Annotated in this window: 208 protein-coding genes, 2 pseudogenes and 1 riboswitch (2 of these 211 running past the window's edge); of the genes and pseudogenes, 92 read left to right on the top strand and 118 right to left on the bottom strand. The window is 70.1% G+C overall.

Annotation, left to right across the window (positions count from 1 at the left end):
- The 5 genes from AC07RV_RS01945 to AC07RV_RS01925 form a co-directional block, all read right to left on the bottom strand.
- Nucleotides 1–305, bottom strand: partial view of a TMEM165/GDT1 family protein gene (locus AC07RV_RS01945; RefSeq protein WP_093345903.1) — the 5' portion only. 268 nt of this gene lie to the left of the window's left edge; 305 of the gene's 573 nt are visible here — the first part of the coding sequence; the start codon lies at nt 303–305; its stop codon lies off the left edge, out of view.
- Nucleotides 306–315: 10 nt separating this feature from the next.
- A riboswitch (yybP-ykoY riboswitch) is annotated at nt 316–486 on the bottom strand.
- Between the two features lie 90 nt (nt 487–576).
- Nucleotides 577–1,932 (bottom strand): DUF8696 domain-containing protein, encoded by a 1,356-nt coding sequence (locus AC07RV_RS01940; protein ID WP_296779786.1) that lies wholly within the window; start codon nt 1,930–1,932, stop codon nt 577–579.
- 110 nt (nt 1,933–2,042) lie between these two features.
- Nucleotides 2,043–3,815, bottom strand: coding sequence for an ATP-binding response regulator (locus AC07RV_RS01935; protein ID WP_296779783.1), 1,773 nt, complete (start codon nt 3,813–3,815; stop codon nt 2,043–2,045).
- Between the two features lie 48 nt (nt 3,816–3,863).
- Entirely contained in the window at nt 3,864–4,547 is a 684-nt protein-coding gene (locus AC07RV_RS01930; RefSeq protein ID WP_296779781.1) for a response regulator transcription factor, read from the bottom strand.
- Between the two features lie 291 nt (nt 4,548–4,838).
- A complete protein-coding gene (locus AC07RV_RS01925; protein WP_296779778.1) occupies nt 4,839–5,150 on the bottom strand; it encodes a hypothetical protein in 312 nt (103 codons plus the stop codon).
- Between the two features lie 180 nt (nt 5,151–5,330).
- Between AC07RV_RS01925 and AC07RV_RS01920 the strand changes: the two genes are divergently transcribed.
- Nucleotides 5,331–5,579 (top strand): hypothetical protein, encoded by a 249-nt coding sequence (locus AC07RV_RS01920; protein ID WP_093345893.1) that lies wholly within the window; start codon nt 5,331–5,333, stop codon nt 5,577–5,579.
- A gap of 15 nt (nt 5,580–5,594) precedes the next feature.
- Here AC07RV_RS01920 and AC07RV_RS01915 read toward each other — a convergent pair whose 3' ends face one another.
- Nucleotides 5,595–6,092, bottom strand: coding sequence for an arsenate reductase ArsC (locus AC07RV_RS01915; RefSeq protein ID WP_296779776.1), 498 nt, complete (start codon nt 6,090–6,092; stop codon nt 5,595–5,597).
- 164 nt (nt 6,093–6,256) lie between these two features.
- On the opposite strand from AC07RV_RS01915, the gene AC07RV_RS01910 reads away from it, so the two are divergent.
- Entirely contained in the window at nt 6,257–6,550 is a 294-nt protein-coding gene (locus AC07RV_RS01910) for a hypothetical protein (RefSeq protein ID WP_296779773.1), read from the top strand.
- A 20-nt stretch (nt 6,551–6,570) separates the two neighbouring features.
- On the opposite strand, the gene AC07RV_RS01905 is transcribed toward AC07RV_RS01910, so the two are convergent.
- Genes AC07RV_RS01905 through AC07RV_RS01880 form a run of 6 tightly spaced genes read right to left on the bottom strand, consistent with a single transcriptional unit; the run spans nt 6,571 to nt 12,840 of the window.
- Nucleotides 6,571–7,458 carry a VOC family protein gene (locus AC07RV_RS01905; protein ID WP_296779772.1) on the bottom strand — a complete coding sequence of 296 codons (888 nt, stop codon included), beginning with the start codon at nt 7,456–7,458 and terminating at the stop codon, nt 6,571–6,573.
- Nucleotides 7,459–7,491: 33 nt separating this feature from the next.
- The gene (locus AC07RV_RS01900) at nt 7,492–8,337 is read right to left on the bottom strand and encodes an ABC transporter ATP-binding protein (RefSeq protein WP_296779769.1); all 846 of its coding nucleotides are present in this window, start codon (nt 8,335–8,337) and stop codon (nt 7,492–7,494) included.
- The gene (locus AC07RV_RS01895) at nt 8,334–9,191 is read right to left on the bottom strand and encodes an ABC transporter ATP-binding protein (protein WP_296779766.1); all 858 of its coding nucleotides are present in this window, start codon (nt 9,189–9,191) and stop codon (nt 8,334–8,336) included. The genes AC07RV_RS01900 and AC07RV_RS01895 overlap by 4 nt, the downstream gene beginning before the upstream one ends.
- Entirely contained in the window at nt 9,175–9,753 is a 579-nt protein-coding gene (locus AC07RV_RS01890; protein ID WP_296779763.1) for an OsmC family protein, read from the bottom strand. Before AC07RV_RS01890 ends, AC07RV_RS01895 begins: the two co-directional genes overlap by 17 nt.
- Nucleotides 9,754–9,770: 17 nt before the next feature.
- Nucleotides 9,771–11,600, bottom strand: a complete 1,830-nt coding sequence (locus tag AC07RV_RS01885; RefSeq protein WP_296779760.1) for an ABC transporter permease — start codon at nt 11,598–11,600, stop codon at nt 9,771–9,773.
- Nucleotides 11,601–11,649: 49 nt separating this feature from the next.
- Complete coding sequence (locus AC07RV_RS01880) at nt 11,650–12,840, bottom strand: ABC transporter substrate-binding protein (protein WP_296779758.1); 1,191 nt, start codon at nt 12,838–12,840, stop codon at nt 11,650–11,652.
- Nucleotides 12,841–13,066: 226 nt separating this feature from the next.
- Between AC07RV_RS01880 and AC07RV_RS01875 the strand changes: the two genes are divergently transcribed.
- Nucleotides 13,067–14,086 (top strand): ABC transporter substrate-binding protein, encoded by a 1,020-nt coding sequence (locus AC07RV_RS01875; RefSeq protein WP_093345876.1) that lies wholly within the window; start codon nt 13,067–13,069, stop codon nt 14,084–14,086.
- A 4-nt stretch (nt 14,087–14,090) separates the two neighbouring features.
- On the opposite strand, the gene AC07RV_RS01870 is transcribed toward AC07RV_RS01875, so the two are convergent.
- Complete coding sequence (locus AC07RV_RS01870) at nt 14,091–15,353, bottom strand: type II toxin-antitoxin system HipA family toxin (RefSeq protein ID WP_296779755.1); 1,263 nt, start codon at nt 15,351–15,353, stop codon at nt 14,091–14,093.
- The gene (locus AC07RV_RS01865) at nt 15,343–15,660 is read right to left on the bottom strand and encodes a helix-turn-helix transcriptional regulator (protein WP_296779753.1); all 318 of its coding nucleotides are present in this window, start codon (nt 15,658–15,660) and stop codon (nt 15,343–15,345) included. The genes AC07RV_RS01870 and AC07RV_RS01865 overlap by 11 nt, the downstream gene beginning before the upstream one ends.
- A gap of 231 nt (nt 15,661–15,891) precedes the next feature.
- On the opposite strand from AC07RV_RS01865, the gene AC07RV_RS01860 reads away from it, so the two are divergent.
- The 9 genes from AC07RV_RS01860 to AC07RV_RS01820 all read left to right on the top strand — a co-directional run bounded on the left by AC07RV_RS01860 (nt 15,892) and on the right by AC07RV_RS01820 (nt 25,699).
- Nucleotides 15,892–16,803 (top strand): TauD/TfdA dioxygenase family protein, encoded by a 912-nt coding sequence (locus AC07RV_RS01860; protein ID WP_296779750.1) that lies wholly within the window; start codon nt 15,892–15,894, stop codon nt 16,801–16,803.
- A 76-nt stretch (nt 16,804–16,879) separates the two neighbouring features.
- Complete coding sequence (locus AC07RV_RS01855; RefSeq protein WP_296779748.1) at nt 16,880–18,262, top strand: LLM class flavin-dependent oxidoreductase; 1,383 nt, start codon at nt 16,880–16,882, stop codon at nt 18,260–18,262.
- On the top strand, nt 18,259–19,467 hold the full coding sequence (locus tag AC07RV_RS01850) for an SfnB family sulfur acquisition oxidoreductase (protein ID WP_296779745.1): 1,209 nt from the start codon (nt 18,259–18,261) through the stop codon (nt 19,465–19,467). The genes AC07RV_RS01855 and AC07RV_RS01850 overlap by 4 nt, the downstream gene beginning before the upstream one ends.
- A 31-nt stretch (nt 19,468–19,498) precedes the next feature.
- On the top strand, nt 19,499–21,109 hold the full coding sequence (locus tag AC07RV_RS01845) for an ABC transporter substrate-binding protein (protein WP_296779742.1): 1,611 nt from the start codon (nt 19,499–19,501) through the stop codon (nt 21,107–21,109).
- A complete protein-coding gene (locus AC07RV_RS01840) occupies nt 21,106–22,125 on the top strand; it encodes an ABC transporter permease (protein WP_296779740.1) in 1,020 nt (339 codons plus the stop codon). The genes AC07RV_RS01845 and AC07RV_RS01840 overlap by 4 nt, the downstream gene beginning before the upstream one ends.
- A complete protein-coding gene (locus AC07RV_RS01835; protein WP_296779737.1) occupies nt 22,122–22,994 on the top strand; it encodes an ABC transporter permease in 873 nt (290 codons plus the stop codon). Before AC07RV_RS01840 ends, AC07RV_RS01835 begins: the two co-directional genes overlap by 4 nt.
- Nucleotides 22,991–24,034, top strand: coding sequence for an ABC transporter ATP-binding protein (locus AC07RV_RS01830; protein WP_296779734.1), 1,044 nt, complete (start codon nt 22,991–22,993; stop codon nt 24,032–24,034). The genes AC07RV_RS01835 and AC07RV_RS01830 overlap by 4 nt, the downstream gene beginning before the upstream one ends.
- Nucleotides 24,031–24,870, top strand: a complete 840-nt coding sequence (locus tag AC07RV_RS01825; protein WP_296779731.1) for an NADPH-dependent oxidoreductase — start codon at nt 24,031–24,033, stop codon at nt 24,868–24,870. Before AC07RV_RS01830 ends, AC07RV_RS01825 begins: the two co-directional genes overlap by 4 nt.
- A gap of 4 nt (nt 24,871–24,874) precedes the next feature.
- Nucleotides 24,875–25,699 carry an ABC transporter ATP-binding protein gene (locus tag AC07RV_RS01820; RefSeq protein ID WP_296779729.1) on the top strand — a complete coding sequence of 275 codons (825 nt, stop codon included), beginning with the start codon at nt 24,875–24,877 and terminating at the stop codon, nt 25,697–25,699.
- A gap of 20 nt (nt 25,700–25,719) precedes the next feature.
- Here the strand turns inward: AC07RV_RS01820 and AC07RV_RS01815 are convergent, their stop codons facing one another.
- The 7 genes from AC07RV_RS01815 to AC07RV_RS01785 form a co-directional block, all read right to left on the bottom strand.
- Entirely contained in the window at nt 25,720–27,339 is a 1,620-nt protein-coding gene (locus AC07RV_RS01815; RefSeq protein ID WP_296779727.1) for an ABC transporter substrate-binding protein, read from the bottom strand.
- Nucleotides 27,340–27,369: 30 nt separating this feature from the next.
- The gene (locus tag AC07RV_RS01810; RefSeq protein WP_444814163.1) at nt 27,370–28,176 is read right to left on the bottom strand and encodes a MetQ/NlpA family ABC transporter substrate-binding protein; all 807 of its coding nucleotides are present in this window, start codon (nt 28,174–28,176) and stop codon (nt 27,370–27,372) included.
- 158 nt (nt 28,177–28,334) lie between these two features.
- Nucleotides 28,335–30,584, bottom strand: a complete 2,250-nt coding sequence (locus AC07RV_RS01805) for an alpha/beta hydrolase (RefSeq protein ID WP_296779724.1) — start codon at nt 30,582–30,584, stop codon at nt 28,335–28,337.
- Between the two features lie 419 nt (nt 30,585–31,003).
- Nucleotides 31,004–31,969, bottom strand: a complete 966-nt coding sequence (locus AC07RV_RS01800) for an aliphatic sulfonate ABC transporter substrate-binding protein (RefSeq protein ID WP_296779720.1) — start codon at nt 31,967–31,969, stop codon at nt 31,004–31,006.
- Between the two features lie 33 nt (nt 31,970–32,002).
- Entirely contained in the window at nt 32,003–33,241 is a 1,239-nt protein-coding gene (locus AC07RV_RS01795) for an SfnB family sulfur acquisition oxidoreductase (protein ID WP_296779718.1), read from the bottom strand.
- A complete protein-coding gene (locus AC07RV_RS01790; protein ID WP_296779931.1) occupies nt 33,238–34,263 on the bottom strand; it encodes an aldo/keto reductase in 1,026 nt (341 codons plus the stop codon). The genes AC07RV_RS01795 and AC07RV_RS01790 overlap by 4 nt, the downstream gene beginning before the upstream one ends.
- A gap of 61 nt (nt 34,264–34,324) precedes the next feature.
- Nucleotides 34,325–35,509, bottom strand: a complete 1,185-nt coding sequence (locus tag AC07RV_RS01785) for an LLM class flavin-dependent oxidoreductase (RefSeq protein WP_296779717.1) — start codon at nt 35,507–35,509, stop codon at nt 34,325–34,327.
- A 200-nt stretch (nt 35,510–35,709) separates the two neighbouring features.
- On the opposite strand from AC07RV_RS01785, the gene arr reads away from it, so the two are divergent.
- Nucleotides 35,710–36,120 (top strand): NAD(+)--rifampin ADP-ribosyltransferase, encoded by a 411-nt coding sequence (gene arr / locus AC07RV_RS01780; protein WP_296779715.1) that lies wholly within the window; start codon nt 35,710–35,712, stop codon nt 36,118–36,120.
- Between the two features lie 14 nt (nt 36,121–36,134).
- On the opposite strand, the gene AC07RV_RS01775 is transcribed toward arr, so the two are convergent.
- A complete protein-coding gene (locus AC07RV_RS01775; protein WP_296779714.1) occupies nt 36,135–37,370 on the bottom strand; it encodes an acyl-CoA dehydrogenase family protein in 1,236 nt (411 codons plus the stop codon).
- A gap of 220 nt (nt 37,371–37,590) precedes the next feature.
- Between AC07RV_RS01775 and AC07RV_RS01770 the strand changes: the two genes are divergently transcribed.
- From AC07RV_RS01770 to AC07RV_RS01675, 20 genes are all read left to right on the top strand, one after another.
- Entirely contained in the window at nt 37,591–39,195 is a 1,605-nt protein-coding gene (locus AC07RV_RS01770; RefSeq protein WP_209539297.1) for an ABC transporter substrate-binding protein, read from the top strand.
- A gap of 19 nt (nt 39,196–39,214) precedes the next feature.
- Nucleotides 39,215–40,777: an amidase gene (locus AC07RV_RS01765; protein WP_296779712.1), complete on the top strand. Its 1,563-nt coding sequence runs from the start codon at nt 39,215–39,217 to the stop codon at nt 40,775–40,777.
- Nucleotides 40,774–42,408 (top strand): ABC transporter substrate-binding protein, encoded by a 1,635-nt coding sequence (locus AC07RV_RS01760; RefSeq protein ID WP_296779710.1) that lies wholly within the window; start codon nt 40,774–40,776, stop codon nt 42,406–42,408. Before AC07RV_RS01765 ends, AC07RV_RS01760 begins: the two co-directional genes overlap by 4 nt.
- 2 nt (nt 42,409–42,410) lie before the next feature.
- A complete protein-coding gene (locus AC07RV_RS01755) occupies nt 42,411–44,042 on the top strand; it encodes an ABC transporter substrate-binding protein (RefSeq protein ID WP_296779708.1) in 1,632 nt (543 codons plus the stop codon).
- Nucleotides 44,043–44,066: 24 nt separating this feature from the next.
- The gene (locus tag AC07RV_RS01750; RefSeq protein ID WP_296779707.1) at nt 44,067–45,149 is read left to right on the top strand and encodes an ABC transporter substrate-binding protein; all 1,083 of its coding nucleotides are present in this window, start codon (nt 44,067–44,069) and stop codon (nt 45,147–45,149) included.
- The gene (locus AC07RV_RS01745) at nt 45,146–46,054 is read left to right on the top strand and encodes an SDR family NAD(P)-dependent oxidoreductase (protein WP_296779705.1); all 909 of its coding nucleotides are present in this window, start codon (nt 45,146–45,148) and stop codon (nt 46,052–46,054) included. The genes AC07RV_RS01750 and AC07RV_RS01745 overlap by 4 nt, the downstream gene beginning before the upstream one ends.
- A gap of 84 nt (nt 46,055–46,138) precedes the next feature.
- Nucleotides 46,139–47,851 (top strand): rhodanese-like domain-containing protein, encoded by a 1,713-nt coding sequence (locus AC07RV_RS01740; protein WP_296779703.1) that lies wholly within the window; start codon nt 46,139–46,141, stop codon nt 47,849–47,851.
- Nucleotides 47,852–47,921: 70 nt separating this feature from the next.
- Nucleotides 47,922–48,776 (top strand): transporter substrate-binding domain-containing protein, encoded by an 855-nt coding sequence (locus AC07RV_RS01735; RefSeq protein ID WP_203207492.1) that lies wholly within the window; start codon nt 47,922–47,924, stop codon nt 48,774–48,776.
- A 151-nt stretch (nt 48,777–48,927) separates the two neighbouring features.
- The gene (locus AC07RV_RS01730) at nt 48,928–49,674 is read left to right on the top strand and encodes an amino acid ABC transporter permease (RefSeq protein WP_296779699.1); all 747 of its coding nucleotides are present in this window, start codon (nt 48,928–48,930) and stop codon (nt 49,672–49,674) included.
- Entirely contained in the window at nt 49,664–50,500 is an 837-nt protein-coding gene (locus tag AC07RV_RS01725) for an amino acid ABC transporter permease (protein WP_296779696.1), read from the top strand. Before AC07RV_RS01730 ends, AC07RV_RS01725 begins: the two co-directional genes overlap by 11 nt.
- Complete coding sequence (locus AC07RV_RS01720; RefSeq protein ID WP_296779694.1) at nt 50,487–51,365, top strand: amino acid ABC transporter ATP-binding protein; 879 nt, start codon at nt 50,487–50,489, stop codon at nt 51,363–51,365. The genes AC07RV_RS01725 and AC07RV_RS01720 overlap by 14 nt, the downstream gene beginning before the upstream one ends.
- 16 nt (nt 51,366–51,381) lie before the next feature.
- Entirely contained in the window at nt 51,382–52,017 is a 636-nt protein-coding gene (locus tag AC07RV_RS01715) for a cysteine dioxygenase family protein (RefSeq protein ID WP_296779692.1), read from the top strand.
- Entirely contained in the window at nt 52,014–53,282 is a 1,269-nt protein-coding gene (gene metC, locus AC07RV_RS01710; protein ID WP_296779690.1) for a cystathionine beta-lyase, read from the top strand. Before AC07RV_RS01715 ends, metC begins: the two co-directional genes overlap by 4 nt.
- Nucleotides 53,283–53,329: 47 nt before the next feature.
- Nucleotides 53,330–55,489, top strand: coding sequence for a hydantoinase/oxoprolinase family protein (locus AC07RV_RS01705; RefSeq protein ID WP_296779688.1), 2,160 nt, complete (start codon nt 53,330–53,332; stop codon nt 55,487–55,489).
- On the top strand, nt 55,486–57,201 hold the full coding sequence (locus tag AC07RV_RS01700) for a hydantoinase B/oxoprolinase family protein (RefSeq protein WP_296779685.1): 1,716 nt from the start codon (nt 55,486–55,488) through the stop codon (nt 57,199–57,201). The genes AC07RV_RS01705 and AC07RV_RS01700 overlap by 4 nt, the downstream gene beginning before the upstream one ends.
- Nucleotides 57,198–58,916, top strand: coding sequence for a hydantoinase B/oxoprolinase family protein (locus AC07RV_RS01695; RefSeq protein ID WP_296779682.1), 1,719 nt, complete (start codon nt 57,198–57,200; stop codon nt 58,914–58,916). The genes AC07RV_RS01700 and AC07RV_RS01695 overlap by 4 nt, the downstream gene beginning before the upstream one ends.
- Before the next feature lie 43 nt (nt 58,917–58,959).
- Nucleotides 58,960–60,567 (top strand): ABC transporter substrate-binding protein, encoded by a 1,608-nt coding sequence (locus AC07RV_RS01690; RefSeq protein ID WP_296779680.1) that lies wholly within the window; start codon nt 58,960–58,962, stop codon nt 60,565–60,567.
- A 26-nt stretch (nt 60,568–60,593) separates the two neighbouring features.
- A complete protein-coding gene (locus tag AC07RV_RS01685) occupies nt 60,594–61,004 on the top strand; it encodes a VOC family protein (RefSeq protein WP_296779678.1) in 411 nt (136 codons plus the stop codon).
- A 55-nt stretch (nt 61,005–61,059) separates the two neighbouring features.
- Complete coding sequence (locus AC07RV_RS01680; RefSeq protein ID WP_296779676.1) at nt 61,060–61,326, top strand: antitoxin; 267 nt, start codon at nt 61,060–61,062, stop codon at nt 61,324–61,326.
- A gap of 8 nt (nt 61,327–61,334) precedes the next feature.
- On the top strand, nt 61,335–61,739 hold the full coding sequence (locus AC07RV_RS01675; protein WP_296779674.1) for a type II toxin-antitoxin system VapC family toxin: 405 nt from the start codon (nt 61,335–61,337) through the stop codon (nt 61,737–61,739).
- Between the two features lie 183 nt (nt 61,740–61,922).
- Here the strand turns inward: AC07RV_RS01675 and AC07RV_RS01670 are convergent, their stop codons facing one another.
- The 4 genes from AC07RV_RS01670 to AC07RV_RS01655 are packed head-to-tail and all read right to left on the bottom strand — an operon-like array spanning nt 61,923 to nt 67,908.
- On the bottom strand, nt 61,923–63,653 hold the full coding sequence (locus tag AC07RV_RS01670; RefSeq protein ID WP_296779672.1) for an ABC transporter ATP-binding protein: 1,731 nt from the start codon (nt 63,651–63,653) through the stop codon (nt 61,923–61,925).
- Between the two features lies 1 nt (nt 63,654).
- Nucleotides 63,655–64,632, bottom strand: coding sequence for an ABC transporter permease (locus AC07RV_RS01665; protein ID WP_296779670.1), 978 nt, complete (start codon nt 64,630–64,632; stop codon nt 63,655–63,657).
- A gap of 43 nt (nt 64,633–64,675) precedes the next feature.
- Nucleotides 64,676–65,659 carry an ABC transporter permease gene (locus AC07RV_RS01660; protein ID WP_296779668.1) on the bottom strand — a complete coding sequence of 328 codons (984 nt, stop codon included), beginning with the start codon at nt 65,657–65,659 and terminating at the stop codon, nt 64,676–64,678.
- A complete protein-coding gene (locus AC07RV_RS01655) occupies nt 65,656–67,908 on the bottom strand; it encodes a rhodanese-like domain-containing protein (RefSeq protein WP_296779666.1) in 2,253 nt (750 codons plus the stop codon). Before AC07RV_RS01655 ends, AC07RV_RS01660 begins: the two co-directional genes overlap by 4 nt.
- A gap of 180 nt (nt 67,909–68,088) precedes the next feature.
- Here AC07RV_RS01655 and AC07RV_RS01650 point away from each other — a divergent pair, with 180 nt between their 5' ends.
- Complete coding sequence (locus AC07RV_RS01650; protein ID WP_296779664.1) at nt 68,089–69,108, top strand: tripartite tricarboxylate transporter substrate binding protein; 1,020 nt, start codon at nt 68,089–68,091, stop codon at nt 69,106–69,108.
- An 18-nt stretch (nt 69,109–69,126) separates the two neighbouring features.
- Here the strand turns inward: AC07RV_RS01650 and AC07RV_RS01645 are convergent, their stop codons facing one another.
- On the bottom strand, nt 69,127–70,605 hold the full coding sequence (locus AC07RV_RS01645) for a SidA/IucD/PvdA family monooxygenase (protein ID WP_296779662.1): 1,479 nt from the start codon (nt 70,603–70,605) through the stop codon (nt 69,127–69,129).
- 286 nt (nt 70,606–70,891) lie between these two features.
- Here AC07RV_RS01645 and AC07RV_RS01640 point away from each other — a divergent pair, with 286 nt between their 5' ends.
- The gene (locus AC07RV_RS01640) at nt 70,892–71,830 is read left to right on the top strand and encodes a CysB family HTH-type transcriptional regulator (RefSeq protein ID WP_296779660.1); all 939 of its coding nucleotides are present in this window, start codon (nt 70,892–70,894) and stop codon (nt 71,828–71,830) included.
- Here the strand turns inward: AC07RV_RS01640 and AC07RV_RS01635 are convergent.
- From AC07RV_RS01635 to AC07RV_RS01625, 3 genes are read right to left on the bottom strand one after another with little or no spacing between them, the layout of a single operon-like run.
- Nucleotides 71,827–72,435, bottom strand: coding sequence for an alkylhydroperoxidase domain protein (locus tag AC07RV_RS01635; protein ID WP_296779658.1), 609 nt, complete (start codon nt 72,433–72,435; stop codon nt 71,827–71,829). The genes AC07RV_RS01640 and AC07RV_RS01635 overlap by 4 nt on opposite strands.
- Before the next feature lie 5 nt (nt 72,436–72,440).
- Nucleotides 72,441–73,073, bottom strand: coding sequence for a CMD domain protein (locus AC07RV_RS01630; protein ID WP_296779656.1), 633 nt, complete (start codon nt 73,071–73,073; stop codon nt 72,441–72,443).
- Nucleotides 73,070–74,167, bottom strand: coding sequence for a putative FMN-dependent luciferase-like monooxygenase (locus AC07RV_RS01625; RefSeq protein WP_296779654.1), 1,098 nt, complete (start codon nt 74,165–74,167; stop codon nt 73,070–73,072). Before AC07RV_RS01625 ends, AC07RV_RS01630 begins: the two co-directional genes overlap by 4 nt.
- A 205-nt stretch (nt 74,168–74,372) precedes the next feature.
- Here AC07RV_RS01625 and AC07RV_RS01620 point away from each other — a divergent pair, with 205 nt between their 5' ends.
- Complete coding sequence (locus tag AC07RV_RS01620) at nt 74,373–75,728, top strand: LLM class flavin-dependent oxidoreductase (RefSeq protein WP_296779651.1); 1,356 nt, start codon at nt 74,373–74,375, stop codon at nt 75,726–75,728.
- An 18-nt stretch (nt 75,729–75,746) separates the two neighbouring features.
- Here AC07RV_RS01620 and AC07RV_RS01615 read toward each other — a convergent pair whose 3' ends face one another.
- Complete coding sequence (locus AC07RV_RS01615) at nt 75,747–76,370, bottom strand: FMN-binding negative transcriptional regulator (RefSeq protein WP_296779650.1); 624 nt, start codon at nt 76,368–76,370, stop codon at nt 75,747–75,749.
- Nucleotides 76,371–76,453: 83 nt separating this feature from the next.
- On the opposite strand from AC07RV_RS01615, the gene pdxR reads away from it, so the two are divergent.
- Nucleotides 76,454–77,908, top strand: a complete 1,455-nt coding sequence (gene pdxR, locus AC07RV_RS01610; RefSeq protein WP_296779649.1) for a MocR-like pyridoxine biosynthesis transcription factor PdxR — start codon at nt 76,454–76,456, stop codon at nt 77,906–77,908.
- On the opposite strand, the gene AC07RV_RS01605 is transcribed toward pdxR, so the two are convergent.
- From AC07RV_RS01605 to AC07RV_RS01580, 6 genes are all read right to left on the bottom strand, one after another.
- Complete coding sequence (locus AC07RV_RS01605; RefSeq protein WP_296779647.1) at nt 77,899–78,759, bottom strand: isocitrate lyase/PEP mutase family protein; 861 nt, start codon at nt 78,757–78,759, stop codon at nt 77,899–77,901. The genes pdxR and AC07RV_RS01605 overlap by 10 nt on opposite strands.
- Before the next feature lie 16 nt (nt 78,760–78,775).
- Nucleotides 78,776–79,969 (bottom strand): 2-methylaconitate cis-trans isomerase PrpF, encoded by a 1,194-nt coding sequence (prpF, locus tag AC07RV_RS01600; RefSeq protein WP_296779645.1) that lies wholly within the window; start codon nt 79,967–79,969, stop codon nt 78,776–78,778.
- A 12-nt stretch (nt 79,970–79,981) separates the two neighbouring features.
- Nucleotides 79,982–82,606 carry a Fe/S-dependent 2-methylisocitrate dehydratase AcnD gene (gene acnD, locus AC07RV_RS01595; protein ID WP_296779644.1) on the bottom strand — a complete coding sequence of 875 codons (2,625 nt, stop codon included), beginning with the start codon at nt 82,604–82,606 and terminating at the stop codon, nt 79,982–79,984.
- A gap of 55 nt (nt 82,607–82,661) precedes the next feature.
- On the bottom strand, nt 82,662–83,645 hold the full coding sequence (locus AC07RV_RS01590) for a tripartite tricarboxylate transporter substrate binding protein (protein WP_093345741.1): 984 nt from the start codon (nt 83,643–83,645) through the stop codon (nt 82,662–82,664).
- A gap of 118 nt (nt 83,646–83,763) precedes the next feature.
- Nucleotides 83,764–84,921, bottom strand: a complete 1,158-nt coding sequence (gene prpC / locus AC07RV_RS01585) for a bifunctional 2-methylcitrate synthase/citrate synthase (protein ID WP_296779641.1) — start codon at nt 84,919–84,921, stop codon at nt 83,764–83,766.
- Between the two features lie 5 nt (nt 84,922–84,926).
- Nucleotides 84,927–85,322 (bottom strand): acyl-CoA thioesterase, encoded by a 396-nt coding sequence (locus AC07RV_RS01580; RefSeq protein WP_208513781.1) that lies wholly within the window; start codon nt 85,320–85,322, stop codon nt 84,927–84,929.
- A 123-nt stretch (nt 85,323–85,445) separates the two neighbouring features.
- Here AC07RV_RS01580 and AC07RV_RS01575 point away from each other — a divergent pair, with 123 nt between their 5' ends.
- Nucleotides 85,446–86,885: a short-chain fatty acyl-CoA regulator family protein gene (locus tag AC07RV_RS01575; RefSeq protein WP_296779639.1), complete on the top strand. Its 1,440-nt coding sequence runs from the start codon at nt 85,446–85,448 to the stop codon at nt 86,883–86,885.
- A 36-nt stretch (nt 86,886–86,921) separates the two neighbouring features.
- Here the strand turns inward: AC07RV_RS01575 and AC07RV_RS01570 are convergent, their stop codons facing one another.
- The 5 genes from AC07RV_RS01570 to AC07RV_RS01550 all read right to left on the bottom strand — a co-directional run bounded on the left by AC07RV_RS01570 (nt 86,922) and on the right by AC07RV_RS01550 (nt 91,173).
- Complete coding sequence (locus AC07RV_RS01570) at nt 86,922–87,881, bottom strand: agmatinase (protein WP_296779637.1); 960 nt, start codon at nt 87,879–87,881, stop codon at nt 86,922–86,924.
- Nucleotides 87,882–87,930: 49 nt separating this feature from the next.
- Nucleotides 87,931–88,593, bottom strand: coding sequence for an amino acid ABC transporter permease (locus AC07RV_RS01565; protein WP_296779634.1), 663 nt, complete (start codon nt 88,591–88,593; stop codon nt 87,931–87,933).
- On the bottom strand, nt 88,583–89,263 hold the full coding sequence (locus AC07RV_RS01560; RefSeq protein WP_296779632.1) for an amino acid ABC transporter permease: 681 nt from the start codon (nt 89,261–89,263) through the stop codon (nt 88,583–88,585). The genes AC07RV_RS01565 and AC07RV_RS01560 overlap by 11 nt, the downstream gene beginning before the upstream one ends.
- A 12-nt stretch (nt 89,264–89,275) precedes the next feature.
- On the bottom strand, nt 89,276–90,127 hold the full coding sequence (locus AC07RV_RS01555; protein WP_444814160.1) for a transporter substrate-binding domain-containing protein: 852 nt from the start codon (nt 90,125–90,127) through the stop codon (nt 89,276–89,278).
- Nucleotides 90,128–90,288: 161 nt separating this feature from the next.
- Complete coding sequence (locus tag AC07RV_RS01550) at nt 90,289–91,173, bottom strand: LysR family transcriptional regulator (protein ID WP_296779630.1); 885 nt, start codon at nt 91,171–91,173, stop codon at nt 90,289–90,291.
- A gap of 157 nt (nt 91,174–91,330) precedes the next feature.
- Here AC07RV_RS01550 and ehuA point away from each other — a divergent pair, with 157 nt between their 5' ends.
- From ehuA to AC07RV_RS01520, 6 genes are all read left to right on the top strand, one after another.
- Nucleotides 91,331–92,152, top strand: a complete 822-nt coding sequence (ehuA, locus tag AC07RV_RS01545; RefSeq protein ID WP_296779628.1) for an ectoine/hydroxyectoine ABC transporter ATP-binding protein EhuA — start codon at nt 91,331–91,333, stop codon at nt 92,150–92,152.
- Nucleotides 92,153–92,171: 19 nt separating this feature from the next.
- Nucleotides 92,172–92,999: an ectoine/hydroxyectoine ABC transporter substrate-binding protein EhuB gene (gene ehuB, locus AC07RV_RS01540; protein WP_296779626.1), complete on the top strand. Its 828-nt coding sequence runs from the start codon at nt 92,172–92,174 to the stop codon at nt 92,997–92,999.
- Nucleotides 93,000–93,010: 11 nt separating this feature from the next.
- Nucleotides 93,011–93,676 carry an ectoine/hydroxyectoine ABC transporter permease subunit EhuC gene (gene ehuC, locus AC07RV_RS01535; protein WP_296779624.1) on the top strand — a complete coding sequence of 222 codons (666 nt, stop codon included), beginning with the start codon at nt 93,011–93,013 and terminating at the stop codon, nt 93,674–93,676.
- Complete coding sequence (gene ehuD, locus AC07RV_RS01530; RefSeq protein WP_296779622.1) at nt 93,673–94,341, top strand: ectoine/hydroxyectoine ABC transporter permease subunit EhuD; 669 nt, start codon at nt 93,673–93,675, stop codon at nt 94,339–94,341. The genes ehuC and ehuD overlap by 4 nt, the downstream gene beginning before the upstream one ends.
- A 13-nt stretch (nt 94,342–94,354) precedes the next feature.
- A complete protein-coding gene (locus AC07RV_RS01525; RefSeq protein ID WP_296779620.1) occupies nt 94,355–95,329 on the top strand; it encodes a DUF6282 family protein in 975 nt (324 codons plus the stop codon).
- A 413-nt stretch (nt 95,330–95,742) separates the two neighbouring features.
- The gene (locus AC07RV_RS01520; RefSeq protein WP_495338092.1) at nt 95,743–100,179 is read left to right on the top strand and encodes a hypothetical protein; all 4,437 of its coding nucleotides are present in this window, start codon (nt 95,743–95,745) and stop codon (nt 100,177–100,179) included.
- A 98-nt stretch (nt 100,180–100,277) separates the two neighbouring features.
- On the opposite strand, the gene AC07RV_RS01515 is transcribed toward AC07RV_RS01520, so the two are convergent.
- From AC07RV_RS01515 to AC07RV_RS01430, 18 genes are all read right to left on the bottom strand, one after another.
- The gene (locus AC07RV_RS01515; protein WP_296783351.1) at nt 100,278–101,324 is read right to left on the bottom strand and encodes a LacI family DNA-binding transcriptional regulator; all 1,047 of its coding nucleotides are present in this window, start codon (nt 101,322–101,324) and stop codon (nt 100,278–100,280) included.
- Between the two features lie 46 nt (nt 101,325–101,370).
- On the bottom strand, nt 101,371–102,549 hold the full coding sequence (locus AC07RV_RS01510) for a fumarylacetoacetate hydrolase family protein (RefSeq protein WP_444813610.1): 1,179 nt from the start codon (nt 102,547–102,549) through the stop codon (nt 101,371–101,373).
- A gap of 10 nt (nt 102,550–102,559) precedes the next feature.
- Nucleotides 102,560–103,327, bottom strand: coding sequence for an enoyl-CoA hydratase/isomerase family protein (locus tag AC07RV_RS01505; protein WP_209544269.1), 768 nt, complete (start codon nt 103,325–103,327; stop codon nt 102,560–102,562).
- Nucleotides 103,328–103,359: 32 nt separating this feature from the next.
- A complete protein-coding gene (locus tag AC07RV_RS01500) occupies nt 103,360–104,502 on the bottom strand; it encodes an extracellular solute-binding protein (RefSeq protein ID WP_296783358.1) in 1,143 nt (380 codons plus the stop codon).
- Nucleotides 104,499–105,704 carry a CaiB/BaiF CoA transferase family protein gene (locus AC07RV_RS01495; protein ID WP_296783361.1) on the bottom strand — a complete coding sequence of 402 codons (1,206 nt, stop codon included), beginning with the start codon at nt 105,702–105,704 and terminating at the stop codon, nt 104,499–104,501. Before AC07RV_RS01495 ends, AC07RV_RS01500 begins: the two co-directional genes overlap by 4 nt.
- Before the next feature lie 32 nt (nt 105,705–105,736).
- On the bottom strand, nt 105,737–106,918 hold the full coding sequence (locus AC07RV_RS01490; RefSeq protein ID WP_296783363.1) for an ABC transporter ATP-binding protein: 1,182 nt from the start codon (nt 106,916–106,918) through the stop codon (nt 105,737–105,739).
- Nucleotides 106,919–106,947: 29 nt separating this feature from the next.
- Nucleotides 106,948–107,778, bottom strand: coding sequence for a carbohydrate ABC transporter permease (locus AC07RV_RS01485; protein WP_256222662.1), 831 nt, complete (start codon nt 107,776–107,778; stop codon nt 106,948–106,950).
- A complete protein-coding gene (locus AC07RV_RS01480; protein ID WP_093345691.1) occupies nt 107,778–108,728 on the bottom strand; it encodes a carbohydrate ABC transporter permease in 951 nt (316 codons plus the stop codon). Before AC07RV_RS01480 ends, AC07RV_RS01485 begins: the two co-directional genes overlap by 1 nt.
- Nucleotides 108,729–108,750: 22 nt before the next feature.
- The gene (locus tag AC07RV_RS01475; RefSeq protein WP_296783366.1) at nt 108,751–110,007 is read right to left on the bottom strand and encodes an ABC transporter substrate-binding protein; all 1,257 of its coding nucleotides are present in this window, start codon (nt 110,005–110,007) and stop codon (nt 108,751–108,753) included.
- A gap of 204 nt (nt 110,008–110,211) precedes the next feature.
- A complete protein-coding gene (locus tag AC07RV_RS01470; protein ID WP_296783369.1) occupies nt 110,212–110,967 on the bottom strand; it encodes an SDR family NAD(P)-dependent oxidoreductase in 756 nt (251 codons plus the stop codon).
- 47 nt (nt 110,968–111,014) lie between these two features.
- On the bottom strand, nt 111,015–112,076 hold the full coding sequence (locus tag AC07RV_RS01465; RefSeq protein WP_296783372.1) for a LacI family DNA-binding transcriptional regulator: 1,062 nt from the start codon (nt 112,074–112,076) through the stop codon (nt 111,015–111,017).
- Between the two features lie 72 nt (nt 112,077–112,148).
- Nucleotides 112,149–113,321 (bottom strand): aldose 1-epimerase family protein, encoded by a 1,173-nt coding sequence (locus AC07RV_RS01460; protein WP_296783375.1) that lies wholly within the window; start codon nt 113,319–113,321, stop codon nt 112,149–112,151.
- The gene (locus AC07RV_RS01455; protein WP_296783378.1) at nt 113,318–114,229 is read right to left on the bottom strand and encodes a sugar phosphate isomerase/epimerase family protein; all 912 of its coding nucleotides are present in this window, start codon (nt 114,227–114,229) and stop codon (nt 113,318–113,320) included. Before AC07RV_RS01455 ends, AC07RV_RS01460 begins: the two co-directional genes overlap by 4 nt.
- A gap of 49 nt (nt 114,230–114,278) precedes the next feature.
- Nucleotides 114,279–115,406, bottom strand: a complete 1,128-nt coding sequence (locus tag AC07RV_RS01450; RefSeq protein WP_296783379.1) for a Gfo/Idh/MocA family protein — start codon at nt 115,404–115,406, stop codon at nt 114,279–114,281.
- A gap of 136 nt (nt 115,407–115,542) precedes the next feature.
- Entirely contained in the window at nt 115,543–116,187 is a 645-nt protein-coding gene (locus tag AC07RV_RS01445) for a glutathione S-transferase family protein (protein WP_296783382.1), read from the bottom strand.
- 9 nt (nt 116,188–116,196) lie between these two features.
- Nucleotides 116,197–118,011, bottom strand: a complete 1,815-nt coding sequence (locus AC07RV_RS01440; RefSeq protein ID WP_296783385.1) for a 2Fe-2S iron-sulfur cluster-binding protein — start codon at nt 118,009–118,011, stop codon at nt 116,197–116,199.
- Entirely contained in the window at nt 118,004–118,687 is a 684-nt protein-coding gene (locus tag AC07RV_RS01435) for a Rieske 2Fe-2S domain-containing protein (protein ID WP_296783387.1), read from the bottom strand. Before AC07RV_RS01435 ends, AC07RV_RS01440 begins: the two co-directional genes overlap by 8 nt.
- Nucleotides 118,688–118,696: 9 nt before the next feature.
- Nucleotides 118,697–119,770, bottom strand: coding sequence for a BMP family ABC transporter substrate-binding protein (locus tag AC07RV_RS01430; RefSeq protein ID WP_296783389.1), 1,074 nt, complete (start codon nt 119,768–119,770; stop codon nt 118,697–118,699).
- 92 nt (nt 119,771–119,862) lie between these two features.
- On the opposite strand from AC07RV_RS01430, the gene AC07RV_RS01425 reads away from it, so the two are divergent.
- Nucleotides 119,863–120,546, top strand: coding sequence for a GntR family transcriptional regulator (locus AC07RV_RS01425; RefSeq protein WP_093345670.1), 684 nt, complete (start codon nt 119,863–119,865; stop codon nt 120,544–120,546).
- A 24-nt stretch (nt 120,547–120,570) separates the two neighbouring features.
- Here the strand turns inward: AC07RV_RS01425 and AC07RV_RS01420 are convergent, their stop codons facing one another.
- Both AC07RV_RS01420 and AC07RV_RS01415 read right to left on the bottom strand, forming a co-directional pair.
- Entirely contained in the window at nt 120,571–120,780 is a 210-nt protein-coding gene (locus AC07RV_RS01420; RefSeq protein ID WP_296783395.1) for a hypothetical protein, read from the bottom strand.
- Nucleotides 120,781–121,297: 517 nt separating this feature from the next.
- Nucleotides 121,298–121,993, bottom strand: coding sequence for a GntR family transcriptional regulator (locus AC07RV_RS01415; protein WP_296783397.1), 696 nt, complete (start codon nt 121,991–121,993; stop codon nt 121,298–121,300).
- A 142-nt stretch (nt 121,994–122,135) separates the two neighbouring features.
- Here AC07RV_RS01415 and AC07RV_RS01410 point away from each other — a divergent pair, with 142 nt between their 5' ends.
- The 10 genes from AC07RV_RS01410 to AC07RV_RS01365 all read left to right on the top strand — a co-directional run bounded on the left by AC07RV_RS01410 (nt 122,136) and on the right by AC07RV_RS01365 (nt 132,078).
- On the top strand, nt 122,136–123,437 hold the full coding sequence (locus tag AC07RV_RS01410) for an ABC transporter substrate-binding protein (protein ID WP_296783399.1): 1,302 nt from the start codon (nt 122,136–122,138) through the stop codon (nt 123,435–123,437).
- Between the two features lie 30 nt (nt 123,438–123,467).
- Complete coding sequence (locus AC07RV_RS01405; RefSeq protein WP_093345663.1) at nt 123,468–124,322, top strand: carbohydrate ABC transporter permease; 855 nt, start codon at nt 123,468–123,470, stop codon at nt 124,320–124,322.
- The gene (locus tag AC07RV_RS01400; RefSeq protein ID WP_296783404.1) at nt 124,322–125,170 is read left to right on the top strand and encodes a carbohydrate ABC transporter permease; all 849 of its coding nucleotides are present in this window, start codon (nt 124,322–124,324) and stop codon (nt 125,168–125,170) included. Before AC07RV_RS01405 ends, AC07RV_RS01400 begins: the two co-directional genes overlap by 1 nt.
- 5 nt (nt 125,171–125,175) lie before the next feature.
- Nucleotides 125,176–126,144 (top strand): aldo/keto reductase, encoded by a 969-nt coding sequence (locus tag AC07RV_RS01395; protein WP_296783407.1) that lies wholly within the window; start codon nt 125,176–125,178, stop codon nt 126,142–126,144.
- A gap of 36 nt (nt 126,145–126,180) precedes the next feature.
- A complete protein-coding gene (locus AC07RV_RS01390) occupies nt 126,181–126,915 on the top strand; it encodes a ribonuclease activity regulator RraA (RefSeq protein WP_093345656.1) in 735 nt (244 codons plus the stop codon).
- A 7-nt stretch (nt 126,916–126,922) separates the two neighbouring features.
- Nucleotides 126,923–128,014 (top strand): ABC transporter ATP-binding protein, encoded by a 1,092-nt coding sequence (locus tag AC07RV_RS01385; protein ID WP_296783412.1) that lies wholly within the window; start codon nt 126,923–126,925, stop codon nt 128,012–128,014.
- A gap of 172 nt (nt 128,015–128,186) precedes the next feature.
- Nucleotides 128,187–128,543, top strand: coding sequence for a hypothetical protein (locus AC07RV_RS01380; RefSeq protein WP_296783416.1), 357 nt, complete (start codon nt 128,187–128,189; stop codon nt 128,541–128,543).
- Nucleotides 128,544–128,857: 314 nt separating this feature from the next.
- On the top strand, nt 128,858–130,288 hold the full coding sequence (locus AC07RV_RS01375) for an aminotransferase (protein WP_296783419.1): 1,431 nt from the start codon (nt 128,858–128,860) through the stop codon (nt 130,286–130,288).
- Nucleotides 130,285–131,373: an ABC transporter ATP-binding protein gene (locus AC07RV_RS01370; RefSeq protein ID WP_296783422.1), complete on the top strand. Its 1,089-nt coding sequence runs from the start codon at nt 130,285–130,287 to the stop codon at nt 131,371–131,373. The genes AC07RV_RS01375 and AC07RV_RS01370 overlap by 4 nt, the downstream gene beginning before the upstream one ends.
- Nucleotides 131,374–131,382: 9 nt before the next feature.
- Nucleotides 131,383–132,078, top strand: a complete 696-nt coding sequence (locus AC07RV_RS01365) for a GntR family transcriptional regulator (RefSeq protein WP_057590058.1) — start codon at nt 131,383–131,385, stop codon at nt 132,076–132,078.
- Between the two features lie 13 nt (nt 132,079–132,091).
- Here AC07RV_RS01365 and AC07RV_RS01360 read toward each other — a convergent pair whose 3' ends face one another.
- From AC07RV_RS01360 to AC07RV_RS01325, 8 genes are read right to left on the bottom strand one after another with little or no spacing between them, the layout of a single operon-like run.
- Nucleotides 132,092–133,144: a histone deacetylase family protein gene (locus AC07RV_RS01360; RefSeq protein ID WP_296783425.1), complete on the bottom strand. Its 1,053-nt coding sequence runs from the start codon at nt 133,142–133,144 to the stop codon at nt 132,092–132,094.
- 11 nt (nt 133,145–133,155) lie between these two features.
- The gene (locus AC07RV_RS01355) at nt 133,156–134,199 is read right to left on the bottom strand and encodes an ABC transporter substrate-binding protein (protein ID WP_296783428.1); all 1,044 of its coding nucleotides are present in this window, start codon (nt 134,197–134,199) and stop codon (nt 133,156–133,158) included.
- 44 nt (nt 134,200–134,243) lie between these two features.
- Nucleotides 134,244–135,281, bottom strand: a complete 1,038-nt coding sequence (locus AC07RV_RS01350; RefSeq protein WP_296783433.1) for a histone deacetylase family protein — start codon at nt 135,279–135,281, stop codon at nt 134,244–134,246.
- A 29-nt stretch (nt 135,282–135,310) separates the two neighbouring features.
- Nucleotides 135,311–136,063 (bottom strand): SDR family NAD(P)-dependent oxidoreductase, encoded by a 753-nt coding sequence (locus tag AC07RV_RS01345; protein ID WP_296783436.1) that lies wholly within the window; start codon nt 136,061–136,063, stop codon nt 135,311–135,313.
- Nucleotides 136,060–136,995 carry an aminotransferase class IV gene (locus AC07RV_RS01340; RefSeq protein ID WP_296783439.1) on the bottom strand — a complete coding sequence of 312 codons (936 nt, stop codon included), beginning with the start codon at nt 136,993–136,995 and terminating at the stop codon, nt 136,060–136,062. The genes AC07RV_RS01345 and AC07RV_RS01340 overlap by 4 nt, the downstream gene beginning before the upstream one ends.
- Nucleotides 136,992–137,822, bottom strand: coding sequence for an ABC transporter permease (locus AC07RV_RS01335; protein WP_296783442.1), 831 nt, complete (start codon nt 137,820–137,822; stop codon nt 136,992–136,994). The genes AC07RV_RS01340 and AC07RV_RS01335 overlap by 4 nt, the downstream gene beginning before the upstream one ends.
- 19 nt (nt 137,823–137,841) lie before the next feature.
- Nucleotides 137,842–139,125, bottom strand: a complete 1,284-nt coding sequence (locus AC07RV_RS01330) for an ABC transporter permease (RefSeq protein WP_296783445.1) — start codon at nt 139,123–139,125, stop codon at nt 137,842–137,844.
- A gap of 11 nt (nt 139,126–139,136) precedes the next feature.
- Nucleotides 139,137–140,207: an ABC transporter substrate-binding protein gene (locus tag AC07RV_RS01325; protein ID WP_296783448.1), complete on the bottom strand. Its 1,071-nt coding sequence runs from the start codon at nt 140,205–140,207 to the stop codon at nt 139,137–139,139.
- A gap of 233 nt (nt 140,208–140,440) precedes the next feature.
- Here AC07RV_RS01325 and AC07RV_RS01320 point away from each other — a divergent pair, with 233 nt between their 5' ends.
- Nucleotides 140,441–141,316 carry a transketolase gene (locus AC07RV_RS01320; RefSeq protein WP_296783451.1) on the top strand — a complete coding sequence of 292 codons (876 nt, stop codon included), beginning with the start codon at nt 140,441–140,443 and terminating at the stop codon, nt 141,314–141,316.
- A 16-nt stretch (nt 141,317–141,332) separates the two neighbouring features.
- Nucleotides 141,333–142,343, top strand: a complete 1,011-nt coding sequence (locus AC07RV_RS01315; protein WP_296783454.1) for a transketolase family protein — start codon at nt 141,333–141,335, stop codon at nt 142,341–142,343.
- A 1-nt stretch (nt 142,344) separates the two neighbouring features.
- Here the strand turns inward: AC07RV_RS01315 and AC07RV_RS01310 are convergent, their stop codons facing one another.
- From AC07RV_RS01310 to AC07RV_RS01290, 5 genes are all read right to left on the bottom strand, one after another.
- Nucleotides 142,345–143,016, bottom strand: a complete 672-nt coding sequence (locus tag AC07RV_RS01310; protein ID WP_296783457.1) for an ATPase — start codon at nt 143,014–143,016, stop codon at nt 142,345–142,347.
- Nucleotides 143,016–143,363, bottom strand: coding sequence for a type II toxin-antitoxin system prevent-host-death family antitoxin (locus AC07RV_RS01305; protein ID WP_296783460.1), 348 nt, complete (start codon nt 143,361–143,363; stop codon nt 143,016–143,018). Before AC07RV_RS01305 ends, AC07RV_RS01310 begins: the two co-directional genes overlap by 1 nt.
- A gap of 90 nt (nt 143,364–143,453) precedes the next feature.
- Nucleotides 143,454–143,699, bottom strand: coding sequence for a hypothetical protein (locus tag AC07RV_RS01300; RefSeq protein WP_208508349.1), 246 nt, complete (start codon nt 143,697–143,699; stop codon nt 143,454–143,456).
- Between the two features lie 6 nt (nt 143,700–143,705).
- Nucleotides 143,706–144,041, bottom strand: coding sequence for a hypothetical protein (locus AC07RV_RS01295; protein WP_093345613.1), 336 nt, complete (start codon nt 144,039–144,041; stop codon nt 143,706–143,708).
- Between the two features lie 192 nt (nt 144,042–144,233).
- Nucleotides 144,234–144,647, bottom strand: coding sequence for a nuclear transport factor 2 family protein (locus tag AC07RV_RS01290; RefSeq protein ID WP_218159386.1), 414 nt, complete (start codon nt 144,645–144,647; stop codon nt 144,234–144,236).
- 157 nt (nt 144,648–144,804) lie between these two features.
- Between AC07RV_RS01290 and AC07RV_RS01285 the strand changes: the two genes are divergently transcribed.
- Nucleotides 144,805–145,266 (top strand): MarR family winged helix-turn-helix transcriptional regulator, encoded by a 462-nt coding sequence (locus AC07RV_RS01285; protein WP_281077207.1) that lies wholly within the window; start codon nt 144,805–144,807, stop codon nt 145,264–145,266.
- 18 nt (nt 145,267–145,284) lie between these two features.
- Here the strand turns inward: AC07RV_RS01285 and AC07RV_RS01280 are convergent, their stop codons facing one another.
- Entirely contained in the window at nt 145,285–145,917 is a 633-nt protein-coding gene (locus AC07RV_RS01280) for an ATP-dependent DNA ligase (RefSeq protein WP_296783469.1), read from the bottom strand.
- A 301-nt stretch (nt 145,918–146,218) separates the two neighbouring features.
- On the opposite strand from AC07RV_RS01280, the gene AC07RV_RS01275 reads away from it, so the two are divergent.
- On the top strand, nt 146,219–147,241 hold the full coding sequence (locus tag AC07RV_RS01275) for a tyrosine-type recombinase/integrase (RefSeq protein ID WP_296783474.1): 1,023 nt from the start codon (nt 146,219–146,221) through the stop codon (nt 147,239–147,241).
- Between the two features lie 9 nt (nt 147,242–147,250).
- Here the strand turns inward: AC07RV_RS01275 and AC07RV_RS01270 are convergent, their stop codons facing one another.
- Nucleotides 147,251–148,234, bottom strand: coding sequence for a helix-turn-helix domain-containing protein (locus AC07RV_RS01270; RefSeq protein WP_296783477.1), 984 nt, complete (start codon nt 148,232–148,234; stop codon nt 147,251–147,253).
- A gap of 190 nt (nt 148,235–148,424) precedes the next feature.
- On the opposite strand from AC07RV_RS01270, the gene AC07RV_RS01265 reads away from it, so the two are divergent.
- From AC07RV_RS01265 to AC07RV_RS01245, 5 genes are all read left to right on the top strand, one after another.
- Entirely contained in the window at nt 148,425–149,402 is a 978-nt protein-coding gene (locus tag AC07RV_RS01265; protein ID WP_296783479.1) for a Bug family tripartite tricarboxylate transporter substrate binding protein, read from the top strand.
- Between the two features lie 43 nt (nt 149,403–149,445).
- The gene (locus tag AC07RV_RS01260; RefSeq protein WP_296783481.1) at nt 149,446–150,012 is read left to right on the top strand and encodes an NADPH-dependent FMN reductase; all 567 of its coding nucleotides are present in this window, start codon (nt 149,446–149,448) and stop codon (nt 150,010–150,012) included.
- Nucleotides 150,013–150,175: 163 nt separating this feature from the next.
- Complete coding sequence (locus tag AC07RV_RS01255) at nt 150,176–151,633, top strand: catalase (RefSeq protein ID WP_093345592.1); 1,458 nt, start codon at nt 150,176–150,178, stop codon at nt 151,631–151,633.
- Between the two features lie 76 nt (nt 151,634–151,709).
- Nucleotides 151,710–152,240 (top strand): hypothetical protein, encoded by a 531-nt coding sequence (locus AC07RV_RS01250; protein WP_296783484.1) that lies wholly within the window; start codon nt 151,710–151,712, stop codon nt 152,238–152,240.
- Between the two features lie 82 nt (nt 152,241–152,322).
- Nucleotides 152,323–152,823, top strand: coding sequence for a hypothetical protein (locus AC07RV_RS01245; protein ID WP_296783486.1), 501 nt, complete (start codon nt 152,323–152,325; stop codon nt 152,821–152,823).
- 139 nt (nt 152,824–152,962) lie between these two features.
- Here AC07RV_RS01245 and AC07RV_RS01240 read toward each other — a convergent pair whose 3' ends face one another.
- From AC07RV_RS01240 to AC07RV_RS01230, 3 genes are read right to left on the bottom strand one after another with little or no spacing between them, the layout of a single operon-like run.
- Nucleotides 152,963–153,703 carry an aspartate/glutamate racemase family protein gene (locus AC07RV_RS01240; RefSeq protein ID WP_366929023.1) on the bottom strand — a complete coding sequence of 247 codons (741 nt, stop codon included), beginning with the start codon at nt 153,701–153,703 and terminating at the stop codon, nt 152,963–152,965.
- 5 nt (nt 153,704–153,708) lie between these two features.
- Entirely contained in the window at nt 153,709–154,614 is a 906-nt protein-coding gene (locus AC07RV_RS01235; RefSeq protein WP_296783490.1) for an amino acid ABC transporter substrate-binding protein, read from the bottom strand.
- Between the two features lie 21 nt (nt 154,615–154,635).
- Nucleotides 154,636–155,424, bottom strand: coding sequence for an aldolase (locus AC07RV_RS01230; RefSeq protein WP_296783492.1), 789 nt, complete (start codon nt 155,422–155,424; stop codon nt 154,636–154,638).
- Nucleotides 155,425–155,579: 155 nt separating this feature from the next.
- On the opposite strand from AC07RV_RS01230, the gene AC07RV_RS01225 reads away from it, so the two are divergent.
- Nucleotides 155,580–156,482: a LysR family transcriptional regulator gene (locus AC07RV_RS01225; RefSeq protein ID WP_296783494.1), complete on the top strand. Its 903-nt coding sequence runs from the start codon at nt 155,580–155,582 to the stop codon at nt 156,480–156,482.
- 12 nt (nt 156,483–156,494) lie between these two features.
- On the opposite strand, the gene AC07RV_RS01220 is transcribed toward AC07RV_RS01225, so the two are convergent.
- The 9 genes and pseudogenes from AC07RV_RS01220 to AC07RV_RS01180 all read right to left on the bottom strand — a co-directional run bounded on the left by AC07RV_RS01220 (nt 156,495) and on the right by AC07RV_RS01180 (nt 165,802).
- Complete coding sequence (locus tag AC07RV_RS01220) at nt 156,495–157,577, bottom strand: M14 family metallopeptidase (protein WP_296783496.1); 1,083 nt, start codon at nt 157,575–157,577, stop codon at nt 156,495–156,497.
- A 14-nt stretch (nt 157,578–157,591) separates the two neighbouring features.
- Nucleotides 157,592–158,575: a tripartite tricarboxylate transporter substrate-binding protein gene (locus AC07RV_RS01215; protein ID WP_296783498.1), complete on the bottom strand. Its 984-nt coding sequence runs from the start codon at nt 158,573–158,575 to the stop codon at nt 157,592–157,594.
- 109 nt (nt 158,576–158,684) lie between these two features.
- Nucleotides 158,685–159,704, bottom strand: coding sequence for a pyridoxal-phosphate dependent enzyme (locus AC07RV_RS01210; protein ID WP_296783500.1), 1,020 nt, complete (start codon nt 159,702–159,704; stop codon nt 158,685–158,687).
- 4 nt (nt 159,705–159,708) lie between these two features.
- A complete protein-coding gene (locus tag AC07RV_RS01205; protein ID WP_296783503.1) occupies nt 159,709–160,110 on the bottom strand; it encodes a RidA family protein in 402 nt (133 codons plus the stop codon).
- A gap of 91 nt (nt 160,111–160,201) precedes the next feature.
- A pseudogene (locus tag AC07RV_RS01200) lies at nt 160,202–160,814 on the bottom strand (SCO family protein).
- Complete coding sequence (locus tag AC07RV_RS01195; RefSeq protein WP_296783506.1) at nt 160,811–162,358, bottom strand: PepSY domain-containing protein; 1,548 nt, start codon at nt 162,356–162,358, stop codon at nt 160,811–160,813. Before AC07RV_RS01195 ends, AC07RV_RS01200 begins: the two are co-directional and overlap by 4 nt.
- A 13-nt stretch (nt 162,359–162,371) precedes the next feature.
- The gene (locus AC07RV_RS01190; RefSeq protein WP_296784055.1) at nt 162,372–164,558 is read right to left on the bottom strand and encodes a TonB-dependent receptor; all 2,187 of its coding nucleotides are present in this window, start codon (nt 164,556–164,558) and stop codon (nt 162,372–162,374) included.
- Between the two features lie 155 nt (nt 164,559–164,713).
- Entirely contained in the window at nt 164,714–165,076 is a 363-nt protein-coding gene (locus AC07RV_RS01185) for a DUF2946 family protein (RefSeq protein WP_281081672.1), read from the bottom strand.
- Nucleotides 165,077–165,136: 60 nt separating this feature from the next.
- Nucleotides 165,137–165,802, bottom strand: coding sequence for a GntR family transcriptional regulator (locus AC07RV_RS01180; RefSeq protein WP_296783514.1), 666 nt, complete (start codon nt 165,800–165,802; stop codon nt 165,137–165,139).
- Between the two features lie 93 nt (nt 165,803–165,895).
- On the opposite strand from AC07RV_RS01180, the gene AC07RV_RS01175 reads away from it, so the two are divergent.
- Nucleotides 165,896–168,259: a molybdopterin-containing oxidoreductase family protein gene (locus tag AC07RV_RS01175; protein ID WP_296783517.1), complete on the top strand. Its 2,364-nt coding sequence runs from the start codon at nt 165,896–165,898 to the stop codon at nt 168,257–168,259.
- Between the two features lie 44 nt (nt 168,260–168,303).
- Nucleotides 168,304–169,254 carry a PDR/VanB family oxidoreductase gene (locus AC07RV_RS01170; protein WP_296783520.1) on the top strand — a complete coding sequence of 317 codons (951 nt, stop codon included), beginning with the start codon at nt 168,304–168,306 and terminating at the stop codon, nt 169,252–169,254.
- 3 nt (nt 169,255–169,257) lie between these two features.
- On the opposite strand, the gene AC07RV_RS01165 is transcribed toward AC07RV_RS01170, so the two are convergent.
- The 9 genes from AC07RV_RS01165 to AC07RV_RS01125 all read right to left on the bottom strand — a co-directional run bounded on the left by AC07RV_RS01165 (nt 169,258) and on the right by AC07RV_RS01125 (nt 178,006).
- Entirely contained in the window at nt 169,258–169,584 is a 327-nt protein-coding gene (locus AC07RV_RS01165; RefSeq protein WP_203207579.1) for a hypothetical protein, read from the bottom strand.
- Complete coding sequence (locus AC07RV_RS01160) at nt 169,581–170,279, bottom strand: orotate phosphoribosyltransferase (protein ID WP_296783524.1); 699 nt, start codon at nt 170,277–170,279, stop codon at nt 169,581–169,583. The genes AC07RV_RS01165 and AC07RV_RS01160 overlap by 4 nt, the downstream gene beginning before the upstream one ends.
- A gap of 17 nt (nt 170,280–170,296) precedes the next feature.
- Nucleotides 170,297–171,202: a helix-turn-helix domain-containing protein gene (locus AC07RV_RS01155; protein WP_296783527.1), complete on the bottom strand. Its 906-nt coding sequence runs from the start codon at nt 171,200–171,202 to the stop codon at nt 170,297–170,299.
- Nucleotides 171,203–171,291: 89 nt separating this feature from the next.
- A complete protein-coding gene (gene pyrC / locus AC07RV_RS01150) occupies nt 171,292–172,374 on the bottom strand; it encodes a dihydroorotase (protein WP_444813606.1) in 1,083 nt (360 codons plus the stop codon).
- Nucleotides 172,371–173,627, bottom strand: a complete 1,257-nt coding sequence (locus AC07RV_RS01145) for a hydantoinase/carbamoylase family amidase (protein ID WP_296783533.1) — start codon at nt 173,625–173,627, stop codon at nt 172,371–172,373. The genes pyrC and AC07RV_RS01145 overlap by 4 nt, the downstream gene beginning before the upstream one ends.
- A gap of 15 nt (nt 173,628–173,642) precedes the next feature.
- Entirely contained in the window at nt 173,643–174,593 is a 951-nt protein-coding gene (locus AC07RV_RS01140) for a dihydroorotate dehydrogenase (RefSeq protein WP_093345548.1), read from the bottom strand.
- Nucleotides 174,586–175,494 (bottom strand): dihydroorotate dehydrogenase electron transfer subunit, encoded by a 909-nt coding sequence (locus AC07RV_RS01135; RefSeq protein WP_296784056.1) that lies wholly within the window; start codon nt 175,492–175,494, stop codon nt 174,586–174,588. Before AC07RV_RS01135 ends, AC07RV_RS01140 begins: the two co-directional genes overlap by 8 nt.
- Entirely contained in the window at nt 175,494–176,735 is a 1,242-nt protein-coding gene (locus tag AC07RV_RS01130; RefSeq protein ID WP_296783537.1) for an MFS transporter, read from the bottom strand. Before AC07RV_RS01130 ends, AC07RV_RS01135 begins: the two co-directional genes overlap by 1 nt.
- A 212-nt stretch (nt 176,736–176,947) precedes the next feature.
- Nucleotides 176,948–178,006, bottom strand: coding sequence for a porin (locus tag AC07RV_RS01125; RefSeq protein WP_296783539.1), 1,059 nt, complete (start codon nt 178,004–178,006; stop codon nt 176,948–176,950).
- Nucleotides 178,007–178,401: 395 nt separating this feature from the next.
- Between AC07RV_RS01125 and AC07RV_RS01120 the strand changes: the two genes are divergently transcribed.
- The 3 genes from AC07RV_RS01120 to AC07RV_RS01110 are packed head-to-tail and all read left to right on the top strand — an operon-like array spanning nt 178,402 to nt 181,500.
- Entirely contained in the window at nt 178,402–178,875 is a 474-nt protein-coding gene (locus AC07RV_RS01120) for a (2Fe-2S)-binding protein (RefSeq protein ID WP_296783541.1), read from the top strand.
- 1 nt (nt 178,876) lies between these two features.
- A complete protein-coding gene (locus AC07RV_RS01115; RefSeq protein WP_296783545.1) occupies nt 178,877–181,063 on the top strand; it encodes a xanthine dehydrogenase family protein molybdopterin-binding subunit in 2,187 nt (728 codons plus the stop codon).
- A 32-nt stretch (nt 181,064–181,095) separates the two neighbouring features.
- On the top strand, nt 181,096–181,500 hold the full coding sequence (locus AC07RV_RS01110; protein WP_296783548.1) for a c-type cytochrome: 405 nt from the start codon (nt 181,096–181,098) through the stop codon (nt 181,498–181,500).
- On the opposite strand, the pseudogene AC07RV_RS01105 reads toward AC07RV_RS01110, so the two are convergent.
- Nucleotides 181,501–182,403 (bottom strand): annotated as a pseudogene (locus tag AC07RV_RS01105) (LysR family transcriptional regulator).
- A gap of 110 nt (nt 182,404–182,513) precedes the next feature.
- On the opposite strand from AC07RV_RS01105, the gene AC07RV_RS01100 reads away from it, so the two are divergent.
- Complete coding sequence (locus AC07RV_RS01100) at nt 182,514–183,254, top strand: SDR family NAD(P)-dependent oxidoreductase (protein WP_296783552.1); 741 nt, start codon at nt 182,514–182,516, stop codon at nt 183,252–183,254.
- Here the strand turns inward: AC07RV_RS01100 and AC07RV_RS01095 are convergent.
- Nucleotides 183,251–184,105, bottom strand: coding sequence for a LysR family transcriptional regulator (locus AC07RV_RS01095; RefSeq protein ID WP_296783554.1), 855 nt, complete (start codon nt 184,103–184,105; stop codon nt 183,251–183,253). The genes AC07RV_RS01100 and AC07RV_RS01095 overlap by 4 nt on opposite strands.
- Before the next feature lie 109 nt (nt 184,106–184,214).
- Here AC07RV_RS01095 and AC07RV_RS01090 point away from each other — a divergent pair, with 109 nt between their 5' ends.
- Nucleotides 184,215–185,219, top strand: a complete 1,005-nt coding sequence (locus AC07RV_RS01090) for a zinc-dependent alcohol dehydrogenase family protein (protein ID WP_296783557.1) — start codon at nt 184,215–184,217, stop codon at nt 185,217–185,219.
- A gap of 16 nt (nt 185,220–185,235) precedes the next feature.
- Here AC07RV_RS01090 and AC07RV_RS01085 read toward each other — a convergent pair whose 3' ends face one another.
- The gene (locus tag AC07RV_RS01085) at nt 185,236–185,529 is read right to left on the bottom strand and encodes a hypothetical protein (protein WP_296783561.1); all 294 of its coding nucleotides are present in this window, start codon (nt 185,527–185,529) and stop codon (nt 185,236–185,238) included.
- Nucleotides 185,530–185,717: 188 nt separating this feature from the next.
- Between AC07RV_RS01085 and AC07RV_RS01080 the strand changes: the two genes are divergently transcribed.
- Nucleotides 185,718–186,683: a GlxA family transcriptional regulator gene (locus AC07RV_RS01080; RefSeq protein ID WP_209544347.1), complete on the top strand. Its 966-nt coding sequence runs from the start codon at nt 185,718–185,720 to the stop codon at nt 186,681–186,683.
- 19 nt (nt 186,684–186,702) lie between these two features.
- On the opposite strand, the gene AC07RV_RS01075 is transcribed toward AC07RV_RS01080, so the two are convergent.
- Entirely contained in the window at nt 186,703–188,169 is a 1,467-nt protein-coding gene (locus AC07RV_RS01075; RefSeq protein ID WP_296783566.1) for an efflux transporter outer membrane subunit, read from the bottom strand.
- A gap of 141 nt (nt 188,170–188,310) precedes the next feature.
- On the opposite strand from AC07RV_RS01075, the gene AC07RV_RS01070 reads away from it, so the two are divergent.
- From AC07RV_RS01070 to AC07RV_RS01055, 4 genes are read left to right on the top strand one after another with little or no spacing between them, the layout of a single operon-like run.
- Nucleotides 188,311–189,435, top strand: coding sequence for an HlyD family secretion protein (locus AC07RV_RS01070; RefSeq protein WP_296783568.1), 1,125 nt, complete (start codon nt 188,311–188,313; stop codon nt 189,433–189,435).
- Nucleotides 189,432–191,012, top strand: coding sequence for a DHA2 family efflux MFS transporter permease subunit (locus AC07RV_RS01065; RefSeq protein WP_296783571.1), 1,581 nt, complete (start codon nt 189,432–189,434; stop codon nt 191,010–191,012). Before AC07RV_RS01070 ends, AC07RV_RS01065 begins: the two co-directional genes overlap by 4 nt.
- A gap of 46 nt (nt 191,013–191,058) precedes the next feature.
- Entirely contained in the window at nt 191,059–191,556 is a 498-nt protein-coding gene (locus AC07RV_RS01060) for a winged helix-turn-helix transcriptional regulator (RefSeq protein WP_444813605.1), read from the top strand.
- A 16-nt stretch (nt 191,557–191,572) separates the two neighbouring features.
- The gene (locus tag AC07RV_RS01055) at nt 191,573–192,553 is read left to right on the top strand and encodes a LysR family transcriptional regulator (protein ID WP_296783573.1); all 981 of its coding nucleotides are present in this window, start codon (nt 191,573–191,575) and stop codon (nt 192,551–192,553) included.
- A gap of 20 nt (nt 192,554–192,573) precedes the next feature.
- On the opposite strand, the gene AC07RV_RS01050 is transcribed toward AC07RV_RS01055, so the two are convergent.
- The 9 genes from AC07RV_RS01050 to AC07RV_RS01010 form a co-directional block, all read right to left on the bottom strand.
- The gene (locus tag AC07RV_RS01050; protein WP_296783576.1) at nt 192,574–193,686 is read right to left on the bottom strand and encodes a class II histone deacetylase; all 1,113 of its coding nucleotides are present in this window, start codon (nt 193,684–193,686) and stop codon (nt 192,574–192,576) included.
- Nucleotides 193,658–194,713: a branched-chain amino acid ABC transporter permease gene (locus AC07RV_RS01045; protein WP_296783578.1), complete on the bottom strand. Its 1,056-nt coding sequence runs from the start codon at nt 194,711–194,713 to the stop codon at nt 193,658–193,660. The genes AC07RV_RS01050 and AC07RV_RS01045 overlap by 29 nt, the downstream gene beginning before the upstream one ends.
- Nucleotides 194,714–194,719: 6 nt before the next feature.
- The gene (locus tag AC07RV_RS01040; protein ID WP_057590101.1) at nt 194,720–195,586 is read right to left on the bottom strand and encodes a branched-chain amino acid ABC transporter permease; all 867 of its coding nucleotides are present in this window, start codon (nt 195,584–195,586) and stop codon (nt 194,720–194,722) included.
- 10 nt (nt 195,587–195,596) lie between these two features.
- Nucleotides 195,597–196,295, bottom strand: coding sequence for an ABC transporter ATP-binding protein (locus AC07RV_RS01035; RefSeq protein WP_296783579.1), 699 nt, complete (start codon nt 196,293–196,295; stop codon nt 195,597–195,599).
- A complete protein-coding gene (locus tag AC07RV_RS01030) occupies nt 196,282–197,031 on the bottom strand; it encodes an ABC transporter ATP-binding protein (RefSeq protein ID WP_296783580.1) in 750 nt (249 codons plus the stop codon). Before AC07RV_RS01030 ends, AC07RV_RS01035 begins: the two co-directional genes overlap by 14 nt.
- Nucleotides 197,032–197,042: 11 nt before the next feature.
- A complete protein-coding gene (locus tag AC07RV_RS01025) occupies nt 197,043–198,350 on the bottom strand; it encodes an ABC transporter substrate-binding protein (protein WP_296783583.1) in 1,308 nt (435 codons plus the stop codon).
- 104 nt (nt 198,351–198,454) lie between these two features.
- Nucleotides 198,455–199,438 (bottom strand): Bug family tripartite tricarboxylate transporter substrate binding protein, encoded by a 984-nt coding sequence (locus AC07RV_RS01020; protein ID WP_296783586.1) that lies wholly within the window; start codon nt 199,436–199,438, stop codon nt 198,455–198,457.
- Between the two features lie 39 nt (nt 199,439–199,477).
- The gene (locus AC07RV_RS01015; protein WP_296783589.1) at nt 199,478–200,914 is read right to left on the bottom strand and encodes an amidase; all 1,437 of its coding nucleotides are present in this window, start codon (nt 200,912–200,914) and stop codon (nt 199,478–199,480) included.
- 127 nt (nt 200,915–201,041) lie between these two features.
- On the bottom strand, nt 201,042–202,025 hold the full coding sequence (locus AC07RV_RS01010; protein ID WP_296783592.1) for a helix-turn-helix domain-containing protein: 984 nt from the start codon (nt 202,023–202,025) through the stop codon (nt 201,042–201,044).
- A gap of 178 nt (nt 202,026–202,203) precedes the next feature.
- On the opposite strand from AC07RV_RS01010, the gene AC07RV_RS01005 reads away from it, so the two are divergent.
- Complete coding sequence (locus AC07RV_RS01005; protein WP_296783595.1) at nt 202,204–202,683, top strand: SRPBCC family protein; 480 nt, start codon at nt 202,204–202,206, stop codon at nt 202,681–202,683.
- Between the two features lie 5 nt (nt 202,684–202,688).
- Here the strand turns inward: AC07RV_RS01005 and AC07RV_RS01000 are convergent, their stop codons facing one another.
- Nucleotides 202,689–203,186, bottom strand: a complete 498-nt coding sequence (locus tag AC07RV_RS01000) for a MarR family winged helix-turn-helix transcriptional regulator (RefSeq protein WP_296783598.1) — start codon at nt 203,184–203,186, stop codon at nt 202,689–202,691.
- Between the two features lie 136 nt (nt 203,187–203,322).
- Here AC07RV_RS01000 and AC07RV_RS00995 point away from each other — a divergent pair, with 136 nt between their 5' ends.
- The 7 genes from AC07RV_RS00995 to AC07RV_RS00965 are packed head-to-tail and all read left to right on the top strand — an operon-like array spanning nt 203,323 to nt 210,993.
- Nucleotides 203,323–204,765 (top strand): NAD-dependent succinate-semialdehyde dehydrogenase, encoded by a 1,443-nt coding sequence (locus AC07RV_RS00995; protein WP_296783601.1) that lies wholly within the window; start codon nt 203,323–203,325, stop codon nt 204,763–204,765.
- Nucleotides 204,762–206,132, top strand: a complete 1,371-nt coding sequence (locus AC07RV_RS00990) for an aminotransferase class III-fold pyridoxal phosphate-dependent enzyme (RefSeq protein WP_208511774.1) — start codon at nt 204,762–204,764, stop codon at nt 206,130–206,132. Before AC07RV_RS00995 ends, AC07RV_RS00990 begins: the two co-directional genes overlap by 4 nt.
- A complete protein-coding gene (locus AC07RV_RS00985; RefSeq protein WP_296783606.1) occupies nt 206,129–207,373 on the top strand; it encodes a Tm-1-like ATP-binding domain-containing protein in 1,245 nt (414 codons plus the stop codon). Before AC07RV_RS00990 ends, AC07RV_RS00985 begins: the two co-directional genes overlap by 4 nt.
- The gene (locus AC07RV_RS00980; RefSeq protein ID WP_296783610.1) at nt 207,370–208,044 is read left to right on the top strand and encodes an HAD-IA family hydrolase; all 675 of its coding nucleotides are present in this window, start codon (nt 207,370–207,372) and stop codon (nt 208,042–208,044) included. The genes AC07RV_RS00985 and AC07RV_RS00980 overlap by 4 nt, the downstream gene beginning before the upstream one ends.
- Nucleotides 208,041–209,432 (top strand): transaminase, encoded by a 1,392-nt coding sequence (locus tag AC07RV_RS00975; protein ID WP_093345471.1) that lies wholly within the window; start codon nt 208,041–208,043, stop codon nt 209,430–209,432. Before AC07RV_RS00980 ends, AC07RV_RS00975 begins: the two co-directional genes overlap by 4 nt.
- Nucleotides 209,429–210,223, top strand: a complete 795-nt coding sequence (locus AC07RV_RS00970) for an SDR family oxidoreductase (RefSeq protein WP_296783613.1) — start codon at nt 209,429–209,431, stop codon at nt 210,221–210,223. The genes AC07RV_RS00975 and AC07RV_RS00970 overlap by 4 nt, the downstream gene beginning before the upstream one ends.
- On the top strand, nt 210,220–210,993 hold the full coding sequence (locus AC07RV_RS00965) for an SDR family NAD(P)-dependent oxidoreductase (protein WP_296783616.1): 774 nt from the start codon (nt 210,220–210,222) through the stop codon (nt 210,991–210,993). Before AC07RV_RS00970 ends, AC07RV_RS00965 begins: the two co-directional genes overlap by 4 nt.
- Before the next feature lie 26 nt (nt 210,994–211,019).
- On the opposite strand, the gene AC07RV_RS00960 is transcribed toward AC07RV_RS00965, so the two are convergent.
- Nucleotides 211,020–211,835 carry a hypothetical protein gene (locus tag AC07RV_RS00960; protein WP_296783620.1) on the bottom strand — a complete coding sequence of 272 codons (816 nt, stop codon included), beginning with the start codon at nt 211,833–211,835 and terminating at the stop codon, nt 211,020–211,022.
- 228 nt (nt 211,836–212,063) lie between these two features.
- On the opposite strand from AC07RV_RS00960, the gene AC07RV_RS00955 reads away from it, so the two are divergent.
- From AC07RV_RS00955 to AC07RV_RS00930, 6 genes are read left to right on the top strand one after another with little or no spacing between them, the layout of a single operon-like run.
- Nucleotides 212,064–212,447: a DUF1330 domain-containing protein gene (locus tag AC07RV_RS00955; RefSeq protein ID WP_296783621.1), complete on the top strand. Its 384-nt coding sequence runs from the start codon at nt 212,064–212,066 to the stop codon at nt 212,445–212,447.
- 19 nt (nt 212,448–212,466) lie between these two features.
- A complete protein-coding gene (locus AC07RV_RS00950) occupies nt 212,467–213,987 on the top strand; it encodes an amidase family protein (protein WP_296783624.1) in 1,521 nt (506 codons plus the stop codon).
- Nucleotides 213,984–214,844, top strand: coding sequence for an ABC transporter ATP-binding protein (locus AC07RV_RS00945; RefSeq protein ID WP_296783627.1), 861 nt, complete (start codon nt 213,984–213,986; stop codon nt 214,842–214,844). The genes AC07RV_RS00950 and AC07RV_RS00945 overlap by 4 nt, the downstream gene beginning before the upstream one ends.
- Nucleotides 214,841–215,611 (top strand): ABC transporter permease, encoded by a 771-nt coding sequence (locus tag AC07RV_RS00940; RefSeq protein WP_208509978.1) that lies wholly within the window; start codon nt 214,841–214,843, stop codon nt 215,609–215,611. Before AC07RV_RS00945 ends, AC07RV_RS00940 begins: the two co-directional genes overlap by 4 nt.
- 7 nt (nt 215,612–215,618) lie before the next feature.
- On the top strand, nt 215,619–216,413 hold the full coding sequence (locus tag AC07RV_RS00935; RefSeq protein ID WP_296783631.1) for an ABC transporter permease: 795 nt from the start codon (nt 215,619–215,621) through the stop codon (nt 216,411–216,413).
- A gap of 36 nt (nt 216,414–216,449) precedes the next feature.
- Nucleotides 216,450–217,403 carry an ABC transporter substrate-binding protein gene (locus tag AC07RV_RS00930; RefSeq protein ID WP_203207621.1) on the top strand — a complete coding sequence of 318 codons (954 nt, stop codon included), beginning with the start codon at nt 216,450–216,452 and terminating at the stop codon, nt 217,401–217,403.
- Between the two features lie 27 nt (nt 217,404–217,430).
- On the opposite strand, the gene AC07RV_RS00925 is transcribed toward AC07RV_RS00930, so the two are convergent.
- The 5 genes from AC07RV_RS00925 to AC07RV_RS00905 are packed head-to-tail and all read right to left on the bottom strand — an operon-like array spanning nt 217,431 to nt 222,976.
- Complete coding sequence (locus AC07RV_RS00925; RefSeq protein ID WP_296783639.1) at nt 217,431–218,720, bottom strand: FAD-dependent oxidoreductase; 1,290 nt, start codon at nt 218,718–218,720, stop codon at nt 217,431–217,433.
- The gene (locus AC07RV_RS00920; RefSeq protein ID WP_208510528.1) at nt 218,717–219,568 is read right to left on the bottom strand and encodes a fumarylacetoacetate hydrolase family protein; all 852 of its coding nucleotides are present in this window, start codon (nt 219,566–219,568) and stop codon (nt 218,717–218,719) included. The genes AC07RV_RS00925 and AC07RV_RS00920 overlap by 4 nt, the downstream gene beginning before the upstream one ends.
- Nucleotides 219,565–221,190 carry a bifunctional 3-(3-hydroxy-phenyl)propionate/3-hydroxycinnamic acid hydroxylase gene (locus AC07RV_RS00915; RefSeq protein WP_296783643.1) on the bottom strand — a complete coding sequence of 542 codons (1,626 nt, stop codon included), beginning with the start codon at nt 221,188–221,190 and terminating at the stop codon, nt 219,565–219,567. The genes AC07RV_RS00920 and AC07RV_RS00915 overlap by 4 nt, the downstream gene beginning before the upstream one ends.
- Before the next feature lie 5 nt (nt 221,191–221,195).
- Nucleotides 221,196–222,020, bottom strand: coding sequence for a VOC family protein (locus AC07RV_RS00910; protein WP_296783646.1), 825 nt, complete (start codon nt 222,018–222,020; stop codon nt 221,196–221,198).
- Nucleotides 222,017–222,976, bottom strand: a complete 960-nt coding sequence (locus AC07RV_RS00905; RefSeq protein WP_296783647.1) for an alpha/beta fold hydrolase — start codon at nt 222,974–222,976, stop codon at nt 222,017–222,019. Before AC07RV_RS00905 ends, AC07RV_RS00910 begins: the two co-directional genes overlap by 4 nt.
- A gap of 175 nt (nt 222,977–223,151) precedes the next feature.
- On the opposite strand from AC07RV_RS00905, the gene AC07RV_RS00900 reads away from it, so the two are divergent.
- Nucleotides 223,152–223,229: the start of a LysR family transcriptional regulator gene (locus tag AC07RV_RS00900; protein ID WP_208508543.1), read on the top strand. 867 nt of this gene lie beyond the right edge of the window; 78 of the gene's 945 nt are visible here — the first part of the coding sequence; its start codon is at nt 223,152–223,154; the stop codon falls past the right edge of the window.

The following is a 223,229-nucleotide window of genomic DNA, read 5'->3' as shown; positions in this document are numbered from 1 at the left end:
GCGCCGAAGCGGCTCTTGGTCTTCGCGGCGTCGTCGTCGATCTTGTCGGGGATCAGCATCCACGCGGCCATGGCCAGGAACGAGGCGCCGATCACCCAGCGCAGGATGTTCGGCCCCATGGCCTGGGCCACCCAGCCGCCGAGCGCGCCCGCGGCCGCGTGGTTGACGACGGTGGCGGTGAAGATGCCCGCGACGATCTGCCAGGGTTTGCGAAAGGTCGCGGCCAGGATGATCGCGAGCAGTTGGGTCTTGTCGCCCATTTCCCCGAGCGCGACCACGCCCGTGGATACGAGTAAGGCTTCCATGATGAAAAGAGAACTCCCTGGGCCAGCGACGCGAAGACCACGCCACTTCCCGGCCCATACCGAGGTGACGTGGTCAAAGGTCTTGCCAGGCTCTAAAGCTGCTCGCGCCATGGCCGAAGGCCAAGTGTGTTGACGCGGGCTCCTGCGTTGCGCAGGTCAGCTACTCCCCAATGACTGAGGCCGCGATCTTAGGGGCGAGCGTCGAATCGCCCTCGTCTTTTCGACGAATGTCCCCGTGTCGAGAGCGAGTTGCATTACCGGGCATGCGCGCTCAGGGCGCGAGCGTGAGCTTGAGGATCTGGTTGCCGTGGTTCGCGCCCACGTAGACGGTGCCGTCGGCGGCCACCGCCACGCCGATCGGGAAGTTGAAGGCGATCGGCGCGCCGGTGCCGTCCTGCAGGGTGCTGATCTCGCCCGCGGGCGTGACCACGCGCGCCACGCCATCCCAGGCGTGGGTCAGGAACACGTTGTCGTGCCCATCCACCGCCACGCCGTACGAATAGCCGAGCTTGGCCGGCGTGGCCACCGTTCCGTCGACCACGCCCGCGCCCGCGTTGCCGTTCGCGCAATCGCCCAGCAGCGTGCTCACGGTGGCGCTGGCCACGTCGATCTTGCGCAGGCAGGGACTGTCGGTGTCGGTGTCGTAGAGCGTCTTGCCGTCGCGGCTGAGCGCCAGGCCCTGCGGGCGCGCGAACTGGGCGGCCGTGCCGACGCCGTCGAGGTAGGCCTGCGTGCCGTCGCCCGCGAGCGTGCTCGTGGTGCCGTCGGCCGCGACCTTGCGCACGCGCTTGTTCTCCGTGTCCGCCACGAACAGGTTGCCCGCGCTGTCGAGCGCGATGCCGGTGGGGTTGTTGAACATCGCGGTGGCCGGGCTGTCGGCGTATCCGCTCGCGCTGCCGCCGACCCAGGTGCTGGCGGTCGTGGCGTTGGGCGCGATCTTGCTGATGCGATGCTGGTCGCTCACGTAGAGGGTGCCGTCGGCCGCCAGTGCCAGGCCGACCGGCGCATTCATCGTCGTCCCCGGCGTCACCTCGGCACCGCTGCCGCTGGCGGTGTCGATCCGATAGACCGAGCCATTGCCGCCCATGGCCACGTAGAGCTTCGCGCCGCTCGCATCGAGTGCGAGCTGATAGGGGCTGCTGTAGCTCACGCCCGTCGTCGCCAGCACGGTGGCGACCCAGGGCTTGACCGTCAACGTGGCGGCGCTGCTCGTCACGCTGCCGCTGGCGCCCGTCACCCGCACGCGCAGTTGCTGGCCGCTGTCGGCCAGCAGGCTGGCGGCCGTGCGGAAGCTGTCGCTTGTGGCACCGGCGACATCGGTCCAGTGGGCACCGCCGTCGGTGCTGCGTTGCCACTGGTAGGCCGTGGCGTGCGCGGCCTGCACCTTCAAGGTGGCGGACACGCCCTGGCCCACGGTGGTGTTCGATGGCTGCGTCGTGATCGAAGCCGCGGCTGGGGCGGGTGCCGGCGGAGGTGTCTGCGCGGCAGGCGCGGGAGCGGGAGCGACCGGGAAGCCGGCAAAGCCCCCGCCACCGCCGCCACCCCCGCAGGCCACCAGCACGAGATTCATGACCAGCAACGCGACGGGTGTGCGCGCTGCACGGCAAACGGCAAGACGGGTGTTCATGAGAGGCCTTCCTTCTTTCAAGTGAGTGGATGAGAAGGCCTCCACGGTAGGGATCGCGACACCTGCGATCTAGTGTCGAAGGTCATCGACTTTCGGCGGAAAAAAGACGCTCAGGCGTGCCTGCGGACGCGCGTCGTTCCGTGTCGCGTCAGCGCTGCGAGGGCCTGCAGCAGCCTGTCGGCCGCCACCGGCTTGAGCAGCACCTGCAGGCCTGCGTCGTGCATCTGCTGCTGCCGTCGTGGCGCGGTTTCCCCGGTGATCAGCAACACCTGCAAGCCGGGGCCGAAGCGCGCGCGCAGCCGCTGCGCCACGGCCAGCCCGTCGGCGCCATCGGCCAGGCGCACGTCGCACAACAACACGTCGACCGGCGAGCCGTCCTGCGCGGCCTGCGCCAGCACGGCCTCGGCCTCGGCCTCGCTGGCCACCGCGTCGATGGCCACGCGATGCGCCTGCAGCAGCCCGGTCACGGCCTGGCGGATCGGCGCCTCGTCGTCGATCAGCAGCACGCGCCGCGGCAAGGGCAGGACGGCGTCGGGGCGTGCGATCGAGGGCGCGACACCCGAGGCCGACACCGCCGGCAGCACCATGCGGAAGCGGCTGCCACGCTGCGGGCGCGAATGCACCTGCAGCGGATGCGCCAGCAGGCGCGAGAGCCGCTGCACGATCGACAGGCCGATGCCCAGCCCCTGCGCGCGATCGCGGCCCGGATTGTCGACCTGGTAGAACTCGTCGAAGATGCGGCCGAGGTGCTCGGGCGAGATGCCGATGCCGGTGTCGCAGACGTCGATCCACACCAGGGGCCCGCGCGCACGGGCGGCCACCACCACGCCGCCACGCGGCGTGTACTTGAGCGCGTTGTCCACCAGATTGGAGAGCAGCCGCTGCAACAGCTGCGGGTCGCTCAGCACCCAGCACGGCGTGGCGCGCAATCGGAGTTGCAGGTCCCTGCCGGCCGCCTGCGCCGCGAACACGTTGTTGAGCGCGAGGAACAGCGGATTGAGTTCCACCGGCCGGATCCGCGGTGCCACCTCGCCGGCATCCAGCCGCGAGATGTCCAGCAAGGTATCGAGCGAATCGCCGAGCGTTCCGACCGCATCCATCAGTCGCACCGCGTGGTCCCATTCCTCGCTGCCCTGCAGCTTCTTCTCGATCACCGCGCCGAACAGCGCGATCGCATGCAAGGGCTGGCGCAGGTCGTGGCTCGCCGCGGCGAGAAAGCGCGTCTTCTCCTCGCTGGCGCGCTGGGTCGCGGCGATCTGGTGGCTCAGCTGCTCGGCCAGCGCCTCCTTCTCGAAACGCATGGTCAGCGAGGCCGTCAGCAGCCGATGGTGCTGCAGCGCGAAGGTGATCATCACGCACATGTAGAGCAGGCAGCCGGTGGCCAGGAACAGGTGCACCGTGTCGCCGCGCCAGGCCAGCGCCAGGGTCAGGCTCGCCATGCTGGGCACGATGAAGCGCGGGATGTTGCGCTTGAGAACCGCCAGCGACAGCGCACCGCCCGCGCAGCCGCCCATCATCATCACGATGACCATCACCCAGAGCCCGAGGTTGCGCCCCGGCGGCACGCACAGCCAGGGCGCGAGGCCCCAGACGCAGGAGCGCAGCAGCACGTTGCGCGCATTGAAGCGCGCCCAGTACTCGGGATGCTCGGCCGCATCGAGGCTGCGCCGGTAGCGCCGGTAGGCGCGTCGCAGCGTCAATGCCAGGTGCAGCGCCATCCACAGCAGCACCTGCCAGCGCCACGTGGCCACGAACAGGCCGATGCCCAGGGCCTGCGCCGTGAGCATGTCCGCGAGATAGGCGGCCGGCGCATTCGCATGGACCGCCGCCACCTGTTCGCGCAGCACCCGCCGGGCCAGTTCGGGCGGGGGTGACTCAGTCATCGCGAGCATGCGGGCATCTCCCATCGAAGGCCGCATGGCGCGGAGAGCTTATCGAAGGCTGCTGATGAGCTGGGCCCGCGAGCGCATGCCGAACAGCAGCAGCAAGGTGGACACATGGTTCTTGACCGTGCCCTCGGTCAGGTGCGACAGCTGCGCGATCTCCTTGTTCGACTTGCCGGCCAGCAGCCAGTCGAGGATCTCGACCTGGCGCGCATTGAGCTGCGGCTGCGGCTCGGCGCGCGCCGGCGTCGTGGGCGCGCTGCTCGAGGTCATCGATGGCCGCGGCGGCAGGCCGATCAGGTCGTTGTCCCTCACGTAGCGCAGCACCTCGCCCAGGTGGCCGGTCTTGGGCAGGAAGGCCTGCGCCCCGAGCGCCATCGCGCCGTGCATCAGCGCATGGCTGTCCTTGCCCGAGAGCACGATCACGGGCGAGGAAGGAAAGGCGCGCCGGAAGCGCACCAGGGTGTCCAGCCCCTGCGAGTCGGGCAGGTCGAGATCGAGCAGCACCAGGTGGTGTGAGGCCTCATGGAGCGCGTAGAGGTGCAAGGCGTCGGCGAGGCAGCGCGCCTCGTACACCGGCACGCTGCCGGTCTCCGCGAGCAGCAGCGCGCGCAGGCCGAGGCGCACCAGCTCATGGTCGTCGACCACCAGGATGCCGCGCGCCGGCAGGGGCACACCGGCTTCGCTGCGCAGCGGCGCGGCATGCGGTGACAGGGGTGTGGCGTGGGCCATGGGCGGGCATCTTAGTGCTGCCTCGAGCGAAAAACGAAATGACCAAAGTCATGAAAACCGCTGCTGCGCGGCGAGCGGCCGGCGCTGTCGGCAAGGGACTCGCCCTTTGGGATATTGCGCGATCCTCGCTGGTGTCGTCGCCAGTCCTGCTGCACGTCGAAAAGGAGCGACCGCATCGAGGATTCCAGTCTTCTGCGGGCTCATTCGCCACGCAAACGCGCTCACCTACGCAAGAAGAGATAGCTCTTCTGGACGCCTCGGCTCATGAGTGCCGCGCAAAGCGGCCCGCGCTCAGATCGCGATCGAAGGCAGTGCCTGCCCCTGCGCGGCGCGTGGTCCCACCACGATGCGCTGAGGCCGCTCCGCGCGCGGCAGCGGCTCGGGCAAGGCCTCGGGTGCGGCCGCGCTCGTGCCGAGCACGCCCCACACGGCGGCGAAGCGCACGTCGGCTTCCTTGCGCAGGCGCGCGATCTGTTCGATCTCCTGGGGTGCGACCTTGATGCGGCCGCCGCGCGTTCGCTGGTGCAGCACGTGAATGGCCGCCTGGGCCGCGTCTTCAGCGCCCACCCATGCCGCAAAGGCGGCGTCCCGGTTGTCTTGCATGCTTGTTCCCCAGCGAAGAAGTTGGGCGCAGTCGCAATCATCTACGCCTTGATACACCGTATCGATCGGACCGTGGGTGTTCTGTAGGTCATTGCCGACTCGGCCTGCCGGTGGAGGACTGCCTGCCACCCGCGCCGGGGGCTGATCATTCTCCCGACCAAGACCTCGAGGAAAAAAACCATGTCCCAGCTCAGCGTCGATCTCTACCAAAGCGTCACCGATCCCGAGAAATTCATGGCCGTTCCGTCCGGCACCGATCCCGCCGAACTGACCGGGCCGATGGTGTTCGACCGGGACTACGGGCAGGTGGTGCGCTACCGCCAGGGTTTCGAGTTCGACCCCACGCAGGACTACGCGGGCGCCAACGCCGCCAAGATCGCCGCTGACGTTCTGACCGTCAGGTGGGCGCTCTACCGCCGCGAAGGCTGAGCCCACGCGAGCGGCTCAAGACGTCCCGATCTGACGCGCCTCCGCCTCGATCACGAGGCGGTCGATGCGTTCGTCGGGCAGGTTGACCAGCAACTCCACGTGCCGGCGGATCGCATGCATGGTCTGCACGAAGGCGTCGTCGCCGAGTTCCGCACCCGGTGCGCGCGGGTCGGGATGCGACCAGTGCGCCGAGGCGGGCTGGCCGGGCCAGACCGGGCAGGTCTCGCCCGCGGATTCGTCACAGAGCGTGACCACGAGGTCCATGTGCGGCGCCGAGGCCGCGCCGAATTCTTCCCAGCTCTTGCTGCGCAGTCCTTCGGTCGGCAGACCCGCGCCGCGCAGTGCCTCGAGCGTGCGCGGATCGGCCTGGCCGTCGGGCGTGGGCGCATGGCCCGCGGAATGCGCGACGAAGCGGCCGTGGCCCAGTTGGTTGAGTAGCGATTCGGCGATCAGGCTGCGCGCGGCATTGCTGTTGCAGAGGAACAGGACGTGGACGGGATGGCCAGGATTCATGGCGTGACGCGAGGCCGCGCGTCGCGGCCCGGTTTGTTGCGGACCCGGGCATTGACGCCGCTTCCGATGACGCACGCATGACACCCCCGCGCCGGCGTGTGTAGTGCCGGCGTCACCTTCGCTGCGCACGATGGCGTCTTTCTCCACTTCACCGAAAGCACCGCATGTCCACCGACGCCAAGCTCATCGCCGCCGCCGAACTCGCCGACCACTACATCGAGATCATCCTGTCGGAAGAACCGGCCCTGCTGGTCGAGAAGATCGCCGACCAGGGCGCGAAGGACATCGCCAAGTCGGCCAAGGCGCTGGCCGAGTTCCGCCTGCAGCTGGCGAAGGCGCTGGCCGAGCAGCCGATCCCCGAGTACTTCGAGGAATCGGAAGAGGAAGAAGAAGAGGAGTCGGAAGAAGAATCGGCCGAGGACGGCGAAGAAGCCAAGGACGAGCACGCCGACAAGTAAGCGGCCCGCTCCCGCGCCGTTCAGCCGCCCACGAGGCTGTCGAGCGCCGAGGCGCGCCGCGCGGCGCCTTCGCGCGCGGCCGGCGCGAATTCGATCGATGCGCCATGCGTCTTCGCGAGGTCCGGCGCCTCGAGCGACGGCGTGGCCGCGGTGTGCAGCACCAGCGCGTACGGCCCCTCGCCGCGCGCGCTGAGCCGCTGCTCCACCGCGCGGCCGATGGGCGTGGCGGCATCCGTCTTCGCGCTGGCGCGCGGCGACGAGAACACCAGCGCGCTGCCGCCGAGCGCGATCACGGCCAGCCGCACGCCGCTGCCCGGCAGCGCCACGGCTTCGCCGACATGCACCGCCACTTCGCCATGCCCGTCGCCGAGCAGCGCGCGGTAGCGCTCGAGCGTGGCGTCGAGGTCGTGCACCGCGAGCGCGAGGCTGCCGACGCCGAGCGCGCCATTGGGATGCGTGCGCGCATCGCCCTCGGGCACGCGCAGCGCGCGCGGCGTAAGGTCGCCGCACAGAAAAGGCAGGTCTGCCGTCGCGGGTCGCGCGGTCTGCCAGCGCAGGCGTTCGCCGTCGGGGCGCACGCGACCGCCGTCGAGCGGGCCGTCGAGCGCGAGCCCGCGCGCCTTGGCCTCCTCGACGGTGATCGCGGTGCTGCGCGGCAGCAGCGCGAAGTCGACGATGCCTTCGCCATGGCGCTGCAGCAATTGCCACCAGCGCTCCTCGGGCGAGGGCGCGCGCCAGGCGATCAGCTCGAAGTAGCTGCCGTCCTGGAACACCACCAGCGCGTTGTGCGTGGTGCGGCCCGGATGGTCGCCGCCGCGCAGCACCTGGAAGCCGAGCGCCGCGTAGTCGGCGATGGCGCTCTCGAGGTCGTGCACCGCGATGACGATGTGGTCGAGTTTCAATGACATGGTCGTGTGTTCTCCCGTGGGGGCGTGTGAAGTTCAGGAGGCGGTGCGCGCGGCGCCGTCGCCGCCCAGGTAGGCATCGCGGATGCGCGGGTCGTCGAGCAGCGCGGCGGCCGGGCCCGAGAGCACGATGCGTCCGGTCTGCAGCACGTAGCCGTGGTGCGCGATCTGCAGCGCGAGGCTGGCGTTCTGCTCGACCATGAAGACCGAGACGCCCTGGGCGTTGATGCGCGCGATCAGCTCGAGCACCTTGTCGACATACAGCGGCGACAGGCCCATGGTCGGCTCGTCCATGCAGATGAGCTGCGGGCGGCCCATGAGCGCGCGCGCCATCGCCACCATCTGCTGCTCGCCGCCCGAGAGCGTGCCGGCCTGGAAGGCTATGCGCTCGGCCACGCGCGGGAACAGCTCGAGCATGCGCTCGAGGTCCTCGGCCACCGCGCGGCGGTCGTTGCGCGCGTAGGCACCCATCAGCAGGTTCTCGCGCACGGTCATGGCCGGGAACAGCCGGCGCGCCTCGGGGACCGAGCCGATGCCCTTGCGGATGATCTGCGGCGTGCTCAGGCCCAGCGTCGAGACGCCGTCGAACAGCACCTCGCCCGAACGCGGCTTGAGCAGGCCCAGCACGATCTTCATGGTGGTCGACTTGCCGCTGGCATTGCCGCCGAGCAGGCTCACGATCTGGCCCTTGCGCACCTCGATGTCGAGGTCGAAATGGGCCTGCACCGGGCCGTAGAAGCTGTTGACCTTGCGCAGCTGGAGCAGCGGATGGACGGCGGTGCGGGCCACGGGGCCAGCGGCCGGCTCGGCATGGTCGTCGTCGCGGCCGTCTCCCCACAAGGGCGACGGCGGCAGGCCCGTGCGGGCGACGGTGGCGATCATGCGGGCACCGCCTCGGGCTGTGCCCGATTCACCTGCCCCACCTGCCGGTGACCGAGGTAGGCCTCGATCACCGCGGGGTCGTTGCGCACGTCGTCGGGCCGGCCCTCGGCGATCTTGCGGCCGTCGTCGAGCACGGCCACGCGGTCCGACAGCTGCATCACGAGGTCGAGCTTGTGCTCGATCAGGAGGATGGTCTGGCCGCGCGCCTTCAGGCCGCGGATGATCTCGAGCATCTCGGCGGTCTCGCTCTCGTTCATGCCGGCCGTGGGTTCGTCGAGCAGCAGCAGCCGGGGCTGGAGCGCGAGCGCGCGCGCGATCTCCACCCGGCGGCGGTTGGCGTACGAGAGGCTGTAGGCCGGGTGGTCGATGCGCGGCGCCAGCCGTTCGCCGAACAGCGCGACGATCTCGAGCGCCTCCTGGCGCAGCGTCTCCTCCTCGCGCCGCACGGCGGCGGGCTGCACCAGCGCAAGCGCCAGCTCGGCCAGCGCGCCCAGGCCCGGCACGCCGCCCACGCGCGGCTTCACGGCGCGCAGCCGGGTGTGCGCGCCGACCAGCACGTTGTCGAGCACCGAGAGGTTGGCGAACACGCGCCCATGCTGGAAGGTGCGCGCCAGGCCGCGCGCGGCGAGTTGCTGCGCGGGCAGGCCCGTGATGTCCTGCCCCTCGAACAGCACCTGCCCCGCGTCGGGCCGGTCCAGGCCGGTCACGAGGTTGAAGAGCGTGGTCTTGCCGGCCCCATTGGGCCCGATCACGCTGAGCAGCTCGCCCTCGGCCACGTGCAGGTCGACCGCGTTCACGGCCGTGAGGCCGCCGAAGCGGCGCACCAGGCCGCGGATCTCAAGCAGCGATGGCATCGCCCGCTTCCTGCGGCGCGTTGGCGGCCTGCGCCTTCGAGTTCACGAGCTTCACCTCGGCACGGATGGTCTGCGGGTTGCGCAGCAGGTTGAGGATCGGGCAGTTGCGCTCGACCGCCTCGAACAGCGCGTCGATCTCGGCTTGGCTCGCGGGCGAATCGATGTGCACCGTGTAGCCGATCTGGTGCGGCCAGATCGGCGTGCTCTCGTGGCCCGGCTTGCCGCCGCGCGGATCGATGAGGCCCGTGACCTCGACCTCGAGGCTTTCCAGCGGCACCTGGCGTTCGGCCGCCTGGATCAGGAAGATGTGCGTGACGCAGGTGCCCAGTACGCCGAGCTGCAGCTCGGGCGAGCTCGGGCCGAGGTCATAGCCCGCGAAGTTCGGCGGGCTGTCGCTGATGACCTGATGGTCGCGGATGCGCAGGCGGCGCACGCCGCTGCGGCCCTCGGCCTTGACGCTGGCCTTCAGTTGCAGCGGCTGCGCGCTGCCCGCGTCGACGGCGGCATTGCGCGCCAGCACGGCGGCGCGCTTCTCGGCGAGGTAGTCGTTGAGGTGGCTCATGGTGCGTGGTTCTTTCTTCAGACGGTGCCCAGCAGGCCTTGCGGGCGGAAACGGATCAGCAGCAGCAGCGCGACGCCGTAGATCAGCATGCGGTACTCGGCGGTGACGCGGAACAGTTCGGGCAGGCTCACGAGCGCGACCGCGCCCAGCAGCGCGCCGCTGATGTTCCCGAGCCCGCCGAGGATCACCATGGTGAGCGCCAGGATCGAGATCTGCGAGCCGAAGGTCTCGTGGTTGATGTACGAATACATGTGGGCCGTGAAGGCGCCGCTCACGCCGGCCGCGAAGCCGCCGAAGCCGAAGGCCAGCGCCTTGTAGCGGTCGGGGCTCACGCCGTAGGCGCGCGCGGCCACCTCGTCCTCGCGCACTGCGCGGAAGGTGCGGCCCAGGTGCGAGCCCAGCAGCCGCCACTGCAGCAGCGCGAGCAGCACCATGGCGCCGAACGAGGCCCAGTAGATCGCGCCGTTCGACGAGGCGTCGCGCCCGAACAGCGACAGCGGCGGTATGCCCGAGACGCCGATCGGCCCGCGCGTGAGGCTCTCCCAGTTGAGGATGGTGAGCGCCACGATCTCGCCGATGCCCAGCGTGGCGATCGACACGTAGTGGCCGCGCAGCCGGAAGGCCGGGAAGATCAGCGCGGTGCCGATCAGCGAGGTGAGGATGCCCGCGAGCACGATGCCGGTGCCCACCGGCAGGTGCAGGTCGAGCACCAGCAGCGAGGAGGCATAGGCGCCGATGGCCAGCAGCCCCGCATGGCCGAGCGAGATCTGGCCGACGGTGCCCGCCACCAGCGTGAGGCTCAGCGCCAGCGCGGCATAGAGCCAGGCATTGGTGAGCGTCTGCAGCAGGTAGGGCGAGGGATCGAACAGCGGCAGCAGCACCGCGGCAGCGAACAGCGCCACGAGCAGGCGGCGCGGCACGTGCCAGGGCTTGCTCGGCGCGATGAAGGTGCCGGTCAGCGGCTCGGGCGGCAGCGCGCGCTTGCGGCCGAACAGGCCGTTGGGTTTCCACACCAGGATCGCCAGCAGCAGCGCGAAGGCGAACAGGTTGCGATAGGGCGTGCCCAGCAGCGCCACGCCGTAGCTCTCGATCAGCCCCAGCAGGAGGCTTCCGACTATCGCCCCGGGCACGTTGCCCACGCCGCCGACCACGGTGGCCACCACGCCCTTGAGCGTGGCCTGGAAGCTCATCGCGGGGCTGATGTTGTTGTAGTACATGCCCACCAGCAGGCCCGACAGCCCGCCGAGCGCGGCCGCGATCGCGAACACGGTCTGGTTCACGCGGTCCACGTCCACGCCCATCTGCTGCGCCGCATCGCGGTCCTGCGCGGTGGCGCGCACCGCCCAGCCCAGCCTGGTGAAGCGCAGGAAGCCGAACAGCACGGCCGCGCTCGCAAGGCCGATGCCCGCGATCAGCAGGTCGAGCGCGCCGATGGTGCCGCTGCCGACCTGCAGCCGCCAGTCGGGCAGCGCCGTGGGCAGCGCGCGCGGGTCGGGGCTGAAGACCAGCTGCACCAGGATGTCGAGCACGAAGCTGATGCCGATGGTGGCCAGGAGCGGCGCGATGCGCGCCGCGCCCTGTAGCGGGCGCAGCCCCACGCGCTCGATCAGCATGCCGAGCGCGCCCGAGCCGAGCACCACCAGCGCGATCGTCACGGGCAGCGGCGTGTGCAGATAAGTGATCGAGGCCCAGCCGATGTAGGCGCCAACGGTGTAGACCGAGCCGTGCGCGAAGTTGATCAGGTGCGAGACGCCGAAGATCAGCGCCAGCCCGACCGCCAGCAACGCATAGATGTTGCCGATGATCAGGCCGTTGACCGTGTAGTCGAAGAAGGAGCCGAAGTTCATCGAAGGACCGCCCTCTCCTCACGGAAAGGCGCGCCGTGCGCGAGCACGCTCATTTGGTCGAGGCCAGCGCCGCCTTCTCGTCGAGCTGCGCCCACTTGCCGTCCTTCACCACCAGGTTCACGCTCTTCACGCCGATCACGCGGCGCGTCTGCGGATCGAAGCTGGCCTTGCCGAAGATCACGCTGGGCACGTCCTTGATCTTGTAGAAGGCATCGCGCACCGCCTTGCGGTCGGCATTGGGGCCGGCCTGGCGCAGCGCGGCGGCCGCGTACACCACGGCGTCGTAGGCATAGGCGTTGAAGGCGTCGGGTTCCTTGTCGTACCTGGCTCGGAAGCTCTTCACGAAGTCGCGCACCTCGGCGCGCGGCTCCTCGGGGAAGAAGGCGGTGTTGGTGTGGATGCCGTTGACCGCGGCACCGCCGAGCTCGATGAACTTGGGCGAATAGACCGAGCCCACCGCCGCGATCGGCTGCTTCAGCCCCACGCTGCGCACCTGGCCCGCGATGAGCGCGCCGTCGGGGTAGTAGGAGATCAGCACCAGGCCGTCGGGGTTGGCATCGCGCACGCGCACGAGCGTGGAGCGGAAGTCCTTCTCGTCGGGCTGGTAGCCCTCGGCGATGGCGAGCTGCGCACCGCGTTCCTGCGCGGCCTTCACCAGAACGTCCTTGCTGGTGCGGCCCCAGTCGGTGTTGAGATACAGCACCGCGATGCGCTTGAAGCCCAGCGTCTTGACCGCGAGATCGGCCAAGAGCGGCTGCGCGTCGGCCTGGCTGATCGACGGGCTCCAGATGTAGTCGCCGCCCTTGGTGAAGTCGGGGTGCGAGTTGGTGAAACCCAGTTGCACCAGGCCCGCGCGCTGGTAGATCGGCGAGGCCGCCATCGAGGCCGGGCTCGAGAAGTCGCCGAGCTCGATCAGCACGCGCTTGTCGTTCACGAGCTTCTGCGCGATCGCGACCGACTGGCGCGGATCGCTCTGGCTGTCCTCGAAGTTGTAGGCCAGCGGCCGGCCATGGATGCCGCCCTGCGCGTTGATGTGCTCGAGCGCGAGGTCGAAGCCCGCCTTCCACTGCGCGCCGTATTGCGCATTCTGGCCGGTCAGCGGCCCGCTGACGCCGAACCAGACGGGCTCGCCGCTGGCCGGCGCGGCCAGGACGGGGGCGGACAGCGCGAAGGCGGCGCCGGCCAGCGACAGCGCGGCGATCCGGTGCAGGAAGCGTTGGCGGGAGATCGGTGTTGGCATGGTGTGGGGGTCCCGGGGCATGAAGATCAGGCCGGCCATTCTTCGCGTTGCCCGGGGCCGCTGGAACGAAAAAAAGCGCTGCGCGATATGCGTTTTCCGAGCAAGGCACGGCGCACTTTTCGCGCTCTTGCAGGCCGGACATATGCATGACTGAAAACATTCGTTGGATAGGCGCGGACCGCGCTCGGACACTCGCCGCTTCGAATATTCCGGTGGAGAAGCCCTGATGACCGACTCTCTTTCCTCGCGCCTGCCGCCTTCGCGCCGCAGCGTTCTTCAAGCCGGCGCCGCTGCCGCCGTCGTGGGCTCCGCGGCCCTGCTCGGCGCCTCGGCCTGGTCGCAGCCGCGCAAGCTGACCTTTGCCTGGAGCCAGGCCGGCTTCTGCCTCGCGCCCGTGCCGGTCGCGCTCGAGCGCGGCTTCTTCGAGAAGAACGGGCTCGACGTCGAGCTGCTGAACTGGGCCGGTTCGTCCGACCAGATGCTCGAGGCACTGGCCACCGGCAAGGCCGATGTCGGCGTGGGCCTGATCCACCGCTGGGTCAAGCCGTTGGAAGCCGGCTTCGACGTGAAGGTGGTCGGCAGCGTGCACGGCGGTTGCCTGCGGCTGGTGGGCGCCAAGGCCGCCGGCGTGACCACCGAACTCGCGAGCCTCAAGGGCAAGACCATCGGCGTGTCGGACCAGAACAGCCCGGCGCGCCAGTTCTATGCGATCCATCTCGCGAAGAAGGGCATCGACATCGACAAGGACGTCGACTGGCGCGTCTATCCGGCCGACCTGCTCGACATCGCCGTGAAGAAGGGCGAGATCCAGGCCATTGCCGACGGCGACCCGAACGTCTACCTGATCGAGAAGCGCAACCCCGGCGTCTTCACCGAAATCGCCAACAGCGCCAAGGGCGAGTACGCCGAGCGCCTGTGCTGCATCGTCGGCGCGCGCGGCGAGTTCGCGCGCAACGACAAGCCGCGCGCCGCCGCCACCGTGCGCGCGCTGGCGCAGGCCTCCGACTACGTGGCCGAGAACCCGAACGAGTCGGCGCGCATCTATGCCAAGTACGCGCCCAAGGTCGCGGTGGAAGACCTGCAGAAGCTGTTCACCGAGCTGACCTACAAGCACCATCCGGCGGGCAAGGCGCTGCGCAACGAGGTGGAGGCGTTTGCGACGGACTTCCGGAATGCGGGGATCCTGAAGAAGAGCACGGACGTGGTTCGGTTCGCGAACCACGTGTCGTTGGACGTGCTGGCTTGAGGGGCTACAGGCCGGGTGGCTTCTCGAAGAAGAAGCAGTCCGGCAGGATGGCCGGCGCGATGTGGTCGATGTCTTTGGCCGACACGCCGCAAGCGAAGAAGCCGTCGCGCCAGTGCCGGATTCCATCGACCAGCCGATCGATGTGCCCGCGCGCCTCTTCGGTCGACAGACCGAAGCGCCCGGCCTGCGACAGCAGGTTGTAGATGCTGGCCGTGCGGCCGTGATCGCCGACGGTCAAGGCCAGGTCGCGCCGCTCCAGGCTGACCATGGGCGCGGGCACGAGGTCGTAGGCCGGGGACAGGCGCCATCCCTTCTGCCTTCGCAGCAGGGCGTGGTTGCGTGGATGATCGTCGTTGTTGGTCACGGCGGCATTGAAGACCATCCGCCTGAACAGCTCGGTGCAGTCGGCTTCCGGCTTGTCGGACCAGCGACGCAGGTTGTCGGCCAGCAGCGGGTAGGACCAGCGTTCCCGGTCCAGGTGGCTGTCGCCGCAGTCGAGCACCGTCAGCCCGCTGACGAGACCGAAGCGCAGATAGCCGTCGTCGGTGTGGTCGCGATCGAAGCGCTGCAGCATCAGCACGTCGCTCTGACCGACCGCTTCCAGCTTGGCCTGGGTGACGTTCAGGCCGCAACGGCGCGCCAGGTCCAGCGTCGCGAACTCGACGCGCTGCAGATTGAAGCGATCGCCTCTGGCGGGAAACTTGCCGAGCCAGAGGCTTTGCGCGTCCTCGATCGTGGCCTTGGGCCGCGCGCCGCCCATGCTGGTGCCTGGATCGAGCTGTTCGAGCAGATGCGCGGCCACCGGTCGGCCCTCTTCGATCGCCTGCGTGGCCGCGATCAGCTCGGCCAGTTGATGCGTGCGGTTGTAGTGCCGCCTGGGCGCGGGCGGTTCGACCTTCAGGCCGAAGCTCAGGTAGCCGGCCCCGTCCTGTGGCCCGTGCAGCAGATAGTCGATCTCCTCGAGATCGCCCGCGCTGCGCTCGAGCTTGTGCTCGATCACCCGCCGTCCCCAGGCGTCGGGGCCGGCGTCCCGCACCGCGCCCGGAATTCCCTTGAGCTGCGTGAACTCGAAGACCTCCTTGGCGAGGGGCAGGCGGAAGGGATCGAGCGCAACCGCTTCCTTGCGCTGAAGGTAACGGTCACCGTAGCGAAAGCGACCGATCCGCGTGCCATCGGCCAGTGTCTGCACCCGGAGCAACGCCGCCGGCACCGTCTCCAGGGTGCCGGGAAGCTGGATGTAGACGTAGGCTTCGCGCTCAGAAGTCATAGTCGTCGCTCGTCTTGCGGACCTTGCCCGCGCGCGTGGGTCGGTGGGATGCTTCGAGCGCCTTGCCGTGCAGATCGCCGTCGGGATCCGCCACGGCGTCCAGGGAGTTGTCGAGGCCCAGCGCCCACAGCACGGTGAAGCACACGCCGATCGCCGTACCCGGCTTCCCGAGTTCCAGCGCGGTGAGGGTGTTGCGGTTGATGCCGGCCTTGCCTGCCAGATCGGCCACCGACCAGCCACGACGTATGCGTGCGACACGGATGCGCTGCCCCAGCCGCGCAACATGCTCGGCGGCTTGGGTGGGCATCGAGAAATTGCTCATTCAGTTAGGCATAAAGTCACTAAATGCCCATTATATTAGGCATTTTGAGCTGATGGCGCAAGCAGGAATACAAGCTCGGCGGGACGGGTTCGGATCGGCCGCTCGCCCCCGCTTTTCCGTATATCCACATGCGCAAAGAGCGCATGCAACCCATGCGAACTTTCCTAGCATCGGGCGCAGCATCCATTCCACCCAGCGCGCCCGCGCTCCCACGCCATGTCCTCCGTGCTTGCCGCCGAACGGCCGACCGTTGCCGAACCTTCTTCCGTTGTCCCGTTCAGGATCGCCGCGATCGACGCATCGCTCGGCGCCGAGGTCACAGGCCTCGATGCCACGCGCCCGGTGCCGACCGCGCAGGTGCGTGCGCTCAAGGAGGCGCTGCTCGACCGGCATGTGCTGGTGCTGAAGGAACAGCAGCTCGACGACGCGCAGTTCGAGCGCCTGGCCAGCTACTTCGGCGCCGTGTTCCGTCCGCCGTCGAACGTGCCGGTGCTGGGCTCCGATCCCTACGGCGGCAACACGCCCGACATCGTGCGGGTGTCGAATGTCGATGGCGGCGTGCTCGGCCATGACGAGCTCGCGGCGCATGCCGACCACCACTGGACGCCGGTGCCGTCGTCGGGCTCGCTGCTCTACGGCATCGAGGTGCCCTCGGAGGGCGGCGACACCACCTGGTACAACCTCGCGGCCGCCTGGGACGAACTCGACGCCGGCACGCAGCGCGAGATCGAGCACCTGCGGCTCATCACCTACAACCCCTTCCTGCGCAAGCTCAAGCCGCTCACCACCGGCTTCCCGCTCTACCGCACGCCCGACATCACGCCGCTCGAGCCCTTCGAGGTGCATCCGCTGGTGCGCACCCATCCGGACAGCGGCCGCCGCATCCTCTACCTGGGCGCGCGCACCGAGGTCGAAGTGGTGGGCGTCGATCCGCAGTACGGCGCCGCGCTGATCGCGCGCCTGCGCCAGCACCTGCTGCAGCCGCGCTTCGCCTACACGCACCGCTGGAGCGTGGGCGACATCGTCTACTGGGACAACCAGGCCACGCTGCATGCGCGCAGCGCCTTCGACAACGGCGAGCGCCGCGTGCTCAAGCGCATCAGCCTCTCGGGCAGCCGCCCGTACTGACACCGCCACCGGCACTTCCCACGCGCACCGCCATGCGCGCCACCGCCCCGCGCGGCGGCGCGCGCGCGAGCCAGCCATGCCCCTTCCCCGCCGTCCCATCCTGCTGAACGCGTTCGACATGAACACGCCCAGCCACCTGACCCACGGCCTGTGGCGGCATCCGCGCGATCGCGCCACCGACTACAAGCGGCTGCCCTACTGGCTCGACCTCGCGCGCACGCTCGAGCGCGGGCTGTTCGACGGCCTGTTCCTCGCCGACGTGACCGGCATCTACGACGTCTGGGGCGGCAGCCCCGAGGCCGCGCTGCGCCACGGCATCCAGGTGCCGATCAACGACCCGGCCGTGCTCGTGAGCGCGATGGCCAGCGTCACGCGCCACCTGGGCTTCGGCATCACGGCCACCATCGCGGCCGAGGCGCCGCATGCCTTCGCGCGCCGCATGTCGACGCTCGACCACCTGAGCGAGGGCCGCATCGGCTGGAACATCGTGACCGGCTTCCTCGACAGCTCGGCGCGCGCGCAGGGCGCGGACGCCGCCACCGGCCACGACCGGCGCTACGACCTGGCCGACGAGTTCATGACGCTGGTCTACCGGCTCTGGGAAGAGAGCTGGGACGACGACGCGGTGATCGCCGACCGCGAGAGCGGCATCTATGCCGACCCCGCGCGCGTGCGCGCCATCCGCCATGCGGGCGAAGGCTGGCGGCTCGATGCGGTGCATCCCTGCGAGCCTTCGCCGCAGCGCACGCCGCTGCTGTTCCAGGCCGGCGCCTCGGCGCGCGGCACGGCCTTCGCGGCACGCCATGCCGAGGTGGTGTTCGTGCCCAACCAGGGCCTGGCCGCGACAGCGGCCGTGGTGCGCAAGCTGCGCGCGGCGCTGGCCGAGGCCGGGCGCGATGCCGATGCGGTGCGCTTCGTGACCACGCTGCTGGTCGTGACCGCTGCGACCGAGGCCGAGGCCCGCGCGCGCTACGAGGAGTACCGCCGCTACGCGCAGCCCGAGGCCGGCCTGGTGCAGTTCAGCAGCGCGATCGGCCACGACCTCTCGCGCCATGGCCTCGACGACGCCATCGGCGGCGGCAGCGCCGACGCGATCCAGAGTTCGGTCGCCTCGCTCAAGGGGCCCGGCGGCGCGCCGCTGACCCCGCGCGCGCTGCTCGCGCAGATGCCGCTGGGCGCGCGCCATGCGCCCGTGGTCGGCACGCCCGCGCAGATCGCCGACACCATCGAGGCCTGGGTCAGCGAGGCCGGCATCGACGGCTTCAACCTCGTGCGCACCGTGAGCCCCGAGGGCCTCGAGCATTTCGTCGACCTCGTGGTGCCCGAGCTGCAGCGCCGCGGCCTGCACAAGCGCGCCTATGCCGAAGGCAGCTGGCGCGAAAAGATCTTCGGCCCGGGCCGCGCCCGGCTGCCGTCCTCCCACACCGGGGTGCGGCGGCGCACCTCCGCATCGCCATGACAGCTCCCTCCTCCCTCTCCACCGGCCCGGTCCACGTCGTGCGCGACGATGCCGAGGCCCTCGTCATCGCGCGCCGCCTCGCGGCCGACTTCGCCACCGGTGCCTCCGAACGCGACCGGCAGCGCCGCCTGCCCTTCGAGGAGGTCGAGCGCTTCTCGGCCAGCGGCCTCTGGGGCATCACGGTGCCGCGCGCCTTCGGCGGCGCCGCGGTCTCGCATGCCACGCTGGCCGAGGTCACGGCGCTGATCTCCGAAGCCGATCCCGCGCTCGGCCAGATCCCGCAGAACCACTACTGCCTGGTCGACGCGGTGCGGCTGATCGGCGATGCGCAGCAGCAGAAGTTCTTCTTCCGCGAAGCGATCGAGGGTCGGCGCTTCGGCAACGCGGTGTCGGAAAGCGGCACCGCCAACGCCAAGGTCGTGACCGCGCGGCTGCGCGCCACGCCCGAGGGCCTGCGGCTCGACGGCCGCAAGTTCTACTGCACCGGCGCGCTGTTCGCGCACTGGGTGCCGGTCGCGGCCAAGGACGAGCAGGACAAGCAGGTGCTGGTCTACGTCGCGCGCGAGGCGCCGGGCCTCGAGGTCGTCGACGACTGGAGCGGCTTCGGCCAGCGCACCACCGCGAGCGGCACCGTCACGGCCGACAACGTCGCGGTCGGCGCGCTGCAGGTGCTGCCGCGCGCGCAACTGTTCGAGCCGCCGACCATCCACGGCCCCTTCGCCCAGGTCCTGCACGCCGCCATCGACCTCGGCATCGGCCGTGCCGCCATGGCCGACCTGCACCATTGGGTGCGCGAGCGCGCGCGGCCCTGGCCCGATAGCGGCGTGGCGCGCGCGGCCGACGATCCGCTCACGCTCGCACGCGTCGGCCGGCTGGTGATCCAGCAGCATGCGGCCGAGGCGCTGCTCGAACGCGCGGGCCACGCGCTCGACCGCGCGCGCGACGAGCCCGGCGCCGAACACGTGACCGAGGCCTCGATCGCGGTCGCCGAGGCCAAGGTGCTGAGCACCGAGTTCGCGCTCGAGGCCGCCACCGCGCTGATCGAGCTCGCGGGCACGCAGTCCACGCTGGCCGAGCACAACCTCGACCGCCACTGGCGCAATGCGCGCACCCACACCGTGCACGACCCGGTGCGCTGGAAGCCGCATGCCGTGGGCAACCACTGGCTCAACGGTGCCAGCCCGCAGCGCCACGCCTCGATCTGACTTTTCTTCGCTATCTCCGAAAGCCATCACCATGGACCGTCGCCGTTTCATCCAACAAGGCAGCGCCGCCTTCTCGCTCGGCACCGTCGCCGGCACCAGCCTGCCTCTGTCGGCCTGGGCCCAGGCGCGCAAGGACACGCTGCGCGTGCTCTCGGAGGGCGCGCCCAATTCGCAGGACCCGCACGGCGAGGGCGTGAGCCGCGAATCGCTGGGCCTGTTCTTCAACGTCTACGACCGGCTCGTCAACTTCGACCGCGCCCAGCTCTCACCGGGCGTCTTCAAGTACGACTACGGACGCTTCCGCGGCGAGCTGGCCAAGCGCTTCGAGACCAGTGCCGACGGCCGCACGCTGACCTTCTTCCTGCGCCGCGACGCCACCTTTCACGACGGCAAGCCGGTGACGGCCGCCGACGTGAAATGGTCGCTCGACCGCGCGGTCTCGCTGCCGGCCAGCAAGCGCCAGCTCGCGACCGGCTCGCTCGAGAATCCCTCGCAGTTCACGGTGGTGGATGCGCACACCTTCCGCATCGCGCTGCCGCGCGCCGACCGCTACACGCTGCCGAACCTCGCGCTGAGCTTCGCCTCGGTGCTCAACAGCGAACTCGCGAAGTCGCACGCCACCGCTGCCGATCCCTGGGCCACCGAATGGGTCAAGGCGCACGAGGCCGGCGGCGGAGCCTTCCGCATCGAGAGCTTCACGCCGGGCCAGCAGGTGGTCTACACCCGCTTCGACGGCTGGAAGGGGGGCAGCGCGCCGCAGTTGCGCCGTGCCGTGTTCCAGGTCGTGCCCTCGGCCTCCAACCGCGTCGCCGCCTTGCTCAAGGGCGATGCCGACGTGGCGCTGCAGTTGCCGCCCAAGGACCTCGATGCGCTGACCGACACCACGCGCGCCAAGGTGGTGTCGGTGCCGGTCACGACCAGCTTCCGCTTCGTCGCCTTCAACACCCAGGCCAAGCCCTTCGACGACGTGCGCGTGCGCCAGGCCATCGCCTACGCCCTGCCCTACACCACCCTGCTGCGCGGCGCCAACCTGGGCCGCGGCGAGGCGCTGTACGGCGCCCGGCCCGGCAAGCCCGCGAGCAGCCGCTTTCCGCAGCCCTATCCCTACGACACCCAGTTGCTCAAGGCGAAGGAGCTGCTGGCGCAGGCCGGCCATCCGCAGGGCTTCAAGACCAGCTTCAGCTACAACGTCGGCGACGCCACGCTGGCCGAGCCCGCGGCGCTGCTGATCCAGGAGGCGCTGGCGAAGATCGGCATCGCGCTGAGCATCGAGAAGGTGCCGAGCGCCCAGTGGGGCACGCTGCAGACCGAGAAGAAGCTGCCCTTCTTCATCGACAGCTCCTCGGCCTGGTTCAACGACCCCGACTACTTCTTCCGCATCTTCTTCCAGGGCGACTGGCGCTGGAACTTCGGCTCGTTCAAGAACGACGAGCTCGCCACGCTGCTCGAGCAGGCGCGCTGGGAGACCGATCGCGCGAAATACGACCGCGCGATCCAGCGCGCGATCGAGATCGCCTTCGAGCAGGTGCCGCTGGTGCCGCTGTGGCTGCCCACCTTCGAGGCGGCGCTGCAGCCCGACCTGCAGGGCTTCACCTACTACATCCATGGCCAGGTGGACTTCCGGCCGCTGACGCGCTCATGAGCTTCGCGCGGCGCGTCGTCTCCAGACTCGCGGCCACCGTTCCGGTGCTCGCGGGCACGGCCGTCTTCACCTTCGTGCTCACGCACGTGCTGCCGGGCGACCCCGCGGCCTTCCTCGCCTCGGGGCCGAATGCCGGGCCCGAGGAGATCGCGCAGATCCGCGCGCGCATGGGCCTGGACCTGCCGCTGCCCACGCAGCTGTGGCACTACCTGCAGGCGCTGGCGCACGGCGACTGGGGCCAGTCGCACACGACGGGGCAGCCGGTGCTGACCGACCTGTGGCAGCGCCTGCCGGCCTCGCTCGAGCTCACCGTCGCGGCCTTCGTGCTCACGCTGCTGGTGGCGCTGCCGCTGGGCACGGCGGCCGCGCTGCGCCCGCGCTCGTTGTGGGACCGCGCCTGCACCGTGCTCACCGTGGGCGGCAGCTGCGTGCCGAGCTTCGTGATCGCGCTGCTGCTGGTCTATGTCTTCTACTTCCTGCTGGGCTGGGCGCCCGAACCCACGGGCCGCATCGACGCGATGATCGAGCCGCCGCCGGTGCGCAGCGGCTTCATGCTGCTCGATGCCGCCCTCTCGCTGCGCTGGGATGCCTTCGCTTCCGCGGCCGGCCGGCTGCTGCTGCCGAGCGTGGCGATGGCGGCCTTCTCGCTGGCGCCGGTGGCGCGGCTCACGCGCGCGTCGCTGCTGGGCGTGCTGCGCAGCGACCCCGTGCGCACCGCGCGCGCGCTCGGCCTGCCGCCGCGCGCGGTGCTGGCCGGCGCGCTGCACCTGGCGTTGCTGCCGGTGGTCACCAGTGCCGGCATGGTGTTCTCGTACATGCTGAGCGCCAACGTGGTGATCGAGAAGGTGTTCGCCTGGCCCGGCATCGGAAGCTATGCGCTCGACGCGCTGATGGCGGCCGACCATGCGCCGCTGCAGGGCTTCGTGCTGCTGGTGGCGCTGATGTTCGTGCTGGTGAATTTCGCGATCGACCTGCTGCACGAGCGCATCGATCCGCGCGTGGGGAATGCGGCATGAGCGCGGTGCCGGGCAAGTTCGAGGCAGATGAGCGGCCGCGCTGGCGCCCGCGCGGCAACGAGGCGCTGGGCCTGCTGCTGCTCGCGCTGCTGCTGCTCGCCGCCATCGCCGGCCCCGCGCTCGCGCCCTTCGATCCGCTGGCCACCGACGTGCCCGCGCGGCTGCAGCCGCCGAGCGCGCTGCACTGGTTCGGCACCGATGCGCTGGGCCGCGACCTGTTCTCGCGCGTGCTGGTGGCCGCGCGGCTCGATCTCTCGATGGCCGCGGGCGCGGTGCTGCTGTCATTGGCGGCGGGCAGCGCCATCGGCGCGCTGTGCGGCTTCGTCGGCGGCCGGCTCGACCGCTGGGTCGGCCGGCTGGTCGACGTGCTGATGGCCTTCCCGTTGTTCGTGGTGGCGATGGCGCTGGTCGCGGCCTGGGGCAATACGGTGATCAACATCGTCTATGCGACGGCGCTGATCAACCTGCCCTTCTACATCCGGCTCGCGCGCAGCGAGGTCGGCGTGCGGCGCGGCGCCGGCTACGTGCTGGCCGCGCGGCTCGGCGGCCAGGGCCCGGCGCGAGTGCTGTTCGGCGTATTGCTGCCGCACGTGCTGCCCATGCTCGCGGTGCAGGGCTCGATCAACCTGGGCTGGGCGCTGCTCAACGGCGCAGGCCTGTCGTTCATCGGCCTCGGCGTGAAACCGCCGACGCCCGAATGGGGCGTGCTGGTGAGCGAGGGCGCGCCCTACATCATCACCGGCCAGTGGTGGCTCGCGGGCTTCCCGGGCCTGGCGTTGTTCATGGCCGTGGGCTGTTTCACGCTGCTGGGCGACGCGCTGCGCGACCGGCTCGATCCACGCGGCGCCGCCGACCGGAGCGGCCCATGAGCGCGCCGCTGCTCGAGGTCGATGCGCTGAGCCTGCGCTTCCACGGCGCGCAGGGCGCGGTCCACGTGCTCGACCGCGTGAGCCTCGAGCTCGCGGCCGGCGAAACCCTGGGCCTGGTCGGCGAGAGCGGATCGGGCAAGTCGGTGACCGCGCTGGCGCTCGCGGGCCTCCTCGATGCGCAGGCCGACGCGGCCGCGCGGCGGCTGCGCTTCCAGGGGCTCGACCTGCTCGACGGCAGCGGCCGTCCGGCGCGCGCGGCCTGGGATGCGCTGCGTGGCCGGCGCATCGGCTTCGTGTTCCAGAGTCCGCGCCGCGCGCTGCATCCGCTGCGCACCATCGGCGACCAGCTGCAGCAGGTGCTGCGGCTGCACCGCGGCCTGTCGGCGCGCGCCGCGCGCCAGGCCGCGCTCGAATGGATCGAGCGCGTGGGCCTGCCCGAGCCCGAGCGCCGGCTGCGCGCTTTTGCCCACCAGCTCTCGGGCGGCCAGTGCCAGCGCGCGATGATCGCGCTGGCACTGGCCGGCGAGCCCGAGCTGCTGATCGCCGACGAGCCGACCACCGGCCTCGACGTGATCACGCAGGCGCGGGTGCTCGACCTGCTGGCCGGCCTCGCGCGCGAGCGTGGCCTGGCGACCCTGCTGATCACCCACGACCTCGCGCTGGCCGCGCAGCGCTGCGACCGCATCGCCGTGATGCATGCGGGCCAGGTGGTCGAGACCCTGCCCCCGCGGCACCTGCGCGAGGGCGCGGCCCATCCCTACACGCGCCAGTTGCTGCGCGCCACGCCGCAATCGGCCAACACGCTCGATGCGTTGCGCGGCGTCGATGGCCGCCTGCCCGATCTCGCACGCACCGACCTGCCGGCCTGCCGCTTCGCCGAGCGCTGCCCGCAGGCCGAGGCGCGCTGCCGGATGCAGCCACCGGTCGCGCAGCGGCAAGGCACCGCGCACCGCGTGCATTGCTGGCTGCCGCTGGCGCCGGCCGCGCGGCCCGGCGCCGAACATCCCGTCCATCCGACACCCGAAGCAGTCCCCGCATGACACAGCCCACATCCGACACCCTGGCCTCGCTCTTTCGCAGCCGCTACGGCGGCGAGTCGCCGCGGTCCGCGCCGCCATCGGCCAACCTCGTGCTCGAAACCCTGCTGGCCCACCGCTCGGTGCGCGCCTTCGATGCCGAGCGCGCGCTGGCGCCGGGCACGCTCGAATGGCTGATCGCCGCGGCGCAGTCGGCGTCCAGCTCGTCGAACCTGCAGACCTGGAGCGTGGTGGCCGTGGAAGACCCCGAACGCAAGGCCCGCATCGCCGAGTACGCGGGCCGGCAGGCACAGGTGCGCGAGGCGCCGCTGCTGCTGGTGTGGCTGGCCGACGTCGCGCGCCTGCGCACGCTGGCCGACGACGCTGCGGTGCCGATCGAGGGCGCCGACTTCCTCGACACCTCGCTGATGGCCGTGATCGATGCCGCATTGGCCGCGCAGAACGCCGTGACCGCGGCCGAATCGCTGGGGCTGGGCACCGTCTACCTCGGCGCGATCCGCAACCGGCCCGAGGAGGTGGCGGCCGAGCTGGGCCTGCCGCCCGGCGTGTTCGCAGTCGTCGGCCTGTGCATCGGCTGGCCCGATCCGGCGCGGCCCGCGGCCATCAAGCCGCGGCTGCCGCAGCGCGCGGTGCTCTCGCACGAACGCCATGCGGCCAGCGACACCGTCGGCCATGTGAAGCACTACGACGCGACCATGCAGTCCTTCTATGCCTCGCAGGGCATGCCGGCGGTGCGCTGGAGCGACCATTCGCTGGCACGCCTGCGCGACCCCGCGCAACTGCGCGGCCGCCACCGTTTGGTGGAGGCGCTCGCCGCGCAGCGCATCGGGCTGCGCTGATCCCATGAGCGAGTCGCAAGCGCTGCTGCGCGTCGAGGACCTGCACGCGCGCCATGCGCTGCCCGCGGTGCCGGCCTGGGGCGGTCTGTTGCATCGCCGCCGCTGGCTGCCGGCCGTGGACGGCGTGAGCTTCGCGCTCGCGCGCGGCGAAGCGTTGGGCCTCATCGGCGAATCGGGCTGCGGCAAGTCGACCCTGGCATCCGTGCTCGCGAGGCTGGCCGATCCGCTGTCGGGCCGGCTGCTGTTCGACGGCATCGATCTGGCCACCGTGCGCGCCGGCCAGGCGGCCGAGGCGCCCTGGCGCCATCGCATCCAGATGGTGTTCCAGGACCCCTACGAAAGCCTGGACCCGCGCCGCAGCGCCTTCGACGCGATCGCCGATCCGCTGCGCCGGCTCGCGGCGTTCGACGGCGCCGCGCTGCGCGAATGCGTGCTGCAGACAGCGCGACGCGTGCAGCTCGGCGACGAGCTGCTGGCGCGCCGGCCGCACCAGCTCTCGGGTGGCCAGGCCGCGCGCGTGGGCATCGCGCGCGCGCTGGCGCCCGCGCCCGAGCTGCTGATCCTCGACGAGCCCACCGCGGCGCTCGACGTCTCGGTGCAGGCCGGCCTGCTCGCGCTGCTGGCGGGGCTGCGCCGCGAGCTCGGCCTGGCGATCCTGTTCATCTCGCACGACCTCGGCGTGGTGCGGCTGCTGTGCGAGCGCGTGCTGGTGATGCGTGCTGGGCGCATCGTCGACGAAGGTGCGCCGCAGGCGCTGTTCGAGCGCCCGCGGCATCCCTACACCGCCGAGCTGGCCGCGGCGGTGCCGCGCTTTCCGGCGGCCGCCTGAGCGGCCGGCCCGGCGGGGCTTCAGGGCTGGAAGTACAGGTCCGCGAAGCTCCCGCGGATGTGCTCGCCGGTCGGCCCGTAGTCGCGCACCTTCTTCGCGAGCACCGTGATCGCCGGATTCGCGCCCAGCTCGATCGAAGGCACGTCGCGGTGCACGATCTGCTGGAAGTCGACGAAGAGCTGGCGCCGCCTGGTCTCGTCCACTTCCACGGCCGCCGCTTCCAGCAGCCGGTCGACCTCGGGATTGACGTAGTGCGCCGCGTTCGAGAACGGCAGCCCGACCTTGAAGTTCTTCGACCAGAACACGCGCTGTACGCCCACCGTGGGATCGAACAGGTTGGTGAGGCTCTCGAGCGTGATGTCGAAGGCGCGCTCGGTGTAGGCCTTGGTCACGTAGGTCGCGAAGTCGTAGCTCTCGACCGCGGCGTCGATGCCGATGCGGCCCAGCGACTGGCGCACGAAGTCGGCCGCGCGGCGCTCCTGGAACGGGTTGTAGAGCACCCGCAGCTTGAGCCGCGTGCCGCCCGCGCCGCGCTTGAAGCCGGCCGCGTCGAGTGCCGCCTCGGCCGCCTTCGGGTCGTAGGGATAGGGCTGGATGCTCGCATCGTGGTAGCGCGAGATCCCCTTGCCGATCGGCGAGGCCGAGGGCGTGCCCAGGCCATACCAGACCGTCTTGGCGAAGGCATTCACGTCGATCGCCTGAGCAATGGCACGACGCACCTCCACCTTCTGCAGCGCCGGCGTGTCGAGGTTGAAGTAGATCTGCTGGTGACTGCCCAGGTAGGGCGAGACGCGCGTATCGATCTCCACGCCCGGCAGCTTGCGGAAGCGCTCCACGTCCGACAGCGGGATGCCGCCGGTGCCGTTGGCCAGGTCGGCCGCGCCCGACTCGAGCGCCGCGGCGCGCGCGGCGGCATCGAGCACGAAGCGCACCACCACGCGGTCGAGATACGGCTTGGGCTTGTCCCAGTAGTTCGGGTTGCGCTCGAGGATGATGTGGCTGCCCTGCACCCACTCCTTGAACACGAAGGGACCGGTGCCGATCGGCTGGCTGTTGTACTTGCTCGCCGCGATGTCCGTGCCTTCGTACAGGTGCTTGGGCACGATCGGCGATTCGGTCGCGGCCAGGGCCGTCAGCAGGAAGGGCGCGGGCTTGCTCAGTACCACCACGGCCGTGTAGGGATCGGGCGTGCGCACTTCCACCACGTTGGCGAAGGTGCCGCGGCCGCGCGGATGCACCTGCTTGAGCGTGAGGATCGAGAAGGCCACGTCGGCCGACGTGAAGTCCTTGCCGTCGTGCCACTTCACGCCCTTGCGCAAGGTGAAGGTGTATTGCAGGCCGTCCGCGCTCAGCGACCAGGCGGTGGCCAGCAGCGGCTTGGGCTTGAGCTCGTAGTCGTAGGTCAGCAGGCCTTCGACGATCTTCGGGCCGATCTCGGCATTGCCGCCGGCCGTGGTCGTCAGCGGAACGATGGAAGCGGGCACGGGATTGACCAGCCAGTTCAGCGTGCCGCCCTGCCGGGGCTGGGCCCAGGCCGCGGGCGCGCCCAGTAGCGCGAGGGCCGAGAGCGCGGCGGCGCCGGCGGCCAGCGCGCGGCGACGCAGCGGGCCGATGTTCTTGTTGCGAGAGGGAGATGTCATGTTCGGATGCGTGTGGCCAACGAAGCTCGCTCAGAACGCCGGGATGACCGCGCCCTTGTACTTGTCCTGGATGAACTTGCGTACCTCGGGCGTGTGCAGCGTCTTCACCAGCTTGGCGATGGCCGGCGACTGCAGGTTGTCCTTGCGCGCCGCGATGAAGTTGGCGTAGGGCGAATTTCGGCCGTCCTCGATGAACAGCGCGTCGCGGCCCGGATCGAGCTTGGCCTCGAGCGCGTAGTTGGTGTTGATCAGCGCGAGGTCCACGTCGGGCAGCGCGCGCGGCAGCTGCGCCGATTCGATCTCGCGGATCACCAGCTTCTTCGGGTTCGAGACGATGTCGCGCGCCGTCGACTTGATGTTGCTTGGGTCCTTGAGCTTGAGCAGGCCCTGCCTGGCCAGCAACGCCAGCGCGCGACCCGAGTTCGACGGATCGTTGGGGATCGCCACCACCGCGCCCTCGCGCAGGTCGGCCGTCTTCTTGATCTTCCGCGAATAGGCGCCGAAGGGCTCGATGTGCACGTCGCTGTTCGGCACCTCGACGATGTCGGTCTTGCGGTCCTTGTTGAAGGAATCGAGGTAGGGACGGTTCTGGAAGAAGTTCGCGTCGAGCTGCTTGTCGCCGACCGCGAGGTTGGGCTGCACGTAGTCGTTGAACACCTTGACCTCGAGGTCCACGCCCTGTGCCTTGAGCTGCGGGCGGATGAATTCGAGGATCTCGGCATGCGGCACCGGCGAGGCCGCCACGCGCAGCGTCTCCTGCGCCTGCGCGGACATCGCGCCCAGACCGGCCACCGACAGCACCATCACCGAGAAGGCGCGCTGAAACGAAAACGTCATGGTTGGAATTCCCTCATCGTCAGAAATGAAAAACGCCGGATCGCCCTGTCCTCGCAGGAAGGTCCGGCGCTGCGCAGGTTAGCGGCGCGATGCCGCCCTCCCAAGCGATGAATCGGCGCTTGCTTATGTGATTTGCGAGCAAGCGACGGGCATGATCCTCAGTTCATGCGCTGCAACAGCACATCGGTCACCGCCACGCTGCCCGATGCCTTCGGGAACCGCAGCGTGACCTGCTTGATGTGTGCGAGGTCCACGCCATGCAGCGCGAAGGCCTTAAGCGGAACCGCCACCATGTTCAGCAGCGGCCGGGTGGTGCCGGTGTCGGCATAGATCGCGTCCGCGGGCGCGTCGACCAGCGGGATCGCGCCGTCGGGCTTGCGCGCGATGCCGTAGAGCGCGTCGCTGAAGTCGCCGCCCTTGATCGCGGCCTTGCGATCCTGCGTGTCGGTCAGCGCGATCTCGACCTCCTGGCCGATGGGAGCCACCACGGCGACGCGCAGGCTCAGCGTGTCGAAGCCCTGGGTGGAGAGGTCGCCGGTGTGGATCGTCATCGCGGCGCCGGCCGCGGTCCATTGCAGCTGGGCCTGGTCCGTGATCGACCAGGTCAGCAGCGTCTTCGCGTCATAGCTGAAGTCGTACAGCGCGCCTTCCTTGAACAGCCGATCGACGGCGAGCTGGCTCACGGGATCGCTGCATGCCGCGTCGCGATCGGATTTGAGTGCGAGGAAACGGCATTGCACGGCCTGGCTGAACTTCTCGTAGGCGGTCGACAGCCCGCTCGGATTCCTCGCGCTGGCGTCGGGGCTGCGGAAGTTCTGCAGCAACTTGCGCTGCGCGGCCGGTTGGTGGATCGTCAGCACGGCGCGCTCGTCGCAGCTGTTTTCGCCCACCGGGCAGCCCGCGGCCGGGATCGGCGCCTGTCCTTTCCAGTACGGCGCGAACTGGAACTCGTCGCCGACGAAGTAGCGCATGAACGACTCCATCAGGAACTGGCCGTTGCGCCGCTGGTCTTCGCGGCTCAGGCGCAATGTTTCCGCCTCCGCGGCCTTGCAGTAGAGCGGTGCCCGAATCTGCGAATCGTCGGTCTTCGACCAGTAGTCGTTGTAGAAGTTGTGGTTGGCGCCCCGCACGAGGACCTGGTACTTGGGCGCGCTGTCGTCCTCGGCGGTGTAGCGGCTCTCGTCGAAGATCTGCCCGCCTTCGAGCGTGTAGACGTCGCCGTCGCAGCTCGGCAGCAAGGTCATGAACGGCACGTGCGTGACGCGCGACAGCTGCTTCTTGTTGATCGCCGCCAGCGAGAAGACAGCGCGGATGCGATGCGGCAGCCCGGTGACCGAGGGCAGCACGACCCCGGAGCGGCGCAGCTCCTCCTCGGATGCGATCTGCTGCAGCCACTGCTCGCTGTTCGCGTTGATGCGCCGCAGCACCGTGTTCATGTTCCTGAGCGCGGCATCCGCCTTCTCGAGGGCCAACTGCTCGGCGTCGAGCCTGGCCTTGGCATCGAGCGCCTCGCGCTGCAGCCGCTCCACCTCCTGGGCCAAGGCATCGATTTCCGACGATGGCGCGGGCGGCGACCGGTCCTGCGCGGCCTTGAGCTGGAGTTTCGCCAGCAGCAGCTGCACGGCCGCGTCGGTGGAGGCGGTCAGGGCCTCGTCGACCCGTTTCTGCGCCGCCTCCTGCGCGGCCTGCAGCGGCAGGGCCGCCAGGCGCAGGGCGCGTGTCGCCTCGATGTTCTGGTAGCTGATGCCCACGCGCTGCCGGTTGAGTTCCACCGCATAGGCCACCGCTTCGGCGCCGCGCGAATGCCCGATCAGGCCCACGCGCTCGAGGTCCATCTTTCCCTTCAGCCCCGGCAGCGCGACGCCGTTGAAGACGCCGCTCTCGTTGCCTTCGCGCAGCAGGTCGAGCGTGGTCATCAGCAACTGCCCGCGCGCCAGCGCACCGGCATCCGAGGCATTACCGTTGAGCCCGTTGATCTTTCCCGCGTCGATGGAGAGGGCCACGTAGCCGTTCTCGGCGAGGCTCTTCTGCAGGTAGTCGTAGCCCTTGGCGTTGTTGAGGTCGGAAGCGTCATGCATGCCATGCAGGAACACCACGACCGGATGGCCGCCGCTGGCCGAAGGCTGGACCTTCGATGTGCCTTGCACGCTGGCCGGCCCTGTCGGATAGCGCACCGTGCCCTGCAGCGGCACCGTGTAGATCACGTCCTTGTAGCGCGCATCGGAAACGGCCGTGGTGCCGAAGCCATAGACGACCTGTTCGGAGGACAGGTAGCCACCCTTCTCTCCGAAGGGCACGGTCGCGGTGAAGCGGGTGACGACGGAAGGATCTTCCGGCTCGGGCGGGGTGGTCACCGGAATCGTCGGCGCCGGGTCTGCCGTTCCGCCGGTGACGGGGGTCGCGGGCACGGGTGGAACCAGGGCCAGGGATCCCGCACCGCCATCGCCTCCTCCTCCGCATCCGCTCGCGAGCGCGAATCCCAGAAGCACCGCGCAGGCTTTCAACAAGCGCATGCAACGCTGTCCATTCATTGATCTTCTCCCAGACATTGTTTCGACGATGGGAGCGATCCGCGATCGAGGCACGACTCGCTCCGAGTGGTGTCCGATTCGCGCATGCGGTTCTGTCGATGCGTCGCCGAGCGACGCCTGTCTCTGGTGGTGTGCGCATCTCGCCATTGCGGACCGCGCGGAGAAGCAATTCACATGCCTTTTAGAAAGGCCATGGAATCAGTCGCAATTGATCTGAATTGCCGTTCTTTTAATTAATATCCAGGCAATTGACCGGCTTCATCGACGCGCGATCCTGTACGCCTGTTCGGCGAAGCTCAGCCGCGATCCGCGTCGTCCCAGACCGCCTCGCGCACCGCGACCGACTTCGGCAGCACGCCGAGCTTGAACAGCCGGTCGGCCGTGCGCTGCTGCGAAGCGAGGATCGCGTTCGACAGCGGCACCACGTCGAAGCCCGCATTGGCGTTGACCTCGGTCACCACGTCCAGCGGCATGCCGGTGGCTGCCGCAACCGACTTCGCGACCTCGGCGGGGTTGGCCCTGGCCCAGCGGCCGGCCTCGGCCGATCCATCGATCAGCGCCTTCACATGCGCGGGCCAGGCCTTGGCGAAGCCGGTGTTGGCGAGCAGGAACGAGGCGCTGTCCTCGAGCACGTCGCCCTGCCACGCGATCACGCGCGTTCTGTTGCGGCGGCGCGCGATGGTGAAGTACGGGTCCCAGATGGCCCAGGCATCGATGTCGCCGCCATCGAAGGCGAAGGCCGCGTCGGCCGCGCCCAGGCCGATGCTGGTCACGGCCTTGATGTCCAGCCCCTGGCGCTCGAGCGCGGCCGCCACCAGGTTGTGCGAGCTCGATCCCTTGGCATAGCCGATGCGCCGGCCCTGCAGGTCGGCGATGCTGCGGATCGGCGAATCCTCCTTCACGAGGATGCCTTCGGAGCGCGGCGTCGAGGGCTGCGCCGCCACATAGGCCACGCGCCCGCCCGAGGCCTGCAGGAAGATGCAGCCCACGTTGCCCGCATTGCCGAAGGCGACGTCGCCGGTGTCCATGGCCTGCAGCAGGTTGAGGCCCGAAGTGAACTCGGCCCATTCGATGCGGATGCCCAGCGGCTCGAAGCGCTTCTCGAACACCTTGAGCTGCCGCGCCACCAGCGGAATGCCGGTCTTCTGATAGCCCAGCGTCAGGGTCGATCCCTTGAGGCCGGTGGCGGCGCTCCAGGCGGAAGGAGCGGCGGCCAGCGAGGCGGCGCCCGCTGCGAAGGTGAATTGGCGGCGGGTCAGCATGGCGGGGGTCGATTCAGCGAAGGAGGGCCAGGGTCACAGCGCACCCGCGCTCTCGGGCAGGATGCCGTTGAGCAGGTGGTCGCCGACCACGGTGAACTTGTGGCGCACCGGGTCGTGCAGCGTGTGCACGCGCGCGTTGCGCCAGTGGCGGTCGAAGGCGTGCGGCGCCTGCGCCGCGCGCGTGCCGCAGAGCTCGAACAGCTTGCTCGAGGCATGCAGCGCGATCTCCGAGGTCAGCACCTTGGCTTCGGCCACCGCGAGCGAGGCCGCGGCGCGGCGCTCGCGGTCGGGCCGGGCGATGGCCTCGTCGAGCGCGAGGCCCGCGCGCTGCGTCATCGCCTCGGCCGCATGCAGGCGGATCTGGATCTCGCCGACCTGCGCGATCACCAGCGCATCGACGATCGCGCGCGGCGCGCCGGCCGGCTGCGCGATCGATGCATGCTCGCGCAGGAAGCGCACCGTGTCGTCGAGCGCGGCCTGCGCAATGCCGAGGTCGATGCCCACGTGGCTGATCTGCGAGACCGCGCCCATCGGCTGCTCGCTGTAGGCGCGGTGGATCGGCAGCACGCAGAGATCGGGCAGCAGCACGTCGTCGAGATGCACGCGGCCGCTCGCGGTGGTGCGCTGGCCGAAGCTCTGCCAGTCGTCCTCGATGCTCAGGCCCGGCGTGCCCGCCGGAATGATCGCCACCGTCTTCTCGCCGGCCGCGTTCAGGCCGATGGCGGACACGTAATGCGCGAACAGCGCGCCGGTGGCGTAGATCTTCTCGCCGCGCAGCAGCCAGCCTCGGGGCGTGCGCTCGATCCGCAGCGGCTGCACGGCACCGTCGCGCGGCGCATCGACGTTGGCATTGCCGAAGCGGCAGCCGCGCAGGATCTCGCCGAGGAAGAAGGCCTTCTGCGCCTCGCTGCCGATGGTCGAGAGCCAGAACACGGCGCTGTTGTGGTTCTGCTGGATCTGGCCGATCGAGGCATCGGCCGCCGACAGGAGCGCGAACACCCGCGCCACGGTGGCGTACGACACGGCCGCGCCGCCATGAGCGCGCGGCAGGTTCATGGCCCACAGGCCGGCGCCCGAGACCTGGTCGAGTTCGCGCTCTGGCAGCAGGCGCTGGCTGTCGCGCGCGGCCGCGCCTTCGGCCAGCGACCTGGCCACGCGCTGCGCGGCTTCGAGCACCTCGGCGTCGGAGTGCAGCCGCTGCGCCGGCTCGACACGGCGCGCGGTCCGCGGCAAATCCGCCCGAACCTCGATCGATGCGGCCAGCGCGCTCATGGCGCCGCGCGATGCCGCGGCTTTCGGCCGAAGAACGGGTGGCTGGGATCGTTGAAGCCCGGGCGCGACGAATGGCCGGTGGTCACGAGGCCATCGACCAGCGCTTCGTCCGCGTCGGTGAAGCGGTACTGCAGCGCGGGCACGTAGTCTTCCCATTGCTCGAGCGTGCGCGGCCCGGCGATGGCCGAGGTCACGAGCCGGTTGTTGAGCACCCAGGCCAGCGCGAACTGGCCCGGCGTGATGCCGCGGCCCTCCACATGCTCCTTCACGCGCTGCGCGATCTCCAGCGATTCGGGGCGCCATTCGGTCTGCAGGATGCGCTTGTCGTCGCGGCCGGCGCGCGTGCCGGGCGGCGGCGCCTCGCCGGGCCGGTACTTGGCCGTGAGCACGCCGCGCGCGAGCGGGCTGTACGACACCACGCCGAGGCCGTAGTACTCGGCCGCGGGCAGGTGCTCGGCCTCGATCTGCCGGTTCGCGAGGTTGTAGAGCGGCTGCGTCGCCACCGGCCGGTCGACATTGAGCGCATCGGCGGTGCGCGCGAACTCGGCGATCTTCCAGGCGCTGTGGTTCGACAGACCGTAGCTGCGCAGCTTGCCCGCGCGAATCAGGTCGCCGAGCGCGCGCACGGTTTCCTCCACCGGCGTCTGGCGGTCCTCGCGGTGCAGGTAGAGCAGGTCGATGTGGTCGGTGCCCAGGCGCTTCAGGCTGGCCTCGACCGAGCGCACGATGCCGTGGCGGCCGGTGCTGCGGTTGTTCGGGCCTTCGATGTCGGGATCGGCATTGGCGAACTTGGTCGCCAGCACCCAGTGATGCCGGTGCGCCGCGATCAGCTCGCCGACCACCGCCTCCGACTGGCCCTGGTTGTAGGCATTGGCGGTGTCGACGAAGTTCACGCCCTGCTCGCGCGCGCGGTCGGCGATGCGTTGCGAGGTCGCGCGGTCGGTCTGGCCGCCGAACATCATGGTGCCGAGGGTCAGCGGCGAGACGAGGATGCCGCTGCGGCCGAGCGGCCGGTAGTCGATGGTGCTCATGGGAGAAGGAAGAAGAGAGGTAGGAAGAGGCGGCGCGCGTGACGCGCCGGAATCAGAAGCGCAGCCCGGCCTGCTTCATCAGCGGCAGGATGCGGTCGCCAAAGAATTCGAGATCGGGCTTGAAGTCGTAGAAGCTCAATTGCAGGCCGTCGACACCCGCGCGCTTGAGCTGCACGAACTGCTCGACCACCTGCTCGGGCGTGCCGATCACTTCGATGTTGCCGCCGATGGCACGCCGCTTGGCGGCGTCGTTGCCGACCCGTCCGCGCCACGCATGGGCGTCGCTGTCGAAGCGGTTGAAGCTGGCCTGCGGGTCGACGTCGGCATGCGCCACGATCGCATCGTGGTAGGCCCAGGTCTCCTTCTCGGTCGCGCGGCTGATGACCATGGGATTGAGCAGCGTGCGCACCTCGCGGCCCACGTCGCGCGCGGCCTGCTTCACGCGCGCCGTGTGCGCCGGCAGCGCCTCGATCGCGCTCGGGAAGCTCGAGCCGGCCGGGCTCGTGATGAAGACGATGTCGGAATAGCGCGCCGCGAACTCGATGCCGGCGTCGGAGCCGGTCGCGTTCACCAGCACGGGCCGCCCGAAGCGCGGCTTGGGCGACACGAAGGCACCGTCGAGCTTCCACGACGACTCGCCCTTGAACGACCAGTTCTCGGTGTCGGCCCACAGCCGCTGCACCGCCTCGAGGAACTCGGCCGCGAGCTCGTAGCGCCGGTCGTGCTCGATACGCTGCGAGCCGAACATCTCGTGCTCGACCGCGCGATGCCCCGTCACCACGTTGATGCCCCAGCGCCCGCTCGAGATGTGGTCGAGCGTGGCCGCGTACTTGGCCAGGTGCAGCGGATGCAGCGGCCCGTAGAGCACGTGGATGGTCGAGATCAGCAGGATGCGCTGCGTCACCGCGGTGAGCGCCGCCGTCGTCATGAAGGAGTCGAGCGCGTTGCCGTTGAACACCCCGCCGTAGCCGCCCTTGGGCAGCCATTGCGAGAGCGCGAACACCAGGTCGAAACCCAGCCGTTCGGCCTGCAGCACCAGGTCGCGGTTGTAGTCGAAGCGCCAGTCGGTGGTGCGCGGCAAGGTCGACGCGCTCCAGCCCCCGGCCTGGATCGGCAGGAACAGGCCCAGCAGCACCGGCTGCTCGAAGGCGCGGGAGATCGGGCTGGCGGCGAATTCGGTCGGCGCGACGAAGCGCTCCCATCCGGCGATGGCGCCGGGTCGGTGTGACAGGGACATTGGAGGATTGCTTTCTGCTGGCGCGGATTCTGGCCAGCGGGGGCGGGAATGGCACGCCCGTAATTCGCATATCGACATGCGGGGAGGCGCAATGGCGAAAGCGGGCGCCTTTTTGTGGGAACACGAGAAAGCGTAGGAGCGTGGGCATGGAACTCCGCTAACCTCCTTCGGCTCGACTTTTCCCGGAGGTACATCCGCACATGTCAGCCACCCCCACCCCACCGCCCTACTACCACGGCACCAAGGCCGACCTGCACCTGGGCGACCTGATCGAGGCCGGCTACAGCTCCAACTACGGCCAGCGCAGGAAGGCTGCCTATGTCTACCTGAGCGCCACGCTCGAGGCCGCGACCTGGGGCGCCGAGCTGGCCGTCGGCGAGGGCCGCGGCCGCATCTACGTGGTGGAGCCGACCGGGCCGATCGAGGACGACCCCAACCTGACCGACAAGAAATTCCCCGGCAACCCGACCAAGTCCTACCGCACGCGGCAGCCGCTGCGGATCACGGGCGAGGTGAAGGATTGGCAGGGCCATGCGCCCGAGCAGCTGCAGGCCATGCGCGAGCGCCTGGAGGAACTCAGGCGCGCGGGCATCGAGGCGATCGAGGACTGAACGCCCACACCTTGTCAGAACACCTTGCCCTCTTCGAGGTGCGTGGTCGTGCCGTTGAGATGGTGGTCGCCGATCACGCGTGCCTTCTGCTGCAGCGGGTTGTGATTGAAGATGGTGCGCAGATTGCGCCAGTGGCGGTCGAAGTTGTGGCGACGCGAGGTGGCCGATGCGCCGCCGGCCTCGAACAGCCGCTCGGCCGCCTGCAGCGCGATGCGACTCACCGCGAGCTGGGTCTTCGCGGTGGCGAGCGCGCCTTCGAGCACGAGCTGGCGCGTGCGCTCGTCCTCCTGATCCGTCGCCGCATCGTGCCGCAGCGCCTGTGCCGAACGATCGAGGCGCCGCGCGTTGTCCGCGACCAGCGCATCGACCGCATGCGTGGCGGTCGCGAGGTCGCCGACCACCCATTGCGTGAAGTGATCCTGCGCCGCGCTGTCGGCCGGGCTGTGCGCGGCCGGCCGCGCATGGTGGCGCACGTAGTCGAGCGCGTCGGCAAAGATGTTGCGCACGATGCCGGCGGCCACGGCCACCAGGTAGAGCTGGCGCAGCGACGAAGCATGGCGGCGCTGCAGGGTCTTGGGGCTGCCGTACACCAACTCGTCGGCCTGCACCTCGAGGCCCTCGAACTCCAGGCTGCCGCTCGCGGTCAGGCGTTGGCCCATGCCGTCCCAGTCGTCCTTCACGTGCAGGCCTTCGCGCTGGGTGGGCACGACGATGGCGACGTCGCGGCCCTCGGGGTCGCGCACCGCGATGCTCGCGTAGTCCGAGAAGGCGGTGCCAGTGGCGTAGTACTTGCGGCCGTTGAGGACCAGGCGATCGCCATCGCGTTCGAGCGCGGTGGTCACGGTGCCCGACTTGGGCGTGCCGAGCTCGGTGAAGGCGCCGCCGAACAGCGCGCCCTCGCGCACGCGCGCCAGCTGCAGTTCGCTGTTCGCATCGGGTGGCGCGGTGGTCCAGAGCTCGATCGCGTTGTAGTGGATGCGCAGCGCATGCGCGACATTGGAGTCGGCCGCGGCGAGCGTCGCGACCACCTCGATCAGGTCCTCGACCGAGCCGCCGGGACCGCCGCGCTCGGGCGGCACGCGCAGCGCGCCGAGGCCCGAGGCGCGGAACAGCGCGAAGGCCTCGAAGGGCAGCACGCGGTCGCGTTCGCGCTGCGAGGCGCCTTGTGCAATGGCGGCTGCCAGCGCGGGCAGGCGATCGAGCAGGGTCTGGAGGTCGGGCGCCAGCGCGGCGCGATCGGGTGCGTTCATCGGTGAAGGTGCGGGCAGCGAGCGGTCGAGGATGAACGCAGTATGGGCGCGCGGCATGGCCGTTTCCCGCATAAGAAAACTCGCATTCCTGCAATGGCGAACGAGCACGGATCGCGTGGAGCACGGCGCATTTCCAAACGCGAAAAGATGCTAAGCGCGCGCTTGGATTTCGCGGGGATATCCCAGACCATCGGCGGCCCAACCGCTAACCAGTCAGAGAATGAAATTCGATCGATGGGCGCTGCGCGTCGCCCTCGCCGCGGCAGTGGCCGCCGCGCTCCCGGGCGCCTTCGCGCAGGGCACCGCACCCTCCCCCCAACCCATCGATGGCGGCACGCTGACGCTCGCGGTGTCGCAGGAGCCGACATCGCTGGTGTCCTTCCTCGACACCAAGACCGACAACCGCAACATCAGTGCGAAGATCACCGAGGGCCTGCTGCGCTACGACGCGCAGTTCCGCGCGCAGCCGCTGCTCGCCACGTCGTGGCAGGTCAGCGCCGATGGCCTGAAGTACACCTTCAAGCTGCGCCCCGGCGTGAAGTGGCACGACGGCCGCGACTTCGGCGCGGAGGACGTGCGCTATTCGATCCTCACGCAGAAGAAGCAGGGACCGCGCGGGCGCATCACGCTCGCGAACGTGGAACGCGTCGACGCGCCCGATCCGCTGACCGCGGTGATCGTGCTGTCGAAGCCCGCGCCCTTCCTGCTGAAGTCGCTGTCTTCCGCCGAACTGCCCATCGTGCCCTCGCACCGCTACGCCGACGGCGAGCCGCTGGGCAATCCCAACGTCACGGCGCCGGTGGGTACCGGTCCCTTCGTGTTCGACCAGTGGGTGCGCGGCAGCCACCTGGTGCTCAAGAAGAATCCGAACTACTGGCGCAAGGGCTATCCGCACCTCGACCGCGTGATCGTGAAGTTCGTGCGCGATCCGGCCGCGATCTCGACCGCGGTCGAGACCGGCGAGGTCGACGCGGCGCTCGGCGTGGGCCTGGCCGACCTCGAACGGCTCGAGAAGAACCCGAAGCTCAAGGTCGACGCCACCTACGACGCCTTCCTCAACAACGCCTCGTTCCTCGAGTTCAACCTCGAGAACCCGGTGCTCGCGAACCCGAAGGTGCGGCATGCGATCGCGCAGGCGATCGACCGCAACTTCATCCGCGACACCATCTACTACAAGCGCGTGGAGGTGGTGAACTCGCCGATCCCGCGCGTGCTGGCCGACTACTACGACGACAGCACCTTCCGCTATCCCTTCGACGTGACCGCGGCCAACCGCCTGCTCGACGAAGCCGGCCAGCCGCGCGGCGCGGGCGGCACGCGCTTCTCGCTGCGGCTGAGCTACATCCCGGGCGCGGAATTCAAGCGCACCAGCGACTACCTGCGCGCGGCCTTCTCGCGCATCGGCGTCAAGGTCGAGATCGTCGACGGCGACCTGCCCACCTTCCTCAAGCGCGTCTACAGCACGCGCGACTTCGATATCAACCTCAACGGCCTGGGCCGGCTGTTCGACCCGACGGTGGGCGTGCAGCGCATCTACTGGGGCGACGGGGTGCGCAATCCGCTGATCTGGATCAATGCCTCGCACTACGACAACCCGCAGGTCGACGAGCTGTTCCGCCAGGCCGCGGTCGAACTCGACGGCGCGAAGCGCGCGACCCAGTTCCGCCAGATCCAGCAGATCGTGGGCCGCGAGCTGCCGGTGGTGCCGCTGGTCACGGTGCATTCGGCGCTGCAGGTCTACAGCACCCGCGTGCACGCACTCAACAACAGCATCGACCTCACGGCCGGCGACTTCGCCGATGCCTGGATCGAACCCCGCAAATAAGACAGACGGACGCAACGCCATGAGCCTCCAGGACATCACGAACGACCAACTCCATGCACTGAGCTTCGCGAGCGCCGGCGAACAGGCCCGCGCGCTGGCCGAGGGCCGCGTCAGCGCGGTGGCGCTGCTCGAGCACCTGCTCGCGCGCATCGACCGCTTCGACGGCGCGATCAACGCGGTGCCCGTGCGCGACGACGAGCGCGCCCGCGCCGCGGCACGCGAGGCCGACGCGGCGCTCGCGCGCGGCGAGCGCCGGCCGCTGCTGGGCGTGCCGGTCACGGTGAAGGAGTCCTTCGACGTGGCGGGCCTGGTCACGAGCAGCGGCAACCCGGCCTTCGCCGACAACGTGGCGCGCGAGGACTCGCTCGCGGTGGCCGCGCTGCGCGAGGCCGGCGCGGTGATCGTCGGCAAGAGCAACGTGCCGCTGGGCCTGGCCGACCTGCAGAGCTACAACGCGGTCTACGGCATCAGCAACAACCCCTGGGACCCGGCGCGCACGCCGGGCGGCTCCTCGGGCGGCTCGGCCGCGGCGCTGGCCGCTGGCTACGTGGCGCTGGAGATCGGCACCGACATCGGCGGCTCGATCCGCATTCCCGCGCACTTCAACGGCGTGTACGGCCACAAGCCGACCGCCGGCCTGGTGGCACTGCGCGGCACCGGCGTGCCCTCGGGCCGCCATGCCGAGCGCGACCTGGTGGTGGCCGGGCCGCTCGCGCGCACGGCGTCCGATCTCGAGCTCGCGCTCGGCCTGCTGATCAATCGCGATCCGCTGCTGGCCAAGGGCTGGAAGGCGAACCTGCCACCGGCGCGCCATGCGCGGCTGTCCGACTTCCGCGTGCTGGTGATCGACCAGTGGCCCGGCAGCGAGCGCAGCGTGCACGAGCGCCAGGTGAGCGAGCGCGTGGTCGACCGGCTTCGCACGCAGGGCGTGCAGGTGAGCCGGCCGGCCGACCTGCCGCCGGGGCTACTGCCCGACCTGGTGCGCTCGCACCGCGTCTACCGCAGCCTGCTGGGCTCGTCGCTGGCCACGCCGCCGGCGCTCAGCGAGGCCGCGCAGCAGCGGTTCGAGGCGCTCTCGCCCGAGGACGACAGCGCCGACGCGGCCTGGCTGCGCGCCTCCACGCTGCGCCACAGCCAGTGGCTGCAGGACCACGAGGCGCGCGTGGCGCTGCGCCACCAGTGGGAACGCTTCTTCGCGCAGTTCGACGTGGTGGTGACGCCGGTGGCGCCACTGCCGGCCTTCCGCCACAACCACGACGAGCCCAAGGATGCGCGCACCTATCCCGTGGCCTTCGAGGACGGCACGCGCGAGGTGCGCTTCCTCGACCTGTTCGCCTGGGCCGGGCTGCCGGTGCTGCCGGGCCTGCCGGCCACCAGCTTCCCGATCGGGCTCGACGACGAGGGCCTGCCGGTGAGCGCGCAGGCGGTCGGCGCCTACCTCGAGGACCGCACCACCATCGCCTTCGCGCGGCTGCTCGAGGAGGCCTATGGCGGCTTCATCGCGCCGCCGGGCTACGAGGACAGCGTGGCAGCGCCCGCGACGCCTGCGACGCCTGCAGCCCCGACCGCGCCCGCCGCATGACGCCGACCCCTCCGATCAGCCGCCGGCATTTCCACCGGCAGCTCGCGGGGCTGCCGCTCGCGCTGGCCGCGGTGCCGGCCGGCGCGGCCAATGCCGCGCCCAATACCACGCCGGATGCCGCGCCGCGCCACAAGCCCGGCAGCGTCGTCACCCTGCTCACCGCGCTCGAGCCGCCCACGCTGGTGGGCCTGGTCAACTCCGCGGCCGGCACCTTCCTGGTGTCGCCGAAGGCGGTCGAGGGCCTGCTGAGCTACGACTTCGACCTGCGCCCGCGCCCGCAGCTCGCCGTGGCCTGGGAGGTACAGCCCGATGGCCTGCAATACACCTTCAGGCTGCGCCGCGGCGTGAAGTGGCACGACGGCCGCCCCTTCACCTCGGCCGACGTGGCCTTCTCGATCCTCGCGCTCAAGCAGTCGCATCCGCGCGGGCGCGCCACCTTCGCGAGCGTGAGCGAGGTGCGCACGCCCGATGCCCACACGGCGGTGCTGGTGCTGAGCAAGCCCGCGCCCTTCCTGCTGACCGCGCTGGCGGCCGCCGAATCGCCGATCGTGCCGCGTCATGTCTACGAGGGCCGCGACCTCGCGAACCATCCGGCCAACAACGCGCCGATCGGCACCGGGCCCTTCGTGTTCAAGGAGTGGCAGCGCGGCAGCCACGTCATCTACGAGCGCAATCCCGACTACTGGGATGCCGGCAAGCCCTACATCGACCGCTTGGTGGTGCGCTTCGTGCCCGACCCCGCGGCGGCCGCGGCCGCGCTCGAGAGCGGCACGGTCGACCTGGCCGGCGCGACGCCGGTGCCGATCCCCGACCTCGACCGGCTCAAGGCGCTGCCGCACCTGAGCCTGGACACGCGCGGCAACGAGTACTTCAACAACTCGACCACGCGCATCGAGTTCAACCTCGACAACCCCTACTTCCGCCACGCCAAGGTGCGCCAGGCGGTGGCCCATGCGATCGACCGCGAGGTGATCCTCAAGACCGTGTGGTACGGCTACGGCCTGGCCGCGCCGGGCCCGATCTCGCCAGTGCTGCGCGCCTTCTACGAGCCCGCGGCAGGCGTGCCGGGCTTCGACCGCAAGCGCGCCGAGGCGCTGCTCGACGAGGCCGGCTTCGCGCGCGGCGCCGACGGCGTGCGCTTTCGCGTGAGCCACGACGTGTTCGACGGCGGCGGCAACCGCGTGGGCCAGTACATCCGCCAGGCGCTCGCGCGCGTGGGCATCGACGTGACGGTGCGCACGCAGGAATTCGGCGCCTACATCAAGCGCGTCTACACCGACCGCGATTTCGACTTCAACAACCAGGGCATGAGCCAGATGTTCGATCCCGCGGTCGGCATCCAGCGCTTCTACTGGTCGAAGAACTTCCGCCCGGGCGTGCCCTTCTCCAACGGCGCGCACTACGACAACCCCGAGGTCGACCGGCTGCTCGAGGCCGCGGCGGTGGAGAACGATGCCGCCAAGCGGCGCGCGCTCTATGCCGAGTTCCAGCGCGTGATCGCGCGCGAGCTGCCGACCATCGGCCTGGTGGCGGTGGCGCAGGTCACGGTGGCCAATCGCCGCATCGGCGGCCACACGGTCGGCGCCGAGGGCCTGTCGGGCAACTTCGCCGATCTTCACCTCAAGGGATGAGCATGCAGGACTGGAACATGGAGCGCCGCGCCTGGCTGCAGGCCGGCGCGGGACTCGGGCTCGCGGGCCTGGCCTCGCCGTTCGCGGCGGTGTCCGCGCTCGCGCAGGGCCGCGACGCGGGCACGCCGGTGCGCGGCGGCACGCTGACCGTGCTGATCGATCCCGAGCCGCCCACGCTCACCACCATCGCGCATTCGGCCGGCGCCTCGGTGCTGATCTCGGCCAAGACCACCGAGGGCCTGCTGAGCTACGGCTTCGACCTCTCGCCGCAGCCGCAGCTCGCGACCGCCTGGAGCGTGAGCGCCGACGGGCTGCAGTACAGCTTCACGCTGCGCCGCGGCGTGAAGTGGCACGACGGCCGGCCCTTCACCTCGGCCGACGTCGCGCATTCGATCGGCCTGCTCAAGCAATACCACCCGCGCGGGCGCGCCACCTTCTCGAGCGTGTCGGAGGTGCGCACGCCCGATGCGCACACCGCGATCCTGGTGCTGTCGAAGCCGGTGCCCTACCTGATCACCGCGCTGTCGGCGGCCGAGTCGCCGATCGTGCCGAAGCACCTCTACGAGAACGGCAAGGCCGATGCCAACCCGGCCAACAACGCGCCCGTGGGCACCGGCCCCTTCGTCTTCAAGGAATGGGTGCGCGGCAGCCACGTGAGCTACGAGCGCAACCCCGACTACTGGGACAACCCCAAGCCCTACGTCGACCGGCTGATCGTGCGCTTCATTCCCGACGCCGCCGCGCGCGCGGCCGCGATCGAGAAAGGTGAGGTGCACCTGAGCCCGGGCACGCCGGTACCGCTGGGCGACGTGGAGCGGCTGCGCGCCAGGCCGAACCTGGTGTTCGAGCCGAACGGCTACCAGTACATCAACAACGTCTCGCGCGTGGAGTTCAATCTAGAGAACCCCGCGCTGCAGGACCTGCGCGTGCGTCAGGCGATCGCGCATGCCATCAACCGCCAGGTGGTGCAGAAGACCGTGTGGTACGGCCAGGGCCGGCTGATTCCGGGGCCGGTGCATCCGGCGCTCGCGAAGTTCTACGTGCCCGACCTGCCGGTGCTGCCGCACGATCCGAAGCAGGCCGAGGCCCTGCTCGACGCGGCGGGCCTCACGCGCGGCAAGGCCGGCCCCAACCTGCGGCTCAAGCTCGCGCTGACGCCCATTCCCAACGAGGGCGGCCAGCGCACCGCCGAGTACCTGAAGCAGAGCCTGGGGCGCATCGGCATCGAGGTCACGATCAACGCGACCGACTTCGCGACCTACGTGCGCCGCATCTATGCCGACCGCGCCTTCGACCTGCACGTGAGCGTGATGAGCAACACCTTCGATCCCACCGTGGGCATCCAGCGCCTGTACTGGTCGAAGAACTTCAAGAAGGGCCTGCCGTTCTCCAACGGCTCGGGCTACAACAACCCCGAGGTTGACCGGCTGCTCGAGGCGGCCGCCATCGAGACCGACGAGGCGCGCCGGCGCCAGGCCTTCGCCGAGTTCCAGCGCCACATCGTGCGCGACCTGCCCGATATCACGTTATTGGCACTCGACAACTACACCATCGCCGACCGCCGCGTGCGCGGCCACACGGTCAGCGCCGACGGCATCGCCGGCAACCTGGCCGGTGCGTGGATCGGCACCTGATCGACAGTGAAAGGAAAACTCTGCATGACCACCGCCACCGCCACCACCGACCGCCCCGACGTGCTCTGGTACACCCGCTGCCCCGTACCCTCGCCACTGGGCATCGCCGCGCGCCAGGGCTGGCTGGCCCAGACCTTCGCCGAGGAAGGCATCGCGATCGAATCGATCATCGACTCGAAGGACCGCAGCATCCGCGAGAGCCACTTCGACCACCACCTGGCCTGGTCCTTCCGTCAGGGCGGCAACATCCCGCCGATCTGGGCCCGCGCCAACGGCCGCGCGACGCGGCTGGTGGCGATCACCTGGACCGACGAGTTCCAGGCCATCGTGACGCTGCCGGGGCGCGGCATCGCGTCGATCGAGCAGCTCGCGGGCCGGCGCTTCGCGGTGCCGCACCGCGTCAACGACCTGATCGACTTCCATCGCGCCACCGCGCTCAAGGGCGTGGTGTCGGCGCTGTCGCTGGCCGGCCTCACGACCGAGGACCTCACGCTGGTGCAGCTGCCGATCGAGGAATCGGTGATCCTCGCGCAGGGCGAGCCCAGCCTGTTCGGGCTGCGCCGGCGCCATCCCTATTTCCGCGAGGTCGAGGCGCTGGTGCGCGGCGAGGTCGACGCGATCTTCGTCAAGGGCGCCGAGGGCCTGGTGGTCGCGAACCTGATCGGCGCCCAGGTGGTGTCCGAGTTCGGCAGCCATCCCGATCCGAAGATCCGCATCAACAACGGAACGCCGCGCGTGCTGACGGTCGATGCGGCGCTGTCCGAGCGGCGGCCCGACCTGGTGCTGCGCCTGCTCGAGGTGGTGGAGCGCGCGGGCCGCTGGGCCGAGGACCATCCCGACGAGACGGTGCGCTTCGTGGCGCGCGAGATCGCCACCAGCGAGGAAGCGGTGCTGGCCTCGAACGGGCCCGAGGTGCACCGGCACCTGGGCATCGGGCTCGACGCGCCGCTGGTCGAGGCGATCGGGCATTTCAAGGACTTCCTGCTGCAGTGGGGCTTCCTGCCGGGCGACTTCGACCTCGGCGAGTGGGTCGATGCCGAGCCCTTGCGTGCGTTGCGTGCCGGCAAGGCGGCAGCGCCAGAAGCCGCCGTGCTCGCCGCCGCATGAGCGCCGCAAACTCCAAACCGGCACCGCGCATCCTCGTGACCGGTGCCACCGGCCGGCTCGGCCGCCTGCTGGTGCCGCGGCTGCGCGAGCGCGGCGCGGTGGTGCGCGCCTTCACGCGGCAGGTGGCGAATGCCGCCGCGCTGGCCGACCAGAGCCGGCACGAACGCGCGCCCTTCGAGGTGGCCGTGGGCGACCTCGAGGACCGGGCCTCGCTGCGGCGCGCCTTCGAGGGCGTCTCGCACCTGTTCCTGCTGTCGCCGATCGTGCCCGAGCTGGCCGCGCAGCAGATCGCGGCCATCGAGGCCGCGGCCGAAGCCGGCGTGCGCCGCATCGTCAAGCTCTCGGGCTCGCACTGGACCATCGAGCCGCCGGGCCGCTCGCTGTCGGGCGACGCGCATGCGCGCATCGAGGCTGCGCTGGCCGCGTCGGGCATCGCGCACCGCGTGCTGCGCCCCAATGCCTGGACGCAGGTGGTGCTGGCGCGGCTCGCGGCCGAGCTGGCCGCGGGCGACGTGCTGCATGCGCCGCCGGGCCTGCCGCGCGTGGCCTACATCGATGCGCGCGACATCGCCGACGTGGCGGTCGAGGCGCTGCTGAACGATGCGGACGACGCGCCGCCCGGCCCCTGGGTGCTGACCGGCGCGCGCGCCGTCGACCATGGCGAGCTCGCGCGCATCGCCGCCGGCCTCAGCGGCCGGCCGGTGGTGGCCGAACCGCTGTCGCCGCAGGCGCTGGCTGCGCGCCAGGCCCAGGCGCCCTCGCCCTACATCGCGCAGGTGCATGCGCAGTTCGCCGCGCTGATCGGTGCCGGCGAGGCAGCCACCGTCACCGACACGGTGGAACGCGTGCTGGGCCGGCCACCACGGCGCATCGAGGACTTCGTGGCCGAATCGCTCGCGGCCTGAACCGCATTTGCTTATGCGGAAGGCTTCGTAGCCGCGCGCGACGGCGGCCGCTAAGGTGCCGCCGGTTCTCACCGTCCCCATCCCATGTCCTCACTCGCCGATCTCGCGGCGCCCGCCACCGGCGCGGCGCCCTCCTCTTCCTCTTCCTCTTCCCCCTCCTCCCCCGAACGCGTGCCCGCCATCGATGCCGCCACCCTGCAGCGCTGGCTGCAGGACGGCGACGAACTCGCGCTGCTCGACATCCGCGAGCACGGCCAGTACGGCGAGGGCCATCCCTTCTTCGCGGTGCATGCGGCCTACAGCCGGCTCGAGCCCGAGGTGGCGCGGCTGGTGCCGCGCCGCGCGACCCGCACCGTGCTGTTCGACGACGGTATCGACGGCGATGCGCTGGCCCGGCGCGCGGCCGTGCGGCTGGCCGCGCTCGGCTGGTCCGGCGTCTCGGTGCTGGCCGGCGGCGCGCCGGCCTGGGAAGGCGCGGGCCGCACGCTGTTCAAGGGCGTGAACTTGCCTTCGAAGACCTTCGGCGAGGTCGCCGAGCATGCCTTCGAGGTGCCGCACATCGACGCGCCCACGCTGGCGCGCTGGCAGCGCGAGGCCGAGCCTTTCGTGCTGCTCGATGGCCGCACGCTCGAGGAGCATCGCAAGATGACGCTGCCCGGCGCCATTCCCGTGCCCAACGGCGAACTGGCGCTGCGCTGGCGCACCCAGGTGAGCGACGAGCGCACGCCGATCGTGGTGCATTGCGCGGGCCGCACCCGCAGCATCGTGGGCGCGCAGATCCTGCGCGACCTCGGCGTGCCCAACCCGGTGTTCGCGCTCGAGAACGGCACCCAGGGCTGGGCGCTGGCCGGCCTCGAGCTCGAACGCGGCAGCCGCCGCGCGCTGCCGGCCGCGCCCGATGCGGCACAGCACGAAGCCGCGCGCGCGAGTGCCGAGGCCGCCGCGCGGCGCTTCGGCGTACCGGTGCTGTCGCGCGCTACGGCACAGGCCTGGCTCGACGACGCCACGCGCACCGCCTTCGTGTTCGACGTGCGCACGGCCGAGGAATTCGCGGCCGGCAGCCTGCCCGGCGCGCGCCATGCGCCGGGCGGCCAGTTGCTGCAGGCCACCGACCTGCAGATCGGCGTGCGCCATGCGCGCGTGCTGGTGCTCGACGACGACGGCGTGCGCGCACCGGTCATCGCGCTGTGGCTGCGCCGGCTGGGTCTCGAGGCCGCGCTGGTCGAGGGCGGCCTCGCGAGCGGGCTGCGCGTGCCTGAGGGCGCGCCGCCGGCGCTGGGCCCGGTGCCCGCTTCGGCTGCGGCCGAACGACTGGCCGCGTTGCCCGAGGGCACGGTGCTGCTCGACCTGCGCCCGTCGCCGGCCTACCGCCAGGCCCACGTGCGCGGCGCGCGCTGGTCGATCCGCCCGCGCCTCCTGGCCGATGCGCGCACCGCCACCGGTGGCGACACGAACCGCCCGCTGCTGCTGATCGCGCCCGACGCGCTGGTGGCACGGCTCGCCGCCGCCGACCTGCGCGATGCCGGCTGGCCCGCGCCCACCTGGACCACGCACGAGGCGCTCGCGGCCGCGGGACACGGCGTCGAGGCCACGCCCGCGTCGCCCGGCGATGCCGAGGCCATCGACTACCTGTTCTTCGTGCACGACCGGCACGACGGCAACCTCGACGCGGCGCGCCGCTACCTCGACTGGGAGCTGGGCCTGATCGCGCAATGCGCGAGCGACGAGCTGGCCGTGTTCCGGCCGCACGGCGAAGCGACCCGAGGCTTGCACGGAAAAGCGCATATCGATAGTTGAAGGCCTTCGTTGCGACGGCAGGCGCGGCCTCGGAAGATCGCCGCCTGCCCTGCTTCGCCCCTTTCATTCGATGACTTCCCGTCCGCGTTCGCGTTTCTCCCCCTCTTCCTCCCGTTTCGCCGCCGCGGCGCTCGCCACCCTGCTCGGCCTGGCCGGCGCGGCCCATGCCGACGCCACGCTCGACCGCATCAAGCAGCGCGGCAAGGTCGCGATCGGCGTGGTGGTCAACGGCGGGCCCTTCGGCTCGATCGACCCGGCCACCCAGCAGCTCGTGGGCTGGAACCCCGACCTCGCGCGCGATCTCGCCAAGCAGCTCGGCGCCGAGGTCGAGCTGGTGCAGGTGCAGCCGGCCAACCGCGTGCAGTTCCTGCAGTCGGGCAAGGTCGACCTGCTGATCGCCTCGATGGAATACAACGCCGACCGCGGCGAGATCCTCGGCTATGCGCCGACGCCCTTCTACCGCGTGGGCGGCACGGCCGCCGTGCTCAAGACCAGCGGCATCGCCAAGTGGGAGGACCTGCGCGGCAAGACCGTGTGCGCCTCGCAGGGCAGCAGCTTCGTGAAGCCGCTGCAGGAACAGTACGGCGCCCAGGTGCGCGGCTTCAAGACCGCGCAGGAATCGCTGCTGGCGCTGCGCGGCGGCAACTGCGTGGCCGCCGTGCACGACGCCACGCTGATCCAGCCGCTGCTGCGCAGCAATCCCGAGTGGGCCGCCTACGCCGCGCCGATCCGCGACGAGATCCTGCCCGCGCCCTCGGTGGTCTGGGCCCGCAAGGGCGAGGCCGACACCATCGCCGCGGTCGACAAGGTGGTCAAGCAATGGCATCGCAGCGGCTGGCTGATCGAGACCGAGAAGCGCAACGGCATCGAGCCGCCGCAGCCGCTGCTGCCCGAACTGCAGGCCAAGCTGCGCGCCGCGCCCTGAACCCACGGCCACGGCCCCGCCCGGCCCGTCCGCATCGCAACCTTCCGTTCGCCGTGAGCGGCGCCCCTGAACCGGCGCCGCGCCCTGCCCTTTCCGTTCGCGCCATGAAGCCACGCTCCTCCACCGACACGCCATCGTCGGCGCGCCAGCCATGAACGACGCCGGACTGCTCGCGCAGGCCGTGGCCGCGCTCAAGACCCTGGGCCTCAACTACGCCTTCGTGCTCGATGCGGGCGAGCGCCAGGCCTTCCTGCGCGGCCTGCTCGTCACCTTCGAGCTCTGCGTGCTGACCGTGCCCTGCAGCCTCGCGGCCGGCGTGGCGATCGCGGCCGCGCTGACCTCGCCGCGGCGCTGGGTCGCGCTGCCGGCGCGCGCCTTCGTGGAGGTCACGCGCAACACGCCGACGCTGGTGCAGCTCTATTGCGCCTTCCTCGTGCTCAACATGCTGATCACGCAGCAGCTCCAGGGCCTCGGCGGCAATCCGCTGACGCCCTTCGTCTGGGTGGTGATCGTGGTCGCGCTGCACAAGGGCGTGTTCCATGCCGAGGCGCTGCGCGCGGGCATCGATGCGGTGCCGCGCGTCACGCTCGAGGCCGCGCGCTCGCTGGGCTTCTCGCAGCGCCAGCTGCTGTGGCGCGTCGAGCTGCCGCTGGCGCTGCGCTTCGCGCTGCCCTCGCTGGTCAACAACCTGGTCGACCTGGTGAAGATGACGGCGGTGGCCTCGGCCATCGCCGTGGGCGACGTGACCTACGAGTCGATCATGATCTGGACGCAGCGCGACAACGTGCTCGAGCTGCTGCTGTTGATCCTGCTGTACTTCGGCCTGCTGACCTGGCTCGTGAGCCTGGCCGGGCGCTGGCTCGAGGCGCGCTGGCGGATGCCCGGCTATGGCCAGTGAGATTGCCGCGACCCCGGCCGCTTCCCCGCTCGGCGCCCATGCCGGCGCAGGCTTCATCGCGCACCTCGATCCGCGCCGCCATCCCTGGCTCGCCGCGCTGGCCGCCGTGCTGCTGCTGGTCGCGGCCTGGACCGCCACCGGCACCACGCCCGTCGCGCTGCGCCATCTGTGGCAATGGTCGCCCACGCTGCTGCTGGGCCTGCTCACCAACGTCCAGATCAGCGTGCTCGCGATGGCGATCGGCACCGCCGCGGGCCTGCTGGTGGGCGCGCTGTCGTTCTCGCCGTTCGCACCGGTGCGCGGGGCCACGCGCTGGTACGTGCAGTTCTTCCGCAACGCGCCGGTGCTGGTGCTGATCTATTTCACCACCTACGTGTTTCCGTTCGAGCTGCGGCTGGTCGCCTGGACCGTGCCCTTCCCCGACTGGCTCAAGGTGGTGCTGGGCCTCGCGCTGCCCACCAGCGCGGTGGTGGCCGAGATATTCCGCGGCGCGATCCAGTCGATCCCGAGCGCGCAATGGGAGGCGGCGCAATCGCTGGCCTTCCGCCGCGGTGAGATCTTCCGGCTGATCGTGCTGCCGCAGTGCCTGCGCCGCATGCTGCCGCCGTGGATGAACCTCTACGCGAGCATCACGATGAGCACGGCGCTGTCCTCGCTGGTCGGCGCGCACGACGTGGTCGACGCGGCCCAGGTCGCGAGCAACACGGTGGCGCGCACCGACTTCACGGTGCTGGTCTATTTCACGCTGCTCGCCGTGTTCTTCGCCTACTGCTACCCGATCGCCCGCGCCACGCGCGCGCTGGAACGCCGCCATGCCCGCCACTGAGACCGCCACCCTCCTCTCCAACACGCCCCTGGTCGCCCTGCGCGACGTGGAGCTCGCCTTCGGCGCCAACGCGGTGCTGCGCGGCATCTCGCTCGAGGTGCAGCGCGGCCAGGCGGTATCGATCATCGGGCCCTCGGGCTCGGGCAAGTCGACCATCCTGCGCTGCATCACCGGGCTGCTGCGCCCGCAGCGCGGCGAGATCCGCGTCGGCGACACGCGCGTGGACGCGCTGCGCGCCGAGGCCGAGTTCATCGCGCTGCGCAAGCGCGTGGGCTTCGTGTTCCAGCAGTACAACCTGTTCCCGCACCTCACGGTGCTCGAGAACCTCGTGATCGCCCCCACGCGCGTGGCCGGCCGCGAGCGCGCCGCCGCCGAGCGCGAGGCGCGCGAGCTGCTCGACAAGGTGCGGCTCTCGCACAAGGCCGCGGCCTATCCGGGCGAGCTCTCGGGCGGGCAGCAGCAGCGCGTGGCGATCGCGCGCGCGCTCGCGATGCGGCCCGAGCTGATGCTGTTCGACGAGGTGACCTCGGCGCTCGACCCCGAGACCGTGGGCGAGGTGCTGACCGTGATCCGCGACCTGGTGCGCGAGGGCCTGACCTGCGTGCTGGTGACGCACGAGATGCGCTTCGCCGAGGAGATCAGCGACACCGTCTACTTCACCGAGGCCGGCGTGATCGTCGAGCACGGCCCGCCCGCGCGCATCTTCCGCGCGCCCGCCAGCGACCGCACGCGCGCCTTCCTGCATCGCGCGCTCGGCGACGGCGCGCGCGACCGCTCCGACGAGGCGGACGCCGCCGTGCCCGCGCGCCGCCCCGCCCCCTTCCCCGAAACGCCGCCCTTCGACCGGCTGCGCTTCGCCCTCTGACCCACCGAGGCTCCCCATGACCACATCCCAGAACGACACGACCGCCATCGCGGCACAGCGCCGCATCGCCGTCGACCAGGCCCTGGCCGACATCCGCGCCATCGCCGCCGCCCAGCCACTCGACCGCGCGGTGCTCGCGCGCATCACGGCGCGGCTCGAGAAGCTCGCGGCCAACGCCGCCCTGTTCACGCGCGAGGACTTCCCGCCGCCGGCCGCGAGCGAAGGCGTGGGCGCCTCCACGCGCTACCGGCTCAACCCCGGGGATGGCGACGACGACGTGGCGCTCTACCTGAACTCGATCAATCCCGGCAAGACCTCGATCCCGCACAACCACACGACCTGGGCCACCATCGTGGCGGTCGAGGGCCAGGAGGAGAACCGCGTCTACCGGCGCACCGACGACGGCAGCGACCCTGCACGCGCGCGGCTCGAACTCGAGCGCGAGGTGACGGTGCAGCCCGGCACCTCGATCGCCTTCCTGCCCGAGGACCTGCACAGCATCCACGTGATCGGCGACCGGCCCACGCTGCATTTCCATCTCTACGGCCAGCCGCTCGAGACGCTGTCGCGCCGCATCGGCGTGAACCTCGAGACCGGCGCGATCGTCAACTACAACGCGACGCAGCTGCAGCCGAGCAAGGCGGTGGCATGAGCGCGGGCAACGGCTTGCACGACGCGACGCGGCTGCTGCATGCGGGCGCGCCGCAACTGCGCGCCGGCTCGGGCCCGGTCAACGTGCCCGTGGTGCGCACGAGCACCGTGCGCTTCGAGAACACCGCGGCGCATGCCGATCATCACCACCGCCGCACCGCGGGCGAGCGCGTGGCCTCCTACGGCCGCCATGGCCTCGACACGCACCGCGCGCTCGAGGATGCGGTGACCGCGCTCGAGGGCGGGCACCGCGCCTTCCTCACGCCCTCGGGCCTGTCGGCGATCACGCTGGTGCTGCTCGCGCTGCTGTCGCCCGGCGACCATGCGCTGGTGGCCGACGGCGTGTATGCGCCGCTGCGGCGCGTCGACAGCACCCTGCTCAAGCGCCTGAACATCACGGTCGAGTACTTCTCGCCCGCGCACGACGACCTCGCGAGCCTGCTGCGGCCCAACACGCGGCTGCTGTACCTCGAGTCGCCGACCTCGCTGCTCTACGAGGTGCTCGACCTGCCCGCGCTCAGCAAGATCGCGCGCGAGCGCGGCGTGACCGTGGCCACCGACAACACCTGGAGCGGCGGCTGGTTCTACAAGCCGCTCGCGCTCGGCGCCAACATCTCGATCCAGGCCGCCACCAAGTACATCTCGGGCCATTCCGACCTGATGCAGGGCATCGTGGTGGTCGACAGCCCCGCGCTGGCCGCGAAGCTGCTGAGCGCGCACGAGGCGCTGGGCCTGACCATCGGCGCCGACGACGCCTACCTGGCGCTGCGCGGCCTGCGCACGCTGCCGGTGCGGCTGGCGCAGCACCAGCGCAATGCCACCGAGGTCGCGCGTTTCCTGCAGCAGCAGGCGCAGGTCGGCCGCGTGTATTACCCGGCGCTGCCGGAGGACCCGGGCCATGCGCTGTGGCGGCGCGACTTCAGCGGCGCGAGCGGCCTGGTGTCCTTCGCGTTCCGCGATGCCACGGCCGCCGAGGCCGATGCCTTCGTCGACGCGCTCACCCTGTTCGGCATCGGCGCCTCGTGGGGCGGCTACGAGAGCCTGGCGCTCGCGGCCCAGCCCGAGCGGCTGCGCGAGCACCGCCAATGGCAGGGCAATGCGCCGGTGGTGCGGCTGCATGTCGGTCTCGAGGATCCGGGCGACCTGGTGGCCGACCTGGCGCGGGCCTTCGCGAAGGCGACGCCGACAGCAACCGCTCCCGCACCCGCGCCGGCCCCCGCCGCGGCGCCGTTTCGTGAATTGAGCGCAGGCGCGCACCTGCTCTGAGTCTTTCCGTCCTCTCCCGTTCTTCCCGCTTCTCCCGTACCGCCGCCATGTCCTCGCACTCCTCCTCCCCCACCGTCCCCGTCATCGACCCCCGCGTGCGCGTGGCGGTCGACGTCGGCGGCACCTTCACCGACATCGTGCTGCTGCGCGGCGAGCGCAAGCACACCGTGAAGGTGCTCACCACGCCGGCCGCACCCGAGCAGGCCGTGTTCGACGGCGTGGCGGAAGTGCTGCAGCACGCCGGCGCGGCCTGGGCCGACGTCGACCTGCTGATCCTCGGCACCACGCTGGCCACCAACGCGCTGATCGAGCGCAAGGGCGCACCCACGGCACTGCTGACCACGCACGGCTTCCGCGACCTGGTCGAGATCGGGCTGGAGGACCGCTTCGCGCAGTACGACGTGTTCCTCGACAAGCCGACGCCGCTGGTGCCGCGCCACTGGCGCCACGGCGTGGTCGAGCGCACCGACGCGGCCGGCCGCGTGGTCACGCCGCTCGACGAGGCCCAGGTGGCCGTGCTCGCGCGCCAGCTCGTGGCCGACGGCATCGAGAGCGTGGCCGTGTGCTTCCTGCACGGCTATGCGAACCCCGTGCACGAGCGCCGCGTGCGCGAGCTGCTGCGCGAGCGTGCGCCGCAGCTGTGGGTGTCGCTGGCCTCCGACGTCTGCCCCGAGATCCGCGAATACGAGCGGCTCTCGACCGTCAGCGCCAATGCCTACGTGCAGCCGCAGGTGGCCGGCTACCTGCGCCGGCTGCGGGAAGGCGCGCGCGAACGCGGCCTGAAGGCCGAGCCCTTCCTCATGACCTCGGGCGGCGCCATCACCACCCTGCAGGCCGGCATCGACGAGCCGGTGCGGCTGGTCGAATCGGGCCCTGCGGGCGGCGCGGTGCTCGCGCGCCAGGTGGCCGAGCAGATCGGCGCCACGCGCGCGCTCTCGTTCGACATGGGCGGCACCACGGCCAAGATCTGCTTCATCGACGACTACCAGCCGCAGCTGAGCCGCAGCTTCGAATTCGGCCGCGTGCATCGGCACCTCAAGGGCTCGGGCCTGCCGATCCGCATCCCGGTGATCGAGATGGTGGAGATCGGCGCCGGCGGCGGCTCGATCGCGCGCGTCAACCACCTGGGCGTGGTGCAGGTCGGCCCCGACAGCGCGGGCTCCTCGCCCGGTCCGGCCGCCTACGGCCTGGGCGGCGAGCAGCCGACCGTGACCGACGCGCATGCCGCGCTCGGCGCGATCGACCCGGCGCGCTTCGCCGTCGGCAAGGTGCGGCTCGATCCGCAGCGCGCGCGCGCCGCGCTGCTGCAGGGCGTGGCGGCGCAGACCGGGCTCGAGGTCGAGGCCGCCGCGCAGGCGGTGGTCGAGATCGTGACCGAGAACATGGCCAACGCGGCGCGCGTGCATGCCTCGGAACTCGGCAAGGTGGCCGAGGAGAGCACGCTGATCGCCTTCGGCGGCGCGGCGCCGCTGCATGCGGCGCTGCTGGCGCGCAAGCTCGGCATCGCGCGGCTGGTGATCCCGAACTCGGCCGGCGTGGGCTCGGCGCTGGGCTTCCTCTGGGCGCCGGTGGCCTACCAGACGGTGCGCAGCCTGCACCAGCGGCTCGACCGCATCGACCACGCGGCCGTGGGCCGGCTGCTCGACGAGCTCACCGCCACCGCCGACGACGTGGTGCTGCGCGCCGCGCCCGGCGCGCCGCTGGTGCGCCAGCGCGTGGTGTTCATGCGCTATGCGGGCCAGGGCCACGAGATCCCGGTCGAGCTGCCCGAGGGCGCGTTCGACGCGGCCGCCAGCGCCGCGCTGCATCAGCGCTTCGAGGCGCGCTATGCCGCGCTCTACGGCCGCAGCCTGCCGCACATCGCGGCCGAGGCCGTGAGCTGGTCGGTCGCGGTGGAGGCCGGCGGCCGCGCCGCGCCCGAGGCCGACGGGCTCGTGGCCGACGAGGGCCGCGCTACGGCCTCGGCCACGCGCGAGCTCTACGACGCCGAGACCGGCCGCTGGCAGGCGGTGCCGGTGTACGAGCGCGCCGCGCTGCGGCCCGGCCTGTGGATCGAGGGCCCGGCGCTGGTCGTCGAGGACGAGACCACCACGCAGCTGATCGCGGGCTTCGAGGCGCGCGTGAGCCGGCTCGGCGCGCTGGTGCTCGACGACACCACGGCCGTGCGGCACGACGAGGAAGAGCAGGCAGCGGCGGTGGCGGCATGAGTGCTGCCAGCGCTGCCAACGGGCGCCAGGCGCTGCGCCAGCAGCTCGTGTGGAGCCGCCTGCTCGCCGTGGTCGAGGAACAGGCGCAGGCGCTGATACGCACCGCCTTCGGCACGCCGACGCGCGAGGCCGGCGACCTGTCGGCCGGCGTGTTCCTGCCCGACGGCCGCATGGTGGCGCAGGCCGTGACCGGCACGCCGGGCCACGTCAACTCGATGGCCGACTCGGTGCTGCATTTCCTGTGCGCCTTTCCGGCCCACACCATGCGCGACGGCGACGTGTTCGTCACCAACGATCCCTGGAAGGGCACGGGCCACCTGTTCGACGTGGTGATGGTCACGCCGGTGTTCCACGGCGGCCGGCTGGTGGCGCTGTTCGCCTCGACCGTGCATGTGGTCGACATCGGCGGCGTGAACGCCGGCCCCGATGCGCTCGAGATCTACCACGAGGGCCTGTTCCTGCCGCCGCTGCGCTTCGCGCGCGACGGCGTGCTCGACGAGTCGGTGCTGGCCATCGTGCGCGCCAACGTGCGCGAGCCCGAGCAGGTCGAGGGCGACCTGCATGCGCTGGTGGCCTGCAACGCGGTGGGCGCGACCCGGCTGCAGCGGCTGCTGCGCGAGTTCGGCATGGACGACCTGCAGGCGCAGGGCGACTACGTGATCGAGCGCTCGGCCCAGGCCATGCGCGCCGCGCTGGCCGACTGGCCGCGCGGCACCTGGCGCAACCACATGACCGTGGACGGCTACGACACGCCGGTCGAGCTGCATGCGGCGGTCACGATCTCCGACGACGGCATCCTGGTCGACTTCGCGGGTACCTCGGGCACGGTGGCGCGCGGCATCAACGTGCCCAAGGCCTACACCGATGCCTACACCTCCTTCGGCATCCGCTGCCTGATCGGCGCGGACGTGCCCAACAACTCGGGCTCGCTGGCGCCGATCCGCGTGATCGCGCCCGAGGGCTCGATCGTCCATGCGCTGCCGCCGGCGGCCGTTGCCACGCGCGCGGCCATCGGCCAGATGCTGCCCGACCTGGTGTTCGGTGCGCTGCGGCAGGCACGGCCCGACCGCGTGCCGGCCGAGGGCGCGTCGTCGCTGTGGAACATCCGCCTGTACGGCGGCCAGCCGATCGAGGGCGGGCCCAACGACGCGCTGCGGCGCGCGCGCCGCTTCAACATCGTGAGCTTCAGCACCGGCGGCACCGGCGCGCGGCCCGGCAAGGACGGGCTCTCGGCCACCGCCTACCCGAGCGGCGTGCGCAACGTCTCGCTCGAGATCCTCGAGACCCAGGCCCCGCTGCTGTTCCGGCGCAAGGAGTACCGGCCCGATTCGGGCGGCGCGGGCACGTCGCGCGGCGGGCTGGGCCAGGTGATCGAGGTCGAGAACGCCGATGGCGACCCGATGGTGCTGTCTGCCACCTGGGACCGCGTGCGCTTTCCGGCGCGCGGCGCGCTCGGCGGCGGCGACGGCGCGCCGGGCACCGCCCGGCTCAAGCATGCGGGCACGACCTTGCGCGGCAAGGGGCGCCAGCTCGTGCCGGCCGGCGAGGTGCTGGTGGTCGAGACGCCCGGCGGTGCCGGCCTCGGCGATCCCGCGGATCGCGATCCGGCGCTGATCGCGCGCGACCTCAAGGCCGGGCTGGTCAGCCACGCGGCCGCCGCCCTTCCCTCTTCTTCTTCCTTCGCCCCCGAACTTTCGGACCACCACGCATGAGCTCCATACCCAAGCCCGCGGCCCCCGCCGGCCGCCAACTGATCCGCCACCAGCTCGCCTGGAACCGCCTGCTCTCGGTGGTCGAGGAGCAGGCCCAGACGCTGATCCGCACCGCCTTCGGCACTTCCACGCGCGAGGCCGGCGACCTGTCGGCCGGCGTGTTCCTGCCAGACGGCCGCATGATCGCGCAGGCCGTGACCGGCACGCCGGGCCATGTCAACTCGATGGCCGAGTCGGTCAAGCACTTCCTGCGCCGCTTTCCGATCGAGACCATGGAAGACGGCGACGTGTTCCTCACCAACGACCCGTGGAAGGGCACCGGCCACCTGTTCGACATGACCATGGTCACGCCGGTGTTCCATGGCGAGGGCGAGGCGCGGCGCGCGGTCGCGCTGTTCGCATCCACGCTGCACGTGGTCGACATCGGCGGCATCGGCTCGAGTCCCGACGGCCTGGAGATCTACCACGAGGGCCTGTTCCTGCCGATTCTGCGCTTCGTGCGCCGCGGCACGGTCGACCCGGCGGTGCACGCCATCATCCGCGCCAACGTGCGCGATCCCGAGCAGGTCGAGGGCGACCTGTTCGCGCTCGTGGCCTGTAATGAAGTCGGCGGCCGGCGGCTGCGCACCCTGCTGCGCGAGTTCGGCCTGGCCGACCTCGAGGCGCTCGGCGACTTCGTCATCGCGCGCTCAGCGCAGGCCATGCGCGAGGCGCTGGCCGAATGGCCGCGCGGCACCTGGCACCACACGCTGGTGGCCGACGGCTACGACGCGCCGATCACGCTGCAGGTGGCCGTGACCATCGGCGACGACGGCATCGACGTGGACTTCGCCGGCACCTCGGGCACGGTGGCGCGCGGCATCAACGTGCCCAAGGCCTACACCGACGCCTACACCTCCTTCGGCATCCGCTGCCTGGTGGGCGCCGACGTGCCCAACAACGCGGGCTCGCTCGCGCCGATCCGCGTCGCCGCGCCCGAGGGCTGCATCCTGCATGCGCTGCATCCCGCGGCCGTGACCGCGCGCCACGTCATCGGCCAGCTGCTGCCCGACGCCGTCTTCGGCGCGCTGCGCCAGGCCCGGCCCGACCGCGTGCCGGCCGAGGGCTCGTCGTCGCTGTGGAACCTGCAGCTCGTGGGCGGCGAGGTGCTGGCCGGCACCGCGCCGGCCGATGCCGAGGCGGTGCGCCGCGGCCCGCGCTTCAACGTGATCAGCTTCAGCACCGGCGGCACCGGCGCGCGCCCCGGCAAGGACGGCCTCTCGGTCACCGCCTACCCGAGCGGCGTGCGCAACGTCTCGCTCGAGATCCTCGAGACCCAGGCGCCGCTGCTGTTCGAGCGCAAGGAGTTCCGCGTCGACTCGGGCGGTGCCGGCACGGTGCGCGGCGGCCTGGGCCAGGTGATCGAGGTGCGCCATGCGCAGCCCGACGCGGCCTTCCTGATCGCCGCCGCCTTCGACCGCGTCGACCATCCGGCGCGCGGCGCGCTCGGCGGCAGCGACGGCGCGCCGGGCCGGCTGCGGCTGGCCTCGGGCCGCGCGCTGCGCGCCAAGGGGCGCCAGCTCATTCCGGCCGGCGACAAGCTGGTGGTCGAGACGCCCGGCGGCGGTGGTCTCGGCGATGCCGCCCAGCGTGCCGAAGCCGCCATCGCGCGCGACCTGCGCGAAGGGCTGGTGACGGCCGCGCCGGTTCCCGCGACCGATGCCGCCGTTGCCTGATTTCTTTCCTCTTTTTCTTCTTTCCGTTCTCGCTCCTCCCACCATGTCTTCCCTGCTCCGCCCCCCGCACCTCCGCCGCGCCGCCGTCGCGCTGCTGCTCGCCGCCGGCCTCGCCGCCGCCACGCAGGCTGCGCCGCCCAACCACAGCGGCACCCTGACCCTGCTGTCGACCAGCGAGCCGACCGCGCTCGTCACCATCGGCAATGTCGCCACGCCGATCCTCAGCGTCAGCGCCAAGGTCACCGAGGGCCTGCTCAAGTACGACTACGACGTCAATCCGCAGCCGCAGCTGGCGACCAAGTGGGTCATCAGCCCCGACGGCCTGACCTACACCTTCACCCTGCGCCAGGGCGTGAAGTGGCACGACGGCAAGGACTTCACCTCGGCCGACGTCGCCTACTCGATCGAGCTGTTGAAGAAGATCCATCCGCGCGGCCGCAACACTTTCGCCAACCTCACGGCCATCGACACGCCCGACAAGTACACCGCGATCCTGCGGCTGTCGAAGCCCGCGCCCTACCTGATCCGCGCGCTGGTCGCGACCGAGACGCCGATCGTGCCCAAGCACGTCTACGAGGGCACCGATCCCGCGAACAATCCGAACAACAACGCGCCGATCGGCACCGGCCCGTTCAGGTTCAAGGAGTGGGTGCGCGGCAGCCACATCGTGTACGAGCGCAATCCCGAGTACTGGGACAAGCCCAAGCCCTTCATCGACCAGCTGATCGTGCGCTTCGTGACCGACCCGGCGGCAGCCGCCGTGGCCTTCGAGACCGGCACCGTCGACCTCGGCTACCGCACGCCGGTGCCGCTGGCCGATCTCGAGCGGCTCAAGAAGGTGCCCGCGCTGCGCTTCGAGACCAAGGGCAACAGCTACTCGTCGAACGTGACCCGGCTCGAGTTCAACCTCGACAACGAGTACTTCAGGAACGAGAAGGTGCGCCAGGCCGTGGCCCATGCCGTCGACCGCGGCGTGATCGTGAAAGTGGTGAACTACGGCTACGGCCAGGTCAGCTATTCACCGATCGCGCCCGGCCTCAAGGCCTTCCACGATCCCGCGCCCTCGCCCTATGCCTTCGACCTCAAGAAGGCCAACGCCCTGCTCGACGAGGCCGGCTATCCGCGCAAGGCCGGCGGCGTGCGCTTCAGCGTGCCGCTGGACTTCAACCCCATCGGCGCCGATGGCCCGCGCCTGGCCGACTACCTGCGTTCGACCCTGGCACGCATCGGCATCGCGGTGACGGTGCGGGCACAGGATCCGAGCGCCTTCATCAAGCGCATCTACACGGACCGCGATTTCGCGTTCACGCACAACGGGGCGAGCAACCTGTTCGACCCGACCGTGGGGGTGCAGCGGTTGTACTGGTCGAAGAACTTCATCAAGGGTGTGCCGTTCTCGAATGGCACGCACTATCAGAGTCCTGTGGTGGACAAGCTGCTCGAGGATGCCGCGGTGGAGAACGATCCTGCGCGGCGGTTGAAGCTGTTCAAGGAGTTTCAGGATACGGTGGCGCGGGATGTGCCGGATTTGAATCTCTATCAGCCTGTGTTCATCACTATTGCCAATCAGCGGGTGCATGACCATTCGTTGACTGCGGATGGGGTGGAGTCGAATTTGGCGGATGTCTACGTTGACGAGGCGAAGAAATAAGCGCTTCGTTCATTCCGGCGAAGCTGGTGCCAGAACTGCTGGTCGCGGATGTGCATGCGAGCCTGCGGTTCTGGTGCGACCTCTGTGGGTTCTTGGTCGTCTATCACCGGCTGGACGAGGGGTTCGCCTACCTCGATCGCGAGGGGGCGCAGGTGATGCTCGAGGAGCGAGGACGGGGGCGCAACTGGGTCACCGGGGCGCTGGAGACGCCGTATGGACGCGGGGTGAATTTTCAGGTGGGCGTGCGGGCGCTGGGGCCGATCCTCGAGGCGCTGGCGCTTGCGCGGTGGCCGTTGTTTCTGGCGGCCGAGCAGAAGTGGTATCGCAAGGGGAACGTCAAGGTGGGGGTGCATCAGGTGGTGGTGCAGGATCCGGACGGGTATCTGGTGAGGTTTTCGGCGGGGATGGGGGAGCGGCCATCGGGCCCGCTTCCTTGACTGCCCTGCGATATGTATATACATTGATATATACATTGCATCTTCAGGAGCGGCCATGCAGCAATCCATCGCCAAACTCTTCGCCACCGGAGGCAGCCAGGCCGTGCGTCTGCCAGCCGAGTTCCGGTTCGACGGCACCACCGAGGTCTACATTCGACGCGACGAGGCCACCGGCGACGTCATCCTGTCCACGCGCGCCCCGGCGGACTGGCGTGCGTTCATCCGGATGCGCGACCAACAGGGTGTCGTTCCTCCCGATGCGCTGCCCGGCCGCGAGCAGAGCGAAGAACAGCGCGATCCTTTCGAAGGCTGGAAGGAATGACGCTGTACATGCTCGACACCAATGCGGCGAGCGAAGCGATCCGTGGCAATGCCGCCTTCGACGCACGCCTGCAAACCTTGACGCCGGGACAGTGGTGCATTTCCGCCGTGACCTGCTCCGAACTGAGATTCGGCATTGCCCGACGTCCCGAGGCCGTGCGGCTGCATCGGATCGTGCAGGAGTTCCTGCGCATCGCGCCGATCCTGCCCTGGGACGCGCAAGCGGCAACGCGGCATGGCGACCTGCGTGCCCACTTGAAGGCGGGCGGTACGCCCATCGGTGATTTCGACGAGATGATCGCAGCCCATGCGCTGGCGGTCGGCGCCGTCGTCGTGACTGACAACACGCGGCACTTCGCGCGCGTGCCGGGCCTGGTGCTCGACAACTGGCTTCGGGCGCCGACCGGGCATTGATCCGGATCCCCGCAAGGTCAGGGAGAAGCGCCCCTTGCTTGCAGAAGTTTCCGATCCGACTTGCTGCAGCGGGGATCGTCGGCCCGGTGGCCCCATCGATCCGCCAATGCTTCTTCCTCGGCCAACCCAATCAACACATCGGCCGGAATCCCCATCCCCTCCGCCGGCGTTTTCGCAGCAACCTCAGGCCGCCTTCCTCTGCTCCGCCCCCGGCACAGCCGCAATCAAGCTCCGCGTATACGCATGCCGCGGCCGATCCCAAATATCCTGATACCCCCCCGTCTCCACGATCTTCCCCTTGTTCATCACCATCACCCGATCCGCGATGTACCGCACCACCGACAGATCGTGCGAGATGAACAAGTAGGAGAGCCCGAAGTCCTCCTTCAGCTCCACCAGCAGGTTCAGGATCTGCGCCTGCACCGACACGTCGAGCGCCGACACCGGCTCGTCGAGCACCACCAGCGACGGCCGCAGCACAAGAGCGCGCGCGATGCCGATGCGTTGGCGCTGCCCGCCCGAGAACTCGTTGGGAAAGCGCCGTGCCGCGTCGGCCGGCAGGCCCACGCGCTCGAGGATGGCGGCGATGCGGTTGCGGCGCTCGGCGCGGTCGTCCACGCCATGCACCTTGAGCACCGACTCGAGGATGTCGAACACGCTGCGCCGCGGGTTCAGCGACGCATAGGGATCCTGGAACACCATCTGCACGCGCCGCCGCCAGGGCTTGAGTGCCTTCTCGGAGAGTGAAGCGATGTCGGTGCCATCGAACACGATGCGCCCGCCCGCCGGATCCACCAGCCGCAGCAGGGTGCGCGAGAGCGTGGACTTGCCGCAGCCCGATTCGCCGACCAGGCCCACGGTCTCGCCCGCGCGGATGTCGAAGGACACACCGTCGACCGCATGCAGCACGCCGCCGCCGCGCGTCGGATAGTCGGTGCGCAGGTCCTGCACCGACAGCAGCGGCTCGCCGGCCGCGGCGCGCACGGGCAAGGCACGCACCTTCGTATTCGGCTGCGGCACGTGCAGCGCGAAGTCGCGCACGCCGGTCGCGGGATCGAGCCGGGTCTGGATCTCGGGCAGGCGCGCATCCGCGTAGTGCAACGCGCTGCCGGCATGCAGCGAGGCGCCGAGCAGGCCGCGGGTGTAGGCATGCGAAGGGGCGGCGAAGAGCTTCGAGGTCGGTGCCTCCTCGACCTTCTCGCCGCCGTACATCACGGCCACGCGGTCGGCCCACTGGGCCACCAGGCCCAGGTCGTGGGTGATCAGCAGCAGCGCCATGTCGAGCTCGCGGCGCAGGCCGTCGAGCAGCTCGAGGATCTGCGCCTGGATGGTCACGTCGAGCGCGGTGGTGGGCTCGTCGGCCACCAGCAGGCGCGGCTTGCAGGCCACGGCCATCGCGATCATCACGCGCTGGCGCTGGCCGCCCGAGAGGTTGTGCGGATGGTCGTCGATGCGCCGCTGCGGCTCGGGGATGCGCACCAGGTCGAGCAGCTCGATGGCCCGCCGGCGCGCCGCGGCGGCCGAGAGCTTCTCGTGGCGGCGCAGCGTCTCCTCGATCTGCGCGCCGATGGTGTGCACCGGGTTCAGCGAGGTCATCGGCTCCTGGAAGATCATCGCGATCTCGCGCCCGCGCACCTCGCGCAGCGCTGCCGGCGACAGCGCGAGGATGTCGCGACCGTCGAAATGGATGCTGCCGCGCAGCGCGGTGCCGGGCGCGAGCAGGCGCAGCAGCGCCAGCGCGGTGGTCGACTTGCCGCAGCCCGACTCGCCGACCAGCGCCAGCGTCTCGCCGCGCTGCAGCGTCAGGTCCAGCCCGCGCACGGCCTGGATCGGGCCGTTCGAGCCGTGGAAGAAGACATCGAGGCCGCGCACATCCAGCAGCGGCGGCGCGATCGTCACTGGTTCGAGCGTCATCTCAACGCCCCCTCAAACGCGGGTTGAAGGCATCGTTGAGGCCGTCGCCCACGAGGTTGAGCGCGAGCACGGTGAAGACGATGGCCGCCCCCGGCAGCGCCGTGAGGTACCAGGCGGTGCGCAACAACTCGCGGCCCTGGCCGATCATGCTGCCCCACGACACCGCATTGGGGTCGCCCATGCCGAGGAAGGACAGCGCCGACTCGATCAGGATCGCGCTGGCCACCAGCACCGAGGTGGTGACGATGACCGGCGGCAGCGCGTTCGGCAGCATCTCCTGGAAGATGATGCGCGCATGGCCGAAGCCCTGGCTGCGCGCGGCGAGCACGAACTCGGTCTCGCGCAGCGCGCGGAACTCGGCGCGCACCAGCCGCGCGATCACGGGCCAGGAGGCCAGGCCGATGGCGAACACGATCACCGGCACCGAGGGCTGGCCGATCGCCACCACCACGATCACGAACAGAAACGAGGGCATGGTCTGGAACAGCTCGGTGATGCGCACCAGCACGTCGTCGACCCGGCCGCCGAAGTAGCCCGCGGTGGCGCCCACGAGGATGCCGATCGCGAGGCTCAGCACGGCCGCGACCACGCCCACCGCGAGCGAGATGCGCGCGCCGTGCGCGATGCCGGCGGCGACGTCGCGCCCGAGCGAATCGCTGCCCAGCGGATAGGCCGCGTCCTGGCCCGGCCACAGCAGCGGCTGCGCGACCATGTCGAGCGGATCGCCCGGATAGAGCAGCGGCGCGAGCAGGGCCAGCACCAGCATGGCCAGCAGCAGCACCACGCCCGCCATGGCGGAGGGGTTGCGCACGAAGGCGCGCAACGCGGCGCGGCGCGCCGAGACCGGGCGTGCGTCGACGGCGGCGACGACGACGGCAGCGGCCGGCGTCGGCGGCGCGGGTGGTTCCGCGCGGCGTGGCGCCGTTGCCGGCGCGGGCGCTTGCGCGAGGTTGGAGTCGAGCAGGAAGGGAGTGGACATCGGTGAGGAACCAGAAGAGCGTGAAGCGGTGCGCGCGCGGAACTCAGCGCACCTGGATGCGCGGATCGAGCAGCGCGTGCAGCAGGTCGACCAGCATGTTGGCCACGATCACCAGCAGCGAGGACATCAGCAGCACGCCGAGCAGCACCGTGTAGTCGCGCCCGGCCACCGAGTCGAAGGCCAGCCGGCCGAGGCCGGGCCAGCTGAAGACGGTCTCGACCACCACCGCGCCGCCGAGCAGGGTGCCCAAGTGCATGCCGGCCACGGTGGTGACCGGGATCAGCGCGTTGCGCAGCACGTGGCGCATCGTGACGGTCCACGGATGCAGGCCCTTGGCCTCGGCGGTGCGCACGAAGTCCTGGCGCGACACCTCGAGCATGGCCGCGCGCGTGAGCCGCGAGAAGATGGCGATGTAGAAGCCCGCGAGCGCGAGCGCCGGCAGCACCAGGTGGCGTGCCACGTCGACCGCGTGCTTCAGCCCGGTGTAGCCCGCACCGATGGTCTCGCTGCCGCCGGTGGGCAGCCAGCCCAGGTGCACCGAGAACAGCACGATCGCCATCAGGCCGAGCCAGAAGCCCGGCGTGGAGTACAGCAGCAGCGCCAGCACAGAGAGCGTGCGGTCCTGCCAGCGGCCCGCGCGGGTGGCCATGATGGTGCCCAGCGCGATGCCGATGGCGAGCGCGAAGCCCAGCGCGGTCAGCATCAAGAGCAGCGTGTTGCCCAGGCGCGCGCCGATCAGCGCCACCACCGGCATGTTGTAGCGCGGCGAAACGCCGAGGCTGCCGTGCGAGAGGTTGTAGAGGTAGCTGCCGAGTTGCTGCAGCACCGGCAGGTCGAGGCCGAAGTGGGCGCGCAGCTGCGCCATGCTCTCGGCCGTGGCCGAGCCCGATTCGGCCGCCACCACGTCGGCGGCGTCGCCCGGGATCAGCTGCATCAGCACGAAGTTCAGCAGGATGACGCCGATCACGGTCGGCACGGCCTGCCAGGCCGTGCGCACCAGGGTTCGGCCGGCGCTTCGCAGGTTCATGGCGCCACCGCCGCGTCGGCCGTGGCGGGCGCGACCAGCCGGATGCCCACGTCGCCTTCGCGCTCGAGCTGGGCCACGAGCCCGATCTCCCAGTCGAGGTACTGCTGGAAGCCGGCATTGCGCGCCGCCAGGTCGGCATGCGCGTAGGGGCTGTACCAGTGGTCGTCGTCGCCGGTCAGCACGCCTTCGCCGCCCTGGCCGGTGGGCAGGCCGGCCGCGACCCAGGCCTGGGTGCCGCCCGCGAGCGCGAGCACCTCGCGCGCGCTGCCGTCGCGGGCCAGCCGTGCGATGAGTTCGGCCGCGACCGCGCCGGCCAGCACGCCGTCGGACGAGACCAGCACCACACGCTGCGTGGCGGGCAGGCCGGCGATGAATTCCTCGAGCCGGTCGGGCACCGCGAAGCGCGCGCCCGCGACATGGCGGCGCTCGTAGGCGGCGCGGCGCTCGATGTCGAACACCGCGACGCTGCCGGCGTCGAGCGCCGATGCGAGTTCCCGCACCGCGATGCGCGGCGCGCGCGCATGCAGCGGCAGCAGCTTCACGGGCTCGGGGCCGAGCACCAGCACCGGCAGCGGCGCCGGCGCATGCACGAAGACCTCATGCCCGCCGAGCTGCGCGAGCCAGGCCGCGGTGGTCAGCGCGCGCACGCCGTCCCAGTCGGCCAGCACGATGCGTGCGCGGCGCACGCCCACGTACTCGTCGGTGGCCTGCACCAGTTGGCCACCGGGCGCCCAGCGCCAGCCCTCGAGATGGCCGGCCTCGTATTCCTGGCGCGTGCGCACGTCGAAGCGGTAGAGCGAGCGTTCGCCCGCCTCGGCCTCGAGCCGTGCCAGGCCCGCGGCGTCGATGCGGCGCACGCCGGCGCGCCGGGCCACGTCCTCGGCCCGCGCGCGCGCCTGCTCGAGGCCGGCGGCCTCGGGCTCGGGCAGCGGCGCGCTGCGGCCGTGCGACAGCGTGCGCCCGGCCAGCAGCCAGGCCATGGTGCCGTCCTTGAGCGAGACCACGGGGTTCGGGATGCCCGCGTCGATCAGCGTCTGCGCGCCGACGATGCTGCGCGTGCGGCCGGCGCAGTTCACCACCACCAGCGTCTCGGGACGCGGCGCGAATTCATGGATGCGGTAGACCAGCTCGGCGCCCGGCAGGCTGTGGGCGAACGGCAGGCTGAAGTCGGCGAATTCCTCGGGCGTGCGGCTGTCGACCACCACGATGTCGTCGCCGCGTTCCACGCGCTGGTGCAGCTCGTCGACCGAGATCCACGGCGTGTGCTTGCGGTGCTCGATGACCTCGCCGAAAGCCTTGCTCGGTACGTTGCTGCCGCTGAACAGCTCGTAGCCCGCCGCGGCCCAGCCCGCGGTACCGCCGGCCAGCACCGACACGTTGCGCCAGCCCAGGCGCACCAGCTTGCCGGCCGCCTGGTGGGCCAGCGACTCGTCGGCGTCGGTCAGCACGATGCGGGTGTCGCGGCGTGGCACCAGGCGGTCGATCAAGAGCTCCAGCCGCCACAGCGGCGCCGAGGCGGCCAGCAGGATGTGGCTGCGCACGAAGACGCCGGTCTCGCGCACGTCGAGCAGCGCGATCTCCTCGCCGTCGGACAGCGCGGCCTTGAGCGCCGCCGGCGCGATCGCCGGATGGCGGACGTTGCGCGGCGGGCCGAACCGGCGGTAGCTGCCGCCGGCCGTGCCTTCGAACACCACGCGATGCTCGAGCCGCTCGAGCGCGCGGCCGTAGAAGTGCAGGTGCCGGCCGTCGAGGCCGTCGACCAGCTCGATGGTGTGGACATCGCTAGGCGTCAGCACCACCGCGCTGCCCGCGGCCACGTCGACCACGCGCGTCTGCACGAGGTCGTCGCGCGCCGGGTCGGCGGTCTTCTCGCGGCGGTAGAGCACGTTGCGCTCGTTGCCTTCGACGCCGGCAATGATCGCCCAGGTCGTGTGGTCGTGCGGCGGCTGGGCCTTGCCGGCCAGGCCCGCCGAGAGATACAGCGCGAAGCCGCCATCGGCGTCCTCGGCCAGCCGGTAGACCTGCGCGGGGCGCTCGGCATCGATCGGGAAATGGGCGGCCGGAAACAGGTCGGCGCGCCGGCCCAGGGCGATCAGCGCATCGGCCACGGGCTGCAGCTGGGCATGGCCCTCGCCGGGGCCGGCGGCCAGCAGGCCGCGCGCCTGCACGAGGAAGGCGTCGACGGCGCGCGCGCGCTCGCTCGCGAGGTCGTTGCCCGCCGTTTCGACGGGGAGTTCGGAGAGGCTCATAGGGGACTTTCGAGGGGAAGGCGGGGAAGCGGGAACACGGCCCGGGGCCGCGGTGTGGGCAGGGTATGCGCCTGACCGGGCCGGCCGAACGAAGTTTTTCTTCTACGCATATCCGGTTTGCTTCGTTGGACGCGCGCGCGCCCGCGCCTACGGTCGGCGCATCCTCGAACAAGACACCCAATGACCTCCCTGCCCTTCCCGACCCGCGGCGCGCGCCGCGCCCTGCTGCGTGCCACGCTGGCCGCGCCCGTCCTGCTCGCCGCCTTCACGGCTTCCGCCCGCGCCGCCACCGACGAGGCGGCCGGTTTCCCCTCGAAGCCGGTCCACATCGTGGTGCCGGTGGCCGCCGGCGGCAGCGCCGACAAGCTCACCCGCCTGATCGCCGAGCGCCTGACCGAGCGCTGGGGCCAGTCGGTGGTGGTCGAGAACCTCGGGGGCGCCAGCGGCACCATCGGCGCCGCGCGCGTGGCCAAGTCGCCGGCCGACGGCTACACGCTGCTGCAGCAGGGCGAGGGACTGACGCTCAACGGCATCCTGTTCGACCGCCTGCCCTACGACGGCCAGAAGGCCTTCACGCCGGTGATCAAGGCGGTGGTCAACCCGCAGATCCTGGTGGTCAACCCGAAGACCGGCATCGCCGACTTCCGCGCCTACCTCGCGCGCGCCAAGGCGCGGCCGCACTCGATCAGCCTGGGGCTGCCGGGCAACGGCGGCATCGCCCACGTGGCGCACGAGATGATCGGCCAGGAGACCGGCGCGCAGGTCAACTACATCCCCTACTCGGGCGGCGGGCCGGCCACGCTCGACGTGCTCGCGGGCCATGTAGACGCCACGCTGATCACGCTGGCCGCCGTGACCGACCACGTGCGCGCCGGCAAGCTGCGCGCGCTCGCGGTCACCACCGACTACCGCTCGGGCGCGCTGCCCGAGGTGCCGACCATGGCCGAGGCCGGGCTGCCTGGGTTCGCGGTCGAGAGTTGGCAGGGCTATTTCGCGCCGGCCGGCACGCCGCCGGCCGTGGTCGCGAAGATCAACCGCGACATCCAGGCCGTGATCGCCGCGCCCGAGACGCGCGCCAAGCTCGAGGACATGGGCTTCAAGGTGACCGGCGGCTCGCCGGCGGACCTGGGGCGCACGCTGGCGGCGGAGCGGATCCGCTATGCGAAGACCATTCAGACGGCGGGGATCTCGCTGCGCTGAGATCCCGCCGTCATCCGTTCAGGCCGCCTGCAGCCGCGCCTCCCCCTGCCACAGCGCGCCCGCATAGAGCTCGGGCCCGAAGTCCGGCGCCACCTCGGCGCGCGTGCGTGCCTCGTGCAGCGGCAGGTCGGCCAGAACCAGGTCCTCGCTGATGCGGCGCACGATGGCCGGCACGTAGCCGCGCATGCCGGGCACGTCGCCCAGCGGCAGTCCGGTGCTCGCGAAGCCGCCCGGGTTGTAGACGTGGATGTCGCGCAGCCACGGCGCCGTGCCCCCCGTCTTCTCGACCAGCTCGAGGCCCGTGCCCAGGTAGGGCGCGGCCGCGAGTTCGTCGTCGCGCTCGTGCGCGGGCGCCTCGAAGCGATCGCGCCAGCGCAGCACCAGGTCGGCGATGCCGGTCAGCTCGGGGCGCTCGCTCAGCTCGTGGCTGTAGCCGGTGCCGGCGATCGCGAAGTCGAAATGGAAATGCTCGTCGTGCACGTGGGCCACGAGCTGGTTGCCGTTCTGCGTGACGCCGCGCCACGGCGCGCCCAGGTGCAGGTGGAAGTTGGGGAAGGCCAGCACGCGCTGCACCGAGTCGGGCGGCGGCGTGGTGCCCAGGCGCCGGTAGCGCGCCGCATGGTGCCAGCGCGTGGCATCGGGCAGCGCGAAGTAGTTGTCGTACAGGCCCGGATAGCCGCGCACGCGCGCCACCGGCGTGGCCGCGAGATGGTCGCGGCGCGCGAACAGGTGCACGGCGGCCGCGCCATGCTCGAGCGCCACCGCGGCCGCGTCGAAGGCCGAGGCCGCCGCGCCGATCACGGCCACGCGCTTGCCTTCGAGCGCCGCGAAATCGATCGCATGGCCGGTGTGGGCCGCGAGCCCGCTGGCCACCGCGTTCGCGAGCAGCTCGGGCACGAAGGGCGCGCCGCTGCCGGCCACGCCGTTGGCGAAGATCAGCTTGCGCGCGGTCTCGATGCGCTCCTGGCCATCGACCTCGAGCCGCACGCGGAAGTGCGGCACCGCGCCCTGCCCCGCCGCCTCGAAGCCGACCAGCCGCGTGCCGTAACGCACCCCGGTGGCGGTGATGTGGCGGAACCAGTCGAGGTAAGCGGCCCAGTCGGTGCGCGGAATGCGGTCGAGCGCCGCATAGGCCTCGAGGCCGTGGCGCGATTCGTACCAGGCCTGGAAGCCCAGCGCGCTCACCGAGCCTTCGGGGCCGACCAGGTTCTTGAGCGTGCGCAGCTTGTGCATGCGCGCGCGCGTGAGCCACACGCCCGCGCGCTGCGCATCGGGCGCGGCATCGATCACGCTGACTTCGGCGATGCCCGCGCGGCGCAGCGCGAAGGAGAGCGCGGCACCGCTCTGGCCGCCGCCGACCACGAGCACATCGTGGTCGATGCCATCGTGGCGCGGCACCCAGTTGGCAGGCGCGGGGCCGAGCAGGCGCAGGGCCTCATGGGCGAAGCGGTCGCGCGGGTCGTTCGGTTCGAGGGACGTGGAGTGGTCGTTGCTCATGAGGTGATCGACAGGAGTGGCGCGGCGGATGCCGCGAAAAAAACGGGCCCCGAGGGGCCCGTTGAAACTGCATCGCCGTAGCGACCAGGAGACACTCACCCTCGAAGGCAAGAGCCCTCATTCTTCAAGAGAGCGCGGCCTTCGCGAAGCACGTAATCCGCATACGTTGATCCGTTTTTGTTCTTTGCCGCGCGGCATCGTCGCGCGATAGCCTGCGGGCACTCCCACCGAGTGCGCGCCCGGAAGGCGCATGCCCCCGCCAGAGACAAAGCCTCTTCCCGTCGCCATGAACTTCCAGCAACTGCGATCCGTGCGCGAGACCGTGCGCTGCGGCTTCAACCTCAGCGAAGCCGCCGTGGTGCTCGAGGCCTCGCAGTCCGGCGTGAGCCGGCAGATCCGCGACCTCGAGAACGAGCTCGGCATCCTGCTGTTCAAGCGCTCGGGCAAGCGGCTCACCGGCCTCACCTCGCCCGGCGACCACCTGCTGCCGATCATCGAGCGCGTGCTCGACGACAGCCTGAACCTGCGCCAGGCTGGCCAGGATTTCCTGGCGCGCGAGGAGGGCCTGCTGTCGATCGCGGCCACGCATTCGCAGGCGCGCTATGCGCTGCCGGCCGCGGTGCAGGAGTTCCGGCTGCGCTTTCCCGGCGTGCGGCTGCACCTGCACCAGGGCACGCCGCGCCAGATCGCGCAGATGCTGCTCGACGGCGAGGTCGACGTGGGCATCGCCACCGAGTTGCCGCAGAACCATCCGCAGCTCGCGGCCATCTCCTGTCGCTGCTGGACGCACCTGGTGGTGGCGCCCGCGGGCCATCCGCTGCTGACCGAAGCGCCGCTCACCATCGAGAAGCTCGCGCGCCATCCGCTCATCACCTACGACAGCGGTCTCACGGGTCGCTCGCGCATCGACGAAGCCTTCGCGCGCCATGGCCTCTCGCCCGACATCGTGCTGGCCGCGATGGATGCGGACGTGATCAAGACCTATGTGGAACTGGGCGTGGGCGTGGGCATCGTCGCCGACCTGGCCTACGACGCGGTGCGCGACCGGCGCCTGCGCGCGCTGGAAGCCGGCCACCTGTTCGGCGAGAACCGCACCCAGCTCGCGGTGCGCCGCGGCGGGCATCTGCGCGGCTACATCCATGCCTTCATCGATGCCTTCGCGCCCGGCATGGCGCGCGAGGCGATCGCGCGCGCCAGCGCGGAAGTGCCGCCCGACGACGCCTAGGCGCCTGGCTGCTGCGGCTCGCCCAGCGAGAGCATCAACCGGTTCGCCCAGTTGAAGAAGGCCGCGCCGTGGATCACGTCAGCGATCGCGAGATCGTCCAGGCCCTGCGCGCGCAATGCCTCGATGTGCTCGGTGCCGAAGCTGGACGGCGTGGACGACAGCGCCACCGAAGCCGCGACGATCGCGTCCCAGCGCTCGCCGAGCGCGGCCGTCGTGCCCTCGTCGAGCAGCCGCTGCACGTCGTCCGAACGCTGCGAGAAATGCGTGGCGAAGCGCGCATGCACCGAGGCGCAGTAGATGCAGCCGTTGTGGCGCGAGGCCGCGGCCGCGGCCAGTTCGCGCTCGGCGCGCGGCAGGCCGGCCTCGGGGTTGTAGAAGATGTCCTTGTCGGTGCGCGTGCGCGCGCCGAGGATGTCGGGATCGCGCGCGAGCAGCCGGAAGTACGGCGACTTGGCGCGCGCCGCATCCACCAGGCCCGCGAAGTGGCGCTCGGTGAGCTCGGCTTCGGGCAGCGGCTCGAGCCAGGGCAGCCATTCGAGCTGCGCCTGCGTGAAGCGCGTGGGGTGCGCGTTGTCCGGATAGCTCAGGGTCGATTCGGTGGCCATGGCGTTCAGTCGACGGAAGTGATGGGATGGCGCGCCAGCGTGCGCAGGCCCGCGACGACGCGGATCTGGAACGCGAGGAAGGCCACGAGCTGCGACAGGGTCACGATGCCGGTGGACGACCAGCCGGCATCGAGCAAGGCCTGCAGCGCGGTGGGGCTGGCATCGCGCGGATGGAACACCAGCAGTTGCGCATGCACGAGCGCGGCCGAGAGGCGCGGGCCCAGCGTTTCGCGGTTCGCATCGGCGACTGCGTACGAGGGGCCGGGCGTGTCCTCGACGCTCAGCGGGCCCGCGGGATAGCGACCGTACGGGCCCTTGGCGGCGGCGCGTTTCGCTTCGTCGGCGATCGCCTCGGCCACGCCCGCGCGTGCGCGCTGCGCGGCCAGGCGCTGCGCATAGAAGCGCGCGACCTCGGGCTGCTCGTGCAGCGCGGTCACGAAGGCCGCGATGGCGAAGCGGTCCGCGATGTCGAAGTCCTCGGGCACGGGCGGCGTCGGCGCGAACAGCGCGAGATAACTCTGCTGCGCGTTGAGGCGTGCCTGTTCGCGCTGCGCGCGCAGGCGGTCGAGCGGATCGCCGGGCGCGATGCCGACCAGCTGGTCGATCACGTCGGCGACGGGAGGGGTGATGGCGGTCATGAGGTCTGGAGGGAAGGAATGTCGGTGGAGGCCACAGCCGTGTCGCGCTGCCAGCCTAGCGCCGGCGCGACCTCGGTGGCGACGAGCTCGATCGAGCGCAGAATCGCCGCATGCGGCGGATCGACCGAGTGCACCTGGCACACGAGGTCGGTGACGCGCGCGAGCGTGCTGTCGGCGGAGAGCGAGGCGATCACGTCCTCGGGCGTTCCCACGTGCACGTCGTAGGCCGCGATCAATTGTTCGAGCGGGGCCTCGGGGCCCGCGCGGTCCGCGAGGCCACCGCCGCCCGAGGCCGCGAAGCGCGCGGCCGAGCGGCGCAGGCCGATCTCGGCCAGACGCAGCGCCTCGACGCGCGTGTCGGCCACGAAGACGCTGCGCGATCCCACGATGCGCGGCGTGGCGCCGGCGGGCAGCGCGGCCAGGTAGGCATCGACGATCGGGTCCTGCAGTTCGGCCAGCGTCGCATCGGGTGCTTCGAGCGTGCGCGGCTGGGTGCGCGAGAGCATCAGGCCGTCGCCGGCCTGGCCCGCGCGCGTGCCGCCACTGACGGAGAAAGTCGCCTGCCAGATCCGGCCCAGCAGTTGCGCGCCCGCGGGGTACAGCGTGTCGCCGCCCGCGAGCGGCCGGCCGGCCCAGGCCGCGCGCACGGCCGCGAGCTGCCGCGCGAACAGCGCCGGACGCTCGGCCGCATCGAGGCCGAAGGCGGCGAAGGCCTCGGGCGTGCCGCCCGTGCCCACGCCGATTTCGAGCCGGCCGCCCGTGAGCAGGTCCAGCACGATGGCGTCCTCGGCCACGCGCAGCGCGTTCTCGAGCGGCAGGGTCACGATGCCGGTGCCCAGGCGGATGCGGCGCGTGCGCGCGGCCACGTGGGCCAGGAAGACGAAGGGCGAAGGCAGCCCGCCCTCGTGTTCGTGGAAGTGGTGCTGCGCGACCCAGGCCGAGTCGAAGCCGAAGGCCTCGGCGTGCGCGATCTGCGCGGCCACCAGGCGATAGCGCTCGGCCGCGGGGGCGTCGTCGAGCAGCCGGCTGAAGAAGCCGAGGCGCTTGCGCACCGTCGGTCGTTGGGCGGAGGGTGCGTGCGAAGGCTCGGGCATGAAGCGGAAATTGTGGCGGCCGAGGCCTGCGCCGCCTGCGAAGAAAAAGTCGCATGCATATGCGCAAACCGAGGCTGCGCCACCCGGCCGCCTTGCCAAATGCAGTGCGCGCCTAAGGAAGTGCGAATCCCTTCTTTCCGCGCGAGCGGGCACCGACTTAACCTGCCGCCGCACTTTTGCGCGCACCCTCCGACCACGAGTTCCCATGGCCACTTCCTCCCGCCAGATCAAGCTGGGCGCCTTTCTCATGCAGACCGGCCACCACATCGCCGCCTGGCGCCATCCGCAGGCCCAGGCCGACGCGGGCAGCAATTTCCGCCACTACGTCGAGCTCGCGAAGCTGGCCGAGGCCGCGAAGTTCGATGCCGTCTTCCTGGCCGACTCGGTGGGCGTGCGCAGCAGCGAACTCGCCTCGCTGTCGCGCACCGCGCGCAGCGACCACTTCGAGCCGCTGACCCTGCTGTCGGCGCTGGCCGCGGTCACCGAGCGCGTCGGCCTGATCGCCACCGTGTCGACCAGCTTCAACGAGCCCTTCAACGTGGCGCGCAAGTTCGCCTCGCTCGACCAGATCAGCGGCGGGCGCTCGGGCTGGAACCTCGTGACCTCGAGCGGCACCGGCGAGGCGCAGAACTTCAACCGCGACGAGCACTTCGAGCATGCGCTGCGCTACGAGCGCGCGGCCGAGTTCCACGACGTGGTGACCGGCCTGTGGGACAGCTGGGAGGACGACAGCTTCGTGCGCGACAAGGACAGCGGCCAGTATTTCCACGAGGACAAGCTGCACGTGCTGCATCACAAGGGCAAGCATTTCTCGGTGCGCGGGCCGCTCAACGTCTCGCGTTCGCCGCAGGGCCGGCCGGTGGTGGTGCAGGCCGGTGCCTCGGAGGCCGGCCGCGACCTCGCGGCACGCACGGCCGAGGTGATCTTCGTCGCCCACCAGACCTTCGACGAGGCGAAGAGCTTCTACCGCGACATCAAGGACCGCGCCCAGGCCTACGACCGCGAGCCCGAGTCGATCAAGATCATGCCGGGCATCTTCCCGGTGGTCGGCCGCACGCAGGACGAGGCCGAGGAGAAGTTCGCGCTGCTGCAGGACCTGGTGCACCCGGTGGTCGGCGTCTCGCTGCTGTCGAACGTGATCGGCGGCTTCGACTTCTCGGGCCTGCCGGTCGACGGCCCCGTGCCCGAGCTGCCCGAGACCAACGGCCCCAAGAGCCGGCAGCGCCTGCTGCTCGACCTCGCGCGGCGCGAGAACCTCAGCATCCGCGACCTCTACCTGCGCATCGCGGGCGCGCGCGGCCACCAGCAGGTGGTGGGCACGCCGCAGAGCATCGCCGACCAGCTGCAGCAGTGGTTCGAGGAAGGCGGCGCCGACGGCTTCAACATCATGTCGCCCTGGTTCCCGGGCGGCCTGCAGGACTTCATCGAGCTGGTGCTGCCCGAGCTGCGCCGGCGCGGCCTGGTGCGCACCGAGTACGAGGGGCGTACCTTGCGCGAGCACCTGGGGCTGCAGCGGCCGCGGCATGGGCAGCGCCGGGCCGCGGTGAGCGCCGCCGCATAGCTGCGCGCGACCGGCCGATCAGTCGATCGGACGCATGCGCTCGGCGATCTCGGCATGGCCGCGCGCGGCCAGCGCCTCGGACGCACCCGCGCGGTCGCGCGTTTCCTTGTTCTGGCTCAGCTTCGACTTGCCGACCAGCGAGGTGAGCGCGATCTCGATGCCGACGATGTGGCCCAGCAGCCCGTCGATGAATTCGGGCGCCGAGTCGCCCATCTTCCAGGGCCTGGGCTCGGCCGCCTCGTGGCGGCGCGTGAGGCGCGCGACGATGCCGCGCACGAAGCGCTCGTCGTCGCGCACGGTGATCGTGCCGTGCGCATGCACCACCTCGTAGTTCCAGGTCGGCACCTGCCGGTGCAGCTCGTGCTTGCTCGGATACCAGCTCGGCGAGATGTAGGCCTGCGCGGCGCGGAAGACCACCATGACCTCGGTGCCGGTCGGGCAGCGCTGCCAGACGTCGTTGGCGCGCGCGACGTGGGCCGAGAGCAGGCCGTGGGTCCCGACCTCGGGATCGAACTCGAAGGGCAGGTGATCGGCATCCAGCCCCGCGGGGCCGTGCGTGACCAGCATGCCGAGCGGATGCTCGCGGATGACGCGCTGGAGCGCGGCGGGATCGGTGACGGCGAAATGCGCGGGGATGTACATCGGGCGTGGGGTGAGAAGCGTGGGGGTGCTTGAATGTCGCCTCGAACCGGCACAATGCGAAGAACCAGTTCGAGCCTTTTTACATGGACCAGTTGTCGCTTCCTTCGGGCCAGGGCGCGGGCCGCCGCATCTACGCGCTGCTGCGCGACCAGATCGCCGACGGCACCCTGCCCGCGGGCGCGCCCGCCCCGTCGACCCGGGCCCTGGCGGCCGAGCTCGGCGTCTCGCGCACCACGGTGACCGCGGTCTACGAGCAGCTCGCTGCCGAGGGCTACCTGCTCACGTCCGCAGGCCGTGCCGCGCGCATCGCGAGCCCGCCGGCGGCGACGGTGGCGCGCCCCGCGTCGCCCCGTGGCCGCGCCCGGCCCGCGCCCACGCTGTCGGCCTACGGCCGCCGCATCGCCGCGATGGCGCCACCGCCCGCCCTGCCGACCGAGCCGGCGCGCATCGACTTCCTCTATGGCGCGGTCGCCTCGCGCGACTTCCCCGCGCTGGTCTGGCGGCGCGCCTACCAGGCCGAGCTGCTGCGCCAGCAGCGCAGCCTGAGCTACGCGCCGCCCGAAGGCGACGAAGGCTTGAGGCGCGCGCTGCAGGGCTATCTGCGGCGCGCGCGCGGACTGGTCTGCGACGCGGAACAGATCGTCGTGGTGCAGGGCTCGCAGCAGGGCATCGACCTGTGCGCGCGGCTGCTGCTCGATCCGGCCGATGCCTTCGTGTTCGAGAACCCCGGCTACCTGATGGCGCGGCGCTGCTTCGAGGCCACGGGGGCCGCGCTGCTGCCGGTGCCCGTCGATGCGCAGGGCCTGGACACGGCCGCGCTGCCGCGCGACGGCCGCGCGCGCCTGGCCTATGTCACGCCCTCGCACCAGTTCCCGCTCGGCGGCGTGCTCGCCATCGGCCGGCGCCTCGAACTGCTGCAATGGGCGCGGCAGCAGCGCGCCTGGATCGTGGAAGACGACTACGACGGCGAGTTCCGCTACGGCCAGCGCCCGATCGATGCGCTGCGCGCGGTCGATGCCGACGGACGCGTGCTCTATGTGGGCACCTTCTCGAAGGCGCTGTCGCCGCAGATGCGGCTCGGCTACCTGGTGCTGCCGCCCGAGCTGGTGCCGGTGTTCCGCCAGGCCAAGCGCATGGCCGACCGGCATGCGCCGCTGCTCGAGCAGCGGGTGCTGGCGGCTCTGATCGACAGCGGCGCCTACGAGCGCCACGTGCGGCGCGCGCGGCGCGAGAACGAGCGCCGCCGCACGGCGCTGCTCGAGGCGATCGCGCGCCATCTGCCGGCCGAGGCGCAGGTCGCGGGCACGGCGGCCGGGCTGCACGTGGTGCTGTGGTTGCCGTGGCTGCGGCCGCGCGACGAAGCCGCGCTGGTCGCCGCGGCGCGGCTGCGTGGCGTGGGTGTCTATCCGCTGTCGCCGCTCTACGCGGGCAAGGCCACCGGCAGTCGTTGTGGCGGCCTGATCCTCGGCTATGCGAGCCTCACGGTCGAGCAGATCGCGCAGGGCGTGCGGCTGCTGGCCGCGGTGCTTCAGGTGTAGCGCTGTTCCAGCGCGTCCCACTCGGGCTTGCCCACGAGCCGCTGGCGCTCGGCGAAGGGCGTGACCAGGCCGCTGGACTCGCGCACTTCCTTCTCGTCGCGCAGCACCGTCAGCGCCTTCTGCATGCCGGCCACCGCGCCCTGCAGCGCGGCATTGGCATAGAGCACGATGCCGTAGCCGAGCTCGCCGAGCTCGGTCGCGTTGAAGATCGGCGTCTTGCCGCCGATCACCATGTTCATGAGCTGTGGCCGGTCCAACCGCCGCGGCAGCGCGCGGACTTCCTCGGCGCTGGTCACGGCCTCGACGAACAGGATGTCGGCGCCGGCCTCGGCGAAGCGCTGCGCGCGCTCGACCGCGGCCTCGAAGCCATGGACCGCGGCCGCGTCGGTGCGCGCCATGATCAGCAGGTCGGGATCGCGGCGCGCATCGACGGCCGCCTTGATCTTGCTCACGGCCTCCTCGGTCGAGATCACCTCCTTGCCCGAGAAATGACCGCAGCGCTTGGGCGCGACCTGGTCCTCGAACTGGATGCAGTCGGCGCCCGCGCGCTCGAGCGTGCGCACGGTGTGGCGCACGTTGAGCGCGTTGCCGAAGCCGGTGTCGGCATCGACGATCAGCGGCACCGACACGGCATCGCGGATGCGCGCCGTGTGGTCGGCGATCTCCGACAGGCCCATGAAGCCCTGGTCGGGCATGCCGAACCACATGTTGGTGACGCCGGCGCCGGTGACGTAGATGGCCTGGAAGCCGAGGTCCTCGACGACGCGGGCGGAGAGCGCGTTGAAAGCGCCCGGAACGATCAGGCCGCGGCGGGCCTCGGCGAGGGACTTGAGTTGCTTGCGGGTGGACATGGGGAGGATCCGTCTTTCAGAAACTGTCGCCGGGCACGCGCACCCAGCCTTCCATCAATACGCGCGCGCTGCGGCTCATCAGGGCCTTGGTCACGACCCATTGGCCATCGACCGCACGCGCCTCGGCGCCGACGCGCAGCGTGCCCGATGGATGGCCGAAGCGCACTGCCTGGCGCTCGCCGCCGCCGGCCGCGAGGTTCACCAGCGTGCCGGGGATCGCGGCCGCGGTGCCGATCGCGACCGCGGCCGTGCCCATCATGGCGTGGTGCAGCTTGCCCATCGACAGGGCGCGCACCAGCAGGTCGACATCGGCGGCGCGCACCGGCTTGCCGCTGGACGCGACGTAATCCTTCGGCGGCGCGACGAACGCGACCTTGGGCGTGTGCTGGCGCTTCGCCGCCTCGGCGATGTCCTGGATCAGGCCCATCTTCACGGCGCCGTGCGCGCGGATGGTCTCGAACATCGCGAGCGCCTGGGGATCGCCGTTGATCGCGTCCTGCAGCTCGGTGCCGCTGTAGCCGATGTCGGCGGCGTTGACGAAGATGGTGGGGATGCCGGCGTTGATCAGCGTGGCCTTGAAGGTGCCGACACCGGGCACCTCGAGGTCGTCGACGAGCTTGCCCGTGGGGAACATCGCGCCGCCGCCATCGCCCTCCCCTTCGTCGGCCGGATCGATGAACTCCAGCGGCACCTCGGCCGCCGCGAAGGTCACGCCGTCGAGCTCGAAGTCGCCGGTCTCCTGCACCTGGCCGCTAGAGATCGGCACATGGGCCACGATGGTCTTGCCGATGTTGGCCTGCCAGATGCGCACGGTGCACACGCCATCGGGCGGCACGCGGGCCGGATCGATCAGGCCCTGCGCGATCGCGAACGGACCCACGGCGGCCGACAGGTTGCCGCAGTTGCCCGACCAGTCGACGAAAGCGCTGTCGATGGAGACCTGGCCGAACAGGTAGTCGACGTCGTGGCCGGGCCGCGTCGAGCGCGAGAGGATCACGGTCTTCGAGGTCGACGAGGTCGCGCCGCCCATGCCATCGATCTGCTTGGCATAGGGGTCGGGGCTGCCGATCACGCGCAGCAGCAGCGCGTCGCGCGCCGGGCCCGGCTGTTGCGCGGCCTGCGGCAGGTCCTGCAGGCGGAAGAACACGCCCTTGCTGGTGCCGCCGCGCATGTAGACGGCGGGAATCTTGATCTGGGGAATGGATGCCATGGTGATGGGTTCTCAAGCGGCCGCGGTGTTCGCGGCCAGGAAGTCTTGCGCAAAACGCTGCAGCACGCCGCCGGCCTCGTAGATGGACACTTCCTCGGCAGTGTCGAGGCGGCAGGTGACCGGCACGCGAAGCACTTCGCCATCGCGCCGATGCACGATCAGCGCGAGGTCGGCGCGCGGGGCCGGCTCGCCGGCCACGTCGTAGGTCTCGGTGCCGTCCAGCCCCAGCGTGAGCCGCGTGGTGCCGGGCTTGAACTCGAGCGGCAGCACGCCCATGCCGAGCAGGTTGGTGCGGTGGATGTGCTCGAAGCCCTCGGCCACCACGGTCTCGACGCCGGCCAGGCGCACGCCCTTGGCGGCCCAGTCGCGCGAAGAGCCCTGGCCGTAGTCGGCACCGGCCACGATGATCAGCGGCTGGCGGCGGTTCAGGTAGGTCTCGATCGCCTCCCACATGCGCACCACGCGGCCCTCGGGTTCGATGCGCGCGAGCGAGCCCTTCTTCTGCACGCCGTCGACCACCGCCATCTCGTTCACGAGCTGCGGATTGGCGAAGGTGGCGCGCATCGCCGTCAGGTGGTCGCCGCGGTGCGTGGCGTAGGAATTGAAGTCCTCTTCCGGCAGGCCCATCTTCGCGAGGTACTCGCCGGCGGCGCTGTCGCGCAGGATCGCGTTCGACGGCGAGAGGTGGTCGGTCGTGATGTTGTCGGGCAGCAGTGCCAGCGGCCGCATGCCGCGCAGGGTGCGCGGATTGGCCGCGAGCGCGCCGACGCCCTCGCTGTCCCAGTAGGGCGGGCGGCGGATGTAGGTGGACTGCGGGCGCCAGTCGTACTGCGGGCTGGCCCTCTCACCGTGGTCGGCATGGATCGCGAACATCGGCTCGTAGACCTGGCGGAACATCTCGGGCCGCACCGAGGCGGCGACGATCGCGTCGATCTCCTCGTCGGCGGGCCAGAGGTCGGCCAGGCGGATCTCCTTGCCGTCGACCACGTCGAGGATGTCGCGCTCGATGTCGAAGCGCATGGTGCCCGCGATCGCATAGGCCACGACCAGCGGCGGCGAAGCCAGGAAGGCCTGCTTGGCATAGGGATGGATGCGGCCGTCGAAGTTGCGGTTGCCCGAGAGCACGGCGGTGGCGTAGAGGTCGCGCTCGACGATCTCCTGCTGGATCTTCGGATCGAGCGCGCCCGACATGCCGTTGCAGGTGGTGCAGGCGAAGGCGACGATGCCGAAGCCCAGTTGCTCGAGCTCGGCGAGCAGGCCGGCATCGCGCAGGTAGAGCTCGACGGCCTTCGAGCCCGGCGCCAGCGAGGACTTGACCCAGGGCTTGCGCACCAGGCCCAGCCGGTTGGCGTTGCGCGCGAGCAGCCCGGCCGCGATCACGTTGCGCGGGTTCGAGGTGTTGGTGCACGAGGTGATGGCCGCGATGATCACGGCGCCGTCGGGCATCAGGCCCGCGGCCTCCTGCTGGCGCGCCTCGTGCAGGCCGATGGCGATCTCGCGCTCGGCCAGCTGCGAGGTCGGCAGGCGGCGGTGCGGGTTCGACGGGCCCGCCATGTTGCGCACCACGCTGGAGAGGTCGAACTTCAGCACGCGCTCGTAGGTGGCGGATGCCAGCGCGTCGGCCCAGAAGCCCGCGGTCTTCGCATAGGTCTCGACCAGCGCGACCTGCGCGTCCTCGCGGCCGGTGAGCCGCAGGTAGGCCAGCGTCTGTTCGTCGATGTGGAACAGCGCGGCGGTGGCGCCGTACTCGGGGCACATGTTGGAGATGGTCGCGCGGTCGCCGATGGTGAGGCTGCGCGCGCCCTCGCCGTAGAACTCGAGGTAGGCGCCGACCACCTTTTCCTTGCGCAGGAACTCGGTCAGCGCCAGCACGATGTCGGTGGCGGTGATGCCCGGCTGGCGGCGGCCCGTGAGCTCCACGCCGACGATCTCGGGCAGCCGCATCCACGAGGCGCGGCCGAGCATCACGTTCTCGGCCTCGAGCCCGCCCACGCCGACCGCGATCACGCCCAGCGCGTCGACGTGCGGCGTGTGGCTGTCGGTGCCCACGCAGGTGTCGGGAAAGGCCAGGCCGTCCTGCACGTAGACCACGGGCGACATCTTCTCGAGGTTGATCTGATGCATGATCCCGTTCCCCGCGGGGATCACCTCCATGTTGGCGAAGGCGCGCTTGGTCCACTCGATGAAATGGAAGCGGTCCTCGTTGCGCCGGTCCTCGATCTCGCGGTTCTTCTCGAAGGCCCGCGGGTCGAAGCCGCCGCACTCCACGGCCAGCGAGTGATCGACGATCAACTGCACCGGCACCACCGGATTCACCTGCGCCGGATCGCCGCCCTCGGCCGCGATCGCATCGCGCAGGCCCGCGAGGTCGACCAGCGCGGTCTGGCCCAGGATGTCGTGGCAGACCACGCGCACCGGGAACCACGGAAAGTCGCGATCGCGCCGGCGCTCGGCGATCTGCAGCAGGCATTCGTCGAGGATCGCGGGATCGCAGCGGCGCACGAGGTTCTCGGCATGCACGCGCGCGGTGTAGGACAGCGTGTCCCAGGCACCGGGGCGCAGCGCTTCGATGGCGGCGCGCGCGTCGATGTAGTCGAGCGCGGTGCCGGGGAGTTTTTTTCTGTGGCTTGAAGTCATCGTGGGAAGCGGGCAGGAAAGCGATGCGGCCCCGCTGCGAGGGGCCGCGCGGGGTTCATTCGGAGCGGATGTCGTTGTCCTTCACGACCTTGGCATAGCGCGGGATCTCGGTGCCGATCAGCGCGCCGAACTGCTCGGCGCTGCCGCCGGCCGGCGACACGCCGGTGGGATCGAGCTTCGCGACCAGTTCGGGCGCCTTGAGGCCGGTGTCGAGCGCGCCGTTGAGCTTGGCGAGCACGGACGGCGGCACGCCCCGGGGCGCGATCAGGCCGTGCCAGGCCACCACGTCGTACGCGGGCAGGCCGCCGCTCTCGGCGATCGAGGGGATGTCGGGATAGGCCTGCAGCCGCTTCGCCGTGGTGACGGCGAAGGCGCGCAGCCGGCCCGACTGCACGTGCGGCATCAGCGCCTCGGTGCCCGCGATCAGCATGTCGACGTTGCCCGCCACCAGGTCGGTGACGGCCGGCCCGGTGCCGCGGTACGGCACGTGCGTGGCCTTGACCTTCGCCATGCCGAACAGGTACTCGCTCACGATGTGCAGGTGGCTGCCGTTGCCGGCCGAGGCGAAGGTGAGCTTGCCGGGGTTCTGGCGCGCGAAGGCCAGCAGTTCCTGCAGGTTCTTCGCGGGCACCTTCGACGGGTTGACGCACAGCACGTAGGCGCCCTTGGAGAGCTGGATCACCGGCGTCATCTCGGCCACCGGATCGAAGCGCAGCTTGTAGAGCGAGGGATTGACCGTGTAGCTGCCCGCGATCAGCAGCAGCGTGTAGCCGTCGGGCGGCGTGTGCAGCGCGTACTCGGTGCCGATGGTGCCGCCGGCGCCGGGCCGGTTGTCCACCACCACCGACTGGCCCAGCTGCTGGGTCAGCACGTTGGCCGCCACGCGGGCGATGAAGTCGGAGCCGCCGCCCGGTGCGAAGGGGCAGACGATGCGCAGCGGCTTGTTCGGGAAGGCCTCCTGGGCGCGGCTCAGGGTGGCGGCGGGCAGCGTCAGTCCCGCCAGGGCGGCGGCCGAGAAGGCGCGGCGATTCAGCGTCATGGTCTTGTCTCCAGTGTTGTGCTTCGATGTGGGAGCGCCGCCCCGCGGGGCGGCACCGCAGAGTGTGCTCCGAGCGACATCAGCCTGGAAGGACTTCACCGCGCCTCAGCCTCTCGCCTCAGGCGCGCGCCTCGATCGGCACGAACGCCAGGTCCTCGGGACCGGTGTAGTTCGCGCTCGGGCGGATGATCTTGTTGTCCACGCGCTGCTCGATGACGTGCGCGGCCCAGCCGCTGGTGCGCGCGATCACGAACAACGGCGTGAACATGGCGGTGGGCACGCCCATCATGTGGTAGCTCACGGCGCTGAACCAGTCGAGGTTGGGGAACATCTTCTTGACCTCCCACATCACCGACTCGAGCCGCTCGGCGATGTCGTACATCTTGGTCGAGCCGGCCTCCTGCGACAGGCGCCGGGCCACGCCCTTGATCACCACGTTGCGCGGATCGCTCACGGTGTAGACCGGGTGGCCGAAGCCGATCACCACTTCCTTGGCCTCCACGCGGCGACGGATGTCGGCCTCGGCCTCGGCCGGGCTGTCGTAGCGCTTCTGGATCTCGAAGGCGACCTCGTTGGCGCCGCCGTGCTTGGGGCCGCGCAGCGCGCCGATCGCGCCGGCGATGGCCGAGTGCATGTCGCTGCCGGTGCCGGCGATCACGCGCGCGGTGAAGGTGCTGGCGTTGAACTCGTGCTCGGCGTAGAGGTTGAGCGAGGTGTGCATCGCGCGCACCCAGGCCTCGGAGGGCTTCTGGCCATGCAGCAGGTGCAGGAAGTGGCCGCCGATCGAGTCGTCGTCGGTCTCCACGTCGATGCGCTTGCCCTGGCTGCTCCAGTGGTACCAGTACAGCAGCATCGAGCCGAGCGAGGCCATCAGGCGGTCGGCGATGTCGCGCGCGCCCGGCAGGTTGTGGTCGTCCTTCTCGGGCAGCACGCAGCCCAGCGCCGAGACGCCGGTGCGCATCACGTCCATCGGGTGAGCGCCGGCCGGCAGGCTCTCGAGCGCTTCCTTCACGCTCGCGGGCAGGCCGCGCAGCGCCTTGAGCCGCGCCTTGTAGGCCTTGAGCTCGGCGCGCGTGGGCAGCTTGCCGTGCACCAGCAGGTGCGCGATCTCCTCGAACTCGCAGACCTCGGCGATGTCGAGGATGTCGTAGCCGCGGTAGTGCAGGTCGTTGCCGGTGCGGCCCACGGTGCACAGCGCGGTGTTGCCCGCGGTCACGCCCGAGAGGGCAACGGATTTCTTGGGGCGGAAGCCCGCGGGGGCGGTGGTTTCGGTCATGGGGTTCATGCGGTTTCTTCGTTGAGGTAGGCGCGATCGATGGCGGCGGGACGACCGGCGGCGTCGACCGCCACCATCTCGAACACGCCCTTGAGGACTTCTTCGGCCGGCGCGCCTGGCACGTCGGCCAGGCCGGTCACGCACACGGTCATCGAACTGCGGCCGATGCGGCTGACCCAGCCGCGCAGCAGCAGCTGGTGGCCCACCGGCACCGGCGCGAGGAAGTCGACGCCGGTCACGCCGGCCATCACCACCTCGCGCTGCGCCAGGCCGCGCGCGGCCAGGAAGGCGGCCTTGGTCATCAGTTGCAGGCCCTGCCCGGCGAACAGCGTGCCGCGGTGGTTGGCATGCACCGGCAGCACCAGTTCGCGCAGTTCGGTCGTTCCAGCGGGAGTTGTCATGCTTCGCAATCTACGCAGAGAATGCGGTTTGCAGAAGGACTGAAAAGGCAAATTCTTGCGAACCCCAATCCTCCAATTTGCAAATTTTGCGAATTTCCCCGCATTCGCGGCGAAGGCGAAACGATGAAGAAGACATTCATGGGCGTGCGCCTGCGCAGCCTGCGCGCGGAGCGCGGCCTGTCGCAGGTGGCGCTGGCCAATGCGCTGGAGCTGTCGCCCAGCTACCTCAACCAGCTCGAGCAGAACCAGCGGCCGCTGACGGTGGCGGTGCTGCTCAAGATCAGCCGCGCGCTCGGGGTCGACATCCAGCAGTTCTCGGAGGACGAGGAGGCGCGGCTGGTCGCCGGCATGCGCGAGGCGCTGGCCGACGCCGCCGAGCCGGTGGCGCTGCCCGAGCTGCAGGAGGTGGCGGCGCAGATGCCCGCGCTGGGCCGCGCGCTGCTGGCGCTGCACCGGCGCAACATCGAGGCGATGGAGCAGCTCGAGACCATGGCGCTGCGCCTGGGCGACGAGCGCTCGGGCCTGGCCGCGCCGCGCGCCATGCCCTTCGAGGTGGTGCGCGACTTCTTCTTCGCGCACCAGAACCACTTCGACACGCTCGACCGCGCGGCCGAGGCGCTGGCGCAGGAAGCGCAGCAGGCGCAGGCCGCACCGGGCGCGCGCGAGCACGGCGGCCATCTCGCCGAATGGCTGATCGAGCGGCTGCGCCAGCGCCATGGCGTGCGCGTGCTGCTGACCGACGACACCGAGGTCAGCAAGCGCCGCTACGACGCCGCGCAGCGCAGCCTGCGGCTGTCGCCCGCGCTCGAGCCGGGCCAGCAGGCGTTCCAGCTCGGCACCCAGCTCGCGCTGCTCGAGCTCGGCGCGGCGATCGACGCGCTGGTCGACGCGCCCCCCTTCACCGAGGACCCGGCCTCGCGCAAGCTCGCGCGCATCGGCCTGGCCAACTACTTTGCGGGCGCCCTGCTGTTGCCCTACGGCGCCTTCCTCGAGGCCGCGGAATCGCTGCGCTACGACATCGACCTGCTCGGCCAGCGCTTCGGCGTCGGCTTCGAGACCGTGTGCCACCGGCTCAGCACGTTGCAACGGGTGGGCGCGCCCGGCGTGCCCTTCTTCTTCGTGCGCGTGGACAAGGCCGGCAACATCTCCAAGCGCCAGTCGGCCACGCACTTCCACTTCAGCCGCACCGGCGGCACCTGCCCACTGTGGAACGTGTACGAGGCCTTCGCGCAGCCCGAGCGCATCCTGCCGCAGCTCGCGCGCATGCCCGACGGGCGGCGCTACCTGTGGATCGCGCGCTCGGTCTCGCGCGGGCAGCGCGGCTGGGGCTCGCCGCGCAAGACCTTCTCGATCGGACTGGGCTGCGACATCCGCCATGCGCCGCGGCTGGTGTATGCCAAGGGGCTCGACCTGCAGGACCCCGAGGCCGCGACGCCGATCGGCATGGGCTGCAAGGTCTGCGAGCGCGAGCGCTGCCCGCAGCGCGCCTTTCCGTTCATCGGCGAGGCGCTGGACGTGGACGAGAACCAGAGCCGGTTCGCGCCCTATGGGTTCGAGCGCTAGCGACGATCGCGAGCGCCGCGATCGTCGTGACCCGGGTCACTTGTCGAAATAGCCGGCCTTGATGGTCGAGCCGATGAGATTCACGATGAGACGACCGGCCGTGACCAGCGTCAGCTTGCTTGCGTTGTCCTTCGAGGGCTGGATCTCCACGATGTCCATGCCCACGACACGACCCTTCCTGACCAGGCCATGTATCAACTTTCGCGCCTGCAGGAAGTCCATGCCCCCAGGGGCCGGTCCGTCGACGGCGGGCATGATCGTCGGGTCCATGCCATCGGCGTCGATCGACAGGTAGTAGTTGCCGCCGTCGGGAATCCGCGCCAGCACGGCGTCGATGCCGATGTCGTGCAATTCGTAGGCGCTGATGAGCTCGGCCCCGTAGCGGCGCGCGGTCTCGTAGTCCTCGGGGCGACCGCTGCCTTGCGCGCGCAATCCGATCTGCACGATGCGCACCACGTGCTTCATTTCCGATGCCCGGCGGATGGGGCTGGACAACCCGTCCTTGACGCCGTTGACGTCGTCGCGCCAGTCCAGGTGCGCATCCACGTGCACCAGCGTGATCGGCCCGCTCTCGCTGTAGGCGCGAAGCACCGGCGTGGTGATGCCGTGGTCGCCGCCGAGCACGATCGGAAGGCCTCCGCCCTTGAGGATCTGGCGCACCGCCAGTTCCACGCGCCGATAGTGGTCACCGGGCTTGCCAAGGTCGGGGATCACGTCGCCGCAGTCCACGAAGCGGATGTCGGAGCGTCCTTGCAGCAGGGGCCCGTCGATGTCGAAGTCGAAGTGGCCAGGCGCGCGAACGATGCGGTCGGTGACGTCGCGAATGGCCTGAGGTGCATTCGTCTGGTCGTTGGTGAAGGACCGCGCGCCATAGGCCGAGCCGAAGGGCATGCCGATCACGGCGATGTCGGCCTTCAGGTTGTCCAGGTCCGTCACCAGCTCGGAATAGAGCAGGGTCGCATGTCCGGTGCGCGGGGGAACGGTCAGTTTTTCCATCAGTATCTCCAGGGTGAGTCGGTGTGTTGTTGCAGTTCGGGACTGCGTGTCAGCGATGGCTCCAGCGGCGCACTCGCGTTTCCATCGCATGGCCGAGCGTCTCCATGAGGACGCTGCAACCCCAATAGATCAGCGCCGTGGTACCGAGCACTTCCAGGTACGCGAAAGTGTCGGCGGTCTTCAGGTTGCTTTGGTAGGTCAGCTCCGGAAGACTCATCACCGAGAAGACGGCGGAGTCCTTGAACATCATGATCGTGAGGCTCACCGTCGGCGGAAGCAGGAAGCCGAAGATCTGCGGCACCACGATGAGCCGCTGTACATGCCAGGTGCTCATGCCCAGCGCTTTCGCCGCTCGAAGCTGCCCTGCTGGAACACTGCGCAAAGCGGCCCGAAGGATTTCGCAGAAATAGCCGCCGGTGTAGAAGGCCGTCGTTCCGATCGCGATGTAGAAGGCGGAGGCCAGCAAGCCGAGCTTCGGAAGTCCGAAGAACGACAGGTACACCAGGATCAGAAACGGGATATTGCGCACCAGCTCGACGTAGCCGAGTGCCACGGCGCGCAGGGCTCGGTGGCCCGAATCCGCCATGTAGGCGGCAACGACACCCAGTGCGATGCCCAGCGGGATGCCGGCGCCGCTGACCTGGGCCGTCACCTTCAACCCCTGCCAGAGGGCGGGAGCCGATTCTCGAACGATGCCGAAGTCAATGGACATTGGGAAGCATCCTGGCGAAGCGCCGCTCGATGCCGCGAGACAACGATGAGGCACACAGCAGCATGAGGAAATAGACCACCGCGGTCGCGGCGAACACCTGCAGCGGCAGGTCGCTCTGCAAGGTGGCGTTGCGCGCGACGGTCGCCAGGTCGTTGACCGCGATGATCGAGAGCAGCGAGGACGCCTTGAGCAGCACCGTGAACTCGTTCGTCAGTGGCGGGATCGAGCGATGCAGCATCTGCGGCAGCAAGACCTGCATCCAGACATGCCAGGGCTGCATGCCCAGGGCCTTGGCCGCGGCGGTCTGGCCGCGCGGAATGGTCGACAGCGCGGCCCGCATGATCTCGCTGCCATACGCGGCCGTGTTCAACGCCAAGGCCAGGATGCCGGCCGCGATCGGCGAGATGGTCACGTCGAGCACGCCCGGAATGACGTAGTAGGCGATGAGCAGCTGAATCAGCAGAGGCGTGCCGCGTATGGCGCTCACGTAGGTTGCCACCGCCCATCGGGCGACGGCGCCTCCCCCGACACGGAGCACGAGCAGCGCAAGGCCGATGGCGACGCCTGCCGCAAAAGCGAGGGTGCTGCAGAAAAGCGTGACGCCCGCACCCTGAAGCACACCGTCATAGAGCGGGCGCAGCGCGCCGCCCGCAGTCAGCCAGTCGATCATCGGGCGGCTCGCTTACAGCGCGCCCTTGGGCAGGTAGTCGGACGTCGGCAGCGTCAAGGTTTCTCCGAACCACTTCTTCTGCAGTTCGCCGAGCTTTCCGTTCGCGCGCATCTCTTCCAGCGTGGTGTTGATGAAGCTGCGGATCTCTTCGTCCTTGGGGTTGGCGACCCAGGCCAGCAACCGGGGCGAGCCGATTTCACCGACCGACCTGAAGGCGTTCGGCTGGCGGCGCATCTGCACGCCGAGGACGTTCGAGGGCAAAACGCCTACGTCGAGCGTGCCGTTGCTGAGCGCGACGCTGACGTCGGGATACGCCTGGAGCAGCTTCAGCTCGGCATAGCCCTTGCCATGCTTCTCCTTGAGCTGTCGATCGAATTCCTGGGCCACCGGTTGTGCCTGCGATCCCATCTGCGTGCCGACGATCTTTCCTGCCAGGTCTTCCGGGCGATTCACGCCCTTGCTGGTGTTGCTCACCACAAGCATCGAACGGACGATGCCGATCGGACGGCTGAAGGCGAAGCGCTTCGCACGCTCTTCCGTGATGCCTACGCTCGTCGCCACGAAGTCGAAGCGGCGCGACATCAAGCCCGGCAGCAGTCCCTGAAACGGCAGATTGAGCTGAACCAGCTTGACGCCCAACTTGGCCGCCATGTAGTCCAGCACATCGCGGCCATAGCCCACCACGACGCCGTTCTCGACGAATTCATACGGTTCGTACGCCGCTTCCGTTCCGACCGTCAGTTGGCCGCGTGCCTTGATTTCGGCGAGGCTTCCGCCCTCGGCCAGCGCGGCTGTGTACATGCAGGCCAGCACCGTGGCCACGGCCAGGGTCTTCAAAGAATTTCTTCGAATCGAATCGATCATGGTGCCAGCTCCAGGTGGGGTGATTTGGTCTGGAGCGGAATCTATCGATCGTTCAGTGCGATGAAAAATGATTCTTTTGATGCCAAGGTTTCGAGAATCGATACCTTCAGCTGGTGAACGGGCTCGATCCGCTGGATCGAATCGGACCTTCGATGGCCGGTTCAGGCGTCCATGGCTCCGGTATGGAGTCCCCTCAACACCTCGAGAAACAGCTTCGCGCGTTGCGTGAGTGGACGAGAGGCTTCGGTGATCGCGCAGATCGTGTTCTCGAATACGGGCCCCGACGTCAATGCGACGAGCGAATGTCGCTTCGCCACCAGCTTCGCGTAGTGTTCGGGAAGCAACCCGGCATAGTTGCCCGTCGCCACCAACACGCCGATAGCCTCCAGTCCACCGACGTCGGGCCCGCGCTCGAAGCCATGCTCCGCGATGGCCTGCTCCACGAAGGGATGAGGGCGGTACACGAGCGGGAGCAGGCGCCTGCGTCCCCGCGCGCCTTCCTTGCTGACATAGACGCGGTGCACTTCGACAAAAAGCTTCTGGTAGTCGAACACCCGGTCCTTCTTGTACATGCCCCGGATCGCCACTTCGACCCGCCGCTCTCGCAAGGCATCGTTCAACTGGGCGAAGTTCATTACCGTCAGCTCCGGCTGGACGCCCGACGCGCGTCGTCGCAGCGTGGCCAGTGCTTCGGGGATGCGGCAGTGATCGTGAGTGATGACGTGCTCGGTCATGCCGATCGACAAGGTACCTGACAGCACGCCCCTCACCGCGTCGATCTCGGGGCGGATGCGCTCCAGCGACTTGAGCGCATTGGAGGCGAGATCCACCGCCACGATCCCGGCTGCGCTGAGTTTGAAGCCGCCTGGTCCGCGCTCGCAAAGCCGCACGCCCAATCGCTCCTCGACCTCGCGAACGTGGCGACTGATCGAGGCCTTCGACAGATTCAGCCGGTGTTCAGCGGCAGCAAAGCCGCCTGCCTCCGCCACGGCGCAAAAGATGCGCAGCGAGCGCAGATCTCGTTCATTGAAGTCAAGGTAGGGCATTCAGCAAGTATCACTTTCTGGAACCATCACGTCAAAAGAATCGTTTTTCTAACGACAGGCCGATGACTAGAGTCCCGCCCATTCCCACCTCGCCCGAGGCAAAACCATGATGAACCCCTGTAGACGCACCGAGAGGGAAACCTCGTTCGCGGCATCCATGGCCGCTGATTCCTCGTCGCGGATCGACTCGACCGCCAAGCCGCTCATTCGCTTCGAAGGCGTGGAGAAGCGATACGGGACGTCGGTGGTACTGGACGACCTGAATCTGGACGTTCACGAGGGCGAGAAGCTGTCGCTGATCGGCCCCAGCGGTTCGGGCAAGACCACGATCCTGCGCATCTTGATGACGCTCGAGAAGATCGAAGGCGGCCATGTCTGGATCTACGGCGCGCCGCTGTGGCACATGCCGAGGAACGGCCAGCTCGTCCCTGCCGATGAGCGGCACCTCGGGCGCATGCGCGCGTCGATCGGGATGGTCTTTCAGCACTTCAACCTGTTCCCGCACATGACCGCGGGACAGAACGTCTCCCGGCCTCAACAGATTGTGAAAGGCCTGGACAAGACGACCGCGGATCGAGTGGCTCGGGAGCTTCTCGATCGGGTGGGCCTCGCAGCCAAGGCCGACAGCTATCCGTCCATGCTCTCGGGCGGTCAAAAGCAGCGGGTCGCGATCGCGCGCGCACTCGCCATGGAGCCGCGAATCATGCTGTTCGACGAGGTGACGTCGGCACTCGACCCGGAGGTGGTGGACGAAGTCCTGCAGGTGCTCCGGAACATTTCATTGGAAAGCCGCATGACGATGCTCATGGTGACCCATGAAATGAACTTCGCGCGGGAGTTCTCGGACCGCGTCCTCTTTCTCGATGGCGGAAGGATCGTCGAGCAGGGTCCTCCGGACCAACTTTTCCACGCGCCTCGCGAACCCCGTACCAAGTCCTTTCTCAAGAAGATCGCAGCCGCCGGACAGCGTGTCGACTAATTTTCATGGAGTTGCTCAAATGCTGAAGTTCATTGCTCTTGCGCTCACGGCGCTCGTCTCTTTCTCGCCGTCGTGGGTGACGGCACAGGCACAGCCCAAGGTGAAGGAAAAGATCGTCGTGGGCCTTGCCCACGAGCCGCCATACACCAACTTTCAAGCCGGCGGAGCACTCAGTGGCGCAGCACCTGATCTCCTCTTTCGAATCATGAAAGATTTCGGCGTGAAGGAGCTCGACCCGAAGGTCCTGGAATTCGGCGCGATGATTCCGAGTCTGCAGGCCGGCCGCGTGGACGTCATCTCCACTGGCTTGTACATCAATCCAATGCGATGCAAGGCGGTGTTGTTCTCCGAGCCTGATCTTTGCACGGCCGAGGGATTCATCGTGCCGAAGGGAAATCCGAAGTCTCTCAACTCGTTTTCGGATGTGGCGGTCAACGACAACATTCGCTATGGAGTCTGCGGAGGCTGCTCCGCCGAGAAGCGCGCCACCGAACTTGGCGTTACTAGAAGCCGGATCACGATCGCGCCCGATCATCAAAGCGGAATCAAGATGCTCCTGGACGGTCGGATCGATGTCTACGCTGCGCCTGACCTGGCACTGCGTTCCGCTGCCGAGGCCATGGGCGTGACAGACCGATTCGAGGTCCGCCCGGTTGCAGGCGAACCGGCCAAGTGCTCGGGCATCGCGTTCAGAAATGATCAGCGGGAACTGCGTGATCTGGTGGATAGGAAGCTGGAGGCGCTCAAGCAGTCTGGCGAGTACGACAAGATCGTTTCGAAGTACGGGTTCGATCCGAAGCTGGCCAGGACGGCCAAGCGCGCGGACCTGTGTGGCGGGGCCAACTAGGGTTTAGCGGCATGGAGCCACAAAGCGCTATCGATATCGTTGGGAAGTTCGCGCAAGCGACCTTCGTGACTGTGCAGATCACCTTGGGCGCCGGCCTTGTTGCATGGCTGGCAGCGTTCGCCGCAGGGTTGTGCAAGCTCTCGGAATTTCGCCTCGTCAATTGGCCGGTCACGGCTATCGTGGAGGCGGTTCGTGGCACCTCGTGCTACGTACAACTGTTCTGGCTGTATTTCGTCTTGCCCTTTATCGGAGTCGAGATCAGCGCGATGACCGTCGCCATACTGGCCATCGGCTTGAACGTTGGCTGCTACGGTTCCGAGGTGGTGAGGAGTTCCATCCTGGCCGTGCCCCGCGGGCTGCGGGAGGCGGCGCGGGCGCTGAACATGAGCCACACGCAGACGATGGTGAACGTCGTTCTGCCCGATGCGTTTCCGCGAATGCTTCCTCCCATGTGCAACCTCATGGTCGATCTCTTGAAGATCACGCCGCTGGTTTCGCTCGTGACCATCGCCGACCTCACCTTCCTGGGACAGATCTACCGGCAGGAAGCCGGAAGCCCGCTCCAGGCCTTCGGCATTCTCCTGGTCATCTACTTCTTGCTGTCGTCCTTGATCATCCACGGCTTCAGGCGCGCCGAGATCTGGGCCAGCAAGGGCTTCGAAGGGACGCGCGGATGATGCTCTGGGATCCACAAACCGCCGCCGAGGTGGTGCCGAGGCTTCTGCGGGGTCTTGCCGTGACGGGACAGGTGACCTTGCTGGCCACGATCCTGGCGCTGTGCGTAGGCCTTGCCTTGGCGGTTGCCTCGCGCATGCCTTCTTTTCTCGTGCGCAAACTCGCTCATGGGTTCATGGAAGCCACGCGACGTACGCCCCTGTTGATCCAACTCTTCTTTGCGTTCTATGTACTGCCTGAAGTCGGACTCCGCCTCGATGCGGTCGTTTGCGGCGTGCTCGTTCTCGGCCTGCACGTCGGCTGCTACATGGCAGAGGTCTACCGGGCTGGAATCGACGGGGTGAGCCGTGGGCAATGGGAGGCGGCCAGGGCTCTCAACTACTCGATGTACCGGCAGTGGACGGAAGTGGTCTTGCCGCAGGCCATACCGCCGATGATTCCCGCCTTGGGAAATTATCTGATCCTGATGTTCAAGGAAAGCGCCTTGCTCTCGGCAATCGCCGTGCTCGATCTGATGGGGGAGGCACGCGTCTTCTCGAACGAGAGTTATCGCTACGTCGAACCGATGACATTGGTCGGCGTCTTCTATCTCGCGATCAGCAGCTCGAGCGCGATTGCGATTCGGTACCTCGAGTACAGGATATCCGGGTCAAGAAAACTCTCCTGACAAGGAGCGACTCATGTTTGATTCCTACAGCCACGCCCATGAACTCCTGGCGCACGCGGGCGTCATCGAGACCCACTACCATGTCGGCCCCGAGCTTGTTGCTCGTCGTTACGACGTCCAATCGCTTGCGGAGGCTGCTCGTCCGTTCGGCGCCGTACTGGTACTGAAGAACCACACCTTCTCCACCACGCCACTGGCGTCACTCGCACGCGCTCGCCATGGAGTGAGGTTCTACGGTGGCGTTGTTCTCAACAGCTACGTTGGAGGGCTCAACCCGGCAGCCATATCAGGGGCGGTTTCAGGCAACAAGGCGGAGGTCCGGAACGCGCAGCCGGACAACGCACCGATCGTCGTGTGGATGCCGACCGTGGACTCCGTCTCCCACGTCAAGACCCATGGTTTCGGATTCGATCCGAATTGGTCGGGCTGCTGCGGGTCACAGCCCTCCGCGCTCTCGGCGGATGATCTTGGCGGGCGTGAACTCGTCGTTGCGTTCACCGAAGACCTGCGTCCCACACCCGGGCTCCTGGAGGTGCTGGGCACCATTGCCCGGCACGGCTGCGTGCTGGCGACGGGTCATCTTTGCGCGGCGGAGATCATGGAGCTGGTGCCGCTGGCAATTTCATTGGGTGTCGGAAAGATCATCGTCACGCACCCGCACTATCCGGCCGTCGGTCTGACAGACGAGCAACTTTGCTCGCTCGTTCAGTACGACGGGGTCTACGTGGAGCATTGTTTTGCCATCCACACACAGGACGGGGTGGACCTGAACAGGTTTGCCGATTCAATCCGGGCCACCGGTCCAGGCAGGGTGCTGCTTTCCACGGATTTCGGGCAGGTCAACAGCGACGCATTTCCGGCCGGAACCGTGATCTACGCCTTGGAGCTTGGAAAGCTCTTGCGCGATTTCATGAGCCTTTCGGATTTCATGTCGATGTTCTCCTCGAACGGTCACGCTGCATTGGGCATTTCCCCTTTCGCCCGTTGACGATCGAAGAGCCCCGGACCGAGCTTTCCGGCCGTCATCAGGTGGATGCCAGATGTCCAGACGTTCACGCGCGGACGCCGTCCGACGGCTTTTCGGGGCGTGCGCCTGCGCCGTTGCATGTCCCCGGAACCCGCTTGGCGTTCCGGAAAAAAAGCGCCCCGCGTTACGTAACGCGCGACGAAAAGCGGTGTTACGCATGTTCCCGCCGCGTGTTACCCCAATTGCGAAAAGCCTTTTGAATCAACGAGATAAGTCGATCACGGTGCCGTAACAAAGGCCTGCCATGGCGGCAGCGCGAAGGCGGCACGCATGTTGCCCCTGTAGGCCATATCTTTGTCACAGAGGCCGCCATGACTACAACAGAATCATCGACTCCGACGACCCCTGGCACCACCGTAAACGGTGGGGCGCCCGTGGTCCTCGCTCAAGCCACCGCCTCGCCGATCGCCCCGATGGGCGCGACCGCGGCAGTGCCCTCCTCGGCACCCGCGGCCGCCGCACCCGCCAGCATCGGATCGCTATCGAATGCGACGCCCGGCACGACCATCGTGCGCGACGGCGTGAGCATCCCGGTGGACGGCAACCAGTCGCTGATCGCCGGCGACCGCGTGATCGTTCCCGATGGCGGCCAGGCCAACGTGCTGTTCCCCGGCTCGGCCACCAACAAGGCGCCGCTGGCCGGCGTCTTCGCGGGCGGCACCGATGCCACCGTCACGTCGACCAAGCTGCCGGGCGGCCTCGAGCAGGTGAACGTCGACGTGGCCTCGGGCGACCTCGCGGTCACCCCGCCCGATGCCGACGCCGATGCGGCGGCGCTGGCGGTCACCAAGAAGCTCGCCACCGGCGGCGGCCTCGGTGTCGGCGAGTTCGCGCTCGGCGCGCTGGGCGGCATCGCGCTGGCCGCGGCCCTGGGCGGCGGCGGCAGCGATTCGAGCGTTCCCTTCTTCATTCCCGGCGTCGGCGATTCCGATGCGGATGCCGATGCGGACGCGGATGCCGACGCCGATGCGGACGGTGATGCCGACGCGGATGCGGATGCCGATGCGGACGCCGATGCCGACGCTGACGCGGATGCAGACGCCGATGCGGATGCCGACGCAGATGCGGATGCCGACGCTGACGCCGATGCGGACGCGGACGCCGACGCGGATGCCGACCACCTGCTGGATCCGGGCGACGGCACCGTCGGCCACGTGATCGATGCGGTGGACAACACCCTCGGCCTGGGCGGCGCGCTCCAGACCGTGAAGCCCATTGTCGACAGCGTCACCGACGTGATCGACGACGTGCTCGCGCCGATCGCCGGCAGCGACTTCACGCCCAACGATCCCAACGAGTTCGATCCCGTGGACAACGTGGTCGACCATGTCACCACCAACCTCGGCGGCGTGCTGTCCCCCGTGGTCGACGGCCTGCTGGGCGGCGGCACCACCGGCGCGATCATCGACACGCTCAATGGCCAGGTCGACTACCTGACCGATGCGCTGAACAACATCCTCGAGAACGTGCTGGGCAGCGATGGCCTGCTGGGCGGCGTGACCACCGGCCTGGGCATCGACGGCCTCGTCGATGGCCTGCTGGGCGACGACGGCGTGGTCGGCCAGGTGCTCGACGGCCTGCTCGGCGAGCACAGCCTGCTCGGTGGCCTGCTGGGCGAAGACGGCCTCGTGGGCGGCCTGCTCGGCGACGACGGCCTGCTCGGTGGCCTGATCGGCGAAGGCACGGCGGTCGGCAGCCTGCTCGACACCCTGCTGGGTGACGGTGGCCTGCTCGGCGGCCTGGGTGGCGAAGACGGATTGCTCGGCGGCCTGCTGGGCCCGGCACTCGGCGAAGGCGGCCTGCTCGGTGGCCTGCTGGGCGACGACGGTGCCCTCGGCGGCCTGCTCGGCGAAGACGGCATCGTGGGCAGCCTGCTCGGCGACGACGGCCTGCTGGGCAACCTGCTCGGCAGCGAAGGCCTGAGCGGCGGCCTGCTCGGACCGGACGGTCTGGTCGGCAGCCTGCTGGGACCGGATGGCGTGGTCGGCAGCCTGCTGGCCGACGGCCCGCTCGGTGGCCTGCTCGGCGGTGAAGACGGATTGCTCGGCGGCCTGCTGGGTGACGACGGCCTGCTGGGCGGTCTGCTCGGCGACGACGGCCTGCTCGGTGGCGTGCTCGGCGAAGACGGCATCCTCGGCGCCGGTGGCCCGCTCGGCGGCCTGCTGGGCGACGACGGCCTGCTCGGCGGTCTGCTCGCCGATGACGGTTTGCTCGGTGGCCTGCTCGGTGACGACGGCCTGCTCGGCGGCGTGCTGGCCGACGACGGTCTGCTCGGTGGCCTGATCGGCGGCGATGGCCTGCTGGGCGGCCTGCTCGGCGACGACGGCCTGGTCGGTGGCCTGCTGGGCGACGACGGCCTGCTGGGTGGCCTGCTCGGCGAAGGCGGCATCCTCGGCGGCGTGCTGGGTGAAGACGGCCTGGTGCCGAGCCTGCTCGGCGACGACGGCCTGGTCGGCGGCCTGCTGGGCAGCGACGGCCTCGTGGGCGGCCTGCTCGGTGAAGACGGTCTGCTCGGTGGCTTGCTGGGCGGCGTGCTCGGCGGCATCGGCGGTGGCGGCGGCGGCACCGGTGCCCAACTGCTCGACCCGACCGACAGCATCGTCGGCGGCCTGGTCGACGGCCTCAACGACGGCCTGCTCGGCGAGCTCGGCCTGGGCGACGTGCTCGCCCCGGTGGTCGGCCTGACCGACAGCCTGACCGATACGGTGAGCGGCCTGCTGGGCCCGGTGCTCGGCGACACCTTCACGCCGAACGACCCGAACGTGCTGGATCCGGTGGACGACCTCGTGGGTCAAGTCACCGACGGTGTCGGCGGCCTGCTGAGCCCGCTGACCGACCAGCTGCTGGGCGCCGGCACCACCGATGCACTGCTGGGCGCGGTGGGCACGCAGGTCGACTTCCTGACCGATGGCGTGGCGAATCTGATCGGCGGCGATGGGCTGCTGGGTGGCGTGCTGGGTGACGACGGTCTGCTGGGCGGCCTGCTCGGTGGCGACGGTGGCCTGCTGGGTGGCGTGCTGGGTGACGACGGTCTGCTGGGCGGCCTGCTCGGTGGCGACGGTGGCCTGCTGGGTGGTGTCCTGGGTGACGACGGTCTGCTGGGCGGTCTGCTCGGTGGCGACGGTGGTCTCCTGGGTGGCGTGCTGGGTGACGACGGTCTGCTGGGCGGTCTGCTCGGCGGCGACGGCGGCCTCCTGGGTGGTGTGCTGGGCGACGATGGTCTGCTGGGCGGCCTGCTCGGCGGCGACGGTGGCCTCCTGGGTGGTGTCCTGGGTGACGACGGCTTGCTGGGCGGTTTGCTCGGCGGCGACGGTGGCCTGCTCGGCGGCATCCTGGGTGACGACGGTCTGCTGGGCGGTCTGCTTGGTGGCGACGGCGGCCTGCTCGGTGGTGTCCTGGGCGACGACGGTCTGCTGGGCGGCCTGCTCGGTGGCGACGGTGGCCTGCTCGGTGGCATCCTGGGTGACGACGGCTTGCTGGGTGGTCTGCTCGGCGGCGACGGTGGCCTGCTTGGCGGCATCCTGGGTGACGACGGCCTTCTGGGCGGCGTGCTTGGTGGTGACGGCGGCCTGCTCGGCGGCATCCTGGGTGACGACGGTCTGCTGGGCGGCTTGCTCGGCGGCGACGGTGGTCTCCTGGGTGGCGTCCTCGGTGACGATGGCCTGCTCGGTGGCCTCCTGGGCGACGATGGTCTGCTCGGCGGCGTGCTGGGTGGTGACGGCGGCCTGCTTGGCGGCATCCTCGGCGATGACGGCCTTCTCGGCGGTCTGCTGGGTGGTCTGCTCGGCGGTGGTGCCGATGCCAGCGCCTCGGCCAGCCTGTTGGTCGCGGCCGATGCGCCTGCCGACGGTGGCCTGCTCGGCGGTCTGCTGGGTGGCGAAGGCGGCCTGCTCGGCGGCATCCTCGGTGACGACGGCCTGCTGGGCGGTCTGCTCGGCGGTGACGGTGGCCTGCTCGGCAGCATCCTGGGTGATGACGGCCTGCTGGGCGGCGTGCTCGGTGGCGACGGCGGCCTGCTCGGTGGCGTCCTGGGCGACGGTGGCCTTCTGGGCGGCGTGCTCGGTGGCGACGGCGGCCTGCTCGGTGGCGTCCTGGGCGACGACGGCCTGCTGGGCGGCGTGCTCGGTGGCGACGGCGGTCTGCTCGGCGGCATCCTGGGTGACGACGGCCTGCTGGGCGGCGTGCTCGGTGGTGAAGGTGGTCTGCTCGGCGGCATCCTGGGTGACGACGGCCTGCTGGGCGGCGTGCTCGGCGGTGACGGCGGCCTGCTCGGCGGCGTGCTGGGCGACGGCGGCCTGCTGGGTGGCGTGCTCGGCGGTGGCGAAGGCGGTCTGCTCGGCGGCGTCCTCGGCGACGACGGCCTGGTCGGCGGTCTGCTCGGCAACGACGGCCTGGTGGGCAACCTGCTGGGCAGCGACGGTCTGGTCGGTGGCCTGGTGGGCGGCCTGCTCGGCAACGACGGCCTCGTCGGCAGCCTGCTCGGCGCACTGGGCGGCGACGGCCCGGTGGCCAACATCCTGCAGCCGGTGACCGAGATCGCCAGCGGCCTGAGCGACACCCTCGCTCCGGTGGTCGATACGCTGACCAGCGCCGGCTCCGGTGCCCTGGCCCCGGTGACCGACATCCTGGCCGGCGCGACCGCGGCGGCGGCGCCGGTGGTCGCGACCGTGTCCAACGTGGTCGAGAACGTCGATCACGCGGTGGGCTCGGTGGTCAGCGACGTGGTGACCCCGATCACCAGCCAGGTCGAGCACACGGTGGGCAACGTGGTGACCCCGGTCGCCAACATCCTGCACGGCCTGCTGGGCTGATCGCGCACCGCGGCTCGCGCCGCGGCGCACGACGAGAAGGGGCGGACCGGCGACGGTCGGCCCCTTTTCTCATGGCGCCCCGCGGGGCACGGTCCCGTTCAGGCGCTCCCGCGCTCGATCAGCTCGAAACCCAGGTCGCGCTTGCGCGCCGCCGGCGTCTCGCTGCGCAGCCGCTGCACCAGCATGCGCGCGGCCTCCTCGCCCATGCGCACGGTCGGCACCGCGATGGTCGTGAGGCCGGGGTTGAGCTCGCGCGCGATCTCGTAGTCGCCGAAGCCCATGATCGCGAGCTGCTTCGGCACCGCGATGCCCAGCCGCTGGCAGGCCAGCAGCGCGCCCGAAGCCAGCAGGTCGCTCGAGAACAGCAGCAGGTCGCTGTCGGGGAAACGCGCACGCGCGGCCTCGAGCAAGGTGCTGCCGCTGCCCATGGTGTAGGGCAGGTCCTCCACCACCAGGCTGCGCGGCGCCTGGCCCGGGTAGTGGCGCGCCATGCCGGTGGTGTAGCCGTCCAGGCGCTCGCGCGCGCGGTCGTCGCCGGGGCGCGCGGCGCCCACGAAGGTGGGATGGCGGTAGCCGCGGCGCTGCGCATAGGCCACGGCCGCGGCCAGCGCCTCCTGGTTCGAGAAGCCGACGAGCTGGTCGATCGGCTTGCGCGTCCAGGCCCAGCTCTCGACCACGGGAATGGCGGCGCGCGCGAGCATCTCGCGCACCGCGTCGGTATGGCGCGTGCCGACGAGGAAGAAGGCGTCGGGGCGGCGGCCCAGCAGGCTGCGCACCACGGCCTCCTCGCGCTCGTGGCTGTAGTCGGTGTGGCCGATGATCACCTGGTAGCCGGCCTGCAGCAGCACGTTCGACAGGCCCTGCAGCGTCTCGGCGAACACCGAGGCCGCGATCTGCGGGATCACGGCGGCCACCGTCATGCTGCGGTTCGAGGCCAGGTGGCTGGCCGCGAGGTTCTGCACGTAGCGGGTGCTGCGGATCGCCGCCTCCACGCGCTCGCGCGTCTGCGGCGTGCAGCCCTCGGGGTCGCGCAGCACGCGCGACACGGTCTGTGCCGACACGCCCGCCACCTGGGCCACGTCGGCCATGGTGACGGAGTTGGTGCCGAAGCGGCGGCGGCCCTGTCTTTTTTCGGGTTCTGTCATGGGTGGCCCGGATTCTGCCGCCAAGCGCGCCCGGCCACCGCCGCGCTCAAAGCCGCCCGCGCGCGGCGAGGTTGCGCATCAGCGCGCCAATGCCGAAGGTCCACGGCGGAATGCGGTCGCTGCGCCCGACCCGGTTGAACAGCGTGCCCAGCCGCTCGGCGCGGATCGCGACGCGGTCGCCCTCGTGGTGGGTGAAGCCGGCGCCGGGCGCGTCGCGGTCCTGGATCGGCGCGAACATGGTGCCGCAGAACAGCAGGATGCCGTCGGGGTACTGGTGGTGCGCGCCCATGGCGTGGCGCACCAGCTCGAGCGGATCGCGGCTGATCCGCGCCATCGAGCTCGAGCCCTCGAGCACGAAGCCGTCCTCGCCCTCCACGCGCAACTCGACCACGGTGGCGCGCAGGTCGTCGATGCCGTAGTGGGCGTCGAACAGGCGGATGAACGGGCCGATGGCGCACGAGGCGTTGTTGTCCTTGGCCTTGCCCAGCAGCAGCGCGCTGCGGCCCTCGAAGTCGCGCAGGTTGACGTCGTTGCCGAGCGCGGCACCGACGGTCCGGCCGCGGCTGTCGACGGCCAGCACGACCTCGGGCTCGGGGTTGTTCCAGGTCGAGCCCGGATGCAGGCCCACCTGCACGCCGGTGCCCACCGAGGCCAGCGGCGCGGCCTTGGTGAAGACCTCGGCGTCGGGCCCGATGCCGACCTCGAGGTACTGCGACCACAGGCCCTGCGCGAGCAACACCTGCTTGAGCTGCATGGCCTCCGGCGAGCCCGGCACGATGCCCGAGAGGTCGTCGCCGACTACGGCCACCACCTGGCGGCGCACCGCCTCGGCGCGGCTCGCGTCGCCGCGCGCCTGTTCCTCGATCACGCGCTCGACCATGCTGGCCGCGAAGGTCACGCCGGCGGCCTTCACCACCTGCAGGTCGTTGGGCGCGAGCAGGTGGCGCTGCGCGGGATCGGGGCCGTGCGCGGCGGTGCTCGCGAGCCATTCGGCCAGCGTGCCGAGCAGCACGCCCTCGGCATCGCGCACCGCGGCAGCCGCGTCCTCGCGCTCGAGCAGCGCCGAGACCGTGGGCGCGAGCGCGCCGATGTCGACCAGCTGGCCTTCGCGCACCGTCACCAGCGTCGGGCCGCCCTGCTCGCCCGGCAACCAGGCGCGGCCCACGAGCAGCGCTTTCTCCGCATCGATGGGCAGCGTGGCCGCGGCATCGACCATGTCGGGAATCGCCTGCATCTCAGCGCCCCTCGAACACGGCCGGACGGCGTGCCTTGAAGGCCGCGCGGCCTTCCTTCGCATCCTCGGTCGCGAAGCACACGGTCTGCAGGTCGCGTTCGTACTGGATCGCGGTCTCCAGCGGCATCGCATAGGCGGCGCGCAGGTTGGCCTTGGCGGTCTCGACCGCGATCGGCGGGCGGCTCGCGATGGTGGCGGCAATGGCCTGCGCGCGCGCCAGCAGCTCGGCGGCCGGCACCAGCTCGCTCACCAGGCCCCACTGCAGCGCCTGCTGCGCACTGACGGGATCGCCGCCCATCAGCATCAGCGCGGTGTTCGAGGCGCCGATGCTGTGCGCGAGCATGTACGACATGCCGCCGCCGCCGATCCAGCCGAGCTTGACCTCGGGCGCGCCGAAGCGCGCGTGCTCGGCCGCGATGCGGATGTCGCAGGACATGGCGGTCTCGAGGCCGCCGCCGAGCGCATAGCCGTTGATGGCGCAGACCACGGGCTTGCGCAGCGCGCGGATCGCGTCGCAGTAGTCGGGCCGGTTGCGGAAGGTCCAGGGCGTGTCGTAGCCGTCGAGCTCGGCGATGTCGCTGCCGGCGCAGAAGGCCTTCTCGCCGGCGCCCGTGATGACGACGGCGCGCACGTCGGCGCGCGCGTTGCAGTCCTTCACGTGGGCGACCAGCGCATCGGCCATCTCGGGCGTGACGGCGTTGAGCTTCTCGGGACGGTTGAGGATCAGGGTCGCGACCTGGTCGCGGACCTCGAAGAGGATGTGGTTCATGGCGGATGTGGACTGAAGAAGGGAAGACGGGCTCAGACTTCGCTGCCCGCGGGCCGGTGGGCCTGGTAGAGGGACTGCAGCCGCTCGAGCGCGGCCCTGGCCGCGAGCCGGTCGGCGAGCATCTCGCGCACCAGCGCCGAGGCCGCGGTCTGGAACGGGATGTAGCCCGGATGGCGCGGCCGCACGATCGCGGCCTCGAGCGTGGACTGGGTCTGCGCGAAGAAGCCGTTCCAGGCGCCGTTGACGCGCGCATGGCTCCAGGCGCTGCGCGCGCTCGGCTGGCCGTCGGCGAAGGGAATGAAGTCTTCCTGCATCGCCGGGCTCATCAGCGCGACGAGGTGGGCGCGCAGCGCATCGCCGACCGTCGCGCGCCGGCTCACAGCGAGGCCGGTGCCGCCGAGCGTCGAGCCGAGGCCGTGCGAACCCGCGGGCACGTCGGCGAAATGCAGTGGCTGCGTGCCGGCGCCCGCCACCGCGTAGTTGACGTAGCCGTAGACCAGCGGGCAGTACACGGCCCGCGCATCGCGCGACATCGCATCGAGGATGCCGATCGGGTTGAGCCCGGCCCAGCCGCGGAAGGCCAGCGCATGCAGTTCCGACAGCAGCTCCCAGGCCGTGGTGGCACCCTGCCCCGTGAACAGGCGGTCGGGCTCGCTGCCCGTGGGCGCGTCGCCGTGCGCGGCCGCCATGCTGAACAGCGAGAGCGCCGCATGCGGGCCGGCCAGCGACAGGCACACCGGCTGGCGCGCGGCCAGCGCGAGCACCTCGGTCCAGCTGCTCGGCAGCGCGCCCTCGAGCCGATCGGTGCGCGCCACCGCCACCTGCGTGGCGGCATCGAGCGGCAGCGCCCAGTGCACGCCGGCATAGCGGTAGCTGTCGAACGAGCGGCCGATGCTCTGTGCGCGCCAGCGCGCGAGGTCGTCGGCCGCGAACAGCGACTCGAGCGGCTGCAGACAGTCGCCGGCCACCGCGTCGCCGATGTGCGGATGGTCGAGCACGATCAGGTCGTAGCGCTCGGCCAGGTCCTCGATCGGATGCGACTCGAAGCCCTCGAGCGGCTGGCGCTCCCAGTGCAGGTCGAGGCCTTCGGCGCGCGCGCGTTCGGCCGCGCGCTCGAGCGCGACGTAGCCGCGCGGATGGTCCCAGGTCAGGCCCTGGATCGGCGCGCCGCTCACAGCGTCTCTTCCCCGATCACCTTGGCCGCGAGCAGACCGTCGATGCGCTCGGTGCTCCAGCCCAGCTCGCCGAGGATCTCGCGCGTGTGCTGGCCCGCCAGCGGCGCGCCGCGGCGCACGCTCGAGGGCGTGCGCGTGAACTTGATCGGGAAGCCCGGGGTCTTTACCTTGCCTTCGGTCGGATGCTCGTACTCGACGAAGGTGCCGTTGTGGACGATCTGCGGATCGTTCATGACGTCGGCGTAGCCGTAGACCGGGCCGGCCCAGATGTCGGCCGCGCGGAACACAGCGAGCCACTCGGCGGTGCTGCGATGGCGCAGCTTCTCGCGCGTGATCGAGAAGATCTCGTCGCGCCGCGCGAAGGTGTCGCGCTCGTCGTCGAAGTCGGCCAGCACCGGCGCGCCGATGGCCTGCGCCAGCGCCGCCATCTTCGGGAAGGCCAGCGCGAGGAAGCCGTCCTGCGTGGCAAACACGCCGTAGGGCGCGCGGATGTAGACGTGGGCATGGGGCTCGGCCGTGCGCTCCTGCGGCTTGCCGGCCACGCTGAACACCGACAGCTCCTGCATCTGCAGCGCGACGATGGCATCGAGCATGTTGACCTGCACCAGCTGGCCCTCGCCGGTGCGCTCGCGGTGCAGCAGCGCGGCGATCACGGCCTCGAAGGCGGTCGAGGCCGTGATCGCGTCGACCAGGTACTGGCCCGCGGGCGACGGCGGCTCGCCGGCGCGGCCGGTGGAGAGCATGGCGCCGCTCATCGCCTGCAGCAGCAGGTCCTGCCCGGGCCAGAGCTTGTAGGGACCGTCCTCGCCATAGCCCGACATCGAGACGTAGACCAGCCGCGGGTTGATCTTCGAGAGCGTGGCGTAGTCCACGCCCAGGCGCTCGGCCACGCCGGGACGGTAGTTCTGCAGGAACACGTCGGAGCCGCGCACCAGTTCGTAGAGCGCGTCGCGGCCCTCGTCGCTCTTGAGGTCGACCGCGAGGCTGCGCTTGTTGCGGTTGAGCGAGAGGAAGGAGACGTTGATGCGGTTGCCGCGCGCGCCGCCGGCCGAGACATGGCGCTGCCATTCGCCGGCGACCGGCTCGACCTTGATGACGTCGGCGCCCAGGTCGCCCAGGCGCTGGGCCGCGAAGGGGCCGGCCATGGCGATGGAGCAGTCGAGGACGCGGAAGCCCTCGAGGATGGCGGAGGATTTGTTCATGGAGTGTGTTGGCGATGAGGGGTGGGAAGAATTCAGTGCGTGCGCGGCGCGGCGGCGAGGTTGCGGCCCGTGGCGGCGTCGAACAGCACGGCCTGCGTGGCATCGAAGCCGACCGCGACCGAGTCGCCGTTCGCGAGGTCGGTGTAGCCCGGCACCGTGACCATCAGGTCGGCGTTCGCGGCGCCTTCCTCGTCGTGCAGCGTGCGGGCGTCGGTGAGCGCGACCGCCACCAGCGACTCGGCGCCGACATGCTCGACCAGCGCGATGCGCCCGGCCAGGCCCTGGCCGCCACGTGCCACCGTCAGCGCGTTCGGCCGCAGGCCGAGCACCACCGCGGCGCCGGGCGCGGCCAGGCCGCGCAGGTGGGCGGGCAGCGGCATCGAAGCTTCGCCGCCGAGCGCGAGCGCGCTGCCATCGGCGTTCACCGTGGCCTGCAGCAGGTTCATCGGCGGCGTGCCGATGAAGCGCGCCACGTAGAGGTTGGCCGGCGCCTCGTAGATCTCGCGCGGGCTGCCGAACTGCTGCACCACGCCGTCCTTGAGCAGCGCGATGCGCGTGCCCATGGTCATCGCCTCGACCTGGTCGTGCGTGACGTAGACGAAGGTGCCGCCCACGCGCTGGTGCAGCTTCGAGATCTCGGCGCGCATGGTGGTGCGCAGCTTGGCGTCGAGGTTCGACAGCGGCTCGTCCATCAGGAACACCTGCGGCTCGCGCACCATCGCGCGGCCGAGCGCCACGCGCTGGCGCTGGCCGCCCGAGAGCGTGCGCGGGTATTTGTCGAGCCAGTCGGTCAGCGCCAGCGTGCGCGCGGTGCGTTCCACCAGCTGCGAGACGGCCGGCGAGCGCTCGATGCGCCGCTTGGCCATGCCGCCGAGCAGCGGGATGTGGAACCACCACCGGTGCTGCCGCATGATCAGCGGAAAGGCGATGTTGCGCCGCACCGTCATGTGCGGGTAGAGCGCATAGGACTGGAACACGAAGGCGATGTCGCGTTCGGTCGGCGGCAGTTCGTCGACGCGGCGCTCGTTGATGTGGATCTCGCCGCCGCTGATGCTCTCGAGCCCGGCGAGCATGCGCAGCAGGGTCGACTTGCCGCAACCGGAGGGGCCGAGCAGCACGAGGAATTCGCCGTCGGGCACGTCGATCGACACGCCCTTGACGACATGCTTGTCGGCGAAGTTCTTGGTGATGTCCTGGAGCTTGATGGAAGCCATGGCTGTGTGTTCGGTTCGATGGTTCGGGATCAGCCCTTGACGCTGCCGGCGGTCATGCCGGAGACGACGTGGCGCTGCACGATCAGGTAGAAGATGACGGCCGGCAGCGTGTACATCACGCCCACCGCCATCACGGCATCGAGCGGCGTGCTCAGCTCGCCGATGAAGCCGGCCAGGCCGACGGAGGCCGTGTGCAGCCGCTCCTCGGTGATCAGCGTCTGCGCGAACACGTACTCGTTCCAGCCATGGAAGAAGGAGATCACGGCGGCCGCGGCCAGCGTGGGCGCGATCAGCGGCACCACCACGCCCAGCACGATGCCGATGCGCGAGCAGCCGTCCACCCGCGCGGCCTCCTCGACCTCGATCGGCACGCCGTCGATGGCGCCCTTGAGGATCCAGGTGATCACCGGCACGGTGAAGGCGGTGTTCGCGAGGATCAGGCCGCTCAGGGTGTTGAGCAGCTGCATCTGCGCGAAGATCGCGTACAGCGGCACCACCAGCATCGCCTCGGGCAGCATCTGGGTGGCGAACAGCCCGAAGCCGATCGCGCCCTTGCCGCCGAAGCGGAAGCGCGACAGCGCATAGGCCGGGAACACCGCCAGCGCGATGCTCAGCACCGTGGTGCCGATCGCGACGCAGGCGCTGTTGAAGAGCCAGCTCGCCACCGGCTTGATGGCGAACACGCTCGCGTACACCGGCAGTTGCCCCAGCGACGGCAGCAGCTGCGGCCGGTCGGCGAACAGCGCCTCGGTCGGCGTGAGCGAGGTCACCAGCATCCAGTAGATGGGGAAGGCCGCGGCGCCCAGCAGCACCAGCACCGCGAGCATGCGCAGCGCCTGTCGGCTCATGGCGGCGTGCATCAGCGCTCTCCTTCGCGTTCGGCGCGCGCGGTGTAGCGGAAGTACACCAGCGTCACGGCCAGCGCGATCGCCACGCCCACCATGCCGACGGCCGCGGCCTGGCCCAGGTGGTGGTTGACGAAGGCGCGCCGGTAGAGGTCGATCACCAGCGTGTTGGTGGCGCCCACCGGCCCGCCCTGCGTGAGCAGCCAGATCAGGTCGAAGCGGCGCAGCGACCAGATGGTGGAGAACAGCGCCAGCAGCGCGACCGAGGGCCGGATGGTGGGCCACACCACGGCCTTGAACACGCTGAGCCGGTCGGCGCCGTCCATCACGGCCGCCTCGCGCAACTCGGACGGCACGCCCTGCAGCGCCGCCAGCAGCACCACCGAGGCGAACGGGAAGATCTGCCAGATGGTGGTGATCAGCACCGCGGGCATGGCGTGCTGCATGCTGTCGAGCCAGTTCTCGCTGCCCGCGGCGATGCCGAAGAAGCGCAGCGTGTGGCCGAACACGCCGTACTGGGCGTTGTAGATCCAGATGAAGATCAGCGCCACCGCGACCGGCGGCGCGGCCCACGGGATGGTGACGGCGGCGCGCGCGATGCCGCGGCCGCGGAACGGCGCGTCGAGCAGCAGCGCCGAGGCCAGGCCCAGCCCGATCGCCGAGGCCACGCAGGCCACGGTGTAGAGCAGCGTGGTGAAGATCACGCGGTGGAAGTCGGGATCGTTCCAGAGGTCGGCGTAGTTCTGCAGCCCGACCCATTCGCCCTGCGAGGCCGCGAGCAGCGAGGTCGAGGTGAAACTCAGCACCAGTTCGCGCAACAGCGGATAGCCCTGGAACACGAGCAGGTAGAGCGTGGCCGGCAGCACCAGCGCATAGGGCGCGAGCGGATGGCCGTCGAGGCGCGCGCGGCGGCGCGCACCCTCGCGGCGGGCCACCGCGGCGGCGGAGGACAGCGTGGCGTTCATCGTCACGGGATGTGGCGCGGGTTCAGCGCTTGAGCACGCGGCTCAGCACGGTCTGCTGCGCGTCGTTCATCGCCTTGGCGGGATCGACGCCACCCTGCAGCACCTTGATGACCTGCTCGATCACGATCTGCTGGATCTCGGGCGCCTTGACCTCGAGGCCCTGCGGCAGCGCAGGCACGCTGTTAGCGGTCTGCTGGTCGTAGACCGAGATCCAGGGCCACTTGGCGACCTCCTCGGCCGAGCGCGGCACGGCGATCGCGACGCTCGAGGCGCCGTGGATCAGCTGCAGCTCGCGCTGCGCCTCGGGCGTCAGCATCCACTGCAGGAAGGCACCGGCGGCGGCCTTGTTCTTGCTGTTGGCGTTGATGCTGATCGGCGCCAGGATCATGCCCTGCGCCTTGGTGGGGAACGGCGAAGGCGTGGCGCCGAACTCGAAGCCCTTGGCCTGGGTCGCGAGGTTGGCGGCCACGCCGCCGTTGTCGACCTGCATCGCGATCTTGCCCTCGGCGAACATGCGCCGGTAGGTGGCGGCGTCGGCGCCCTTGGGGATCGCGCCGGCGTCGTAGACCTTCTTGTAGGCCGCCACGCCCTCGATCACCTTGGCGCTGTTGATGGTCGGGTTGCCCTGCTCGTCGGACCAGCGGCCGCCGAAGCCGTAGACGTAGTTGCACAGGTCATACCAGAAGCCGCCGCGCTCGGCCATGGTGGCGCGGTAGGCGTAGCCGTAGTTGCCGGCGGCGGTCGCGGCCTTGGCGGCGGCCAGGAACTCGTCGAAGTTCGAAGGCGGCGTGCCCTTGAGCAGCGCCTTGTTGTAGACCATCGCGTAGTTGCTGACCTCGAACACCACGCCGTAGCGCTTGCCGCCGATCTTCATGTACTTGTCGGGGCCGGTGAGCGGGAAGGCGCCGTCGGCGATCACGTCGTCGATGGGCACGAGGCGCTTGGCATCGACCGCGGCATAGAACTCGGGCAGGTCGAAGCGCACGAGGTCGGGGCCGGCATTGCCGCCCATCTGCGTGAAGACGGTGCTCGCGAAGGACGAGAACGGAATCGTGACCGGCTGGATCTCGACCTTGTCCTGGCTCTGGTTGAACTTGCCGATCCAGGCGCGCATCTTCTCGCCGCGGCCGGGCTCGGCGAAGCTCGATGCGGCGAAGGTCACGACCTGCTTGCCGGCGGCCTGCGCCTGGGCGCTGCCCGCGGCGAGCAGCTGCAGGGCCGGAACGATGGCGATCGCGGCGAGGGCCGCGCGGCGGCCGGTGAAAAGGCGTTGCTTCATGTGTGTCTGTCTCCGATGACGGCAGGCCCTGCCGTGGGATTCGAGGCGTCCGGCCGAAGCCGTCGCGCTGCTGTTGGCGAGATTATTAGCGCTAACTGTTAGCGCTAACAAGTACGACTTTAGCGTTGCAGCCCGTGGCTGCGATCACGGGATTTCCCTAGTTGGTGGTCGAGATGTCGAGTGGAAAGGCGGGGGCTTCGGCGGCTACTGCATCACCCAGCCGCCATCGACGTTGAGCGTCTGGCCGGTGACGAAGCCGCTGCCCTCGGCCGCGAAGAACAGCATCGCGTTCGCGATGTCGTCGGGCGCCCCGCGGCGCTTGACCGACTGGTGCTCGAGCACGAAGCGCTCGTAGCCCTCGGGGTCGGGATGGATCTTCTCGGCATCGGTCGGGAAGGCGCCCGGCGAGACCGCGTTGACCGTGATGCCGTGCGGCCCGAGCTCGCGCGCCATCGCGCGCGTCATGCCCAGCAGCGCGCCCTTGGAGGTGACGTAGGGCAGCAGCAGCGGCCAACCGCCGTACATCGTGATGCTGACAACGTTGACGATGCGGCCGAAGCGCTGGCGCTTCATGTGCGGCAGCGCGGCCTGCACGCAGACCAGCGCCGCGTCGACGTTCACGCCCTGCACGCGGCGATGCTCCTCGATGCTGAACTCCTCGATGCTGCGCGAGGGATAGATGGCGGCGTTGTTGATCAGCACGTCGATGCCGCCCTGGGCCTCGAACAGCGCGGCCAGCTGCGCCGCGAGCGCGCCGAGGTCGGCGAGGTCGCCCTGCACGAAGCGCAGCCGCGCGCGCACCTCGGCGCCCTCGCCCTCCCCGGCCGCGACCAGGCGCTCGCCCTTGGCCGGATCGATGTCCAGCGCCAGCACCTGCGCGCCCGCGCGCGCGAAAGCCCAGCAGATGCTGGTGCCGAGTCCGCCGGCGGCGCCGGTCACCAGCACCTTCTTGCCTGTCATGTCCATGGTCGTGTCGTGTCTTTTGAAGTCGTGGGAGGAAAGGAGGGTCAGGGCAGGTTCTCGCGCACCGCGATGCCGGCACGCACCGGCTCCACGCCCGCGAGCGCATCGCGCCCCGCCCGCAGGTTGGCGAAGATGCGCACGCAGTTCATCACCTCGGTCTGCGGGTTCTGGTTGATCGCCGCGTCGAGCGTGCCGTCGATCAGCATGGCGCGGGTGTCGGGCGTGATCTCGTGGCCGATGAAGACCACCTTGTGGTCCAGGCCCGCCTCCTTGAGCGCGCGGCCGATGCCTTCGGAGGCGCCGCCGATGTTGTAGAGCGCCACCAGGTCGGCATGCTGGCGCAGCAGGGTGCGCGCCTGGCGGTAGTTCTGCGCCACGTCGTCGTGGCCCTCGCGCAGGCCCACCACGCGCAGCCCCGGGAACTGCTCGGCCAGCACCTGAAGGAAGCCGACCTCGCGCTCCTCGTGGCCGCGGTAGCTGAGGCTGCCGGCGATCAGGCCGACCTTGCCCGACTTCCGGTCGAGCATGCGGCCCATGAGGTAGCCCGCGGTACGGCCGGCCGCATGGTTGTCGATGCCCACATAGGCGGCGCGCCGCGAGCCCGGCAGGTCCGACAGCAGCGTGAGCAGGTGCACGCCCTGGTCGGCCAGCGTCGCGACGGCCTCGCGGACCGCCGGATGCTCAAGCGGCACGAAGGCGATGCCGTCGCATTGCCGTCCATGGCGCAGCAGCCGCGCGGCCAGCACCTCGGCATCGAAGCCCTCGATCTCGACGCGGCGGCAGCGCACGTTGAAGGGCTCGAGCTGCTTCTCGACGATGCCGACGTAGTCGCCGAGCATGCGGATGAACTGGTTGGTGCCGGCCGGCAGCAGGAAGATCAGCTCCATCGGCCTGGGACGCAGCACCTGGTGCAGGCTTTCGTCGGGCAGGTAGCCCAGCTGCGCGGCCGCGCGCACCACGCGCTGCACCGTGGCCGAGCGCACGCCCTTGCGCGCATGCAGCGCGCGGTCGGCCGTGGCCTTCGAAACGCCGGCCACGCGCGCGACGTCGGCCAGGCGCGAGCGGCCGGGAGCCTCGGCGGAGGGCGTCGATGTCTTCGTCTTCATGTCGCCGAGTATTCCGCGCAACGAGACGCCCTGCCGCGATGTCCGCACCGGCTCGCCCATCTTCTTCGCGCCTCAGTCCCAGCGGCCGGTGATGGCCGGGTACTCGTCGGCGGGCTGCGCGCAGATGGCGCGCACGCGCTCCTCGAAGGCCGCGATCTCGCCGCGCCCGTCGAGCACCGAGAAGCGCGTGGTGTAGCGGCGCTCGTCGCCGTGCTCGAGCCAGATCAGCTCGCCGCGCTCGCGCGCGAAGGGCTTGCCCAGCACGTGGTTGGTGCTCGGCTCGATGCCCATCGCGTACTGGCCGCGCTGGTAGTTCTGCCACTGGAACTGGCACGGGAACTCGTCGCGGTGGACCTCGACCGCGAGGCCGATGCCACGGCCACCGTCGAAGCCCTCGTTGACCAGCGCGACCGGGATGCGCCCTTGCGCATCGGCCGCCATCGCATGCTCGTAGACCTGCTCGTGGAAGTCGGCTTGCGGTCCGGGCTGGGTGCGGTAGCCCACCGACTGCTTGCGCAGTGCGTCGGCATGCGCGGCCCAGGGCGTGTGGCGGATCGGCGCGATGTAGCGGCTGCCCTCGTCGAGCACCGGATGGCCGGCGTTGATGTGGTAGCAGAACATGTGCGGCGTGCGGTAGAAGCCGTGGTTGACCACGCGGTCGTGCAGCGTGAAGCCGTGCTCGCCCACGCGCGCCTCGATGCGCCGCACCAGGTGCAGGTCCTCGCCGAACACGGCCGACTGCTGCACCACGCCTTCGCACCAGAGGATGCAGTCGTCGCCTTCCCAGCGCTCGCCGTAGCCGGTGAGCCGCGCGGGAATGTTCGCGATGCGGCCGTGCAGGCCGCTGTCGACGCTCTTGCGCGGCGTGTAGTGGTAATGGCCGGCCGGGTCGCTGTCCATGAACAGCGTGTGGTCGAGACCGCAGGTCACGAGCAGGCCGGAGAAGGAGCGCAGCCAGCCGAGGCCGCCCTCGTCAGCGTTCTCGTGCAGCCCCGGATGCCGGAAGCCCGTGGGCGATTGCCAGCCGATGGCCGCGCCTCGGTATTCGCAGGCGCCCACGTCCATCGCGCGGTCGACCAGCACCTGGAACGCGAAGCCGGTGCCGGTGCGGAACTCGAGGCAGCGGATGCCGCGCTCCACGCCGTCGCCCAGCGTCACCAGTCGCACGCCCGCGAACTGCGCGAGCGTGCCCGCGTGTTCGCGCAGCGCGCGCCGGGTCCAGTGGCGGCCGTGGAGCTGGATCACGCGCCGGCCTCCAGCAGCTTGTCGTCGAGGAAGCGCTTGGCGCGCGGCACGTCCGATTCGTCGAGGTGCTCGATGATGATCGGGATGTTGGGATGGTGCTGCGCGAGCCGCTTGAGGTAGAGGTCGTAGTTCAGCGCGCCCAGGCCCGGCGCCGGGAGCTCGATCTCGCCCACCCCGCGGAACTGGTGCGCTTCGGAGGCGTCGATGTCGGCGAACTTCTCACTCTTGTCATCGCCCGCGGCGCGCTTCACGTCCTTGGCATGCGCGATGCGGACCTTGTCGCCGAGCGCGTCGAACATCTGGTTCAGCACCTGGTCCATGCGGTCGATGTTGTGGGTCTCGAAGTAGTTCGTCGGGTCCATCAGCAGGCCCAGGCCCGGATGGTTGACGTCGGCGAACAGGCGCAGCGTCTCCTCGACCGAACCGATGATGTTGTTGACGTAGGTCTCGACCAGGAACACCGCGCCGTGGTCGTGCGCCTCCTGCGCGAGCTCGCGCACCACCTTCACGCAGTCGGCGTAGGCGCGCTCGCTCTTGTTGTCGGGATGCGATGACCAGTCGCTGTCGGGGTTGACAGTGCCGGTCTCGCTGATCACGTAGGGCGTGCCGCAGTCGCGCGCATGGCGCAACGTGGCCTTGAGGTAGTCGTTGCGGCGCTGGCGCTCGCCGGCGTCGGGATGGACGATGTTCGTGTACGCCGACATGCAGCTGATCGGCAGGTCGTGGCGGCGGAAGGTGTCGCGCACACGGTGGCACTTCTCGCGCGTGATGGCTTCGGGCGTGGAGAAGTCGATGTCCTTGAACGCGAGGTCGAGCTGCACGGTGTTGAAGCCCTGCGCCTTGATGCGGCGCGCGGACTCCTCGAGGGCATAGGGGAAGTAGCCGCTGAAGATGCCGACTTGGATCATGGGTTGTCTCCGATGGGTTGTGGGTGGGGATGCGGGGAAAGCGCGCGGCTCAGACGCCGAACTCGGCCAGCGGCACGGCGCGCCGCTCGGCGAGCGATCGGTAGCCGGCCTCGACCAGCGCCATGGTCTTCACGTTGTCGGCGACATCGAGCATCGGCGCCTCGCCCTGGGCGAGTGCCCATTGCAGCTGCTCCATCACGCCCGCGAAGGCCTGCGGGAACCAGCGCGTGGACCAGCTCGGTGCGACCCATTGGCCGCCCGTGCCGTGGCGCGAGCTGTAGCGCAGCGTGCTCGGACTGCCTTCGGGATAGTCGGGCCAGCCGATGGTGCCTTCGGCCACGCCCTCGGTGCCCTCGACGCGCCACTTGATGAAGATGCCGGCATCGAAGCCCTCGCCGTGCGGGCCGGTCCAGACGTCCTCCATGCTGAGCGCCATCACGCCGCTGCGAAAGCGCAGGGTCGAGCAGACGATGCCGTCGCTGTGTTCGAAGCCGGTGCGCGGATCGGGCCGCGCGGCGGTGTAGATGTCCTCGGGCTCGCCGAACAGGAAGCGCAGCACGTCGAGGTGATGCACGCTCATGTTGGCCAGCGTGAGGCGGCCGTAGCCGCGCAGGAACTCCTGCCAGTGCGGGATGGCGCGCATCTCGATGGTGGCGAGCACCGGCGTGCCGAGCTCGCCGCGATCGAGCAGTTGCTTGAGCACGCGCATCGACTGGTCGAAGCGCATGTTCTGGTTCACCGACAGCGGCTTGCCGGCCGCGCGCGCCTCCTCGGCCAGCGCGCGCGCCGTGTCGAGATCGAGCGCCAGCGGCTTCTGCGCGAGCACCGCCTTCACATGCGGCTGCGCGAGCGCGAGGCGGATCAGCTCGGGCTGGCGGTCGGGCGGGAAGGCGATGTCGACGATCTGCACCTGCGGGTCGCGGATCAGCGCTTCGGGCGTGTCGTGCACCGTGGGGATGTTCCAGCGCTCGGCCACGTCGGCCGCCTTGGAACGGGTGCGCGAGGCGATCGCCACCACGGGGAAGCCGGCCTCGCGGTAGGCCGCGAGCTGCACGTCCGCCATGATGAAACCGGCGCCGATGGCACCGATGCGGAAGTCGCGGCAGCGGATCGGCGCGTCGGGTTCGAAGCCGCGGGCATCGGCGGCCGGCGCGGCGGTCGCGCTCGTTGGGGTCATGGCTTGTCTCCTGTCCTGGGTCGAATCGAGGCAGTGCTTTGCTGCCTCGCGACCGAGGTTAAGGGACGCGACGACCCGGACCAATCAATCGGGATGAGGTTTTTTGAGGCGAATCAGCGGGGCATCCCGCGACGCATCAGGAGGCTTCGGCGTCGATGCCGAGCGCGAAGATGCCGGGCATGCCGATGAAGCCGGGGATCGACTTGACGCGCGCGATCCAGCGTCGCAGCGCGGGATAGCGCGTCAACGCGATGCCGCCCTCGGGCGCGAGCGCGATGTAGGGGAAGCAGGCGATGTCGGCGAGCGTGGGCGTGGCGCCGACCAGCCAGCCTTCGCCCGCGGCCTCGCGGTCGCCCAGGTGGTCCTCGATGTGCGCGAACAGCTTGTGCGCGGCCGCGCGGCAGGCCGGTGCGTCGAAGTCATAGCCGAAGGCATCGTGCAGGCGCGCGGCCGAGGCACTGCGCGTGATGTCCTCGGCCACGGTGAGCCACAGCATGACCTGGGCGCGACGCTGCGGATCGGCGGGGAACCAGGTGCCGGCGCCGTCGTGGCGGCTCGCGAGGTAGACGAGGATGGCCTGCGCGTCGCGCAGCACGAAGCCGTCGTCGTCGATCACGGGCAACTGGCCGAAGGGATTGAGCGCGAGGAATTCGGCTTCCTTGTGTTCGCGTCCGGGATGGAAGTTGACCGGCACGCGCTCGTAGGCGATGCCGAGCAGCGCCATGAAGAGCCGCAGCTTGTAGCAGTTGCCGGACATCTGTTCGTTGTAGAGCTTGATCATCGCCAGCCCTCAGAGATCGAGCACCAGCGTCGCGGAGCGCGATCGCGAGACGCAGGGCAGCATCTGCATGCCGGACGCCTTCTCGCCCGCGCTCAGGTACTGGTCGCGATGGTCGGGCTCGCCTTCGATGACGGTGCACAGGCAGGTGCCGCACACGCCCTGCTCGCAACTGGTGTCGAGGTGGATGTCGATCGCGCGCAGGGCCTCGACGATGGTGGTGTCGCTCGCGACCTGCACGCGGCGGCCGCTGCGCGCGAGTTCGACGGTGAATGCGGGGCCGGTGGCCTCGACGGGCGTGGTGCGTCGGAAGTATTCGAAGTGCACGCGCTCGGCGGGCCAATGGAGTTCCGTCGCGACGCGCTCGATGCACTGCATCAGCGGCGCGGGACCGCAGGCGAAGGCATGCGCATCGCCACCGGCTTGCAGTGCCTGCCGCATCCGGTCTTCGGTCTGTTGTGGCGACAGGCCCAGGTGCAGATGCAGGTTCGCGCCCAACAATGCCTCGAGTTCGGCACGGTAGGCCGCATGCTCGGCCGAGCGGCAGAAGTAATGGAGGGCTGGCCGCTTTCCCCTCGCCGCGAGATCGCGCGCCATCGCGAGGATCGGCGTGATGCCGATGCCGCCCGCGATCAGCACAGCGTGTTCGATGCGCGGGTCGAGCCGGAAGTTGTTCTTGGGCAGTCCGATCTCGAGCTGCATGCCGGCCTGCACCGACTCGTGCAGGGCGATGGAGCCGCCGCGCGAATCGGCCTCGCGCTTGACGGCGATGGTGTAGCCCTCGTCGTCCTGGCCGCAGACCGAGTACTGGCGGATCTGGCCGTTCGGCAGGTGCACGTCGAGATGCGAGCCCGCGGTGGCGCTAGGCAACGGGCCGCGCCGTGGCGAGCGCAGCCTGAACTCGACGATGTCCTGCGCCACGGTTCTTTTTCCGGCCACCTCCACGCTGAGCCGCGGCCGCGGCTCGGTGCTCTGCGCCTCGATGCCCCAGCGCAGATGGATGTCGCGCAGCCAGCGGCGGAAGGTGCTCGAGGCGGCGTCGGCGCGCGAAGGCACCTCGATGCGCGGATCGAGCGGCAGCTTCTTGTGGACGTGGTTCTCGAGGATCGGCTTGTCCTGCCCGAGGATGTTCTGCTGGAAGGCCATGATCTCGCCGCTCGAGCTTTCGGCATCGAACAGGCTGATCGCGAAGTGCGCGATGCAGCGCTCTTCGTCGGTCGGCTGGATGAACAGGAAGATGATGTCGGCGAGCTCGGCCGAACGGCCCGCCGGATGCTTGTAGAGCATCGGCGAAAACGGATTGACGACGCGGTAGACGTAATCGACGTCCGCCCCGCCCTTCGCGTCCGCCGAGGCCAGCGGCTGGATGAACTTGCAGTCGCGCGCCCAGAGCTCCTGGCGGGCGTCTAGCTCGACCTCGTAGCCGCGCACTTCGGTCGCTTCCTCCGAGCCGAGGATGTGGGCGTGGACGAAGGGGAAGTGCGCCATGTCGAGGAAGTTCTCCACCACCCGCAGCGGGCCGCTGTGGATGCCGAAGCCGCCCATGTAGAGGAAGCGGCGCGCGGGGTTCGCGAAGGCCGCCAGTTCGAACAGTGGCTTGGGCGCATCGCCGAGGCACAGGAGGATGAAGCCGCAGTGGTCGGTGGCGTGGCAAGGCCTCGTGGGTTCGGCCTCGAACCAGGCCTCGAGCGCGCCGTCGGGCTGGCGGCGCACGTGGAGGTCGTGGCCCAGCAGTCGGGCTCGACGGCCCGTGCCGGGCGCGAGGCCCAGGCTGTCGCCGATGGCGAGCCAGTCGGCCGCGATCGCGGGATCGATGGTGTCAGGCATGTTCGGTCTCCGTCGGGGCACGGGCCTCGGCCGTCCATTGCGCGATGTGCGTCTTGATGCTTTCGATGGCCCGTTGCTTGTCGAGACTCGATGCACCCCGCGCGACGAGCAGGTGGACGATCGAGGTGCCGGGCAGCAGCGGCTGGATCAGCAGGGCCGATGCACCTTCCTGCCAGACGCAAGTGCTCTGCCCTTGCAACCAGCCCGCGCGTTCGGCCTGCAGCGCGAAGGTGCCGGCATCGAGGTCGACCGTGAAGCTGCGCGACGGCACGAGGTCGTCGCCAAGGCGCGGCGGATAGCCGGCCGGCATACGCGCGAGGCTGGCCCAGACGATGCCGTCGCTCTCGCGACTGAGGTAGGTGCGCGCGCAGGCGGCCGGCGGGCTCGCGTCCTTCGGCGACGAGGGCACCGACACGCAGTGGCCGTCGCGGCCGTAGCGCCAGCCGTGGTAGCGGCAGACCAGTTCTTCTCCGACGACGAAGCCGAGGCTGAGCCGCACGCTGCGGTGCGGGCAGCGGTTCTCCCACACCTCCATCGCGCCCGAGGCCGAGCGCCAGAGGGCCAGTTCATGGCCGAGCAGCGTGGACTGCAGCACCTGTCCCGGCAGCAGGTTGCGCGAGAACTCCACGGGAAACCAGTCGGCGGAGGTCGCCGCTGTGTCTGCGGTCTGGTTCATGGCCGGACCTCAGCGCGGGATCGCGCCCTGGATGCCTTCGGCGAACCAGTTCATGCCAGCGACCTCGGCATCGGACAGCGCGGCGCCTGGGGCCGCGCGCTGCTTGCCCGTGTTGTCCTTGAGCGGGCCGGCGAAGACCTTGAGCTTGCCGGCCACGATGTCGGCGCGCGCCTGCTTCGCCATCTGGACCACGTCGGCCGGCACGCCGCGATTCCAGTCCGCGAGGCTCACGCCGCCGTTGGCCAGGGTCGCGGCATAGGCCGTGCCCTTGAACTTGCCGTCGAGCGTGTCCTGCACGGCCTGGCGCAGGTAGGGCGTCCAGTCGTGCGTGAGCGAGGTCAGCAGCTTCTGTGGCGCGGACTCGCGATGGTCGGAGAACATGCCGATCGACCAGACGCCCTTGGCCTCGGCCGCCTGCAGCACGGCCGGGTTGTCCTGGAAGCCGGAGCCGATCACGTCGGCGCCCTGCTGCATCAGGGTGTTGGCGGCATCGCGCTCGCTGCCGGGGTTGAACCACTCGTTGACCCACACCACCGAGACCTTGGCGGCGGGATTGCTCTTCTGCGCGCCGAGCGCGAAGGCATTAATGGTCGAGACCACGTCGGGGATCGGCAATGCGCCGACGTAGCCGAGCTTGTTCGACTTCGTGACCTTGCCCGCCACCAGGCCGGCCACATAGGCGGCCTCGTACCAGCGCGCGTTGTAGGTGCCGAAGTTGGCGGCCTGCCTGAAGCCACTGGCGTGGACGAAGTTGACCTTGGGGTTCTCGGCAGCCGCCTTCAGGCCGTCGTTCATGTAGCCGAAGCTGCCGAGCACCATCAGCCCCGCCCCGTTGCCGACCAGTTCGCGGATCACGCGCGCGCCGTCGGGGCCGGCCTTCACGTCCTGCACCACCTGGGTCTTGATGCGGTTGCCGAATTCCTTCTCGAGCTGCTTGCGCGCGCTTTCGTGCACGGCCACCCAGCCGACGTCGGACACGGGGCTTTGATAGACGAAGCCGATCTGCAGCGGCTCGGCCGCGAACGTGGGTGCGGCGCAGAAGAAGGCGGCAAGGGCCGCGGCAGCCAGTTGAAAGGGGGTCATGGGGTGTTGTCCTCGAGGGTGGGAGTTTTGTCGGATTCCGTTTCAGTACTCTATATCGGTATACCGATTCAGTCTAATTACAATCCCGGACCATGTCTACCAAGAACGAAGAAATCAGCGACAGCATCCGGGAAGCGGTCGCTGCCCACCGCCTGCTGCCGGGCACGCAGCTGCGCGAAGTGAGCCTGGGCAAGCTCTACGGCGTGAGCCGCACGGTGGTGCGGCAGGCGCTCCAGAGCCTGGCGCGCGAGGGGCTGGTGGACCTCACGCCGGGCAAGATCGCCTCGGTGGCCAAGCCCACGCCGAAGGAAGCGCGCGACACCTTCGACCTGCGCTGGGCGATCGAGCGCCACTCACTGGAGAAGCTGTCGCAGGCCCATAGCAAGAAGGACCTGGCGGCGCTGCGCGCGCACGTCAAGCAGGAGCGCGCGGCGCGCGTGGGCAACGACATGGAAGAGGTGCGCCGGCTCGGCGCGGGATTCCACGTGCTGCTCGCGCGGCTCGCGGGCAACGACCTGCTCGCGCAGACGCTCGATCAGCTGGTCGGGCGGATCGCGCTGATCCTGCTGCTCTACCAGCACGAATACGACAAGCACACCGAGTGCCTGCAGGACGAGCATGCGCAACTGATCGCCCTGATCGAAAGCGGATCGACCGAGGAAGCGCTGGCGCTGCTGCGCAGCCATCTCCACACGGTGGAAGTCAGCCTGGGGGCGGATGCGCCCGATGACGAGGAAGCGGATCCGCATCTGAGCCGGGCCCTGCGCCGGCGCTGAGTTCAGCGCCGGGCCGGGATCGGCTCAGGCGCCGGCCTTGGGCGCGCCGGGCCGCAGCACGCGTGCGACCGACGATCGGATCGCCCGATGCCAGGGCGCGCGGCTTGTGGCGGCCTCTTGCTTGGGAGGGACGTTCCCGCGCTGGCTCGGCGGTGCCGGCGCGGTGTCCGCCCCCGGATCCGGAAAAAACTGTGCGAGCCATTCGCACTCGGCACGTGCCATGAACTTGTCCATGCCTGATCCTCGGCTGTAACACTATTGAAATCATTTTAATAAGAATGATTCTTATTGGCGCGGTTTCACACAAGCTTTACGTGGACTCGAGGGCCGGATCGGGCGGCACAAAGAAAAGCGCCCGGCACGAGGCCGGGCGCGAAGCCTAAGTTGCTGTCACACACTAGGCGCCCAGCCGAGGGAGGAACGGCCGGACACAAGGATGTTCGAGCCTGAAACAGTCATCTCACGTCAGACGACACCGACATTTCTATGGGAGGGCGGGCTTTTCGGCATCCCATATGAATAATTCTGAGCAATTCTTCACGATTTTTGCAATGGCCTACACGCGCTGCCTCCCAAAGGCTGACGCGTCTCTTACGGCTTCGCATCGAACATGGCGTCGCTGTCACGCACCAGGGTGCCAAGAAGAGCAAGAAGAACCTCCCTCTGGGCCCGCAAGGGATGCACCCGCTTCGGCGGGTGTTTTTTTGGGCGCTTCATTTGCGCGCTTTATTCGTGCGCTTTCTTCGGGGATTCAGTCCTCGAAGTAGTCCGGATACCGCGCCGAAATGCCCTCGATGAAACCCTCGATCAGGCGGATGTGCGCCTGCAGCTCCTTCACCAGCACCTCGGTATCGGCCGCCACCAGCGCCGCGGCGATGCGCTCGTGCTGCTCGGCGGCCTTGATGTTGCTCTGCAGTTCGGGGATCGCCATGCGGCGCACGCGCTCCATGTGAGCGCGCGCCTGGCGCACCGGCTCCCAGGCGCGCGGATGGCCCGACAGGTCGATCAGCCCGCGGTGCAGGTCCTCGTCCTTGTTCAGGCCCTCCTCGATGTCGCCGCGGTCGACCGCCGCGCGCTGGCGCAGCATCAGCCGGTGCAGCGCCTCGCGCTCCTCGAGCGGCGCCTTCACGGCCAGGCGCGCGGCCGCGCATTCGATCGACTCGCGGATGAACAGCGCGTCCATCAGCTCGCGCCGGCTCATCTTCGAGACCACGGTGCCCACCTGCGGCACCACCTTGAGGAAACCCTCGGCGGCCAGCCGGCGGAACGATTCGCGCACCGGCGTGCGGCTCACCTCGAGCTGGTTCGCCATCTCGATCTCCGAGATCGCGCGGCCCGGCGCCAGCGTGGCATTGACGATGGCGGTGCGCAGCAGTTCGTAGACCTGCTGGCTGGTGCTTTCGCGCGGCGGCATCTTCAGCGCGGGCTTCAGCAAAGGCGCATTCATCTTGTTCGGAAAGTGGGATCGCGGCCGATTATGGGCCGGCCGATCGCGAAAGAACTTGATCCGGCTCAACTGGTATACTAGTATCCCAGAACGCCGCACAGAAGGCGTCATGAGCGACAACCTCGGAAACCGGAGACAAGAAATGAAGCTATCCCTGCGGGCCGCGCATCTGCTGCGGGCCATGGTGGCGGGTGCGGGCATGGCCGCGGCCATGTCGGCGCATGCCGATGTCACGATCACCTATTCGGACTGGCAGCTCGCGCAGGACGTCTGGGGCAAGTCGCTCAACGGCGTGATCGACGCCTTCGAGAAGGCCAACCCCGGCATCAAGGTCAAGCGCGAGCCGGTGCCGCTGGCGCAGCGCGACGTGAAGTACAGCACCGCGATCCGCGCGGGCGAAGGTCCCGACGTGTTCGCGCTCGACGCCAACCCGGTGCGCCAGTACATCGCCGAGGGCTGGGTGCGCGACCTCACGCCCTACATCCAGAAGGAAGGCGGCAACTTCCTGGCCGACTTCTATCCGAACTCGCTGCTGCCGGTCACCGTCACCGGCAAGACCTACGGCATCCCGATGAACACCGTCGCGATGACCCTGGTCTACAACAAGAAGCTGTTCGCCGAGGCCGGCGTGGCCGGGCCGCCCAAGACCTGGGACGAGTTCCGCGCCGCCGCGAAGAAGCTCACGCGCTCGTCCACCGGCGGCTCGGCGATCGACCGCTGGGGCTTCTCGGTGGTGCTCGCGCCGGCCGGCTTCGACCTGCGCGTGTCGTCGATCCTGCGCGGCTTCGGCGCCGACTTCATCACGCCCGACGGCCAGCGCTCGGCGCTCGACACGCCCGAGGCCAAGGCGGCCTTCAACTTCATCGTCGACCTGATCCTGGTCGACAAGTCGGTGCCGCCGGGCGCCGCGCAGGTCGACGCCAACGGCTCGCGCCGGCTGCTGGCCAACCGCACCGTGGCGATGAAGATCGGCACCACCTGGAGCTACCCCGAGGTCAGTGCGATGAACCCGCAGCTCGACGGCTGGAACGTGCTGGCGATGGCGCCGATGCCGCAGCCGGCCGGCAACAGCAAGCAGGTGCGCACCACGCTGTTCCAGAAGTCGATCTTCGTCGGCAAGAACAGCAAGCATCCCGACGAAGCCTGGAAGCTCGCGAAGTACCTGACCGACAGCGCGAGCATGAAGAAATGGTTCGACGACAACAACATGCTGTCGTCGCGCAAGAGCGTGAACGAGGGCTACGACAAGATCGCCAACAGCGAATCGGCGCGCATCGTCGCGGCCGAGATCGCGCACGGCGCCTTCCTGCCGCAGACGCCGAAGTGGCCGCAGGCGCTGGAGATCTTCCGCCAGAACCTGCAGGCCGCGGTGGCGGGCTCGAAGCCGCGCGAGCAGGCGCTGGCCGACGCCCACCAGCAGATCGAAGCGCTGCTCAAGCAGTAAGCCCCCGGCGTTCGAGCGAAGGAACCGACGATGTCCGACGAGTCCCGCGGCGCGGGCTATGCCTTTGTCATGCCCGCCGTGGTGCTGATGGTGGTGATCCTGGGGTTCCCGGCCATCGCCTCGGTGTTCCAGAGCTTCGGCGCCGGCGGCAGCGCGCCGATGGGCCTGGGCGCCTACCGGCGGCTGCTGGGCGATGCCGAGTTCGCGCGCACCCTGTTCAACACCGCGCTGTTCGTCGGCACCGTCGTGAGCCTGCACCTCGTGCTCGGGCTGGGCGTGGCGATGCTGCTCAACCTCGACATGAAGGCGCGCTGGCTGTTCCGCGTGATCGCGATCCTGCCGTGGACCATGCCCGACGTGATCGGCGGGCTGATCTTCCGCTTCATCTTCGACACGCTCACCGGCGGCATCAACGCCGTGATGCAGCGGCTCGACCTGCCCGGCCCGATCGACTGGCTCGGCGATCCCTCGCTGTCGCTGCTGTCGGTGATCATGGCCGAGACCTGGCGCGGCTATCCCTACGTGATGCTGATCCTGCTGGCCGGCCTGCAGGCGATACCGCGCGACCAGTACGAGGCGGCCGAGATCGACGGCGCCGGCGCCTGGAAGAAGTTCCGCCACATCACGCTGCCCAACCTGCGCACCATGATCCTGCTGGCCGTCGTGCTCGACGCGATCTGGGAATGCCGGCTGTTCGGCATGGTCTACGGCATGACCGGCGGCGGCCCCGGCTACGCCACGCAGAACCTCTCGCTGCAGGTCTACAAGAACTACTTCCAGTTCTTCGACACCGCCTATGCCTCGTCGATCGCGGTCGTGCTCGCGGCGATCCTGATGGTGCTCGCGGTGCCCTACGTGCGGCTCACGCTCAAGGAGGATAAGTGATGCGCACCCACGACGAGAGCGGCGGCGGCTTCGCGCGCTGGCTCGGCCTCTACGCGGCGCTGGCCGCGATGGCGCTCTACAACCTGCTGCCCTTCTTCTGGATGGTGTCGTCCTCGTTCAAGACCGACATCGAGGTCACGAGCTTTCCCGCCACCATCCTGCCGCAGTCCTTCACGGTCGACGCCTATGCGCGCATCTGGGGGCAGGAAGGGCTGGTGCGCTACTTCCTCAACAGCCTGCAGGTGTCGGGCGCCACCGCCCTGCTCTCGGCCACCATCGGCGTGTTCTGCGCCTACGGCTTCTCGCGCTTCCGCTTCCGCGGGCGCGACACCATGATGGTGATGTTCCTCGCGAGCCAGGTGATCCCGGGCGTGCTGCTGGTGGGGCCCTACTTCAAGATGATGTCCTTCGCGGGGCTCTACAACACCCACCTCGGGCTGATCCTCGCGCAGACCACGCTGACGCTGCCGTTCTCGGTCTGGATGCTCAAGGGCTACATCGACAGCGTGCCGCTGGAGATCGACCAGGCCGCCGAGATCGACGGCGCCTCGCGCCTGCAATGCCTGTGGCACTGCATCCTGCCGAACATCCTGCCCGGGCTGGTGGCGACCATGGTGTTCGCCTTCCTGCTCGCCTGGGGCGACCTGCTGTGGGCGCTGTGCCTGATCAGCGAGCCGAGCAAGCAGACGATGACGCTGGGCATCACCAACCTGGTGGGCCAGTTCCGCGTGCTGTGGTCCGACATCATGGCCGCCACCGTCATCGGCTGCGCCATTCCCGCCGGGGCCTACGTGTTCCTGCAGCGCTACCTGGTCAAGAGTTCGGCCGGCTCGGCCGTGAAGGGATGAAGCCGATGGACCACTTCACGCTGGGCGCCAGCGGCATGCGGCTCTCGCGCATCGTGCTCGGCGGGCATGAGTACCTGCCCGACGGCCGCTCGCGCGCCTTCAACGAGGACCTGCGCCTCGCGGTCACGCCCGGCCACCTGTTCCCGGACTTCGGCGGGCCGCTGCGCCGCTCGGTGCTCGAGCGCGCCTACGCGCTGGGCATCGACAGCTTCGACGTGACCATGGATTCGGAGAAGGAAGCGCTGGGCCGCAACCTGCGCGAGCTGCCGCCGCCCGGAGCGGCCGTGGTGCAGACCCGGCCCGAAGGCATGGTCTACGGCTACGACCCCGGCAACCGCCGGATGGTCGCACCGGGCCAGTTGCGCGAAGAGGTGCTGCGCATCCTCGCGCTGATGGGCCGCGAGCGCATCGACATCCTCAATCTCGGCATCCTGAAGGACGCCATCGAACAGGACCACGCCTTTCCCGGCAAGCTCGCGCAAGCGGTGCGCGCGCTCCAGCGCGAAGGGCTGATCCGTTGCGCCGCGGCCGACAGCTTCTCGGGCGCGGCCACCTACCTCGCGCTGCTCGAGACCGGCGCCTTCGCCTCGCTGAACCTCAACTTCAACCTGGCCGACGACGGTGCCCTCGAGCGCCTGATTCCCGCCGCGCGGGCCATGGGCGTGCGCGTGGTGGTGCGCGAGGTCTTCATGAAGGGCGAGCTGTTCCGCATCGCCGCGGCCGCCGGCATCGACGACCGCGCCGCGGTGGCACGCGCCGCCATGCGCTGGACGCTCGCGCAGCCCGGCGTCGACGGCCTGATCGTCGGCGCGGGCACGCCCGAGCAGCTGTCGGCCGGCGTCGAGGCCGCCGCGCGGCCCGAGCTGTCCGACGCCGACCAGGCGCTGCTGCGCACCCTGCTCGCGCACCCGCAACTGCAGCAGGCGCGCGAGCGCAACCGCCTCGCCTTCGCGCAGCCGATCGGCAACGCCTGATCCACCGCACAGATCCACTTTTCCAGGCCTTCATCCATGACCACCTCCACGACCCCGACCCTCAGCCCCGAGCGCGCGGCGCAACTGCGCGGCATCAGCATCGCCACCCTGTCGACCGCGCTGTTCAAGCGCGGCCTGCGCAATGCCGTGGTGCAGGGCGCGCTGCCGCTCAACCGGCGCGCCGCGCGCATGGTGGGCCTGGCGACCACGCTGCGCTACATCCCGGCGCGCGAGGACCTCGACCACCTGGGCGTGTTCGCCGACCGCGAGAACGCCCAGCGCAAGGTGGTCGAGACCATCCCGCCGGGCCACGTGCTGATGATCGACAGCCGCGGCGATGCCAGCGCGGCATCGGCCGGCGCCATCCTGATCACGCGCATGCTGCGGCGCGGCGCCGCGGGCGCGGTCACCGACGGCGGCTTTCGCGACACGCCCGAGCTGCGCGAGCTCGACTTCCCGGTGTACTGCCGCCAGCCGGCCGCGCCGACCAACCTCACCAAGCACCATGCGATGGACATCGACGTGCCCATCGGCTGCGGCGGCGTGCCGGTCTACCCGGGCGACGTCATCGTGGGCGACGCCGAGGGCGTGATCGTGATCCCGCCGCACTTGGTCGACGAGGTGGCCGAGGAGGCCGCGCAGATGACCGAGTTCGAGGACTACGTCACGCGCCAGGTCGACCAGGGCGCGTCCACCTTCGGCCTCTACCCGCCCTCGGACGAGAGCCGCCGCGCCTACGAGGCATGGCGCGCCGCGCAAGCGAAGGCCTGAGCGCGCCATGGCAGCGATCCAGATCGACAAGGTCAGCAAGTCCTTCGGGGACACGGCCGTCATCAAGGAGGTCAGCATCCCGATGGCCGACGGCGAGTTCGTGGTGCTGGTCGGGCCTTCGGGCTGCGGCAAGTCGACCCTGCTGCGCATGATCTCGGGGCTCGAGCGCGTGAGCGCGGGCGAGATCCGGATCGGCGAGCGGCTGGTGAACCACCTGCCGGCCAAGGAGCGCGACATCGCGATGGTGTTCCAGAACTACGCGCTCTACCCCCACATGACGGTGGCCGACAACATGGCCTTCGCGATGAAGATGCGCAACGAGCCCAAGGCCGAGATCGAGCGCCGGCTGGCCAACGCGGCCGCGATCCTCGGGCTCGAGCCGCTGATGCAGCGCTTTCCGAAGCAGCTCTCGGGCGGCCAGCGCCAGCGCGTGGCCATGGGCCGCGCCATCGTGCGCGATCCGCAGGTGTTCCTGTTCGACGAGCCGCTGTCGAACCTCGACGCCAAGCTGCGCGTGCAGATGCGCGCCGAGATCAAGGCGCTGCACCGCCGGCTCGGCACCACCATGGTCTACGTCACGCACGACCAGATCGAGGCCATGACCATGGCCGACCGCATCGTGGTGATGCGCGACGGCGTGGTCGAGCAGATGGGCGAGGCGCTCGAGCTCTACGACCGGCCGCGCAACGTCTTCGTGGCGGGCTTCATCGGCTCGCCGGCCATGAACTTCGTGCCGGGCCGGGTCGAGTCGCCCGACGGCGGCGCGCCGGTGCTGCGCACCCCGGAAGGTCTGGTGCTGGCGCTGCCCGAGGCGGCACGGCGCTGGGCCGGCCAGGACTGCACCTACGGCGTGCGGCCCGAGGACATCGCGCTGGGCGGCGGCGGCGCGGGCGAAGCTTCGGCCGTGGTGCGGTCGATCGAGCCGACCGGGCCCGAGACCCACGTGGTGCTCGGCATCGGCGAGACGCTGCGGCTGAACTGCGTGCTGCGCGAGCGCACCCAGGCCCGGGTCGACGACCGGGTCGGCTTCCTGCCCGACGTGCGCAAGGTCCATTTGTTCGACACGCGAACGGGACTGAGACTGCCTGTAGACGCCTGAACCCGGGCATCAGACTGCCCTTCGGGGCTGCCGGCGTTACGGGCGTTACGCTCCCTCGGGAACAAACGAAACGTGACACGGAACAAAAATGTGTCAAAAAGTGAGGAAAACTGCACAGCCTTGAAGGCAGGTTTCGCCGGCGGCCCTTGTGCCTCCGCCGGGCCTGCCTAGCATGCAGTTAATGATTTTTAACAATTTCATCGCCGAGATCTTTCCGGGTGTGGAGACCGCCCAGATCCGCGTCCATTGGCGCTGGGATGTGCGCCACCACGAGGACGACGAGCACCACGATGGCGGCATGTGGGTGCCGGCCACGGCCGCCGCCCGCCGCGAGGCCCGCATCGTGTGCGAGGTGCAGAACGCGGTCTATGGCGCAGGCTCCCACTGGATCGAGGAGCGCGACCGCCCGACCTTCGCGCTGCCGCGGCCCCACCTGCGCCGCGCCTTCTCCGCGCGCGAGCTGATGATGTCCAAGTGCTCCCCATTTTCCGTGGGCAACTTTGTGGATAACTCAGGTACTGCGTTGTAAAAGCGATCTAAGCTGTTGTTTTCAAAGGGGAAACAACAGTCTGCTTAAAGTTTGTGCGGTGCACAGCTTTGTCCGGCAGCTTCCTGGCGCCATCTTTTCCCTGACCAACGCCCCCCACCGCTGAGGGCGCGAGCGCCAAGCCCCTTCATCCTTTGGTATTCCCTCCGCCCGGTCGCCTTCGGCCCCGGGCGCGCCGCGCATGGGCCTTCGCATGCCCGCAACACCCCGTCGACCAGCGTTTTCGCGCCGCCAGCCACCGGCTTGCACCGTTTCGATTCGTCATATAGGATATATCCTGCATCCAAACCCAGACCATGACCGACATCGAAACCCTCTCCCCCGACACGGCGCGCCACAGCGTCGTCGGCAAGGCCGACACGGCACACCACCTGCATTCCCAGACCAACCTCCAGACCCACCGCAGCCGCGGCCCGCTCGTGATGGTGCGCGGCGAAGGCGCCTACGTGTTCGACGAGCACGGCCAGCGCTACCTCGAGGGCATGGCCGGCCTGTGGTGCGCCTCGCTGGGTTTCTCCGAGTCGCGACTGGTGGACGCCGCGCTGCGCCAGATGCGCCGGCTGCCCTACTACCACACCTTCAACCACCGCTCGACCGACGTCGCCTCGCTGCTCGCGGCCAAGGTCGCGGCGCTGGCGCCGATGCGCGATGCGCGCGTGTTCTTCGCCACCTCGGGGTCGGAGGCCAACGACAGCATGGTCAAGCTGGCCTGGAACTTCCACATCGCGCGCGGCGAGCCGGCGCGGCGCAAGATCCTCGCGCGCCAGCGCGGCTTCCACGGCTCGACGGTGATGGGCGCGAGCCTCTCGGGCCTGCCGAACATGCATGCCGCCTTCGGCCTGCCGATCCCCGGCATCGTGCGGCTCGAATGCCCCTCGGCCTACCGCCACGCCCTGCCCGGCGAGAGCGACGCGGCCTTCGTCGACCGGCTGGTGGCCGACCTGGAGCACACCATCGAGCGCGAGGGCGCCGGCACCATCGCGGCCTTCATCGCCGAGCCGATCATCGGCGCCGGCGGCGTGCTGGTGCCGCCCGAGGGCTACTTCCCGCGCGTGCAGGCGGTGCTGCGGCGCCACGGCATCCTGATGCTGTCCGACGAGATCATCTGCGGCTTCGGCCGCACCGGCGAATGGTTCGGCGCGCAGTCCTTCGGCTTCGAGCCCGACATGATGGCCTGCGCCAAGGGGCTGTCGGCCGGCTACGCGCCGATCTCCTGCGTGGTGGTGGCGCCGCGGGTCTACGAGGTCATCGAGGCCGAGAGCGGCCGCACCGGCGGCTTCGGCCACGGCTTCACCTACTCCGGCCATCCGCTGGGCGCGGCCGTGGCGCTCGAGGCGCTGTCGATCTACGAGCAGATGGACCTGCCGGCCCATGCCCGTCGCCTCGGCGAGCGGCTGCACGCGAGCCTGGCGCCGCTGGCCGCGCATCCGCTGGTCGGCGAGATCCGCGGCAGGGGCTTCATCGCGGGCATCGAGCTGGTGCGCAACCGCGACACGCGCGAAGCCTTCGATCCGACGCAGGGCGTGGGCGCCCAGGTCGAGCAGGCCACGCGCGAGCGCGGGCTGATCGTGCGCAACATGGGCGACGTGATCGCGCTGAGCCCGCCCTACGTGCTCGACGAGGCCCAGGTCGAATGGATGGCGCGCACCCTCGGCGCCGCGCTCGACGAGGTGGCCGCGCGCGATCCCTGGAAGGCACCCGCCGCAGCGCGAAAGGAAGCAGCGTGAACACCACGGCCGAACGACCGCTGATCGAGCTGATCGGTGTCCAGAAGAGCTACGACGGCGAGCACCTCGTCATCCCCGACCTGAACCTGGAGATCCGCCGCGGCGAATTCCTCACCCTGCTGGGCGCCTCGGGCTCGGGCAAGACCACCACGTTGATGATGCTGGCCGGTTTCGAGAACCCGACGCGCGGGCGCATCCTCATGGACGGCCGGCCGATCCAGGACGTGCCGCCGCACAAGCGCGGCATCGGCATGGTGTTCCAGAACTACGCCCTGTTCCCCCACATGAGCGTGGCGCAGAACCTGGCCTATCCGCTGAGGATGCGCGGCATCTCGGGGCAGGCGCTGCGCGACAAGGTCGACCGCGCGATGCAGCTGGTGCGGCTCGCGGGCATGGCCGAGCGCAAGCCGGGCCAGCTCTCGGGCGGCCAGCAGCAGCGCGTGGCGCTGGCGCGCGCGCTGGTGTTCGATCCCGAACTGGTGCTGATGGACGAGCCGCTCGGCGCGCTCGACAAGAACCTGCGCGAGCACATGCAGTACGAGATCAAGCAGATCCACCGCGAGCTGGGCGTGACGGTGGTCTACGTCACGCACGACCAGGGCGAGGCCCTGACCATGTCCGACCGGGTCGCGGTCTTCCACGACGGCCGCATCGAGCAGCTGGCGCCGCCGCGCACCATCTACGACGCGCCCGCCACCGACTACATCGCCACCTTCATCGGCGAGAACAACCGGCTCGACGGCACCATCGAGGCCGCGGGCGTGCTGCAGCTGCGCGACGACCTGCGGATCCCGCTGCCCGAGGCCGGCCAGGGGCAGGCATCGCATCCGGCGGGCGCGGGCTGTGCGCTGGTGCGGCCCGAGTGCGTGCGGCTGGCCGACGGCCAGGGCGTGCAGGTCAGCGCCGAGGTGGTCGACCTGGTCTACCTGGGCGACCACACGCGGCTGATCGCACGGCTGCGCAACGGCGACCAGATCGTGGCCAAGCTCGGCCACGGCACACTGCCCAGCGATACCGTGGTGGGCGCGGACGTCGCTCTGGGATGGCAATCCCGCGATATGCTCGTTTTCGCGCGACCCGCCTGAAAAGAACCCGTGAAACCCAAGATCAAACCCATCGACAAGACCAACCTCGCCGCGCGCGTGTACTCGGAGATGCGCGAATCGCTGATCGCCGGGCGCTTCATGCCCAGCGACCGGATCCGCATCAGCGAGGCGGCGCAGATGTTCGGCACCAGCGACACGCCGGTGCGCGAGGCGCTGCTGCGGCTGGTCAGCGAGCATGCGCTCGAGATGGAGACGGCCAAGCAGATCATCGTGCCGCCGCTGAGCCTGGAGCGCTACATCGAGATCCGCACGGTGCGCGTGGCGCTCGAGAGCGCGGCGGTCGAGCAGGCCGCGCTCAAGGTCAGCGACAAGGACGTGGCGGAGCTGGTGCGGATCAACAAGAAATTTGCGCAGGCCGAGGCAGCGCACCATCCCGAGAACCAGCTGCGCTACAACCGCGAGTTCCATTTCGGCGTCTACGAGCACTGCGGCCTGCCGCGGCTGCTGTCGATGATCGAGAACATGTGGGCCTCGATGGGCCCGATCCTGCGCGCCTTCTACGAGAAGTCCGACGGTTCGTACGACCAGGGCTACGGCCAGCACGATGCGCTGCTCGACGCGCTCGCGCGCCGCGACCCGGCCGCCGCCGTGACGGCCATCCGGGCCGACCTGATGTCGGCCGGGCCGAGCATCGAGCGCTTCCTCAAGGAATACGAGCAGAGCCTCGAGGCCGCCGAGGCCTGATCGGCCCGCGCGCTCAGCGCCAGGCGCCGAGGAACGCCACCAGCGACGCGCCGACCACCGCGGGGTTGTACCCGCCTTCCTGCACCAGCACCGTCGGCAGCCCCAGCGATGCCACCTGCCGGCCCATGCCGGCGAAGCCCGTTTCGGTGAGCCGCAGTCCCGCGGCCGGGTCCGCCACGTGGGCATCGAGGCCCAGCGACACCACCAGCGCCTGGGGCGCGAAGCGGTCGATGCGTTCGAGCGCAGCCGATAGCTGCAGCAGGTAGTCGGCGTCGCCCGTGCCCGCGGGCAGCGGCAGGTTCAGCGTGAAGCCCTCGCCCTCCCCTTCGCCGCGCTCGTCGGCATGGCCCGCGAAGAACGGGTGGTAGTCGACAGGATCGCGATGCAGCGAGACGAAGAGCACGTCGGCGCGGCGCCAGAAGATGTCCTGCGTGCCGTTGCCGTGGTGCACGTCGAGGTCGAGCACCGCGACACGCGCGAAGCGCTGGCGCAGATGCTCGGCGGCGATCGCGGCATTGTTGAGGTAGGTGCCGCCACCGGCCATGTCGGCATAGGCATGGTGGCCGGGCGGCCGGCACAGCGCATAGGCGCAGCGCGCGCCACGCAGCACGCGCTCGGCGGCCTCGACGGCCAGGTCCGCGGCGGCGCGCGCGGCCTCCCAGGTCGTGGGCCCGATCGGGGCCAGCTGGTCGTGGAAGTGGAAGGACGCACGGCCCTCGACCGAGCGCGGATAGCCGCCGCCGTGGCGCCGCATCGCGAACACGTTGGCATGCACCTCGGCCGAAGCACCCCGAACATTTGGCAGCGCCGACCACTCGGCATGCGCGGTGGCGAGAAAGTCGAGATAGCGCGCATCGTGCACGCGCGCCAGCGGCGCCAGGCCGTGCGAGACCGAGCCGTCCTGCACCGTGAAGCCCGCCTCGCCGAGCGCGGCGCGCATCGCGTCGACACGCTCGGGCACGTCGCGAGACGTGCGCCATCCGCCGCGCGCGCCCAGCAGTCCAGGGCGGTGCAGCGCATGAAGCGGCGTGTGCAGGATCTGCAACCCGCTGGCGTCAGCCGCCATCGCCGTGCCGCTCAGTTCGACACCCACTTCGCGAAGCGCTGCTGCAACTCGTCGAGATGGTCGGCCCAGAAGGCGGTGTTCTGCAGCAGCGGCTGGTCGATGTTCTGCGGCGCGTTGGGCAGCTTGTCGAGCACGGCCTTCGAGAGCAGGGCCTGCGCCTTCGGATTGGCCGGCCCGTAGGGAATGGTCTCGGCGAACAGCTTCTGCTGCGCCGGCGCGCTCATGTAGTCGATCAGCGCGAGCGCCTTGGCCTTGTTCGGGCTGCCCTTCACCACCACCCAATCGGTCGGCCCGTAGACCTGGTTCTTCCACACCATGGCCAGCGAACGGCCTTCCTTGTTCGCGGCATCGATGCGGCCGTTGTAGGCCGAGGCCATCACCACCGCGCCCGAGGCCAGCCATTCGATCGGCTGGGCGCCGGCCTCCCACCACTGCACGTCCTTCTTGATCTGGTCGAGCTTGGCGAAGGCGCGGTCCTGGCCGGCCTTGGTCGCCAGCAGCTTGTAGACCTCGGCGGCCGGCACGCCGTCGGCCATCAGCGCGATCTCGAGCGTCTGCTTGGCCTGCTTGCGCAGCGCGCGCTTGCCGGGCCAGCGCCTGGTGTCCCAGAAATCGGCCCACGATTTCGGACCGTCGGGCAGGCGCTTGCTGTCGTAGCTGAGCACCTTGGCCCACAGCATGGCCGGCACGCCGCAGGGGTTCATCAGCTCCCTGGGCAGGTCGCGCGTGGCGGGCGCCGCGCTGGCCCAGTCGATCTTCTCGAGCAGGCCCGAGTCGCAGCCGACCACCACGTCCTCCTCGTCCATCTGCACCAGGTCCCAGATCACGTTACCCGACTCGACCATGGCCTTGACCTTGGTGAGGCCGACCACGTTGCTGTCCTCCACCAGCTTCTCGGACTTCGCGGCGGCATAGGGTTGCCAGTAGGCCTTGCGGAAGGACTCCTGCAGCGCGCCGCCGACGCTCACGACGGTGAGGTCGCGCGCCTGGGTCCACGGGGCGGCGAAGGCGAGGCCGGCCAGGACGAGGCCGCGCAGGGAAAGCGAAAGGTTCATGGGAACTCCGGGAGAAAGGAACGGGGAGGAAGAAAGGAACAGGCTCAGGCGCGCAGGCCGCCCGTGAAGCCGTCGAGGAAGTGCACGAGGTTGGCGCCGATGTGGTCGCAGTCGTAGCCGCCCTCCTGCACCATCACGCTCGGCATGCCGAGCCGGCCCAGGCGCTGGCCGATGCGGCGGAAACCCTCGGTCGTGACCTTGAGGCCCTTGAACGGGTCGTGCTCGTGCGCGTCGAGGCCCAGCGAGATCACCAGCGCGTCGGGGCTGTAGGCCGCGAGGCGGCGGCAGGCGTGCTCGAGCGCGGCCAGGTAGGCGTCGTCGCCGGTCTCGGCCGGCAGCGGCAGGTTCAGGTTGTAGCCCAGGCCCGCGCCGGCGCCGCGCTCCTGCGCGTAGCCGCAGAAGTAAGGGTGGTAGTTCGTCGGGTCGCGGTGCAGCGAGACGAAGTAGACGTCGGAGCGCTCGTAGAAGATGCCCTGCGTGCCGTTGCCGTGGTGCACGTCGATGTCGATCACGGCCACGCGGCGGCCCTGGCGGCGCAGCAGCTGCGCGGCGATCGCGGCGTTGTTGAGGTAGCAGACGCCACCGCCGCGCTCGCGGTAGGCGTGGTGGCCCGGCGGCCGACAGATCGCGTAGGCCGCCTTGGCGCCCTGCAGCACGCGCTGCGCGGCATCGGCCGCGAGATTGGCCGAGGCGAAGGCCGCGGCCGCCGTGCCCGGGCCGATCGGCGAGGCCAGGTCCTGCATGTGGTAGCCGGCCTGGCCGACCACGCGCTCGGGGTAGCCGTGCTGCAGGCCCGGCACCGCGAACACGTTGGGCACGATCTCGGGCGCTGCGCCCGGAATCTCGGACCAGCGGCGATGGCCGTCCTGCAGGAAGCACAGGTAGTCGGGCGTGTGCACGTCGGCGACCGGGCCCAGGCCATGCTCGGCGGCGGCCACGAGTTCGCAGCCGGCCTGCACGGCCGCGTCGCGCAACTGCTCCGCGCGGTCGATGCGCTCCTGCGCGGGCGTGAAACGGCCGGTGACGAAGAAGAACGAGGGCTCGTGCTCGCGGTGAATGGGGGTGTAGAGGACGGGAAGCATGGGTGTCTCGCTATCGAAGGAAGGAGCGTTCAGGCGCGCGGCGCGCCGGGCAGCGGCGGCGTGCGGTAGCCGGCGGTTTCGCCGCCGTCGACCGTGAGCACCGCGCCGTTGATGAAGCTGGCCTGCGCCGAGAGCAGCCAGCAGACCGTGGCGGCCACTTCGCCGGCCTCGCCGAGCCGGCCGGCGGGAATGCGCCGCGTGAGCGCGGCCAGGCGGTCGGCGTCGGCGATCACGCGCGCCATCATCCGCGTGGCGATCTGGCCCGGGCACACCGCGTTGAAGCGCACGCGCTCGCCGAACTCCAGCGCCAGCGCCTGCGTGAGCGCGATCACGCCGCCCTTCGAGGCGCAGTAGGCCGCGAGCCCCTCCTCGCCGACCTTGCCGGCGATCGAGGCCACGTTGACGACGGCGCCGCGCTGCGACTTCTGCAGGGCCGGCAGCGCCTTCTGGCTGAACAGGAACACCGAGCGCAGGTTGACCGCCATCAGCCGGTCCCAGTCGTCGACGCCCAGTTCGAGAAAGGCGCTGCGCGAACCGGCGCCCGCGTTGTTGACCAGCCCGTCGATCACGCCGCCGCCCAGCGCCTCGGCGCGCGCGACGACCTCGGCCACGGCCGCGGGGTCGGACGCGTCGGCGGCCGCGAAGTGGGCGCCGGTGTGCTGCGCCAGCGCCTCGCCGGCGGCGGTGTCGCGGCCGGTGAACAGCACCTGTTCGCCGTTGCCCGCCAGTTGCGCGACGATGGCCGCGCCGATGCCGTGGGTCCCTCCGGTGACGACGATCATGCGAGCTCCTTGCCGCCGCGCGCGGCGGCCATGTTCTCGTAGGGCACGGGGGTGTTGCGCGGGTCGTCCGCCGCGCGCTGCCAGTACATGCGCTGCAGCTGCTGCGTCAGCGGACCGACCTCGCCGTGGCCCACGCTGGCCTCGTCGAGCCGGGTCACGGGCATCACGCCGCCGGCGGTGCTGGTGATGAAGATCTCGTCGGCCTCGCGCAGCCGCTGCACCGGGATGTCGGCCAGTTCGCAGCCGATGCCGAGCTGGCGCGCGAGCTCGATCACGGTGCGCCGGGTCATGCCTTCGAACACGTTGCGCCGTGGCGTGAACAGCGCGCCATCCTTCGCGCCGAAGATGTTGAAGCCCGCGCCCTCGGTCACGTTGCCTTGCGCATCGGGCAGCGCCGCGACCAGAGCGCCGCGGTCGTAGGCCTCGAAGATGCCCATGGTCAGGTCGAGCCAGTGGAAGTTCTTCACGCGCGTGTCGATCGCCGCGCTCGCGATGCGCTGCACCTGGCTGATCACCATCGCGAGCCCCGTGCGTTGTTGCGCCGGCGTGCCGATCCAGACGAAGGGCTGCGAGAAGGCATAGAAGCGGTTCTGGCATTCGCGCGGATCGCGCGAGCCCGGCGGCGGCACGCCGCGCGTGCAGGTCATCTGCACGTAGGCGTCGCGCAGGCCGCTGAGCGCCACGCATTGCTCGAGGATGTGGCGCATCTCCTTCTTCGAGAGCGGCAGGCTCATGCGCAGCTCGCCCATCGACCACAGGAAGCGGTCGATGTGGTCGTCGAGCCGGAAGAAGCGGCCCTGCCAGACGTGGGCCACGTCGTAGGTGGCGTCGGAGCGCACGAAGCCGCGGTCGACGAGGGGGATGCGGGCGTCGCGCAGCGCGACGTACTGGCCGTCGACGTGGGCGACGCCGGCGGAGAAGTCTGGGTTCATGTGGAGCTTCCGGAGTCCTGGGGGCGTTGAACGGGAGCCGCGCGCTGGCTCAGCCAGGCCGACAGCGTGAGCGCCACCGCCGCGACGACCATCAGGAAGGTCGACATGGCGATGATCGAGGGGTCGATGGTGTCGCGGATGCCGTCGAACATCTGGCGCGGCAGCGTGCGCTGGCCGGGACCGCCGATGAAGATGGCGACCACGACCTCGTCGAACGAGGTGATGAACGCGAACAGCGCGCCCGAGACGATGCCCGACATGACGATAGGCACCACCACGGTGAAGAAGGCGCGCACGGGCGAGGCGCCCAGGCTGTAGGCCGCGCGCAGCAGGCCCATGTCGAACTGCTGCAGCGTGGCCGTGACCGTGATGACGACGAAGGGCGTCGACAGCACCGCGTGCGCGATCACCAGTCCCGGCAGCGAGGCCGTGAGCCCGATGCGCGAGAACAGGAAGTACATGCCCAGGCCGGTGATCACGGGCGGCACGATCATCGGCGCCATCAGGAAGCCCAGCAGCGTGCGCCGCGCCGGCAGGTTGCGCCGCGCGAAAGCGAAGGCCGCGAGCGTGCCGAGCACGGTGGCGATCAGGGTCGAGCACACGCCGACCACGAGGCTGTTGCGCAGCGAATCGAGCCAGGGGCCGGGCGAGAACACGCGCTGGTACCACTGGGTCGAGAAGCCGGGCAGCGGGTAGGACAGGAAGGAGCCGGCGCTCAGCGAGATCGGTGTCATCGCGAGCAGCGGCAGCAGCAGGAAGCACACCATCAGCGCGCCGTACAGGTAGTGCACGGCGCCGGCGGCGCGGGCGAATTGGCGGTGGGTCATGCGAAGGGGTTCCCGTCTTTCACTTGATGCCCGCGAGCTGCTTCACGCCGAGCGTGGAAGCCGCCACCAGGTACACCGCCATCACGCAGGCCAGCAGCATCAGGCCGAGCGCCGAGGCCATGCCCCAGTTGACGGTGTTGTTGGCGTAGAAGGCGACGAAGTAGCCGAGCATCTGCTCGCGCGCGCTGCCGACCAGCGAGGGCGTGATGTAGTAGCCCGCGGCCACGATGAAGGTCAGCAGGCCGCCGGCCGCCACGCCCGGCAGGCTCAGCGGCAGGTAGACGTGCAGGAAGCCGCGCACCGGGTGCGCGCCGAGCGAGGACGAGGCGCGCATCAGGTGCGGCGGAATACTCTTGAGGCTGTTGTAGATCGGCAGCACGGCGAAGGGCAGCAGGATGTGCACCATCACGATGTAGAGGCCGGTGGCATTGAAGATCAGCGCCAGCGGCTGGTTCACGACGCCGATGGCCTGCAGCAGCGCATTGACCAGCCCGTTCTCCTGCAGCACCACGATCCAGGCCGTGGTGCGCGCGAGCAGCGAGGTCCAGAAGGGCAGCAGCACCGCCAGCATGATCGCGAAGGCGATCGGCTTCGGCGCCTTCACCAGCAGTGCCGCGAGCGGATAGCCGAGCAGCAGGCAGGCCAGCGTGACCGCGCCCGCGATCGACAGGGTGCGCCAGAGGATGTCGAGGTAGATGCGCTGGTCGGGCTCGGCGCGCACGATGCGGCCCTCGTCGTTTTCCGCCATGTCGAGTGCGGCCAGCAGGTAGCGTCCGGTGTAGGGCGTGGCGGCGCGGCGCAGCGCGCTCCAGTAGGCGGCCTCGCCCCAGCGCGGATCGACCTCGAGCAGCCAGGCCCTGGCATCGGTTGCGGCGGGCGCGTCGGTGCCGGCGCGGCGCGCGGTCTTCATCACCAGCGTGCGGTAGCCGCTGATCTCGTAGTTCATGCGGCGACCCAGCTCGCCGATGGCGCGCGTGCCCTGGGCCTGCGCCATGTCGGCGGCCAGCGCGGCGAAGGCGGGGTCGCCGGGCAGCGAGCCGGCCACGGACTGCCAGTCGGCCAGGACCTGCGCGGTGCGCGGCAGCGCCTCGCGCACCTCGGGGTTGTCGACGGCGCGGTGGATCATCATCGCCAGCGGCAGCAGGAAGAAGACGGCGCCGTAGAGCAGCAGCGGCGCGACCAGCAGCAGCGACACCAGCCGCTGGCGCCGGCCCGCGCGATGGGTCGAGCGCCTGAGGGCCGCGCCGGCACCTGCCGACACAGCGGGAACGGCGAGCGAGACGGCGGAGGAACCGGGGGACATCGTCGCGGGCCTCAACGTTGCGACACCCAGCGCGTGAAGCGCTGCAGCAGCTCTTCCTCGTGGTCGACCCAGAAGGCGGTGTCGAGCAGCAGCGCGTTGCGCAGGTTCTGCGGCGAGGTCGGCAGCAGCGGGCGCAGCGCCTCGGGCATCGCGGCGGCGGCGCGGGTGTTGGTCACGCCATAGGGAATGGCCTGCGCGAAGGCGACCTGGCGCTGCGCGTCGAACATCGAGTCGAGCAGCGCGTGGGCCTGCTGGCGGTGCGGGCTGCCCTTGACGATGGTCCAGTAGTCCATGCTGTAGAGCTGGCCGTCCCAGCTGAAGCGGAACTGCTTGCCCTGCTGGTTGGCCGAGGCGATGCGTCCGCTGTAGGCGGCGGTGGCGGCCAGCGTGCCGCTCTCGAGCCATTCGAGCGGCTGCGCGCCCGACTCCCACCAGACGATGGAAGGCCGCAGCTGGTCGAGCTTGGCGAAGGCACGGTCCTGCCCGGCCTTGGTGGCGAGCACCTTGTAGACATCGGCGGCGGGCACGCCGTCCGCGAGCAGCGCGATCTCGAGCGTCATGCGCGGCTGCTTGCGCAGGCCGCGCTTGCCGGGCCAGCGCCGGGTGTCCCAGAACTCGGCCCAGGTGCGCGGCCCGTTGTCGCCGAACTTGCGGCCGTCGTAGGCCAGCACCTTCGACCAGACGAAGGCGCCCACGCCGCATTTGGCGAAGGCCGCGGGGTTGATGTCCTGCGCCTTCGCGAACTGCTTGCGGTCGATCGGCTCGAGCAGGCCCTGCTCGCAGGCCGAGGCCATCTCGTTCTCGTCCATCTGCACCAGGTCCCAGGTCACGTTGCCGGTCTCGACCATGGCCTTCTGCCGCGCGTAGCCGCCGGGGTAGCTGTCCTCGACCAGCGCGATGCCGCCCTGCTTCCTGAACGGCTCGAAGTAGGCGCTGCGAAACGCTTCCTGCAAGGCACCGCCGAAGCCGACGACCGTGAGATCGGCCGCCATCGACGAGGTGGCGGCGGCGGCCAGCGCGAGCAGCGCGGCGAGTTTGGAAATGCCTGCGCGACAGCGGGAACGCGCGGATACGACTGTCATGGACGACCTTCTGGACAGTGGGGAGGAAATCGGACTTTGCAGGTCCCGATCGGTGATGTAGGATATATCCTATATGTTGATTTCGAGCGAGACAAGTCTTTTTTCGCTCGATCCGTTGATGGAAAACCCGATGGAGGACGCAGGCCCGGCACCACGCTCCCGAACCCTTTAGCCCGCCCGCGGCGCATGCCCATGCGCGCGGGCTTCTTTCACCCTCTAGCCACGCAACCGATATGCCATTTCCGTCCGAATCACCGCCCGCCCCGTCCGCCCTGTCCGCGGAAGAGCTCCACCGCCTGCGCGAGAAGGCCCGCTTCATCCGCCTCGAAACGATCCGGCTGATCGAGATCGCCAAGGTCGGCCACTACAGCTCGGTGTTCTCCGCCGCCGAGCTGTTCGCCTCGCTCTACTACGACGTGATGGCCATCCGCGCCAACGAGCCCCGCTGGCCCGATCGCGACCGCTTCCTCATGGGCAAGGGCCATGCGGCCGTGGGCCTGTTCCCGATCCTCGCGGAGTACGGCTACATCGACCGCGCCACGCTCGACGGCTACACCCGCCTGGGCAATCCGCTGGGCGACCACCCCGACATGCGCAAGGTGCCGGGCATCGACTTCAGTTCGGGCTCGATCGGCCATGCGCTGTCGGCCGGTGCCGGCATGGCCTTCGGCGGGCGCATCGCGAAGCGCGGCTTCGACACCTTCGTGATGCTCGGCGATGGCGAGATGCAGGAGGGCCAGGTCTGGGAGGCGGCGATGTTCGCGGCCCACTACCGGCTCTCGAAGCTCATCGCCATCGTCGATCGCAATGGCTTCCAGCTCGACGGCCGCGTCGACGACGTGATCGGCATCGAGGGCCTGGCCGACAAATGGCACGCCTTCGGCTGGGAGACGCACGAGGTCGACGGCCACGACCTCTCGGCCCTCACGCAACTGCTGCGCCGCCTCAAGCAGGACGCGCGGCGCGAGCGGCCGGCCTGCGTGATCGCCCACACGGTGAAGGGCAAGGGCGTGTCGTACATGGAGACCGAGCCCGGCTGGCACCTGGGCTACCTGTCGCCCGACGACGCCGCGCGCGCGATCGAAGAAATCATGCAAACCGAAATCTGACCACGAGGCCCACCCGATGTCCCAACCCCTCTCCCCCGAAAGCTGGCAGTACCGCTCGCTCAACGCCACCACGCCCGGATTGAGCATGCTGTCGGACGCCCTGATCGAACTCGCCGAGGCCGGCCATCCGGTCGTGGCCGGCTCGGCCGACCTGCAGTATTCGAACGGCCTCAACAAGTTCGCGGCCGCCTTTCCCGAGCGCTACATCCAGTTCGGCATCTCGGAACAGAACATGGTGTCGGCCGCGGCCGGCCTCGCGACCACGGGCCAGATGCCCTTCGTGGCGACCTTCGCCTCCTTCCTCGGCCTGCTGTGCTGCGAGCAGATCCGCATGGACGTGGCCTACAGCGCGCTGCCGGTGCGGCTGATCGGCCACCACACGGGCATCTCGCTCGGCTTCTACGGTACCTCGCACCATGCGACCGAGGACATCGGCACCATGCGCTCGATCGCCGGGCTCACGATCATCTCGCCCGCGGATGGCCACCAGCTGAAGGCCGCGATCAAGGCCTCGGTCGACTGGCCCGAGCCGATCTATTTCCGGATCGGGCGCGGCCGCGATCCGGAGATCTACGCGGGCGGCATCGACTTCCGCATCGGCAAGGCGATCGCGCACGGCCAGGGGACCGACCTCACGATCATTGCTTGCGGCATGCCGGTCTACTCCGCGCTCGAGGCGGCCAAGGCGCTGCGCGCCGAGGGGCTGTCGGTCGGCGTGCTCGACATGGCCACGGTGAAGCCGCTGGACCGCGAGGCGGTGCTCGAGGCCGCCGGCCGATCGAAGCTGCTGATGACGGTGGAGGAGCACAACGTGCTCGGCGGCCTCGGCGCCGCGGTGGCGGAGGTGCTGTCGGATGTCGGCGGGTCGGTGCGGCTCGTGCGCCACGGCATCCACGACGAGTACAGCCTGATCGCGCCGCCCACGCACCTGTACCGCCACTACATGCTGGATGCCGAGGGCGTGGCCCATGTCGCGCGGCGCGCGATCGCGGGCGAGACGGTTCGGCCCGGCGCGGTGCCTGCCTGAATCAGGCCGTGCTGTCCGGCGATCGAGCCTGCTCGATCGCCGCCTGCACGATGGCTCGTGCCCACGCGGGCGTGGCGGCCAGCGCCGCGGCGTCCTCGGGCGCCGGGTGCGTGACCCGGCCACCGACGACTTCGAGCACCAGCAGGGGATCGTCGATCTCCTCGCCCGGCGCGGCCTCGGCGCTGTTGTCGAACACCTGCAGCCGCGCGAGATGCGGCAGCAGCCGGATCAGGTTGGCGCGCGAGGCCGTCCAGCGCTCGCGGATCCTCGCTTCGGGGATGTCGTGGCCGCCGCGCAGCACGCGGGCGCGCACGCGGTGCAGATGCTGCTCGGGCGAGGCCAGGCCGCAGAAGATCATCGAGACGTCATGGCTGCCCGCGGCGTGGGCCAGCAGGTCGGGGATGGTGCGGGCACCGAGCGTGGTCTCGAAGGCGAAGTTGCGGCCGCTCTCGACGGCGGCCGCTAGCCGCGCACGGCCATGCTCCCAGGCGCGGCCGTTCGCATCGGCGATGTCGATGCCGAGCGCGGCCACCAGCTCGCGCGCGAAACGGTCGGGGTTGTACCAGTCGAGGCCGTGCTCGGCCAGCATCGCGCCGCCGACCGAGCTCTTGCCGGCGCCATTGACGCCGGCCAGCACGAAGATGAACGGCCGCCGTGCCGCGGCGGCGCCCATCAGAAGCTTTCGCCGGCCCGCGGACGCCGGCGCTGCTTGCCGCGCGCCTCGAACAGGCCGTCGAGCTTGCCAGCGCTGTCCTCCTGCTGCAGCACCGCGAGCCGCGCATCGAAGCGCGCGCCGAGCTCCTCGAGCACGTTGGCCTCGCGCGAGCGCAGGGCCTGCAGGTCGGTGGTCAGTTGTTCGTAGGTGGCCGCGTCGAGCAGCACCATCTCGACATTGGCGTGGTTGGTGATCGCCACGCTGCCCGACTGGCGCACCTGGCGCACGACCTCGCCCCAGCGGTTCTTGACCTGCGAGGCGTTCTGACGCGGCAGTTGATCGAGCGGGGGCCAGATGGCAGCCATGGACTTCTCCGAAGGAGGAATCTGGCCATTCTAGCCCTATTGGCTATTTTTGACCGACGGGGCTGTTTTCCGCTCCGTATCGGCTGCCGATCAGTTCTGCGACGACGCCTCCTTGGTCTTGCCGAGACCGCGCAGGTTCATGGCGGCCAGGCATACCTGGAGCGCGATCAGCGCCCAGGCGCTCGAATACACGCCCCAGATGCCCCACAGCACATTGCTCGCGAGAAATACCCAGAACCCCGTGTTGCGCCTGCCCTTCGCGTTCGATGCCACCAGCCAGGCGGCGCCGACCGAGGCGACGAAGGCGGGCCATTGCAGCCAGGAGATCCAGTCCATGGGGGCTCAGTTCGCGGAAGGCGGCGGCTGGCCCGTGGCCGCCGAGCGGCTCTCGATCCACGCCAGGCACTGCTCGCGCAACAGGTCGATCGATGCCAGCGCATTGCGTTGCGGCTCGAAGATCGGCAGCTCGCAATGCCGTTCGCCCTGGCGATGGATCTGCGCGGTGCCCGAGAAGGTGGCGCGCGCGGGCACCGGCGCAAGGCTGTAGTGGAATTCCCATCCCTGGTGCTGCTCGGAATGCGAGAGCGTGTCGCGGCCGATGCCGCTCGATGCGGGCGTCTTCGGCTGCTTCCGGAGAAAGAAGGGATGGAGGGACGGTGGCAGAGGCATCGAGGACATGTCGCGTGACGCAGAAGCAGGCGTGGCTGGAATCGGGTCCCGGTGTCACCCGGGTCTGCCGACGAGCGTAGTCAGCGGCCTTCGCCGCGCCTGTCGGAAGAGATGCCGACACGCGCAAGACGGCTGCTCGCCGACCGACCGATGCGACTCGCTAAAGCCGGGACTGGTTCCGCTGCGAATGCCTCTTCCCGTTCAGCGACCGGCCTCGGGCTCGCGCAGGTTCCACATCTCGAACACCTGCTCGCGCGCGATCAGTCCGTCGCGCATCTCGAAGTGGTGAACGAGGCGCAGCGCCACGCGCGAGCCGATGGCCACCGGCGCGTTGACCATGCCCGGTCCCACGAGGCGCAGGTGGACGAGCATGTCGTCGACCACCCGGTGCTCGGTGGCGAAGCGGTCGAGCGGCGTGATCTCCACCTCCGCCATCGACGGCCACATCGCGAGGTAGTTGGCACGCACGGCATCGCGGCCGACGAAGCGCAGGCCGCGGCCCGGGACCTCGAGCACGATGTCGTCGGTGTAGAGGTCGAGGATGGAGTCGACATCGCGGGCCTCCCCCTGGATATGGCGGTCCACCACCGCCAGGTTGTGTTCGATCGTTTGCAAGCCAAAGCTCCTGATGCAGGTGACGCCTCTGCCGGGACGTCGCTGAAAGACAGAATGTCTGCCAATTATTGACAAAGGCCCTGTCTTTTCCATCGGCCATTGGTCATAGGCGGGATCGCAGATGGACAGGTGGACTGTCGTTCGAGATACTCGCGCGATGCCACAGGAAAAGCCCTTCACCGACACCCACCAGACCCTGGGTGCCTTGCTGCGAATGCCCTACGAGCGCATGTCCGGGTGGCTCTATGCGGAGCTCCGGGAAAGCGGCTTCGACGACATCCGGCCGGCCTTCAGCGCGGTGTTGCGCAACCTGGGGCCCGGCAGTTCGCGCGTGAGCGAACTCGCGGCGCGCGCGGGCATGACCAAGCAGAGCATGAGCTACCTCGTCGAGCAGATGCAGGGCTGCGGCCTCGTCACGGTCACGCCCGATGCGCAGGACCGCCGGGCCAACACGGTGCAGCTCACCGCGCGCGGCGAGAAGGCGGTGCTGACGGGGATCGTGCTGTCGAAGAGCTACGAGGAACGGCTGGCCGGGCTGCTCGGCGAACGCAAGATCGCGCAGCTGCGCTCGATCCTCGAGGAACTGGCCGCCAAGCTGGAGACGACCGACACGCGCTGAAGGCGCCGAGGCATCGGCTCAGGTCGGAATGCGCTCGTGTGGACCCTGTGCGTTCAGTGCCACCCAATCAGCCGAGCGGATGCCAGGCTTGTAGATGCTGGCTCCCCGCTTGGCCATCAGGCCCGCGAAGTCCGCCTGGGCCCTGCCCTGCTGCAGCAATGCGACGGCCTCCGAACGTTCGTAGTGATGGACCGGAATCACATTGAGCAAGGGCGTTCCGAGCAGACGCGCGAGCCTTTGCTTGCGTTGCGACAAGGGCTCGCTGGTGAGATCGATGCCCTGCACCATCAGCAGGTCGAAGACGAAATAGAACACCGGCCTGGCGCCGCGATACCACCCGCGCCGCTTGGCACGCTCGCTGAGCCCTTCGCGGTCGCAGCGGCCTCTGTCATCGAGCACACAGGCCACGCCATCGAGGATGCAGGGCCCTTCCTTCAACTGGGCCAGGCTCTCCACCACCTCGGGAAACCAACCCGTGGCGTCCGAGCCGTCGCGCGTCTGCAATTGCACCTTGCCCGATCGAGTGGGCGTGCGGGTCTGCGCCAGCAGGCGGCAGCCGCTCAGTCGCTGCTCGTAGATCCAGCCCGACTCGCTCAGATCGATGGTGCGCGAGTCGGCCAGCATGGGTGAGAGGGCATTCAGGCTCAGCATGCGCTGGAACTTGCAGCGTCCCCACGAGATGGCCTGTCAGAGGGCATCTCGGCGGCATCGGGCGATTCTTGAAAACGGCTGCCCGACAAGTTGCCAACGGAAAACGGTAGTGCGATGGGTCGGGTTGCAACAGGTCGGCTCGTTGGAGTCGAAAAGATGTCTCTTTCAGGCCTCGATCAGCAGCGGGAACATGGTCCTGTAAATACACTAACGGCCTACTCTTAATACGAACCCCTTTCTAAGTCTCCGCCGAAACAAACACCGTTCCTCAACAACAAACCTAAGCCGTTAGCGTATTTTCATGGTCACGCCTTCCCTCTTCGATACCGACCCCGTCGGCAGCCCGCATGAAACGGCTTTCCAGGAATGGCTCGCGGCCCGCAGCGCCGCCGGCACCCTGCGAGAGGCCTCGTCGATGGCCGTCTACCGCGACATGTGGAACGGCTTCACCTCGTGGTGCCTGGGCCAGTCGCCGCGGGTGACACTGGAGTCCCTGTCACCCGCCGACCTCGACGCCTTCAAGGCCGCGCGCTACGGCATCAAGAGCAGCGACCTGTCGCTCTCGCCGCGCCATGCGCTGCGGCTGGTGCGCTTGATCGACCACGTGCTGCGGCATCGCTGCGCCATGCACGACCTGCCCCCGAGCACGGCGGCCGCCGACTGGCTGCTGGCCCACCCCGAGATCCGCTATGCCGAAGCGGCCAGTGCAGACCCGCCGCCCGAGTTCCTTTCGGCGTCCGAGGCCAAGCACCTGATCCTCTTTCTCTCCAGTGCCCGCCCGCGCCCCGGCGCCTCCTCGGAAGGCCGCGGCCAGCCGCTGACCTGGCAGCAGTTGCGCAACCACGCGGCGGTCGGCTTGCAGCTCGGTGCCGGCCTTGCGCCGGGCGACGTGCGCGCGCTGGCCATCGACGCCCCCACCACCGCCGGTGGCCGCGTGGCCGACCGCCCCTGGAAGATCGCCGTGCCCGGGAACGGCAACCTGCCGCCGCGCGAAACGCCGATCGCGCCCTGGGCCGCCGAGCTGCTCAAGCACTGGCTGCAGGTCCGCGCCGAACTGGGCATTCCGGGGGAGCAGCTCTTTCCCTCGACGCGCACGGGCAAGCCCTGGGGCAAGGAGTCGCACTACCGATGCGCCCGCGAACTGCTCTCACAGGCCGGGCTCGACAGCGCCGAGGGCGGTTCGTTCCGGCTGCGCCACACCTTCGCGTTGCGCCAGCTTCGCCGCGGCACGTCGGTGGAACAGGTGGCGCGTTGGCTCGGCCTCGAGGTCGAGGCGATGAACAAGTACACGCGGGTGCTGATCGCCCCGGCCGACGTGGTCTGAGCCGTCGCGTCAGTGCCCGCCGTGACCCGAGCGCGCGGCCTGCCGAGCCGCCTGCGGGCTCAGCCCGAAGTGGCGCTTGAAGGCGGTGCTGAAGTTCGCGGCATGGCCATAGCCCACATCGAGCGCGATCTCTGTCACGCTCTGGTGCCCCTGTTCCAGCAGCACCCTGGCGCGCGCCAGCCGCGCCTTGCCCACGTACTCGAACAGCGAACTGCCGTAGGCTTGCCGAAAGCCGCGCGCGAGGCGGCTCTCGCTGAGCCCGAAACGGCGTGCCAGGCTGCGCATGTCGAAGACCTCGCCCAGATGCGCGTCGATATGGTCCTTGAGCGGCGCCAGCCGCTCGCGCGCCGCGGCCGTGGCGCCATCGACCGGCGCATCGCCGAAGCCGCGCGTCAGAAAGCCATGCAACAGCTCGAAAGCCTTGGCCTCGGCATAGAGCCCTCTGAAGCGGTCGCCCGATCCGTCGTCGAGCAGCGCATCGGCGATCTCATGCTGCGCGGTGCTCAGCGGAAAGCGCAGCAGCTCGAAGCGATCGGGCCGCGCCTGCATGAAGGCGCCGAAAGGCCCATCCAGTGGCAGCTCGAGCAGGCCCAACTCCTCCGACAGGAAATCGCGCGAACAGCACAGCGTGACCGAACGCTCGCGCACCTCGCTCGCGAAGAACTCCTCCTTGGCCGCCCCGGGCGGCTGCAACAGCGTGCTCACGCTCATCGCGCTCACCGTCTGCGCGCCCGCGCTGCCGGGCTGGCCGACCCGGCTTTCGCCCTCGAGCCGGAAATGCAGCTTGATGAAGTCGCCGCTGCGATAGACCTCGCGGCTTTCTTCCAGGTGCGTGACATGGCCCAGCGACAGATAGAAGCCGGGCCGGAAGCACAGGAACTCGCGCCGGCCGCGTGCCGCGCCGGTCGGCGTCACCGTCAGTCCCTGGGTGCGGCCCCAGCGGCGGGTCGACGCGAGGCGATAGGCGGAAGGCAGGCTGAACGGCGTGTCCATCGCTTGGGTCCGTGGGCGGGTTCGAAGAGGCGCCGAGGATACTCCCGCGCCCGAGTTTTCCTGCAGGCGGAACAAAGCTTTCCGCCGAGGGCGCTTCATTGCGCTCGATGGAACACCTAGATTCGCTGGCACTGCGCGCACCCCGCGCTTCAACCAGCCGGCACCCAAGTCCGGCCCACCGGAGACAACCATGCCGACCGCGATCCGCCCCTTCTTCCAACGCGCCGCCTGGACGCTGGCCCTTGGCCTCACCGCCGCCGCCTGGGCCCAAGCCCAGGACAAGTACCCGAGCAAGCCGATCCGCGTGGTGGTGCCGTTCCCCGCCGGCACCGCGCCCGACGTGATGGCGCGCTACTGGGGCGACCGCATCTCCAAGCAGCTGCAGCAACCCGTGGTGATCGACAACCGCGCCGGCGCCTCCACCATCGTCGGCACGCAGGCCGTCACCACCGCGCCCGCCGACGGCTACACCTTGCTCTACACCGCGAGCGGCACGCTCACCATCAATCCCTTCGTCTACAAGAAGCTGCCCTACCAGCCGCAGGACCTGGTACCGGTGACGCGCATGCTGTCGATCCCGCTGGTGGTCTCGGTGCCGGTGCAGTCGCCCTACAAGACGCTCGCCGACCTCATCAAGGACGCGAAGGCCCGCCCCGGCGAGGTCAGCTATGCCTCGTACGGCGTGGGCACGGTGCCGCACATGTCGATGGCCTACTTCGCCAACAGCGCCGGCCTCGCGCTCAACCACGTGCCCTATCGCGACGGCGGCCTGACCGACGTGCTCGGCGGCCGCGTCAGCACCGCGTTCTCGCCGATCGCCGACGTGCTGCCCTACATCAAGGCCGGCAAGGTGCGGCCGCTGGCCGTGTCGAGCACGCACCGGCTCGAGTCGCTGCCGCAGGTGCCGACCGTGGCCGAGGCCTTCCCGGGCTTCGAGGGAGACTCGTGGCACGGGGTCTTCGCGGTCAAGGGCACGCCGCAGCCCATCGTCGACCTGCTCGCCAGCCTGTCGCGCCGCATCGCCGAGTCCGACGAGTACCGGCGCTACCTCGGCGAGTTCGGGCTGATTCCGGTCGGCGGTTCTCCGGCAGACTTCTCCCAGCTGGTCGGCACCGAGTCGAAGCGCTGGGTCAAGGTCGTCAAGGACAACAACATCTCGCTCGAGTGAGCGAGCTCATCCTTTCCCTGTTCCAACTCTCCAAGGATTCCGAATGACAACCCGCGACATCGTCGCCCTCTGCGGCAGCCTGCGCGCCGCCTCCGTGAACCGCCACGTGGTCCAACTCGCGCGCGAGGTCCTGCCCCAAGGGGCCTCCCTCGCCCTGCTCGAATGGCGCGAGGTGCCCGTGTTCGATGCCGACGACTACGCGCGCGGCCTGCCGGCATCGGTCGCCACGCTGCGCGAGCGCATCCGCGCCGCCGATGGCGTGTTGATCGCCACGCCCGAGTACAACTTCAGCATTCCTGGCGGGCTCAAGAACCTCATCGACTGGCTCAGCCGCGGCGAGGACCAGCCCTTCAACGCCAAGCCGGTGGCGATCGTCAGCGCCGCGCCGGGCCCGCTGGGCGGCGCGCGCGTGCAGTACGACCTGCGCAAGGTCATGCTGTTCCTCAACGCCATGCCGCTGGTCAAGCCCGAGGTCTTCATCGGCCACGCGCCCACCAAGTTCGACGCCGAAACCGGCCGCTGCACCGACGACACCACGCGCAAGTTCGTGACCGACCAGATGGCGGCCTTCGTGCGCTGGATCGACGCGGTCGAACGGATGCGCGGCTAGGGCCGGCGATGGCGCGCGGAGGGCCGGGCCGATTGCCTACTCCATTCCGCGCCTCGCCGCATCATTCCATCGTATCCCCCGTCCCCCCACGGAGGTCGTTTGGAAAGGTCATCGGATGCTCGTAGAGTGGACCCGCTTTCAACCCACGACGAGAGGACGCCCCATGAGCAACCCATCCGATCCCCAGAACAAGACACCCCTGACCACCGCCTTCGGCGCGCCCGTGGTCGACAACCAGAACAGCCTCACGGCCGGCCCGCGCGGCCCGCTGCTGATGCAGGACGTCTGGCTGATCGAGAAGCTCGCCAACCTCAACCGCGAGATCATTCCCGAGCGCCGCATGCACGCCAAGGGTTCCGGCGCCTTCGGCACCTTCACCGTCACGCACGACATCACGAAGTACACGCGCGCCAAGCTGTTCAGCGCCGTCGGCAAGAAGACCGAGATGTTCGCGCGCTTCACCACCGTGGCCGGCGAACGCGGCGCGGCCGATGCCGAGCGCGACATCCGCGGCTTCGCGTTGAAGTTCTACACCGAGGAAGGCAACTGGGACCTCGTGGGAAACAACACCCCCGTGTTCTTCCTGCGCGACCCGCGCAAGTTCCCCGACCTCAACAAGGCGGTGAAGCGCGATCCCAAGACCAACATGCGCAGCGCCACCAACAACTGGGACTTCTGGACCTCGCTGCCCGAGGCGTTGCACCAGGTCACCATCGTGATGAGCGACCGTGGCATTCCTTCCAGCTACCGCCACATGCACGGCTTCGGCTCGCATACCTACAGCTTCGTCAACGCGGCCAACGAGCGCTTCTGGGTCAAGTTCCACTTCAAGACGCAGCAGGGCATCCAGAACCTCACCGACGCCGAGGCCTCCGCACTCGTCGGCGGCGACCGCGAGAGCCACCAGCGCGACCTGTTCGATTCGATCGGCCGCGGCGACTTCCCCAAGTGGACCCTCTACGTGCAGGTCATGCCCGAGGCCGATGCGGAGAAGGTGCCCTACCACCCCTTCGACCTCACCAAGGTCTGGCCCAAGAAGGACTACCCGCTGATCGAGGTCGGCGTGATGGAGCTCAACCGCAATCCCGAGAACTTCTTCGCCGACGTCGAGCAGAGCGCCTTCGCGCCCAACAACCTGGTGCCCGGCATCAGCGTGTCGCCCGACAAGATGCTGCAGGCGCGCCTGTTCGCGTATTCCGACGCGCAGCGCTACCGCCTCGGCGTCAACCACCACCAGATCCCGGTCAATGCCGCGCGCTGCCCGGTGCACAGCAACCACCGCGACGGCACCATGCGCGTGGACGGCAACTACGGCGGCACCCTGCACTACGAACCCAACAGCTTCGGCCAATGGCAGGAACAGCCCGACTACCGCGAGCCGCCGCTCAAGCTGCGCGGCGACGCCGACTTCTGGAATTTCCGCGAGGACGACGCCGACTACTACAAGCAGCCCGGTGACCTGTTCCGCCTGATGAAGCCCGAGCAGCAGCAGGTGCTGTTCGACAACACGGCACGCGCGATGGGCGATGCGCCGGAGTTCATCAAGCGGCGGCACATCGACAACTGCAGCAAGGCCGATCCGGCGTATGGGGCGGGGGTGGCGAAGGCGCTGGGGCTCTGATATTGGCTGGTGCGGGTCGGGCAAGGGGCCCGAACCCGCACTTCATTTCAGAAAAATTTCGAAGGGAGGAGTTCGGATGAGTGAAGTCTCGAAGTATTTCGTTCCAAAAGATGACACGCGATTGTTCGGAAAAGAGCATGAGATCGCAGAGCGTTTCTGGGCAATCGGTGTGTTCGTGACGACCCCGGACCGCTTCATCGATGAACGTATCAAGGAGTGGGCAAGTGCCGGGCGATCGCTCCCCACGTCGGCTCATGATTTCTCGTTTGCGGAAATGGGCTTAGCTACTTCACCGCTTCATGACCCGGTTCCCAACTTGATCTATGACTTGGCATGCCCGCAATGCGGAGCATCGCTCAGCCAAGTTGCGAACGAGATATGGGAAGACGAGGAATCTTCCCTGGCTCTACCGTTGAGGGAGGTCGCGTGTCCTGACTGTCATGCGATCTCGAAGCCCGACGCTCTTGTGTCGCCAGAGGCCTACACTTTCTCTCGCGCCTACCTCTGGGTTTCAGATGTCGATCTGGAGGATTGGGATAGCAACTTCATTCACACCGTAGAAAGTGTCCTCGGTCCCTGCGTGGAGTACACCTCTTTGGAAACCTAGACCTAGACGCGAGACCCGCCTTTCCTGATTTGGACACGTGGGCAGAATGCGGCCAGAAAGCGACTTCCACGACCGGAACCTCATGCACATGGCACGACCACTATCGGCGGAACGAGAGCGAGAGTTCCAGGAGCTGTTTGCTTTCGTCGATTTCTATTCGACCCATGTCTCGAAGACCGCTTCTATCTCTGGTACGAGCATGGCTGAAGTCTGCGCCGGCATCACTGAAAAGTATGGTCGGTCGAAGGCACTGGAAGGACTGCGCGAAGCGACCAATGACATCATTGAAGATCTGGCTCATGTTCGTTCGGAAGACCTTGCTTCGATCGATGAAGCCATGCGTGCGGTGGGCATCTTGCCGCTGTCCGAACTCCGCCGTCGGTACGCTTCCGCGTACAAGCGCATCGTAAAGCGTGGCCAGATCCGCGGCGATACCGAGTACTACCTGATCAAGAACGTCGTGGTCGACCTTGCGAGTTCGGTGTCCGATGCCGAGCGTGATGAACTTCAGCGTCTTTTAGACGCGTACGAGTCGGCCGTAGCGCGCAGGCAGGGGGAGTTTCCGCTTTCAAAGGGCACTTGAAACGTTGGTTCCGAGCGTCTGCTTCTTGTCGCGTCCAATTTCCGTTACGAAGCACATGCCTGCTTTTCGCATGGTTCAAGGCGTGTACTCGCGCGAAGCCATACAAACAATGATGAAAAGCGCGATGTTGGAACGCACATCAACCCATCTCATAAGCCCGCCCCGCCAACGCCCTCGCCAACACCTCCGCCGGATCCACCAACCGCGCCCCCGCATGCCCCGGCACACCATGCAGCGCCAGCGGTATCTCCGTACAAGCCAGCAGCAGGCTGTCGCACCCATGCCGCTCGACCATCCGCCGCGCCACCTCGGCAAACAGCCGCGTCGCGAGCCCGAGATTCCCGGCCTTCACGCCATCGCGGATACCGCGCATGACCTGCTCTCTCTCCGGCTCCGTCGGCAGATGGCAGGCGATGCCGCGCTGCGCCAACGCCGCCTGGTAGAAGCCCAGGCTGTAGGTGCCCTGGGTCGCGAGCAGGCACAGAGCTTCGATGCGCTGCACCTCGAGGTACTTCGCGGTCTCTTCGACGATGTGCAGCAGCTCCACGCCGGGATGCGAGCGCTGCAGCTTCGCGTGCCACGCATGCGCGGTGTTGCAAGCGATCGCGATACTCGCCACGCCGTGGCTTTGCAGTCCCTCGATGCCGCTCACCATCCCTTCGAAGGGCGAGGGGCCGTCCTCGAGCAGCGCCAGGGTGCGGTCGGGCACCGGCAGCTGCGCGAGCCAGTGTTCGGGAAAGGCCTGGTCGGGCACGGGACTGCCGCTGGCTCGCAGCCGCGCCTCGCAGGCGCCGACGAAGAGCCGCAGGAAATCCGCGCCGGCCGCGGGACCCATGCCGCCCAGGATGCCGACCTTGCGAGTGCTAGGCACGCCGGGCACCTTGCTCAATAGTCCGCCGGATTCGGCGAATCCGTCGGCTTCGCGATCACCTTGGCCAGCGCATCGCTCATCGGGAAATGCAGGTTCACGCCGCGCGGCGGAATCGGCGACTGGAACCACTTGTCGTAGAGCGCCTTGATCTCGCCGCTGGCGAACAGCCGCGCGATGGCCTTGTCGGCCACGGCCTTGAACTCGGGCTCGCCGCGCGGCAGCATGACCGCGTAGGGATCGCGACTCAGGGTGTCGGTGCTCAGGCTGAAATCGGCCGGATTGAGCGAGAACGAGATCTGCCCGACCAGGTTGATGTCGTCCTCGAAGAAGGCATCGGCACGGCCCGAGGTGAAGGTCAACATGCTGTCCGAGAAATCCTTCGCCTGGATCAGGTTGAGGTTCAGGCTTTCCTTGCGGTCCATGCCGCGCAGGCGCATCACGGTGTTCGACCCCGTGGTCGCCACGACGGTCTTGCCCTTGAGGTCCTGCAGCGTGGCGAGCTTGTCGGCCTTGCGCGAAACGAACTTGGTGCCGACCACGAAGTAGGTGGTGCTGAAGCTCACCAGCGCCTGCCGCTCGGGGTTGTTGACGGTCGTGCCGCACTCGAGGTCGATGGTGCCGTTCTGGATCAGCGGAATGCGGTTCTGCGAGGTCACGGCCTGGCGCTTCACCACGAGGTCCGGGCTGCCGATGGTGGTCTTGATGTCCTCGACGATTCTTTGGCAGATGTCCTGCGCATAGCCGATGGGCTGGCCGTTGCCGCCGAGGTAGGAGAACGGGATCGAGGACTCGCGGTAGGCCACGGTGATGGTGTTGCGCTCCTTGATGGTCTTGAGGCGGCCGGTCAGTTCGGCGGCGTTCGCGCCCAGGCAGGCGAATGCGAGGGCGGCGATGGCGAGATGCGGAAGACGGGATTTCATGAGAGGTTCGAGGAGTGGCATTCAGAGCAGGTAATCGGGATCGGTCTTGAGCAGGCGCCGCTTGATGCTCGCCAGGTGCTGGACCGCGCTTTCGCTGCCGCCGCTGCGCATCTGCGCATAGGTGGCCGCGGCCAGTTCCGGCGGCACGGGACTGAGCTTGCGGCCCGTGGACTCGGCCAGCACCTGCACCTCGCAGGCGCGCTCCAGGTAGTACAGGTCGTTCCAGGCCTCGGCGATGGTCTTGCCGACCACCATCACGCCGTGATTGCGCATGAACACCACGTCGGCATCGCCGATCGCCGCCGCGATGCGGTCGCCTTCCCTCGCATCGAGTGCGAGACCGTTGAAGTCGTCGACCGCCGTGCGCCCGTAGAACTTGAGCGCGGTCTGGCCGGCCCATTGCAGCGGCTGACCTTCGACCAGCGCGAGGCTGGTCGCATACGGCATGTGCGTGTGGAACGCGACGCGGGCGCGCGGCAGGCTCCTGTGCACCCGCGCATGAATGAAATACGCGGTGATCTCGGGCGGCCGGTCGCCCTTGAGCACGCGGCCGTCGAAGTCGCAGATGATCAGGTCGGAAGCGCGGATCTCGTCGAAGGCCAATCCGAAGGGATTCACGATGAAGCAATCGTCGAAGCCCGGCACCACCGCCGAGAAGTGATTGCAGATGCCCTCTTCCATGCCGAGCCTCGCAGCCATGCGAAAGCAGGCAGCGAGGTCGACGCAGGCCTGCCGCACCTTGGGCGTGTCGAACAGGCCTGGATCGATCTCGTGTCGTGCGGTGTCGTCCACCGCCAATGAATGCGCCATAGGTTCCCGATGCCGGTTGTTGCCATCGACTTCCGGCGTGCGCCATGATCAGCGCGCCCCGGCTGTCTTCCATGCATCGAAGTCTCCGATCCGGGGCCGGGGAGCGTCAAATCAGAATTTGACGCAACGCGATAAGGTCTTCTAATGGCCCCCCTATGAAACTCAAGCACATCGAGGTCTTCAACGCGATCATGCTGTCGGGCAGCGTGAGTGCCGCGGCGCGCATCCTCAACGTCACGCAGCCCGCGGTGACGCAGACGCTCAAGCACGCCGAACAGCAGCTCGGCTATGCGCTGTTCGTGCGCGACAAGGGCGGCATGAAGCCGACGCCCGAGGCGCGGCAACTCCATCTGCGGGCGCAGAAGATCTTCGAGCAGGTCGACGAACTGCGGCGCCTCGCGCAGTCGCTGCGGCCCGACCACCTGGCGCAGTTCCGCATCGCGATCGTGCCCTCGTTGTCCACCACCTGTCTGTCGCGCGCGCTCGCGTCGTTCAAGGCGCGCCATCCGCGCAGCGCGGTCTCGATCAAGATCCTCCATTCCGACGAGATCGCGCGCTCGGTGGCGCTGCGCGAATGCGACCTGGGCATCGCCTATGGCGAGATCGATGCGCCCCCGATCGATGCCGAGGTGGTGGGCACGGGCCACCTGGTGTGGGTCGAGCGCCGCGAGGCCGGCGCCAGGAAGCGCGCCGATACCGCGGACATGCCGATCGCCGAGATCGCGGCGCGCGACTTCATCGGCATCGACAAGGACGACCTCGTCGGCAAGGCCCTGCTGGGCCTGCTGTCGGAGAGTGCGGTGTTCGCGGGCACGCGGCTCTCGGCGCAGACCTACCAGTCCGCGCTGCTGCTCACGCTCGACGGCTTCGGCCCCTGCGTGATCGACTCCTTCACCGCGGGCTTCTCGCGCGGCGAATCGCTGTCGATCCGCAGCGTCTCGCCGCGCATCCCGGTGACGGTGTCGGCGCTGTCGGTCGCGGAAGGCCGCAGGCGCGCCGATTTCGACGACCTGCTGCAGGCCTTCCGGACTTCGCTGGCGCAGGTCGACAACGCCTAGGACGTCGAGGCTTCAGGCCTCGCCCAACCAGCGCAGCGCGTTCGCGATCACCTGCCGCGACTGGTCGACCAGGCTGCGCTGCCACGCGGGCTCGCCCGGATAGAAGAAGCGCAGCAGCTCGCGCCGCGTGTCCGACAGCTGCGTGCGACCGATGCCCGCCGTCCATTCGCGCTGGTCGCGCACCAGCAGCTCGAGCATGCGCTGCGGCCGCGCGGTGCCGAACTCGAGCACGGCCGCCGTCACGCGCGCCTGCGGCAGAGCGCGTTCGTAGCCCGGCGTGCTGTGGCCCGTGACCGGCGCGAAGTCCTCGGGCGCGCCGCTCTCATGCACCGCCACCACCCACTCGCCGAACACCTCGCGCATACGCGCCAGCGCCTCGCCCTGTTGCAGCGCGACCAGCGAGCCATAGCCGTAGGGGCCGAGGCCCGTGTGGTAGTCGACCAGGCAGACCTCGCGCGCCGACGCGCCATGGCGGCGCAGCACGGCCTCGATGGTCAGGCGCGACCAGGTGGGCGCCTGCCCGCCGAAGCCCATGCCCTGCGCGAAGGTGTACTGCCCGGCCATCAGCGCGTTGTAGAGCGCCTCGCTGCCATGGACTCGCGCGAAGTCCGCGAGCAGCGCATCGCCCGCGGCCACGGCCGAGGCATCGCCGGGATCGAGCGCGATCGCCGCATGCAGCGGCGCGTACTTGTGCGAGGGCGGCGCCTGCGCGTGGTCGATGAAGTTGCGGCAGAGGTCGACGTTGTCCTCGGTGTAGCGCCGCAGCCAGGAGGCGCCCCAGGGATTGATCGCATGCACCAGCACCACGGCGGTGTCGGGCGGCAGGTCCTCGGCCGACTGCGTCAGCAGCCAGTCGATCTGGCAGCCCGAGCCCGCGAACAGCTCCACGCCATGCACGCCCGAGGTCAGCACCAGCACGCGCTGCGCGTCGGCCGGGCCGATGCGCACCACGTCGGTGGCGAGCGCCTCGCCCTGCGCGCCCGCGAGCGGATGGCCATGCACCTCGGGCGCGAGGCCGCGCAGCGCGCAGGCGGCCAGGAACTTGCGGCGCGCCGTCGCGTAGTCGGCGCTGAACAGCGTGTCGGTGGGGATCATCGGCGCTCCATTCGTCAATCGATCTGGAAGCCGGATTCCCGGATGATCGGCTGCCACAGCGCGAGTTCGCCGCGCACCGCCTCGCGCAGCTGCTGCGGATTGCCGGCCGCTGGATCGAAGCCTACGTTGGCCAGGCCCGCGGTGGTGGACGGCAGCGCCGCGATCTCGGCCACGGCCGCGCTCACGCGGTCGACCAGTGCCTGCGAGGTGCCGGGCGGCGCGAACAGCCCGACCCAGCTCGAGCTGCCGAGCGCGCTGAAGCCGAGCTCGCCGAAGGTCGGCACCTCGGGCACGCTGGCCGCGCGGCGCGGGCCGGTCACGGCCAGCATGCGGATCTTGCCGGCGCGGTGCGCGCCCAGGAACCCGCCGAGCGCATCGACGGCGGCCGGAATCTGGTTGCCCATCAGGTCGGCCAGCAGCGGCGCGCCGCCCTTGTAGGGCACGGGCAGCAGCTCGATGCCTTCCTTCTTGCCGACCACGTAGCCCACGAAGTGCGGCGAGCTGCCGGCGGCGGGCACGCCGAAGCTGCGCGCCTCCTGCTTCGCGCGCGCCAGCGCGAGGTACTCCTGCAGCGTCTTCGCGGGCTGCGCCGCGCTGACCGCGAGCGCCACCTCGAAGGTCGCGAGCCGCGCCACCGGCGCGAAGTCCTTCACCGGGTCGTACTTCACCGAGCGCGAGGTCAGCGGCAGGGTCGAGAACATGTGGCTGTTGCCCAGCAGCAGCGCGCTGCCATCGGGCGGCAGTGCACGGAACTGCTCGGCCGCGATCTGGCCGCCCGCGCCGGGGCGGTTGTCCACCACCACGGTGGCGCCCAGGCGCTTCTGCAGCTCCTCCGCATAGAGGCGCGCCACCGCGTCGGCCGTGCCGCCCGCGGGATAGCCGACCACCAGGCGGATGGTGCGGCCGGCCGTGGCGGACGGCTGCGCCGCGGCCAGCGGCGGCAAGGCAGCGGCGATGACGCCGGCGGGCAGCAGGGGCAGGAAGGCGCGACGCTTCATCGGGGGTTCTCCGAAAGACAAGGGACGGACGGCAACGAGCGGCTGGCGGGCGCGACGCGCACCCACCGGCCACGGAACAACGAACGCAACGAAGAGGGAAAGCCGGCGCTCAGGCCTCGAGCAACTGCTCGCCGCGCGCGAGCTGGCGCGCGTAGGTCTCGGCATCGAGGTTCGCGCCGCAGACGATCAGCCCGGTGCGCTGCCCGCGCAATTCCTCGCGCAGGGGCCCGAGCAGCGCGGCCAGCGCCGTCGCGCCGGCCGGTTCCACCGCCAGCTTGGCATCGCGGAACATCACGGCCATCGCGCGGCAGATCTCGTCGTCGCTCACGGTCACGATGCGCTCCATGTGGCGGCGGCAGAGCCCGTAGGCCATCGGCGTGGTCATCGGCGGCGCCAGGCTGTCGGCAATGGTCGAGAGCTTCTCCATGCGCTGCGGCGAACCGGCCTCGAAGCTGCGCCGCATCACGTCGGCGCCCTCGGGCTCGATGCCGATCACGCGGCAGCCGGGCATCAGCTTGCGGATCGCCGTGGCCACGCCGCTGCCGAGGCCGCCGCCGCCCACGGCCACCAGCACCGTGTCGAGGCCCGGCACCTGCTCGGCGAACTCGAGCCCCACGGTGGCGGTGCCCAGCGAGGTGCCCTCGCCCTCGAAGGGATGGATGAAGGTGCGGCCCTCGTCGCGCACCAGCGCCTCGGCCATCGCGAAGCCGGTGGCGCCGTCGGGCGCGATCAGCAGCTCGGCGCCGTAGGCGCGCGCCATCGCCACGCGCGCCGGATTGGCCGAGGCCTGCACCACGATCTTCGCGGAGACGCCGGCCTCGCGCGCCGCGAAGGCCGCGGCCACCGCATGGTTGCCGGCGCTCATCGCGGTGATGCCGCGCGCTTTCTGCTCGCTCGACAGTCGGCGTGCCACGTTGAGCGCGCCGCGTGCCTTGAAGGTGCCGGTGCGCTGGAACAGCTCGAGCTTCATGTGCACGTCGGCGCGGCCGAGCAGGCGCTCGACCGTGGGTCCGTGCAGCGGCGCGACCGGCGTGCGCAGCAGCGCCTGGGCATTGGCGCGCGCGGTCTCGCGGATGGCCTCGAGGTCGAGGTCGGGCAGTTCGGAGGCGGCTGGGGATGCGGTGCTCATGGCGTCAGGCTCCAGGTGCGCGGCGGGCGCGGCGTGCATGCGCGATAGCTTCGATCTCGACCAGCGCGCCCGGCACCATCAGGTCGGCGCGCACCGTCGATCGCGCGGGCGCGGGGCCCGCGGCGGGATCGAAGCATTCGGCATAGCTGCGGTTGAATTCGGCGAAGTCCTCCACGCGCGACAGCCACACGGTGGTCTTCGCGACATCGACGAGCCCCAGGCCTTCGGCCGCGAGGATCTCGCCGATGCGACCGAGGCAGCGCCGCGTCTGCTCGCCGACCGTGCCGCCCTCGATGCGCCACTGGGCGTCGAAGGCCATCTGGCCGCTGACGAAGACAAACTCGCCCTCGCGGCGCGACGGGGAGAAGAACGGAGGGGCCACGGCGGGCGTCGGGTCGGTCTGCATGCGGGGCAGTCTATAGACGGCCGCGCGGCGCGTCCTTTGCGCGACGGGCAAAAACTTATGCGCGAGCGACGCCCCGCATGGGGACTTTCCCTCAGCCCGCCGCCAGCAGCGCGCGCACGTCCGCGGTGAATTCGCTCGCGCTCTGCGCATAGCGCATCACCACGCGCATGCGGCCCTTGCGGTCGATCAGGTAGGTGAAGGCCGAATGGTCCATGGTGTATGAAGTGCGCGTGGGGACCTTCTCGTAGAACACCTTGAACTCCTTCGCGGTCGCCTCGGTCTGCGAGGTCGCCGCGCAGCCCGAGGAAACTCGGGTCGAAGGCCGCCGTGTAGGCGCGCATCACCTCGGGCGTGTCGCGCTCCGGGTCGACGGTGACGAAGATCACCTGCAGGTCGTCGCCGGCCGCGCCCAGCTGCTGCTTGACTTCCGCCGCGCGCGTCAGCGCGGTCGGGCAGATGTCGGGGCACTGGGTGAAGCCGAAGAAGATCATCACCACCTTGCCCTTGAAGTCGGCCAGCGTGCGGCGCTTGCCGTCGGGATCGCTCAGCGCGAAGTCGCGGCCGTAGTTGGCGCCCGTGATGTCGGTGCCGGTGAAGCTCGGCTTCGGCTCGGATTCGCCGCAGGCGGCCAGCGCGGCCCACAGGGGCAGCGAGGCGGTGCCCAGCAGCAGGCGGCGACGGGTCGTGGTGAGTACGCGGGTCATGGATGTTCCTTCGAGGGAGTGAATGGGGGAATGCGCCGGGCCGCCGGCTTCGGTGTCAGCTTTCGGCCCAGCCGGCGCCAGCCGATCACCACGCCCGTGAGGCTCAGCGCTGCGCCGCCGAGGCTCAGCAGCACCATCGCCAGGTCCCACAGCGGGCGACGTTCGAGCAGCGGGCGCCAGTCCCAGCTGTGCAGCATCGCGAACAGCCAGCGGCTGGCGCGGCGGTGGCTGTCGCTGCGGTTCAGCAAGGCGCCGGTGCGCGGATCGACGTGGGCCCAGGTGCCGGCCTCGTCCGCGAACACCACGCGCCAGATGGGCAGCGGCTTGTCGCCGCCGCCGGTCATGGTGTGCGGCTCGCGCGTGTAGTAGTGGCTGTCGTAGGCGGTCAGCACCTCGATGCGCGCGACCGGTGCGCTCGATAGCTTCGCGACCGCGGCCTTCAACATGTCGGCGTCCAGCGCCGTGGGCGCGGCGCTTGCGGCATCGAGCACCGTGGGGCGCAATGCGGTGCCGCGCGCGAGCACGAGATCGCGTCCCGCGGCGCGGGTCCAGCGCAGCTCGCGCACCGTGCCGCCCGCCGCCGCGATCAGCGCCTGGGGCGAAGCGGCATCAGCCAGCGGCACGAGCGGCCCGCCGTTCATCGCCTCGGTGCGCAATGCGGGCGCGCCGCTGTCGAACACGCGCCAGGGGTTCATCGACATCAGCCCGCTGAAGATCCAGGTCAGCGTGACGGCCGCGAACAGCAGGCCCGTGATGTGATGCCAGCGCATCATGAAGCCGCGGTACGGCGAGCGCGAGCCGCTGCGGTAGCGGCTCGCGAAACGCCAGCGCAGGATGCCGACGGCCGTGCCCATCAGCGTGACCGCGATGCCGAGGATCGAGAGCCAGTTGACGATGTCGGCCCAGTACGGATCGAGCGCGCCGCCGCGCAAGGGGTACAGCCAGTGGATCCACGCGCCCGCGTAGTTCCACAGCCGCTCGGCGCGCGGCGCGTCGCGCACCACCTCGCTGGTGCGGCCCGAGACATAGAGCCGCGTGTGCGCGGCATCGACCAGCGCCACCTGGTGCAGCGGGCGGTGCGCGTCGAGCGCGCGCGAATGAGTGAACGCGTCCTCGTCGAGCGTGCCCTCGTACACCAGGCCGATACCCGGCCCCGCGAAGGCCGCGGCGCTGGCCATCGCGAGTTCGCGGTCGACATGGCGCAACGGCGTGCCGGTGGCCGCGTCGATCACCACACCGGCCTTGGCGCCCTTGCCACCCGCCGGCTGCGCGAGATACACGGCGCGGCCGCCGCTGGCCACAGCCAGGCGCAGATCCTTGAGCGGCCCCGCGATGCCCGCCGCATCGAGCGCCTCGCGCGGCCCCAGCAGCGCGGCATCGGCCGCGAGCGGCGGCAGATGCAGCAGCCGCTCCGACTCGGTGAGCTTGGGATAGCCCACGTACATCATCACCACGCCCGAGACGAACCACATCGCGAAGAAGGCGCACACCACGATGCCGAGCCAGCGGTGCAGCAGGAACAGCCAGCGCTTGAAATGGGCCATGGACCAGCCCTCCTCAGAACGCGACATGCAGGCTGAGATCGCCGGTGCGCGGCGCGCCCAGGTAGGCGAAGGTGCTGCCGAGGTTGGCCGCGTAGATGCGGTCGGTGGCATTGCGCACGCGGCCCACCAGCGTGAGCGAGCGGTTGATCTTCCACGACAGGCCCAGGTCGACCAGCGTGTACGACGGACAGCGCGCGCTGTTGGCCGCGTCGGCGTAGGTCTTGCCCACGTGGCGCAGCCCCACGCTGGCCTGCAGCGCGGGCGTGATCGCGTACGACACCCAGAGATTGGCCACCACGGCCGGCGTGTTGGTCGGCGTGCGGCCCGCGAGCGACACGCCGTTCTGCACGAAGTTGTCGTACTTCGCGTCGACGTAGCTCAGGTTGCCCTGCAGCGACCACTGCGGCGTGGGCTGCAGGCCCACCGCGATCTCCACGCCCCTGGACGACTGCTCGCCCACGAGCACGGTCAGCGCGCTGTTGTTCGGGTCCTGCGTGGCGATGTTCTTGCGCGAGAGGCGGTAGGCCGCCACGGTCGCCGTGCCCTTGCCCTGCCAGAAGTCGAGCTTGGCGCCGACCTCGGCCTGCCGGCCGGTCGTGAGCTCGCTGTTGTTCATCACGTCGGCGAACGAGGCGGTCGACAGCACGCCCGAGGGCGGATCGGCCGCGGTCGCGTACTGCGCATAGAGGTTGGCGCCGGGCGCGAAGTCCCACACCAGGCCGACGCGTCCCGTGGTCGGGTTGTAGTTGCGCCGGTAGCTGGCCGGCGCGCTGGCGCTGATGGCGCGTCGATTGGTCAGCGCGAGTTCGATGCGATCGTGGCGCAGCGCACTCACGAGGTGCAGCGAGGGCGCGAGCGCCGTGCGGTTCTCGATCGACAGCGCGGTGGTCGTCACCTTGTTGTCGCGGTCGGGGTTGAAGCCCGGCCGCATGCCCGGCACCGCGAAGAAGGGCTCGGTGGCGAAGAGGTACGGATTCACCGTGCTCACCGTGGCCGGCAGGCTGTTCGGAAAGCGCATCTGCTTGTTGACGCTGAAGTCCAGCCCGAAGGACCAGTCGCTGCGCAGGCCCGCGATCTGCCCCTTGTAGAGGCCCTCGATGCGGTCGCCGACCACCTGCTGCTCATGGCGCTGCAGCAGGGCCGCCGAGCGGATCACGGCCGTGTTGCTTGCATTGAAGCGGTAGCTCTCGACGTTGCGGTAGTCGCGCAGCGCGTCGTAGGCATAGAAGGTGTTCTTCAGCTGCAGCGCGTCGGACACGCGCCAGTCCGCGATGGAGCGCAGCCATTGCACGCGCTGCGCATAGATGCCGTCGGCGCTGTTGTAGTTCTTGAAGCGCGTGGCTGGGTCCACGCGGAGGCTGCCAACCACGGGATTGAGCAGCGGCGTGCCCCAGTACGGGCGGTCCACCCATTCGTCCTGGTACTCGTAGGCCAGCGTGTGCGTGACGCCGCCGCCGAAGTCCGACAGCAGCGAGGCCGCGAGCTGCGTGGCGCGCGTGTGCGTGCCGTCGGTCCAGCCGTCGGCATCCTTGCGGTTGAGGTCGATGCGCGCGTAGTGGCTGCCCGCGCCGCCATCGCCCGCGATGCGGCGGTTGAGCCCGATCGAGGCCTCCTTGAGTTGCTGCGTGCCCAGGCGCAGCCGGGCCTCGGTGAGGTCGCTGCGCTCGGCGATCTTGCTGATGTAGTTGATCGAGCCGCCGACCGCGCCCGCGCCGAACAGGAAGCTCGAGGGTCCGCCGATGACCTCGACGCGGTCGTAGATCCAGCTGTCGACCGGCCGCGCGGCGATCGAATACTGCACGTTGATGCCGTTGAACATCTGGCTCAGCGAGCCGGCGCCGAAGCCGCGGTAGCTCACGCCGATGTTGCCGGGCGCGTTGTGCGCCGTGATGCCGGGCACGGCGCGCAGGATCTCCTGCGTGTCCTGCGCGCCGCGCGCCTCGATGGTGGCGCGGTCGACCACGCTGACCGAGGCCGGCGTCTCGCGCGGCGTCAGGCCCAGGCGGCTGCCGGTGTCGGAAGGCGTGTCGAGGTTGAGGCGCCCGTTGGGCGCGGGCGCGGGTGGCGGGTCGACCTCGATCGCTTGCAGCGTGGTCTGGACCTGGGCGTGCGCGAAGGGCGCGGCGAAAGCGCCGAGCGCGAAGCAGGACAGCGCACGCGCGCGCAGGCGCTCGGCACCACGGCCGTGGGGAATGGCAATGAAAGGCACGGGATCTCTCTTCTCGCAGCGCGTGGCTGCGCTGACGGCGCAGCGGCGCGTGGCCGCGCATGCCGTCGACGAACGATGGGCGCCGCGCGCGGACCGGCTCGCCCGCGAGGCGACGCCAGGGTCCGTCGTGCGACGGATTCAGCGGTTCAGGCGAAGAGGAAGGAAGGAGGCCCCCGCGCCGGCAGCGGCGCGGCGGTGGCCGCGGCGATGCGCGCGGCGGGGATCGAACGCAGGGCGTAGGACAGCGGTGCCGGCATCGGCACCTCGACCTGCGCGATCGCTGGCGGCAGGCCGCCGATCACGCACAACGGGCAGTCCATGCCCATGCTGCCCATCGGCACCGCGCCATCCTCGGTCTGCACGACCATCGTGACGTGGCCCGAGGCCGAGCACACGATGTCGATCTGCTGAGGCTTGACGATCGGCGACGCGACCGCGACGGACAGGGACAGCACGAACCACGCCAGCACGAGGCGATGCAGGGTCGAGAGTTTTCGAAGGACGTGCACGGGCGCCATTATCGCGACGAATCATGGATCGCGAAGCAACAGCCCGTGCTTCCTCTGTGGCTAGTCGATGGCGACGCTCGTCTTCTGCTGCTCGATGATCTCGACGATCAGCTTGCCGGTATGGATGACGTGCTCCGTCACCATCGCCTTCGCGCCCTGCGCATCGCCGGCCAGGCACAGGCGCAGCAGCTTCTTGTGCTCGGCCTCGGAGCGATCGACGTTGGTCTTCGACTTCCACGGCAGGTAGAGATAGCGCCCGAGGTTGAGCCGCGCGGACTCGACCGACTGCAACAGCAGCGGCCGGTCGGCCTTGGCATACAGGCTCGCGTGGAATTCATGGTTGAGGCGGAACACCTCCTCGACCTGCCTGGCCTTGCCGAGCTCGTCCAGCAGCCCGGTGGCACGCGCGATGTCGGCACGCGAGAGATGGGGCACGGCCAGCTCGATGAGCCGCCCTTCGAGCAGCCAGCGCAGCTCGATCAGCTCGACCGCCTCGCGCGCGCTCAGGAAGGCCACCGAGGTGCCCTTGTTGAGCCGGGCCGTGGCCAGACCCGCGGCGACGAGCCGCGAGAGCGCCTCGCGCACCGGCACATGGCTGACGCCGAAGCGCGCCGCGATGTGGTCCTGCTTGAGCGGCGCGCCGGGTTCGAGCACGGCCGTCGCTATCTCGGAGCGGAGCGTCTCGTAGACCGATCCCGCGGCCACTTGCGAGCTGCTTTCCTTCATGTTGCGCCTTTTCTCAAAGTATATATACTTTCTTCACTTTATATATAATCATGCACCAGGCCGGACTTCCACCTCCGCCTGGGCACTGGAACTATGGCCGAAAAAATCCCTGGCTTCTGCGCCCTCTGCCGCTCGCGCTGCGGTTCGATCAGCGTGGTGGAGAACGGCGTGCTGATCGCCCAGGAAGCCAACCCCTCCCACCCGACCGGCAAGGCCCTCTGCGTGAAGGGCCGCGCGGCGCCGGAGCTGGTCGCCAATCCGCAGCGGCTGCTGCATCCGCTGATACGCACGGCGCCGAAGGAGGCCGCCGATCCGCTCTGGCGCCAGGCCTCGTGGGACGAGGCACTGGACCTCGTCGCGCAACGCATCGGGCGCATCCGCGACGAGAGCGGTCCCGAGTCGGTGTCCTTCGCCATCACTTCGCCGAGTGGGTCGCCGCTGTCCGACGGCATCGTCTGGATCGAACGGCTGGTCAATGCCTTCGGCAGCCCGAACCTGTGCCGCGGCACCGAGATCTGCAACTGGCACAAGGACGTCGCCCACGGCTTCACCTTCGGGCGCGGCATCGGCGCTCCGGACTTCTCGAACACGCGGTGCATCGTGCTGTGGGGCCACAACCCGTCGGCCACCTGGCTCGACCATGCGACGGGCGTGACGGAGGCCTTCGCGCGCGGCGCGAAGATCGTCGTGGTCGATCCGCGCAAGGCGGGCTTCGCGATGCGTGCCCACCAGTGGCTGCGCGTGCGGCCGGGTTCCGACGGCGCGTTGGCGCTGGCCATCGCCGGCGAGATGATCCGCAACGGCGAATACGACATCGACTTCATCCGCCGGCACACGAACGGGCCGCTGCTGGTGCGCGAGGACACGGGCGCGTTCCTGCGCGAAGCCGACCTCACCGGCCTCGCCTCGCAGCGGCTCGTGGCCTTCGACGAGGCGAGCGAGTCCATCGTGCCCTACGACCCCGGCACGGCCAGCTACGCGTCGCAGGACTGCACCCTCGCGCTCTTCGGCGCCAGGACGCTGCAAACGACCGCGGGCCCCGTTCGGTGCCGGCCCGCCTTCGCGCTCTATGCCGAGCTGTGCGAGGCCATGTCGCCCGAGCGCGCCGAGGAACTGTGCTGGGTTCCCGCGCAGCAGGTGCGCGACACCGCGCGGCTGCTGTTCGCGCACCGCCCCGTCAGCTACTACGCGTGGTCGGGCGTCGGCCAGCACACCAACGCGACGCAGACCGACCGCGCGATCGCCCTGCTCTACGCGCTCACGGGAAGCTTCGACGCGGCCGGCGGCAACGTGGACTTCGCGCACCCGCCGGCGCGCAAGGCATCGGGCAAGGAACTGCTGTCGGCGGCGCAGCTCGCGAAATGCGTGGGCATCGACGAGCTTCCGCTCGGCCCGGCCGCGCAGGGCTGCATCGGCAGCGACACGCTGTACCGCGCCATCCTCGAAGCCAAGCCCTATGCGATCCGCGGCGTGATCGGCTTCGGCGCCAACCTGCTGCTCGCGCATGCCAACCCGCTGCGCGGCGCCGAGGCGCTGCGCCGGCTCGACTTCTTCGTGCATGCCGATGTGACGCTGACCCCGACCGCGCACTACGCCGACGTGGTGCTGCCGATCGGCACGCCCTGGGAACGCGAGGCGCTGCGCATGGGCTTCGAGGTGAACCAGGGCGCCGAGGAGCTGGTGCAGCTGCGCCCGCGGATGGTGGCGCCGGTGGGCGACAGCCGCTCCGACGCATGGGTCGTCTTCGAACTCGCGAAGCGGCTCGGGCTGGCCGACCGGTTCTGGGGCGGCGACATCGACGAAGGCATGCGCTACATGCTCGAGCCGCTGGGGATCGGCCTGGAGGCACTGCGGCAACACCCCGAGGGCATCCGCTACCCGCTGGAGACGCGCTACCAGAAGCACCACGGCGCGGGCTTCCGCTTCGCGACCGACACCGGCAAGGTCGAGATCTATTCGGCGCTGCTGCACCGGCATGGCCAGTCGCCGCTGCCGGTGTACGTGCCGCCGCTGCCGAAGCTGCGGCTTCGCGAAGGAAGCTCGGACTTTCCGCTCGTGCTGACCTCGGCCAAGCTGCCCCAGTACTGCCACAGCCAGCACCGGCAGGTGGCGTCGCTGCGCAGCAAGGCCCCCGACCCGCTCGTGGCCATGAACCCCGCCACGGCAGCGGCGCGCGGCATCAAGCCCGGCATGTGGGTGCGCGTGCGCTCGCCGAGCGGCTCGGTGCGCTTCAAGGCCACGCTCGATCCCAGCCTCGATCCGCGCGTGGTCTGCGCGCAGTACGGCTGGTGGCAGGGCAACGAGCAGCTGGGCCTGCCCGCGCACGCACCGCTCTCCGAACAGGGCTCGAACTTCAACCTGCTGGTCGACGACGGCGATCTCGACCCGATCAGCGGCTCGGCGCCGCATCGTTCCTACATCTGCGAGGTCGTGGCCGAAGCCGGGCCAGCCGCCTGAACACCGAACCGAACGCCATCCATCCACCCACTCCGTCGATACCCATGCAAGTCAAAGTCCAACGCAAGGTGCCCGAGGCCACCGACATCTGTTCCTTCGAGCTGGTCGCCATCGGCGCCGAAGCGCTTCCGCCCTACGAGCCCGGCGCCCACATCGATGTCGATGTCGGTGGGGGCGAAACCAGGCAGTACTCGCTGTGCGCACCCCATGGCGAGGGGCGCTATGTCATCGGCGTGAAGCGTGATCCGCGCTCGCGCGGCGGCTCCCGTTTCATGCACGAGGCCGTGAACGAAGGCGACGTCCTCACCATCGGCGCGCCGAAAAACCACTTCCCGCTCGCGCAGGACGGCGAGCGCTTCATCCTCGTCGCGGGCGGCATCGGGATCACGCCGCTGCTGTGCATGGCCTCGCACCTGAGCGGCGCCGGAAGAGCGCTCGAGCTGCACTACTTCGCGCAGTCGGCGGAACACGTCGCCTTCCGCCGGCATCTCGAGGACGCGGCCCTGGCCCCTGCCGTGAGGCACCACCAGGGTCATGGCCCCGACGCGCTGCCCGAGCTGCTGGCATCGATCGTCGGCGATCCGGCGCCGGGCAAGTACCTCTACCTGTGCGGACCGCGCCCCTTCATGGAACTCGTGCGCCAAGCCGCGGCGCAATGGCCGGCCGACCAGGTCCGCTTCGAATACTTCGGCGCGGGCTCGACGCCCGCCGCTGCATCGGCGCCGCAGGCCGCGTTCGAGGTCTGCGCCGCCGCCTCGGGCATCTCGGCGCAGGTGGAAGCGGGCCGGAGCATCGTCGAGGTGCTGCGCGCCCACGGCGTGCACATCGAGACCTCGTGCGAGGAAGGCCATTGCGGCACCTGCATGACAACGGTGCTCGAGGGCCGGCCCGAGCATCGCGACTCCTTCCTCACCGAGCCCGAGAAGGCGTCGGGGACGTTGATGCTGCCGTGCGTGTCGCGCAGCTGTTCCGCGCGGCTCGTCCTCGATCTCTGAGCTTCAGAACGCCGTGACGTTCCACTCGTACTCGGTCGCGACCTCGCCGAGGATGCGCAAGCGCTGCGCGGGCTCGGCGGCCAACGCGGCCAGGATGCGGGTGTTCAGGGCCACCATCGTGGCCTTGGCGTTGTCGGCGAACTCCACCGTGATGCCCTGGTCCTCGTACTTCTGGACGAAGGCCTGGGCCGCCACCCCGATGACGAAATAGAGGCCCGCGTTGTCGAGGTCCGACTTCATGAGGTCGAAGGCGCCGCGGTACAGCAGCTTGAAGGCGTCGGAGCCCGACAGGTCGTTCGCGAAGCGGGTGCTGATGTCCTGGAAGTTCATGGTGCGTTGCTTTCGATGTGCTCAGTGATGAAACCCTTGCCGCCGTGCGCCGCGGACCACGCGACCGGATCGCGCAGGAAATCGTCGAACTCGGCGATCACCTCGCGGCCGAAACTGCCTCGTTGCGCCGCGACCGCGCGGATGTCGTGCCAGTTCGCCAGCGCATGGACCTTCAGCCCCAGCGCGGCCAGCATGCGGCCGGCGCCGAACATGCCGTAGTCGAACAGCACGAGCACATCGCCGACCTCGGCACCCGCGGCGCGCAACGCGCGCGCGAAATTGGCCTTCGATGCGCCGGCCGCCATCATGTCGTCGACCAGCAGCGCGCGCTCGCCGGCGCGCACCACGCCCTCGACCTGGCGGGCGCCGATCGCGCGCTTGCGGACGTACTGCATCGGCAGGTCCAGCGCATCCGCGATCCAGGCCGCCAGCGCGATGCCGCTGGACTCGCCGCCCGCGATCGAGCCGACGCCGGCCAGGCAGCCATCGGCTTTGAGCAGCTCGATGGCATGGCCCACCAGCGCGCGGCGCGCCTCGGGAAAGGAAACGAGCCGCCGGCAATCCATGTAGACCGGCGTCGCCCATCCCGAGGGAAGCCGGAAGGGCTCGTCGGTGCGCAAGGTCACGCAGCCGGCATCGAGCAGCCGGGCGGCGACATCGAGGCGGGTCGGAGTCGAGTCTGGGGCAGTGGTCATGGCGGTCGTGCCTTCGGCTAGTGAATTCGGTCGAGCAATTTGCGCAGGTGCATCGCACCCGCCTTGCCCTTGTAGGCAGCTTTCCAGAGCCGGCCGATCATGGCTTCGTACATGCGCACCGCCTCGGGCGAGGCGGTCACGGTCGCGATGCCGTTGCGCACGTTCGGCAGCTCGCCGAGCCGGAACGGGCTCACGGCCAGCACGCTGCCGGCGCGGCCGGAGAAGACCTGGAAGGTCGCGGTCGGCATGGCGTCGTCGATCAGTCCGATCTGCACGTCGATCGGCTCGCTCTCCATCAGGTCGGCGATGCGCTCGACCTCGCGGCGCGCCGCCAGCCGGCGCTCGGTGCGCACGCTCTCCGGCAGGTCGATACGGCCGACCAAGCCGGTGTCGACGAAGCGCTCGAGCTCGCGCAGCCCGATCAGGCTCACGATGTGCGGCCGCCGGCGCTGGAAGAAGGCGCGGCGCTCCTGCATGATCTGCAGCATCTTGTCGATGTCGGCCGAGGTCGGCCCCTTGCCCGCGCCCTTGGGCGAGGCCTCGATCAGCATCTGGCGCAGGATCGGCAGGTAGTCCTCCGAGGTCAGCAGCAGCGAGATGGGCTCGAAGTGCGCGAGGATGCGGTCGGACGATTCCTCGAGCTGGCGCATGCGCTCGAACAGGCCCAGCGCGGTCGAGTAGTACTCCACCTCCACGCCGAGCAGCGACGCCAGCGTGGTGTCGAGCAGGTGGGCCAGGCGCTCGAGCGTCTCGATCTTGACGATCTCGCCCTTCTCGAGCCGGTACACGACAGCGCGCGAGATGCCCAGCCGCTCGGCCACGTCCTCGGCCAGCAACGAGGCACCCACCCGGTAGGCACGCAGGCGGTTGCCCAGCGCCACGTAGTCGATCGATGACTTGAAGGTCGAATTCGCAGCTTCCATCTCGTTTTCCACTTTATGGATCGAAAAAGAAACTATAGGCGAATTCAGGCACCCGCGGTCTCCGGCGAGGCGCGAGGCGGTGCGGGAACTCACGCCGCGACCGGCTCGGGCACGGGCGCATCCCGTAGGGCCCATGGCAGGCGGCTGCCGCCGAGGAAGGGATGGAGCGCCCCGCCGGCCGCGAGCGCCACGTCCTGCGGCACCTCCCAGGGCGAGCGCTCCAGCGTCACGCTCGCCTCGTTGGGCGCGAGACCGTAGAAGCGCGGACCGTTGAGGCTCGCGAAGGCCTCGAGCCTGTCGAGCGCGCCCTCCTCCTCGAACACGGTGCAATAGCTCTGCAGCGCGACCGGCGCGTTGAAGATGCCGGCACAGCCGCAGCTCGCCTCCTTCAGCGTGCGAAGGTGCGGCGCGGAGTCGGTTCCGAGGAAGAAGCGCGCATCGCCCGAGGTCGCCGCCTTGCGCAGCGCCAGCCGATGGCGCTCGCGCTTGAGCACCGGCAGGCAATAGAAGTGCGGCCGGATGCCGCCCGTGAAGATCGCGTTGCGGTTGAACATCAGGTGCTGGGGCGTGATCGTCGCCGCGAGGCGCCCGCTCGCATCGGCCCTGACGAAGTCCGCGGCCTCCTCGGTCGTGATGTGCTCCAGCACCACCTTGAGCGCGGGAAAGTCGCGCAACAGCGGACGCAGCGTCGAGTCGATGAACACCGCCTCGCGGTCGAAGACGTCGACGGCCGGATCGGTGCTCTCGCCGTGCAGCAGGAGCGGCATGCCGATGGCCTGCATCGTCTCGAGCACCGGCGCCACCTTCGCGATCGACGTGACGCCATGCTCGGAATGCGTGGTCGCGCCGGCCGGATACAGCTTTGCCGCGGTCAGCACGCCGTCCTCGAAGCCGCGGCACAGGTCGTCGGCGGAGGTGCCGTCGCAGAGGTAGACCGTCATCAGCGGCACGAAGCTGGCACCGGGCGGCAGGGCCGCCACGATCCGCTCGCGGTAGGCCCGCGCGAGCGCGGTGGTCGTCACGGGGGTCTTGAGGTTCGGCATGACGATGGCGCGGCCGAACTGCGCGGCGCTGTAGGGCAGCACCGTCTGCAGCATGGCGCCGTCGCGCAGATGCAGGTGCCAGTCGTCGGGGCGGCGCAGGGTGATGCGGGGGGTCATGAACAAGCTCATTTCAATCGGGCGAAGGCCGCATCCATCGCGCCGACGCCGAGCATGAAATCCTCGATGTCCATCGCTTCGTGCGGGTTGTGCGAACCGTTCTGGTTCCGCACGAACAACATGCCGCTCGGGATGCCGGCATTGGCGAACAGCGAGGCGTCGTGCCCCGCGCCGCTGGGAATGAGCTCGAAGGCCGCCTCTTGCGCGGCGCAGGCTTCGGACAGCACGCCGCAGAGCTTCTCGTCCATGGTCGCGGGATCGCTGAGCAGGCGCCGGTCGAATTCGAAGCGCACGCCGCGCTCGCGCTCGATCGAGCCGCATTCGGCGCGCACCAGCTGGTAGAAGGCCTCGAGCGCGTCCGTGCTCTTGCTGCGCGCCTCGAGGCTGAAGCTCACCTGCCCGGGAATGCGCGAGATCGAATGCTCGGCCGGATCGGTGCTGACGATGCCCGTGGTCACGACCAGGTCGGTGCCGCGCTCCAGCAGCACGCGCCAGTGCTCGTCGATGCGCATGATCAGGTCGGCGACCGCGAACATGGCGTCATGGCGCAGCCAGCGTGGCACCACGCCCGAATGCTGCGCATCGCCGTGGCAGACCACGCGGTTGTGCCGCACGTTGCCGCGGATGCCCGAGACCACGGCCAGCGGGAGCTGGCGCGCGACCATCACCGGCCCCTGCTCGATGTGCAGCTCGAGGTAGGCCTTGATGCGCGCCTTGTCGAGCAGCGGCTGCTGCGCGCGGATCGCCTCCACGTCGGCGCCGCAGCGCCGCATGCAGGCCTCCATCGATTCGCCGGTGCTGCGCTGCTTGAGCGCGAGGTCGCTCTCGCTGACCTTGCCGAACAGCGCGCCAGAGCCCATGTAGGCCTTGCCGAACCAGGCGCTCTCCTCGCCGCGAAACGCGACCACCTCGAGCGGGCGTGCGTAGGGCGTGCCGCCGGCCTTCTGCGCGACCAGGCACAGGAGGCCCGCGACCACGCCCGCGTAGCCGTCGAAGTTACCGCCCTGCGGCACCGAGTCGATGTGCGATCCGCACCAGGTCACCGCGCTCGCCGCCGCGGTCTGCGGCAGCCCGAACACGAGGTTCGCGGCCCGGTCGGCCCGGACCTCGAGCCCTTCGCTCGCGGCGAAGGCGCGCAGGTAGTCGGCGGTGTCCGATTCGCCGCGGCCGTAGCTCTGCCGCGTGACGCCGACCCCGTCGAAGGTCAGCTCGCGCACGTCGGAGAACAGCTTCTCGGCCATGGGGCGAAGTCCCGGCAGGCTCATCATCCTTGCCCTCCCCTAGCCCGACTGCTGCGCGAAGCGCAGCCAACGGTCCGAGAGCTGGCGGTCGAGTTTGACCTGGCCGGTCAGGTCGCGGATGTTCTTCACGCCCATCTCGTCGCAGTACGCGACCAGGCCGTCGATGATCTTCTGCATCGCGCCCGGATCGATGAAGGAGGCCGTGCCGACCTGGACCGCGCTCGCGCCGGCCAGCATGAACTCGACCGCGTCGTGCGCGCTCGCGATGCCGCCGCAGCCGATGACCGGGATGCGCACGCTGCGATAGCACTGGTGCACCATGCGCAGCGCGATCGGCTTGATGGCCGGTCCCGACAGGCCGCCCATCACGTTGCCGAGCATGGGCTTGCGGGTGCGTACGTCGATCGACATGGCCAGCACCGTGTTGCCCATCACGAGCGCGTCGGCGCCGGCTTCTTCCGCGGCCCTCGCCACCGTTGCCACGTGCGAGGCATTGGGCGTGAGCTTGGCCCACACGGGATGATGCGTGCGGCGACGGATCGCGCTCACGACCTTGTAGGTGGTCTCGGGCGTCATCGCGAAGGCCATGCCGTCGGCCTCGAGGTTGGGGCAGGAGATGTTGGCCTCGATCACCGCCACTTCGGGCAGCGACATCTCGGCCACCGCATCGGCGAACTCGTCGACCGTGTCCGCCGAGATCGAGACCACGACAGGCGTGTCGAAGCGCGTGTAGGGCGGCAGCACCGTCTCGCGGTAGTAGTCCAGGCCCTTGCTCGGAATGCCGATCGCATTGAGCATGCCGCCACGGGTTTCCGCCACGCGCGGCGTCGGGTTGCCGGCACGGCTCTTGGGCGAGACGCTCTTGATCACCAGCGCGCCCAGCCGGTTGAAGTCGAGCGCTTCCGCGTACTCGATGGCGAAGCAGCCCGAGGCCGGCATGACCGGGTTGCGCAGGCCCACGTCGCCGACCCTGACGTTGAGATCAGCCAAACTCCACCTCCCCGACCACGTCGCCGATGGGAAACACGGGACCTTCGCGGCAGACGCGCAGGAATTGCTTGTCGCCCTCGCGGTCGAACAGCCTGACGCAGGACAGGCACACGCCCATGCCGCAGGCCATGCGCTGCTCCATCGCCACCTCGCCCCGGGTGCCGGGATGGTCGGCGAGGATGCGCTGCAGCAGCATCAGCACGCGGTGCGAGCCGCAGGTGTAGACGGCGTCGTGGTGCCGTTCGCCGAGCAGACGGCGCACCAGCGTGTCCATGGCCTCCACCGAGGAGCTGCCGTCGGAGTCGTAGACGCAATGCACGTCGGCCTCGGCGCCACGCAGGAACTCGTCGCGCATCAGGTCCTTGGGGGCGCGCGCCGACATCACAGCCGTGATCGCGATGCCCATCCTGGCCGCCTGCTGCAGCAGCGGCGCCATCGTCGCCAGGCCGACGCCGCGCGCGACGACCATGATGCGTTCGTCGTCGGGCGGCAGCGTGAAGGTGTTGCCCAGCGGGCCGACGATGTCCATCGCGCCGCCGACGGGCAGCGAGGCCAGCGCGTGGGTACCGGTGCCGGTGACGTTGTAGAGGAACTCGATCGTGCCCGCCCCCGGCCCCACGCCGTAGACGCTCATCGGGCGCAGCAGGAAAGGCTGGAGGTCGTTCGTCGTCGGGCACTTGAGCTGGTAGAACTGCCCGGGCCTGGTCGCGCCCGCCAGGTCGGCCGGCGCGCTGAGCTTCAGGTACTTGTAGCGGTCGTTGACCCAGCGGTGCTCGGCGACCTCGCAGTGGTACGAGGCCACGGATTGCGCGTTGCGCTGGAAGCAGGCGCCCTCGCCCTGCAGCGCGGGCGGATGCACGGGCCGGAACGCGGGCGATTGGTGGTCGATGGCGGCGAGCATCATTCGAGCTCCTTGCCCTTGAGTTCGGGAATGAGGAAGTAGGTGGCGACCATGTCGACCAGGTAGATCGCGGCGAGCAGCGCGATGGCGATCTGGAACGAGTAGGCGGCGACCAGCGCGCCGACCACCACCGGGCCGAAGCCGCCGATGCCGCGGCCGAGGTTGAACAGCACGTTCTGCGCCGTGGCGCGGGCTTCCGTGGGATAGGCCTCGGAGATCAGCGCGCCGTAGCCGCCCAGCATGCCGTTGACGAACATGCCGAGCACCGCGCCGACCCACAGCAGCGAGACCGGATCGGACAGCTGGGAGTACGCCAGCACCATCGCCACGGCACCGGCCTGGAACAGCAGGAAGCTCGGCTTGCGCCCGATGCGGTCGGCCAGCTGGCCGAAGACGAAGATGCCCAGCATCATCCCGAGGATGGTCACCGAGGTCCACATGGCCGACTTCGTGAGGTTGAAGCCGAGCTTGTTGGCCAGGAAGCTCGGCATCCAGATCATGATCCCGTAGTAGCCGAAGTTCTGCACCGCGCACAGCACGACGATGCCCAGGCTGGTGCGGGTCGTCTGCGCATCCTTGACCAGCAGCTTGAAGGACCTCAGGCGCGAGCCCCGGGCCTTGGGCTTGCGCACGAACACCTCGGGCTCGTGCAGCTTGTTGCGGATCACCCAGGCCACGAGCGCGGGCACGACGCCGACCAGGAACATGCCGCGCCAGCCGATGTGGGGCATCAGCAGCGGCGTGAGCAAGGCGGCGCCCAGCACGCCCAGCTGCCAGCCCAGCGCCACGTAGGAAGAAACGCGGGCCCGATGCCTGGCGGGCCAGGCCTCGGCCGCCAGCGCCATGCCGATGCCGAATTCGCCGCCCAGGCCGATGCCCGCGATGGTCCGGTAGACCAGCAGGTCCCAGTAGCCCTGCGCGAAGGCACAGAGCCCGGTGAACACCGCGAACAGGACGATGGTCCAGGTCATCACGCGGATGCGCCCGAAGTGATCGCTGAGCGAGCCGAAAACGATGCCGCCGATGACGGCGCCGACCAGCGTCCAGCTCACCAGCGAGCCGGCCTGGCCCGGCGTGAGGTGCAGGTCGGCCGAGATGGCGGTGAGCATGAAGCCCAGGATCAGCAGGTCGAAGCCGTCCATCGCATAGCCGATGGCGGAGCCGGCCAGCGCCTTCCAGGCGTAGCCCGAGACGGCGTCGTCGCGTGGCGCGGAGGCGGTCGAATCTGGGGTGGATGACACGTCAGGACTCCTGGTTCGACGCGGAAAGCCCGGCGCCGGCGGATGGATGGGCCATCGAAACGGTCTCGGCATGGAGTCCGTTTCGCTCATTTGCGATACTAGTATCAAAAACGATATCGATCAAGAAAAAGTTCACCGGGCTTGTCTCTGTGGATGGATGAAAGGAACGAGGGAAACCGGGGGATCGAGCCTGGCGTCGGCTCGCGCGGCCGCTAGAAGCGGTGGCGGATGCCGACGCCGAAGCTGTTGCCGCCCGCCATGGCGGTCGCGCGATCGCGCATGAGGACGGCATAGACGTCGGTTCGCTTCGACAGGTAGTGATCGTAGGCCAGGCTCACCGTCGTGCGGGTGCCGTCGTAGGAGCCGGCGATCTTCGTCCTCGCGACGGCCGCGAGGATCTGCCCCGCGGTCGACCCGACCGGCACGCTGGCGCCGAGGGAACTCGTGGTCCCGCGATAGCCGGTCGCGTCGGCCTTCGATCGGCCGTAGCTCGCATAGGCCTTGAGCAGGCCGAAGTCGTAGGCGCCGCCCAGCATCCAGTCCTTGCGCGTGGTGGGCACCACCGCGCCGTCGACCGTGGCCGTGATGACGCCCGGGTTGACCGGGTTGGAGATCTGGTCGCGCTCGTAGAAGCCCGCCACCGTGAGCGGCCCGCTGACGTAGGTCGCGCTGATGCCGGTGTTGTTCTTGCCCTTGTAGCCGGTGTCACTGGACTGCTCGCCGAACTGGTAGTGCAGGTTCACGCGCAGGCCGCCGAAGCTCGGCGTGCTGTAGATGAACTGGTTGCTCCAGCCCGTGTCGGACGGCGAGGTGCGGTACAGCCAGCGCGCGGTGTTGACGTTGGCATGCAGCACCAGCGGCGAGAACGCGAAGGAGTTGCCGAAGGGGTTCACCAGCACGGTGGGGATGAAGTTCGGCGCCGCGGCGCGCCCGAGCTGCAGGCTGCCGTAGGCACCGGCGATGCCGACGTTGGCATCGCGCGCGAAATAGGGATCGCCATCGAAGCGACCCGATTTGCCGGTATCGGCACGGAAGAAGGCATTGAGCGCGAAGTAGGCCTTGAGCCCGCCGCCCAGGTCCTCGGTACCGGCGAAGCCGAAGAACGAGGTGGTCATGCCGCCGCTTCCGAGGACCTTGGTGCGGCCGAGGTCGCCCGCGTAGCGCATCGATCCCGCGTATTCGTCGATCAATCCCTGCACCGACACACTGCTCTGCGCACAGGCGCAACAAGCCGTCGACAGCGCGACGGCGGCAACTACAAGACTCTTCATGGGTGGCTCACTTCTCAAGGCTCGATGGAACGCCGAGCGCCCCCTCGCGGCACGCCCGAACGACGGACAGGTGGCTCTGGCACGGGTGCACCGCCATGAGGCGTATCGCCTCGAAAACTCGGCACATCCGATTAAAAAGCACCATTAAAGAAACCAGGATCAAAAACGAGACCGGATTCTGGCGCGGTTCCGCAAGATCGATGCCAAGGGTTTTCGAGCGGTCGGGGCCGAGCGCTTTCGCGCTATTCGCGTGCGCTCGACGCGGGGTCGAACGGACCGGAGTCCGGCGGCCGATTGTTCAGTTTGGCTTCAAAGGCCTTAGCGACTTCGGGCCTGTGTGCCGGCGATGCGCGTCCCTAGACTTTGCGCACCCCAACATGCCCACGGACCGCACCATGCCCTTCACACTCCACATCAACGGCACCTCGCGCGAGGTCGATGTCGACGGCGACACGCCCTTGCTCTGGGTGCTGCGCGACGTGCTGGGCCTGTACGGCACCAAGTTCGGCTGCGGTGCCGGCCTGTGCGGCGCCTGCACCGTGCACCAGGACGGCGTCGCGATCCGCTCTTGCATCACGCCCGTCGAGTCGGTGGGCGCGCAGCGCATCACCACCATCGAAGGCATCGGCGCGACGGCGGTCGGCCAGGCGGTGCAGAAGACCTGGCTGGAACTGGACGTCGTGCAATGCGGCTACTGCCAGTCGGGCCAAATCATGTCGGCCACGGCACTGCTCGCGGCCACGCCGCGCCCCACGCCCGCGGACATCGTGGGCGGCATGTCGGGAAACATCTGCCGCTGCGGCACCTATGTGCGCATCCAGGCCGCGGTGCAGCGCGCCGCCACGCTGATCCCGATCAAGGCGGCCTGACATGAAGAACGACCGCATGCCCATGGCCGATGCCGCCTCCTCCCACGGCCTGACGCGCCGCGCCTTCGTCGCCACGGCGCTGGCCGCCGGCGGCGGGCTGGCGCTGACGGTGAGCCTGCCGCCGCTCGACGCCAAGGCCGCGGGCGCGCAGCCCGAGGCCTTCGCGCCCAATGCCGTGGTCCGCATCGGCACCGACGGCCTCGTCACGCTGGTGATGCCGCGCGTGGAGATGGGCCAGGGGATATACACCGCGGTCGCGCTGCTGATCGCGGAGGAGCTCGAGATCGATCCGCGCCGCGTTCGTCTTGAGCATGCGCCCGCCGACGAGACGCGCTATTCGAATCCGCTGACCGGCGGGCAGATCACGGGCGGCTCGACCTCGGTGCGCAGCACCTGGGAGCCGATGCGCCACGCCGGCGCCACGGCCAGGCTGCTGCTGGTCGAGGCGGCGGCGCGCCAGTGGAAGGTCGATGCGTCGACCTGCCGCGCCAGCGACGGCGCGGTGGAGCACGTGCCCACGCGCAGGAAGCTCGGCTATGGGCAGCTCGCCCATGCGGCCGCGGGCCTGCCCGTGCCCGCCGAGGTGCCGCTCAAGGACCTGGCGACGCTCAAGCGGATCGGCCAGCCGCTGCTGCGCCTGGACGGACCCGACAAGGTCAACGGCCGCGCGCGCTACGGCCTCGATGCCAGCGTCGCGGGCATGCGCATCGCCGCGATCGCCCACTGCCCGGTGATCGGCGGGCGCTTGGCGTCGGTCGACGACACCCGGGCCATGGCGGTCAAGGGCGTGCGGCAGGTCGTGCGCATCGACAACGCGGTCGCGGTGGTGGCCGACCACATGGGCGCGGCGCGCAAGGGCCTGGCCGCGCTCGAGATCCGCTGGGACGAAGGCACCAACGCGGACTACTCGACCGAGAAGCTGATCGCCGCGCTGGCCAACGCCTCGTCGCGCTCCGGCGCCGTGGCGCGCAAGGAAGGCGACACGGTGGCGGCCGCGCGCGGCACCGCGCGCACGGTCGATGCGGTCTACCAGCAGCCCCTGCTCGCGCATGCGCCGATGGAGCCGGTGAACTGCACCGTGCACGTGCGGCCCGATGCCTGCGAGCTCTGGGTCGGCACGCAGATGCCTGCGCGCGCGCAGGCCGCCGCGGCCGAACTCACGGGCCTGCCGATCGAACGCGTCGAGGTCTACAACCACCTGCTCGGCGGCGGCTTCGGCCGACGGCTGGACATCGACTTCGTGATCCAGGCCGTGAAGATCGCGAAACAGGTGAATGGCCCCGTCAAGGTGGTGTGGGCGCGCGAGGAGGACACGCAGCACAGCACCTTCCGCCCGTACCACTACAACCGGCTCAGCGCCTCGCTCGATGCGCGTGGCAGGCCGGTGGCATGGCATCACCGCGTGACCGCCTCCTCGATCCTCGCGCGCTGGGCACCGGCACGGTTCCAGAACGAGCTCGACGGCGATGCCATCCGCGACGCAGCCGGACCCTACGGCTTCGCGAACGTGCTGGTCGAGTACGTGCGCGAGGAACCGCCTGCGGGCATCACCACCGCCTTCTGGCGCGGCGTCGGCCACATGCAGAACGCCTTCCCGGTCGAATGCTTCGTCGACGAACTCGCGCACCTGGCGGGCAGCGATGCCATCGCCTACCGGCATGATCTGCTCGAGAAGCATCCGCGCGCGCGCCACGTGCTGGAACTGGTGGCGCGGAAGTCCGGCTGGGGTGGCGCCCTGCCCGCCGGCAAGGGCCGCGGCGTCGCGCCGACCTTCTGTTTCGGCAGCTACGCGGCCCAGGTGACGGAGGTGAGCGTCGATGCCGACGGCGCGGTGCGTGTCGATCGCGTAGTGATCGCGGTGGACTGCGGACGCCTGATCAGCCCCGACACCGTGGTCGCGCAGATGCAGGGCGGCACGGCCTTCGGACTGTCGGCGGTGCTCTACGGAAACATCTCGATCAAGGACGGGCGCGTCGAGCAAGGCAACTTCGACACCTATCGCGTGCTGCGCATGGACGAGATGCCCGTCATCGAGACGCACCTGGTGCCGAGCACCGAAACGCCGGGCGGCATCGGCGAGGTCGGCACCGTGCTGACCGCGCCCTCGGTCCTCAACGCCGTGTTCGCGGCGACCGGCAAGCGCATCCGCCGGCTGCCGTTCGCCGCGGAAGAACTCAAGCGGGCATGAAGCGCCGCGCCACCCACGATTGGAAATCCACGATGACAACGAACGAGCTCGGACCGAAGCTGATCGCCGCCTGCCTCGCGGCCCTGGGAGGGATCGGCGCGGCGCAGGCGCAGACCGTCGACCCCGGCGCCGGCGACCTGGCGCGCGGCAAGACCACCTTCGCCCGCTGCGCCGCCTGCCACTCGGTCACCGGCAGGGACGGCATCGGCCCGCACCTCGACGGCGCCTTCGGCCGCGTCGCGGGCAAGGCCGAGGGCTTTCGCTATTCGCCGGGCATGGCGGCCTCGACCCGGCCCTGGGACGTGCAGGGCCTCGAGGCCTTCCTCGCGGCGCCGACCCAGGCGGTGCCCGGCACCACCATGCCGCTGAACGTGCCCGGCGCGCAGGACCGCGCCGACCTGATCGCCTACCTGCGCTCGCTCGCCACGCCGCGCTGATCAGCGCCGCCGCGGGCCCGTGCGCTGCTGCATGAAGTCGATGAAGGCGCGCAGCTTGCGCGGCACGTGCATGCGGCTGGCGTGATAGAGGTGGAAGCCCGGGAAGCTGGGCCACCAAGGCTTGAGCAGGGGCACGAGCCGGCCGCTCGCGAGGTCGTCGTGCACCTGGGCCTCGAACACGCAGGCGATGCCGGCGCCGGCGCGCGCGGCGCTCAGCAAGACGTCCCCGTCGTTGGTGAGGATGGCGGCATCGACCTCCACCTCGAAGTCGCGGCCCTTGTTCGAATACTCCCAGCGGTAGACGCTGTTGCTCAGCCGGATGTTGATGCAGCGGTGCTGGCTCAGCTCCTCGGGCGTGCGCGGCGCCGCGCGTCCCTTCAGCTAGCTCGGCGCCGCGATGGTCGCGATGCGATGCGGGCCGCCGAGCGGCACGGCGACGACCTCCTGCGCGAGGTTCTCGCCGAGCCGGATGCCCGCGTCGAAGCCGCTGCCGATGAGGTCGACCAGCGCGTTGTCGCAATGCAGCTCGAGCTTGATGTCCGGATAGGCCTGCGCGAACGCGGCCAGGTGCGGCAGCAGCAGCAGCTCGAACGCGACGCGCGAGAGGTTGATGCGCAGCAGGCCGGCCGGCTTCTCGCGCACCTCGTTGACGCGCTCCACGGCGGCCGACAGCGCCGCCAGCGCGGGCGCCGCATCCTGCAGGAAGCTCTGGCCGATCTCCGTGACGCTGACGCGCCGCGTGGAGCGGTCGAGCAGCCGCACGCCGAGCCGTTTCTCGAGTGAGCGCAGCGTCTGCGACAGCGCCGAGGGTGACACGCCGAGCTCGGCCGCGGCGCGCGTGAAGCTGCCGTGATGCGCGACGCGGGCGAAGACCGCAATGAACGGGATGAGGTCGGGAGCCATCGCTTCATTATGAAGCTCGACTTCAAACCGCATCGACCCGATCCATATTTCAATTCAGCAATCGGCGGCCTATCGTCGGGTCCAACGCTTCACCATTCAAAGGATTCACCATGACCCATCTCGCAGGCAAGGTCGCCATCGTCACCGGCTCCTCGAAGGGCATCGGCGCGGGCATCGCCGAGCGCCTCGCACGCGACGGCGCCAGCGTCGTCGTCAACTACGCACGCAGCGAGAAGGAAGCGGCCGCCGTGGTCGACCGGATCACCGCCGCCGGCGGCCAGGCCGTGGCGGTGCAGGCCGACATCTCCCGGCCGGCACAGATCCAGTCGCTGGTCGATGCCACGCTGGCGCGCTTCGGCAGGCTCGACATCCTCGTGAACAACGCCGGTACCTACAGGCTGGATTCGCTCGACACGATCACGCCCGAGAGCATCGCCGAGCACTTCGACCTGAACGTGCGCGGCCTGCTGCTGATGACGCAGGCCGCCGCGCGCGTGCTGCCCAGCGGCGGCACGGTGGTCAACATCAGCTCGGGCGTGGCCACCAGCCCCTCGCCGCAGGCACACGTCTATTGCGCGACCAAGGGCGCCGTCGACGTGCTGACCCGCAGCCTCGGTATGGAGCTCGGTCCGCGCCACATCCGCGTGGTGGGCATCGCGCCCGGCTTCGTCCTCACCGAGGGCAACGCGGCCGGTGCCGAGGCCTATTCGGCCCACTTCGTGCCGAAGACGCCGCTGGGCCGCGCCGGCCAGCCGCGGGACATCGCCGGGGCGGTGTCCTTCGCCGTCTCCGAGGATGCGGGCTGGGTCACGGGCTGCACCATCGACGTCGCGGGCGGGATGGTTTTCTAGCTCGCGGACAGGCGTTCCACCGTCGCGTCGACCAGGGCCCGCAACCGCCCGAGGCGGCGCAGGTCGCGGTGGAACCCGACCCAGACGTCGCGCCCCGGCGGCAGTCCGCCCAGATCGACGACCTCGAGCGCCGCGCAGGCATCGCCCAACGGCGCGGGCAGCACGGCCAGGCCCACGCCCGCGGCGCACATCCGGGCCTGCGCCTCGCGGCTGTTGCTGCCGAAGGCCACGCGCGCCTTCGGCAGCTTCTTGCGCAGCCAGGCCGCATCGGGAAAGTCCTGGTACGCGCTGTCGAGCGTGATCAGCGGCACGCCCTGGCCATCGCTTCGCACCGGATGCGCCGTGCCCTTCGCGCGGTAGACGCGGTAGGCGACGTGCACGGCCTTGCGCTGCACCACGTCCGCTTCGTCGAAGGGCTGGATGCGGAACACCAGGTCCGCCTCGCGCCGCGCGAGGCTGAACAGGCGCGCATCGGTGATCAGCTCGATGTTGACCAGCGGGTGCTGTTGCACGAACTCCGCGAACACGGGCGTGAGGATGTGCACGCCGAACCAGTCCGACGACGACACGCGCAACTGGCCCTCGAGCTGCTGCGCCTGGCCGGCCAGCCGGCGCTCGAAGGCCAGCGCCTCCTCTTCCATCCGCTCCGAATGCGCGAGCACCGCGGCCCCTTCGTCGGTCAGCACGAAGCCGTCCTTGCCGCGCTGGAACAGCGCCTGCCCGACCTCGCGCTCGAGCACGCGCAGCCGGCGCCCCATGGTCGGCTGCGACTGGCCGGTGAGGCGCGCGGCGCCGCCCAGCGAACCGGCCCTGGCCACCGCCAGGAAGATCTTCACGTCGCTCCAGTCCATGGTCTTCAACCCATCAAAAATGAATGGATGTGATGCAGTTCTGTGAGTTTACGTTCAGTTTTGAAGATCGAACAATGGACGCCTCTTCAAGCCACACAAGGAGTTCTCCATGTCGAAAGACGATTCGATGCGCGCACTGATGGTGCGCGAAGCCGGCGGCCGCTTCGAGGCCGTCCGGGTGCCCCGCCCCGTACCGCGCGAAGGCGAGGTGCTGGTGCGCATCCATGCGAGCGGCGTCAATCCGCTCGACTCCAAGATCCGTGCCGGCGCCGCGGCCCATGCGCGCCATCCGCTGCCCGCGATCCTCGGCATGGACCTCGCCGGCGTGGTCGAGCAGGTCGGCCCCGGCGTCACGGCCCTCCGCGTCGGCGACGAGGTGTACGGCCTCACCGGCGGCGTCGGCGGGCTGCAGGGCTCGCTGGCCGAGTTCGCCGCGGTCGATGCCGACCTGCTCGCGCCCAAGCCCGCCAACCTCTCGATGCGCGAGGCCGCGGCCCTGCCGCTGGTCGTGATCACGGCGTGGGAAGGCCTGGTCGACCGCGCGCGCACCCAGGCCGGGCAAAAGGTGCTGGTGCATGGCGGCGCCGGCGGCGTCGGCCATGTGGCAGTGCAGATCGCCGTCGCGCTCGGCGCGCAGGTGTATGCCACCGGCCTGCCCGTCCAGGCCGAGACCATCCGCGGCTTCGATGCCACGCCGATCGACTACACGAGCACGACGGTCGAGCAGTACGTGGCGGCCCACACCGGCGGCGCAGGCTTCGACGTGGTCTACGACACCGTGGGCGGCGCCACGCTCGACGCCTCGTTCGGCGCGGCGCGCCAGTACGGCGGCCATGTCGTCAGTTGCCTCGGCTGGGGCACCCACAAGCTGGCGCCGCTGTCCTTTCGCGCGGCCACCTACTCGGGCGTCTTCACCCTGCTGCCGATGCTCAGCGGCAAGGGACGCGCCAACCACGGCCACATCCTGCGCGAAGCCGCGAAGCTGGTCGAGGCCGGCCGGCTGCTGCCGCTGATGGATGCGCGCCGCTTCGACTTCGACGCGGCCATGCAGGCCCATGAAGAAGTCGAGGCGGGACGCGCGAAGGGAAAGATCGTGGTCGAGATCGGCGGATAGAAGGAGCCGGGGTGGCTCAGCGGCCCTGGAGCAGCAGGCCCAGCGGCGCGAGCGGGCCGACCGGCATGAACTCGTACTGCGCGAAGCCGCCCGTCACGAGCGGCAGCGCATCGATCGCGGCCTTGGCCTGCACGACGGATTCGGCGCTCATGAGGAACACGACGCCGGGCTTGTCGCTGCGGTACCAGTGCTGCTCGATCCTGCCGTCGAGGTAGAGCTGCAGGGTATCGGGCACCTCCTTCGACATGACCTGCTGGCGTTGCTCGGGCGAGAGCGGCTTGACGATGGTTCCGATGGCGAGAACTTTCATGATGGAGTCCTGATGCAATTGCGTTGCGTTGTTGAGGAAGACCGAGGTTAGGTGCCGGCGCGAGAAAACCGAACAGGCGCGAACGACAACTTCACGGTCATTTCCGCCAACCTGGCCGAAGGGTTTCCGCCCCGCTTGCGCGCCGAATGCCTATAGTCGCAAGCGACGTCTTTCCCGCCATTTCCGCCATGCACATCTTCCTGCTCGCCCTCGACGGCGTGTTCGACACCGGCCTCACCGTGATGCTCGACGCCCTCGGTCTCGCCAACAAGTTCGCGGCCCGCGAGATGGGCGGGTCACTGTCCTTCGAGGTGACGATCGTGGGCATGCGCCGGCGCGTGCGCTCGGGCCAGGGCTTCGCGATTCCCGTGAAGCCGCCACCGCCGGGCCTGCGGCCCGACTGGGTGGTGGTGCCCGCGCTGAACACCTCGACACCCGAATCGCTGGTGCCCGCGCTCGCGCGGCCCGACGTGCGCCAGGCCAAGGCCCAGCTGCGCACCTGGCATGCACAGGGCGCACGGATCGCGGCCTCGTGCATCGGGACCTTCCTGCTCGCCGATGCCGGCCTGCTCGACGGCGGCCAGGCGACCACGACCTGGTGGCTGGGCCCGCTGTTCCGCCAGCGCTATCCCAAGGTTTCCCTCGACGAATCGCGCATGCTGGTGCCCTCGGGCCGGGTGGTGACGGCCGGCGCGGCCATGGGCCACCTCGATCTCGCGCTGTGGCTGATCCAGCAGGCCAGCCCCGACCTCGCGGCCATGGTCTCGCGCTACCTGCTCGCGGACCTGCGCTCCTCGCAGGCACCGTACATCGTGCCCCACCATCTCGCGCAGGCCGACCCCGCGATCCTGCGCTTCGAACGCTGGGCGCGCGACAACCTCAAGCAGGGCTTCTCGCTCGACACCGCGGCGCGGGCGCTCGCGACCAGTCCGCGCACGCTGCAGCGGCGCTGCCAGGCCGTGCTCGGCAAGTCGCCGCTGGCCTACATCCAGGACCTGCGGATAGAGCGCGCCCGCTCGCTGGTGCACGGCAGCGACCTCGACCTCGAGGCCATCGCGGCCGAGGTCGGCTATGCCGATGGCTCCACGCTCGGCGCGCTGCTGCGCGAGCGCCTGGGCCGCGGCGTGCGCGAGTTGCGCGCCGACCTGCTCTGAAGTCCGCGGAACAGAGGCGCTACCAGCCGCCGCCCAGGGCGCGGAAGGTGGCGACCGCGGCACGGCCGCTGTCGGACTGCACGCGCACCAGCCGGTCGCGCGCGGCGAGCAGTTGCCGATCCTGCTCGAGCAATTCGAGCAGGCTCACCGCGCCGCCCGCGTAGGCCTGCTGCGTGGCGCCGCGCGCGCGCACATCGGCATCGACCTCCTGCAGCAGCGCAAGGCGCTCGGCATCGAGCTGCCCTTGCCGGATCAGCGCGTTCTCGACGTCCTCGGTGGCGCGCAGCAGCGATTGCCGGTAGCGCGCCAGCGCTTCGGCCTTCGCGCCCTCGGCCTTCGCCACCTCCGCGTCGACACGGCCGAAATCGAACAGCCGCCAATGCAGGCCGACCGCGGCCAGCGGCTGGAAATTGGCCGACGACGGCGTCGCCGTGCGCAGGCTCTCGAAGCCCAGCAGCGCCGACAGCGAGACGCTCGGGTAGTACTCGGCCGTTGCCACGCCGATGCGGGCGCTGGAGGCGGCGAGGCGCCGTTCGGCGGCGATCACGTCGGGGCGCCGGCGCAGCAGCTCGGCCGGCGTGAGCGCCGTCGCCAGCGCGGGCAGCACCACGCGGGCGGCGGGCGTCGCGAGTTCGGCCGCATGGGTGCCGGGCGTGGCGGCCATCAGCACGTCGAGGCGGTTGAGTTGCGTGTCGCGCTCGGCCTGCAGCGCGGGCAAGGTGCCCTCGACCTGCGCCACCCGCGCCTCGGCCTGGGCGCGCTCGCGAGCGGTCGACATGCCCTGGCTCAGGCGCATGCGCACCAGGCTCAGCAGTTCGCGGTCGGTATCGAGCTGCGACTGCGCGACCGCGAGGCGGGCCTGCGCGGCGCGCACGCGGAAGTAGGCATCGGCGGCCTCCGCGGCGATCGAGATGCGCACGCCCGCGTGCTCGGCCTCGGCCGCCTGCGCTTCGGCCGCAAAGGCCTCGGCGCCGCGGCGCAGGCCGCCCGCGAGGTCGAGCTCCCAGCTGGCGCCGATGCCGCTGTCGTAGAGCGAGGCATCGCGCTGGTAGCCGGGGTGCGCGCTGGCCAGCGCGCCGAGCGGGCTTTCGAGCGACTGGCGCTGCCTCGCGGCCTGCGCATCGGCGGCGATGGCCGGGCGCTCCGAGGCCACCGCGCGCTGCGCCGCGGCACGCGCCTGCGCGACGCGCGCGAACGATGCGGCGAGGTCGAGGTTCTGCGCGAGCGCGCGTTCGACGATGCGCTCGAGCACCGGATCGCCGAAGCCCTTCCACCAGGCCTCCAGCTGCACCTCGGGTGCGGGCGACGGCAGCGCGGCGTGCTGGAAGCGCTCGGGCATCGCGGATTCGGGCTTCGCGTAGTCCGGGCCGACGGCACACGCGGCGACACCGAGCGAGGCGATGGCGATGCCGACGTGCAACCGGCGGAAGCCGGGCCAGCGCAGGCGGCGGGGCGGTATCGGCAACAGGGTCTGGCGGAGGTTCATGGAGGTTCCTTGGCGGCGGGATTCGAAGGTCGATCGGTCAGTTACTTGCACGATGCAAGTCGCAACTGTATAGTAACTTGCATATTGCAATCCACATGGATGCAAGCCACCCGATTCCCATCCGACCAAGGAAAACAACACATGACGGACTCCTCCGTTGAAAAGGCCCCGGCAGGAATTCCGCGGCACCGGCGCCCGCATGGGCGCAGCCTCGTCGCGAGCTGCGCGGCCATCGCCGTGGTGCTGGCCGCGGCCGTCTATGGCTGGCACTGGTGGCACGGCGGACGCTTCGTCGAACGCACCGACGACGCCTACGTGGGCGGCGACATCACCGTCGTCAGCCCCAAGGTGCCCGGCTACATCGTCAGCGCCGCGGCCACCGACAACCAGGCGGTGCATGCGGGCGACCTGCTCGTGAAGCTCGACGACCGCGACTACCGCGCCGCCCTCGACAAGGCCGAGGCCACGGTCGCGAGCCAGGAGGCCGTGCTGGCCAACCTGCTCGCCACGCGCAGCCTGCAGCAGGCCGTGATCGCGCAGGCCGAGGCGAGCGTGAACGCCGCCGCGGCCGAGACGCTGCGCGCGCGCGACGATGCCCAGCGGCTGCAGAACCTCTCGGCCACCGCGGCCGTGTCGGTGCAGAGCGCGCAGAAGGCCGAGGCCGACTACAAGCAGGCCGTGGCCAACGGCCAGAAGGCGCAGGCGAGCAAGCTGGCCGCCGAGCGCGAGCTCGACGTGATCGCCACCCGCCGCCAGCAGGCGCAGGCCGCGCTCGCGCAGGCCACGGCCGAGCGCGACATCGCGCGGCTCAACCTCGGCTACACCGAGCTGCGCGCGCCCATCGACGGCACGGTCGGCAACCGCAATGCGCGCAACGGCGCCTTCGCGGCGGCCGGCGCGCACATGATGTCGATCGTGCCGGCGCGCGGCCTGTGGATCGACGCCAACTTCAAGGAAAGCCAGCTCGCGCGCTTCCGGCCCGGCATGCCCGCCATCGTCGAGGCCGATGCCGTGCCGGGGCGCCGCTTCCACGGCCACGTGGCGAGCCTCTCGCCGGCCACCGGCGCGCAGTTCAGCGTGCTGCCGCCCGAAAACGCGACCGGCAACTTCACCAAGATCGTGCAGCGCGTGCCGGTGCGCATCGTGCTCGACGACGCCGACGGCGTGCTCGGCTTGCTGCGCCCCGGCCTGTCGGTCACGGCCGAGGTCGATGCGCGCGACGTGCAGCTCGCGAACGCACGCACGGGCACGGCAGGCGAACCATGAGCCAGCCCGCCTCGGGGATCGTCGACCCCGCCGGCATGACCACCTCCGCCAAGGCCCTGGCCTTCGCGGCGATGTGCGTGGGCATGTTCATCGCGCTGATCGACATCCAGATCGTCTCGGCATCGCTGCGCGAGATCGGCGGCGGCCTGTCGGCCGGCACCGACGAGACGGTCTGGGTCCAGACCAGCTACCTGATCGCCGAGATCATCGTGATCCCGATGTCGGGCTGGCTGTCGCGCGTACTGTCCACGCGCTGGCTGTTCGCCGTCTCGGCCGCGGGCTTCACGCTCACCAGCCTCCTGTGCGGCATCGCCTGGAACATCCAGAGCATGATCGCCTTCCGCGCGCTGCAGGGCTTCCTCGGCGGCTCGATGATCCCGCTGGTCTTCACCACCGCCTTCGCCTTCTTCCAGGGCAAGCAGCGCGTCTTCGCGGCCGCCATCATCGGCGCCATCGCCTCGCTGGCGCCCACGCTCGGGCCCTCGGTCGGCGGCTGGATCACCGACAGCTACTCGTGGCACTGGCTGTTCTTCGTCAACCTCGTACCCGGCATCTTCGTCACCATCGCCGTGCCGCTGCTGGTGAAAATCGACCGCCACGACTGGTCGCTGCTGCGCAACGCCGACTACCTGGGCATGGTGCTGATGGCGCTGTTCCTCGGCTGCCTCGAGTACACGCTCGAGGAGGGACCGCGCCTCGACTGGTTCGGCGACCCCGCGATCGCGGGCGCCGCCTGGGTCTCGGGCGCGGCCGGCGTGCTGTTCGTCTGGCGCTCGATGACCTACGCGCACCCGGTGGTCGACCTGCGCGCGCTGAAGGACCGCAACTTCGCGCTCGGCTGCCTGTTCTCGTTCATCACGGGCATCGGCATCTTCGCCACCATCTACCTGACGCCGCTGTTCCTCGGCCGCGTGCGCGGCTTCAGCGCGCTGCAGATCGGCCTGGCCGTGTTCTCGACCGGCGTGTTCCAGATCCTGGCCATTCCCGTCTATGCCTTCTTCGCCAACCGCGTCGACCTGCGCTGGCTGATGATGTTCGGGCTGGCCTGCTTCGCGCTGTCGATGTGGCAGTTCACGCCGATCACGCACGACTGGGGCCCGGCCGAGCTGCTGCTGCCGCAGGCGCTGCGCGGCATCGGCCAGCAGTTCGCGGTGCCGCCCGCGGTCACGCTCACGCTCGGCGGCCTCGCGATGAACCGGCTCAAGCTCGCCTCGGGGCTGTTCAACCTGATGCGCAACCTCGGCGGCGCGCTCGGCATCGCGGCCTGCGCCACGCTGCTCAACGACCGCACCAACCTGCACTTCTACCGGCTGGCCGAGCACCTCACGCGCAGCAACGAGGCCACCACCGCGCTGCTCGACGGCGTGGGCAGCCGGCTGCAGGGCGCCACCGACCAGCTGGTGGGCGCCTCGGCCGCGCTGCGCCAGCTGTGGAACCTGACCTTCCGCGAGGCCCTGACGCTGACCTTTTCCGACGTTTTCTTTGGCATCATGGTCTGCTTCATCATCGCCACCGCGATGGTGCCGCTCATGCGCAAGGTCGGGCCGCCGAAGGCACCGTCCGCCGACGCGCACTGAGTCCCGCCGACTTCCGCGCCACCGACGTTTCCAAGAAGAGCCGCCCATGACCCCGAAGACCCCCACGCCCATAAGCCCCGAGCAGCGGATGAAGTACTGCCCCATCGTGCGCAGCCTCGAGCGCGTGGGCGAGCGGTGGAGCATCCTGATCCTGCGCGACGCCTTCTACGGCATCACGCGCTTCGACGACTTCGTCAACAGCCTGCAGATCGCGCCCAACATGCTGACGCGCCGGCTCAACTCGCTGGTCGAGGACGGCCTGCTCGAGAAGCGCCAGTACAGCGAGCGCCCGCCGCGCTACGAGTACTGCCTCACGCCGCTGGGCCGCGACTTCCGGCCGGTGCTGCTCTCGCTCGTGACCTGGGGCAACCGGCACTTCGCCACCGAGGGCAAGAGCGTGGTGCTGCAGGAGAAGGAAACGGGCCGGCAGATCGATCCCGTGCTGGTCGACCGCGCGAGCGGCGAGCCCATCACCGAGACCACGCACGTGCTGGTGCAGCGGCGCCCGGCCGCGCGCACGGCCGGCGCCGCCAAGGCGTCCTGAACGGAGCAGGGATTCGATGGACGGTCTCGAGCACCTGCGCACCTTCCTCGAGGTCGCCAAGCGCGGCAGCTTCTCGCGCGCCGCCGACATGCTGGGCATCTCGAAGGCCAGCGCCAGCAAGCATGTCGCACAGCTGGAGGCCAGCTTCAGCGTGCGGCTGTTCAACCGCTCGACGCGTTCGGTCACGCTGACCGACGCGGGCCGGCTGCTGCGCGAGCGCAGCATGCCGCTGATGGAGATGGTCGAGGACACACAGAACGAGCTGCAGGCCCATGGTGCGCGCCCGAGCGGGCGGCTGCGCGTGGCGGCACCGCACGGCCTCGTGCAGACCGACTTCCCCGGCCTGCTCGGCGAGTTCATCACCCTGCATCCCGACGTCCACATCGACCTGCACCTGAGCAACCGCGTGATCGACCTGGTCGAGGAAGGCGTGGACGTCGCCCTGCGCGTGGGCCGCATCGGCGACGAGAACCTGATCGTGCGCAAGCTGCGCCCGATGGCGCTGGTGCTGTGCGCCACACCCGGCTACTGGGCCCGGCGCGGCATGCCGCGGGTGCCCGACGACATGCGCCGCCACGAAGTGCTCGCCTACTCGGCCGGCGGCGGCCCCGCGCACCTGCCGTTCGAGGTCGACGGCAAGCCCCACAGCGTGCCGGTGAACGCACGCATGGACGCCAACGATGCGGCGGCCCTGATCGCCGCGGCGCTCGCGGGCGTCGGCGCCGTCTGCGTGCCCGCGCTGCTCGCGCAGCCGCACATCGACGGCGGCCGGCTCGTGCCCGTGCTCGAGGACTTCATGCCCAGCGACCTCTGGCTGTTCGCGGCCTACACACAGCGCCGCCACAACAGCGCGGCGCTGCGCGCGCTGCTCGACCTGCTGGAGGCGCGCATGCAGACGGCGAGCGCGGCGCCGCCGAAGGCCGCGCCGGCGAGCCGCCAGCGCGCCGGTTCGCACTGGCATCCGTTCCAGGCGCTCGGGCACGCGCAACCCGCCTGAGCCCGGGCCCGGCGCGGCGCTCAGAGCCCGTGCAGCGCCGCCATCTCGTCGATCAGCCCGCGCTGGAACGTATCGAAGCGCGCCGAGGGCTGCTGCAGGCCGAAGAAGTCGCTGAACGGATCCTGCACCTCGGTGCGGTGGCCCGAGAGTTCCTCGACCACCGCGAGACCGCAGAAGGGCACGCAGGCCTCGGAGTAACCGCCCTCGTGCACCACCACCACGCGGCCTTCGCTGTGCCGCGCCGCGAGCGCGTTGACCTGCTTCATCATCTGGCGGAACGACTCGGGATGCAGCTGCATGCGCGCCAGCGGGTCGACCGCATTGGCATCGAGGCCGCTGGCCACCACGATCAGCTCGGGGCGGAAGCGCTCGACCACCGGCGCCACGATGCGCTCGAAGGCATACATGTAGCTCGCGTGGCCGCCGCCGGGCTGCAGCGGCACGTTGACGTTGAAGCCCAGGCCCTCGCCCTCGCCGCGGTCCTCGGCGCCGCTGTAGCCGGGCGGGAAGCAGTTCTCCTGGTGCAGCGAGACGGTCAGCACGTCGGGGCGGTCGTAGAAGATGGCCTGCGTGCCGTTGCCGTGGTGCACGTCCCAGTCGATCACGGCCACGCGCTTGACGCCATGGCGCGCCTTCATGGTCTCGATCGCCACCGCGATGTTGTTGAACAGGCAGAAGCCCATGCTGTGCTCGCGCAGGCAGTGGTGACCCGGCGGCCGGGTGAGCGCGAAGGCGTTGCGGTGGCGGCCCTGCAGCACGCTGTCCATGGCGGCGATGGCCAGGCCGGTCGAGAGCTTCGCGATCTCGTAGCTGCCGGGACCGAAGGGCGCGACCTCGCCGAGATCGCCGCCGCCCGCATCGCTGGCGGCCTTGAACTTCTCGAGGTAGCTCGCGGGATGCACGCGCCGCAGGTCCTCCTCGCTGGCCATCGGCGCGCCCAGCAGGTCGAGCTGCGCGCTCAGGCCCGACACGTCCATCAGCGACTTGATGCGGCGCTTGGAATCGGGCGACTCGGCCATGCCGCTGCCGGCCATGGGCTGGACCCAGCCGCCGACCGGCAGGAACAGGGCGTGCAGCCCGCCCGGCACGTGCCAGAAGGTGCGTTCATCGTGAAAGAAGGCGGTGTTCTTCATGCGTTGCGTCCTCGGTGGTGGGGGAAAAGGAAGAAGGGGAAATCGATGCCGCCCTGTGGGGCGGATGGCGCTGCACGCTGAGGCCGCGCCAGCCCCAGCGCTCGCGCGCCAGGCCCCAGAGGCCGCGCGGCGCCAGCAGCATCACGGCCACGGCGATGCTGCCCATGGCGATCAGGTACCAGCCGCCCGACATCGCGAACCAGGTGTTGAACAGCTCGCGCAGCCCGAAGTAGATCAAGGTGCCGATCAACGGGCCCTCGATGGTGCCGATGCCGCCGATGATGACGATGAACATCGCGGTCACGACCCAGTTGATGTCGAAGGCCGAGTCGGGCGAGACGAACATCGTGCCCATGAAATGCGCGCCGCCGGCCAGCCCGAAGCCCAGTCCCGAGAGCACGAAGGCGATGAAGCGGTTGCGCCAGACGTTCACGCCGATGCTGGTGGCGGCCAGTTCGTTGTCGCGCACCGCCATCAGCCCGAGGCCGAAGGGCGAGCGCATCAGCAGGTAGACGCCGGCCACGGCCGCGAGGCCGATCGCGCCCGAGATCCAGAACGCGTTGCGCTGGAAGGTCTCGGCATCGACCAGCCGCACCGCCTGCAGCGGCACGCCCGATTCGCCCCCGAACAGCGGGAACTTGGCGACCAGCAGCCGCACGATCTCGGCCAGCACCCACATGCCGATCGAGAAGTAGGCATCGCGCAGCCTGAACATCAGCGGCGCCACCGCGGCCGCCAGCAGCGCCGCGCCCACGCCGGCCAGCGGCACCATCCAGTAGGGCGAGAGGCCGAGCCGGTCGGAGATCACGAACACCAGGTAGGCGCCGATGCCGACGAAGGCCTGGTGCCCCATCGACACCAGGCCGGTGTAGCCGGCCAGCAGGTTCCACATCTGGGCCATGGCCAGCACCACGAGCACCTCGCTCAGCAGGCGCAGCAGGCCGGCATCGGCCACCGTGGGCGCGAAGGCGATGGCGAGGGCCGCGGCGAGGAAGCCGATCGAGGGGAGAAGAGAGGGGTTGCGCATCGGATGTCAGGCCCGTTGGCCCGCGATGCCGTTCGGGCGCACCATCAGGACGATGAAGAACAGCAGGTGCGCATAGAGCGCGCCCGCATTGGAATCGAGCCGCTGCCCCGCGAGCTGCGCCACGCCCAGCGCGATGCCGCCGGCCAGCGCGCCCCAGAACGAGCCCATGCCGCCGATGATCACGACCTCGAAGGCACCGAGCAGCCGCTCTACGCCCGAGAACGGCGTGAACGAGCTGCGCAGCGCCAGCAGCAGCCCCGCCACCGAGGCGAAGGCCAGCGACAGCCCCATGACCACGCCGTAGACATGGCGCGGCCGCACGCCCATGGTGCGCACGATCTCGCGGTGGTCGGAGGTGGCGCGCACGATCAGGCCGAAGCGCGAGTGCCGCAGCAGCCACTGCAGCGCGCCGAAGGCCAGCACCGCGAGCCCCAGCACCAGCACCGGGTACCAGCCGATGCGCAGGCCGCCGATCTCGAAGCCGGCCGTGGCCAGCGCGCCGCCGTCGAGCGCGCGCGGGTCGGCGCCGAACAGCTCGACCATCAGGTTGCGCAGCACCACCGCGATGCCGAAGGTGACCAGCACCGGCGTGAGCGGATCGTCGGTCGCCACCGCACGGTTGAGCAGCAGCCGCTGCAGCAGGTAGCCGGTGCCGAAGGCGGCCAGCGCCACCGGCACCAGCAGCAGCAGCGGCGACACCTGCGGGAACTGCGCGGCCAGGAACACCGCGAAATAGGCCGCGAGCACGACGAACTCGCCGTGCGCGAGATTGACCATGCGCATCACGCCGAAGACCAGCGCCAGCCCGAGGCCGAAGAGCGCATAGAGGCCGCCGAGCAGCACGCCGTTGATGAGGGTTTCGATCCAGGCCATGGTGCTTTTCTCAGTGCCCGAAGTAGGCGTTGGCGATCTGCTGCGCGCTGAAGTCCGACGCGCGGCCGGCCAGCGTGACGCGGCCCTTGAGCAGGCAGTACACGCGCTGCGCGATGCGGCAGGCGCGCGTCACGTCCTGCTCCACGATCAGCAGGGCCGTGCCCTGCGCCTGGATGTCGCCGAAGGCGCGGTAGATCTGCGCGATCACCACCGGCGCCAGGCCCAGCGAGATCTCGTCGCACAGCATCAGTCGCGGGTTGGCCATCAGCGCGCGGCCGATGCTCACCATCTGCTGCTGGCCGCCCGACAGCCGCGTGGCCGGCCGGTGCCGGAACTCGCGCAGGATCGGGAACAGCGCATACACGGTGGCCAGGTTCCAGTGGCCAGCCCGGCCGCACAGCGCGCCCATGCGCAGGTTCTCCTCCACCGTGAGCGAGGCGAACAGCATGCGGCCCTCGGGCACCAGCGCGATGCCGCGGCGCGCGATGCGCTCGGCCGGCTCGGCCTCGATGGGCTGGCCGTCGAAGCGCACCGTGCCGCGGCTGCGCCGGCCCAGGCCCGCGATGGCGCGGATCAGCGTGGACTTGCCGGCCCCGTTGGCGCCGATCAGCGCCGTGGCCTCGCCCTCGCCCACGTCGAGCGAGAGGTCGAACAGCGCCTGCAGGTCGCCGTAGTGGCTGCAGAGCGCGCGCACTTCAAGCAACGGCATGGGCGACCTCCTCTGCGTTTTCTCCAACGCCCATGTAGATCTCGCGCACCTCGCGGCTGGCCATCGCGGCGGCCGGCGCGTCCTCGAGCAGCTTGCGGCCGAAGTTCAGCACCATGATGCGGTCGGCCACCGCCATCAGCGCCTGCGCGATGTGCTCGATCCAGATCATCGCCACGTCGCGCTTGAGCTCGAGCACCAGCGCGACCAGCACCTGCACCTCGGCCTCGGTCAGGCCGCCCGCGATCTCGTCGAGCAGCAGCAGGTGCGGCCGGGCCGCGAGGCCCTTGGCCAGTTCGAGCCGCTTGCGGTCGAGCAACGGCAGCCGGCCCGCGGGCACCTCGGCGCGGTCGGCCAGGCCGGTGCGCTCAAGCACTTCCCAGGCCAGCTGCGCGGCCTGTGCGCGCGGCAGCCGCGCCGCGAAGCTGGCGGCGGCCAGCGCGTTCTCGTAGGCGCTCAGGTGCGCGAAGGGCTGCGGGATCTGGAAGGCGCGCGCCACGCCCAGCCGCGCGCGCGCATCGGCGCGCAGGCCGACCAGCTCGCGGCCCTCGAGCCGGATGCTGCCGGCATCGGGCACGGCCACGCCGGTGATCAGGTTGAACAGCGAGCTCTTGCCGGCCCCGTTGGGCCCGACCACGCCGAGGCACTGGCCGCGCGCGAGCGCGAGCGACACGCCGTCGGCCACCACGATCTCGCCGTAGCGCTTGCACAGGCCGTCGATGACGAGGCAATCGGTCATGCGTCGCGCGCTCAGGCCTTGAGCTGCGACAGCAGCTTGAGTTCGTCTTCCACCGGGATCTGCTTCGCGGTGCTGTTGTGCGTGATCACCAGCTCGTACGGGAACTTCGCGCCCGCGGCGGTCTTGCGCCACTGGCCCGCCACCATCGGCGTGACGGCCACGCTCTTGATCGGGCTGCCCTTGAAGTCGATGCGCCCGACCACCGAGTCGAGCTGCAGGTTGGCCAGCGCATCGCGCACCGCCTTCTTGTCCTTGGGGTTGGTCGCGTTCCTGAGCGCCGCGATGCCGACCTCGAACAGCGCATGGCCGTAGCCGATGGGCTGGGTCCACTGCTTGCCGGTGGAGCTCTCCCAGTCGGCCGCCAGTGCCTTGGCGCTCTGGCCGGTCAGCGAGGACTTGAACGGGAAGTTGGGCGTCCACCAGACCTCGGTCGACATGCCGTTGCCGGCCGCGCCCAGCGACTCGACCGCACTCGGGAACAGGAAGGCCGCCGCCATGGTCACCACCTCGGGCCGGTAGCCCGACTGCTGCGCCTGCTTCCAGAAGGTGGCGAAGTGGTTGGCATAGGCGAAGCCCGAGACGATGTTCGCGCGCGCCGCCTTGAAGCTCGAGACCTGGTTGCTGAAGTCGTCGGTCGCGATCTTGAAGAAGCCGCCGGTGGTCTCCTTGTAGCCGCGCTGCTTCGCGCCGCCCGGGATGCCGGTGGCCGGATCGGCGAAGGCATGGCCCGGGCCGTTGTCGATGTAGAGCGTGCCCAGCGAGCGCTCCACCTTGAGCGGCTCCCACATGCCGAAGAAGTTCTTCAGCACGTCGTCGGCGCCCCAGAAGAAATGGAACGAGAACGGAAAGCCCTTCTGCGGCGTGGAGCCCCGGCCGAAGGTGATGGCCTGCCACGGGCCCATGGTCGAGACCATCGGCACGCCGTTGACGTCGCAGAGCTGGCCGGCCGCGAGCGCGGCATCGCTGTCCTGCACCAGCAGCAGGTCGACCTTCTCGCGCAGCAACAGCTCGCTGGCCATCGTGGCGCCGCGGTTGGCGTCGGACTGGGTGTCGCGCACCACGATCTCGACCTTGTAGTTGGTGCCGGCGATGGTGAGGCCGTCCTTCAGCGCGGCGCGCACGCGCTCCAGGCTCCAGGGGTCGGCCTCGCCGAAATTGGCGCGCACGCCCGACAAGGTCGTGAGGTAGCCGATCTTGATCGTCTTCGACTGCGCGTGCGACAGCGCGGGCACGCCGGCCAGCGCGGCCGCGCCGCCGCCGATGACGAGTTGGCGGCGCGTCAGCGCGCCGGAGGCTGCAAAAGGGAAAGCGGCGGGCATGGAATGCTCCTTGGCGATGGAGGATGGACAGGGCCGCATCCTCCCTCCGCGCACCGGCTCGCCGTTATCGAAAACTGGCAAATCGCGGGCCGCGGCCGCCGCCCTCATTCGGGGCGCAGGTTGACCGACTTCGCGATCGCGCGGTAGCGCTCCACGTCGGCCTGGTAGCCGCGGCGCAGCTCGGCCAGCGTCTGCTCGGGCGCCACCTTGCTGCCGCCGAGCTCGATGGCGCGGCGCAGCTCGGGCTTGCGCATCATCTCGTTGAAGGCCACGTGCAGCCGCTGCTGCGTCTCCTCGGGCACGCGCTGCGACACCTGCGCGCCGGCCCAGAGGCTGTAGACGAAGTCGTCGAGCCCCTTGCTGGCGCGGATCAGGGGAATGGCGCCGAAGCGCTCGTGCGGCGTGGCGGCCGCGATGCCCAGCGCCTTGACCTTGCCGGCGTCCAGCAGGTCGGGCACGTTGCCGGCCAGCGGCGCGAACACCAGGTCGATCTGGCCACCGAGCAGGTCGTTGATGATCGGCGCGAAGCCCTTGTAGGGCACGTGCAGCATCTTCGTGCCGGTCTGCTGCGTGAAGCGCTCGCCCAGCAGGTGGTAGAGCGAGCCCGGGCCGATGCTGCCGTAGCTCAGCTCCTTGGCGTCGGGCTTGCGCAGCTGCGCGATCAGCTCGTCGACGCTGCCCGGGCCCAGGTCCTTGCGCGCCAGCAGCACCATCGAGGTCACGGCCATCATGCCGATGGGGCGGAAGTCCTCGGCCTTGTAGCGCGCGCTCGCGAGCGTGAGCGGCGTGAGCATCAGCTCCATCGGCGAGCCCATCAGCAGCACCGAGCCGTCGGCCGCGCCGTTGGCGGCCTTCATCACGCCCAGCGACCCGCTGGCGCCGGGCACGTTGTCGACCACGGCCGGCTGGCCCAGCAGCCGCGACAGCTCGGGCGCGGCCAGCCGCGCGTTGATGTCGGAGCCGCCGCCGGCCGGGTAGGGAACGATCAGGTTCAGGGTCTTGCCGGCCAGCCCCTGGGCCAGGACGGAGCCGGCCATGGTGGACAGGCCGGCCGCCAGGCCGGCACCGATCATCGAACGTCTGCGCATGCGCTTTCTCCTCGGGTGGTTGTTGTGTGTTCTCGGAAATCAGTCCGCGGCCAGCAGCGGCGAGCGCGCGTCGGCGAAGGGCACGGCCTGGTGCCAGCCGTGCGCGAGCCGCAGCACCTCGAGGTCGGCGCCGGGCCGGCCGATCAGCTGCAGGCCCATCGGCAGGCCGCGCGTCGCGCCGTCGGGCGAGAAGCCGGCCGGCACCGCCATCGCGGGCAGGCCCGCGAGCGAGGGGCCGATGGTCACTTCCATCCAGCGGTGGTAGGTGTCCATCGCGCGGCCGCCGACCTCGCGCGGCCAGTGCAGCTCGGCCGGCAACGGAAAGGCCTGCGCGGCCGGCAGCACCAGCACGTCGAAGCGCTCGAACAGCTCGAGCAGCGTGGCATGCCACCGGGTGCGCGTGACGGCGGCCTCGTGCAGCGCGGGCACGGCCAGCCGCTGGCCCTGCTCGATCTCCCAGCAGGCCTCGGGCTTGAGCTTCGCGCGCAGCGCCGGATCGGCATGCAGGCCCTGCAGCGCGCCGGCCACGATGAAGCCGCGCAGGCGCAGCCAGGCGGTCCACAGCGCGTCGAAGTCGAAATCGGGCACGGCCGGCTCGACCGTGCAGCCCAGGGTGTCGAAGTGGCGCAGCGCCGCCTCGCACAGCGCCATCACGCCGGGGTCCATGGCCAGGTGGCCGCCGAGGTCGCCGAGCCAGGCCACGCGCGTGCCGCGCAGCTCGGCATCGAGCGGCTGCGCGAAGGCCTCGCCGTCGCCGGCCAGGCTCAGCGGCGAGCGCGGATCGTGGCCGGCCTGCACCGACAGCAGCCAGGCCACGTCCTCGGGCGTGCGGCCCATCGGCCCTTCGCAACCCAGTTGCTGGAAGAACAGCTCGGGGCCGGGCCCGGTCGGCACGCGGCCCAGCGAGGGCCGCAGGCCGTAGACATGGTTCCAGGCCGCCGGGTTGCGCAGCGAACCCATCATGTCGCTGCCGTCGGCCACGGGCAGCATCTGCAGCGCGAGCGCCACCGCGGCGCCGCCGCTGCTGCCGCCGGCCGCGCGGTCGAGGTTCCAGGCGTTGCGCGTGGCGCCGAACACCGTGTTGTAGGTGTGCGAGCCCAGGCCGAACTCGGGCGTGTTGCTGCGCCCGACGAAGATCGCGCCGGCGCGGCGCAGCCGCTCGACCATGATCGCGTCGTGCGGCGTGAGCTGGTGGGCGAACAGCGGGCTGCCCATGGTGGTGGGGATGCCCGCGGTGGCGACGAAATCCTTGGGCGCCATCGGAAAACCGTGCAGCCGGCCCACCGGCTCGCCGCGCGCCAGCCGCGCGTCGCAGGCATCGGCCTCGCGCAGCATCCGTTCGGGCGGCTGCAGCGAGACCAGCGCGTTGACCTTCGGGTTGAGGCTGTCGATGCGCGCCAGGCAGGCCTGCATCAGTTCGCGGCACGAGAACTCGCGGCGCTTCAGCGCCGCGGCGAGCGCGCGGGCGCTCGGCAAGGTGGACGGAAAGGACGACATATGGCGATCGACGATAGCGATCGCGCCGCGAAGCGGGTATCAAGAATTGGCAAACCTCGCGTGCCGCGGACCCCGGGGTTTCCCCTGGGGTCGCCCGGTCGGCCCTTCAGTGGTGCATCAGCGCGGCGCCACGCAGCGTCTGCGAGGGCAACTCGCCGAACTGGCGCCGGTAGTCGGTCGCGAACTGGCTCAGGTGCCAGAAGCCCCAGTGGGCCGCGACGTCCTGCACCGAGCCGGCCCCGAGGCGCTTGAGTTCGCGTCGCACGCCGTTGAGGCGCAGCGCCCTGAGGTAGCGCGCCGGGCTCAGGCCCAGCGTTTCCTGGAAGCAGTAGTTGAGCTTGCGCTGGCTCGCGCCGATGCGGCTGCAGACCTCGAGCATCGACAGCGGCTCGTCGGGCCGCGCCATCATCAGCTCGCAGGCGCGGCGCACCACGCGGCGCTGCGCCTCGGTGGAGCGCAGCTCGCGCAGGTCCACGTCCTCGGGCAGCGCCTCGAGCCAGGCCAGCAGCACGTCGTCGCGCAGCTGCGCGGTGGCGGTCGGGTCGGCGAGCAGCGCGGGCATCGCATCGAGCGCGGCGAAGGCGCCGAGCAGCGTGCCGCGCAGCGCGCGCATGGTCGCGTCGTCGAAGTGCAGCACCACGCGCCGCGCCAGCCAGGCCGGCGGGCCGCGCTCGTCGAGGCGCTCGGCCAGCGACTGCAGCAGCGCGTTGTCGACCACGATGCCCATCAGCTCGAAGCCCGGCGGGCTGCACAGGTCGAGCTCGTCGCAGCGCCCGACCATCACCGATCCGGTATCGAGCCGCTGGCCCGAGAAGCGCGCCTCGCCCTCCTGCCGGCAGGTCAGCGCGAAGCCGCAGCACTCGGGATTCATCTCGCCGTGCTGGCGCAGCGCGCGGTTGGTGGTCTCGCGCACCAGTCGCAGGCCCGGCAGCTGCACATGGTCGAGAAAGCCCGCGAAGCTGCCGCCCGACAGCATGTCGCACTCCAGGTGCCAGCCGCTCTGGCTGCTGGCATAGGCGTCGATGTCGTGCGTGGTGAGGGTCCAGCGCTCGATGGGAAGGCGGGGGGTGGAGGCGGTCTGGCAGTTCATGGCGGATATCCACGGGGACGGGGGATCCCCTGGACCGAAGCAATCTCCAGACCAGATTGTTTCGTTGACAACGATCTCAAAGCACCGGGAGAAACCCTCGGCGCCCGGGCCTGAATTCCTTCGGATCCACGCGCCCCGAAGAGAATGCGTGGCGATCCACGAACGCCAGGAGACCTGCATGAGCCCCCAAGCCACCGGCCGGCTTCAAGGAAACGACCTGATCATCGAGCGCAGGTTTCGCGCGCCCATCGACGACGTCTGGGCCAGCATCACGAGGCCCGGGAAGACCGCGCTCTGGTTCGGGCCCTGGGAAGGCGAGGCTGGCCAGGGCATGACGGTGCGGCTCCAGCTGGTGCACGAAAAGGACCAGCCCTGGACCGACCTGAGGATCGATGCCTGCGAGGCGCCGCATCGCCTCGCGGTCGCGACCGTGGACGAGTTCGGCGAGTGGCGCCTCGAGCTGACGCTGGCGCAGCAGGACGACATCACCACGCTGCGCTTCGTGCAACGCCTGGACGATCCGGCGCTCGCGGCAGAGGTGGGACCGGGCTGGGAGTACTACCTCGACATGCTGGTCGCCGCGCGCGAGGGCCGCGCGCTGCCCTCCTTCGGCGACTACTACCCCGCGCAGAAGGCCCACTACCTCCAGGGCCCGTAACCCGCCTACTCGAGCTCGCCGCTGGGCTCGAAGCCCGTGGTGCTGTCGAACAGCTTCTGCACGATGGTCTGCAGCACGCGCCGCTCGTCGGCCGAGAGATGCGCGAACAGCCGCTGCGCGGTGTCGTGCGCGAGCGGCACCATGTCGCGGTAGAGCGCGAGGCCTTCTTCCTCGAGCGAGACGATGACCTTGCGCCGGTCCTCGGCGGAAGGGTGCATGTTGGCCAGGCCGAGGTCGACCAGCCGATGCTGCGCGCGGCTCACGCGTGCCTTGTCCATGCTGGTCTTGCGCGCGATCTCGAGCGCCGACAGCGCGCCGTACTTACCGAGCACCACCACGATGCGCCACTCGGGGATCTGCAGCGCGAAGCGGCCGGCGATCGCCTGGCCCACCGACTGGCTCACGCGATTGGCGACCACCGAGAGCTGGAACGGCAGGAAAGTCTCGAGGTCGAAGGCATCGGCGATCGAGCGCGGCGGCGAGGAGTTGCGTGAACGGGGCACGGTGCGAGCGAGGAGGTGAAGTGCGCGGACAGTATAGGAACGCCCTCGCTCATCGCGACCGCGCGGCGACGATGGACGCACGAGGTTTGCCAGTTTTCGATAACGCGGCAGGGGGTGCGATCCCTATCGTCGCGGCATGGACTATCCCGAACTCGCCCTGCACATCGCCGGCCGATGGCGCACGCAGACCGCAGGCGGCCAACGCGCCGTCGTCGATCCCGCCACCGAAGCCACCCTCGCGCAACTGCCGCTCGCCAGCCGCGACGAACTCGCGCAGGCCGCCGAGTCCGCGCGCCGCGGCTTCGCGCTCTGGCGCGCGAAGAGCGCGCTCGAGCGCTGCAACATCCTGCGCACCGCCGCGCAGACGATCCGCGACCGGGCGAAGACCATCGCGCAGGTGCTCACGCTCGAACAGGGCAAGCCGCTGGCCGAGGCGCTGCGCGAGGTCACGCTGTCGGCCGACATCGTCGACTTCCAGGCCGAGGAGGCCAAGCGCCTGTACGGCCGGCTGGTGCCGCCGCGCGTCGAAGGCATCCTCTCGCAGGCGGTCACGCGCCAGCCGGTCGGCCCCGTGGCGGCCTTCACGCCGTGGAACTTCCCGGCCAACCTGCCGACGCGCAAGCTCGCGAGCGCACTGGCCGCGGGCTGCAGCGTGGTCATCAAGCCGGCCGAGGAGACGCCGGGCACCTGCATGCTGCTGGTGCGCGCCTTCCTCGACGCGGGCGTGCCGCCCGATGCGCTCAACATGGTGTGCGGCGATCCGGCCGAGGTGTCCTCGTTCCTCATCGACCATCCCGCGATCGCCAAGGTCTCGTTCACCGGCTCGGTCGCGGTGGGCCAGTTGCTCGGCGAACAGGCGGCGCGCCACGTCAAGCGCTTCACGGGCGAGCTCGGCGGCCACGCGCCGGTGATCGTCTGCGAGGACGCCGACTTCGCGTTCGCGCTCAGGAATTCCATCGCCGCCAAGTTCCGCAACGCGGGCCAGGTCTGCGCCTCGCCGATCCGCTTCTACCTGCCGCGCGCGCGCTTCGATGAATGGGCCGAGGCCTTCGTGCAGGCCGCGCGCGCGCTGCGCATCGGTGCCGGCACCGATCCCGCGACGCAGATGGGCCCGCTCGCGCATGCACGGCGCATCGAGGACATGCAGCGCTTCGTCGACGACGCCGTCGACCGCGGCGCGCGGCTGCTGTGCGGCGGCCGGCGCATCGCGCGGCCCGGCTACTTCTTCGAGCCCACGGTGATCGCCGATGCGCCCGACGACAGCCGCGTGATGCGCCAGGAGCCCTTCGGCCCGATCGCGGTGCTGCAGCCCTACGACACGCTCGACGAAGCGATCGCCGCCGCCAACGCCCTGCCCTACGGCCTCGGCGCCTATGCCTTCACGCGCGACCTGCAGACCGCGCACCGCCTGGGCGAAGCGCTCGAGGCCGGCATGGTCGGCATCAACCACTTCGGCGTCTCGCAGCCCGAGATGCCCTTCGGCGGCTGGAAGCAGAGCGGCATCGGCCAGGAGATGGGCGCCGAGGGCCTGCTGCACTACACCGAACTCAAGACCATCACCGTGGGAGTCCCCGCATGACAACGACAGACATCGACGCACTCAAGGAAGACAACGCCCGCTACCTGTGGCACCCCATGGCCCATCCGCAGGCCATGCAGAAGAGCAAGCCCGACATCGTCGCGCGCGGCCAGGGCTGCTGGATCTGGGACGTGGACGGCCACAAGATGCTCGACGGCGTCGGCGGCCTGTGGGCCGCGAACCTGGGCCACAGCAACCGGGCGGTGCGCGACGCGATCGTGGCGCAACTCGACGAGCTGCCGTTCTACAACGTGTTCCGCGGCACCACGCATCCGCGCGCGATCGAGCTGTCGAAGCGCATCGTGCAGACGATGGAACCCGATGGCGTGGCCGCGGTGTTCTTCAGCAACGGCGGCTCCGACGCGGTGGAGGGCGCGCTCAAGCTCGCGCGCCAGTACTGGAAGCTGCAGGGCCAGGCCGACCGCTACAAGTTCATCGCGCTGCGCCAGGGCTACCACGGCGTGCACTTCGGCGGCATGAGCGTGAACGGCAACCTCAACTTCCGCCGCGCCTACGAGCCCCTGCTGCCCGGCTGCTTCCACGTCGACACGCCGTGGCTCTACCGCAATCCCTACACGCAGGACCCCGAGGAACTCGGCGAGATCTGCGCCACGCTGCTCGAGCGCGAGATCCAGTTCCAGGGGCCCGACACCGTGGCCGCCTTCATCGCCGAGCCGATCCAGGGCGCCGGCGGCGTGATCGTGCCGCCACCCAACTACTGGCCGCGCGTGCGCGAGATCTGCGACAAGTACGGCGTGCTGCTGATCGCCGACGAGGTCGTCACCGGCTTCGGCCGCGGCGGCGCGCTGTTCGGCACGCGGCTGTGGAACGTCAAGGCCGACCTCTGGTGCCTGGCCAAGGGCATCTCCTCGGGCTACGTGCCGCTGGGCGCCACCGCCATCGGCGCCAAGGTGGCCGAGGTCTTCCTCAACGACCCCACGGGCCAGGCCGCGGTGGGCCATGGCTACACCTACAGCGCGCATCCGGTGGCCGCGGCCGCGGCGCTCGCCACGCTCGACCAGATCGAGGCGCTCGACGTGCCCGGCAACGCGGCGCGCGTGGGCGCGCATTTCCAGGCCCGCGTGCGGCCCTTCGTCGACCGCTTCAGCTTCGTCGGCGACGTGCGCGGCATGGGCCTGATGCTCGGCATCGAGATGGTGGCCGACAAGGCCACGCGCACGACGCTGCCGCGCGGCAACCCGATCGCCGCGAAGGTGGCGCAGGCGGCCTACCGGCGCGGGCTGATGGTGCGCATCTCGGGCCCGAACCTGATCCTGTCGCCGCCGCTCGTCATCACGCGCGAGGAGGTCGACTACATGGTCGATGCGCTCGAGGGCGCCTTCGCCGACGTGGAAGCCACGCTGTGAGCAAGGTGCCGACCGTTCTGCTGATCGGCACCGCCGACACCAAGAGCGCCGAGCTGCTGTTCATGCGCGAGTGCATCGAGGCCGGCGGCGGCCGCGTGGCGGTGATGGACGTGGGCGTGCTCGACGGCGCGCCCTTCGTGCCCGAGATCACGAATGCCGAAGTGGCCGCGGCCGCCGGCCGCAGCGTGGCCGAGGTGGCGGCCAGCGGCGACGAGAACAGCGCCATGACCCTGATGGCGCGCGGCGCCGCGAAGCTGGCCGCGCGCTGGCATGCCGAGGGCCGCATCGACGGGCTGCTCGCGCTCGGCGGCACCATGGGCACCGACCTCGCGCTCGAGGTGGCGCAGGCGCTGCCGCTGGGCGTGCCGAAGGTGGTGGTCTCGACCATCGCCTACTCGCACCTGCTGCCGCCCGAACGCATCCCGCCCGACCTGATCATGGTGCTGTGGGCCGGCGGCCTCTACGGCCTCAACAGCCTGTGCCGCTCGGCGCTGAGCCAGGCCGCGGGCGCGGTGCTCGGCGCCTGCCGCCAGGCGCGCGCGCCGGCCTTCGAGCGGCCGCTGGTCGGCATGACCTCGCTGGGCTCGAGCGCGCTGACCTACATGAAGACGCTCAAGCCCGCGCTCGAGGCGCGCGGCTACGAGGTCGCGGTGTTCCACACCACCGGCATGGGCGGTCGTGCCTTCGAGGCGCTGGCCGCCGAGGGCCGCTTCTGCGCCGTGATGGACTTCAGCCTGCAGGAACTGGCGAACCAGCTCGGCGGCTCCTGCGTCACTGCGGGGCCCGACCGGCTGCTCGGCGCCGGCCGCGCGGGCACGCCGCAGATCGTGGCGCCGGGCGCCATCGACATGCTCGACTTCCCGGCCTGGCAGCCCACGCCCCGAGGCCTCGAAGGCCGGCCGGCCCACACGCACAACCGGCTGCTGGCCTCGGCGCTGAGCGCGCCCGCGTTCCGGCGCGGCGTGGCGACCGAGATCGCGAGCCGCCTGGCGCGCGCGGAAGGCGCCACCTGCGTGCTGCTGCCGCTGCAGGGCATCGAGGGTTGGGACCGGCCCGGCGAACCGCTGCACGATCCCGAAGGCCTGGCCGCCTTCACCGCCGCGCTGCGCGACAGCGTCGGCGCCACTCGCATGATCGAGCTCGACGCCCACATCAACGACGCCGCCTTCTGCGAGGCCGCGCTGCAGGTGTTCGATGCCTGGGTCGCCGACGGCACCGTGCCCGCGGGGAGGCCTGCATGAGCACAACGCAAGCCCTGGTGCTCGACTTCGGCGGCGTCATCAGCCGCACGCTGTTCGAGACCCATGCGCTGACCGAGGAAGCGCTCGCGCTGCCGCGCGGCACGCTGACCTGGCGCGGCCCCTTCGACCTCGCGAGCGATCCGCTCTGGCGCGACATGCAGGCCGACAAGCTCTCGGAGCGCGACTACTGGATGGCACGCACCCGCGAGGTCGGCGCGCTGGTGGGCGAGCGCTGGGACGCGATGGAGACCTTCGTGCGGCGCGCGCGCGGCGCCGATCCCGAAGCCGCGATCCGGCCCGAGGCGCTGGCCGCGATCGAGGCCGCGCGCCGCGCCGGCTGCCGGCTCGCGATCCTCTCGAACGAGCTCGACCTGTTCTACGGCGCCGACTTCCGCCGCCGACTGCCCTTCATGGCGGCCTTCGACGTGGTGGTCGACGCCACCCACACCGGCATCCTCAAGCCCGACGCGCGCGCCTATCGACAGTGCCTCGACGAACTCGGCCTGCCGGCCGAGGCCTGCGTGTTCGTCGACGACCAGCTGCGCAACATCGCCGGCGCCGAGCGCGTGGGCCTGCGCTGCGTGCACTTCGACGTGATGCAGCCCGCCGCGAGCTACGCGCAGGCCCTCGCGCTGCTGGGCATTCCCTCTTCCTTTTCGCAACGACCATGACCCCGACCTTCGAACCCACCGTGCCGCGCGAACGCGTGCAGGCCCTGATGCGCGCCGAGCAGGAGCGCTACGCGCGCACCCATGCGCGATCCGGCGAACTCTTCGCGCAAGGCCAGCAGGCCTGGCTCTACGGCGCGCCCTCGCACTGGATGCGCCGCTGGATCGGCGGCTGGCCGCTCTACGTGCAGGACGCGAAGCTGCCCTACGGCGCGCGCTTCGTCGACGTCGACGGCCACGGCTATGCCGACTTCTGCCTCGGCGACACCGGCGGCATGTGCGGCCATGGCCATCCGGCCGTGGTGGAAGCGCTGGCGCGGCAGGCGCGCATCGGCAGCTCGCTGATGCTGCCCACCGACGACGCGGCCTGGGTCGGCGAGGAACTCGCGCGCCGCTTCGGCCTGCCCTACTGGAACCTCACGACCTCGGCCTCGGACGCCAACCGCGCCTGCATCCGGCTCGCGCGCATGGTCACGGGCCGGCCGCGCGTGCTGGTGTTCTCGGGCTGCTACCACGGCTCGGTGGAAGAGGCGCATGTCGAGCTGCGCGACGGCGCGGTCGCGATGCGCAACGACATCCACCCCAACGGCTTCCCGCACGACCGCCTGTCGGCCGTGGTCGAGTTCAACGACCTGCCCGCGCTCGAACGCGCGCTGCGCGCGGGCGACGTGGCCTGCGTGCTGGCCGAGCCGGCCATGACCAACTACGGCATGATCGCGCCCGCGCCCGGCTTCCACGACGCGCTGCGCCGCCTCACGCGCGAGACCGGCACCCTGCTGGTCATCGACGAAACCCACACCATCTCGAGCGGCCCCGGCGGCTACACGCGCGCGCACGGCCTCGCGCCCGACATGTTCGTGATCGGCAAGGCCATTGCCGGCGGCATTCCCGCCGCGGCCTTCGGCCTCAGTGCCGAGACCGCCGAGCGCGTGTGGCAGGTGCTGCCCAAGCTGCATCCCACCAAGCGCCAGTCGGCGCATGCCGGCTTCGGCGGCACGCTGGCCGGCAATGCGCTCACCGTGGCCGTGATGCGCGCGGTGCTGTCGCAGGTGCTGACGCCCGAGGCCTTCGAGCGCATGCTCGCACTCGCCGAGCGGCTGGCCGATGGCGTGAACGCGAGCATCGCCAGGGCCGGCCTGCCCTGGCACGCGACCCAGGTCGGCGCGCGCGTCGAGACCCTGTTCTGCCCCGATGCGCCGCGCAACGCCGCCGACGTGCGGCGCACGCGCGACGGCGAGCTCGAGGCGCTGCTGCACCTCTACATGATGAACCGCGGCGTGCTGATCACGCCCTTCCACAACATGATGCTGTGCTGCCCCGGCACCACCGCGCGCGAGGTGGACGAGCACGATGCGGCCTTCGCCGATTTCGCGCGGGAGTGCAGCGCATGAGCGGCAACGATCCCTTCGGCCTGCATGGCAAGGTCGCGCTGGTCACCGGCGGCGGACGCGGCATCGGCGCCGCGATCGCGCAGGCCTTCGCCGAGGCCGGCGCCTCGGTGCTGATCGCCAACCGCACCGGCAGCGCCGGCGAGGCCGTGGCGGGCGAGTTGCGCGCACGCGGCTTCGACGTGCAGGCACTGGCCTGCGACATCGGCCGGCGCGACGAGGCCGAGCGCGCGGTGGCCGAGGCGGTGCGCGTCTTCGGCGCGCTCGACATCGTGGTCCACAACGCCGCGGTCAATCCCTGGGCCGCCATCGACGCCATGAGCGACGAACAGCTCGAGCGCACGCTGGCCGTGAACCTCAAGGCCTGCTTCTGGCTCGCGCAGGCGGCGGTGCCGCACCTGCGCGCGCGCGGCGGCGGCCGGCTGCTCGTCACCTCCTCCGTGACCGGCCCGCGCGTCGCCATGCCCGGCAGCGCCCACTACGCGGCCAGCAAGGCCGGCGTCAACGGCTTCATCCGCAGCGCCGCGCTCGAGTACGCGCGCGAGGGCATCACCGTCAACGGCGTCGAGCCCGGCTACATCGCCAAGCAGGGCGGCTCGCTGCTGTCCGATCCCGCGAAGGCCGCGCGCATCGCACGCCACATCCCGATCGGCGAGCTGGGCCGGCCCGAGGACATCGCCCTGGCGATGCGCTTCCTGGCGAGCCCCGCCGCGCGCTACATCACCGGGCAGACCATCGTGGTCGATGGCGGCTCGACCCTGCCCGAAAGTCCCTTCTTCGCGGAGCAGGCATGAGCAGCGGAAGGTTGCAGGGCAAGGCCTGCCTCGTCGTCGGCGCCGCGAGCGGCATCGGCGCCGCGGTGGCCGCGCGCTTCGCGAGCGAGGGCGCGCGCGTCGCGGTCGCCGGCTGGCCACGGCCGCAACCGGTGGGCGACGGCCCCGCGCTCGATTGCGACGTGACCGACGACGCCGCCGTGCGCGCGGCCGTGGCCGCGGCGATCTCGGCCTTCGGCCGCATCGACGTGCTCGTGAACTGCGCCGGCATCGTGCGCAACGACGACGCGGCCGACATCGACGACGAGGACTGGCGGCGGCTGCACGAGGTCAACCTCGGCGGCACCATGCGCTGCCAGCGCGCGGTGCTGCCGGGCATGGTGGCGCAAGGCGGCGGCGCGATCGTCAACATCGCCTCGGTGGCGGCCTTCAATGCCGGTGCCGGCATGGCGAGCTACGCCGCCAGCAAGGCCGGCGTGGTCGCGCTCACGCGCTCGGCCGCGCAGGCCTACGGGCCGCGCGGCGTGCGCGTCAATGCGCTGTGCCCTGGCTGGGTCGACACGCCGATGAGCCGGCAGGAGATGCGCGACCTGGCTGCCGAGCGCGACATCTCCGAGGAAGCCGCGCATGCACAGACCGTGGCGCGCATCGCGCTCGGGCGCATGGCCTCGGCCGAGGAGATGGCGGCGGCGTGCCTGTTCCTTGCGAGCGACGAGGCGTCATTCGTGACGGGTGCGGCGCTGGTGGCGGATGGGGGGGCGCGGGTGCCGGCTTCGGCGCGCTCGGCGTAAAGCCGGAACGCGCTCGCCGGCCCGCGCTACCGGATTTCCTGGCAGCCGCCGGCAACGCACCTGACGAGCAACGCATAGCCGCTGTCGCAGGCGATGGTGAAGGTCTCGTCGTTGGCGCCGCGCCCCACGAAGCTGGCCTGCGGCGCCGCATGGCAGCTGCGCTGCCGCGCGAAGTCTTCCGCGCTCGCGATGTTGAGCGGCGAGGCGGGCTCGACCGCCGCGGGCGGTGGCGCGGGCCGGCTCGGCGCCGGCCGCACGGGTGCCGCCGCGACGCGCGGCGGATTCGTCGCCGGCGCCGCTGTCGCGAGCGGTGCCGCCTGCAATGGCGGCGCTGCGGCAGCGGGTTGCCCGGTCGGCGGATCCTGCGCCGCCCGCACGAAGGTGCCGGGGGTCGGACCGTCGCCGCGGTTCTCGATGCGGTCGAACAGCCGTTCCTGGCCGAACACCAGCTGCATCCAGCTCGGATAGCTGAAGCCGCCGCCGGTGCCCGCGTCCACCGCCACGCCGATCAGGCCGCCGATCATGATGTTGCCCACCATGCCCACGTTGGCACGCGAGATGGCTTGCCCCACGGCGGCCGGATGGTTCGGGTGCGTGCAGCGCACCATCAGGTTCCCGCCCGAGCGGCGGACCTTGGTCTCGACGCCCGATGGCGCACTGGCCGTGCCCTTGTCGTTGGACATCTGGCAGTCCGCCTGGGTCACGACCTCGCCCGCCTCCGTGCGGGTTTCCAGCTTCACGTTCTGCTCCGTGCCATGGGTGATCGATGCACAGCCGGCCATCCAGCCGCTCAGCACCACCACGCTCGCGAGTCCCCACCTCCGAATACCGGTCATCGTCATTCCATCTCCTCCAGTGTTGTTCTTTCGCGCGGCGGAGGATAGCCGCAGCGCGCGGGCTTGGGTTGCCTGTTGCATGGTGTGTCGCGCGGATGCCGCACCGCACGCGTTTCGCCTATTGCGTTTCCCTATTCGCCGTATCGCCGCGGCGGTTTGACGCTGCTTTTCACGACGCTGACACTTGAGTCACACCCCCGCGGCAGCGCCGCATACAGATTCAAGGACCCCCGCATGACCGCCTATTTCGTGATCGAACTCGACGTCGAGGACGGCCCCAGCCTGGCCGAGTACGAACGCGAGGTCACCGAACACGTGGTGGCCGCCGGCGGCCGTTTTCTCGTGCGCGGCAACGACTACCGCCCGATCGAGGGCGACTGGCATCCCAAGCGGCTGATCGTGATCGAGTTCCCCGACCTCGACGCGGTGGAGCGCTACTACCACTCGGAACCGAACCAGACCCTCAAGCGCAAGCGCCTGGCCGGCACCGCCGGCAAGCCCGCCCGCGCGATCGCGATCCAGGGCGTGGCGCAGAGCGCCACCACCGGCGGCGCCACCGCGGGCGGTCCGCGCGAGATCGGCGTCGACGCCAACGGCGCGGTGATCTGGGGTGCCTGAGGCACCGAAGGACGGCGCGATGAAAGCATCCGACGCCTCGTCCGAGGCGCCGCACCGGCTCACGCTGGTGCAGGCGGCTTCGCTGCTGCGCGACGGCGCGCTGCGCGCCGAGGACTACGCGGCGGCGCTGCTGGCACGCTGCCATGCGGGCGCCGGGCTCAACGCCTTCAGCGCCATCGACGACCAGGCCGTGCTCGCGGCGGCGCGCGAGGCGGACCTGGCGCGCGCCGCCGGCCAGCCGCTGGGCCAGCTGCACGGCATTCCGCTGGCGCTCAAGGACAACATCGCGAGCGAGCGGCTGCCCACCACGGCCGGCACCGCGGCGCTGGCAGGCGCGCCCGACGCGGCCGGTGCGCGCGACGCGGGCGTGGCGGAACGGCTCTATGCCGAAGGCGCGCTGCTGCTCGGCAAGAACACCATGCACGAGCTCGCGATGGGCTGGACCAGCGACAACCCGCACTTCGGCCGGGTCGGCAACCCGCACGCGCCGCAGCGCATCGCCGGCGGCAGCAGCGGCGGCAGCGCCGCGGCGGTCGCCGCATTCATGGTGCCCGCGGCCATCGGCAGCGACACCAACGGCTCGATCCGCATTCCCGCGGCGCTGTGCGGGGTGGCGGGCTTCCGTCCTTCGGTCGGGCGCTATCCCACCGAGGGCGTGGTGCCGCTGTCGCACACGCTCGACACGGTGGGTCCGATCGCGCGTAGCGCGGCCGACCTGGCGCTGCTCGACGCCGTGATGTCGGGCCAGCCGCCGCAGGCGCCGCCGCGCGGCCTCGCGGGCGTGCGCCTCGCGCTCTCGCCGCGCTACTACCTGTCGCGGCTCGAGCCCGAGGTCGAGCGCGCGTTCGATCAGGCACGGCGCCGGCTCGCCGCGCACGGCGTGTGCTGGGTCGAGGCCGACGTGCCGGACCTGCATTCGCTCGCCGACGGCATCGCGCCCACGCTGATCGGCCATGAATCGGCGCGTGCCCTGCCCGACTGGCTGGCGGCGCGCACCGGCGGCGTCTCGATGGACCGGCTGATGGCCGAGGCCGGTGCCGACCTGCACGAGGCGCTGCATGCCGCGCAGCAAACCGTGAACAGCCCGGCCGCGCGCGACGGCTACCGGGCCGCGCTGCGGCGGCGCATGGCGCTCGGCGGCGCGCTGCAGCGCTACTTCGCGCAGCACGCGGTGCTCGCGCTCGTGCATCCGGTGGCTCGCGTGGCGGCACCGCTGGCCAGCGCGCCCGAAGCGCGACGTTCGCCGGCACCGGCCGTGCCGCTGGCCGCGGGCGGTCTGATGACGGCACGCGAAGCCTTCGGCCAGAACGTCTCGCCCGCCAGCATCGCGGCACTGCCCAGCGTGGTGCTGCCCGCGGGCTTCACGCGCGAGGGCTTGCCGGTGGGCATCGCCTTCGATGCGCCGCACGGCAGCGACGCGCGCCTGCTCGCGCTGGCCCAGACGCTGCAGCAGGCGCTGCAACACCCCCCAGAACAGGACGCGCCCGGTGCCATGCCGGGCAGCGCCGTGCACACCCTCGAACCACAGGCCCTGCCATGAAGAATTTCCAGCTGAGCGCGGTGCGGACCACCGGCACCGCGCCGCCACCCACGCATTCCACACCCGATTCACCAAGAGCCGATGGCATCCGGCTCGCCCACGTGGCGCGGCGCTTCGGCAGCGGCGACGCCGCGCTGACCGCGCTGCGCGACATCGAGCTCGAGGTGCGCGCGGGCGAGTTCCTCGCGATCCTCGGCCCCTCGGGCTGCGGCAAGTCGACGCTGCTGCAGATCGTCGCGGGCCTGCTGGCGCCGAGCGCGGGCGAGGTGCTGTTTCGCGGCCGGCCGGTGACCGAGCCACCCGAGGGCATGGTCTACCTGTTCCAGCAGTACACCAAGTCGCTGCTGCCCTGGCGCAGCGTCGCGGGCAACGTGGCGCTGGCCTTCGAGGCCGACCGCCGCCTCACCCGCCAGCAGGTCCAAGCGCGCGCGTCCGAGTACCTGGGCCTGGTCGGCCTCGCGGGCTTCGAGAAGCACTATCCCTGGCAGCTCTCGGGCGGCATGCAGCAGCGCGTGGCGATCGCGCGCGCGCTCGCCGCCGAGCCCCGCGTGCTGCTGCTCGACGAGCCCTTCAGCGCGGTCGATGCGCTGACCCGGGTCGAACTGCAGGCGCTGGTGCTCGAGCTGCGGCGCCAGCGCGGGCTGACGGTGGTGCTGGTCACGCACGACGTCGACGAGGCCGTGTTCCTGGCCGACCGCATCGCGATCCTCTCGAAGCGGCCGACGGTGGTCGAGGAGATCGTCGAGACCCGCATCCCCCATCCGCGCGACGCCATCGAGACGCGCGAGCTGCCGCGCTTCCTCGAACTGCGGCACACGCTGATGGAACGGCTGCTCGGACGGGAGCCGCGGCCATGAGCCGCGCACGCCTCGTCGAACGCTGGCTGCCCGGCACGCTCGCCGTCGTGGGCGTGCTCGCGGCCTGGGAACTGCTGGGCCGCGGCGGCACGCTGAACCCGGCGCTGCTGCCGGCACCGTCGGTGGTGCTGGCGACGCTCGTGGACGTGGTGCGCGACGACGCGCTGGCCCAACCGATCGCGCGCACGCTGGCGCTGATGGCCACCGGCTACCTCATCGCCTGCGCCTGCGGCATCGCGCTCGGCGTCGCGATGGGCCGCAGCGAGGCCGTGCACGCGCTGATGGAACCGCTGGTGGAACTGGTGCGGCCGATTCCGAAGCCCGCGCTGATCCCGCCGCTGTTCCTGTTCCTCGGCATCGGCCTGCAGACCATGCTGTTCATCGTGGTGCTGGCCGCGTTCTTTCCGGTGCTCATCAACACCGTGCAGGGCGTGCGCGGGGTCGACCCGGTGCTGCTGGACACCGCGCGCACGCTGCGGCTGACGCGCCGGGCAACGGTGCTGCGGGTGGTGCTGCCGGCCGCGCTGCCGATGGTGGCCACCGGCATGCGCGTGAGCCTCGGCCTCGCGCTGACACTGGTGGTGGTGGCCGAGATGCTGGCCGGCGAGAACGGCGTCGGCTTCCTGATCCTCGACATGCAGCGCGCGTTCCAGATCCAGAAGATGTATGCCTGGCTGGTGGTGCTGGCGCTGCTGGGCCTGCTGCTCAACGGCGCCTTCGAATGGGCCGAACGCCGCGCGCTGCCGTGGCGCGCCCACCTGTCCTGAGGCCGCCATGACTGCGTCGCACATCTCTTCTTCCTTGCGCGCGCTGCCACGCCTCGCGCGCGCCGCCTCCGGCATCGCGCTGGTGATCGCGCTGCTGGCGCTGTGGGAGGCCTCGGCCCGCCTCGGCTGGGTCGACAGCCTCAACTGGCCGCCATTCACCGCGGTGCTGGCCGCGCTGCGCGACGGCCTGTGGTCCGGCGAGTTGCCCGCGCTGCTGGGCAATACCCTGGGCTACATGCTGGTCGGCTATGCAGCCGGCAGCGCGGCGGGCATCGCGCTGGGCCTGCTGCTGGGCCTGTCGCCGCTGCTGATGCGCATCGTCAGCCCGCTGGTCGAAGCCCTGCGGCCGATCCCGATCTCCGCGATCGTGCCGCCGCTGATCCTGTTCCTCGGCGTGGGCGATGCGCTCAAGATCTTCATCGTCGCCTTCAGCAGCTTCTTTCCGGTGCTGATCAACACCGTGGCCGGGGTGCGCGACGGCAGCCCGGTGCTGCGGCAGACGGCGCGCACCCTGCGCCTGTCGCGCGCCGCCACGCTGCGCAAGCTGGTGCTGCCCGGCGCGCTGCCCGCGATCTTCGCGGGGCTGCGCACCAGCCTGGGCATCGCGCTGGTGGTGGCGATCATCGCGGAGATGGTCGCCGGCGCCAGCGGCATCGGCTACTTCATCGTGCAGGCCCAGTACGCGATGCAGCCCGCGCCCATGTACGCGGCCGTGCTGTGCCTGTCGCTCGCGGGCTATGCGCTCAACCGCGCGATCCTGCGCTTCGAGAAGACCGCGCTGCCCTGGCACGGCCGCGCCTGAAACGCGCTTCCTCTTTCCCTCACTCCGGAGATCCCCATGAAGAATGCTTTCACCGCATTGGCTTTCGCCTGCGCGTCGCTCTGCGGCGGCGCCTCGCAGGCGGCCGAACTCGCCAAGGTCCGCGTCAACGTGCAGACCATCATCGACTGCGTTCCCGTGATCGTCGCGATCCGGCAGGGCTACTTCGCGCAGGAAGGACTGGAGGTCGACACCAGCACCTCGGCCGGCGGCGCCGTCGGCATTCCCGGCCTGGTGGGCGGGGCCTACGACATCGCGCAGAGCAACACGGTGTCGGGCCTGCTGGCCTTCCACCAGGGGCTGGACGTGCAGGCGATCGCGCCGGGCGCCAAGATGCAGCCGCAGGCTCCCACCACCGAGATGGTGGGCCGCAAGGGCGAAACGTTCAGGAGCGGCGCCGACCTCGAGGGCAAGTCGATCGGCGTCAACAACCGCAACAGCATCGTGTGGCTCTATGCCCGTGCCTGGGTCAAGGCGCGCGGCGGCGATCCCGCGAAGGTGAATTTCCGCGAGGTGCCGTTCCCGCAGATGGAGGACGCGGTGCGTCGGCGCAACGTCGACGCGGCCTTCATGGTCGAGCCCTTCAAGAGCGCCGCGGCGCGCCATGCCGAACTGGCCGTGGTGGGCTCGCCCTTCAACGAGGTGCAGCCCGGCGCCGACGCGGGCCAGTACCTGACCACCGGCAAGTACGCCGCGCAGCATCCCGAGAACCTGCGCAAGTTCACGCGCGCGCTGCGCCGCGGCATCGACTGGTACAACGCCAACCTGCGTTCGCCCGAGGCGCTGCAGGTGGTGTCGGACTTCACGAAGCTGCCGGTGCCGGTGCTGCAGCAGATCAACCTGCCGCCGATGCCCACGCAGATCGAGGTGGCGCAGATCCGCAAGACGGCCGAGCTGATGCGCGACAACGGCATGCTCGCGAAGCTGCCCGACGTGGAGCGCTTCGTGAACGTGCCGGCGGCGGGCAATTGAATGGAAGCCGGGCGGCCCGGTGCCGCTTCAGGCCGCGGGGCCGGGGTCGCGGCGCTCGAGGTTGTCCGCCACCAGGGCCTGCACCTTCGCCACGTCGAGCGCGTGCAGGTCGTCGCCGAGGAAGGCGGCCGCCGCGGCCGCGGCGCCCATCGCCATGCAGGGCCCGATCACGCGGATCGCGCCGAGCGCGAAGGGCTCGGCATCGACGCAGCGGCCGGCCGCGACCAGGTTGCGCAGATCGCGCGCGACCATGGCGCCCAGCGGAATCCAGGTGATGTGCTCGTCGCCGAAGGTCTCCCAGTGCACGCCCTCCTCGCGGCCATGGAACTCGATCGGCCAGGCGCAGCGGCCGATGGCGTCGGGCAACCGTTCGCCGCTGCGCACCTGCGCGGTCGACAGCGTGCGCAGCGCCGCGATGCCGCGCGTCTGCCGCACGCCAGGCTGGCCCACCGACTGGATGCGCGCGCCGCCGAAGGCCTGCGGGAACTCGCCGCGCAGGAAGGCCATGACGCGGTCGATCTCGCTGCGCGCCTCGAGCGCCACGCGCGACATCGCCACGGCATCAAGCGGGGTCTGGAAATGCGTGAGGTTGACCAGGCACAGGTCGCGGCCCGGAAACTCGAAGACGAAGCCGTCGCGCCGCGCGAGCCCGTAGCGCGGCGCGGCCTGCTCGAGGCGCTCGATCACGGCGGCGCGCGTGGGCACGGGCCGGCCCAGCCCGGCGATCGAGAACATGCGGGTGCCATACACGGGCAGCTCGGCCTGCTGCAAGGTGGCGCCGGCCAGCGCGCCGAGCGCGGCATCGCCGCTGGCATCGACGAAGCAGCGCGCCGTCACCGACAGCGGCCCATGGCGGGTCCAGGCATCGATGCGCCGCAGCCGATCGCCTTCGCGCTGCGCCTCGGCCAGCACCGCGCCGAGCACCACCTCCACGCCCGCGGCGCGCAGGTGCCTGGCATAGCTGCCGGCGAGCTCGTGCTCGTCGTACAGCCCCACGAAGCTGCGCCGGCCGGGGCGCCATGCGAGCGCGCCGGCCGCCTGCAGGTCCGCCAGCACGTCGGCCGCGAAGCCGTAGCTCAGCTGGTAGGGTGCATCGCCCATCGAGAAGAAACCGCAGAGCGTGCCGATCAAGCCGTTGACCGACTGTCCGCCGATCTGCGCGAGGCTGTCCACCAGCACCACGCGCAAGCCGAGCCGGCCCGCCTCCACCGCCGCGGAGACACCGGCGGCGCCGGCGCCGACCACGCAGAGGTCGGCCTCGAGCACGCGCCGCGCCGGCCGGCCCGGCACCGATTCGATGCGCCGCGGCTCCTTCATGCCGCCTCCTTCACGCAGCGGTTGCGCAGCACGCCGACATGGCCGATCTCAACTTCCACCTCGTCGCCTTCGGCCAGCCACAGCGGCGGTTGGCGCTTCGCACCCACGCCGCCCGGCGTGCCCGTGACGACCACGTCGCCGGGCTGCAGCGTCATGAAGGTCGACACGTAAGCCAGCAGCCGCGGCACCGGGAAGATCATCCGGTCGGTGGACGACTGCTGCAGCGCGCGGCCGTTCACGCGCGTCTCGACGGAAACGACGCGGTCGACCGGCAGCTCGTCGAGCGTCACCAGCGCCGGGCCGAAGGCGCCGGTATGCGGGAAGTTCTTGCCGGGCCCGAATTGATGCGTGTGGTTCTGCCAGTCGCGCACGCTGGCGTCGTTGAAGCAGCTCACGCCGGCGACGTGTGCCCAGGCCTCGTGCTCGGCGATGCGGCGGCCGGCCTTGCCGATGACCAGCGCGAGCTCGCCCTCGTAGTCGAACTGCGACGATTCGCGCGGAATGACGAGCGGCGCGCAGTGCGCCTGCAGCGATTCGGCGATGCGCAGGAACACCGTCGGATGCGGCGCGACCGGACGCGCGGTCTCGGCGCGGTGTTCCTCGTAGTTGAGGCCGATGCAGACGATGGTGCCCGGATCGGGCAGCACCGGCAGCAGCGCGACCTGGTCGAAGCGCAGGTCGGGCGCCTCCGCACGCAGGGCGGCGGCGCGCGCGAGCGCATCGGCCGCGATCAAGGCCTTGAGCGTGGGCCATTCGGGCGCGAAGCGGCGGCCGAGGTCGAGCAGGCCGCCGGGAACCTCGAGGCCGTAGGAGGCACGGCCTTCGATGCTGTAGCTGAAGAATTTCATGGAGTGCTTTCGATGGAGTTCAGGAAAAGGGGTGCCCGTGCCGATGCCGCGCCGAGTTCGCCGATGGGCACCACGCGCGACCAGTAGCGGTCGGGCCGCAGCACCAGGGCCTCGGCCTGCAGCGCGTCGAGGAAGGCATCGAGCGCGCCGCTGCCGTCGCGCGCCTGCGCCAGCTCGGCGTTCGCCGCGAACGACAGGAAATCCTCGCGCGCGCGGCGCAGCGCGACCACGCGCAACGGCACGCCGGGCGGTGCCAGCGAGCGGGCGCGGGCGCGGAAGGCCGGCGAATCCCAGCCGATCACCGCGAAGCCGGTGCCGAGCAGGTCGTCGAGCCGGCACAGCGAGCGGTCGGGCAGATCGACCATCGGCTGCGGCAGCAGCTCGGGACGGCAGGCCGGCCGGTCGACCGGCTGGTGCAGTTCGAACCAGCCATCGCGCAACCGCGGCCTGGGCTTGAAGCGCAGCTGCAGCACGTAGTCGCGCAGCGGCGGCACCAGGCAGGCGGCGCGCAGCAACGTCTGCATCGCGGCCGCGCCCGCGCGGCTCTTGGGCTGCATGAAGGCACCGATGCGCAGTGCCATGCGGATCAGCGCCTGCGCATGCGGGCGGCGCTCGGTCTCGTAGCTGTCGACCAGTTCCTCGGGCAGGCCCCAGCGCGTGACGGCCGCGAGCTTCCATGCGAGGTTGGCGGCATCGCGCAGCCCGCTGTTGAGGCCCTGGCCCGCGAACGGCGGCGTCAGGTGCGCGGCATCGCCGGCCAGCAGCACACGGCCGTGGCGCCAGCGTTCGGCCACGCGCGCGTGGAAGGTATAGACGGCCTTGCGCACCAGCGGCAGCGCGCGGTCTTCGGGATGGCGCGTGGCCATCCAGCCGCGAAAACGCGCTTCGTCGAGCGCGAAGGCATCGTCCTCGCCCGGATGCAGCATGAATTCGTAGCGCAGCGTGCCGTGCGGTCCGGGAAGCCGGATCGCGGGGCGCAGCGGATCGCAGAAGGTCTGGGTGTGGCGCAGGCTGCTGGTGCGCTCGGCCAGGTCGACGATGAGCCATCGCTCGGCATGGGTGTCGCCCTGCAGCCGGATGCCGCAGAGTTCGCGCACGCGGCTGCGCGCGCCGTCGCAGCCGACCAGCCAGCGCGCCTCGACGCGCAGCTCGCCCGCGGGGCCGCGCACCCGGCAGCGCACGCCATCGCCCTCGTCATCGAAGGACTCGAGCGCGTGGCCGAACAGCACGCGCGCGTCGTCCGCGAAGCGCGCGAGGCCCTCGCACAGCGTGCGCTCCAGCCGCGGCTGGTTGAAGGCATTGCGCTTCGGGTAACCGTACTCCTGGCGCGTCGGCTGGATGCTCGCGAAGGGCTTGCCGCGCCAGGAGAAGTACTGCACGCCATAGCCGAGCACCAGGTCGCGCACCACCGCCTCGGCAAGGCCGGCCGACTGCAGCGTGCGCAGGCTCTCGTCGTCGAGCGTCACGGCGCGCGGCTCGCGCACGGTGGCCTGGTTGCGCTCGATCACGAGCGTGCGCACGCCATGGCCGGCCAACAAGTTCGCGAGCATCAGGCCCACGGGGCCGGCGCCGACGATCAGCACGTCGGCGCGCAGGGTTGGGGAGTCGTTGGAAGTCCGCACGCCGCTCAGCTCCGCATGATCGCCATGCCCCAGCGGTTCAGCGTGCTCGGGTGGTGCGGCCAGAGGCCGGGCTCGCGGTCCTCGGGGCAGGACTCGAGGTCGCAGGAGATCTCGGCCAGGTTGCCGTCGGGATCGGCCACCATGAAGAAGGTGTCGTTGCCCGGCCCGTGCCGACCCACGCCCCAGACCAGCGCGATGCGCTCGCCCGCCATGTGGTCGGCCCAGTCGCGCAGCCGCTCCCAATCGCGCGTCTCGCAGGAGAAATGGTCGAAGCGCACCTGCGGCGCATGGAAGATCGCGAGCGCATGGTGCTCGTGGTCGGTGCGCAGGAAGGCGGCGCGCAGCACGCCGGCGGCATCGCGCACGAAGTCGGAGACGACGAAACCCAGTTCGTCGGCATAGAAGCGCGCGAGGCGCTCGGGGTCGGGGGTGCGCACCGCGTAGTGCTGCAGCCGCGCCTCGGCGCGATCGCCGGGCGACGAGGCCGGTGCCGGTCCGGCAATGAAGCACAGCCGCCGGCCCTCGGGATCGTCGAGCAGGAGCCGTGGTCCCGGCGCGCCCGTCTCCTCGAAGCGCGCGAAGGCGCGGCCCGTGAAGCGTCCGGCATAGGCGCGCAGCGCGGCCTCGTCGGCGAAGCGGAAGCGGCTTTGCGCGAGCTGGTTCGGCGCGCCCTCGCGCAGCGCCAGCACGCGCTGCGGCGCCACGCAGCGCAGCCCGTTCCCGCCCGCGGGCTGCGTCTGGCAGCGCAGGGCGCGCGTGTAGAAATCGGCCGCCAGCGCGGGCTGGGGCGTGGTCAGTTCGATCGCGTCGAGCACGGCACCGAGCGTCATTCGCGGTGCTCCCTCGCGGCCGACGCGGCGATGCCGAGCAGCAGGTCCGCCAGCGCCCGCGGTGCCGTGAGGAAGGGCGAATGCCCGCTGTCGAGTTCGTGCACGCGCGTGCGGTGGGCGGGCACGAACGCGTCGGCATCGGCGATGAAGCGGCGCGCGAGCGACGGCGGCACCGCGTTGTCGCGCAGGCAGAGCAGGTAGTGGCGCTCGATCGCGCCCCAGCGGCGCGCGCTCAGAGCGATCGGCGTGGTCATGGGTGCGAACGGCATGTCGGGCGACAGCAGGTGCAGCGCCGCCTCGGCGTCGGCATCGGTGGCGTCGTTGTAGAAGGCCTCGCGCAAGGCGGCCCGGTAGGCGCCGCGGGTGGCGAGCGGGTCGATGCGGAACGCGCCCGTGGTGGCCGGGTCGCCGAGCAGCACGGGGTTCACGCGCGCGGAGGCCGCTTCGGGCAGCCCGAAGTACGCGCCGATCGGCACGCCGGTCCCGGGCATGTTGCCGGCGATGTAGACCAGCGCGGCGATCTTCTCGCTCGCGCGCTCGCCCACCGCATGGAGCACGATGCCGCCCATGCTGTGGCCCGCGAGCACCACGCGCCGATGGCCGGCGGCGCGCAGGGCGTCGATGGTGGCGATCACGCTGTCGGCGTAGTCGTCCAGGCCGACGCCCGCGAGCGGCGAGCGCTCGGCGAGGAAAGCGGCCTCCTGGCCGGGCCGGCCGTAGCTGGCGGGAAAGCGCGCGCCGAGCCCGTGGCCCGGCAGGTCGCGCGCCACGGCCACGGCGCCGCCGGCCGCGAGCAGCGGCAGCAGGCGCTCGTAGCACCAGGCGCCGTGCCAGCCGCCGTGCACGAGGACGATGGCGGTTCTTTCGTGGGGAGTCGTGCCGGCGGCCGGGCCGCCGGCCATGGCCACCGAAGCGGCGGCGGCCTTGAACAGATGTCGTTTGAAGATGTCGGGCATGGTGTGTCGAAGGGTTCGGGCAAGTGTTGATTTGCCCCGCCCCTGCGTCAAACCACCGGCCCGATTCCTAGAATTGCGTTTTGCAATAGGCGCGGGACGCGCGGCGGGCAACCATCGCCGCATGCCCGAGCGCCGCGCCCAGCCCCTTCCGTCCTCCGACCGATCGCACACGCCCATGTCCAAGCTCGACCTCGAATGGCTCTCGGTGTTCGACCGGGTCTACGAGACCCGCAGCGTCTCGCGCGCCGCGGAG

The sequence above is a fragment of the Variovorax sp. GW821-FHT09B01 genome, assembly GCF_059418345.1.
The sequence above is the reverse complement of the archived record's forward strand: the minus strand, read 5'-3'. Positions and strand labels throughout refer to the sequence as shown.

Coding starts and splice junctions, on each gene's coding strand:
- AC07RV_RS01940 (WP_296779786.1), bottom strand. CDS start 1,932: ATGAACACCCGTCTTGCCGTTTGCCGTGCAGCGCGCACACCCGTCGCG.
- AC07RV_RS01935 (WP_296779783.1), bottom strand. CDS start 3,815: ATGACTGAGTCACCCCCGCCCGAACTGGCCCGGCGGGTGCTGCGCGAA.
- AC07RV_RS01930 (WP_296779781.1), bottom strand. CDS start 4,547: ATGGCCCACGCCACACCCCTGTCACCGCATGCCGCGCCGCTGCGCAGC.
- AC07RV_RS01925 (WP_296779778.1), bottom strand. CDS start 5,150: ATGCAAGACAACCGGGACGCCGCCTTTGCGGCATGGGTGGGCGCTGAA.
- AC07RV_RS01920 (WP_093345893.1), top strand. CDS start 5,331: ATGTCCCAGCTCAGCGTCGATCTCTACCAAAGCGTCACCGATCCCGAG.
- AC07RV_RS01915 (WP_296779776.1), bottom strand. CDS start 6,092: ATGAATCCTGGCCATCCCGTCCACGTCCTGTTCCTCTGCAACAGCAAT.
- AC07RV_RS01910 (WP_296779773.1), top strand. CDS start 6,257: ATGTCCACCGACGCCAAGCTCATCGCCGCCGCCGAACTCGCCGACCAC.
- AC07RV_RS01905 (WP_296779772.1), bottom strand. CDS start 7,458: ATGTCATTGAAACTCGACCACATCGTCATCGCGGTGCACGACCTCGAG.
- AC07RV_RS01900 (WP_296779769.1), bottom strand. CDS start 8,337: ATGATCGCCACCGTCGCCCGCACGGGCCTGCCGCCGTCGCCCTTGTGG.
- AC07RV_RS01895 (WP_296779766.1), bottom strand. CDS start 9,191: ATGCCATCGCTGCTTGAGATCCGCGGCCTGGTGCGCCGCTTCGGCGGC.
- AC07RV_RS01890 (WP_296779763.1), bottom strand. CDS start 9,753: ATGAGCCACCTCAACGACTACCTCGCCGAGAAGCGCGCCGCCGTGCTG.
- AC07RV_RS01885 (WP_296779760.1), bottom strand. CDS start 11,600: ATGAACTTCGGCTCCTTCTTCGACTACACGGTCAACGGCCTGATCATC.
- AC07RV_RS01880 (WP_296779758.1), bottom strand. CDS start 12,840: ATGCCAACACCGATCTCCCGCCAACGCTTCCTGCACCGGATCGCCGCG.
- AC07RV_RS01875 (WP_093345876.1), top strand. CDS start 13,067: ATGACCGACTCTCTTTCCTCGCGCCTGCCGCCTTCGCGCCGCAGCGTT.
- AC07RV_RS01870 (WP_296779755.1), bottom strand. CDS start 15,353: ATGACTTCTGAGCGCGAAGCCTACGTCTACATCCAGCTTCCCGGCACC.
- AC07RV_RS01865 (WP_296779753.1), bottom strand. CDS start 15,660: ATGCCCACCCAAGCCGCCGAGCATGTTGCGCGGCTGGGGCAGCGCATC.
- AC07RV_RS01860 (WP_296779750.1), top strand. CDS start 15,892: ATGTCCTCCGTGCTTGCCGCCGAACGGCCGACCGTTGCCGAACCTTCT.
- AC07RV_RS01855 (WP_296779748.1), top strand. CDS start 16,880: ATGCCCCTTCCCCGCCGTCCCATCCTGCTGAACGCGTTCGACATGAAC.
- AC07RV_RS01850 (WP_296779745.1), top strand. CDS start 18,259: ATGACAGCTCCCTCCTCCCTCTCCACCGGCCCGGTCCACGTCGTGCGC.
- AC07RV_RS01845 (WP_296779742.1), top strand. CDS start 19,499: ATGGACCGTCGCCGTTTCATCCAACAAGGCAGCGCCGCCTTCTCGCTC.
- AC07RV_RS01840 (WP_296779740.1), top strand. CDS start 21,106: ATGAGCTTCGCGCGGCGCGTCGTCTCCAGACTCGCGGCCACCGTTCCG.
- AC07RV_RS01835 (WP_296779737.1), top strand. CDS start 22,122: ATGAGCGCGGTGCCGGGCAAGTTCGAGGCAGATGAGCGGCCGCGCTGG.
- AC07RV_RS01830 (WP_296779734.1), top strand. CDS start 22,991: ATGAGCGCGCCGCTGCTCGAGGTCGATGCGCTGAGCCTGCGCTTCCAC.
- AC07RV_RS01825 (WP_296779731.1), top strand. CDS start 24,031: ATGACACAGCCCACATCCGACACCCTGGCCTCGCTCTTTCGCAGCCGC.
- AC07RV_RS01820 (WP_296779729.1), top strand. CDS start 24,875: ATGAGCGAGTCGCAAGCGCTGCTGCGCGTCGAGGACCTGCACGCGCGC.
- AC07RV_RS01815 (WP_296779727.1), bottom strand. CDS start 27,339: ATGACATCTCCCTCTCGCAACAAGAACATCGGCCCGCTGCGTCGCCGC.
- AC07RV_RS01810 (WP_444814163.1), bottom strand. CDS start 28,176: ATGACGTTTTCGTTTCAGCGCGCCTTCTCGGTGATGGTGCTGTCGGTG.
- AC07RV_RS01800 (WP_296779720.1), bottom strand. CDS start 31,969: ATGCTGACCCGCCGCCAATTCACCTTCGCAGCGGGCGCCGCCTCGCTG.
- AC07RV_RS01795 (WP_296779718.1), bottom strand. CDS start 33,241: ATGAGCGCGCTGGCCGCATCGATCGAGGTTCGGGCGGATTTGCCGCGG.
- AC07RV_RS01785 (WP_296779717.1), bottom strand. CDS start 35,509: ATGTCCCTGTCACACCGACCCGGCGCCATCGCCGGATGGGAGCGCTTC.
- arr (WP_296779715.1), top strand. CDS start 35,710: ATGTCAGCCACCCCCACCCCACCGCCCTACTACCACGGCACCAAGGCC.
- AC07RV_RS01775 (WP_296779714.1), bottom strand. CDS start 37,370: ATGAACGCACCCGATCGCGCCGCGCTGGCGCCCGACCTCCAGACCCTG.
- AC07RV_RS01770 (WP_209539297.1), top strand. CDS start 37,591: ATGAAATTCGATCGATGGGCGCTGCGCGTCGCCCTCGCCGCGGCAGTG.
- AC07RV_RS01765 (WP_296779712.1), top strand. CDS start 39,215: ATGAGCCTCCAGGACATCACGAACGACCAACTCCATGCACTGAGCTTC.
- AC07RV_RS01760 (WP_296779710.1), top strand. CDS start 40,774: ATGACGCCGACCCCTCCGATCAGCCGCCGGCATTTCCACCGGCAGCTC.
- AC07RV_RS01755 (WP_296779708.1), top strand. CDS start 42,411: ATGCAGGACTGGAACATGGAGCGCCGCGCCTGGCTGCAGGCCGGCGCG.
- AC07RV_RS01750 (WP_296779707.1), top strand. CDS start 44,067: ATGACCACCGCCACCGCCACCACCGACCGCCCCGACGTGCTCTGGTAC.
- AC07RV_RS01745 (WP_296779705.1), top strand. CDS start 45,146: ATGAGCGCCGCAAACTCCAAACCGGCACCGCGCATCCTCGTGACCGGT.
- AC07RV_RS01740 (WP_296779703.1), top strand. CDS start 46,139: ATGTCCTCACTCGCCGATCTCGCGGCGCCCGCCACCGGCGCGGCGCCC.
- AC07RV_RS01735 (WP_203207492.1), top strand. CDS start 47,922: ATGACTTCCCGTCCGCGTTCGCGTTTCTCCCCCTCTTCCTCCCGTTTC.
- AC07RV_RS01730 (WP_296779699.1), top strand. CDS start 48,928: ATGAACGACGCCGGACTGCTCGCGCAGGCCGTGGCCGCGCTCAAGACC.
- AC07RV_RS01725 (WP_296779696.1), top strand. CDS start 49,664: ATGGCCAGTGAGATTGCCGCGACCCCGGCCGCTTCCCCGCTCGGCGCC.
- AC07RV_RS01720 (WP_296779694.1), top strand. CDS start 50,487: ATGCCCGCCACTGAGACCGCCACCCTCCTCTCCAACACGCCCCTGGTC.
- AC07RV_RS01715 (WP_296779692.1), top strand. CDS start 51,382: ATGACCACATCCCAGAACGACACGACCGCCATCGCGGCACAGCGCCGC.
- metC (WP_296779690.1), top strand. CDS start 52,014: ATGAGCGCGGGCAACGGCTTGCACGACGCGACGCGGCTGCTGCATGCG.
- AC07RV_RS01705 (WP_296779688.1), top strand. CDS start 53,330: ATGTCCTCGCACTCCTCCTCCCCCACCGTCCCCGTCATCGACCCCCGC.
- AC07RV_RS01700 (WP_296779685.1), top strand. CDS start 55,486: ATGAGTGCTGCCAGCGCTGCCAACGGGCGCCAGGCGCTGCGCCAGCAG.
- AC07RV_RS01695 (WP_296779682.1), top strand. CDS start 57,198: ATGAGCTCCATACCCAAGCCCGCGGCCCCCGCCGGCCGCCAACTGATC.
- AC07RV_RS01690 (WP_296779680.1), top strand. CDS start 58,960: ATGTCTTCCCTGCTCCGCCCCCCGCACCTCCGCCGCGCCGCCGTCGCG.
- AC07RV_RS01680 (WP_296779676.1), top strand. CDS start 61,060: ATGCAGCAATCCATCGCCAAACTCTTCGCCACCGGAGGCAGCCAGGCC.
- AC07RV_RS01675 (WP_296779674.1), top strand. CDS start 61,335: ATGCTCGACACCAATGCGGCGAGCGAAGCGATCCGTGGCAATGCCGCC.
- AC07RV_RS01670 (WP_296779672.1), bottom strand. CDS start 63,653: ATGACGCTCGAACCAGTGACGATCGCGCCGCCGCTGCTGGATGTGCGC.
- AC07RV_RS01665 (WP_296779670.1), bottom strand. CDS start 64,632: ATGTCCACTCCCTTCCTGCTCGACTCCAACCTCGCGCAAGCGCCCGCG.
- AC07RV_RS01660 (WP_296779668.1), bottom strand. CDS start 65,659: ATGAACCTGCGAAGCGCCGGCCGAACCCTGGTGCGCACGGCCTGGCAG.
- AC07RV_RS01655 (WP_296779666.1), bottom strand. CDS start 67,908: ATGAGCCTCTCCGAACTCCCCGTCGAAACGGCGGGCAACGACCTCGCG.
- AC07RV_RS01650 (WP_296779664.1), top strand. CDS start 68,089: ATGACCTCCCTGCCCTTCCCGACCCGCGGCGCGCGCCGCGCCCTGCTG.
- AC07RV_RS01645 (WP_296779662.1), bottom strand. CDS start 70,605: ATGAGCAACGACCACTCCACGTCCCTCGAACCGAACGACCCGCGCGAC.
- AC07RV_RS01640 (WP_296779660.1), top strand. CDS start 70,892: ATGAACTTCCAGCAACTGCGATCCGTGCGCGAGACCGTGCGCTGCGGC.
- AC07RV_RS01635 (WP_296779658.1), bottom strand. CDS start 72,435: ATGGCCACCGAATCGACCCTGAGCTATCCGGACAACGCGCACCCCACG.
- AC07RV_RS01630 (WP_296779656.1), bottom strand. CDS start 73,073: ATGACCGCCATCACCCCTCCCGTCGCCGACGTGATCGACCAGCTGGTC.
- AC07RV_RS01625 (WP_296779654.1), bottom strand. CDS start 74,167: ATGCCCGAGCCTTCGCACGCACCCTCCGCCCAACGACCGACGGTGCGC.
- AC07RV_RS01620 (WP_296779651.1), top strand. CDS start 74,373: ATGGCCACTTCCTCCCGCCAGATCAAGCTGGGCGCCTTTCTCATGCAG.
- AC07RV_RS01615 (WP_296779650.1), bottom strand. CDS start 76,370: ATGTACATCCCCGCGCATTTCGCCGTCACCGATCCCGCCGCGCTCCAG.
- pdxR (WP_296779649.1), top strand. CDS start 76,454: ATGGACCAGTTGTCGCTTCCTTCGGGCCAGGGCGCGGGCCGCCGCATC.
- AC07RV_RS01605 (WP_296779647.1), bottom strand. CDS start 78,759: ATGTCCACCCGCAAGCAACTCAAGTCCCTCGCCGAGGCCCGCCGCGGC.
- prpF (WP_296779645.1), bottom strand. CDS start 79,969: ATGGCATCCATTCCCCAGATCAAGATTCCCGCCGTCTACATGCGCGGC.
- acnD (WP_296779644.1), bottom strand. CDS start 82,606: ATGACTTCAAGCCACAGAAAAAAACTCCCCGGCACCGCGCTCGACTAC.
- AC07RV_RS01590 (WP_093345741.1), bottom strand. CDS start 83,645: ATGACGCTGAATCGCCGCGCCTTCTCGGCCGCCGCCCTGGCGGGACTG.
- prpC (WP_296779641.1), bottom strand. CDS start 84,921: ATGACCGAAACCACCGCCCCCGCGGGCTTCCGCCCCAAGAAATCCGTT.
- AC07RV_RS01580 (WP_208513781.1), bottom strand. CDS start 85,322: ATGACAACTCCCGCTGGAACGACCGAACTGCGCGAACTGGTGCTGCCG.
- AC07RV_RS01575 (WP_296779639.1), top strand. CDS start 85,446: ATGAAGAAGACATTCATGGGCGTGCGCCTGCGCAGCCTGCGCGCGGAG.
- AC07RV_RS01570 (WP_296779637.1), bottom strand. CDS start 87,881: ATGGAAAAACTGACCGTTCCCCCGCGCACCGGACATGCGACCCTGCTC.
- AC07RV_RS01565 (WP_296779634.1), bottom strand. CDS start 88,593: ATGTCCATTGACTTCGGCATCGTTCGAGAATCGGCTCCCGCCCTCTGG.
- AC07RV_RS01560 (WP_296779632.1), bottom strand. CDS start 89,263: ATGATCGACTGGCTGACTGCGGGCGGCGCGCTGCGCCCGCTCTATGAC.
- AC07RV_RS01555 (WP_444814160.1), bottom strand. CDS start 90,127: ATGATCGATTCGATTCGAAGAAATTCTTTGAAGACCCTGGCCGTGGCC.
- AC07RV_RS01550 (WP_296779630.1), bottom strand. CDS start 91,173: ATGCCCTACCTTGACTTCAATGAACGAGATCTGCGCTCGCTGCGCATC.
- ehuA (WP_296779628.1), top strand. CDS start 91,331: ATGGCCGCTGATTCCTCGTCGCGGATCGACTCGACCGCCAAGCCGCTC.
- ehuB (WP_296779626.1), top strand. CDS start 92,172: ATGCTGAAGTTCATTGCTCTTGCGCTCACGGCGCTCGTCTCTTTCTCG.
- ehuC (WP_296779624.1), top strand. CDS start 93,011: ATGGAGCCACAAAGCGCTATCGATATCGTTGGGAAGTTCGCGCAAGCG.
- ehuD (WP_296779622.1), top strand. CDS start 93,673: ATGATGCTCTGGGATCCACAAACCGCCGCCGAGGTGGTGCCGAGGCTT.
- AC07RV_RS01525 (WP_296779620.1), top strand. CDS start 94,355: ATGTTTGATTCCTACAGCCACGCCCATGAACTCCTGGCGCACGCGGGC.
- AC07RV_RS01515 (WP_296783351.1), bottom strand. CDS start 101,324: ATGACAGAACCCGAAAAAAGACAGGGCCGCCGCCGCTTCGGCACCAAC.
- AC07RV_RS01505 (WP_209544269.1), bottom strand. CDS start 103,327: ATGAACCACATCCTCTTCGAGGTCCGCGACCAGGTCGCGACCCTGATC.
- AC07RV_RS01495 (WP_296783361.1), bottom strand. CDS start 105,704: ATGAACAAATCCTCCGCCATCCTCGAGGGCTTCCGCGTCCTCGACTGC.
- AC07RV_RS01490 (WP_296783363.1), bottom strand. CDS start 106,918: ATGGCTTCCATCAAGCTCCAGGACATCACCAAGAACTTCGCCGACAAG.
- AC07RV_RS01485 (WP_256222662.1), bottom strand. CDS start 107,778: ATGCACGCCGCCATGAGCCGACAGGCGCTGCGCATGCTCGCGGTGCTG.
- AC07RV_RS01480 (WP_093345691.1), bottom strand. CDS start 108,728: ATGAACGCCACGCTGTCCTCCGCCGCCGCGGTGGCCCGCCGCGAGGGT.
- AC07RV_RS01475 (WP_296783366.1), bottom strand. CDS start 110,007: ATGAAGCAACGCCTTTTCACCGGCCGCCGCGCGGCCCTCGCCGCGATC.
- AC07RV_RS01470 (WP_296783369.1), bottom strand. CDS start 110,967: ATGACAGGCAAGAAGGTGCTGGTGACCGGCGCCGCCGGCGGACTCGGC.
- AC07RV_RS01465 (WP_296783372.1), bottom strand. CDS start 112,076: ATGAAGACGAAGACATCGACGCCCTCCGCCGAGGCTCCCGGCCGCTCG.
- AC07RV_RS01455 (WP_296783378.1), bottom strand. CDS start 114,229: ATGATCCAAGTCGGCATCTTCAGCGGCTACTTCCCCTATGCCCTCGAG.
- AC07RV_RS01450 (WP_296783379.1), bottom strand. CDS start 115,406: ATGACCCCAACGAGCGCGACCGCCGCGCCGGCCGCCGATGCCCGCGGC.
- AC07RV_RS01445 (WP_296783382.1), bottom strand. CDS start 116,187: ATGATCAAGCTCTACAACGAACAGATGTCCGGCAACTGCTACAAGCTG.
- AC07RV_RS01440 (WP_296783385.1), bottom strand. CDS start 118,011: ATGCCTGACACCATCGATCCCGCGATCGCGGCCGACTGGCTCGCCATC.
- AC07RV_RS01435 (WP_296783387.1), bottom strand. CDS start 118,687: ATGAACCAGACCGCAGACACAGCGGCGACCTCCGCCGACTGGTTTCCC.
- AC07RV_RS01430 (WP_296783389.1), bottom strand. CDS start 119,770: ATGACCCCCTTTCAACTGGCTGCCGCGGCCCTTGCCGCCTTCTTCTGC.
- AC07RV_RS01425 (WP_093345670.1), top strand. CDS start 119,863: ATGTCTACCAAGAACGAAGAAATCAGCGACAGCATCCGGGAAGCGGTC.
- AC07RV_RS01420 (WP_296783395.1), bottom strand. CDS start 120,780: ATGGACAAGTTCATGGCACGTGCCGAGTGCGAATGGCTCGCACAGTTT.
- AC07RV_RS01415 (WP_296783397.1), bottom strand. CDS start 121,993: ATGAATGCGCCTTTGCTGAAGCCCGCGCTGAAGATGCCGCCGCGCGAA.
- AC07RV_RS01410 (WP_296783399.1), top strand. CDS start 122,136: ATGAAGCTATCCCTGCGGGCCGCGCATCTGCTGCGGGCCATGGTGGCG.
- AC07RV_RS01405 (WP_093345663.1), top strand. CDS start 123,468: ATGTCCGACGAGTCCCGCGGCGCGGGCTATGCCTTTGTCATGCCCGCC.
- AC07RV_RS01400 (WP_296783404.1), top strand. CDS start 124,322: ATGCGCACCCACGACGAGAGCGGCGGCGGCTTCGCGCGCTGGCTCGGC.
- AC07RV_RS01395 (WP_296783407.1), top strand. CDS start 125,176: ATGGACCACTTCACGCTGGGCGCCAGCGGCATGCGGCTCTCGCGCATC.
- AC07RV_RS01390 (WP_093345656.1), top strand. CDS start 126,181: ATGACCACCTCCACGACCCCGACCCTCAGCCCCGAGCGCGCGGCGCAA.
- AC07RV_RS01385 (WP_296783412.1), top strand. CDS start 126,923: ATGGCAGCGATCCAGATCGACAAGGTCAGCAAGTCCTTCGGGGACACG.
- AC07RV_RS01380 (WP_296783416.1), top strand. CDS start 128,187: ATGCAGTTAATGATTTTTAACAATTTCATCGCCGAGATCTTTCCGGGT.
- AC07RV_RS01375 (WP_296783419.1), top strand. CDS start 128,858: ATGACCGACATCGAAACCCTCTCCCCCGACACGGCGCGCCACAGCGTC.
- AC07RV_RS01360 (WP_296783425.1), bottom strand. CDS start 133,144: ATGGCGGCTGACGCCAGCGGGTTGCAGATCCTGCACACGCCGCTTCAT.
- AC07RV_RS01355 (WP_296783428.1), bottom strand. CDS start 134,199: ATGAACCTTTCGCTTTCCCTGCGCGGCCTCGTCCTGGCCGGCCTCGCC.
- AC07RV_RS01350 (WP_296783433.1), bottom strand. CDS start 135,281: ATGCTTCCCGTCCTCTACACCCCCATTCACCGCGAGCACGAGCCCTCG.
- AC07RV_RS01345 (WP_296783436.1), bottom strand. CDS start 136,063: ATGATCGTCGTCACCGGAGGGACCCACGGCATCGGCGCGGCCATCGTC.
- AC07RV_RS01340 (WP_296783439.1), bottom strand. CDS start 136,995: ATGAACCCAGACTTCTCCGCCGGCGTCGCCCACGTCGACGGCCAGTAC.
- AC07RV_RS01335 (WP_296783442.1), bottom strand. CDS start 137,822: ATGACCCACCGCCAATTCGCCCGCGCCGCCGGCGCCGTGCACTACCTG.
- AC07RV_RS01330 (WP_296783445.1), bottom strand. CDS start 139,125: ATGTCCCCCGGTTCCTCCGCCGTCTCGCTCGCCGTTCCCGCTGTGTCG.
- AC07RV_RS01325 (WP_296783448.1), bottom strand. CDS start 140,207: ATGACAGTCGTATCCGCGCGTTCCCGCTGTCGCGCAGGCATTTCCAAA.
- AC07RV_RS01320 (WP_296783451.1), top strand. CDS start 140,441: ATGCCATTTCCGTCCGAATCACCGCCCGCCCCGTCCGCCCTGTCCGCG.
- AC07RV_RS01315 (WP_296783454.1), top strand. CDS start 141,333: ATGTCCCAACCCCTCTCCCCCGAAAGCTGGCAGTACCGCTCGCTCAAC.
- AC07RV_RS01310 (WP_296783457.1), bottom strand. CDS start 143,016: ATGGGCGCCGCCGCGGCACGGCGGCCGTTCATCTTCGTGCTGGCCGGC.
- AC07RV_RS01305 (WP_296783460.1), bottom strand. CDS start 143,363: ATGGCTGCCATCTGGCCCCCGCTCGATCAACTGCCGCGTCAGAACGCC.
- AC07RV_RS01300 (WP_208508349.1), bottom strand. CDS start 143,699: ATGGACTGGATCTCCTGGCTGCAATGGCCCGCCTTCGTCGCCTCGGTC.
- AC07RV_RS01295 (WP_093345613.1), bottom strand. CDS start 144,041: ATGTCCTCGATGCCTCTGCCACCGTCCCTCCATCCCTTCTTTCTCCGG.
- AC07RV_RS01285 (WP_281077207.1), top strand. CDS start 144,805: ATGCCACAGGAAAAGCCCTTCACCGACACCCACCAGACCCTGGGTGCC.
- AC07RV_RS01280 (WP_296783469.1), bottom strand. CDS start 145,917: ATGCTGAGCCTGAATGCCCTCTCACCCATGCTGGCCGACTCGCGCACC.
- AC07RV_RS01275 (WP_296783474.1), top strand. CDS start 146,219: ATGGTCACGCCTTCCCTCTTCGATACCGACCCCGTCGGCAGCCCGCAT.
- AC07RV_RS01270 (WP_296783477.1), bottom strand. CDS start 148,234: ATGGACACGCCGTTCAGCCTGCCTTCCGCCTATCGCCTCGCGTCGACC.
- AC07RV_RS01265 (WP_296783479.1), top strand. CDS start 148,425: ATGCCGACCGCGATCCGCCCCTTCTTCCAACGCGCCGCCTGGACGCTG.
- AC07RV_RS01260 (WP_296783481.1), top strand. CDS start 149,446: ATGACAACCCGCGACATCGTCGCCCTCTGCGGCAGCCTGCGCGCCGCC.
- AC07RV_RS01255 (WP_093345592.1), top strand. CDS start 150,176: ATGAGCAACCCATCCGATCCCCAGAACAAGACACCCCTGACCACCGCC.
- AC07RV_RS01250 (WP_296783484.1), top strand. CDS start 151,710: ATGAGTGAAGTCTCGAAGTATTTCGTTCCAAAAGATGACACGCGATTG.
- AC07RV_RS01245 (WP_296783486.1), top strand. CDS start 152,323: ATGCACATGGCACGACCACTATCGGCGGAACGAGAGCGAGAGTTCCAG.
- AC07RV_RS01235 (WP_296783490.1), bottom strand. CDS start 154,614: ATGAAATCCCGTCTTCCGCATCTCGCCATCGCCGCCCTCGCATTCGCC.
- AC07RV_RS01230 (WP_296783492.1), bottom strand. CDS start 155,424: ATGGCGCATTCATTGGCGGTGGACGACACCGCACGACACGAGATCGAT.
- AC07RV_RS01225 (WP_296783494.1), top strand. CDS start 155,580: ATGAAACTCAAGCACATCGAGGTCTTCAACGCGATCATGCTGTCGGGC.
- AC07RV_RS01220 (WP_296783496.1), bottom strand. CDS start 157,577: ATGATCCCCACCGACACGCTGTTCAGCGCCGACTACGCGACGGCGCGC.
- AC07RV_RS01215 (WP_296783498.1), bottom strand. CDS start 158,575: ATGAAGCGTCGCGCCTTCCTGCCCCTGCTGCCCGCCGGCGTCATCGCC.
- AC07RV_RS01210 (WP_296783500.1), bottom strand. CDS start 159,704: ATGAGCACCGCATCCCCAGCCGCCTCCGAACTGCCCGACCTCGACCTC.
- AC07RV_RS01205 (WP_296783503.1), bottom strand. CDS start 160,110: ATGCAGACCGACCCGACGCCCGCCGTGGCCCCTCCGTTCTTCTCCCCG.
- AC07RV_RS01195 (WP_296783506.1), bottom strand. CDS start 162,358: ATGGCCCATTTCAAGCGCTGGCTGTTCCTGCTGCACCGCTGGCTCGGC.
- AC07RV_RS01180 (WP_296783514.1), bottom strand. CDS start 165,802: ATGAAGGAAAGCAGCTCGCAAGTGGCCGCGGGATCGGTCTACGAGACG.
- AC07RV_RS01175 (WP_296783517.1), top strand. CDS start 165,896: ATGGCCGAAAAAATCCCTGGCTTCTGCGCCCTCTGCCGCTCGCGCTGC.
- AC07RV_RS01170 (WP_296783520.1), top strand. CDS start 168,304: ATGCAAGTCAAAGTCCAACGCAAGGTGCCCGAGGCCACCGACATCTGT.
- AC07RV_RS01165 (WP_203207579.1), bottom strand. CDS start 169,584: ATGAACTTCCAGGACATCAGCACCCGCTTCGCGAACGACCTGTCGGGC.
- AC07RV_RS01160 (WP_296783524.1), bottom strand. CDS start 170,279: ATGACCACTGCCCCAGACTCGACTCCGACCCGCCTCGATGTCGCCGCC.
- AC07RV_RS01155 (WP_296783527.1), bottom strand. CDS start 171,202: ATGGAAGCTGCGAATTCGACCTTCAAGTCATCGATCGACTACGTGGCG.
- pyrC (WP_444813606.1), bottom strand. CDS start 172,374: ATGAGCTTGTTCATGACCCCCCGCATCACCCTGCGCCGCCCCGACGAC.
- AC07RV_RS01145 (WP_296783533.1), bottom strand. CDS start 173,627: ATGAGCCTGCCGGGACTTCGCCCCATGGCCGAGAAGCTGTTCTCCGAC.
- AC07RV_RS01135 (WP_296784056.1), bottom strand. CDS start 175,494: ATGCTCGCCGCCATCGACCACCAATCGCCCGCGTTCCGGCCCGTGCAT.
- AC07RV_RS01125 (WP_296783539.1), bottom strand. CDS start 178,006: ATGAAGAGTCTTGTAGTTGCCGCCGTCGCGCTGTCGACGGCTTGTTGC.
- AC07RV_RS01120 (WP_296783541.1), top strand. CDS start 178,402: ATGCCCTTCACACTCCACATCAACGGCACCTCGCGCGAGGTCGATGTC.
- AC07RV_RS01115 (WP_296783545.1), top strand. CDS start 178,877: ATGAAGAACGACCGCATGCCCATGGCCGATGCCGCCTCCTCCCACGGC.
- AC07RV_RS01110 (WP_296783548.1), top strand. CDS start 181,096: ATGACAACGAACGAGCTCGGACCGAAGCTGATCGCCGCCTGCCTCGCG.
- AC07RV_RS01100 (WP_296783552.1), top strand. CDS start 182,514: ATGACCCATCTCGCAGGCAAGGTCGCCATCGTCACCGGCTCCTCGAAG.
- AC07RV_RS01095 (WP_296783554.1), bottom strand. CDS start 184,105: ATGGACTGGAGCGACGTGAAGATCTTCCTGGCGGTGGCCAGGGCCGGT.
- AC07RV_RS01090 (WP_296783557.1), top strand. CDS start 184,215: ATGTCGAAAGACGATTCGATGCGCGCACTGATGGTGCGCGAAGCCGGC.
- AC07RV_RS01085 (WP_296783561.1), bottom strand. CDS start 185,529: ATGAAAGTTCTCGCCATCGGAACCATCGTCAAGCCGCTCTCGCCCGAG.
- AC07RV_RS01080 (WP_209544347.1), top strand. CDS start 185,718: ATGCACATCTTCCTGCTCGCCCTCGACGGCGTGTTCGACACCGGCCTC.
- AC07RV_RS01075 (WP_296783566.1), bottom strand. CDS start 188,169: ATGAACCTCCGCCAGACCCTGTTGCCGATACCGCCCCGCCGCCTGCGC.
- AC07RV_RS01070 (WP_296783568.1), top strand. CDS start 188,311: ATGACGGACTCCTCCGTTGAAAAGGCCCCGGCAGGAATTCCGCGGCAC.
- AC07RV_RS01065 (WP_296783571.1), top strand. CDS start 189,432: ATGAGCCAGCCCGCCTCGGGGATCGTCGACCCCGCCGGCATGACCACC.
- AC07RV_RS01060 (WP_444813605.1), top strand. CDS start 191,059: ATGACCCCGAAGACCCCCACGCCCATAAGCCCCGAGCAGCGGATGAAG.
- AC07RV_RS01055 (WP_296783573.1), top strand. CDS start 191,573: ATGGACGGTCTCGAGCACCTGCGCACCTTCCTCGAGGTCGCCAAGCGC.
- AC07RV_RS01050 (WP_296783576.1), bottom strand. CDS start 193,686: ATGAAGAACACCGCCTTCTTTCACGATGAACGCACCTTCTGGCACGTG.
- AC07RV_RS01045 (WP_296783578.1), bottom strand. CDS start 194,713: ATGCGCAACCCCTCTCTTCTCCCCTCGATCGGCTTCCTCGCCGCGGCC.
- AC07RV_RS01040 (WP_057590101.1), bottom strand. CDS start 195,586: ATGGCCTGGATCGAAACCCTCATCAACGGCGTGCTGCTCGGCGGCCTC.
- AC07RV_RS01035 (WP_296783579.1), bottom strand. CDS start 196,295: ATGCCGTTGCTTGAAGTGCGCGCGCTCTGCAGCCACTACGGCGACCTG.
- AC07RV_RS01030 (WP_296783580.1), bottom strand. CDS start 197,031: ATGACCGATTGCCTCGTCATCGACGGCCTGTGCAAGCGCTACGGCGAG.
- AC07RV_RS01025 (WP_296783583.1), bottom strand. CDS start 198,350: ATGCCCGCCGCTTTCCCTTTTGCAGCCTCCGGCGCGCTGACGCGCCGC.
- AC07RV_RS01020 (WP_296783586.1), bottom strand. CDS start 199,438: ATGCGCAGACGTTCGATGATCGGTGCCGGCCTGGCGGCCGGCCTGTCC.
- AC07RV_RS01010 (WP_296783592.1), bottom strand. CDS start 202,025: ATGAACTGCCAGACCGCCTCCACCCCCCGCCTTCCCATCGAGCGCTGG.
- AC07RV_RS01005 (WP_296783595.1), top strand. CDS start 202,204: ATGAGCCCCCAAGCCACCGGCCGGCTTCAAGGAAACGACCTGATCATC.
- AC07RV_RS00995 (WP_296783601.1), top strand. CDS start 203,323: ATGGACTATCCCGAACTCGCCCTGCACATCGCCGGCCGATGGCGCACG.
- AC07RV_RS00990 (WP_208511774.1), top strand. CDS start 204,762: ATGACAACGACAGACATCGACGCACTCAAGGAAGACAACGCCCGCTAC.
- AC07RV_RS00980 (WP_296783610.1), top strand. CDS start 207,370: ATGAGCACAACGCAAGCCCTGGTGCTCGACTTCGGCGGCGTCATCAGC.
- AC07RV_RS00975 (WP_093345471.1), top strand. CDS start 208,041: ATGACCCCGACCTTCGAACCCACCGTGCCGCGCGAACGCGTGCAGGCC.
- AC07RV_RS00970 (WP_296783613.1), top strand. CDS start 209,429: ATGAGCGGCAACGATCCCTTCGGCCTGCATGGCAAGGTCGCGCTGGTC.
- AC07RV_RS00965 (WP_296783616.1), top strand. CDS start 210,220: ATGAGCAGCGGAAGGTTGCAGGGCAAGGCCTGCCTCGTCGTCGGCGCC.
- AC07RV_RS00960 (WP_296783620.1), bottom strand. CDS start 211,835: ATGACGATGACCGGTATTCGGAGGTGGGGACTCGCGAGCGTGGTGGTG.
- AC07RV_RS00955 (WP_296783621.1), top strand. CDS start 212,064: ATGACCGCCTATTTCGTGATCGAACTCGACGTCGAGGACGGCCCCAGC.
- AC07RV_RS00950 (WP_296783624.1), top strand. CDS start 212,467: ATGAAAGCATCCGACGCCTCGTCCGAGGCGCCGCACCGGCTCACGCTG.
- AC07RV_RS00945 (WP_296783627.1), top strand. CDS start 213,984: ATGAAGAATTTCCAGCTGAGCGCGGTGCGGACCACCGGCACCGCGCCG.
- AC07RV_RS00940 (WP_208509978.1), top strand. CDS start 214,841: ATGAGCCGCGCACGCCTCGTCGAACGCTGGCTGCCCGGCACGCTCGCC.
- AC07RV_RS00935 (WP_296783631.1), top strand. CDS start 215,619: ATGACTGCGTCGCACATCTCTTCTTCCTTGCGCGCGCTGCCACGCCTC.
- AC07RV_RS00930 (WP_203207621.1), top strand. CDS start 216,450: ATGAAGAATGCTTTCACCGCATTGGCTTTCGCCTGCGCGTCGCTCTGC.
- AC07RV_RS00925 (WP_296783639.1), bottom strand. CDS start 218,720: ATGAAGGAGCCGCGGCGCATCGAATCGGTGCCGGGCCGGCCGGCGCGG.
- AC07RV_RS00920 (WP_208510528.1), bottom strand. CDS start 219,568: ATGAAATTCTTCAGCTACAGCATCGAAGGCCGTGCCTCCTACGGCCTC.
- AC07RV_RS00910 (WP_296783646.1), bottom strand. CDS start 222,020: ATGACGCTCGGTGCCGTGCTCGACGCGATCGAACTGACCACGCCCCAG.
- AC07RV_RS00905 (WP_296783647.1), bottom strand. CDS start 222,976: ATGCCCGACATCTTCAAACGACATCTGTTCAAGGCCGCCGCCGCTTCG.